We start from the raw sequence: 229092 nt of genomic DNA on the forward strand, positions 1-229092 counted from the left end.
AAGCGCACCGGGCTGCCCACGAAGCGGCACCGGCATGCCACCGCCCGTACCGGAGGTGCACCATGGACCGTCACGACGTACGGAACTACCCGCCCCGCCAGGACTCCGTACCCACCGCCCGCCGGCACACCGCATGGCTCGCCGTGGCGTGGGGGCGGCCCGAGCTCGCGGCGGACGCGGCGTTGCTGACCAGCGAGTTGACCACGAACGCGCTGCTGCACGGCTCGGTCTGGGACCGGTACTTCCGGGTCGAGGTCAGCCTCACCGGAGCAGTGCTCCGCATCGAGGTCACCGATCCGAAAGGAGAACGCCGCCCCGAACCGCGAGCGGCGGTCGCCGACCACGACCAGTTCGGGCGCGGGCTGCACATCGTCAAGGCCCTCTCCGCGCACTGGGGGTGCACGGACCGGATCGTCGGCAAGACGGTGTGGGCGGAGCTGGCCCACGGCGGAGGGCGCGAGTCCCCCCGTTAGGGTGATCCACATGGATGGGTGGACGGCGCCGAGTTCCATCGAGCGCGAGCTGTACGAGGCCAAGGCGCGCGGGGACTGGGCGGGGTACCTGGACGCCCTCGCCCGGAGCGAGCTGTTCCTGCCGCAGTCCCGGGCCCAGGTCGACGCCGAGCCCACGACGGCCCGCTTCCACCCCACCCCGGACCGGCGCTGCCTCGTCGTCCACACCCGCGGGATGCTGCCCGTCCCCGACCCGCACACCGTCTACCTGCCCAGGTCACTGGCCTGGTTCGCGAACGCCTGGGACTCCGCGGACCCCCCGCACCTCGCCGTGAACCCCGGCTCCCCCTCCGAGGCCTACCTCACCACCACCCCCGCCGACCTCGCCCGCTGGCGCGCCCACTGGGACGCCGCGGCCCCGGTCTGGGGCCTCGCCCCCGGAGCCGTGCACTCCCTGCACGTCGGCGGCCCGCTGCACGGGCCGGTCGCGCACGGACTCGCCGTCGGAGCCCATCTCGCCGTCTCCAACGGGGAGTTCTGGAACGCGCTGGCCTACCACGGCAACGGCTACACCCGTGAGCGCGAAAGGCTGCGCAAGGGCTGGGGCATCACCGGCGCCACCGAGTGGCACGACACCCTGCGCCGCCTGCTCGCCACCGAGGTCGTCAGCCCCGTCTGGGAGTTCGCGCTGCGCGTGCGCCGCCTCCTCGCCTCCGACTTCGCCGGCCCCGTGGACGTGGAGCACTGGCGGCACGCCGCCGCCTCCGCCCTGCGCCGCAGCGCCGAACGGGCCGCCGAACCGCAGCTCACCCCCGACGGGGTCACCGTCGCCGCGCCCCGCCCCACCGCCGAGGTGGAGGGCGAGGTGGCGGGCGTACAGCGGCTGATCGGCCGGATCGCCCGCTACGAACAGCGCTTCCGCGCCGACGGGCTGCTCCCCGAGGACGGCTGGGTCCGCTCGGTGGAGGGCTGGGACCAGGGCCGGGCCTCACAGATGGCCCGCTGGGGCCTCGGGACCCGCTACGGAACCCTGGCCGACGCGGAGCACGGCGTACTGCGCGCCGGGGAGGCGGCGAGGGCCTCGTACCGCTCGTGGGAGGAGTTCTCCGCCGGGTACGCCCTGGGGCGCTGCCTGCACTTCGACGAGGAGGAGTTCGGCGAGTGGTACACGGGCGTGCTGGCCACCCACCTCACCCTGGTCACCGACCCGGCGAGCCCTTGGCGCAACATCCCCTGGCAGACATGACGCGGCAAAGGACCATCATGGTGGAGCACGTGGAGCACATGGACGGCGCGGCCGCCTTGCGGGCCGCGGACGCGTTCCGGCTGATCTACGCCGAAGCGTTCGCGGAGCCTCCGTACGAGGAGACCGAGGAGGAAGTCGCCGCCGCCTTCCTCCACTTCCCCGCGCAGACGCGCAGGCTCGGCTTCCGCGCGGCCCTGGCCCGTACCCCGGAGGGCGAACCGGTCGGCATGGCCTACGGCTGGATGCTCGCAGCCGACGCGGTGTGGTGGGACGAACTCACCGAGCCCGTGTCCGACGCCATGCGCCGCGAGGACGGCCACCGCACCTTCGGGCTCCTGGAACTCGCCGTGCGCGCACCGTGGCGCGGGCAGGGTGTCGCCCGGAGCCTGCACACGGCGCTGCTCGGCGGCATCGGTGCCGAGCGGGTGCTGCTGAACGTCCACCCGGGGGCCACGACGGCCTCGGCCGCCTACCGGGCGTGGGGATACCGCAAGATCGGCGAGGGTCGGCCCCGGTCCGCGGACGCGGACCTGCGTGACGTGATGCTGCTCGGTCTGCGGCGCTGAAGGCGAGAGCGCGCCCGGTCAGGAGTCCATGGCGGCCTTGTCGGACTCGCTGCGCAGGACGCAGAACTCGTTGCCCTCGGGATCGGCGAGGACGGCCCAGCCCGAGCCGTCGGGGTTGCGGCGATCGGCGACCAGTACGGCGCCGAGGCCCAGGAGCCGGTCGACCTCCTGCTCGCGCGAGGTCTCGGGGCGCAGGCACAGGTGGATGCGGTTCTTGACCGTCTTGGCCTCGGGCACCTGGTTGAAGTACAGCGCCGGGCCCTGCGCAAGCAGTACTTGTGTCGCCGGGTCACCCGGGCGGGCGTCCGGATCCACCGGGCGGCCCGTCACTCCGCTCCAGAAGCGGGCCAGCCCATAGGCGTCCGCACAGTCGATCGCCACGTTCTGCACTACCGAAACCATGCGCCCCAGCCTTGCCGATCACCGCTCGGGACACCACCGGGTTGTGGCGCCCGTCACGGCTCGGACCTCAGGCGGCCGAAGCGACGGGCGCCCCGAAGACCTTGCCCTTGGACTCCGCGTCCGCGAGCGCCTTCGCGTACGAGGCCTCCGCGAGCGGGATGAGCTCGGCCATCGCCGGGTTGCTCGCGGCCAGGGTCAGCTCGGGGACGATGAAGTCGACCTCCGCGCCGAACATGGAGGTCAGGAGCCCGTCCAGGTAGTTCTGCACGTACTCCAGCCCCTCGCGGGGCGTGCCGGCGGCGTAGGAGCCGCCGCGGCTGGCGACGACGGTGACCGGCAGGCCCTTGAGGGGCGACTCGGGGCCGGCCGTGCGGCCCATCACGATGACCTGGTCGAGCCACGCCTTCAGGGTCGAGGGGATCGAGAAGTTGTACATCGGGGCGCCGATCAGCACGGCGTCCGCCTGCTCCAGCTCCTCCACCAGCTTCACCCGCTCGGCGAAGGCCGCGGCCTGCTCGGGGCCGTGGGTGGCGGGGTCGGTGAAGGCGGCGAACGCGGCGAGGGTGCCGAGGTGCGGGACGGGGGCGGCGGCGAGGTCGCGGTAGACGACGGTGCCGTCGGGGTTCTGCTCCTGCCAGGCCTTGCGGAAGGCGGCGGTCACCGCACGCGAGGTGGAACCCTCGGCGGGGCTCAGGGACGAGTCGAGGTGCAGAAGCGTGGCCATGGGAACCTCCTGGGAGTGCGTTTTTCCGTACGTCACTAGTAATAACACAGGTACTTACTTTTTTTCATCCCCTAAATCGGGGGTAGTACCCTGGAGCCATGGCGGACAAGGGAAAGCACCAGGACACGGAGGCCTGCAGCCGGGTGAGCGACGGCATCACGCAGGTCTTCGGGCTGCTCGGAAAGCGCTGGACCGGCGTGATCGTGGCATCGCTCCTGGAGGGCCCGGTCCACTTCGCCGATCTGCGCCGGTCCATCACCGGGATCAGCGAACGCATGCTGTCCGACCGCCTGGTCGAGCTCGGAGCCGCCGGCCTCGTCCTGCGCGAAGTGGACGAAGGCCCGCCCCTGCGGGTGGCCTACCGGCTGACGGAGCGGGGCGCCGCGCTGAAGCCCGCGCTCACGGAGCTGGGCCAGTGGGCGGAGAAGTGCCTGATCAAGGGCGAGGACACCTGCTGACGGGCGGCACTTGCCGACGCACGGCACTTGCCGACGGCCGACCCCCGGCGCGCTAGGGAAGCCCCGGCCGGACCGCCGCCCAGGCATCCACCGCCACCGCCAGGGGGTCGGTCGCCGCGAGGTACGGCCGGGCCGGCTCCGTGCAGAGCAGCAGGTTCTTGATGCGGCGCAGCCGCAGGATGGCGGGGCGCGGCAGGTCCCGCCATCCGGGGGCCTGCTCGGCCGCCTGCTCCGGGGTCAGCTCGAAGAGGGCCAGTACGTCCCGGCACAGGGCGGCGGGGTCGCGGTCCGGGTCCCCGTCCCCGCCGGGGCCGAAGCACCGGAGCAAGTAGCTCCGTACGTACGGCCGTTCCTCCGGCCGGTCCGCCCGGTCGAGGGCGGCCAGCGCGACCCGGCCCCAGCGGAGCCGGACCCCGTCGGGCAGTTCCCCGTCCTGCATCCGGCTCGTCGCCAAGGACCTCAGCTGCTCCGGGTGCGGCTCCTCCAGCAGCGGGGGGCCGGTGGCCAGCCACGCCTCCAGTTCGGCCAGCGCGTGCCCGTCGGGCGGTACGTACGTCAGCACCTGCCCCCGGGCGAGCAGAGCGACCACGGACCCGGTGAGGTGCACCTTCGCCACGTGCCCGGCGTCGAAGAACCCGACGGCGCGCCCGTACCGCTCGATGCGCCGCAGCCCGATCCGCAGCTCCCCCACGGCGTACACCTGCCCGGCCCGCGCCACCCCGCCGATGCACCGCACCACGCACACGCCGCCCGCGGCATCGGCCGCCTCGACGGCACACACCTGCAACTCCGCGAAGGACACCCCGCCCCACCCCTCTCCCGGCGGGGAGGCTACCGCGCGGCTCAGCGCCAGGTGTCGGTGTCGCCGATCTCGCCGGTCTCCAGGTCGATGCGGCCGTGGAAATCGCCCGCACGGTGTCGACGGGCAGGTCGTCGTCTCCGTCGAAGGGTGCCGTGGCGGCGACGCGCAGTACGGCGTCCAGCACCCCGCGCAGCCTGCTCGCGAACCGCACCGGGCGACCTGCCCTAGTCTCCCGCGTCCGCACCGACCGCACGCGGCCGCCCCGGCGCCCCCACTACCGTTTCGCCCATGACTCTTCTGCTGAACGACACGGTACGCAAGCTTCTCGACGCACCGCACCCGGCGGTGCTGTCCACACTGAACCCCGATGGCAGCCCGCAGAGTTCGGTGGTGTGGGTGACCCGGGAAGGGGAGGAGATCCTGATCTCCACCGAGCGCGGCCGCCGCAAGGAGCGCAACATCGTGCGCGACGCCCGGATCGGGCTGACGGTCTTCGACCTGGCCAACCCCTTCCTCTACGCCGAGATCCGCGGCACCGCCACCGTCACCGAGGACACCGGGCGGGCCGTCGCGGTCCGCATCGCGGAGGAGTACGAGGGACCCGGCGCGGGCCGGGCCTACGCGGAGGCCCCCGCCGAGAACGTACGGGTCGTCCTGCGCGTCACCCCGGCCAAGGTGCTCGGCAACGCGGCCCGCTGAAGCCCGCCGCCGCGCACGGAGCGCCCGCGGCCGCGGCCCGCTGTCATCCACAACCGACAGCGGGCCGCGGCCGACCGGCACCCGGGACCGGCACCCGGCACCCGGCACCCGGCACCCGTGAAGTGATGCGGCAAGCGACTCACGGGGGCCTGGCCGGCTCACCACCGGATCAGGGGCGGTCCCGCAGCAGCTTGGCCTCGTCGTCGGTGAGGGCGACGAGGAACGTGTCGCGCAGGGTCCGCACCACTTCGTCACCGCTGAGTTCGGCAACGTCCTTGCGGCCGTCCGGGAACTGGGTCGACAGGACCCGGTTCACCAGGCTGTAGCGGACCTGGTCCTCGGGCCGCTGAGCCACCAGGTTGGTGACGAACGGCGAGCGGGGGTTGGTGGAGGAGTAGTAGTTGGCCACCTGGAAGTCGACCGGGTGCTGTCGCTCCAGGCGCACGGCGTACACGTCGAACCAGCCGTCGGCGTGCAGGCTGCGCAGGATCCAGTCGGGACCCTCCTGGTCGAGGCGCCAGGACCAGGCACCGACCTCGAGCTCCGCTCCGGCCTGGAAGCGGACCGGCTCGAGCGGCCCCTCGTCGCCGAAACCGACGTCCGCCAGCCACACTTCGCCGCCGGCTTCCACCAGCAGGACGGTGTGCGAACGCCAGCGGATGGGAGCGACGCCCCGGCGCACCCGCGCCAGGAGGCGGGAGACGGGGAAGCCCAGGCGTTCCAGTGCGGCGGCGAACAGCAGGTTGTTCTCGTAGCAGTACCCGCCGTGCCCGGCGCCCACGATCTTGTCCTGGATGGCCTCGACACCGATGTCGACGGGTTCGCCGAGCGCTATGGTGACGTTCTCGAAGGAGATGGCGGCGAGGTGGGCACGGTGCAGGCCCCGCAGCGTCTCGACGGTGGCCGTACGGGGGCCCTCGTAGCCGATGCGCGCCAGGTAGGCGTCCAGGTCGAGGAGTTCGGCCCCCCACTCCGGTTCGGATCCGGGCGGAGACGGCAGCGCGTCGTGGTTCATGGTGAAGCCTCTCGAATGTGTCGTGGAGGCGGCGGGGCGGCGGGTGGCCTGCGGGCCCCAATGACACAGCGCCTTGCGCAAGCGAGAACGGACCTGCCCGAGGTGCCCTCTCAGCCGGTGACCGGCCACTCCGCACCGCCGCCCTGTGTGCAGTCGGCTGGGAGACCCTGAAGGGGGCAGCGTCGATCATGGTTGGTCCACATCACCAACCATGATCGACGGGTCAACCTAGGTCATCGGGCATTCGGCTCGATCGCCGAAGAGTCCGATGGCTGAACCGGTCTAGCGGATGACGTCGAATTCCAGGGCGACCTTGCTGGCCGTCTGGGCGTCGATCTCGAACTGCTCGGCCGGCGGACGGGGCTCCCCGTTGGCGGCGGAGATGCCCAGCTTCTTGAAGTAGCCCTCGGTGCCGCCCGGCGTGTACCAGGCCAGCATCTTGACCGGCGTGTCGCCGATGACGCTGTAGGTGTGGGCCTTGCCGCGCGGCAGGAACACGAAGGATCCCGGCCCGGCCGTCTCGACACGGCCTTCCCAGCGGAGTTCCAGGCTGCCTTCGATGAGGTAGAACGCCTCGTCCTCGCCGTGGTGCGTGTGCGGCGGGGCACCCGAACCGGGGTAGAGGATCACTTCCAGCAGGCCGAACGCGCCGCCGGTGTCCTGCTTCTCCGCCTTGAAGGTGTAGTGGTCACGGAATACCCACCTGGTGTCGCCCTCGCCCTGAGCGACGTGGATGAGTTCCGGAGCCGACTGGTCTTGCGTGGTCACTGATATCTCCCTCTATACATTCTGTCTATGCGCGGCCCGTGCAGTGGATGCCGCTTTTGACAAACATCAGACCCGAAGGAATCTATGGAGAAAAACAACCACCCCCCTTCACTTTCCGCGTCACGTCCCCGCGCCCCTCGACGGGCGCGCACTATGCGGTCGCGCGGCTCCGAGAGGATCGGGCGGCCACCCATACGAGGCCGATGCCGATGACCATGACGACCGCGAGGAACAGCGCCAGGTTGGACAGATCCGCCATGGCCTGCGGGAGCTGAGCACCCACGGCGACTCCGACATTGAGAATGAAGCTGTAAATGGCGGTGGCCGTCGCCCGTGCGGGCCCCGCGCCGCTTCCGACGGCCTGGACGAGGGCCGGGCTGACCGTGGAAATCGCCAGCACGAAGATGAAGAGAGAAATGCCGAGGCCGATCACGGAGTCGGCGAACAATGCGGCGCCGAGCAGTCCGACGGCCCCGCCGGCGAATCCGATGACCGTCCTGGTGAGTGCGGAGATGCGCCCCATGACCGGCGCGAGCAGGACGGCGCCGACCATCGCGGGCAGCGCGCTCGCGCGAAGGGCCAGCATGGTGTCGTGGTTCCCGACCACTTCAGCCGGCCCGTAGAGCTGCACACCGGTGTAGATCGCGGTGAGGCTGCCGAGGACGGCCAGGGAGGCCACGAAGAGCGCGAGGAGCGAGCCGTTGCGCAGCACGCTGAGGGCGCCGGGGCCCTTGGCTCCGCCGGCCGTCAGGTCCTTGGCCGTGTCGGGCGACATGACCCGCCAGGCAGCCGCCGCCACGAGCGCCAGCAGCGGTGCCACCACCCAGAACACCGAGCGCCAGCCGAGCGAGGATCCCAGGACCTGCCCCAGGACCTGGCCCACGATCAGTGCCACGCCCAGGGCACAGGACACCACGGTCAGGGCCAGTGCGAGGCGTCGCGCCGGGACCCTCTCACTCAGGTAGATGTAGACCACCGGCGTGAACACGCCGGCCATCGCGCCCTGCAGGACGCGCAGCAGGCAGCCGGTCACGAGATCGCCCGAGAGCGGCACGAGCGCGGTCGCCACGGCCATGGCGGCGATGCTCCCGACGATCACCACGCGGCGGCCGTAGCGTTCCGACAGGGAACCGCTCGCCAGCGAAGCACACGCGTAGGCGAAGGAGAACGCGGTGGTCGCCCATGTCGCGGAGCTCTGCGACACCCCCCAGGCGCCGCCGATCTCCGACATCAGGGGGATCGCCACGTATCCCTGGCTGACGACGATGATTGCGGCGACGGCCAGAATCACCAAGTTTTTTCCGAAGGGGAATTGCTCGGCACGCTCCTCGTCCGTCAGAGTGTGCGTCGGAGTCGTTGCCGCTATTACGGTTCTGGGGACCCCGGCCGATTTCCTGTCCGAGGCCGATACATCCGACATCAGAAGATACCTCCTATATTCGGCCAGGGCCGGCGAACGTACCTCGGCATGCCCGCTGTTGGTGATCTGTACCAACTCGACGAGCAGCTGACCGCCGGACAGCCTCCCCAAGGCTGCTGAGCACCCCCGTGTACGGGCAAGCCGTCGGGCACAGGTACGTCAAGTTCGCGTATCACCCTGTTCGGACATGCCGAGGAATGCGGCGGAAGTCGAACTCCGCCCCATGTTCAACGCGATCCCCATCCGAACCGCACCGGAATGCCCGGGAAATGCCTTCCGCGTGCGGACGGCGTGCGGCCGGTGTCCGGACGGGCGGCCGTGGAGGTCAGAATCCCTGCAGGCCGGAATCGACGCGTTCGGTGCTCACGACGGCCTCGAAGACCTGCTCCCCGTCCTGGATGCCCGTCACCTTGAACGACCGGCGCGCACTGTCGCTCAGGTCCGAGTCGGCGGGCTCCGCGTGGATCATCAGGGGGCTGCCGAACTCGGCATAGCGCTGGTAGGTGCTCGTGACGGAGACCGGGAGGACGGCCTCGGGTTCGCCGCTGAGGACCAGCGCGGCCTGGCGGGCGGCCTCGAGGAGGACCATGCCGGGCAGGTGGTCGCTGGCGTGGTCGAAGAGGACCGGGTGCCGGGTGTCGTACCGCAGCTCCCAGACTCCCGGACGGGAGGAGCCGGCCAGGACGACGTCGAAGGGCGAGAGCCGGCCCACCTGCGGGGGCGCGAGCGGGGCGGGCGGCAGCGCGGACACGGGCCGGTTGGCCAGCTGTTCGGCACGCAGGCGCTGGTAGACGGCGGGGGAGGTGACGGTGTAGCCGACCCTTCCGGTGGCGACGACCCGGTCCTCCTGGCGGACGACCACTTCGTAGACGAGCCCGGTGAGCCTGCTCCCCCGGCGCTGTATCTCGGGGCAGGTGACGGTCAGGTCGAGGCTGGCCGGGGCGCTGCCGATGACGAGGTGCTCGGGGACGGTGGAGTACTCCAGCGACCAGAGCAGGAACTGGTGCCCGAGCGGCACGCCGAAGGTCTCGTGCGCGACGTACGAGCCGACCTGCCGGATGGTCTCGGCGATCAGCATCGGGTCGTAGTGGGTGCCCGCGATGGGGGTGAAGAAGCTGTGTCCGCGCGGCCACTGGGCACGGATGTGGAAGCGGTCCTCCGCGGGGCGGCACATACCGGTCAGGAAGACCTCGGCCACGGCGGCACGGTGTACGAGCGCTCTCGGAACCGTCGTCGTCAGCTGGTCGTCCGACTGGGCCGGACACGCGCAGCACTCGGTGTGAGCAGACGTGGTGATGCGGTCCGCCGCTTCCAAAGTCGTGATCATGAAGTCCCCCTCGTCATCATGGCCGGATACAACATACTTCCACCGCCCGCAAAGTACGTACTTACGGGTTTGGTTGCTCGGGGAGATCCTCGCCTAAAGATCTCCATCCGTCCCGAGGGAGTGACGCAGGCCATACGCCGGGATGGTGTCATCGCACCATCTTGCGAAGAACGCCCAGCTCGCACACGGCACATGAACGGGCCCTGACACGGGCCGGGAGGGGGGTGGGTGGCACTCTCGAGCGAACGTCCGGTATCTTTCGAGTCCCGGACACGAGTGCGTACTGGTAGGTATTTTTAGGGGGGCCTGCCACTCCGCGCACCGCATCTGTCCCAAATTCGTCGTACCGGCCCTCCCCCGCCCGATCGGAGCGCCATGCAGTCCCTGCAGCACCTGCGGCTCGCAGCCCTGAACATCGACGGGGTCCTTCTGAACGACACCTTCAGCCCGGTCATCCACGGGTTCGTCACGAGCCGGGGCGGCTCCTACGACGGTGAGGTGGAGCGCGGGATCTTCTCCCAGGTGCGGTCGATCGCGGCCCAGGCCGCGGCTCGGGCGGCAGGACTGGACTGGACCCCGGAGCGGGTGCTGAAGGTCTACTTCGAGGAGCGGGACGCCTACCTGGAGCAGCACCCGCTGCGGGTGATGGACGGGGTCGAGGAACTGCTGCACCGGCTGCGGGCCCTCGGGCTGCGCACCGTTTGCTACGGGGGCCTCGGCAAGGAGCACTTCGACCGCCACCTGGGCCACCTCGCGCACCTCTTCGACGGCCCGGGATACATCAGCACGGACAAGTTCCGGCCGGGCGTCCACGAGATCACCACCGACTGGTTCGGCCTCGACCACACGGAGGCGCTGTTCGTGGACGACGTGGCGCGGGTCGGTGAAGTGGCCCTCGGACTGGGCACGGCGTTCATCGGCCACCCGAGCACCTTCGAGCACGGCTTCCAGCGGCAGCAGATGCGCGAGGCCGGGGTGCGGCACGTGGTCGGCTCGCTGGGCGAGATCGACGAGCACCTGCTGCGCAGGGTGGACGCCGAGGCCGCGTCCGCGGCCTGCTCCCGCAGTGCCTACGCTGCCTGAGCTGCCGGCATACCGGAGCAGGGGGCCAATCGATGGAAGGAATGGCGATGCGGGGTCACGGTTTGCTGGAGGGCAAGGTCGCACTGATCACCGGGGCGAGCAGTGGCATAGGAGCCGCGGCCGCCCGGGTGTTCGCGCGGGAGGGCGCACGGGTCGTGCTCGCCGCACGCCGCGAGGAGCGGATCAGGGAGCTGGCCGAGGAACTGCGGGCGGGCGGCGCGCAGGCGGCGTACGTGGTGACGGACGTGACCCGCCGGGCCGATGCGGAGGCGGCCGTGGCCCGCGCGGTCGAGGAGTTCGGCCGGCTCGACTGCGCCTTCAACAACGCCGGTTGGGGCGTCGGGCGGACGCCGCTGCACGAGATGGACGACAAGCTGTACGACGAGATCATGGAGGTCAACGTGCGCGGGCTGTGGAACTGCCTGCGCCCGGAGATCGCCGCGATGCTGGAGACCGGCGGCGGGTCGATCGTCAACAACAGCAGTGTCGGCGGCCTGCTGGCCACCCCGGTGGCCGCTCCCTACGTCGCGGCCAAGCACGCGGTCATCGGCCTGACCAAGGCCGCCGCGGCCGAGTACGCGGCCCGGGGCATCCGGGTCAACAGCGTGGCGCCGGGCACCACCCGGACCGAGGTGGTCGAGGAATGGTTCGCGGCCGTCCCGGGCATCGAGGCCGAGCTCCACGCGGGGACGCCCCAGGCGCGCACCGCGGAGCCGGCCGAGATCGCCGAGGCCGCTGCCTGGCTGTGCAGCGGAAAGGCGTCATTCGTCACGGGTGTGACGGTGCCGGTGGACGGCGGGTTCTCCATGGTGTGAAAATGGTACTCACAAGAACGAACCCCCGGGCATGTATAGCGGCCCGTGGGTGCTGGCGGCGGGGAGAAGACCGGCCCTCCCGCCGGCTGCGGGGCAAGTCAATACAACGGAACGACGGGCGGGGTCACGGAAAGGCACACACCACATGGGAACAGAGCGACCCCTCGTCATGCAGGACCGGGCGGTCCGCACCCGCCAGGCGATCCTGGAGGCGGCCGCAGTGGTGTTCGAGGAGCGCGGCTATGAACAGGCCAAACTCACCGACATCGTCAGCATCGCCAACGTCACCAAGGGCGCGCTCTACTTCCACTTCGACTCCAAGGAACATCTCGCGCAAGCGGTGATCGACGCCCAGGTGGCGTCGGCCCCGAGCGTCGTGCCCCAGGAGTTGCAAGTGCAGGCGTTCGTGGACATCGGCATGGTGTTCTCGCACCGGTTGATGCACGATCCGCTGATGCGTGCGAGCGCACGGCTCACGCTGGACCAGACGAACCTGACTCTGGACCGGGCCGCGCCCTACGACGCGTGGATCAAACTCCACGTTTCCCTGATGACGGAGGCCAAGTCCCGCGGCGAGCTGCTGCCGAACGTGGATCCCACGGTGGCATCGCAGCTGATCGTGGGGTCTTACGCGGGGCTCAACCTGATGTCGCAGATGATCGGCCTGGACCTGGACGAACAGGTCTCGGCGCTGTACACGCACGTGATGCCGAACGTGGTGGTGCCGTCACTGGCCATCCGGCTGGACACGGCCCCGGGCCGTGGAGCGCGCGCGCTGTACGGACCGCAGGGTACGCACCCGTGCACGGTCGGCTGCGCGTCCGGTGTGGCCCCGGCAGCCGCGCAGGTGGCTGCACAGGTGGAGCAGCGCGGCGCCTGAGCGCCGGGCGGATGCCCCGGATGTACCGGATGCCCCGGATGAGAGAACCCCGAAACGGGGTCTCCCGTCCGGGGTTTCCGCATGTCCGGAACGTTTTTCGAGGGGCCGGCGAAGATCCGGGTATTCGCGCACGTGCAAAACATTCTTCCGGGTACTATTCTTTCCAGGGTCAGCATCGCTGACCCTGCCTGCCCAGGGAGAGAACTGTGGACATCGACGTACTCGGAGGGCTGCGCGTCACCGAGAACGGTGTGCCCATCGTGGCGCCCACCCCGGAGACCCGGCACGTACTGGCGGTCCTCGCCGCCCACGCCAACCAGGTCGTACCCGTGTCAGTACTGGCCGAAGAGCTCACGAACTGCGCCCCGCCCGAACACACCCGGGCCGTGGCCCACGCCGCGGTCCGCGTGCTGCGCGAGCAGCTCGCGGGCGCCCTCGACGCCGGACCGGGTGCGGTACGCACCCTCGACACCGTGCTGCCGGCCGTACCCGGCGGGTATCTTCTCGACACCGGAGGCGGCCGCTGCGACCTCCACGAGTTCGAACGCGAGGCGGGCGCCGGCTACCGGGCCATGTCCCGCGGCGACTTCGCCACGGCCGCCCGCCGGCTGCGCGGTGCCCTCGACCTGTGGACGGGCCCCGCCTTCGCGGGAGTCGAGGCGGGAGCCTGGCTCGGCGAACGCATCGCGGTCCTGGAGGAGACGCGGCTCGCCGTGCTCGGCCAGTGGGTCGAGGCCGGACTGGCCCTCGGCCGCCACCGCGAGCTGCTCACGGAGCTCTCGGCCCTGCTCGCCCGGCACAACGGCCGCGAGCACCCCAACGAGCCCTACCTCGCCGCCCTGCGCCGCTCCGGGCGCCGCGTCGGGTCGCTGCGCGGCCTGCACTCCCTGGTGGCCACGCTGGACGCGGAGGGCGGGCGGAGCACCGCCTCGGCCCTGCGCGCCGTGCGTCGTACCGTCCTCATGGGCGGCGCCCCGGATCCCCGGGCAGCCTGACCCCGAAGACCGCCCTGTGGCGTCAACTGCCCTGCTCAGACGGGCAGTAGCAGTCTCGGACCCGGGACCTGACGCACTGCTCGAACACTTGACGGAAAGCCCCCGGGCACGTTGGTGGCGCTCCCCGCCCCAGCACACGATCGACAGGACTCACCGCCCGCCGCGGACCTGACCGGCGGAACCGGTTCCATCGCTGTCGAGGGAGTACTCCGGGCATGACCACCGTCTCCGTGATCTACTACTCCGCCACCGGTACGGTCCGCAGACTGGCCGAGGAGGCGGCGGCCTCGGCACGCGAGGCCGGTGCGGAGGTCCGACTCCGCGCGGTGCCCGGTACCCCCGAGGCGGGCCGCGAGCCCGGCACCCCCGACGCCACCCCCGAGGACCTGGAGTGGGCCGACGGCATCCTGCTGGGCAGCCCCTCGCACTGGGGCCTGCCGGCCGCGCCGCTGCTGGAGTTCGTCAACACCACCCCCCACCTCTCGCACGCGGGCGCCTTCGTCCACAAGGCCGCCTCGGCCTTCGTCGCCGGGTCCTCCCGCAACGGCGGGCTGGACAACACGATCCAGTCCCTGCACAACGTGATCTGCCACTGGGGCGCCGCCGTCATCCCGATGGGCTCCGCCCACCCGGTGCTCTACCTGCCGCAGAACGGGAACCCCTACGGCACCCACACCGCCTCCGGCGCCGATCCCGGCACCGTCCACGAGGACGCCGTCGCCGCCGTCCGGTTCCAGGCGGCCCGCACCGCCTGGTTCGCCCGGGCCCTCGCCCGCGCCCGCCAGGAGGCCTGACATGGCAACCGTGTACGCCGCGCCGGCCGAGACCCGGGTCGAGACCGCGGCCGAGGCCGGGATTGGGACCGGGATTGGGATTGGGACCCCGACCCGAGCCGACACCCGGGCAGCCGCCGGCCCGCCCCGGGCCCGTACCACCGCGGGCGAGGTCCGCGGCTCCGCGGGCGCGGGCGTGCTCGCCTTCCGCGGCGTCCCCTACGCCGCGCCCCCCGTCGGCCCGCTGCGCTTCGCCTCGCCGCGGCCGCCCGTGCCCTGGACCGGGGTGCGGGACGCCACCGCCTACGGCCCGCCCTTCTGCCAGCCCACCGGAGCGGGCAGCGAGGACGCCCTGCACGCCAATGTGTGGACCCCCGCCACCACCGGCTCCCGGCCGGTGCTCTGTTACGTGCACGGAGGAGCCTGGATCGCCGGATCCGGGAACCTGCCCACCTTCGACGGCTCCTGGCTCGCCGCGCGCACCGACGCCGTCGTGGTCACCTTCAACTACCGCCTCGGGGTCTTCGGCTTCGGCCTGCACGAGGAGCTGACCGACCCGGAGACCGGTTCCTTCTCCAACTGGGGACTCCAGGACCAGGCGGCCGCCGTGCAGTGGGTGCACGACAACGCGGCCGCGTTCGGCGGTGACCCCGGCAACATCACCCTCGTCGGAACCTCGGCCGGCGGGGCGTCCGCCCACCAGCTCGCCCTGCTGCCCGACACGCGCCGGCTGATCCGGCGCCTCGTCGCGATCAGCGCCGCCCACCAGTGGGAGCCCGCGCTCGCGTTCACCGCCGAGGACGCCCGCAGCGTCCACGCCGCGCTCGCCGCGAGGTTCGCCACCACGGTCCCGGGACTGCGCGAGGTGCCTGCCGCCGAACTGGCGGCTGCTTGGGCGGAATTGACCGGACCACGGACCGAGGAGCGGATCGTCGCCTCCGGCCGCGCGTTCCGCGGTCCGGTGATCGACGGCGACTGGCTGCCGGCCTTCGGCCACGAGCGGCCCGCCCCCGACCTGCCGGTCCTGTCCGTGCACACCCGTACCGAGGGCGCCTTCTTCACCGGGCCGTCCGCACCCACCCCCCTGGCGCCCCCGGCCCCGGCCGACGAGGGCGAACTCACCTCCCTCGTCCACGACTTCCTGCGGTACGGCCTGCCCGGCGCCGGTACCCCGCTCGCCGAGCGGTGCGTCGCGGTCTACCGGGAGGCCGCCCTGGCCGAGGGGCGCCCCGCGCGGCCCCTCGACCTCTGGACGGAGATCTGGGGCGACGCCTTCTTCCGGCACCCCGTGCTGCGCACCGCCGAACGCCACGCACGGGCGGGCCGCTCCCCCTCGTACGTCATGGAGTTCGCGCATCCGGTACGCGCCCCCTACTTCGGCACGCCCCACGAGGCGACGTCCAAATTCCTCTTCGGCACCCACGGACGGCCCGAGCACGTGGCCGAGTTCGGCGACGGGCCGGCCGAGCGCGAGATCGCCGGGATCCTCGCGGACCTCGTCGGTTCCTTCGCCCGCACCGGCGTGCCCGCGAGCCCCGGCGCCCCCGCCTGGCCGAGGTTCTCGCCCGGCCGGCCGACCGCCCTGATCCTCGGCGGGCACGGCGCGCACGCGCCCGCCGCCGTGATCGGCGACCTGGGCAAACAGCGCCAACTGCGTTTCTGGGACGACCTCGGGTGGGGTCTGGCTCCCGCGTGACCGCCCGCCCCGACACCTACTCATCAGGAAGAAACCCGTGGACAACATCACGCTCGACATCCGACTGAAGCCGGCTCTGCAGCAGCCCGAATGGGACGACCCCGCCCAGGTCGACGTGGTGCGCCGGGAGCTGGCCGGACGGCCGTCGCTGGTGCGTGCCCAGGACGTGCGCGCCCTGCGCGCCGCCCTCGCCGCGGTGGCGCGGGGCGAGGCCCACCTGGTCCAGTCCGGCGACTGCGCCGAGGACCCCGACGAGAGCACCGCGGGGGACGTGCACCGCAAGACGGCCGTCCTGGACCTGGTCGCGGGCGCCTTCAAGATGATCACGCAGAAGCCGGTGGTCCGGGTGGGCCGGATGGCGGGCCAGTTCGCCAAGCCGCGTTCCAACGGCACCGAGATGATCGACGGCGTCGAACTCCCCGTCTACCGCGGGCACCTGGTCAACGCCCCGGAGGCCGACGCCGAATCCCGGCGCCCGGACCCGCTGCGCATGCTCGTCGGCTACATGGCCGCCAGCGAGATCACGAAGCACCTGGGCTGGCAGGGGCCGGTATCCCCGTCCCGGCCCGCGCTCGAACCCCAGGTGTGGACGAGCCACGAGGCGCTGCTGCTGGACTACGAGCTGCCCCAGCTGCGCGCGGACGGCGAGGGCGGTACGTACCTCTCCTCGACCCACTTCCCGTGGATCGGCGAGCGGACCCGCCAACTGGACGGAGCGCACGTGGCGCTGCTGGCCGAGGTCTCCAATCCGGTGGCCTGCAAGGTCGGCCCCTCCATGACCGAGGAGGAACTGCTGGCCCTGTGCCGGACCCTGGACCCCCAGCGCGAGGCGGGCCGGCTCACGCTGATCAGCCGGATGGGCTCCGAGGCCATCGTGGACGCGCTGCCGCCGCTGGTCGAGGCGGTCCGCCGGGCCGGCCACCCGGTCATCTGGCTGTCGGACCCGATGCACGGCAACACCGTGTCCACGCCGAGCGGCCACAAGACCCGGCACATCGAGACCGTGAAGCGCGAGGTGCAGGCCTTCCAGTTCGCCGTCGAGTCCGTGGGCGGCGTGGCGGGCGGCCTCCACCTGGAGACCACCCCCGACGACGTCACGGAGTGCGTGCCGAACGAGGCCGCGAACCACCGGGTGGGCCGGACGTACACGAGCTTCTGCGACCCCCGGCTGAACCCGGCGCAGGCCATCTCGGTCGTGACCGCCTGGCAGAAGTGACGCCCGGGCCTCACGCCCGGGCCTCACGCCCGGACGGTGCGCGGCGGCCCCTGGGCCCCAGAACCGGCTCCCGGAGGATCCGGGAACCAGAACGCCGGGAACGAGAACGAAGGAGGGGAAGCATGGAGGAGAAGGTCGCCGTCGTCACGGGCGCGGCAGGAGGAATCGGACGCAGTGTCGTCCGGCGCCTGGCCCGGTCCGGGGTGCTGGTCGCCGCGGTGGACCGGTACCCGGACCCGCTCGGATGGGCCGTCAAGGAGCTGAACGAGGAGCTCGACGCAGAACTCGGCCAGCGGCCGGACGGTGCGCCACGCGTGGTCGCCCATCCCGCCGACGTCACCTCCAGCGAGGCCGTCGAGGAGACCGTGGACCGGGTCGAGGAAGAGCTCGGGCCGATCGAGTACCTGGTCAACTCCGCCGGCGTGCTGCGCCTGGGCAAGGTCGTCGACTACAGCGACGAGGACTGGCACACCACCTTCCGGGTCAACGTGGACGGGGTGTTCCACCTCTCCCGCGCGGTCACCCGCAGGATGCTGCCCCGCAACCGGGGCGCCCTCGTCACGGTCGCGTCCAACGCGGCCGCGGTCCCGCGCTCCGACATGGCCGCCTACGCCGCCTCCAAGGCCGCCGCCGCGATGTTCACCAAGTCGCTGGGCCTGGAGGTCGCCCGGTACGGGATCCGCTGCAACATCGTCGCGCCGGGATCCACCGACACCCCGATGCTGCGTTCCATGTGGCCGGACGAGTCGGCCTCCCGGGGCACCCTCGAAGGCAGCCCGCAGGCCTTCCGCATCGGCATTCCGCTGGGCCGCATCGCCCAGCCCGACAACATCGCCGACGCCGTCGCCTTCCTGCTGTCCGACGAGGCCGAGCAGATCACCCTGCACGTCCTGACGGTCGACGGAGGCGCCTCGCTCGGCGCATAGCACCCGCGACCGGCGAGGCCGCCGGATCGCACCCTCCCGGTGCCGCACCAGGGCGGACGTCCGGCCCCGGCCGGGCTCGCCGCCGATCGCACACGCGGCGCCCCACCAGTCCGCCCAGTTACGAGAGGACGTCCATGGCCGGGATCCCGACCATCAGCTCCTACCCCTTGCCGACGTCGGGCGATCTGCCCGAGAACACCGCTGCCTGGTCGGTAGACCCGGACCGGGCGGTCCTGCTGATCCATGACATGCAGCGGTACTTCCTCAACCCGCTGCCCGGCCCGCTGCGCGAACAAGTCGTCGCCAACGCCGTCCAGGTGCGCGAGTTCTGCGCCGAGCGCGGCGTGCCGACGTACTACACCGCCCAGCCCGGCGGGATGACCGAGAAGGAGCGCGGCCTGCTGCGCGACTTCTGGGGGCCGGGCATGCGGACCGACCCGGTCGACCGGGACGTGGTGGAGCCGCTGGCTCCGCGACCCGGCGACCGGGTGCTCACCAAGTGGCGCTACAGCGCCTTCTTCCGTACCGACCTGCTCGAACAGATGCGGGCCCAGGGCCGCGACCAGCTGATCACCGTCGGTGTCTACGCGCATGTGGGTGTGCTGGCCAGCGTGCTAGAGGCGTTCACCAACGACATCCAGCCGTTCCTCGTCGCCGACGCCATCGCCGACTTCTCCGAGGAGCACCACCGGATGACCTTGGAGTACGCGGCCCAGCGCTGTGCCGCGGTCACCACCACCAAGGAGATCACCGCATGACCGACCACGACGACACCGTGGACCAGGCCGGCCGGACCGCCCTCGCGACCGGGCTGCTGCACCGGATCACCGGGGAGCATCCACCCGCCTTCGCCGTGCTGCACCGCCCCGAGTCGGCCGGACCCGGCCGGCTGGAGGTGCTGACCGGCACGGTCGCGGAGTACGAGAACCTGGCCGGCATCCCGCTCGCCGAGGACGGCGCCGCCGGACCCGGGCACGAGGTGCTGACCCTGATCCCGTACCGGCAGCTCGCCGAGCGCGGGTTCCACGCCCCCGACGACGGCGCCCCGCTGCTGTCGCTGCTCGTCGAGGAGCAGTACGAACTGCCCCTCTCGACGGGCCTGTCGCTGCTGCCCGACCTGCCGCTGGACGTCTCCGAGGGCGTCTTCGACGTCACCGACGAGGTGTACGCCGACACCGTCCGGAAGATCATCGACAACGAGATCGGCCGGGGCGAGGGCGCGAACTTCGTCATCCGCCGCTCCTTCGTCGCCGACATCTCCGACTACTCGCCGCGCCACGCGCTCGCCTTCTACCGGCGGCTGCTGAGCGCGGAGACGGGGGCCTACTGGACGTTCATCGTCCACACCGGTGAGCGGACCCTCGTCGGCGCGAGCCCCGAGCGGCACGTCAGCCTCGACGGCGGCACCGCAGTGATGAACCCGATCAGCGGAACGTACCGCTACCCCGCCCAGGGCCCCTCCGTACCCGAGATCCTCGACTTCCTCGCCGACCGCAAGGAGGCCGACGAGCTGTACATGGTCGTCGACGAGGAACTCAAGATGATGGCCCGCATCTGCGACGCGGGCGGCATCGTCACCGGACCCCACCTCAAGGAGATGGCCCGCCTCGCGCACACCGAGTACTTCATCTCGGGCCGCACCACGCGCGACCCGCGGGAGATCCTGCGCGAGACCCTGTTCGCGCCGACGGTCACCGGCAGCCCGCTGGAGAGCGCGGCCCGGGTCATCTCCCGCTACGAGCCCCAGGGGCGCGGCTACTACAGCGGCGTGCTGGCGCTCATCGGCCGCGACGAACGGGGCGAGCGGGCGATGGACTCCGCGATCCTGATCCGGACCGCCGAGATCGACGGGGCCGGCCAGGTCCGCATCGGCGTCGGCGCGACCCTGGTGCGCCACTCCGATCCGGACTGCGAGGTCGCCGAGACCCGGGCCAAGGCCGCCTCGCTGCTCGACGCGCTCAAGGACCGCGGACCGGTGTCCTTCCGCGAGAACCCCGAGGTCCGTGCCGCGCTGGAGAGCCGCAACGAGAACGTGGCCCGCTTCTGGTTCGACGACCCCGAGGAGCGGCTGCGCACCGCGCACGATCCGGTGCTGAGCGGCAAGCGGATCCTGGTGGTGGACGCCGAGGACACCTTCACCTCGATGATCGACCAGCAGCTGCGCTCCCTGGGCATGACGGTCACCGTGCGCCGCTTCGACGAGCCGTACGAGATCGACGACTACGACCTCGTGGTGATGGGCCCCGGCCCGGGCGACCCGCGCGAGACCGGCGACCCCAAGATCGCGCACCTGCGGGGCACCGTCCGGCGGCTCCTGGACGAGAAGCGGCCGTTCTTCGCGGTCTGCCTGAGCCACCAGGTGCTCAGCACCCTCCTCGGGCTCCCGCTGGTCCGCCGCGACACCCCGAACCAGGGCGTCCAGAAGCCGGTCCAGCTCTTCGGGACCCCCGAACTGGTCGGGTTCTACAACACCTTCGCCGCGCGCTCCCCCGAGGACAAGGTGGAGGTCGACGGGGTCGGCGTCATCGAGCTCAGCCGGGACCCCGAGACGGACGACGTGCACGCCCTGCGCGGGCCGCACTTCGCCTCGCTGCAGTTCCACGCCGAGTCGCTCCTCACCCGCAACGGGCCGGCCATCGTCGGCGGGCTGATCCGCGAGCTGCTCGTCGCCGGGCAGCCGGCGCGGGAGGGGGGCGTGCACGCGCCGTCCTCCCCCGCCGGTCCGGGCCCCGTGTCGTGACTGCCGCCACACTCACCGCGGAACGCCCCGGGACGAGACCGGCCGCCGCCGTCGCCATGCCGGCGGCGGCCCGGCTCGCCCCGTCGTTCAACGCGGGCTGGCTCGCCGCCGAGCTGCGGCGGGTCTGCCCGCCCTCCGACGACTGGCGCAGCCTGGTGCTGCGGGCACCGGGCGGGCGGGCACTGCCCGGCATCCCCGCGGACGGCCCGCACGGGGACTGGACCGACACCCCGTGGCTGGAGCGGCTGCCGCACACCCGCTACATCCTGAAGGCGGTGCCCGCACCGGTCGTCAGTGCCCGGTTCCTGTGCCGGGCGCCCGGCAGCGGCGCGGTCGGCCGCATCGAGGCCGCGCAGGGCCCGTACTGGGGAACGGCGCGGCTGCACGTCCCGGTGGAGACCAACGCCCAGACCCTGCTCCTGCTCGACGGCGAGGTCCACCGCTGGAACCCCGGTGACCTGTGGTTCGGTGACTTCACGCGGACCCACCAGGTCCGGAACCAAGGCTCGGAGCACTCGGTGCACCTGGCCCTGGACGTGCTGCTGACCGAGCCGCTCGCCCGTCTCTTCCCGGTGGCCTGGCGGGACTGGTTCCGGGCGGGTGACGTCCTGGTCAACCGGATCCCCCGGCCGGTCGGGCGGGCCGCGCTCGAGGCCCCGCCCCGGGCCTTCGAGCTGCCGTCCGCCTTCCTCCTGCGCGAGCACCCGGACCCGCTGGACGGCTACGCGCCGACCCAGCGCGCGGTGCTGGCGCCCGAGCCCGCGGCCGGCCGGATGGTGCTGCGGCTGGAGAGCGGCCGGACGCTGCCGCTGGTGCACGTCGGCGGCGAGGAGTACCGCTTCGCGGGCCGCAGCGAGGAGCGCACGCTGCAGACGCGTGGCGAGGGCGCACGGGCGGAGATCCTCCTCCGGGCCCGCGCGGGTCGCCTCGAGCGGCAGCGCACGGTCCCGCTCCGCACGCCGTAGCGGTCCTGAAAAGCCTCAGCGGCCCCGAAAAGCCTCAACAGCCCTGCGCAGCCGTCCCGGTGCCGCGTGTCCGGCACCGGGCTGTGTGGCCCGGGCACCGCGCGGGCGGCCGAGAGTGTTGCCGGCCGACCTCCCCGCGCGGTGCCCCCGGCTGACAGCTTTTGGGGAGACCGCAAGAGGAAGAAGGGGACACGTGAGCACCGTCGAACAGACGCGTTCCGGCACGGGAACGGAGGTGAAGCGGCAGCCCGCCCCGCGCACCGTACGGACCCGGGCCCGGTCGGGCGCCACAGCGGCCCCGGCCGCCCCCGCCGCGCCGGCAGCACCGGCCCGCCACCCGCTGCTGCCGTCCGAGCATCCCGTCCGGCTCATCGACGCCGACGGACTGCGGACCGCCGCCGGACAGGACGCGGGATACGAACTCCCGGGCGCCGAACAACTGTTGAAGGCCTACCGGGCGATGGTGACCGGCCGCCGCTTCGACCAGCAGGCGACCGCCCTCGCCAAGCAGGGCGAGCTCGCCGTGTACCCCTCCTCGCACGGTCAGGAGGCCTGCCAGGTGGCCGCGGCGCTCGTGCTCGGCGAGAACGACTGGCTGTTCCCCACCTACCGGGACTGCGTCGCCGTCCAGGCCCGCGGCATCGACCCGGTCGAGACCCTGACCCTGATGCGCGGCGACTGGCACTGTGGCTACGACCCGGGTTTGCACCGCACCGCCCCGCAGGCCACCCCGCTGGCCACGCAGGGACCGCACGCCGTCGGCGTGGCACACGCCGCCCGGCTGCGGGGCGAGGACACCGTGGCCCTCGTCCTCATCGGCGACGGGGCCACCAGCGAGGGCGACTTCCACGAGGCGCTGAACTTCGCGGCCGTGTTCAAGTCCCCCGTGGTCTTCCTGGTGCAGAACAACGGCTTCGCGATCTCCGTCCCGCTGGAGAAGCAGACCGCGGCGCCCTCGCTCGCCTACAAGGGCATCGGCTACGGCATCCCCTCCGAACAGCTCGACGGCAACGACGCGGCGGCGCTCCTCGCGGTGCTGGGCAAGGCCGTGACACGGGCCCGGGCGGGCGGCGGACCGACCCTGATCGAGGCCCACACCTACCGCATGGACCCGCACTCCAGCGCCGACGACCCGGGCCGCTACCGCGACGCCGCCGTCACCGACAGCTGGGTGGCCAAGGACCCGGTGGCCCGGCTGGAGCGCTACCTGACGGCCGAGGGGCTGCTGTCCGAGGCGGACATCGCCGACGCCGCCCGCGTGGCGGAGGACCGGGCCGTCGATCTGCGCGGCCGGATCCTGCGGTCCGGCCCTCCGGAGCCCGGGACCCTCTTCCACCACATCCGCAGCGGGGGCTCGGCGCAGCTGAGCGAGCAGGAAGCACTGCTGGCCGCCGAGACCGCCCTGGAGGACTGACGATGACGGCAGTTGTGGACGCGCCGCAGCAGCTGGACGCGCCGCTCGCGCGCACGACGATGGCACAGGCCCTGAACCGGGCCCTGGCCGACGCGATGACCGCCGACCCCTCGGTGGTCGTACTGGGCGAGGACGTCGGCCCCCTCGGCGGCGTCTTCCGGATCACCGACCGGCTGCAGCGCGAGTTCGGCGAAGAGCGGTGCTTCGACACACCGCTGGCCGAGGCCGGGATCATCGGCATGGCCGTCGGGATGGCGATGAACGGCTTCCGGCCGGTCGCCGAGATGCAGTTCGACGCGTTCGCGCTGCCGGCGTTCGAGCAGGTCGTCGGCCATGTCGCGAAGATGCGCAACCGGACCCGGGGCGTCCTGAACCTCCCGATGGTCATCAGGATCCCGTACGCGGGCGGCATCGGCGGCGTCGAGCACCACAGCGACTCCTCCGAGTCGTACTACGCGCACACCGCCGGCCTCACGGTCGTGGCCCCGTCGACCGCGGCCGACGCCTACTCGCTGCTGCGCGAGGCGATCGAGTACCCGGACCCGGTGGTGTTCCTGGAGCCCAAGCGGCTGTACTGGGCCAAGGAGCCGCTGTCCCTGCCGGTGCGCACCGAGCCGATCGGCCGGGCCGTGGTCCGCCGCGCGGGCACGGACGCCACGCTGGTCGCGTACGGGCCGTCCGTGCCGGTGGCGCTGGCCGCGGCGGAGGCGGCCGCGGCGGAGGGCCGCTCCCTGGAGGTCGTCGACGTACGGTCCCTGGTGCCGTTCGACGAGGAGACGGTCGCCGCCTCCGTACGCCGCACCGGGCGCGCGGTGGTGATCGCGGAGGCCTCGGGCTTCGCGAGCGTCGCCTCCGAGATCAGCGCACGCATCGCGGAGCGGTGCTTCCACTCGCTGCACGCGCCGGTCCGCCGGGTCACCGGCTTCGACATCCCTTATCCGCCGCCGAAGTTGGAGCGGCACCACCTGCCCGGTGTCGACCGGATCCTCGACACCGTCGACGAGCTTCAGTGGGAGAGCGCATGAGTACGGCAGCGGCCGTGCAGGACTTCCTCCTGCCCGATCTGGGCGAGGGGCTGACCGAGGCGGAGATCGTCCGCTGGCTGGTGGCCGAGGGGGACGTGGTCACCGTCGACCAGCCGGTGGTGGAGGTCGAGACGGCGAAGGCCACGGTGGAGGTGCCGAGCCCGTACGCCGGGACGGTGTCCGTCCGCCACGCGGCGGAGGGCGCCACCCTGGAGGTGGGCCGCCCCCTGCTGACGGTCGCCCCGCCCGGCACGGTCGCCGCAGTCGCCGCCGCTCCCGCGGTCGTCGCCGCCGTCGCCGCCGTTCAGCCGGCCGAGGAGGGCTCGGGGAAGGTCCTGGTGGGCTACGGCACCCAGCCCCTGGGAAGCAACCGCCGCCGCCGTGCGGCGGCGCGCGCCCTGGCCCCGTCCACGGGCGCCGCCCCGCAGGTGACCCCGTCTCCGGCCCCGTCGCCGGCTCCGGCTGAGGGACAGCCGGCTCCGGCCGCGGGACAGGACCTGCCCGGGGCCGCGCGGGTCGTGTCGCCCGTCGTACGGGCGCTGGCCGCCGCCAACGGGCTCGATCTCGGGTCCGTGGCCGGGACGGGGGCCGGTGCGGTCATCACCCGGCAGGACGTCAACGCCGCGCTCGCCCAGCGGGATCTGTGCCGCGCCGTACAGGCACCGGCGGCCGCCGCCCCGGCACCGGCCGTCGGGGAGACCCGGCTGCCGCTGCGCGGAGTGCGGGGGGCCATCGCGCGCAAGCTCACCAAGGCCGCCGCCGTTCCCACCGCCACCGTGTGGGTCGACGTGGACGCCACCGAACTGCTGGAGCTCAAGCGGAGCCTCGACGGCGTCGGACTGCTCGCGCTGCTCGCCCGGTTCACCGTCGCGGGCCTGCGCCTGTTCCCCGAACTCAACGCCACCGTCCGCGAGGACGAGATCGTCCGCTACGACTCCGTGCACCTCGGCATCGCGGCGCAGACCGACGCCGGCCTGCTCGTTCCCGTCGTCCGCGACGCGGACCGCCTCACCTCCCGCGGTCTCCAGCGCGAGCTCGCCGCCCTCGTCGAGCGGGCCCGCTCCGGCGGCCACGGCCCGGCCGAGCTCACGGGCGGCACCTTCACCCTCAACAACTACGGGACCTTCGGCGTCGACGGCAGCTCCATGCTGCTCAACGCCCCCGAGGCGGGCATCCTGGGCATCGGCCGGATCATCGAGCGGCCCTGGACCATCGAAGGCCGCATCGAGTCCCGCTCCATCAGCCAGCTCTCGCTCGTCTTCGACCACCGGGTCTGCGACGGCGCCGCCGCCGGCGGCTTCCTGCGCTTCGTCGCGGACTGCGTCGAGCACCCCGGCGCAGCGTTCGCGGACCTGTGAGCGACGGCCGGCCGAACACCCGCGAGACCCTGCTGGGCGAGGCCGTCCTGCTCTTCAACGAGAAGGGCTTCGCGGCGTCCGGCATGGGGCTCCTCGCCGATCGGATCGGCATCCGCAAATCAAGCCTCTACCACCACGTGCAGAGCAAGGAAGAGCTGCTGGAGCTGGCCCTCGGCCGCGCCCACGGCATGCTCCTCACCGCCCTGCACCCCGCCTCGCCGAGCCGCACCGCGTTCGGCCGGCTCGAATCGTTCGTACGTGCCGTGCCCGACCGGCCGGACCGCGAACTGCCCTGCATCCAGCTGCTCCTGGGCCCGGACGGATGGTCCGCGGCAGGGGCGCGCACCGACATCGAGCGCCGCGTCGCCGAGCTGATCCGGCGTGCCGCGGACGAAGGGACCGTGCGGCAGGACCTGCCGCCGGACCTGTGCGCCGGGCTGCTGCTCGACACCATCGGCTCCGCCCTCGCCCGGCGGTCCACCACCGTGCCCATCGACGTGCTCGTCGCCCTCGCCCTCGGCGGACTGCGCGAGTACCGCACACCGATCCTTCCAGGGAGTTCCGTATGTCCGTCGACATGAGTCCGATCAGCGGCACGAGCCTGCTCACCGGGGTCCGCAGCGACGCCGGCAACGCCGCCCGGGCCGTGCAGGCCGTCCTCTCGCACCGGAGCGACATCGACGAGGTCGACCGCCGCCTGATCTCACTGATCAAGGAGCGGATCCAGATCTCCAGCCGGGTCCAGAAGGCCCGGATGGGGGCCGGCGGCCCGCGCATCGTGTACTACCGCGAGGAGCAGATCCTCGGCACCTACGAGCGTGAACTGGGCAGCTCGGGCGAGGCGATCGCCCGCGTGCTCCTCGAACTGGGCCGCGGCCAGGACTGATCGTCACGCCCGGCGCGCACCTGACGTACCCGGGGCGCGACCTGACGAGACGGCGCACGGCCCGTTGAAGGGGCTCGCCCCCCTGTCCCACGATGACCCGGCGGGCAGCGTCCCGCACCGGAACCGGCAAGGAGCCGTACCACCATGAGCGATGAAGCACGCGGGGGCTACGTCCTCGTCGAAGCATCCGGCGGTACGCCCCTGACGGTTCTGGTGGCCACCGGCGGTGAGACCGCCGTGGCCCTGGAAGCCCGGGCGATCCTGGAGCGCGACGGCATCGGCACCCGCGTGGTGTCGGTGCCCCGCCCCGACCGGTTCCTCGCCCAGGACCAGGCCTACCGCGATGCGGTCCTCGCCCCGCACACGGCGGTCAGGGTGTCGGTCGAGGCCGGCTCGGCCCTCGGCTGGTACGCCATGGCCGGCGGTGCGGGCCCGACCGCGAGCCTGGACCGGTTCGGCCGCTCCGGCAGCTACCGGAGCCTGTACCAGCAGTGCGGGCTGACCGCCCACCGCGTCGCCACCGCAGCCCGCGCCTGCCTGGCCCGGGCCCACAGGGCCCGCAACCAGGGCCTGTCGTGAGGGGTGTCCGGCACCCCGCGTCCTGACCACCAGTCCCGACCTGGAGCCACCTTGTCGCCCAACACGGCAGCCGCCGCGTCCGCCCTGTCCGCCCGGATCCCGGGATCCAAGAGCCTCACCAACCGCGCCCTGCTGCTGGCGGCCGCCGCACGCGGCACCTCGGGCCTGTGGGCACCGCTGGTCAGCGACGACACCGTCGCCTTCCGGCGGGCCCTGACCGCGGTCGGCATCAGCACCTCCACCACCCCCTCCGACGAGTGCTGGGAGGTCACCGGCACCGGTGGCGGCCCGTACGCCCCCGGCCGGGTCTGGTGCGCGGACGCCGGGACCGCGGCCCGCTTCCTGCCGCCCTTCGCGGCCACCGGACGCGGCAGCTTCGTCTTCGACGGCTCCGAGCAGTTGCGGGCCCGCCCGCTGGGCCCGCTCACCCGGGCCCTGACCCGGCTCGGCGCCGAGGTCGCGGCGGGCCCGGACGGCGGACTGCCGCTGACCGTGGCCGCCCGGGGGCTGGCGGGCGGCGTCGTGGAGCTGGACTCCGGCCTCAGCAGCCAGTACCTGAGCGGGCTGCTGATGGCCGGCCCACTGATGACCGGCCCGCTCACGGTGGACGTCCCGCGCCTGGTGAGCCGCCCGTACCTGGACATGACCCTGGCACTGATGCGGCGCTTCGGCGCGGACGTGAGCGAGGACGCCGGTACGGTCACGGTCCGGCCCGGCGGGTACACGGCGACGGACCTGGTGATCGAGCCGGACGCGTCGACCGCCTCGTACTTCTTCGCGGCGGCGGCCGTCACCGGCCGCACCCTGACCGTGCCGGGTCTGGGCAGCGGCAGCCTCCAGGGGGACCTGCGGTTCGCCCGGGTGCTGGAGCTGACGGGCGCCGAGGTGGAGATCGGCCTGCACTCGACCACCGTCACCGGCCCGGCCGGCGGACGGCTGACCGGTGGTTTCACCGTCGACATGGGCGAGATCTCCGACACCTTCATGACCCTGGCCGCCATCGCGCCGCTCCTCGACGGGCCGGTCACCATCACCGGGATCGCGCACGCCCGGCTGAAGGAGTCCGACCGGATCGCGGCCGTGGCCGCGAACCTGCGGGCCTGCGGGATCCGCGTGGAGGAGGGGCCGGACCGGATCACCGTCCACCCCGGCACCCCGCGCCCGGCCGTCGTCGACTGCCATCGCGACCACCGCATCGCGATGTCGTTCGCCGTACTGGGCCTGGGCAGTTCCGTGCCGCTGACGCTGGACGACCCGGCGTGCGTGGCCAAGACCTTCCCCGAATTCCACACCGAGCTGAACAGGCTCTTCCCCGAATACCAGATCCGCCTTGACAAGGAGCAGTGAGAGAACGTGCTGAGCAGGTTGCGCTGGCTGACCGCCGGCGAGTCCCACGGGCCCGCGCTGGTCGCCACCCTGGAGGGGCTGCCGGCCGGCGTTCCCGTCACCACCGCCCTGGTCGCGGAGCACCTGGCGCGGCGCCGGCTCGGCTACGGCCGCGGGGCGCGGATGAAGTTCGAGCAGGACGAGATCACCTTCCTCGGTGGCGTCCGGCACGGCAGTTCGCTGGGCTCCCCGGTCGCCGTCATGGTCGGCAACAGCGAGTGGCCCAAGTGGGAGAAGGTCATGTCGGCCGATCCCGTGGATCCCTCGGAGCTGAAGGAGACGGGCCGCAACGCACCGCTGACCCGGCCGCGGCCCGGTCACGCCGACCTCGCCGGGATGCAGAAGTACGGCTTCGACGAAGCCCGGCCCGTCCTGGAGCGCGCCAGCGCCCGGGAGACCGCCGCCCGGGTCGCGCTCGGCGCGATCGCCCGGTCCTTCCTCAAGGAGGCGGCGGGCATCGAGATCGTCTCGCACGTGGTGGAGCTGAACGCCGCGAAGGCCCCGTACGGGGTGTACCCGACGCCGGCCGACGTGGACAGGCTGGACGAGGATCCGGTGCGCTGCCTGGACGCGGACGCGAGCAAGGCGATGGTCGCGGAGATCGACCAGGCCCACAAGGACGGCGACACCCTGGGCGGCGTCGTCGAGGTGCTGGCGTACGGGGTGCCCGTCGGGCTCGGCTCGCACGTCCACTGGGACCGGCGCCTGGACGCACGTCTGGCCGCCGCGCTGATGGGCATCCAGGCCATCAAGGGCGTGGAGGTCGGCGACGGCTTCGAGCTCGCCCGGGTGCCCGGGTCGAAGGCGCACGACGAGATCGTCTCCACCGAGGGCGGTCTCAAGCGCACCTCGGGCCGCTCCGGCGGCACCGAGGGCGGGCTGACCACCGGTGAACTGCTGCGGGTACGGGCCGCGATGAAGCCCATCGCGACCGTGCCGCGCGCGCTGGCGACCGTCGACGTGGCGACGGGTGAGGCGACGGTCGCCCACCACCAGCGCTCCGACGTGTGCGCCGTCCCGGCCGCCGGGATCGTCGCGGAGGCCATGGTGGCCCTGGTGCTCGCGGACGCGCTGCTGGAGAAGTTCGGCGGCGACTCCGTCCCCGAGACCCGGCGCAACGTCCGGTCCTACCTCGACCACCTGCGCATCCGATGACCGCCGGTCCCCCGGCCGCCCCCGCCGAGCCGGCCGTCCCCGCCGAGCCGGTTCCCGTCCTGGTGATCAACGGGCCCAATCTGGGCCGGCTGGGCCGCCGCGAGCCCGGGATCTACGGCGCCGGCAGCCACGAGGAGCTGGCCGAGAGCTGCCGCCGGACCGGCCGGGAGCTGGGCCTGGACGTCGAGGTCCGCCAGAGCGACGCCGAGGCCGACCTGGTGCGCTGGCTGCACGAGGCCGCCGACGGCGAGATCCCCGTCGTCCTCAACCCCGCCGCCTTCACCCACTACTCGTACGCCCTGCGCGACGCCGCCGCCCAGCGCACCGCGCCGCTCATCGAGGTCCACCTCTCCAACCCGTACGCCCGCGAGGAGTTCCGCCACCACTCGGTGATCTCCCCGGTGGCGAGCGGGACCATCTCCGGCCTCGGTGCCGGCTCCTACCGGCTCGCACTGCACGCCGTGGCCCGGGAGGTGCACGGCCCGTGCTGACCACGAGGGCGGCGGCCCGCCGGATCGGCATCCTGGGCACCGGATCGGCCACTCCGTCCCGCGTCGTCACCAACGACGAGGCGGGCGCGGAAGCCGGTGTCGACGACGCCTGGATCCACGCCAAGACGGCCATCCGGCAGCGGCGTTGGGCCAAACCCGACGAGGCCACCGGAGACCTGGCCGTCCAGGCCGCCCGGGCCGCGCTCCAGGACGCCGGGCTGCGCGCCCGCGACCTCTCGCTGATCGTGCTGGGCACCTCCACACCCGACAGCCCGCAGCCCGCGACCGCCTGCTTCGTCGCCGACGAGCTGGGCATCGGCCACGGCACCGCCGCCTTCGACGTCAACGCGGTCTGCAGCGGCTTCGCGTTCGCCCTGACCACCGCCGAAGGACTGCTGCGGACCTCCGGCGGCGCCGGCCACGCCCTCGTCATCGGCGCCGACGTCTACTCCCGCATCCTGGACCCCACCGACCGGCGCACCGTCGTGCTCTTCGGCGACGGCGCGGGCGCGGTGGTGCTCGGCCCCGTACGGCCGGAATCCGGGCGGGGCCTGATCGCCTCGCGGCTGGCCTCCTTCGGCGCCGAACGGGAACTCGTCGGGGTCGCCGCGGGCGGCAGCCGGCTGCCGTCCTCGGCACAGACCCTGGCCCGCGGCGAGCACCGGTTCACGATGAACGGGCGCGGCGTACGGGACTTCGTCACGGCCGAGGTGGTGCCCGCCGTGACCCGGTTCCTCGACGACTGCGGGGTGCGGCCCACCGACCTCGCGCACTTCGTCCCCCACCAGGGCAACGGCCGGATGCTCGAAGAGCTCGCCGCCGGCCTCGGCATCCCCGCCGACCGTACCCGGGGCTCCTTCGCCGCGTACGGGAACACCGGGGCCGCCTCCGTCCCACTCACCCTCGATCTGACCGCCAGGTCCGGTGCCCTCGCCGCCGGTGACCTCGTGCTGCTCGCCGCGTTCGGCGGCGGCATGACCATGGGGCTCACCCTGCTGCGCTGGTGAACCGGACCGGCGGAGGAAGGCCCCGTATGTCCGAGACGCTCGATCCGGAGCTGGTGGACGCCTACCTGGCCCGCATCGGGGCAGCGCGCCCGGTCCGGCCGGATGCCGCCGCCCTGCGCGACCTCCAGGAACGGCACGTGCTGAGCGTGCCGTTCGAGAACCTGCACTACTACGCGGGCAAGCCGATCCGCCTCGACCACACCATCGTTCACAAGATCGTCCACGAACGCCGCGGCGGCGGCTGCTACGAGGTCAACCCCTCCTTCGCCCACCTGCTGCGGGCCCTCGGGTTCGACGTGGAGCTGCTGCCGGCCCGGGTCTGGATCGACGGGGTGCTCGGCGTCCCGCTCGGCCACGTCGTGCTGCGCGTGCGCACCGCGGAAGGGGACTGGCTCGTCGACGTCGGCTTCGGCCGCAACAGCCGCCACCCGCTGTCCCTCGACACCCTCGCCGACCAGCGGGACCCGCACGGGGTCTACCGGCTCGCGCCGCTGCCCGACGGCGGCCACGAGCTCTTCATGAACACCCATGCGCAGTACCGCGTGGAGCCCCGCCCGATCGCCGTCGAGGACCTGCGGGCCACCCTGTGGTGGTACCGCACCAGCGCGGAATCCCCTTTCCTCCAGAGCCAGTTGTGTTCCCTGCCGACCGAGGACGGCCGGGTCACCCTGATCGGCCGCACCCTGCTGCGCCAGGTGGGGGCCGACCGGTTCTCCGAGCGCCTCGACGACGACTCCCAGGTGATCGAGACCTACCGCGAGCACTTCGGGATCGAACTCGACGAGATCCCGCCGGACCTCGACGTGGACGAGGCCGGCGCGGTCCGGCTGGGCGCGTCCTGACCGCCGCCCTCCCCCGCCCCTCCCCGCTCTCCCACCCCTCAGGAGCACCGTGTTCCCCACGGAAGACCCCGAGGAGTTCCTGCGCTCCGCCATGCGCTGGCACTTCTCCCCCGAGACCGGCTCGCCGTTCTGGCTGGACCGGGTCCGGGACCTGGATTTCGACCCGCTGACCGACATCCGCACCTTCGCCGACCTCACCCGCTTCCCCAACTACGCCGGCGAGCTGCGCGACGTACGCGCCGAGGACCTGATCCCGCGCGGCTACGGCGAACGCCCCGACGTCGTGGGCGTGTACGAGAGCGGCGGCACCACCGGCGCCCCCAAGCGGATCGTGCTGCTGCGGGACTGGCTGGACCGCCTCGTCGAGTGGAGCAGCGCCCAACTCGACGCGCACGGCGTCCCGCAGGGGGTGAACTGGCTCTCGGTGGTGCCCTCGGGCCCCCACATGGTCGGCGACATCATCAAGCGGCAGACCGCCCACCGGGGCGGTCTCACCTTCGGCGTGGACCTCGACCCGCGCTGGGTGAAGAAGCTCATCGCACGCGGCGACACCGCAGGGGCCGGGGCGTACGCCGAGCACATCCTGGACCAGGTGCGGTACGTGCTGCGCAGCCAGGACATCGGGGTGCTGATGTGCACCCCGCCCGTCCTGGAGCGGATCGCGGCCGACGCGGAGCTGGCGGAGCTGGTCAACGAGAAGGTGCGGGCGATCAACTGGGTGGGCACCCAGATGGACGCCGACAGCCGGTACCTGTACCGCACGGAGGTCTTCCCCGACACCGTCCTCTACAGCGGGTACGGCAGCACGATGATCCTCGGCAACGCCGGCGAGCGGCCGGGGCTCGGACACGACGACCCGTGCGTGTACGACCCGTACTCGCCGTACATGACGCTGTCGGTGGTCGACCCCGAGACCCGGCGGCCCGTCGCGTACGGGGAGCGCGGCCAGGTGGTCATGCACCACGTGAGCCGGAGCCTGCTCATGCCGAACAACCTGGAGCGGGACCACGCCACCCGGATCCGGCCGCCGCACGGCGCGGAGCAGACCGGGGACTCGGTCGCGGACATCGCGCCGGTCCGGGAGTTCGACAACGAGACCGTGATCGAAGGGGTCTACTGATGGCCGCCCCCGAAGAGCCGCCCTCGCGGGACGCACCGGACGCCCCGCCCGCGGCCGGCACCCTGGACGAGCTGCCCGCCCTGGACGCCCTCGGGCCCTCGGGGACCTTCCGGGCCCGCAACCGGATCACGCTCACCGATGTCGCCGGCCGCCCCGCCGCCACCCTCGGCCTGGTGCCCCGGCTGTACGTGCGGCGCACCATGGCGGCCCTGCGGGCCGCCTCCCCGCCGCCCGCCGCGGAGCGGTTCGCGCTGCTCGCCCGGGCCGGCCGGATCTTCGCCGAGGACACCATCGGCGGCCTGGACCCCGCCGCCCACGAGCGGATCACCGCCCGCGTCTCCGGGGTCCCGCTCGGTGTCGTACGGGCCGCCGCGGCCGCCGTCACCGAAGCCGCCGAGCAGGCGGCGTACATCCTGGACCAGGCCCGCCCGGCCGGCGCCGCCGACTCCCGGAGCGATCCGCGCACCCGGCGGGGCAGCGCCGTCTGGACCCGGCGCGGCTCGGTCTTCGCCGTGCACGCGGCGGGCAACCACCCCGGCCCGCACTCGCTGTGGCTGGAGGCGCTGGCGCTGGGCTACCGGGTCGCCGTACGGCCCTCCCGGCGCGAGCCGTTCACCCCGTACCGGCTGGTCGCGGCGCTGCGCGCGGCCGGCTTCGGGCCGGATCAGGTGGCCCTCCTGCCCACCGGGCACGAGGTGGCCGACACGGTGCTGGACGAGGCCGACCTCGGGCTCGTCTACGGCGGCGACGAGGTCGTCGCCAAGTACGGCGGATCCCGGGTGCTGCCGCAGGGCCCCGGACGCTCGAAGATCCTGGTGACCGCGGGCCGGGACTGGCGCGACCACCTGGACGTGATCGTCGACTCGGTCGCCCACCAGGGCGGGGTGGCCTGCATCAACGCCACCACCGTGCTGGTCGAGGGGGATCCCGGCCCGCTGGCGCGGGCGCTCGCCGAGCGGCTCGCGGCATCGGCGGACCTGCCGCCCGAGGACCCGAAGGCGGTGCTCCCGGTGCAGCCGGCCGGGCACGCCCGCGCCCTGGAGGCGTACCTGCTCACCCGCGCCGCGGAGCCCGGGGCACGGGCCTGGCTCGGCGGGGACGGCATCGTCTCGGAACTCGGCGACGGAAGCGCGGTGCTGCGCCCGGCGGTGCACCAGCTGGAGCGCTCCGACGACCCCCGCACCGGCCTGGAGATGCCCTTCCCCTGTGTCTGGGTCGCGCCCTGGAGCCGGGCGCAGGGCATCGCGCCGCTGCGCGGCAGCCTGGTGGTCTCCGTACTCGGCCCGGACGCCGACACCGGGCCGCTGGTGGACGAACTGCTGGCGGAACCGACCGTGTCCAACGTGTACACGGGGTCCCGGCCCACGTACTGGATCCGCCCCGGAGTGCCGCACGACGGCTTCCTGAGCGAGTTCCTGATGCGCACCAAGACCGTCGCGCGCGACTGACGGACGGCGGCGCCGTCGCAGTTGATGGATCGCGGAGCGCACCTGACGGAGTACCCGGGGACCGATGGCAGGCCCACGCCGCCCCGCACAGGATTCCTATCGACTACGCAGTCCCCACGACGGAGGAAGTCGCCCCATGTCAGGTATCCCGCAACCCGCTGCATCACCCGGAGACCCCGGACGTGCCGCCACGGCCCAGGTTCCCTTCGGTGCCACCGTCGCGGTGATGGCCGTCATCGGGCTCATCCTCGGCAGCCAGGCCTACGTGACCATCCCGCTCATGCCGGAGATCGCCACGGCATGGGGCGTGGAGCAGTCCGCCGCCGCCTGGGCGACCTCGGCCTTCGCCATCGCCTATGCCTGCGGCTCGCTCCTGAGCGGCCCGCTCGCCGAGAACTACGGCCGCCGGACCGCGATCTGGACCAGCCTCGCCGCACTGTCCCTCGCCACGCTGGCCGTGCCGCTGGCCGGCGGGCAGACCGGAGGCCTGGCGATGCGCGCCGTGCAGGGTCTGGCAGCCGGTGTCTTCGCCCCCGTCGTGTACGCCTACTTCGGCGAGCGGCTGCCGGCCCAGCGGGTCGCCCTCGCACTGACCGTGGTGTCCTGCGCGCTCGGCGGCACCCTGGTCGCCGGCCAGCTCGGCGCCCAGCTGCTGGAGTCGCTGTTCGGCTGGGGCGCCGTGTTCTGGGTCTCGGCCCCGCTGCTGGCCGCGGGCGCCGTGGCCGCCCGCATGGTGATGCTGCCGGACGCGCCGCGCGACGGCGGTCGGGCCGGGGGCGGCTTCGCCTTCGGCAACGTGCTCAGCTCCGGGCGGCTGATCCCGCTGTTCGTCACCGCGCTGATCGTGCTCGGCGGGGTCACCGCCGTCTACACCGGCGTCCAGCTGTACGGCCCGAAGTCGCTCGGCAACCCCGACGCCATGTTCGCGCTGCGCGCCTCCGCCCTGCCGTCCCTGCTGGTCGCCGTCCTCGCGGCGCCGAAGCTGGCCGGCATCGCGCCGACCCGGCGGGCCGCCGGAGCGCTGGCCCTGGCGGGCCTGGGCATGGGCGCCGCCGCACTGGCCGGGGACAACACCCTGGTCCTGGGCATCGCCCTGTTCGCCGCCATGGTGGGCGTCGCGACCGCCGGACCCGCCCTGGTCCAGGCCGTCGGCGGAGCGGCCGGCGCGGACCGCGCCACCGCCATCGCCGTCTACAGCTTCCTGCTCAACCTCGGCGCCGGCATCGGCGCGCAGGTCCCGCAGGCCACCGACGTCTTCACGCACCTGGTGCTCTGGATCGGCCTGGCCTTCGCCGCCGCCATCGGCCTCGTCGTGCTGGCCGGACGCGCGTCGAACCGCGCCGCCGCCGCGGACAAGGGCCGCTCCGAGGTCCCGGGGGCGGCGTCCGTCCCCGCCGAGGCCCGCTGAACCACAGCACCACAGCACCACAGCACGATCCGCACGCCCCGAGACATCCCGAGACATCCCGAGACGAAAGGTCACTCTGATGAACGCCCTGCCGCCACCGCCCGCCGCCGACTGGAACTCCGACGCCCTGGTGCTCGACGCGTACCTGGCGCGCATCGGCTTCGAGGGTCGGGCCACCGCCGACTTCGAGACCCTGCGCCGGCTGCACCGCGCCCACGTCGACGCCGTCTCCTGGGAGATCGTCGACCTGGCCGTCGGACACCGCATCTCGCTCGACCTCCCGAGCCTGCAGAAGAAGATCGTCGACTCCGGCCGCGGTGGCTGCTGCCTGGAGAACAACCTGCTCTTCGCGGCCGCGCTCGACCAGGTCGGTTTCACGTCCACCCGCCACCTGGCGCGCGTCCGCCGCGGCAGCGACGCGATCCGCTACCGCTCGCACGCGGTCGTGATCGTCGAGGCCGAGGGCCGCCGCTACCTCGCCGACGTCGGCTTCGGCGACGAGGGCCCGCTGGAGCCCATCCCCTTCGAGGACGGCGCCGAGGTCACGGTCGGCGACTGGACCTGGAAGCTGGACCGCGAGGGCGAGGGCGAGAGCGAGGAGTGGGTGCTGCGGTGCCTGCACCACGACGGCTGGTTCGACGTGTACAGCCTCCGCGAGGAGCAGCACCACTGGATCGACTTCGAGGTGTCGAACGTCTACACCTCCACGAACCCGGCCTCCCCGTTCATCGGCAAGCTGGTCGCCCAGCGCGGTGACGACACCGTCCGGCACACCCTGCGCCACCGCACGCTCTTCGCCGACTACGCCGACGGGTTCAAGCACCAGCGCGAGCTGACCACCGACGAGGCGATCACGCACCTGCGCGACACCTTCCGCATCACGCTCTCGCACGACGACGAGCGCGTCCTGCGCGAGCGCGTCCTGGTCCACTGAGGGCCCGTGCACCCGCCTTCCCCGCCTTCCCCGCAATCCCGCCGAGGAGAGACCTGATGCTGCGGAACCCCGCCCGAACAAGCGGGCTCTACATAGGGACCGTTCCCGAGCAGGCCGCCGCCGCCCGCCCCAGCACGACGATCATGCTGGACCACAGCCTGGACGTACTGCCGGACGTCTCGGGGTATCTGACGGTCGGCGAACTGGCCGACCACATCGACGACATGGCCGCCCGTCTGTACGCGGCGGGTGTGCGCGCGAGCGACCAGGTCGCGATCTACAAGAACAACAACTTCGACATCTACGTCCTGGCCAGTGCGAGCGCCCGCATCGGCGCCGTCCCGGTGATGCTCTCCCCCGCCCTCGACGGCGAGAGCGCCGCCGCCCTGCTGGCCCGCCTGGACCGGCCGTACCTGCTGACGGACGACACCAAGCTCGACGGTGCGCTCGCCGGCGCCGACCTGGTGTCCGTCACCCACGCCGTGCTGTCGGTCTCCGCCGCCCGCGACGGGGTCGTCTCCCTCCAGGACCTGGCCGGTTCGCCGCGCCGCGAGCCCGTGCTGCTCGCCCCGGACCAGCCCGCCCTGATGACGCACACCTCGGGCACCACCGGCCTGCCCAAGCTGGTCGTCCACTCGCACCGCAGCCTCTTCGGCCGCTACCGTCCGCAGCGCCGCCTCGGCAAGCTCCTCAAGACGGGCGACACCGCCGCCATCCACCTCTCGTACGTGCACTCCCGGATGTACCTGGGCATGGCCGTACTGCTCCAGCGCGGCCTCCACGTGGCCGTGGTCAACGACACCGGGAACGAGAAGATCGCCGAACTCTTCGGCCGGATCCGCCCGGCGTTCGTGGAGACCCACCCCAACTCCTTCATGGAGTGGGAGGAACTGGTCGACGACCCGCGCCGCCCCTTCTCCAACGTCGCCTGCTTCAGCAGCACCTTCGACGCGATCCACCCGGGCACCATGGACCGCCTGCTGAAGGCCTCGCAGCGCACCAACCCGGTCTTCTTCCAGATCTACGGGCAGAGCGAGTGCGGCCCCCTCACCGGCCGCCACTACACGCGCAAGAACGCCCACAAGGCCGACGGCCGCTGCCTCGGCTACCCGATGCCCGGGATCACCAAGTACCGCCTGGTGCCCCGCAACGGCCTCAAGCCCTCCCGCGAGAACCCCGGATACATCGAGGTCAGCACCCCGGGCCGGGCCGTCGGCTACTACGGGGAGAAGGAGCGCTTCGAGAAGCAGGCCTTCGGCAAGTGGTGGCGCGGAGGCGACGTCGGCTTCAGCACCAAGGTGGGCTGCCTGCACCTGCTCGACCGCGAGGTCGACGTGATCCCCGGCATCCACTCCACCCTGGAGGTAGAGGACGCCGTGCTCCAGCGCCTGGAGGAGCTGGCCGAGCTGGTGCTCGTACCCGGCCCCAACCAGGAGGCCCTGCCGGTGGTCTGCACCCGCCAGGGCGAGCCGCTGGACCTCGCGCGCTGGAAGCGGGCCGTCGCCGACCTGCCGAAGATGGCCGAGCCCATCCAGATCCCGCTCGCCGAACTCCCGCGCACCGCCACCATGAAGGTCCAGCGCATCAAGCTGGCGTCGATCCTGCGCGAACAGCTGGAGGCAGCGTCGTGACCGAGCACATCCAGAACACCGGCGGCACGGACTACGACGTCCTCATCGTCGGCGCCGGCCCCACCGGCCTGACCGCGGCGATCGAGCTGCTGCGCCGCGGGGTCGGGGTCCGGATCATCGACTTGACGACGGTTCCGCTCGACGTGCCCAAGGCGCTGGCCCTGTGGCCGCGCGCCCTGGACATCCTGGAGGACATGGGGGCCGGCCCCGCCATCCGGGAGGCCTCCGTCCAGATCAACGCGCTCAGCTACTTCTCCGAGCGCCGGCACCTGGCGACCTTCGACTTCCAGGAAGACCTGGCGCCGCGGCACCTGCCGCAGCCCGAGACCGAGCGGGTGCTCACCGACCGGCTGCACGCGCTCGGCGGCAAGGTCGAGCGCGGGGTGCGGCTGCTCGACATCGAGAAGGTCGACCACTCCGGCGACGTCAACGCCACCGACGGGGTCACCGCCGTCCTCGAGCACGGCGACGGCCTCATCGAGCGCACCCGGGTGCCCTTCCTGATCGGTGCCGACGGCGCGGGCAGCAAGGTCCGCGGCGAGCTGGGCTCGGCCTTCACCGGCAGCACGTACGAGATGGAGTTCGCCCTCGTCGACGCCCGCATCGAGGGCACCCTCCCCACCGACCAGGTGCTGTACTTCCAGAACCCCAACGGCACCCTGGTGATCGTCCCGCAGCCGGACGGCGTCTACCGCTTCCTGTCGGTGATGCCGCCCGGCGGCGAGCGCGTGAACGTCAAGATGATGCAGCAGGTCATCTACGACCGCGGCCCCCGCGGCATCAAGATCACCGAGCCGGTGTGGGAGACGGTCTTCCGCGTCCACGCCCGGCACGCCAGCGACTTCCAGCGCGGCCGCATCTTCCTGATGGGCGACGCCGCGCACGTGCACAGCCCGGCCGGCGGCCAGGGCATGAACAGCGGTCTCCAGGACGCCCACAACCTGGCCTGGAAGCTGGCCGCGGTCATCCACGGCGCCTCGCCCGTCTCCCTGCTCGACACCTACGGACCCGAGCGCTCGGACGCGACCCAGCGGATCGTGCGCGACACCGACTTCCAGACGCGCGCCTGGATGTTCAACGGCCGGGTCCAGGTCCGGGCCCGCGACGCCGCCTTCCGCGTCCTGGACCGCACCGGGCTGGTCTCGCACTTCTACGCCCCCGTCATGGCGGGCCGCAGGCTCGCCTACGACATCGTCCGCGCCACCCAGCGGCCCTCGCGCAAGGCCGGCTGCGGTCTGCACGAGAAGCTGCCCGGCGGCCTGAAGGTCGGCGCCGTCTTCCCGCGCCGGCTGGCCCTCGCGCACCGCATCTCGGGCCCCGCCGCCGACCCGCAGGGCTGGACCCTGGCGGTGCTGCCGCCCTCCAGCGGCGGTTCCGACTGGAGCGCCGAGATCGGCCACATCCTCGACCGCTGGCCCCAGGTCCGGGTGGAGCGGCTGCGTCGGCGCAACTCGCTGCGCGCCACCGGCTGCTGGCGTCCCGGGTACTACCTGGTCCGGCCCGACGGGCACATCGCGGCCCACGGCCACGACCGGGACCTCAACCGCCTCGAGGCGGAACTCACCGCGGCCCTCATCCCGACCGGAGCACACTGATGACGGAGACGATGACTCCCCCCAGCGAGATCCCCACCGGGGCCGGCCAGGTGCCCGGCCTGGTACCCGGCCAGGCCCCCACCGGGACCTCCGCCGTCGAGTCCCCGCTGGTGGTCGTCGCGTACCACTCGGGGCGCGGCCACACGGCGGCCCTGGCGGCCGCCGCCCGCGACGGCGCCGGCGAGGCGGGGGCCCGCGCGGTCCTCGTCGACGTGCTGTCCATCAGTGACAGCCAGTGGACCCTGCTGGACGAGGCCGACGGGGTCATGTTCGGGTCCCCCACCTACATGGGCAGCGCTTCCTCGGCCTTCCACGCCTTCGCGGAGGCCAGCTCCAAGCGCTGGGCCGCCCAGGCCTGGCGGAACAAGGCCGCCTCCGGCTTCACGGTGGCCGGCTCCATGAACGGGGACAAGCTCCACACCCTCCAGTACTTCTCCATCCTGGCGGCCCAGCACGGAATGCACTGGGTCAACCTCGACATCCCTCCGGGCTGGAACTCCTCCACCGGCTCGGAGAACGACCTCAACCGGCTCGGCATCAACCTGGGCGCCGGCGCCCAGGCGAACACCGACGCGGGCGACGAGGGCGTGACGAAGGCTGACCTGGAGACGGTCCGTCACCTGGGGCGCCGCGTCGCCCAGGTCGCGGGTCTCCTCCGGGCCCGCCGCTGACCGGCGCCCCACCGCCGCGAACGGCTCCGGCCCCGCCCCCGAAACGGGGGGCGGGGCCGGAGCCGTTCGTGCGTCCGTTCAGCCCGGCGTGTGCAGCAGCCGGTCCGCCGATGCCGTCAGGGTGCGGCCGTACAGGGCGTGCAGGGCGGGGTAGGCGCGGGTGTCGCCGGACAGGACCGCGCCCAGCACGGTGCGGGCGTCCGCGGCCAGGGTCAGCTTGGCGTACGCGTCCCTGCGGTGGTCGTGGCGCACGAACTCCAGCGCGCCCGGCTCCCGCCCCTGCACGTCGCCGAAGCCGGCCACTTCCACACCCAGCAGCTTCAGCCGGGCGGCGGGGTCCGCCCCCGGGAAGGCCGCGGCGGTGTCGCCGGTCAGCTGGGCGGCGACCGCCTCGGCCATCCGGCGCCCCGGGGCCACCATGCCGTGGCAGCGGCCCTCCACGGCCGCGCACTCGCCGACGGCCCAGACGGCCGGGTCCGAGGTGCGGCAGTGCCGGTCGGTGAGGATCCCGCCGCGCTCCGCACGGGCCAGGCCGGCCGCGGCGGCCAGTTCGTCGCGGGGCCGGACCCCGGCGGCGAAGACCACCAGGTCGGCGGGGAGCGGTCCGGCCCCCGCCAGGGTGACGGCGGCGACCGCGCCGTCGGCGCCGGGATCCACGGACTCCACGGCGGCGTCGCAGTGCACGCCGATGCCGAGGGCGGAGATCCGGCGGCCCAGCACGGCCCCACCGCCCGCGTCGACCTGCAGCGCCATCAGCCACGGGGCCCGCTCGACCACCTCGGTGCGCATGCCGAGCGCGTGCAGGGCGCTGGCGGCCTCCAGGCCGAGCAGGCCCCCGCCGATGACGACGGCGGGCCGGCCGGGCCGGGCGGCGGCCCGGATGGCGTCGACGTCCTCGATCGTCCGGTAGACGTGGCAGCCGGGCAGGTCGTGCCCGGGGACGGGCGGTACGAACGGGCGGGATCCGGTGGCGAGCACCAGGGCGTCGTAGGGGACCTCCCGCCCGTCGGCGCGCCGCACCGTCCGCCGGGCCGGGTCGACGGCCGTGACGGTGCTGCCCAGCCGGACGTCCGCGCCCTCGAGGGGTTCCGGGGGCAGGGTGAGGGCGGCGGCGTCGCGACCGTGCGCGTACGAAGAGAGGGCGACCCGGTCGTACGCGGGCCGCCCTTCCTCTCCGTGCACGGTGATCCGCCAGGCCCCGCCCCGGTCGCGGGCGCGCACCTCGGCCACCAGGTGGTGGCCGACCATGCCGTGTCCCACGACGACCAGGTTCCGGGTCATGTGTCGCTCCGTTCGGTCGTGAGTACGGCGCACAGGGCGCGCACCTCGTCCGCGCATCCGCCGCAGCCGGTGGTGGCGCGGGTGGCCCGGGCCAGTGCGGGCAGGTCCCGGGCGCCCCGGCGCCAGGCGGCGGCCAGCTTGTGGCCGGTGACGTCGTTGCAGTGGCACAGCACGTCGTCCAGCGGGTCCCCGGCGGCCGGAACCACCGCGGGGCTGCCGAGCAGCAGCGGCAGCAGGTCGCGGGGTGCGGGGTCGCCGCTGTCGTGGAGTCCGGTGACGGCGGCCACCGCGTGCGGGAGACCGATGACCGCCGCCCCGGCCACCCGGCCCGCACGCAGGGCGAGTTCGGCGTAGCGGTGGCCGGCCGGATCGGCGAGGATCACGCTCTCCTCGGCGTCCGCCAGGCTGCCGAAGGCCAGCAGTCCCGCACCGTCGGCCCGCAGCCGCAGCAAGGAGCCGCCGGGGCGGGGCCGCAGCGGCTCCGCGCAGGAGCCGATCGCGTGGACGGCGGGGTCGGTGGTGCGGCCCGCGGCGTCGGTGAGGACGCCGGTGCGCACGGGGAGACCGGCCTCGCGGGCCAGCCGGCTCTCCGGGAGGGTGCCGGTGCACGGCAGGAGCGCGTCGGCGGCCAGCACCCGTCCGTCGGCGAGGGTGAGTTTGGCCCGGTCGTAGGACTCCGCCCGCTGTTCCAGGTGGACTTCGACCCCGGCCGCGCCCAGTCGGGCCGCCAGGGCCCGCCCCGCCCGCTCGGGCAGGTGCCGGTCGAGGGGCCACGGCCCGCGGTGGACGAGCGCCACCTCGGCGCGGCCCGCGCGGCGCAGCGCGAAGGCGGCCTCCACGGCGAGCGGGCCGCCGCCCAGCACCACGACGGCGCCGGCCGGTATCCGGGCCGCGTCGGCCGCCGACCGCAGGACGGCGACCCCCTCGGGCGGCTCCGCCCCGGCCGCGCCCGCGATCGGCGGCAGGCTCGGCGCCGAGCCGGTGGCCAGCACGAGGCGGTCGTAGGGGAACTCCCGCCCGTCGGCCCGGACCACCACGCGCCGGACCCGGTCCACGACGGTCACGGGAACCCCGGCGTACTCGGTCACGGGAGGAGGCAGCGGCGGCAGCCGCAGGAGGTGCGGGGGGAGTTCGCCGGACAGTACGGACGGCAGCAGGGACCGGCACAGGACCGGTCCGGGTTCGGCGCCCAGCAGGTCCACCGGTCCGCGGCCGTCCCGCTCCGCGAGCCGGGCGGCGTACGCGCGTCCCGTACGGCCGTTGCCCACGATCACGGTGCGCGTCATCGGGCGGCCACCGGCTCCAGCCGCACCGCGCACACCTTGAACTCGGGCATCCGCGAGACGGGGTCCAGGGCGGGGTTGGTCAGCAGGTTGGCACTGCCCCCGGCCCCGAAGTGGAAGGGGAGGAACACCGTGTCCGGGCGCAGGGAGCCCTCGTAGCGGACCACGGCCTCCGTGCTGCCGCGGACCGAGCGGACCCGGGCGCGGTCGCCGTCGGCGAGCCCGGCGCGCTCCGCCGTGTCGGGGTGGACCTCGACGAAGCACTCGGCGCCGGAGGCCTCGACCAGGGCCGGTATCCGGCGGGTCTGCGCGCCGGACTGGTACTGGGCCAGCACCCGGCCGGTGGTGGCGAGCAACGGGTAGAGGTCGCTGCGGAGTTCGGCGGCGTCCCGGTGGTCCACCGGCGCGAAGACGGCCCGGCCGTCCGGATGGGCGAAGCGGTCGAGGAAGAGCCTCGGAGTGCCCGTCGAGCCTTCGGGGCAGGGCCAGTACAGGGCCTCACCCGAGTCCAGGCGCGCGTAGCTGATCCCGGAGTAGTCGGCGCGGCCGCCGCGGGTGGCTGCGCGCAGTTCCTCGAAGACGGCCGGCGGGGAGGCGGGGAAGGCGCTCTCGTCGAAGCCGAGCCGGCCGGCCAGCGCGGACAGCACCTCCAGGTCGGTGCGGACGCCCGGCGGCGGGGTCAGCGCGCGGCGCCGGCGCAGCACCCTGCCCTCCAGGCTGGTCATGGTGCCCTCCTCCTCGGCCCACTGGGCCACCGGGAGCACCACGTCCGCCAGCGCCGCCGTCTCCGAGGGCACGAAGTCCGAGACGACCAGCAGGTCCAGGGCGGAGAGCTGTCGCCGCACCCGGGCCGCGTCGGGGGCCGAGACGACCGGGTTCGACCCGAAGACGAGCAGGGCGTGGACGTCCCGGCCGAGCGCGCCGAACAGTTCCACGGCGCTGCGGCCCGGGCCGGGCAGCGAGGCCGGGTCGACGCCCCAGACCGCCGCGACGTGGGCCCGGTCGGCGGGGTCCGCGATGCTGCGGTAGCCGGGCAGCTGGTCGGCCTTCTGGCCGAGTTCGCGGCCGCCCTGGCCGTTGCCCTGCCCGGTGAGGCAGCCGTAGCCGCTTCCCTCGCGGCCGGGCAGGCCCAGGGCGAGGGCGAGGTTGACGAAGGCGGCCACGGTGTCCGTGCCCTTGCTGTGCTGCTCGGCGCCGCGGCCGGTCAGCACGTAGGCACGGTCCGCGCCGGCGAGCATCCGTGCGGCCTCGCGCAGCAGGGCGGCGGGCACACCGGTGACCCGTTCGGTGCGCTCGGGCCACCAGGACAGGGCCCGGCTCCACGCGGCTTCGAAGCCGCGGGTGCGCTGCCCGACGTACGCGGTGTCGGTGAGGCCCTCCGCGACGACGACGTGCAGCAGGCCCAGGGCGAGCGCGAGGTCGGTGCCGGGGGCGGGCTGGAGGTGCAGGGCGGCCCGCGCGGCGGTCCGGGTGCGGCGCGGGTCGATGACGATCAGCCGGGGGTGTTCCAGGTGCCGCATGAGCGGGGGCATGGTCTCGGCCGGGTTGCCGCCCGCGATGAGCACGACGTCGGCGGAGCCGAGGTCGGTGACGGGGAAGGGCAGCCCCCGGTCGATCCCGAAGGCGGCGTTGCCGGCGGCGGCGGCCGAGGACATGCAGAAGCGGCCGTTGTAGTCGATCTGGCTGGTGCCGAGGGCGACCCGGGCGAACTTGCCCAGGATGTACGCCTTCTCGTTGGTCAGCGAGCCGCTGCCGAAGACGGCGGCGGCGTCCTTGCCGTGCCGCTCCTGTACCCGGCGCAGCCCGGCGGCCACCACGTCCAGCGCCTCGTCCCAGCTCGCCGGGCGGCCGTGCACGAGGGGGGTGCGGAGCCGGTCCGGCACGCCGAGCAGCTCGGGTGCGGTCCAGCCCTTCTGGCACAGGCCGCCCCGGTTGACGGGGAAGTCGGGGTCGGGGCGGACGGCCACGGCCGGGATGCCGGCTGCGGCCGTGGCGGCTGCCCCTTCCCGCCCTGTCCCGGTGCCGGTGCCGGTCCCGGTCAGCAATGTCCCGCACTGCAGGGCGCAGTACGGACAGTGCGTGGCGGTCTCCCCCGGTTCCGTCTCAGACACGGGTGGTGCTCCGCTGCCGGGCCGGACGGTTCACTTCGGCGGGGCCGGGCTCGGGACGCGGCCGCAGGTAGACGGCCCACACGAGCAGCATGCACAACCCGTAGTAGCCGAGGAACACCGCGAAGGCCGCGGTTCCGGTGCCCCAACTGCCGTACGCGGTACGGAAGGCCAGGTTGATGGCGACCCCGCCGAGGGCTCCGACGGCGCCGGCGATGCCGATGACCGCGCCGGAGCGCCGCCGGGACCGGGTGAAGGCGGCCTCGGCGTCGTGGCCGGCCGCGACGGCCCGCTCGGCCTCGGCGGCGTGCACGGCCGGGATCATCTTGTACGTGGAGCCGTTGCCGAGTCCGGTGAGCACGAACAGCACCGTGAAGGCGGCGATGAACAGTGCGAACGAGCCCTGGAGCGAGGCCACGAGCAGGACGGCGGTGCCGATGGTCATGCCGAGGAAGTTCCACAGGGTGACGCGGGCGCCGCCGTAGCGGTCGGCGAGCCGGCCGCCCAGGGGCCGCGACAGCGAGCCGAGCAGGGGGCCCAGGAAGGTCGCGGAGGCGGCCTCCAGGGCAGTGGAGTCGAACTGGCTCTGGAGGACCAGCCCGAAGGCGAAGCCGTAGCCGATGAAGGAGCCGAAGGTGCCGATGTACAGGAGGGAGATCCACCAGGTGTGCGGGTGGGCGGCCGCCTCGCGCAGGGCGCCGGGTGCGGTGCGCAGGGTGGCCAGGTTGTCCATCTTCACGGCGGCCAGCAGCGCGACGCAGCCGATCAGCGGGAGGTAGACGGCGGCGACGTACGAGGGGTGGGTGCTGCCCGCGGTGGCGATGACGAGGAGCCCCAGCAGCTGGACGAAAGCCACGCCCAGGTTGCCGCCGCCCGCGTTGAGTCCCAGCGCCCAGCCCTGGTGCCGCAGCGGGTAGAAGCCGGTGATGTTGGTCATCGAGGAGGCGAAGTTGCCGCCGCCGACCCCGGCGAGCCCGCCGATCAGCAGGAACACCCACAGCGGGGTGCCGGGCCGCTGCACGAAGTACGCGGCCAGGGCGCAGGGGACGAGCAGCACGCCGGACGCGAAGACCGTCCAGTTGCGGCCCCCGAAGCGGGCCACGGCGCTGCTGTACGGGAGCCGCAGGACGGCGCCGACCAGGGTGGGCGTGACCACCAGGAGGAACTTCTCCGCCTTGGTGAAGTCGAAGCCGATGTCCGGGGACATGAACAGCACGAGCACCGACCACATGCTCCACACGGAGAAGCCGATGTGCTCGGACAGCACGGAGAGCCACAGGTTGCGGCGCGCGACCCGGCGGCCGGTGCGCTCCCAGAAGACCTCGTCCTCCGGATCCCATTCGGTGATCCAGGCCTTGCCTCTCATCGGGCGTCCGCTCCTTGTCCGGTGGCCAGGGCGCGGTCGACGAGGTCGCCGGCGGCGCCGGTGTAGCCCGCGGGGTCACACAGCTCGGCGAGGCGCTCGCGTCCGATCCGGCCCGCGAGCTCGGGGGCCTCGGCGAGGACGGCGGCCAGCGGAAGGCCGTTGGCCGCCGCGGACCGGGAGGCCCGGGTCAGCAGTTCCCTGGCGGCCGGCCTGCCGAGCGCCGGGGTGAGCCGGGCGGCGATCCGCTCGGAGACGATCCGGCTGTCGGTCAGGGCCAGGTTGGCGGCCATCCGGCCGGGGTCGGCGGTCAGGCCCTCGGCGAGCTCGACGGCCGTGTGCGCGGCGCCGCCCGCGAGCCGCAGGCATTCGCGGAGCAGCAGCCACTCGGCGTGCCAGGCTCCGGCGGAGCGCTCGTCCTCGCTCAGCAGGCACTGGGTGAGGCCCGCGGCGATGACGGGCACCTGGAGGGCGGCGCTGCGCAGCAGGGTGGCGAGCACCGGGTTGCGCTTGTGGGGCATCGCGGAGGAGCCGCCGCGGCCCGCCGGGCCGGGCTCGGCGACCTCGCCGGTCTCGGTACGGGCCAGGTTCTGCACGTCGAGGGCGATCTTGCCGAGCGCGGCTGCGGTGAAGCCGAGCACGGCGGCGAGGTCGGCGAGCGGGGTGCGCAGGCTGTGCCAGGGCAGGACGGGCCGGGCCAGGCCCGTCTCCGCGGCGAAGACGTCGACGAGTTCGTCGAGGTACCGGGCCCGGTCGAAGGTGCGGGGGGCACCCGCCCCGTCGTGACGTCCCGCGTCGTCGATCTCGGCGTACTCCAGGTACCCGGCGAGGGTGCCCGCCGCCCCGCCGAGGGAGACGGGCAGTCCCTCGGCGAGAACGGTGGAGATCCGGGCCTCGGCGTCGAGCACGAGCTGGCGCCAGCCGGCCGCCTTGAGCCCGAAGGTGGTGGGCACGGCCTGGAGGGCCAGGGTCCGGCCGGCCATCGGGGTGTCGCGGTGGCGCAGGGCCAGGGCGCCGAGGGCCCGCGCGGTGCGGGCCAGGTCGGCGCGGATCAGCCGCAGCGCACGGTCCGCGACGAGCATGGCGCCGGTGTCGAAGATGTCCTGGCTGGTGGAGCCGCGGTGGACGTAGTCGGCGGCCTTCGGGTCGCGGGAGGCGACCTCACGGGTGAGCGCCGCGACCAGGCCGACCACCGGGTTGGCGGTCTCCCGCGCGGCCAGGGCCAGCTCCCGCAGATCGAACTCCGCGGTCAGGGCGGTGTCCGAGATGACCTCGGCGGCCTGCTCGGGCAGGGTGCCCAGCCGGGCCTGTGCCCGGGCCAGGGCCGCTTCGGCGTCGAGCATGGCGCGCAGCCAGGCCCGGTCGTCCACGGCGGATTCGACGGGCGTGCCCGCGCGAACGGGGGACAACAGCCCCGCGTCCGCCGGGCAGTCGGCCGTCCGGATCACACGATCACCCCGGCGAAGTCGGCGTGCGACACCACCGGGCGGATGCCCGCGGGCACCTGGGAGACCGGGGGCAGGGACAGCGCGGCGCCGGCGATGGCGTCGGAGTCGCCGAGGGTGACGGAGTCGACGCCCGGGCGGATGCCGGCCGCGGTGACCCAGTGCACGGACTCGGTGGGCACCCCGTAGGCGAAGCGGCGCGGGTGGGCCCGGCCGCGGCCGTCGATGAGCCGGTAGGGGCGCTCGGTGACCGCGAGGCCGCCGGTCTCGTAGTTCGACCCGTGGCTGCCGGCGATCGTGTAGGGCGCGGCCTGGTCGGTGTTGAGCAGGTGCTGGAGCAGCGGGTCGGCGGTGCGCCGGATGTCGGGCTCGGGCAGCCGGGCCTCGATGAGGGCGCGGGAGCGGATGGGCTCGCCCGGCACCTCGAGGGACTCGGCGACGTACTGCTGGGTCGTCGGGTCGATGCGGACCCGCGTGCCGGGGCCCATGATGGTGAGCACCCCGGCCTCGATCAGCGCGATCATCTCCTCGATGCGGGAGGCCGGCGGGCCGATCGAGAGGAACGCGTTGAGCGGGGTGTACCAGCCCTCGAGGTCGTCGCGGTGCGAGTTGCCCTCCAGACCGCCGTGGTCGACGGCGAGGCGGATCTCGTTGCGCAGGTCGCGCATGACGTCGAGGGCGGCCTTGAGCGGTCCGCTGACGTTGCCGGCGCGGGCGGCGACGACATCGGCGGCCAGGTACTCGGTGAGCCAGACGTGGAACTCGTCGCGGCTGGTGAACTTCCGGTCGCCGTACGGGCGGGACAGGCGGTCCCAGTCCCACCGGGCGTCGTCCCCGATGCTGTACTCGGCGAGCACGTCGCCGGTGTCCTCACCGATGGGGACGGCCAGGTAGCGGCGGGTGAACTCCTCGCGGACGGTGTCGTCCTGGCCGCGGGTGGAGAGCAGGGTGGCGTAGTAGACCGACTCGACCTCGCGGGAGATGACGGGCCACAGGTCGGCGGAGAAGCTGACCGGGGTGCCGTCGTCGGAGCGCTCGCGCAGCTTCTCGATGAGCTGGGGGGTGAGAAGCCTCGGGAAGTAACGGCCGTCGCTGCCCTTCTCGTTCTCGCCGCGGGCGTGGTACGGGACACCGCGCCGGGAGAAGGCGTGCAGCTTGGGCTCCCGGCCGGAGGGCCGGTAGACGACCTTGCCGTCCTCGCGCTCGAAGACGCCGCCGCGGCCGGCCGTGAAGAGGGCCATGTGATCGAAGAAGTTGAGGCCGAGACCGCGCAGCAGCACGTTCTGGCCGGCTTCCACCGTGCTCAGGTCGACGTCGGCCGGGTTCCCGGGGGTGACGTAGGTGAGGTGGTGGATCCGCGACAGGCTCGCGGTGCGCTCCTCGCGGACCGTCAGGCGCGAGGGGACGTGGCCGAGGGCCAGGACGATGCCGTCGAGGTCGTTGAGGCGGGTGCCGTCGTCGAGACGGACGCCCTGGGGGCCGCCGGGGACGCCGTGGGTGTCGGCGATGGCCACGGCCTTGGCGCGGTGCACCTCGACGGTGACGTGCGCGGGGGCGTTCTCCACCAGGCGCTCGAAGGAGTCGCGCAGGTACTCGCCGTAGAAGGCGCGCGAGGGGTAGGTGTTGGGGCCGAGCGCACGGGCCTCGGCGAGGGTCTGCGCGGTGTACGCGGCCTCGTCGGCCAGCAGGGCCAGGGACTGGGCCCACTCGTACAGGCTCGGACCGTTCTCGATCGGGCCGTCGATCTTCGACGTCTCGTCGGTGTAGACGGTGATCTGCGAGGCCACGGTGTTCATCAGCAGGTGGCGGGACTGCTCGGTGCGCCAGACGGCTCCGGCGCCCGGGGCGGCGGGGTCGATCACGTGGATGACCACGGAGGCGTGGTGCGGGGTGTGGCGCTCGCGGGAGAGCAGCCGTTCCAGGACCGACAGACCGCGGGGGCCGGCCCCGATCACGCACAGTTCAGTGTGGGAGTTGGAGGTCGTCACGCGGGGGCTCCGTTGGGGAGAGGGACGGTCAGGGTGTCGTTCAGGGGGTCGCGCAGGCCGTGCATCCAGCCGACGTGGCCGCGCATCTCGGTCTCCGACAGGCCGGACAGGAGCGCGTTGCGCTCGTCGGCCGCCGGGCCCGCGGGATGCCACAGCGCCGTGCTCCATCGGGCGGCGAGCTGGATCCGGGCGGTGCGCTCGCGGCGGAGCGCGTTGTACTTCTCGAAGCGGACGGCGAGTTCGCCGGAAGGGCAGTCCATGAGGGCGCCGAGCACGACGGCGTCCTCCAGGGCCTGGCAGGCGCCCTGGGCGGCGTAGTGCAGCATGGGATGGGCGGCGTCGCCCAGCAGGACGACGCGGCCGTCGGTCCACTCGGAGACCGGGTCGCGGTCGACGAGCATCCACGACTTCCAGTCGTGGCCCGCGGCCATCAGGCGCCGGGCCGTCTCGCCGAGGCCGGCGAACTCCCGCAGTACGGTGGCCTCGTCGACGGCCACGCCGGCGAAGGGCTCCGTACGGCCGTCGTCCTTGCTGGCCGCCAGGTTGAGGTAGGCGCCGCCGGCGATCGGGTAGTGCACGAGGTGGCAGTGCGGTCCGGCCCACCAGGCGACGGAGCGCGGCATCCGCAGGTCCTCGGGGACCTCGTCCATCGGGATGATCGCCCGGTAGACGGTGATCCCGGAGACGCGCGGCGCGCCGTCGCCGACGAGCTGGGCCCGGACGGCCGAGTTGATGCCGTCAGCGCCGATCACGGCGTCGCCGTCGACGGCCTCGCCGGAGTCGAGCAGGACGGTGGCCCGTCCCGGGTCCTGGGTGTATCCGGTGACGGTGACTCCGCTGCGCAGACTGATCAGCGGGTCGGCCAGGCACCGGTCGAGCAGGATGCGGTGCAGTTCGGCGCGGTGGACGACGGCGTACGGGTTGGCGAACTCGGCGCGGTAGTCCTCGGTGAGCGGCAGGCTCGTGACGTGCGCGCCCGACACACCGTCCATGAAGCGCAGTTCGTCCATGCGGACGGTGATGGCGCGGGCGGCTTCGCCGACGCCGAGCCTGTCCAGGGCGTGCAGCCCGTTGGGGGCGATCTGGATGCCGGCGCCGATCTCGGCGAACTCCGGCGCGCGTTCCAGTACGAGGACCTCGTGGCCCCGTTCGCTGATGCCGAGGGCGGCGGCGAGCCCGCCGATGCCGCCGCCCACGATGATGATTCTTGACATGTGGCTCTCCGGCAGCGGCTAGGCGAGCGGGGCGGTCCGGGCGGCGATCAGCCGGACCAGCTCCAGTCGCTTGATCTTGGACGTGGCGGTCTGGGGCAGTTCTTCCAGCCGCATGTGCACGGGGTCGGCCATCGCGGACAGGCCCGCCGCGGCGCGCTGCCAGCGGATGGCGTCCAGCGGCTTGTCGTCCTTGGTGCAGACGATCGGGGTCGCCCGGCCGTCCGGGCCGGGGATGACGATGACCTCGGTGAGCTCCTCGAGCTTCCCGAAGAGGGTGTCCTCGGCGGCGAGGGTGCTGCCGAAGCCCTCGATGAGGTCGACCTCGCGGTCCAGCAGGTGCACGCAGCCCCACTTGGTGCGGTAGCCGACGTCGCCCATCCGCCACCAGCCGCCGTCGGAGACCTGGCTGTCGTAGCGCTCCTGCTCGCCGAGGTAGGTGACGATCCGGCCGTCGCTGCGGACCTCGATGTAGCCGGGGTTGTCGGGAGACACCGGGTTGCCGTCGCGGCTGACGACGCGGACGTCCGTCATACCGGGGAACGGGATGCCGACGCAGCGGCCGTCGTCGTCCTCGCCGCGGCGGCGCGAGAAGGCCCGTACGACGGCGGGGCCGACCTCGCTCTGGCCGTACAGCTGGCCGAAGAGGGCGCCCCTGCGGCGGGTGGCGCCCAGCAGGGTGCGCACCGTACGCGGGTGGATCGCGTCGAAGGTGCTGCTGAACAGCTTGACGTTGGCCAGCGGGCCGCGCGGGTCCTCGGCGAGCTCCTCCCACTCCATGAAGGAGTTGGGGTGGGCCTCCAGGACACCGGGCCGCAGCTGGGCGAACAGGTCGCCGACGTGCTTCGGGTCCGACTCGCGCAGGACGAGGATCGGGAAGCCGCGCAGCAGCGAGATGGCGAGGGCGGTGAAGAGCCGCGAGTGCACGAAGGAGACGTGCAGCGCGATCGTCTCCCGGCCGGGCAGTACGGGGAGCACCGCGGCGGCCTGCGGCCGGTAACGGGCCTGCAGGCTGCGGCCGGTGTGCACGGCCAGCTTCGGGGTGCCGGTGGTGCCGGACGTGTGGGTGATGAGCGTGGGGTGGTCCACGGGCATCGTGACCGGGGGGATCCGGCGGACGCCGGCCAGGTCGGCCAGCGCCGTCGCCTGCTCGTGGACGCCGGCGGTCAGCAGGACCCGCTCGGTGATCCCGAAGATGCCCTCGGGCAGTTCCTCGTCCAGCTTGCTCCGGTCGGTGACCAGGAACGGCCGCTCGGTACGGCGGACCAGTTCGGCGGCCGTCGCACCGTCGAGCTGGGGGGAGAGCAGCACGGGCACCGCGCCGATGCGGGCGGCGGAGCAGGCCAGCAGGGTGATGTCGAAGGCGTCCGACTTGTAGATGACGACCCGCCCGCCGGGGCGCACCCCGGCGGCCCACAGCCGGGAGGCGAGGTCGTCCACGGCGTCGGCCACCTCGGCGATCGTGGCGCGCCGGCCCAGCTGCGGGGCCGCGTCGAGGTCGTGATCGAGGATCAGGACGTTCGAGGGGTGCCGGGACGCAGCTCGTTCGAGGAGGGTTCCCAGGCGGATTCCGCGATTTGCTATGCGCTGCAGAAGCATGTGGTCAGGCTCTCGTCGTTGGATACGGGAATCCGGCCCGGAGGGGAATACCGGAACTCCACTGCGTCGGGGCGTACATTTCCTCCGGCCGGGGCCGGAAGACTTTTCAGTTCTCTTCGACGACGTCCTTGATCCGGCCGAGGGTCGTGCCGAGGTCGCCTTCGACCTTGGCGCCCCATTCGGCGAAGAACGCCTCCCGCTCGGTGTCGGACATCTCCGAGGTGATGCCGCGGATCCCCTCGGTGGCGGTGATCATGCGGAAGTGGTGGGTGAGGCGCGACCCGGCGCCCTGGGGCTCGATCGCGAAGCCCCAGACGCTCTGCTGCTTGCGGCCGGCGCTGTCGCGCATGGCCCACTGGAAGGCCCGGCCGGGCTCGGCGGCGACGACCTCGGACTCCGTGAACCAGGTGCCGCGCACCACGGGGGCCCAGCCGACGACGTCCTCGCTGCGCAGGTTCTCACCGCGGAAGACGGAACCGACGGTGCGCGGAGTACCGACGGTCCATTCACCGCCGACGCATTCGGGGCTCCATTCGCCACTGCGGGCGAGATCGCTCACGATGTCGTAGACATCCGCCGGAGCGGCGTCCACATAAAGCGAGGAGCTGAGTTCGAAGAGTGCATTCTCGTTGCTGGTGACCTGTGTCATGGCCGGAAGCTTGCTTTTCTGCGCGGCTGCCGGTCAAAGGTGCGCCGGGGGGTCCGTCAGGTCGTCTCCGGGTCCCGCGCCAGGTCGTGGGAGAAGTGAAATGCGGCCACCGCCATGCGCTTTCGGTGGTAGAAGCGGTGCGCCCCGTGATTGGTCACGCCGGAGTCCAGCTCGATGCGGGCGCAGCCGGCCAGCCGGGCGCGCCGTACGAGTTCCTCCCACAGCGCGCCGCCCGCCCCGGCCCCGCGCAGCTCGGGATCGGCGACCAGGTCGTCCACGAACAGCACCCGGCCCCGGCTGGTGGCCAGGACCCGGTGCGCGGCCAGCGCAGCGCAGTGGCCGTCGGGGGTCCGTGCGGCCGTGAACACCAGCCCCTGGCCCGCGCCCTCGCGGGCGAAGGCGGTGAAGGCGGCGTCGGACAGGGCGGGCCGCAGCGCCCGGTAGAGGGGGCGGGCCAGCGACTCGAACACGGGCCCACGGGGGTCGATTTCGGTGAATTCCAGCTGCACGGACGTCACCCTAGGACGGCGAACACCGCCACCGGCACGGGAGTTGACGGACTTGGCGAGCAGGGTGTGCCCTGTCGTGTGGCCCCGCGCACAATCCGACCATGCGTGCTGCCTTCATCGAAGAACTCGGATCCCCGGACGCCATCAGGTACGGCGAACTGCCCGCCCCCGTCCCCGGCCCCGGAGACGTCCTGGTGCGGGTCACCGCCACGACCGTCAACCCGGTGGACACCTTCGTCCGCTCCGGCCTGTACCGGACCCCGGTCCCCTTTCCCTTCGTGATCAGCCGCGACCTCGTGGGCACGGTCGTCCAGGCGGGCCCGGGCGCGCCCGGCCTGCGCCCCGGCGACCGGGTGTGGAGCAACAGCCTGGGCCACGCGGGCCGTCAGGGGCCGGCGGCCGAGCTCGCCGTGGTCCCCGCCGAGCGGCTCTACCGGCTGCCCGAGGGCGTGGACCCGTACGAGGCCGTGGCCGTGGTGCACCCGGCGGCGACCGCCTACCTGGGGCTGTTCACCCACGGCGCCCTGCGCGCCGGCGACACCGTCCTGGTCGCGGGCGCCGCCGGCAACGTCGGCAGCGCGATGGTGGTCATGGCCGCCGAGGCGGGGGCGCGGGTGCTGGCCACCGCCCGCCCGGAGGACTTCGGGCACTGCCGCGCCCTGGGCGCGGCCGAGGTGCTCGACTACCGCGACCCCGCGCTCGCCGAGCGCCTGCGGGAGTTCGCGCCCGGCGGCATCGACCTGCACCTGGACACCTCGGGCGGCAACGACCTGACCGCGGCCGTCGACTCGCTCGCCGCGCGCGGCCGCATCGTCCTGCTCGCCGGAGCGCGCACCGCCCCGGTGCTGCCCGCGGGCGCCCTCTACATGAAGGACGGCTCCGTCCGCGGCTTCGTCATCTCCAGCGCCACCTCCGCCGAACTGGCCGAGGCCGCCCGGGCCATCAACCGGCTCCTCGCGGCCGGCCTGCTGCGCCCCCGCGCCCTGGAGAAGCTGCCGCTGAGCGAGGCCGCCGACGTCCACCGCCGGATCGAGAAGGGCGACCTGCACGGCCGCCGGGCGCTGCTCCTGCCCGCGCTGGACACGGCCGGACCCCGGCCCGGTGGCACGCGCTGAACCGCCGCGGGACGGGAGCGTCCTGCGGCGGCTCGCGGCCGAGGGCGTGTCGCCCTGGCTCGAGGGCATGGGCCGGACCGGCCTGGCCGCCGGCGATCTCGACCGCCTGGCCACGGTCGCCGGTGTGCGCGGCCTGCTGTGCGACGTGGACTCCGTCCTGGCCGACCTGGACCGCACGGACGTCTACGACCCGGAGCTGGAGCGCGGTGTCGCCTCCGCCGTCCACGGCGGGGCCCGGGGCGAGCGGTACGACGGTCCGGGCGAGCTGCTGGAGGAGCTGGTCGCCGGCGACGCGCGCCGGGCCTGCGACATCCTGCTGCCCTGGTACACGGCCGGCGACGGTGCGGACGGCCTGGTCGTGGTGCCCCTCGCCCCCTGGCACGCCGACGCGGGCGCGAGCGCGAAGACGGAAGCCGTCCGGCGTCTCGCGCACCGTGTGCACAGGCCCAACGCCCTGGTGGCGGTGGAGGCCACCCCGGAGGGGCTGACCGCCGCCCTGCGCTGTCTCGGCGAGGGCCTCAGCGTCTACTGCGGCCCGGTGTTCGGGGTGGAGGCGTACGAGGCCGTCCTCGACGCCTGGCTCGCCGGACTGGGCCTCGCGCACGCCGCGGGCCTGGACCTCACCCGGATCGCCTTCGTCTCGGGCCTGCACGTCACCGCACTCGGCCCGGCCGCGGTGCAGGTCGCCCGGCTGCTCTACGAACGCGCCGACGCCCGCTACGACGACCCCCGGTGGCCCGCCCTCGTCGCCGCGGGGGCCCGCCCGCACCGCCTGATGTGGTCGGGCTTCGACCCGGCGACGGCGGCCGGCACCGTGCCCCGGCTCGTCGGCTGGGGCACCGGTGTGGCGCTGTCCGGGGCCGCGCTGGACGCGGTGGCCCACGGGGCGCTGCTGCGCGGCGACACGCTCAGCGGCACCGGCCCGCGGGCCCGCCGCGACCTGGACCTCGCAGACGCCGACCCTGCCCTGGCCGGGGCGGCGGACCGGCACAGCCGGGCGTGCGTCGCCGTGTGGTCCCGGGCCCGGGACCTGCTGGAGCTCCGGATCAGGCCCGGCCGCGTACCCGTACCCGAGGTGTGAGCGCGCGGGGCGCGGGCTCGGGAGGCGCCACCGGGGCGACGGTGATCTCGAACAGCAGGTGCTCGACGATCCCGTCGGCCTCCTTGATCCGGCGGCTGCGCAGCACGCGCAGCTCGCGGCCGCAGCTGTCGGCCAGGTCCCACAGGCCGGGCACGTCGCCGCGGTCGCTGAAGTGCAGCAGCGCCGACCCGCCCGGCTCGGTCCACCCGGGTGCCTCGGTGAGGTAGCGCAGGTGGGCGGCGTAGCCGGCGGGCGCGGACGCACGGGTGTGGGCGTGGGCGCAGCGGTGCTCCGCGAGGGCCGGCACGAAGTCGGAGTGCCAGTAGACGGTGGAGAAGCGCTCGTGGGCGCCGAGACCGGAGAAGAGGTCCCCCTCGACGGCCCGCACCCGCTCCGACAGCCCGTGCCGGGCGGCGATCAGCGCGGTGGTGCGCACGGCCTGCGGGTCGGTGTCCGAGGCGACGACCCGCTCGGAGCCGGCGAGGGCCGCGGAGAGCGCGACGGCGCCCGTACCGCTGCCGACCGCCAGGAACGAGCCTGAGCGCGGCCGCGTCAGGGAATCGCCCGCCAGGGAGCCGTCGAGGCCGAGCAGTCTCATCGCGGCGTCGGTGGAGCGGTCGCGCGAGCGCGGCGGCGCGATGGCGCCGGGCCGCGGAGCCCGCTCGTGCCCGCACGGCGCGAGGCCGTCGGGCCGTCCGGCCCCGTCCTGCGCACTCCGGCTCTGTTCCGGCGCATGCCGGTAGTCCCAGACCAGTGTCATGACGCTCTCTGCCCCCGTGATGTGCGGCGTCCTCTTTCGGTACGGATGTCAGAATCCCGGCTGACCGGGGCACCGAGAAGGTGACCCCGCGACACTCCTCGGCGCCCCGGTGGTTGCCGGGCCACCACCACCCGCGCCCGCGCCCCACCGGCAGGAGTCCGCTTGACCCGTCGCCGGACGGAACCTAGGTTCGATGATCTGGCTTGATTTCACTGGTCAGATGGGGGGAGACACACATGGGGCCGGACATCGGTTCCGATCCGGGGGGCTCCGGCACGCTGGCCGTGCTGGAACTCCTCGCGGAGGAAGCACCGCAGAGCCGCTTCGAAGGCCTGCTGTCCGACAGGCGCAGGGCGGGGGCCGGCGCGGCCGAGATCGCCGAGCTGACGCGGGCGCTGGAACTGGCGCGCGCCGTCCAGGCGAGCGCCGGGCGGCGTCAGCAACGGGAGGCGGCGCTCACCGCGCTGGTGGACACCGCGCACGACCTGACCTCGCCGTACGACCTGGACAGCCTGCTGCGGGTGATCACCCGGCGGGCCCGGCGGCTGCTCGGCTTCGACATGGCCTGGGTCTCGCTCGACCGCCCCGACGGCTCGGGCTACGTACGGACCTCCGAGGGCGAGACCACCGACCTGAACGTCGGGCTCGAACCGGGCGCCGGCCACGGCCTGGGCAGCATGGCCCAGGCCCGTCGCGCGCCCGTGTGGAGCGCCGACTACCTGAACGACGACACCGTTCCGCACGGCCCCGGCATGGACGCCGTGGTCCGCGCCGAGGGCCTGCACGCGATCATCGCGGTGCCGCTGCGCCACGGGGAGACCACCCTGGGCGCCCTGTACGGCGCCGACCGCGCCGTGCGCCGCTTCACTCCGGACGAGATCGGGCTGCTGTTCTCGCTCGCCGACCTGGCCGCCGTCGCCATCGAGAAGGCGCGGCTGCTGGAGCAGACCCGGGAGGAGGTCACCGAGCTGGAGTGGTTCGGCTCCCGGACCAACACCACGCTGACCCGGGTCCGCTACCTGTGGGAGTGCCACGCCCGGATGGCCGGGCTGGTCCTGGACGGGGCGAACATGTCGGCGCTGGCGCGGGCCACCGCGGACGCGCTGGACGGGGTCCTCCAGGTCCGGGATCCCGGCGGGCGGCCGCTGGTCTCCACCGGTGAGCTGCCGGCCGACCTCGACGAGGAGGCCGTCGCGAAGGCGGCCCTGGCGGTCCATGCCGACCTGCTGCCCGTGGAACTGCCCGGTGACGTGTGGCTGGCACCGGTGCTGGCCGGCGCCGAGAACCTGGGCGTCCTGGTGCTGCACGCCTCGGCGCCGCTCACCGTGGAGGACGTACGGCTGCTGCAGATGGCCTCACAGACGGTGGCCTCGCTGATCCTGATCCAGCGCGGCATGGCCGCGGCCGAGGGACCGGTCCACGAGGAGCTGCTCCAGGAGCTGCTGGACCGGCCGAACCGCTCCGACCGGCACCTGCTGGAGCGGGTGCGGCGCCTGGGCATCGAGCTGGACCGCCCGCACGTCGTGGTCGTGGCCCGGCCGGAGGGCGGGGAGCTGGGCAGGGCCGTGGCCTGGGCCTCGTCGTACGCGTACCGGATGAACGGCCTCAAGGGCGTGCGCCGCGGCTGCATCGTGCTCGTACTGCCCGGCTCCGACGCCTCGGCCGCCGCCCGCCAGGTCTCGGCCGAGCTGTCACCACTGCTCGGCCACCCGGTGTCCACGGGCGCCGCGGGCCCCTCGCAGGGCGCCCCCGAGGTGGCCCGGGTGTATGCCGAGGCCGTGCGCTGCCTGGACGCGCTGACCGCGCTGGACGGGGCCGGCGGCACGGCTTCGCTGAGCGAACTCGGCTTCCTGGGACTGCTGCTGTCCACGGACCACGATGTCGAGGCGTTCATCGGCTCGACGATCGGCCCGGTACTGGAGTACGACGAGACCCGCTTCACGGAGCTGGCCCGCACCCTGGACGCGTACTTCGAGTCGGGCGGTAGCCCCACGCACGCGGCCGAGGCGCTGCACGTCCACGCCAACACCGTCTCGCGCCGTCTGGACCGCATCGCGGAACTGCTCGGCCCGCTGTGGCAGAAGCCGGACCGGGCCCTGGAGATCCAGATGGCGTTGCGCCTGCGCAAGGCCCGCGAGGTGCTGCAGGAGCGGCGTGCCGAGGCGGGTCAGGAGGTCGCGGGCACGGCGTAGGACTCCTGGTGCTGCGCCGGACCCACGAGGCTGTGGGCGGCGTGCGCGATGGAGGCCATCGTGACGTGCCGGTGCCAGCCGTGCAGGGAGCGACCCGCGTAGTCCCTCAGACCCAGTTCCTGGCCGCTGTGCTGGGCGGAGAGCGTGACCCGGCGGGCCTTCTTGGTGAGCCGCAGCAGCGGCCCCACGGGCAGCCGGGTCAGGTCGGTGATCCACATCTGGGTCGGCAGCCGGCGCGGGTCGGTCCACTCGCCGATCAGCAGCAGCTGGCGACGGCGGGACTGCGACGGGTCGGGCATCATCACGCGCACCGCGGCGGCGAGACTGCTGCGGTGCACGGACGGGTTGACCGGATCCTGCCATTCCACGGGCGTGCGCAGCCCCTTGATGGACTGGAGCACGTCTCCGGCGTTCATGACGCCGGAGCCGTAGCCGGGCAGTGCCGGGTCGGTGACGAGCAGCCGGCTGTTCGGGCTGATCCGCGCGATGACGGGTACCCGGGCCTCGGCGAAGCGGTTCATCGTCAGGCGGGTGCCGATGTGCCGGATGTCGAGGACCACGGGACGCGCGGGCATCCCGGATGCCTTGACCGTTTCGATGACGCCGCTCGCGGCGCACTCCTCGTACGACATGTGCTGCGCGGTCTCGGGCGCGCCGACCTGGCGCTGGGCCGAGTTGGCCACGGCTTCGGCGTTGTTCTCGGCGTCCGGCAGGAAGAGCCGCCAGCCCACCGGAGTGGCCATCTCGGGAGAGATGAACCAGGTGCCGAAGGCCTGCTGGCCGCGGAACATCTGGCCCTGGTGCGGGTCGAATCGGTGGCCCACGCCCACGGAGTGCTCGCCGCCCTTGGGTATCGCCATCGGCTGGGCGACCCACGCGGTGAGCGGGGTGGAGGCCTCCAGGTAGCGCGAGAGCGCGGTGCGGATGGGCTGCCAGTCCCAGGTGGAGCTGGAGATGAAGTGGTGCAGGCTCTGCTCGGCGGCGGGCCCCCCGACCTGCGCCGCGATGCTGCGGATCGACTTGCGCCCATGGGTGGTGAGCAGGCCCCGTACGTACTGCAGGCCTCTTTCCCGCTGATCCTTGCGCCGGAGCGAGGCGAAGACCGTGGCGCACAGGTCCTCGGTCACCTCGCTCAGCTGGTCGCGCCGGAGCTGGACCGCGGTGGCGCGGCCCCTCTGCGCCCCCACGACGGACCCTTCCTTCCGGACGTTGGTGTTCATGACGGTGGTCATGACATGCCCCCTTGACTGCGTCGGATGCAGTCACACCGTCCGCCCGGGACCTGCGCGCAGGGGAGGTGCGGCGGCCACCTGGGTGCGCCCAAAGGGTGGTGGCGGGACCCCACAGCCCTTGCGGCACAAGGGATGCAGGGGGGTCGGGAGGTACCCGGCCGGTTGGCGAAGGTGATGGATTCCGGGCCGATCTGACGTTCTCGGGACCGGACACCGGACCGCTGCGGGTCCGGTATGCACGATGAGCGCCATGATGCAGAACGACGACGCCACGGCCTGGCAGGGCAGCCGACTTGATCTGGACGCGTACCTCCTGCGGATCGGCTACACCGGGGAGCTCGCCCCCACGATCGATGTGCTCCGTGCCCTGACCCGGGCGCACATCACCGCCATCCCCTTCGAGGTCGTCGACATCGTCCTCGGCCGACCGGTCTCCCTGGACCTGCTGGATCTGCAGAACAAGCTGGTGCGCCGGCGCCGCGGCGGCTACTGCTACGAGCACAACCTGCTGCTCGCGGCCGCGCTGGAGCGCATCGGCTTCTCGGTGACGGGGCTCGCCTCGCGGGTCCGGGTCGGCGCCGACGGCATCCGTCCGGCCACGCACGCCCTGCTGCGGGTGGAAACGGCGGAGACCGCCGAGACCGGCCGGGTGTGGGTGTGCGACCCCGGGTTCGGCCGCAACCCGCTGGAGCCCGTCGAGCTGGCGGACGGCGCCGAGGTGACCTCCGACGGCTGGGGCTTCCGGCTGAACCGGGAGACCACCGAGCTGGGCGACGGCGTGTACGCGCTCCAGGCCAGCGGTCCGCAGGGCTGGTTCGACCTGCACGCCTTCACCCTGGACCAGCGCCACCCGCAGGACTGGCTGGTCGCAAACCACTTCCTGTCCACGCATCCGCGCTCGCCGTTCGCGTGCCGCCTGGTGGCCCAGAAGATGGGCGAGCGGGAGCACCACTTCCTCGACAGCACCGTCCTGACCACCGTGCTGCCCGACGGTACGGCCACCGAGCGCCGGTTCAAGCCGCAGGAGATCCCGGCGCTGCTGCAGGACCTCTTCGAGGTGGAGCTGCCGCGCTCGGACCACTCGCAGCTGATCAGCCGCGTGACGATCGCCCGCGAGATCGACGCCGTGTACCCGGCGACGCTTCCGCAGCCGCCGTCGAGCCTGCCGCGCGTGAAGCCGCTGTGGGAGGGGGCCGTGCACCGCCCGTCCCGCAAAATGCCGGTTCCGGCCTCCTGAACGCCGTGTTCCGGTCACTTCGGAGGTGACACACCGGCCCCTTTTCCGTTGTCCGCCCGGAAACTTTGGCCTGAGGATCGCCGCGTGTGACACATCGGCTCAACTGCCGCTCTGTACACAGAATCTGGAGGACTTTCCCTTGAGAGCGATCCTCATCGGTGGGGGCCCCGTCAGCTGCCTCGTGGCACGGCAGCTGCGCAAACTTTCCATCGAAGTCGACATCTACGAACGCGGTCCCGATCCGCGTCTGCCGCGCACCGGGCGCGGCCATTCCTTCAACCTCACCCTGACCTTGCGCGGCCTGTCCACGCTCGATCCGGAACTGCGCGACGTCCTCTACGGCCACGGTGTCCCGTGCCCGCGGCGGGTCGTGCACCACGACGACGGGTCCCTGACGTCCCAGCCCTACGGGACCAAGGAACACCATCTCCTGTCCATCCCGCGCCACGTGCTCCACTGCACCCTGCTCACCGAGGCGGAGGAAGCCGGAGCCCGGGTCTTCTTCGACCACGAGGCGATCAAGGTCGACACCCGCAACGCCCGCGCCGTCTTCGTCGCGAAGGACAAGGGCGTCCGGGAGGCCGAGGGAGACCTGCTGCTCGGCGTGGACGGTGCCAACAGCATCGTCCGCCACGAGATGACCAAGGCCGGCGCCCGGCTGGAGGTCCAGCAGGAGTTCATCAAGCACGGCTACATCGAGCTCCACATGCCGCCCGGCGGCAAGGGCGAGCACGCGCTGCGCACGATGACCAGCGGCGACGACCGGCACGCCCTGCACCTGTGGCCGCGCGGCGAGTTCGTCCTCATCGCCCAGCCCAACCAGGACGGCTCGTACACCACGACGCTGTTCATGCCGCTGGATCCCGACGAGAACGGCCGTCCGGGCCTTCGCCAGCTCACCACCTCCGCGGCGGTGAAGGCGTTCTTCTACAAGTACTTCCCGGACGCGGTGAGTCTGCTCCCCGACCTGACGGACGACTTCTTCGCCGCTCCGCCGGCTTCCCTGAAGATCGTCCGGTGCAACCCGTTCCACTACGGCCGCACCGTGCTCCTCGGCGATGCCGCGCACACGATGGTCCCGTTCTACGGACAGGGCATCAACTGCAGCTTCGAGGACGTCGCGACCTTCATCGAGCTGTTCCAGCGAGCGCTCACCCGGCACGACCCGGCCGCCGCCGTCCAGCAGACGCTGGCCGACTTCACGGCCGCCCGCAAGGCGCCGGGCGACGCGATCATCGCGCTGTCCCGGGCCCACCTGGACGAGCTCAGCGCGCAGGCCGGACAGCAGCAGTACCACACACAGCGGCGCATCGAACGGGAGCTGCACGAGCGCTACCCGGACCACTTCGTCCCGCTCTACCAGCGCGTGGCCTTCACCACCATCCCGTACGACGTCTCCCTGGAGCTGTACGAACGCGACCAGCAGGCCCTCACGGACCTGCTGGAGCGCTTCGACCCGGAGACCGAGTCCGGGAAGATCCACCAGGCCTTCGGCGAGCGGATCGGGGGCAAGGGGAGGTCCGTCGCCGGCCACACCGACCCCGGCACCACGGCCGGCGCGGGCGGCGTCACCACCGCCACCGCCCCGGGCCGCGGGGGCAAGAAGTGACCGCGGGGCAGCAGGAGGAACTGGCGCTCAACCTCTCCCCGCAGGCCATGCGCGAACTGCTCGACGCCGTCTCCGAGCGGGTCCTCGGCTTCCACCAGGAACTGGCCGACGGCGCGCACCCCGCCAGCTACGTCAACGACTCCCTGCAGACGGAGGCGTACGAGGCGGGCCGCAAGATCTGCGCCGAACTGCGCGAGGACGAGGTCCCGCGACAGGGCGCGGAGGTCGGCGAGCTCCTCGACGAGCTGTTCGGCCCGGCCACCGCCAACGGCACCATGCACCCCCACCCGGGGTTCATGGCGCACGTCCCCTCCGGCGGCCTCTTCCAGGGCGCGGTCGGCGACTTCATCGCCCGCTCGATCAACCGCTTCGCCGGGGTGTGGATCGCCGCCCCCGGCTTCCAGCAGATCGAGCGCAACGTCATCCGCTGGTACGGCCGGATGCTCGGCTACGGGGAGGGCTCCTTCGGGTACCTCACCACGGGCGGCTCCATCGCCAACCTGATGGGCCTGCTCTGCGCCCGGCGGGCCGCCGAGGACCTCCCCGGGGAGCCGGTCGTCTACGTCTCCTCCGAGGGCCACTACTCGGTCGCCAAGGCGGCCGGCATCGCCGGCATCCCGGGCTCCCGGATCCGCTCGGTGGCCGCCCGCGAGGACTGCGCGATGGACCTCGGCGCCCTGCGGGCCGCCATCGCCGCCGACCGGGCCGCCGGGCTGGTTCCGGCCGCCGTCGTGGGCACCGCCGGAACCACCAATTCCGGTGCGGTGGACGACCTGGCGGCGATCGCCGGGATCTGCCGCGAGGAGGGCATCTGGTTCCACGCCGACGCCTGCTTCGGCGGCTTCTTCCGCATCACCGAGCGCGGCCGCGCCGCGCTGCGGGGCATCGAGGAGGCCGACTCGATCGCCGTCGACGCGCACAAGTCCCTCTTCCTCCCGCACGGCAGCTCGGCCCTGCTCGTCAAGGACCAGGAGAGCCTGCGCCGCACCTTCGAGATCCCCGGCGCCTCCTATCTGCCGGGCCTCGTCGAAGAGGACGAGATCGGGGACTTCTGCACCTACGGCCCCGAGCTGTCCCGGGAGATCCGCGGCCTCACCGCGTGGCTGCCGCTGAAGATGCACGGCGTCGACGCCTTCGAGGCCTGCATGGACGAAAAGCTCGACCTGATCGAGTACCTCGCGCGCGAACTCCCGCGCATCGACGGGCTGGAGGTGGTCGCGGACCACCCCCTGCACCTGCCCGTGCTCAACTTCAAGTTCACCGCCGAAGGCCTCGGCCAAGGCGAACTGGACCGGCTCAACGCCAAGCTGTGCGAGCTCGTGTGCTCCCACGGCAACGTCTATCTGACGACGACCGAACTGCCCCGGCACGGCATGGTCGTCCGGGTCTGCATCCTGCACCCCCGGACCGGCAGGGCCGTCGTGGACCAGCTGCTCAAGGACATCGCGTGGGCCGCCGGCCGGCTCCGCGCACCCGAGGAGATCTGACATGTCGGTCACCGACCACCCGGCATCCGCACACCAGGGCACGGGCGGCCCGCCGCCCACGCCCCCCGGCACCCCCGAGGAGATCGTCGCCCGTTTCAACGCGGACCCGTTCGGCAATCTGCTGGAACTGGAACAGGCTCACGGCACGCTGTTCCAGCTGCCGCTCGGCAACCTCGGCAACGAGGGGCTCGAACACATCCCGGCCAACGGCCAGTGGGCGTTCCTCACCCGCCCGCACCAGGTCAAGGCCATGTACGAGGCCCCCGAGGCGGTCGCCAGCGGCGCCCAGGCCAACAAGCTGTTCTTCGGCACCGACGAGTCCTCCGTCGGCTACATCGACGGAGCGTCCCACCGGTGCCGCCGCGGACGCCTGCACCCCGCCTTCGGCGGCAGCCAGGACTACTCGCCGCTGGTCCTGGGCACCCTGGACCGCGTCATCGGAGAGTGGCCCCGGGACACCCCGTTCCCCCTCTACGACGAGCTCCAGAACCTGACCTCCCAGGTCATCACCGACGTGGTCTGCGGCAACATGTCCCCCGGGGAGCAGGACGAGCTCCGGGCCATGCTGCTGCGCACGGAGAACGCCAAGTACACCCGCGCCGAGATCATCGACGCGGACGCCTCGCTGCGCGCCTTCATCGCCAAGCGCATCGACGGCTACATCGAGAGGGCGGACCGGCGCGGCAAGGACGACTTCCTCACCACCCTGCTGCGCCTGGGACAGGACAAGGACGAGGAACTCACCCACGACACCGTGCGCGACGAGGTGTTCAGCCTCCTCTACACGGGCTTCTCCACGACGGCGAACACCCTGTCCTGGGCCTTCCTGCGGCTGCTGGACGACGACCGGGTGCGCGAGCTCCTCACGGCCGAACTGCGTGAGATCCACCGGGACGGCCGCGAGATCACCCGCGACTCGCTCGCCGAGTCCCCGTACCTGGAGGCCGTGCTCAAGGAGGTGCTGCGCCTGCACCCGGTCACCCCGCTCAACGGGGTCCGGCTGCTCAAGCAGGACCTGGAGCTCGACGGGTACGTCATCCCGGCCGGCACCATCCTGGTGCACTGCGCCTATCTGCTCCAGCGCTCGCCGGAGGTGTGGAAGGACCCGCTGGAGTTCCGCCCCGAGCGGTTCCTCGGCGAGTCCCACGAAGCCTACGCCTGGGGCGCGTTCGGCGGAGGCAGCCGGATGTGCGTCGGCCGCGGCTTCTCGCTCGGCGAGATGAAGGCGATCCTCACCCGGGTCCTGACCGCCCACACCCTGGAGCGCCCGGAGGGCCTGGCGGCCCTGCCGCCCTCGCAGATGCAGGGGTTCTTCATGGCGCCCGACGACCACGCGGTCGTCGTCCTGCGCGGGGAGGGCTCCCGGTGAGCGCGGGCAGCGCCCTCGACGCGATCATCGAGGGCGTCCTCGCCGACCTGTCGGTACGCCGGCTCCGCACGCCGCTCGGCGACCTGAAGGCCCTGGCCGCCGGGGCCTGCCCGCCCGTCGACGCCGTGGCGGCCCTGCGCCGCCCGGAGGGCGTCCAGGTCATCGCGGAGGTCAAGCGGGCCAGCCCCTCCAAGGGCCCGCTCGCGGTCATCCCCGACCCGGCCGAACTGGCCGCGTCCTACGAGGCCGGCGGGGCGGCGGTGGTCAGCGTCCTCACCGAGGAGCGCCGGTTCCGCGGCTCGCTGGACGACCTGGACGCGGTCCGCGCCCGGGTCTCCGTCCCGGTCCTGCGCAAGGACTTCATCGTCACCCAGTACCAGCTGTGGGAGGCCCGGGCCCACCAGGCCGACCTCGCCCTGCTGATCGTGGCGGCGCTGTCCCAGGAGGACCTGGTCACGCTGATCAAGCTGGCCGAGGACATCGGTCTGACCCCGCTCGTCGAGGTCCACACCGAGCAGGAGGTGGCCCGCGCGGTCGCCGCCGGCGCCCGGATCATCGGGGTCAACGCCCGTGACCTGCGCACCCTCGAGGTGGACCGGCGGACCTTCGGCAAGCTCGCCGCGGCCATCCCCGACGACATCGTCCGGATCGCGGAGTCGGGCGTGCGCGACGCCGAGGACGTCGCCGCGTACGCGGCCGAAGGAGCGGACGCGGTACTGGTCGGCGAGGCGTTGGTGACCGGGGGCACGCCCCGCGCGACCGTCGCCGGCTTCCTCGCCGCCGGTGCCCGCCGGGGAGGGGACCGGCGATGACACGAGGGCGGGCCGTTCGCGTACCTCACGCGAACGGCCCGCCCGGGTCCCGGCGCCTTCCCGCCGGTTCAGCTCTCCGAGGGGGCGAGCTTGCTGGACAGCGCCACCCAGCGGCCGAGGACCGAAGCCGCCGCCCCCGAGTCGATGGCGGCCCGGGCCCGCTCCACTCCGGTGGCCAGCCGCTCGGCGACCGGCCGGGACGAGGCCTCCAGAGCGGCCAGACCGGCCGCCGCCGAGAGCACCACGGCGTCCTGTACGGGCCCGCGCGCCCCGGCGAACACGTCCCGGGCGACCTGGGCGTTGTGCCGGGCGTCACCGCCGCGCAGCGCGTCGGCGGGGGCGAGGGCGATCCCGATCTCCCGCGGGTCGAACCGCTCCTCGCGCACCTCGCCGCCCGCCACCGACCAGATCCGGGAGGTGGTCGAGACCGACAGTTCGTCCAGGCCGTCGTCGCCCCGGAACACCAGGGCCGAGGCCCCGCGGCGCGCGAGCACCCCTGCCACGAGCGGGGCCATGCGCGGGTCGGCCACCCCGATGGCGTGCGCCGTGACGTCGGCCGGGTTGGTCAGCGGTCCCAGCACGTTGAAGACCGTACGGACCCCCAGTTCGCGGCGCGGCCCGGAGGTGTGCCGCATCGCGGGGTGGAAGCGGGGCGCGAAGCAGAAGGTGATGCCGGCCTCCTCGGCCAGCGCCACCACGTCCGCCGGCTCCAGGTCCAGGCTGATGCCCAGCTCCCGCAGCACGTCGGCGGAGCCCGAGGCGGAGGAGGCGGAGCGGTTGCCGTGCTTGACGACCTTGGCACCCGCGCCCGCCGCGACGACCGCCGACATGGTGGAGACGTTCACGCTGTTCGAGCCGTCGCCACCCGTTCCGACGATGTCCACCGTCGGACCGGGGATGCGGATGCGGACCGCGTGCCGCCGCATGGCCCGGGTGAAGCCCTCGATCTCGCCGACGGTCTCGCCCTTGGCGCGCAGCCCGATCAGCAGTCCGGCGATGTGGACGGGGGCGACATCGCCCCGCATTACCTGATCCATCGCCCAGTCGGTCTCCTCCGGACTCAGGTCCTCGCCCGTGACCAAGGCGGTCAGCAGTTCCGGCCACTTTCGTTCCACGGAAAACCTCCCTAGTAATGAGGAAGCCAGTCTGGTGCGTATTTCGGAACGGCGCCCATACCAGTCGCCGGTTTTGGCCAGGTCCAGTTGTCCAGAGGGGGGAACTCGGGATGTGGAATTTTTCGAGAAATATTTCCAGGAATGCGGGTGAATCACTCACCGCGCAATTGCAGAACATCGTGAGGAGCGAGATCGCGCAGGGGGTGCTGCATCCGGGCACGCCCATGCCCTCCACCCGCCGGCTCGCCGCGGACCTCTCGGTCTCGCGCAGCGTGGTGGTGGAGGCCTACGGGCAGCTCGTCGCGGAGGGATACCTGGAGGCCGTACGGGGATCCGGCACCCGCGTGGCCCGCCACCTCGCCCCGGCCGGCGCCGCGCCGCCCCTCGATCCGCGCTCCGAGCCCGCGCTCCCCGTCTCCCCGCCCGCACCCTGGATCGACCTGCGCACCGGCGGAGCAGACAGCACCCCGCACTTCCCGCACCGTGAGTGGCTCGCCTCCTACCAGCGCGCGCTGTACGCCGTACATCCCGGACAGCTCGACTACCCGCCGCCGGCCGGGACGGCCCCGCTGCGCGAGGAACTGGCCCGGTACATGGGCCGCGTACGGGGCGTGCGCACGGCCCCCGAACAGGTCATGGTGGTCTCCGGCTTCGCCCACGGCCTGGGCCTGCTCTGCTCGGTCCTGCCGCGCCGGGGCGCACCCGACATGGCCCTCGAGGACCCCTGCCACCAGCGGCTGCGCGGGTTCGTCAAGGACGCCGGGATGCGGCCGCTGCCCATCCCCGTCGACCGCGAGGGCATCGACGTCGAGGCGCTCGCCCGGTCCGGTGCGCGGGCGGTGCTCGTCACGCCCACCCACCAGTTCCCGACCGGCGCGGTGCTCAGCGGACAGCGCAGGGAGGCACTGCTGCGGTGGGCGCACGACGTGGACGGCTGGATCGTCGAGGACGACCACGACGGCGACTTGTGGTTCGACCGCGCCCCCCGCCCACTGGCCCTCCAGCGCCGGGCCCCCGACCGGGTGGTGCACGCGGGGACGGTGAGCAAGACGCTCGTGCCCGGGCTGCGGCTGGGCTGGCTGGTGGCGCCGCCGGCGCTCTTCGCCGACCTCGAGCGGGTCCGCGCCCACCGGGACCTCGGCCACGACGTGCTGACCCAGCTGGCCTTCGCCGACCTGATGGCCAGCGGCGCCTTCGACCGGCACCTGCGATCCACCCGGGCCCGCTACCGCGGCCGGCGGGAGGCGCTCACCGACGCGCTCCAGCGCCATCTGCCGGAGGCCTCGCTGCTGGGCGCGGCCGCCGGACTCCACGTGTACGTGGGGCTGCCCCGGGCCGCCGACGAGGAGGCGCTGGTGGCCGCCGCCCGGCGGCGCGGGGTACGGGTGCGCGGCGGCCGGGAGTTCCACGCCGCACCGCACCGGTCCCGGCCCGCACTGGTCCTGGGCTACGGCGCGCACTCGCGGACCGGACTGCGCCGCGCGGCCGCCGAACTGGCCGCGGGCTACGCGGAGACGGCCCCGGCGGGGGCCGCGCCGAAGGCGGCCAGGACGTTGTCGAACACCGGGAGTCCCCGCGGGGTGCTGATGCTGTCGGGATGACGCGGCACGCCCCGCACCGGCGGGGTGGGCGGCGTCCCGGTCCCGCTCAGGCCAGCAGTTCCTTGCCGGTCAGCGCCCAGTAGGCCGCCGACATCTTCGCCATCGTCTCGTTCCACTCCGCGGCGGGGTCGGAGCCCTCGACGATGCCGGCGGAGCTCTGCGTCGAGTACACCGCGCCGTCGTGGACGATCGTGCGGATGCACAGGGCCAGTTCGTTCCATCCCCGGACGTCGAGCAGCCCCACCGCCCCCGCGTACAGCCCGCGCGGTTCGATCTCCAGCGTGCCGATCAGCTCCATGGCGCGCGGCCGGGGCACCCCGGTGACGGTGCCCGCCGGGAAGGCCGAGCACAGCGCCGACCACACGTCCGCGTCCGGCAGCAGCTTCCCGCTGACCGTCGAGATCATGTGGAAGACGTGCGAGAAGGCCTCCACCGACATCAGCTTCTCCACCGGCGGGTTCCCGGGCCCGGTCACCGCCGCGAGGTCCTCCCGCGCCAGGTCGACCAGCATCAGGTGCTCGGCCCGCTCCTTGGGGTCCTTCACCAGCTCGGCCACGCGCCGCTCGTCGGTCTGCGGATCGCCGCTGCGGTGCGCCGTACCGGCGATCGACCGCAGCGTCAGGGTGTCCCCGGACATCCTGAACAGCAGTTCGGGGCTGGCGCCGATGACGGTGCCCGTCGCATGCGGCAGCAGGTACATGTGCGGCGAGGGGTTGCGGGCCCGCAGCCGCCGGTAGACGTCCACGGGAGACAGCGAGGACCGTACGTCGATGCGGTGGCCGACCTGGATCTGGTTCACCTCACCGTCGGCGATGTGCGCCAGACACCGCCTCACCCGGTGCAGGAAGTCCTCCCGCTCCATGGAGTCCCGCACCTCGTACACCTCGGGGGCGGGTACCGGCTCGTCCGCGCCGACCAGCGGGCTCAGGTCCACCTCGGGCGCCGCGGGCCAGCCGTCCGCGGCGGCGTGCACCAGGACCGGCGGTTCCCCGTCGGCCGCGTAGTGCGCGGTGGTACGGAACAGCGTCAGCGTGATGTCGGCCTTCGCGGGGTCGGTGTCGGCGCGCAGGCGCTCCATGTGCCCGGCCGCGCCGTAGCCGATGACGGTGACGAAGCCGAAGGAGAAGCCCTCGCAGGGGCTCTCGCCCTCCAGCTCGAAGAGCCGCTGGGTGGCCCGCAGCAGCTCCCACACGCTCGGCGAAGGGCCGCGCCAGGCACCGCCCCCGTCGTCCTCCCGGAGCCCGGCGGCCGCCGCGGCGGCCCGCGCCAGGACGGTCAGGGACGCGAGCCCGTCGATCTCGACCCGGTTGGCGTACACGCGCAGCTGCAACAGCCGGCCCCAGCCCACCAGGGCGGCCATCCGCCCCGGTTCGGATCCGACCGGGTGCTCGAACAGGAAGACCTGGTCGGTGCCGAGCTGGGAGCCCAGCCGTGTGTAGAGATCCAGGGGTGCGTGCGACGCCGGAAGCGTCGTCGTCCGGATTCTTACATTCACTGTTGGCATCCAGTTTTCCTTACTCGCCTCGACCCGTAGCGGGACCTGTGCAGCAAATCATCAGGTCGGTAAATGTAGCCAGACCAATCGGGGATTCGGGATGCGGACCACTTCGAGAAACGCTTGACCAGTTTCAGCCAACACCTATTGAGTAGCGGCACGAGCACGTCACACAGTCCATTCGAGGCGGATATGATCACAAATTCATCTCACACGTCGGCAATCGATTCCTGGCGTTCCCGTCCGGCCGCGCAGCAGCCGGACTGGCCCGATCACGAAGAACTCGACCAGGTCGCCGCACATCTGAAGAACGCCCCGCCGCTGGTGTACGCCGCGGAATGCGACCGACTGCGCGACCAGCTCGGTGCGGTCGCCCGCGGCGAGGCCTTCCTGCTCCAGGGCGGCGACTGCGCCGAGACCTTCGCGGGCAACACGGCCCCGGCGGTCGAGGGCAAGCTGCGCACCCTGCTGCAGATGGCCGTCGTCCTCACCCACGGTTCGTCCCTGCCAGTGGTCAAGGTCGGCCGGCTCGCCGGTCAGTACGCCAAGCCCCGCTCCAGCGGCACCGAGGTCCGCGAAGGGGTGGCCCTGCCCTCCTACCGGGGCGACGCCGTCAACGGCCATGCCTTCACCGAGGCCGACCGCCGGCCCGACCCGCAGCGCCTGCGCACCATGTACGAGGCGTCCACCACGACGCTGAACCTCGTACGGGCCTTCATGACGGGCGGGGGCGCCGACCTCTCCCTGGTGCACCGCTGGAACCAGGGCTTCCTGGAGGGCACCCCGGCCGTCGGCCGCTACGAGCGGATCGCCGGCGAGATCGACCGCGCGCTCGCCTTCATGCGCGCCTGCGGTGTCGACCCCGGCGCCCTGCACGCCACCGAGATGTACGCGAGCCACGAGGGCCTGCTGCTGGACTACGAGGCGGCGCTGACCCGCGTCGAGCCGGAGACCGGCCTCGCGTACGCGACCAGCGGCCACCTCGTGTGGATCGGCGAGCGCACCCGCGACCTGGACGGCGCGCACGTCGAGTACTTCTCCCGCATCTCCAACCCCGTCGCCGTCAAGCTCGGCCCGACCGCGACCCCGGACACCGTGCTGGCCCTCTCGGAGCGGCTCAACCCCGACCAGATCCCGGGCCGGCTCACCTTCGTCGTGCGCATGGGCGCCGAGAAGGTCCGCGACCTGCTGCCCGACCTGGTCGGCAAGGTGGCCGCCGAGGGACTGGTCGTGCCCTGGGTCTGCGACCCCATGCACGGCAACACCTTCACGGCCTCCACCGGCCACAAGACCCGGCACTTCGACGACGTGCTGAACGAGGTCGCGGGCTTCTTCGAGGTCCACCGGTCCCTGGGCACCCACCCCGGCGGCCTGCACATGGAGCTGACCGGCGACGACGTCACCGAGTGCCTGGGCGGCGGCTACAACCTGGAGGCCGACGACCTGTGCCTCCGCTACGAGACGGCCTGCGACCCCCGCCTCAACCACAGCCAGTCCCTCGACGTCGCCTTCCTGGTGGCGGAGATGCTGCGCAACCACCGGCGCTGACCCACTACTCCCGAGAGGCACAGTCCGTGAAACGCGGCTTACTTCCGCTGTCCGTGACCGCCCTGGCCCTGACCCTGTCCCTGAGCACCGCCCCCGTCACCCAGGCCGCCCCGGCCGGCGGCGAGGACGCCTCCGCCCGGGGCTGGTCGGTCACCTGGGACGACTTCCGCAGGGGCTTCGACACCACCGGATCCGACGCCAAGTGGCAGCTGACGCCCACCGGCGACCTGCCCGCCGGCGACGGGACCCCCACCACCTCGGCGGCCGGCCTGCGCGTCGCCGCCTCCGGCACCAACCCGGCCACCGGGCAGCCGGCGTTCACCTACACCACCGAGCCGGAGCCGGCGGGCGCGGGCGCCTACGACCACCTCAAGTGGTACGCGATGGCCAACCACACCTCCACGGCCGGTTTCACCGGCTTCGACACCACCCCCGGCCAGGTCCTGAGCTGCGAGGCGGGCAACTACTCCGCGCGCACCTTCGGCACCGGGAACCACCCCTTCGGCGCCGACGTCTCCGATCCCCGGACCGACCTGCGGCTCGCCGCCGGCACCATGTCGATGTACGACCTGGAGTCGAGCCTGGTCTTCGACTTCTTCGTCACCGACCGCAAGATCTACGCCTTTTACGAGCGGCTGCCCACGCCCGGCGCCTCGTACGCGTCCTTCTCGTACGCGGTTCCCGTCGCCGACCGCACCCCCGACCAGAAGCACAAGCTGTCGGTGGCCTACGACCGCACCGGCGGCGCCGCCGTCTGGAAGATCGACGGCGCCCAGGTCTTCAAGGTGGACCGGCCGGGCCACCGGCTCGCCGACCGCACCCACATGGTCCTCGACCACGGCGGCCGGGAGGAGGACGTGATCCCGCGTCAGCTCTCCTGCGGACTCGGGCTGTTCAACCTGCTCGACGCCGAAGGCGGCAACGGCCGGGGCCTGGTGAAGGTCTCCTCCGAGCCCGCCTACGACCCGGACCGCGGCGCCCCGTACGAGCAGACGTACGTCGACCCCGCCTCGCTGCGGCAGAACCGCCTCTGGGGCCAGGGCGCCCGGATCGACGTGGGCCGCATCGGCGTCTCCTCGCTACCGCGCTGACCAGCGGCGCACGGAACTTGACGGACTGTGGTTCCCGCCCTGGCCCGTGCCCGTCGCATCGAGCAATGTCCTGTACCAGGGCCCCCCACCACGCAATCGCTTATAGGGAGTACCACGGCCATGACCAATGTCGCCGTCATCTACTACTCGTCCACTGGCAACGTTCACCAGCTGGCCGAGGCCGCGGCCACCGCCGCCGAGAAGGCCGGCGGTGAGGTGCGCCTGCGCCGCGTCGCCGAGATCGCCCCGGACTCCGTCATCGCGGCCACCCCGGACTGGGCGAAGCACGTCGAGCAGACCAAGGACATCCCGGTCGCCGCCCTCGAGGACATCGAGTGGGCGGACGTCGTCCTGATCGGCACGCCGACCCGCTTCGGCCTGCCCGCCTCGCAGATCAAGCAGTTCATCGACACCACCGGTGGCCTGTGGTTCCAGGGCAAGACCGTCAACAAGGTCTGCTCCTCCTTCACCTCCACGTCCTCGACGCACGGTGGCCAGGAGAGCACGATCCTCGCCCTGAACAACACCTTCTACCACTGGGGCGCCATCATCGTCCCGCCCGGCTTCGCGGACCCGGTCCAGTTCCTCCCGGGCAACGGCAACCCGTACGGCGCGAGCAGCGTCTCGGCGAACGCCGCGGCGAACGTGAACCCGGAGAACCTCTCCGCCGTCGAGTTCCAGGCGCGCCGCGCCGTGGAGATCGCGACCGCCCTGAAGACCGGCTGGGCCGCCGCCGCCGTCTGATCCGGCACCCGGCCAGGGACGTGCGGTGCAACGAAGGCACCCCCCAGCCGCACCGCACGTCCCGGGCGGCAACGAAGCGAAGAACAGCGAGAGGTGAGCGCGGTGCAGTTCGGCATCTTCTCCATCGGTGACGTGACACCCGATCCGCTGACCGGTCGGGCACCGACCGAGCACGAGCGGATCAAGGCCATGACGACCATCGCCGTCAAGGCGGAGGAAGCCGGCCTCGACGTCTTCGCGACGGGCGAGCACCACAATCCGCCCTTCGTCCCGTCCTCGCCGACCACGATGCTGGCGTGGATCGCGGCCCGCACCGAGCGGCTGATCCTCTCCACCTCCACCACGCTCATCACCACGAACGACCCGGTGAAGATCGCGGAGGATTACGCGATGCTCCAGCACCTGGCCGACGGCCGGGTGGACCTGATGATGGGACGCGGCAATACGCCCGCCGTCTACCCCTGGTTCGGCCAGGACCTCCGCAAGGGCCTGGAACTGGCGGTGGAGAACTACGCGCTCCTGCACCGGCTGTGGCGCGAGGAGAACGTCGACTGGAAGGGCCGTTTCCGCGCCCCTCTGGATGGCTTCACCTCGACCCCGCGCCCCCTGGACGGCGTGCCGCCGTTCGTCTGGCACGGCTCGATCCGCTCACCGGAGGTCGCCGAACAGGCCGCCTACTACGGCGACGGCTTCTTCGCGAACAACCTCTTCGCACCCATCGAGCACTTCGCCGGTCTGGTGGACCTCTACCGCGAGCGGTGGGCGCACCACGGGCACGGAACCCCCGAGCAGGCGATGGTCGGCCTGGGCGGGCAGGTCTTCCTGCGGCCGAAGTCCCAGGACGCGGTACGCGAGTTCCGCCCGTACTTCGACCGCGCCCCGGTCTACGGCGGCGGCCCCTCGCTGGAGCAGTTCACCGAGCGGACCCCCCTGACGGTGGGCAGCCCCGACGAGGCGATCGAGAAGACCCTGACCTTCCGCGATGCCTACGGGGACTACCAGCGCCAGCTGTTCGTCGTGGACCACGCGGGCCTCCCGCTGAAGACGGTCCTGGAACAGATCGACATCCTCGGCGAAGAGGTGGTCCCGGTCCTCCGCAAGGAGATGGCCTCTTCCCGCCCGCAGGCCGTCCCCCCGGGCCCCCGCCACCCGGCCACCCTCACCACCACCTCCTGAGCCGTCACTTCCTGAGCCACCCCCTCCGGCTCTGCCCTGCCCGCCCCTGCCGGGCAGGGCAGAGCTGTGTCTTCGGCCGCGGCCGAAGACGTACGAAGCGGTGGAGGCGTCCGGCTCGATGGCCGGCCGCAACGCCCGTACCCCGGACTCGTCGCGTCCGGGGTACGGGCGTTGAACGCCGGCGCGCTCTCAGCGCTCACCCCGCAGCGCCGCGACGCGGGCCAGGCTGGCCCGGGCGGTGGCGGCCACGTGGTCGGCGGTGAAGCCGTGGCGCGCGTACAGCGTGGTGTACGGGGCGCTGTCGCCGAACCGGTCGATTCCCACCGGGATCCCGGCGTCGCCGAGGAGCTGGTACCAGCCGAGCGCGGATCCGGCCTCGACGGAGACACGGGCCCGCAGGGCACTCGGCAGGACCTGCTCGCGGTACTCGGTGCTCTGCTCCCGGAACCATTCCAGGCAGGGCATCGACACGACCCGGGCCGCGATGCCCTCGCTCTGCAGGACGGCCCGGGCGTCCAGCGCGATGTGCACCTCGCTGCCGGTGGCGATCAGCACGACCTCGGGAGCCCCGCCCTCGGCCTCGGCCAGGACGTACCCGCCGCGTGCCGCGCCCTCGGCGGGTGCCAGACCGGAGGCTCCGGAGCGGTCGAGGACGGGCAGGTTCTGCCGGGACAGGCACAGGCCCGCCGGGCGGTCGTCGTTCTCCAGGATGGTGCGCCAGGCGACGACGGTCTCGTTGGCGTCGGCGGGCCGGACCACGTCGAGGCCGGGAATGGCGCGCAGCGACCAGAGGTGCTCGATCGGCTGGTGGGTGGGGCCGTCCTCGCCGAGACCGATGGAGTCGTGGGTCCAGACGTAGGTCACGGGCAGCTTCATCATCGCCGCGAGGCGGACGGCCGGCCGCATGTAGTCGGAGAAGACCAGGAAGGTGCCGCCGTAGGGGCGGGTCCCGCCGTGCAGGGCGATGCCGTTGAGGATGGCGCCCATGGCGTGCTCGCGGATCCCGAAGTGCAGGGTCCGCCCGTACCGGTGACCGGCATACGCCTCCGTCGACAACTCCTCCGGAATGAAGGACGGTTCGCCCTTCATCGTCGTCAGGTTCGACTCCGCGAGGTCCGCGGAACCGCCCCACAGCTCCGGCAGCGTCGCGGCCAGCGCACTCAGCACCTCGCCCGACGCCTTGCGGGTGGCCATCTGACCGCCCGCCTCGAAGACGGGCAGCGCGTCCGTCCACCCCGCGGGCAGTTCGCGCACGCTGATCCGGTCGAACTCGGCCGCCCGGGCGGGGGCGCCGGCGCGCCAGTCCGCGTACCGCTTCGCCCACGCCTTGACGTCGGTGCGGGCCCGCTCGCCGACCTGCCGGGCGTGCGCGAGCACCTCGTCCGGTACGTCGAAGGTGCGCCGGGGGTCCAGACCCATGGCCTCCTTGGTGGCCGCGGCCTCGGCGGCACCGAGCGCGGAGCCGTGGATCTTCCCGCTGTTCTGCTTGCCCGGCGACGGCCAGCCGATGATGGTGCGCAGTGCGACGAGCGAGGGCCGGCCGGTCTCCTCACGGGCGGCCGACAGGGCCTCGTGCAGGGCCGCCATGTCCTCCACGTACTCCCCGGTCACGGTCCAGTCGACCTGCTGGACGTGCCAGCCGTAGGCCCGGTAGCGCGCGGGCACGTCCTCGGAGACCGCGATCCGCGTGTCGTCCTCGATGGAGATGCGGTTGTCGTCCCAGAGCACGACGAGGTTGCCCAGCCGCTGGTGACCCGCGAGGGAGCCCGCCTCGTGGCTGATGCCCTCCTCCAGGTCGCCGTCGGAGGCGAACACCCAGACGGTGTGGTCGAAGGGGCTCTCGCCCGGTGCGGCCTGCGGATCGAACAGACCGCGCTCGCGGCGGGCCGCCATCGCCATTCCGACGGCATTGCCCAGGCCCTGGCCGAGCGGGCCGGTCGTGGTCTCCACGCCCGGGGTGTGCCCGTACTCGGGGTGCGCCGGGGTCAGACTGCCCTCCGTGCGCAGCGCCTTCAGGTCGTCGAGTTCCAGGCCGTAGCCGGAGAGGTAGAGCTGGGTGTAGAGCGTCAGGCTGGAGTGTCCGCAGGACAGTACGAAGCGGTCGCGGCCGGCCCAGTCGGGGTCGGCCGGGTTGTGCCGCATCAGCTGCTGGAACAGCAGGTAGGCGGCCGGCGCCAGGCTCATGGCGGTACCCGGATGGCCGTGGCCCGCGGCCTCCACGGCGTCGATCGCCAACGCGCGGGCGGTGTCGACGGCGCGCCGGTCCAGGTCGCTCCACTCGAAGGGACGGGGGGATTTCTGCTCTGGGCTGCTCGTCACTTGCTCGGGGCTCCTCTGCTCGGTAGGGATGGCCCTGCCGACGCACCCCTCGGCCGCGGCCATCGGCCAGCGGCCACCTTGCAAGGGACCGGGCCCCGCGGGGCAGTGGAGCACGGCCACTCCGTCAGGTCCCCGGGGCATCTGACGGAGTCCGCGGACCACCTTTGACCCGTGCCGCGGCGCCCGCCCCGGCTACCGGGCCGGCACGCCCCCGGCCGTCAGCCGGTGGCTTCGGGCGCCCCCTCCAGGACCAGCCGGATCTCCGTGACCTCGTAGCCGGCGCGGGTGAAGGCGGCGGCCATCGGGGCGTTCACGGTGTCCGTGGTGGCGGTGATGCGCTCGGCGCCCTCGGAGGCGTGGAAGCGGGTGATCTCGGCGAGGATCTCGTCGATCAGGCCCCGGCCGCGCTGTTCGGGGACCACGCCGAGGTAGCCCACGTTGCGGTGGTACGGGGTCGCGGAGGGGATCGCCATGCCGGCGAGGGTGCCGTCCGGGAGGTGCGCCAGGCGCCACCAGGAGCGCTCGCCCGGGCAGTCGGTGTAGAACTCGATGTCGTCGCGCGCCAGTTCCTCGGCGTCGATCGTGCGGAGCTCGTTCTGCGTGTGCAGGTCCAGGCTGCCCTGCGAGAGGCGGACGAAGGCGTCGAGGAACTCCTCGTCGGTGCCCTCGCGGAAGACCAGCCGGCCGGTGGGCTCGGTGGTGCCGGCAGCCGGGGTCCACTCGAAGCGCAGCCGCTCGATCTCGCGGACCAGGCCGGTGGCGGCGGCGGCCTTCTGCCGCCAGGCGACCGCGTCGGCCAGGCCGTCCGCGGAGGCGCGCCAGTCGCTCGGCAGCGAGATGTTGTAGTCGGGGAGCTTGCCGAAGGCCTCGTGCCCGGCGGCGAGCAGCCCGGCGGCGACGGCGGCCGGGTCGGCCACGGAGCCGCGTACCTGCAGGCAGTCCAGGACGGCGGGGCGCTCGCTGTCCGCGCGGCCCCACCACAGGGCGCGGGCCAGGATCTCGCCGTTCTCGTCCTCGGCGAACCAGGTCCACTCGGGGCGCATCCGGCCCGCGGCGAACTCTTCGCGGATCTTCTCGGGCGTGAGGGCGGGGACGGGGCCGTCGGCCGGGTAGGCGAGGGCGCGGTCCAGGTCGGCGGGGTCTGCCGTGGCAGCGCGGAAGTGCATGGGCCGATCATCACACCGGCCGGGGGTGTTCCCCAAGGCATTTCTGCACGTCAGAGCCGGTCTGGGGGCAGTCCGGGAGCGGCCCGGGAGGCGTCCGGGAGCGCTCCGGGGCCGGTTCGAGGCGAAATTCCGGCCTCCGGGTGGGTACCCGGAGGCCGGAACGCCGGGCCGTCAGGACCAGGTGATCAGACGGCGGGGGTGCTCCAGGACGGCGGCGATGTCCGCGAGGAAGCGGGAGCCGAGTTCGCCGTCGATGAGGCGGTGGTCGAAGGACAGCGCCAGGGTGGTGACGTGGCGGGCCTTGACCTTGCCCTTGTGGACCCACGGCTGGAGCTTGATCGCGCCGACCGCGAGGATCGCGGACTCGCCGGGGTTCAGGATGGGCGTGCCGGTGTCGACGCCGAAGACGCCGACGTTGGTGATGGTGATCGTGCCCTGCTGCATGTCGGCCGGGGAGGTCTTGCCCTCGCGGGCCGTGGCGACCAGTCCGGACAGTGCCTGCGACAGCTCGCCGAGCGTCTTGGCGTGGGCGTCCTTGATGTTCGGGACGATCAGCCCGCGCGGGGTGGCCGCCGCGATGCCCAGGTTGACGTAGTGCTTGAGCACGATCTCCTGGGCCGCCTCGTCCCAGGACGCGTTCACGTCCGGGTTGCGGCGGATCGCCACGAGGACGGCCTTGGCGATCAGGAGCAGCGGGTTGATCCGCAGACCGGCGAGGTCCGGGTCATCCTTGAGCTCCTGGACCAGCTTCATCGTGCGGGTCACGTCGAAGGTGATGAACTCGGTGACGTGCGGCGCGGTGAAGGCGGATCCGACCATGGCCTGGGCGGTGACCTTGCGGACGCCCTTGACCGGGATACGGGTCTCGCGGGCGGATCCGGGCACCTCGGCCGTGGCCTGTACCGGAGCCGCCTGTACCGGAGCCGCCTGGGCCGCCGGAGCCGGGGCCACCGGAACCGCCGGAGCCACGGCCTGCGGGGCGATCGCCGCCGCGGCCGCCGCGTGCACGTCCTCGCGGGTCACGACCCCGCCGTCGCCGGTCGGGATCACCGTCGCCAGGTCGATGCCGAGGTCCTTGGCGAGCTTGCGCACCGGCGGCTTCGCCAGTGCGCGGGCCGCGCTCGAACCGGCGACCGGGGTGGCCGTGCCGCTCGGGGGCTGCGCACCGGTCGTCCCCGGCTGGGCCGGGACCGCTACGGACTGCGTGGCGGCGGGAGCGGCCGGAGCCGGCTGCGCGATACCCGTGCCGTTCTGCGCAGCGACCGCCGGCTGCGGTGCCTTGCGCGGGCGGCGCTTCGTGGAAGCGGTGGAAACTCCGTACCCGACCAGGACGGGCTGGCGGGCCGTGGGGGCCGCGTCCCCGGCGCCGCCGGCGGCCTCCGAGTCCGCCGTCGCCGCCGGAACGGCAGCAGCGGCCGGAGCACCGGCGACAGCCGAAGCAGCCTCCCCCGCGTCACCGCCGGAGGCCGTCCGCACCGAAATGATCACCTGGCCGACGTCGACCGTGACGCCCTCCTCGAAGAGGAGCGCGTGCACGACCCCGTCGAAGGGGATCGGCAGCTCGACGGCCGCCTTCGCCGTCTCCACCTCGCAGACGACCTGGCCGTCGGTGACGGTGTCACCCGGCTGGACGTACCACTTGAGGATCTCGGCCTCGGTGAGGCCCTCGCCCACATCGGGCATCTTGAATTCGCGGATCGTCATCGCAGGGCTCTCCTCAGTACGCCAGCGAGCGGTCGACTGCGTCGAGCACCCTGTCCAGGCCCGGCAGGTACTCGTCCTCCAGGCGGGCCGGCGGGTACGGGGCGTGGTAGCCGCCCACGCGCAGCACGGGCGCCTCCAGGTGGTAGAAGCACCGCTCCGTGATGCGAGCGGCGATCTCCGAACCCACCCCGAGGAACACCGGCGCCTCGTGGACCACCACGAGCCGGCGGGTCTTCTCCACCGACGCCTGGATCCCGTCGAAGTCCACCGGGGACATCGAGCGCAGGTCCACGACCTCGACCGACTTGCCCTCCTCGGCGGCGGCCGCGGCGGCCTCCAGGCAGACCTTCACCATGGGCCCGTAGGCCGCCAGGGTGATGTCGGTGCCCGTGCGGGCCACCCGCGAGCCGTGCAGCGCGTCCGGGATGGCCTCGGTGTCGACCTCGCCCTTGTCCCAGTAGCGGCGCTTCGGCTCGAAGAAGATGACCGGGTCGTCGCTGAGGATGGCCTGCTGGAGCATCCAGTAGGCGTCGCTGGCGTTGGACGGCGAGACCACCTTGAGGCCCGGGACGTGCGCGAACAGCGTCTCCGGGGACTCCGAGTGGTGCTCGACCGCGCCGATGCCGCCCGCGTAGGGGATGCGGATGACGACCGGCATCTTGATGGTGCCGAGCGAACGCGCGTGCATCTTGGCGAGCTGCGTGACGATCTGGTCGTACGCCGGGAAGACGAACCCGTCGAACTGGATCTCCACGACCGGCCGGTACCCGCGCAGGGCCAGGCCGATGGCGGTGCCGACAATGCCGGACTCGGCGAGCGGGGTGTCGATGACCCGCTCCTCGCCGAAGTCCTTCTGCAGTCCGTCGGTGATGCGGAAGACGCCGCCGAGCTTGCCGACGTCCTCGCCCATGATCAGGACCTTGGGGTCCTCTTCCAGGGCCTTGCGCAGGGAGTCGTTGAGCGCCTTGGCAATGGTGAGCTTCTGTACGGCCATGACGGTCACTCCCCGCCTTCGAAGGACGCGAGGTAGGCGGCGAACTGCGCGCGCTCCTCGTCGACGAGCGCGTGCCCGTCCGCGTAGACGTTCTCGAAGATCGCCATCGTGTCGGGGTCGGGCATCGAGCGGACGACCTCGCGCACCCGCTTGCCGAGTGCCTCGCTCTCCACCTCCAGCTGCTCGAAGTACGCCTCGTCGGCGCCTCCGGTGGCCAGCAGGTGGGCCTTCAGGCGCAGGATCGGGTCCTTGGCCTCCCAGGCCGCCGTCTCCTCGTCGCGCCGGTACTTCGTCGGGTCGTCGGACGTGGTGTGCGCACCCATCCGGTACGTGAAGGCCTCCACCAGGGTGGGCCCCTCTCCCCGGCGGGCCCGCTCCAGTGCCCAGCGGGTCACCGCGAGGCAGGCCAGCACGTCGTTGCCGTCCACCCGGACGCCCGGGAAGCCGAAGCCCTGGGCACGCTGGTAGAGCGGCACGCGCATCTGGCGCTCGGTGGGCTCGGAGATGGCCCACTGGTTGTTCTGGCAGAAGAACACCACGGGCGAGTTGTAGACCGCCGAGAAGGTGAAGGCCTCCGCCACGTCGCCCTGGCTGGACGCGCCATCGCCGAAGTAGGCGATGACGGCCGAGTCGGCGCCGTCCTTGGCCACGCCCATCGCGTACCCGGTCGCGTGCAGCGTCTGGGAGCCGATGACGATCGTGTACAGGTGGAAGTTGTTGGTGGTCGGGTCCCAGCCACCGTGGTTCACACCGCGGAACATGCCGAGCAGGTTGGTCGGGTCGACCCCGCGGCACCAGGCCACGCCGTGCTCGCGGTACGTCGGGAAGACGTAGTCGTCGTCGCGCAGGGCCCGGCCGGAGCCGATCTGGGCGGCCTCCTGGCCGAGCAGCGAGGCCCACAGGCCCAGCTCTCCCTGGCGCTGGAGCGCGGTCGCCTCGCCGTCGAAGCGGCGGGTCATGACCATGTCGCGGTAAAGACCGCGCAGGTCGTCGGTGGTGATGTCGGCGACGAAGGGCGCGAATTCCGCGACGTCGGGATTTTCCGCGACGTCGACGCGCACCCCCTCGGGCGTCAGCAGCTGTACGAGCTGGGGCTCGGCGTCATGCGTCTTCGCGGTGGCAGCGGCAGGCTTGGCGGCGTTGGCCGCGCCGGCCGGCCGCTTGGTGCCGCTGCTGCGTCGCGGCTTGCGCGCGGCAGTGCTCTCCACGGTCACGATTGCTCCTCCGTCGGTCCGGCACCCGGGTTCTCCGGGGACCAGTGCGGCTCACCTGGATCTCTGCCCGCGCACGGGGTGGGTGCGCTCCGGGTCTGGGATTCAGGCGTGACAGGTGCCCCGGCGAGTGCCCTGCGCAATGCACGTTACCCAGTGCGTCGCATAACTGCGAAACCCCGTTTGACCTGCGATTTTGCTTGGATTTCCAAGTAAATCGGCGGAACCGGGAACAACCACTGGTCACAGCCTTGCAGGGGGCCGGAACAACGGCACGTTATCCCGCTCGTCACCGGCAGGGAAGGGGTGAGTGTGTGAAACTGAGTTCGTGCGCGAAAACGGAAAAATCAAGGTATTCCTCCTGGACGACCACGAAGTGGTACGTCGGGGAGTTCACGAGCTGTTGTCGATGGAATCGGACATCGAGGTCGTGGGTGAGGCCGGTACGGCCGCCGACGCCCTGGTCCGCATCCCCGCCACCCGCCCCGACGTGGCCGTGCTCGACGTCCGGCTGCCCGACGGCAGCGGCGTGGAGGTGTGCCGCGAGGTGCGCTCCCAGAACGAGGACATCAAGTGCCTGATGCTCACCTCGTTCGCCGACGACGAAGCGCTGTTCGACGCGATCATGGCCGGCGCCTCGGGCTACGTGCTCAAGGCCATCCGCGGGAACGAGCTGCTCAACGCGGTGCGTGACGTGGCGGCCGGCAAGTCCCTGCTGGACCCCGTCGCCACGGCGCGGGTGCTGGAGCGGCTGCGCGACGGCAAGAACGGCAAGGGCGACGACCGGCTCTCGAACCTCACCGAGCAGGAGCGCAAGATCCTCGACCTGATCGGCGAGGGCCTGACGAACCGCGTCATCGGCGAGCGGCTGCACCTGGCCGAGAAGACGATCAAGAACTACGTCTCCAGCCTGCTGTCCAAGCTCGGCATGGAGCGCCGGTCCCAGGCCGCCGCGTACGTGGCCCGGCTGCAGGCCGAGAAGGGGCGCTGAGCCCCCCTCCCCCGCATTCGCTACAGAGCGTTACGCCCCGTGGTCGCACGATTCCACGGGGCGCGCTGTTTCATTCGGGACCAACGTCCCCGATGTGCGGGGCTGGCTCCTCTTTTCCGGCACGGTGTCGGTACCGGACAGTGGATGACATGTCCCCAGAGGAACTCCACGCCATCGAACTGCTGCGCCGCGTGCCGTACGGCCGAGCCGCCACCAGCATGCGCGCGCTGCCCTTCCTCGCCGTCGCGCGCCACATCGTGGTGAACGGCAAGGTCCTCCTGAGAATGCACGCCGGTTTCGGCTACCACCACGCCTGCAACGGCAGCGTGGTCTCGTACGGAGCCGACAACTTCAATTCCGGCGAGTCCCAGCTGTGGTCGGTGCAGTTCACCGGCACCGCGAACCTCGTCGAACCCACCACCGCCGAACTGGAACTGTTCGGCCCCGGTCCGCACTTCGTGGACGGCGCGGTCTTCGACCCCGTCTACATGCGGATCGAGCCGCACCTCGTCACCGTCCACACCCTCGCGGGCAATCTGGACCGGCAGTACCAGCACGCGCTCTGAGCAGCACCCCTCGGGACTTTGGTCCCGAGAGGAACGGCCCGGCGGCCCACTCATCGAGAGGGGCCGCCGGGCCGTTCTTCGTGACTCAGGGCTACTCCCCGGCGTCCCCGTCCCCGCCGTCCACGGGCGGCTTCGACGGGGTCTCCACCGGAGTGGACTTCGACGAGCTCGGCGTGGGCGACGGAGTCGGCGTGGGCGTGGGGGTCGGCGTCGGGGTCGGCGTGGGCGTCGGCGACGGGGAGTACGACGGCGAGTACGAGTAGCTCGGCGTGGAGGACTTGCTGCGGCTCGGGCCCGGCGTGTACGAGTTCTCCGGCGCCGACTTGGACGTCGAGGTCTCCGGCGCCGGGCTCTCCGGCGTCGCACCGTCCGAGGAGGACGCGGAGCTCGCCGGCGGGGTCACGCTCGTGTCGGGGTCCTTCTTGCCGCCGCCGAAGTTGTCGACCGCGTACGCCACGCCGCCCGCGACCGCGAGGACGGCGAGCACCGCGAACAGCCACAGCTTCCAGTTGCCCCCGCGGGGGCGGTCGTCGTAGCCGCCGGGCCCGTTGTAGCCGCCGTTCCCGCCGTGGCCGTTGCCGCCCCCGCCGGGGAAGGCGGAGCCGTCGTCCGGGTTCAGCGGCGGCACCATCGCCTGCTGGAACTGCGAGGTCGAGGAGTGCGAACCGTACGGCGGCTGGCCCTGGCCGGGCGTCGCCATCGCCGTGGTCTGCGCCGGGCCGCGCCCGTGCGGCAGCGCCATGGTGACCGGGCCGGTGTTCCAGGTGCCGGTGTTGGCCCCCTGGTCGTGCAGCATCTGCAGGGCGTACTGGACCAGCCCGCGCATCTCCTCGGCACTCTGGAACCGGTCGTCCGGGTCCTTGGCGAGGGCGCGCATGACGAGCCCGTCGAGCTCCTGCGGGATCTGCCCGCCCTCCGGCAGCTGCGAGGGCGGGATCGGCGCGTCCTGCACGTGCTGGTAGACCACCGACAGCGGGGTCTCCCCGGTGAACGGGGGACGCAGCGACAGGAGTTCGTAGAGCAGGCAGCCCGTCGCGTACAGGTCGGAGCGGTGGTCCACGGCCTTGCCGAGGGCCTGTTCGGGCGAGAGGTACTGCGGCGTGCCCATGACCATGCCGGTCTGGGTCATCGTCGACTGCGCGCCGTGCAGGGCGCGGGCGATGCCGAAGTCCATCACCTTGACCGCGCCGGTGTCCGTGATGATCACGTTGGCGGGCTTGATGTCGCGGTGCACGATGCCGTGCTGGTGCGAGTACGCGAGCGCTTCGAGCACACCGGAGGTGATGATCAGCGCCTGGTCGGGGCCCGGGGCCTCGGCGCTGATCAGCAGGTCGCGGATGGTGCGGCCCTCGACGAGCTCCATGACGATGTAGGGGACGACGTTCGGGCCGACCCGGTCCTCGCCCGAGTCGTACACGGCGACCACGGCATGGTGGTTGAGGCCGGCGACCGACTGCGCCTCGCGCGTGAAGCGGGCCTTGGACACCGGGTCTTCGGCCAAGTCCGGGCGCAGCAGCTTGACGGCGACGGTCCGGCCCAGCCGGACGTCCTCCGCGGCGAAGACCTCCGCCATGCCGCCCCGGCCCAGACGGTGGGTCAGCCGGTAACGGCCGTCGCCCACCAGGCCGCCCGCGCCCCAGTGCTCAGGACCCTCTGCCATCCCGGCGCCGCTTCCCTCGGGTTCGGGTGCCATCAGTCCTCACCGTCGTCTGTCTCGGCCGCCGCTCAGCGGTACGTCCTCATCGTGTGCTCCGACGAACGCTACAGCCTCGCAACCGGTCACTGTTCGGACAAGGACCCGTCACCCGACGACACGGCCCGCCTGTGGACCCCCTGTGGCCTTGTGGTCACGGAACGGGAACCTGGCTTGACGTGTGCTTGCCCTCCGGCAGACTGAGGCCGACATGCGCTCAGCCAGAGGCGTAGGGACACATCCCGAGGGGAAGCAACAGTCATGAGCCAGGACGGCACTCAGGGCCAGTACGCAGGCGGCTCTCTGGCCGGTGGCCGTTACCAGCTAAGGGACTTGCTCGGCGAGGGAGGCATGGCCTCCGTTTATCTCGCGTACGACTCGGCACTCGACCGCCAGGTCGCCATCAAGACCCTGCACAGCGAGCTCGGGCGCGAGCAGTCCTTCCGCGAACGCTTCCGCCGCGAGGCGCAGGCTGTAGCGAAACTGTCGCACACCAACATCGTCTCGGTATTCGACACCGGTGAGGGCGTCGTCTCCTTCGCGAACCCCTCGATGGCGGACGGCGCGGTCATGCCGTACATCGTCATGGAGTACGTCGAGGGCCAGCCGCTCGGCTCCGTCCTGCACGGCGACATCGCGCAGTACGGGGCCATGCCGGCCGACAAGGCGCTGAAGGTGACGGCCGACGTGCTGGCCGCCCTGGAGAGCAGCCACGAGATGGGGCTGGTCCACCGCGACATCAAGCCGGGCAACGTCATGATGACGCGGCGCGGAGTGGTGAAGGTCATGGACTTCGGCATCGCGCGGGCCATGCAGTCGGGGGTCACCTCGATGACGCAGACCGGCATGGTCGTCGGCACCCCGCAGTACCTCTCCCCCGAGCAGGCGCTCGGACGGGCCGTGGACGCACGCTCCGACCTGTACTCGGTGGGCATCATGCTCTTCGAGCTGCTGACCGGGCGGGTCCCCTTCGTCTCCGATTCGGCCCTGGGCATGGCGTACGCGCACGTGCAGGAGGAGCCCGTCGCGCCCTCCTCCATCAACCGCGCGGTCACCCCGGCGATGGACGCCCTGGTGGCGCGGGCCCTGAAGAAGAACCCGAACGAGCGTTTCCCCACCGCCGCCGCCATGCTCGACGAGGTCGCGCGGGTGGCGAGCGCCGGGCACGCCGGGGCACCGGTCATCGTCCCGGGCTCGCACCCGACGAACAGCGGCGCGGGGCTCGGCTCGGCCGTGTTCCCGCCGGTGGACTCCGCCCTGCAGGCGCCGCCGCACTCGGTGCAGCAGCCGTACCAGGCTCCGCACACTCCGGTGCCGTCCGCGTACGCGCCGACGCCGGCGCCGGGGCCGCAGGCCGGGGCGTACGGGTACCCGCAGCAGCACCAGCAGCAGCCCTCGCACTTCCAGCAGCAGGCGCAGACCCCGGCCCCTTACTCCGCCTCGACCCCACCGCCGTACACGCTCTCGCCGCAGGGCGGTCAGGGCGGTCAGGGTCCCGCCGCGGGCACCCGGAAGAGGAACACCCCGGTCCTGGTGGGCGCCGTCGTGGTGGCGCTGCTGGCCATCGGCGGGCTGATCGCCGCGCTGGACCTCGGCGGGGACGACAAGGACAAGGCCGGGCCGCCGGCCCCGGGCTCCTCCACCTCGGCGTCCTCCTCGGCGTCCGGCCCAGCGAAGGCCGGGCACAAGGGGCCGGACCTCTCGCGGACGATCGAGGAGTCCAAGTGCACGGAGGCTCCGAAGCACCGCACCCAGACCGGCAAGCTCACGGCGCCGGACTTCCGGTACATGAACGAGGTCTCGGTGAAGGCGTGCATCCGGGCCGCCGGCTGGAAGTACGACCCGAAGCCCAAGGACGAAGCGGTGTACGGCGAGGGGACCGTCGTGGAGCAGTACCCCGCCGACGGCGAAGCCATCGACCCGAAGGAAGCCACCTTCACCCTGTACATCTCGACCGGCGACCCGGAGTGATCCGGGCTCGATCCTTGAGTGATCCGGGATTGATACGGGAGTGATCGGGCGCTGAGGGGTGCGCCACGGAGGAGTGAACGGAGTTCGCCCGCCGGGCGGCGGCTCTGATACATACGCGCAGGTCACACCCGACGCACCTCCGGGAGTCCTGTTGCACCACCCCGCGCGCAACCTCGTCCGCGTCCTCACCGCCACCGCCGCCGCGCTGGCGGTGGGCGCGCTCGCCGTCGCGCCCGCCTCGGCGGCCGGCGCCTCGTCCAGCTGCGACACCGCCGGCGCCTACGGCAGCGCCGACTGGACGTGGCTGAACGGCTCCACCCTCATCCACGTCAGGCTCACGTCCGTGGACACCGCGGACGACGCCCGCGTCGCGGGGGTCCAGCTCTACACGCTGGACCACCACGGCGGCTCGCACGACTGGCCCTGGCGCTTCAACAAGCGCGGGGCCGGCAAGAGCCAGACCTGGGAGACCACCCTCCAGGACAAGCGCGGGATCGACCGGGTCGGCGTACAGGCCGCGGCGTTCAACGACGCCGGCCACCGGAGCCTGTGCGGGTCCGGATCCGTGAAGAATCCGACCTTCTGAGCGGGCCGGCATCCCGAACGGCCCGTACGGGATGCCGGTTTTGTCCGGTTATGTAAATCTGAGTCCGTGACCTACGCCCGCGCGCTGCGCTGGACCGCCGGGGCAGCGTTGGCGACCGCCACGCTGCTGATCACGGCGCCCGCGCACGCTGCGGCCTCCGGGTCCGCCCCGGCCGCCGCTCCGGCCCTCGCCCCCGCGTTCACCCCGGCCCTCCCGTTCGCCTCCGCCCACGTCTTCGCCCCTGCGCCGGCCCGCGCCTCCACGGCCGTGGCCGCGGCCGTGGCCGACGCGGCCGTTACCGACACGGCCGACCGCGCCTTCGAGGATCTGGCCGGGAGTTCCGCCGGGGCCGGGCGGGAGCGGCCCGGGCGGCCGGTGGGCGAGCCCGCCAATCCCGAGACCGTGCTCGCCGCGCGCCCCGTTCCGGCGCACCCGCGCACCGAGCGGCTCGCGGCGGTTCCCGCACTCCCCTCCGAGCCCCCTGCGGTCCGGGTGATCGGCGCACTCGGCACCGAGCCGAACGAGCGTGCCGCCGACCTGGCCGCGCACATACTGCCGCTCGGAACGGGATTCGCCCTGATGGGGCTGGGTCTCGGGTTCATGGGAATGCGGCTGCGCCGGGGCACGTAGCCCCCGGGTCCCCCTTGCGGCGTAGGCCCCAGGATGGTTGCGGAGCGATACATACTCGGTATACATACTGAGTATGTCGATCCGCCACGGCCTTCTCGCCCTGCTGGAACGGGGCCCCCGGTACGGCTCCCAGCTGCGCACCGAATTCGAGTCCCGCACCGGTTCCACCTGGCCGCTCAACGTCGGGCAGGTGTACACCACGCTCGCCCGGCTGGAGCGCGACGGCCTCGTCGCCCCCGGCGGCGAGGACACCGCCGGGCACACTCTGTACGCCATCACCGAGACCGGGCGCCACGAACTGCGCGAGTGGTACGAGCGTCCCGTCGACCGGGCCAACCCGCCCCGGGACGAGCTCGCCATCAAGCTCGCCATGGCCGTGGGCGCGCCCGGCGTGGACATCCGCGCCGTCATCCAGGCCCAGCGGCACGCCACCGTCCAAGCCATGCAGGACTACACCCGGCTCAAGGCGCAGGCGCTCGCGGCCATCGAGAGCGGGCGCGGCAGCGAGCGCGACGACATCGCCTGGCTGCTGGTCCTGGAACAGCTGATCTTCCAGACCGAGGCCGAGGCCCGCTGGCTCGACCACTGCGAGTCCCGGCTCGTACGGCTGTCCGCGCGCGGGGAGCGCGCGCCCGCCGAGGCCGAACCGCCCGAGGGCCACCGCGCGGCCCCCGGGGCCACGACCGCCCCGACCACACCCATGACCGCACCCACGACCGACACCGACCGGTCTCTTTCCCGCACCGCCCGCACGCGGCGGGTCTGAAACCACCGCTCCACGCCCCAGGGGGGAACCCTTCATGCCCGACCAGCCCGTACTGCAGCTGGACCAGCTCGTCCGCACCCACGGCAGCGGCGCCACCGAGGTGCACGCCCTGCGCGGGATCAACCTCTCCGTGTACCCCGGCGAACTCGTCGCCGTCATGGGCCCCTCCGGGTCCGGCAAGTCCACGCTGCTGACCCTCGCCGGCGGACTCGACACCCCGAGCAGCGGCAAGGTGATCGTCGAAGGCACGGACATCACCACCGCGAGCCGCAAGCAGCTGGCCGCCCTGCGCCGCCGCAGCATCGGGTACGTCTTCCAGGACTACAACCTGATCCCGGCCCTCACCGCCGCCGAGAACGTCGCCCTGCCGCTCGAACTCGACGGGGTCTCCGCCCGCAAGGCCCGCGTCTCGGCGCTCGCCGCCCTCGAGGAGATGAACCTCGGGCAGCTCGCCGACCGCTTCCCCGACGAGATGTCCGGCGGCCAGCAGCAGCGCGTGGCCATCGCCCGCGCCCTGGTCGGCGACCGCCGCCTGGTCCTCGCCGACGAGCCGACCGGCGCCCTGGACTCCGAGACCGGTGAATCCGTACTCGCCCTGCTGCGCTCGCGCTGCGACGCCGGTGCGGCCGGGATCCTGGTCACCCACGAGCCGCGCTTCGCCGCGTGGGCCGACCGCGTGGTGTTCCTGCGCGACGGCAGCGTCGTCGACGAGACCCTGCGCAGCCAGGCCGACTCCCTGCTCTCCGGGCAGGCGGCCGCTCAGTGATCTCCTCGTACCACTCCTGGATCGCGGCGATCCGGATAGCCCGCCGTGACGCCTGGCGCTCCAAGGGCCGCAGTGCCCTCGTCCTGGCCATGATCGCCCTGCCGATCGTCGGCGTGAGCGCCGTCGACCTCACCATCCGCAGCTCGGAGCTCTCCACCGAGCAGCGGATCGACCGCGTACTCGGCGCCGCCGACGCCAAGCTGACCTCCTCCGGCGTGGACGCGCCGATCTACCAGAGCCCCGACGCGCAGAACTACGCCCCGGTCGGCGGCTACGACAAGTACGAACCGAGCACGGACGGCCGGGACAAGCCCGTCGCGCCCGAACTCCCGGCCGGAGCGCAGTCCGTCAAGGACAGCACTGCCTACGCCAAGGTCCGCAGCCGGTACGGGATCCTGGACGCCGAGCTCCGCGAGGTGGACCCGACGAGTCCGCTGATCAAGGGCCTGTGGACGCTGGAGCGCGGCCGGCTGCCGCAGGCTCCCGGCGAGGTCCTCGCCACCGGCGCCTTCCTGGAGGAGTCCGGGTACTTCCTCGGCTCCAGCGTGACCCCGCGCGAGTCGACCACCTCGTACAAGATCGTCGGCGTCTACGAGATGCCCGACGACCTGCACAACTCACAGCTCCTGGCCCTGCCGGGAACCCTGCTGGCCCCGCTCGACCGGGACCGGAGGGCCGCCGGCGGCACGGGGATGGACCCCCAGGACGAGTACCTGGTGAAGGTCGGCGGCGAAGGTTTCACGTGGAACATGGTCAAGGAGACCAACGCCAGGCTGCACCTCCTCGTCGAATCCCGCGTCGTGCTGCTCGACCCGCCGGCCGACTCCGAAGTGCCGCTCTACACCCAGCAGCCCAAGAACATGTGGCAGCCCGGCGTGACCCTCGGAGCCACCGAACTGGCCATCGCCTCCACCGTCGTCGGCCTCGCCATGCTGGAGATCTGCCTGCTGGCCGGACCCGCCTTCGCGGTCGGCGCCCGGCGCTCGCGCCGCCAGCTCGGCCTGGTCGGCGCCAACGGCGGTGACCGGCGGCACATCCGGGCCATCGTGCTCTCCGGCGGCCTCGTCATCGGCGCCGCGGCGGCCGTCATCGGCACCGTCATCGGCATCGCCCTCACCGTCGGGCTCCGCCCGGTGCTGGAGGACACGATCGGCAAGCGGTTCGGCAGCTTCGACGTCCGCCCGCTGGAACTCCTCGCCATCGGCCTGCTCGCGGTCCTGACCGGCCTGCTGGCCGCCATCGTCCCGGCCGTCAACGCCTCCCGGCAGACCGTGCTGGCCTCCCTCACCGGCCGCCGCGGCGTGCGCCGGGCCAACCGGGTGCTGCCCGTCCTCGGTCTGATCGCCATCGCGGGCGGGGCCGCCATCGCCCTGTTCGGCTCCGTCTCCAAGATGGGCGCCACCGTCGTCGCGGGCGGCAGCGCCATCGCCGAGCTGGGCGTCGTCGCCCTCACCCCCACCCTGGTCGGCCTGTTCGGCCGCGTCGGCCGGTGGCTGCCGCTGTCGCCCCGCCTCGCGCTGCGCGACGCCGTCCGCAACCGGGGGCGCACCGCCCCGGCCGTTGCCGCCGTCCTGGCCGCCGTCGCCGGCACCGTCGCCGTGGCCACGTTCGAGCACAGCAGGGAGATCCAGGCGCGGCACGAGTACGTCGCCCATCTCCCGTACGGCGCCGGTCTGATCGAGAGCAACGAGTTCACCGCGTACCGGGACATGCCCGCGGTGCGCGAGACCCTGTCGAGGGAACTCCCGGTGGCCGTAAGGGCCGACGTGGACCGCCTCGTCGTCGGCAAGCCGGGCTGCTCCCCGTACGGGGACGACCCGGAGTGCGGGATGGCCGAGATCATCATCCCGAAGGCGCAGCGCTGCCCCCTCTACTCGGCCGTGAACGGACCGGAATCGTTCTCCCTGGACGAACGGAAGAAGCTGCGCACCGACTGGCGGTGCCAGTACGACCGCTTCGGCGTCCAGTACCCCCTGGTCGTCGCCGACGACAAGCTGATGTCCGTCCTCGGGGTGGAGGATCCGGGCGCCGCTGCCGCGCTGAAGGCGGGCAAGGCCGTCTCCTTCAAGAAGCAGCACGTGCGCGACGGCAAGGTCACCGTGCGGCTGGTCAAGGGCCGGGGCGAGTCCGCCCCCGGCGCCGCGCCCGATGAGCCGCCGCCCGGCAAGGACAAGGTCTTCGCCGCGTACCAGGTGCCCGAATCGGCGAAGGGCTACGGCGTCGAGCTGGTGCTGCCGCCCGCGGCGGCCAAGAGCGCCGGCATCGCCACCGTCCCCTTCGGCTCGTACTTCACCCTCGACGGGGGCGCGAGCTCCGAGCAGCGTCAGCGCCTCGAGGGGGCCCTGGACAAGCAGGGCGTGGACACCAGCGTCCGGATCGAGAAGGGCTACGAGGGCGACGACAGCCTGGTCATGCTCGTCCTGACCGTGTTCGCGGGCCTGGTCACCATCGGCGCGGCCGGCATCGCGACCGGCCTCGCCCAGGCCGACGCCGAAGGCGACCTGAAGACCCTGGCGGCGGTCGGCGCACCGCCGCGGGTGCGGCGCACGCTCAGCGGCTTCCAGTGCGGGGTGGTCGCCCTGATGGGCGTGGTCCTCGGCTCGGCGGCCGGGATCCTGCCCGCGGTCGGGCTCCGCCTCACCGAGCGGCGGGCCGCGGCCGACCTGGTCCGCAACGGCATCGAGAACGGCTACGAGGCGGCCACCGAGGCCGTCCCGTACATCCCGATCGCGGTGCCCTGGACCACGCTGGGCGGGCTGCTGATCGTGGTCCCGGTGGGCGCGGCCCTGCTGGCGGCCCTGGTCACCCGGTCGAGCGGAGCGCTGGCCCGCCGCGAGGTCTGACGATTCCGGTGCCGGTTGGTGCCCCCGCACAGGGTGGATCACGCCCGTGCGGGGGCACACCGTGTGAATACGAAGGTGTGCGAGAGAATGACGGCATGGAGATGCCGAGGAGTGAACGGTCGCAGGACAGCCCCCCGCCCGGCCTGATCGTGGGGCAGGACGGGATGCCGGTCGGCGGCGCCGATGACGAGTCGCGCGAGGTCCCGGTGACGGAGATGGTCGAACAGCCCGCCAAGGTCATGCGGATCGGCAGCATGATCAAGCAACTCCTGGAAGAGGTACGCGCCGCACCTCTGGACGAGGCCAGCCGGGTCCGTCTCAAGGACATTCACGCAGCGTCGGTGAAGGAGCTGGAAGACGGCCTGGCTCCCGAGCTGGTGGAGGAACTGGAGCGGCTCTCCCTTCCCTTCACGGAGGAGGCGATCCCCTCCGAGGCGGAACTGCGGATCGCCCAGGCACAGTTGGTGGGCTGGCTGGAAGGCCTGTTCCACGGCATCCAGACGGCCCTGTTCGCGCAGCAGATGGCGGCGCGGGCCCAGCTGGAACAGATGCGCCGCGCCCTCCCGCCGGGCTCCTCCCACGAGGACGACGAGGACGGCCCCCACGGCGCCATCCGCTCGGGCCCGTACCTCTAACACCCGCCCCGCCCCACCCCTCCGGGGCCGCCCCACGGCGGCCCCGGAGCCATGTCCACCCCCACCACCGACCGCTTCCAGCCGTCCGCCCCCTCAGCCCCGCAACCCGGGGCGAACCCCCACTCCCAGCCCGCCCGGCACCTGAGCCCCGGGGCCCGGGGGCGGAGCCCCACGTACAGCCATCCGGCGCCTGAGCCCCGGGGCCCGGGGCGGAGCCCCACCTACAGCCGTCCGGCGCTTGAGGACCGGGGTCCGGGGCGGAGCCCCACCCACAGCCATCCGGCGCTTGAGGACCGGGGTCCGGGGCGGAGCCCCACCCACAGCCATCCGGCGCTTGAGGACCGGGGTCCGGGGCGGAGCCCCGAGGGGTCCGGGGCGGAGCCCCGAGGGGTCCGGGCGCAGCCCCGAGGGGTCCGGGCGCAGCCCCGAGGGGTCCGGGCGCAGCCCCGAGGGGTCCGGGCGCAGCCCCGAGGGGTCCGGGCGCAGCCCGGCACCCCTCCCCAGCCCGTCCGGCGCTTGAGGACCGGGTCAGGGCCGGCCCTGGGAACGGTGGAAGGGCGGGTAGGGGACTTCGCCCCGCGCAGCGGCACACCCCACGCCCACCCGCCCATCGGGCCACCCGCGCCCACCGGGCCACCGGGTAGGGACCCGGTAAACGCCGCAGCCCATCCGGCCCCAACCCCCCGCATACTCGGGGAATGACCTACGACGCCATCGTCCTGGCCGGCGGCGCCGCAAGCCGACTCGGCGGAGCCGACAAACCCGGCCTGCTCGTCGGCGGCCGCCCCCTCCTCGACCGCGTCCTGGACGCCTGCGCGGACGCCCGCACCACCGTCGTCGTAGCCGCCCGCAGGCAGACGCCCCGCCCCGTGCACTGGGCCCGGGAGGACCCCCCGGGCGGCGGCCCCCTCGCCGCACTGGACGCCGGGCTGCGGCACACCACCGCCCCGCTGGTCCTCGTGCTCTCCGCCGATCTGCCGTTCCTGGACCGGGACACGGTCCACTCCCTGCTCGGAGCCCTCGACGCGCCCGGGCAGCACGCCCGGGACGGAGCCCTGCTCCGGGACCCGGGCGGCCGCGACCAGCCCCTGGTCGCCGCGTACCGCGCCGAGCCCCTGCGCAGGGAAATCGCCCTGCTGGCCACCGAACACGGCTCGGTGAACGGCCTCCCCCTGCGCGCCCTCACCGCCGAGCTCGACCTCGCCCCGGTCACCGCGGCTGCGCCACTCGCCTCCTTCGACTGCGACACCTGGGACGATCTCGCCGCCGCCCGCGCCCGAATCAGAGAGCATGGAACCGTGCTGGAGCAATGGATCACCGCCGTCAAGAACGAGCTGGGCATCGACGTCGCCGTCGACACCAAGACCCTGCTCGACCTCGCCCGTGACGCCGCGCACGGCGTCGCCCGGCCCGCCGCCCCGCTGACGACCTTCCTCGTCGGCTACGCGGCGGCCCACGCCGAAGCCACCGGCGCCGACCCCGAGCAGGCCGTGGCCGAGGCCTCCCGCAAGGCCGCCGAACTGGCCCTGCGCTGGGCCGCGGAAGGCGAAGCCGCGGAAGCCGCCGGTCGCGAGGCCACCGGTCCCGAAGCGACCGGCTCCGGATGACCACCGACCCCGGCACCGACGCCGACGCCGACCGCGCCCTCGACCAGGCCCTCGCACTGGTCAGCCGCGCCCCCCGCCCCGACGCCGCCAACGGCGCCAACGGCACCGGCGGCGGCACCGGCGGCGCCCACCGCGCCGCGACCTGGCTCCGGGCCCGGGAGACCGCGACCCGCGCCGGTGCGGCCGTCCGCGGCCGCACCCACCGGGTCGCCCTGGCGGCCGCCCTCGGCGAAGTACTGGCCGCGCCGCTCGACGCCCTGGGCGACCTGCCGTCCTTCGACACCTCCGCGATGGACGGCTGGGCCGTCGCCGGGCCCGGCCCGTGGACCGTCCGCCCCGGCGAAGGCGCGCTGGCCGGGAGCGAGCGCCCCGCGCCCCTCGCGGACGGCGAGGCCGTACGGATCGCCACCGGCGCCCGGATCCCCGCGGACACCACCGCCGTGATCCGCAGCGAGCACTCCCGCGAGGCCGGCACCCTGCTGTACGCCGAGCGGCCCGTCGCCACCGGCCAGGACATCCGCCCGCGCGGCCAGGAGTGCCGCTCCGGCGACCTCCTGCTGCCGGCGGGCTCCCTGGTGACCCCTGCCGTCCTCGGTCTCGCCGCGGCCGCCGGGTACGACGAGCTGACCACCCGCCCCCGGCCGCGCGTGGAGATCCTGGTCCTCGGAGACGAGCTGCTCACCGAGGGACCCCCGCACGACGGCCTGATCCGCGACGCGCTCAGCCCCATGCTCGGCCCCTGGCTGACCCGGCTCGGCGCCGAGGTCATCGCCGTCCGGCGGCTCGGCGACGACCCGGCGGGCGCCGCGGCGCTGCTGGCGGCCGTCACCGACTCCACCGCCGACGTGGTCATCACCACCGGCGGCACCGCCTCCGGCCCCGTCGACCACGTCCACCCCGTGCTCGCCAAGGCCGGCGCCGAACTGCTCGTCGACGGTGTCGCGGTACGCCCCGGGCACCCGATGCTGCTGGCCCGCCTCGGCGACGGCCCCGACAGCCGCCACTGGGTGGGCCTGCCCGGCAACCCGCTGGCCGCCGTCTCCGGGCTGCTCACCCTCGCCGAACCGCTGCTGCGGGCCCTCGCCGGACGGCGTCCGCGCCCCCGGTACGTGGTGCCCGTGGAGGGCGACGTACCGGGCCACCCGCACGACACCCGGCTCGTACCGGTCCTGCTGACCGAGGACCACGCCGTACCGCTGCGCTACAACGGGCCGGCGATGCTGCGCGGCGTGGCCGCCGCGGACGCGCTGGCCGTCGTACCCCCGAACGGGGCCCGGTCCGGACAGGAATTGGAGATCCTCGATCTCCCGTGGGCCTCAGGGGGATGTTTCACGTGAAACTTCACGGATCCGACGCGATGGCACGCGGCGCCGACGAGAAACTCGTCTCGCGCCGCATCAAACTGCCCAAGCGCATCGTCGAAAAACCGCTCCGTCAGGTCACCCGGCGCCTGCTGATGGCACTGTTCGTGATGTCCCTGACGGTCCTGATCGTGTGGATCGACCGCGACGGCTACCACGACAACGCCAACGACAAGGTCGACTTCCTCGACTGCGTCTACTACGCGACCGTCACCCTGTCGACGACCGGCTACGGCGACATCGTCCCGTACAGCGACAGCGCGCGGCTGGTCAACGTCCTGCTGATCACCCCGCTGCGCGTGCTGTTCCTGATCATCCTGGTCGGCACCACCCTGGAAGTCCTCACCGAACGGACCAGGGAAGAGTGGCGGCTCAGCCGCTGGAGGAAGAACTTGCGCGAGCACACGGTCGTCGTCGGCTTCGGCACGAAGGGCCGCTCCGCCCTCCAGACCCTGCTGGCCACCGGCCTCAGCAAGGAGCAGGTCGTCATCGTCGACCCCAGCGCCAAGGTGATCGACATCGCCAACGCGGAGGGGTTCACCGGGGTCGTCGGCGATGCCACGCGCTCCGAAGTCCTGCTGCGCGCGGAGATCCAGAAGGCCCGTCAGATCGTCATCGCCACCCAGCGCGACGACACGGCGGTCCTGGTCACCCTGACCGCACGCCAGCTCAACCGCGGCGCGAAGATCGTGGCGGCCGTCCGGGAAGAGGAGAACGCACCGCTGCTGCGCCAGTCGGGCGCGGACGCGGTCATCACCAGCGCGAGTGCGGCGGGCCGGCTGCTCGGACTCTCGGTGCTCAGCCCGAGCGCGGGCACGGTGATGGAAGACCTCATCCAGCAGGGCAGCGGGCTCGATCTGATCGAGCGTCCGGTGAACCGCGCGGAGGTCGGCAAATCGGTCCGGGACACCGACGACCTGGTCGTCAGCGTCCTGCGCGGCCACCGCCTGCTCCCGTACGACGATCCGCACGCGAGCCCCCTCCAGCTGACGGACCGTGTGATCACCATCGTCCGCGCGGTCCCGCCGAGTTCGCCGCCGGTGGTCCTGGGCTCGGCCGAGTAGCCCTCCGTCCGGCGGGCCCGACCGGTAGCCTCCGGGCCATGTATGCGATCACCATCGAAGAGCCCGGCGGTCCCGAGTCCCTGGTGTGGGCCGAAGCACCCGACCCGGTGGCCGGCGACGGCGAGGTCATCGTCGAGGTGGCGGCGAGCGCCGTGAACCGCGCCGACGTCCTGCAGCGGCAGGGTTTCTACAACCCTCCGCCCGGCGCCTCGCCCCATCCCGGCCTGGAGTGCTCCGGGCGGATCTCCGAGGTCGGTCCCGGGGTGTCCGGCTGGTCGGTCGGCGACGAGGTGTGCGCGCTGCTCGCCGGCGGCGGGTACGCGCAGCGGGTGGCCGTCCCCGCGGGCCAACTGCTGCCGGTACCGGCGGGCGTGGACCTGGTGACGGCGGCGGCCCTGCCGGAGGTCGTCTCCACGGTCTGGTCGAACGTGTTCATGGTGGCCGGTCTGCGCCCGGGCGAGACCCTGCTGGTGCACGGCGGATCGAGCGGCATCGGGACGATGGCGATCCAGCTCGCGAAGGCCGTGGGCGCACGGGTCGCGGTCACGGCGGGCGGCAAGGAGAAGCTGGCGCGCTGCGCCGAGCTGGGCGCGGACATCCTGATCGACTACCGCGAGCAGGACTTCGTGGAGGAGCTCCGGGCGGCCACGGACGGCGCCGGGGCGGACGTGATCCTGGACATCATGGGCGCCAAGTACCTGACCCGGAACGTGGACGCCCTCGCCGTGAACGGCCGCCTCGCGATCATCGGGCTCCAGGGCGGCATCAAGGCGGAGCTCAACCTGGCCGCCCTGCTGGCGAAGCGGGCGGCGATCACCGCCACCACGCTCCGGGCGCGCCCCCTGGAGGAGAAGGCGGCGATCGTCGCGGCCGTACGGGAACACGTGTGGCCCCTGGTCGCGGCGGGCCGCGTCCACCCGGTGGTGCACGGCACCTTCCCGATGCGGGATGCCGCGGAGGCCCACCGCGTCCTGGAATCCAGCACCCACGTGGGCAAACTGCTCCTGACCACCTGACCCGCCCGGGGCTCCGCGCTCTTCCAGCCGTCCGGCGCCTGAGACCCGGAGCCCGGGGCGGAGCCCCACCCACAGCCGTCCGGCGCCTGAGGACCGGGGCCCGGGGCGGAGCCCCACCCACAGCCGTCCGGCGCCTGAGGACCGGGGTCCGGGGCGGAGCCCCGAGGGGTCCGGGCGCAGCCCGGCACCCCTCCCCAGCCCGTCCGGCGCCTGAGGACCGGGTCAGGGCCGGCCCTGGGAACGGTGGAAGGGCGGGTAGGGGACTTCGCCCCGCGCAGCGGCAAGGGTCACAGCGGGGACTCCGCCCCGTAGGGCCGAGCCACCCGCACCCGCCCCCGCGGAGCTACAGGCTGCGCAGCAGCACCGAGGGCGACTCGACGCAGTCGGCGACGTACCGCAGGAACCCACCCGCGGTCCCCCCATCGCACACCCGGTGATCGAACGTCAGCGACAGCTGAACGACCTGACGGACCGCCAACTCCCCCTGGTACACCCAGGGCTTCGGAATGATCCGCCCCACACCGAGCATCGCCGCCTCGGGGTGGTTGATGATCGGCGTGGAGCCGTCGACCCCGAACACCCCGTAGTTGTTCAGGGTGAAGGTGCCGCCGGTGAGATCGGCCGGGGCCAGCTTCCCCGCCCGGGCCAGCTCCGTGAGCCGGGCGAACTCGGCCGACAGCGACTCCGCGCTGCGCGCCTGCGCGTCCCGGACCACCGGGACCATCAGCCCCCGCTCGGTCTGCGCGGCGAAGCCCAGGTGCACGGCCGGGAGCCGGACGATCTCCTTCGCTGCCAGGTCCACCGTGGAGTTGAGCTCCGGGTGGCGGGCCAGTGCCGCGGTGCAGATCCGGGCGAGCAGTGCGAGGACCGAGATCTTGGGACCGCCCGCGGCGTTCATCGCCGCCCGGGCCGCCATCAGCTCGGTGGCGTCCGCGTCGACCCAGCAGGTGGCGTCCGGGATCTCGCGCCGGCTGCGCGACAGCTTGTCCGCGACCGCGCCCCGCACGCCCTTGAGCGGCACACGGTCGCCCTGGGCGGCCGGAGCCAGCGGAGCTGCCGGAGCCGCCACCGCAACGGCGGCCTCCTGCGGCGCACGCAGGGCCGCCAACGCCGCCTCGACGTCCGCCCGCATGATCAGCCCGTCCGGCCCCGACCCCGACAACCCGCGCAGGTCGACCCCGCCGTCCCGTGCCAGCTTGCGCACGAGCGGCGAGATCACCGGCACGGGCCCGCCCGGAACCGCCGGAACCGCCGGAGCCACCGGAGCCGCGGGAACCACCGGTACGGCCGGAGCCACCGGCGCCGACACCGCGGCGGTGACGGGTCGCACCCGTCGCCGACGCGCCGGGCGCGAGTGGTCCGAGCCGTACCCGATCAGGGGCCTGGGCGCGTTCGCGGAGTCCGCGGCCCCCTCGGAGGAGACGGCATCGGCCGCCACGCTCTCCGCCCCCACCGCCACCGTGATCAGCGGGGCGCCGACGGGCAGTTCGGTCCCCTCCTCGCCGAAGCGGGCGGTGACCACGCCCCCGTACGGACAGGGCACCTCCACCATCGCCTTGGCCGTCTCGACCTCGACGACGGGCTGGTCGATGGCGACGACGTCGCCGACCGCCACCAGCCAGCGGACGATCTCCGCCTCGGTGAGCCCTTCTCCCAGGTCCGGCAGCTTGAACTCCATGACCTGCGGCATCAGTTCTCCCACTGCAGACGGGCCACGGTGTCCAGGATCCGGTCCACGCCGGGCAGGTGGTGCTTCTCCAGCATCGGCGGCGGATACGGGATGTCGAAGCCGGTGACGCGCAGCACGGGCGCTTCCAGGTGGTGGAAGCACCGCTCCGTGACGCGGGCGGCGATCTCCGCGCCCGGCCCGCCGAAGCCGCCCGACTCGTGGACCACCACCGCGCGCCCGGTCCGGCGTACGGAGGCCACGACGGTCTCCTCGTCGAAGGGGACCAGCGAGCGCAGGTCCACGACTTCCAGGTCCCAGCCCTCCTGGCGGGCCGCCTCGGCCGCCTCCATGCACACCGGCAGGGACGGCCCGTAGGTGATCAGCGTCGCGCTGGTGCCGGTCCGGCGGACGAGCGCCTTGCCTATCCCGGGGACCGCCGCGGGCGCTTCGGGCGACCAGTCGGACTTGGACCAGTACAGCCGCTTCGGCTCCAGGAAGATCACCGGGTCGTCACTGGCTATCGAGGCGCGCAGCAGTCCGTACGCGTCCTCGACCGTCGCCGGGGTCACGACGGTGAGGCCGGGGGTGGCCACGTAGTACGCCTCGGAGGAGTCGCAGTGGTGCTCCACGCCGCCGATCCCGCCGCCGTACGGCACCCGGATCGTGATCGGGAGCGGCATCGCGCCCCGCGTGCGGTTGCGCATCTTGGCCACGTGCGAGATCAGCTGCTCGAAGGCCGGGTACGCGAACGCGTCGAACTGCATCTCCACGACCGGCCGCAGCCCGTACATGGCCATGCCGACGGCCGCGCCGAGGATCCCGGCCTCGGCGAGCGGGGTGTCCGTACAGCGGTCCTCGCCGAACTCCTTCGCGAGGCCGTCCGTGATGCGGAAGACCCCGCCGAGCGCCCCGACGTCCTCGCCCATGACGTGGACGGCCGGGTCCTCGGCCATCGCGTCGCGCATCGCCCGGTTCAGGGCCTGCGCCATGGTCGCCGGCTTCGTGGTCGCCGTCTTCACCGCCACCGTGGTCATGATCCGTCCCCCTCTTCCTGCTCTGCCGCGTCCAGCTCGGCACGGAGCATGGCCGCCTGTTCGCGCAGCCGGCCGGTCTGCTCCGCGTAGACGTGTTCGAAGAGGTCCATCGGGTCGAGCACGGGCTCCGCGTTCATCGCGTCGCGGAGCTCCGCCGCCATCGTCTCGGCCGCGTCCTTGGCGGCCGCGATGCCCGCCTCGTCCAGCAGGCCGCGCGCGGTGAGCTCGCGCTCCAGCAGCTCGATCGGGTCGTGCGCCTTCCAGGCCTCGACCTCGGCGTCGCCCCGGTAGCGGGTGGCGTCGTCGGCGTTGGTGTGGGCCTCGATGCGGTACGTGACGGCCTCGATCATGGTCGGTCCGCCGCCGGACCGGGCTCGCCGGACCGCCTCGGACAGCACCTCGTGCATGGCGGCGATGTCGTTGCCGTCGACGAGGCGGCCGGGCATCCCGTACCCCACGGCCTTGTGGGCCAGGGTCGGGGCGGCGGTCTGCTTGGCGAGCGGGACGGAGATCGCGAAGCCGTTGTTCTGCACGAGGAAGACGACCGGCGCCTGCCAGACGGCGGCGAAGTTCATGGCCTCGTGGAAATCGCCCTCGCTGGTGCCGCCGTCGCCGACCATGGCGAGGGCGACCACGTCGTCACCGCGCAGCCGGGCGGCGTGCGCCAGGCCGACCGCGTGCGGCAGCTGGGTGGCCAGCGGCGTCGAGAGGGGGGCTATCCGGCGCTCGCGCGGGTCGTACCCGGTGTGCCAGTCGCCGCGCAGCAGCGTGAGGGCCTGTACGGGATCCAGTCCGCGCGCCACGGCCGCGAGGGTGTCGCGGTAGCTCGGGAAGAGCCAGTCCTGCTCCTCCAGGACCATCGCGGCGGCGATCTCGCACGCCTCCTGGCCGACGGTGGAGGGATATACGGCCAGACGGCCCTGCCGGGTGAGGGCGGTGGCCTGGGCGTTGTAGCGGCGGCCGCGCACCAGCTCGGCGTAGCAGCGGCGCATCAGCTCGGGGTCGAGCCGGTCGGCGGCCGGGGTGCCCAGCACCCGGTACGGCTCGGGGTCCGGGAGCAGCGGGGCGGCATCCGTACGGGGCCTCCAGGCGGGCGGCGGGGTGGAGCGGTGGGACGCACCGGCACCGGGCAGCTCTTGGACCGTCATGGCGGCGTACACCTCCTCGTGGGAAGCGGGCAGGGAGGCCTCGGGTGTGAGGCCCCTCACCTACCGATTGTTCGGTTGCCCGGGCAATTTGGCTACAGGCGGCGCCAGGCTGTGGACAAAGTGGCGTCGACGCCCTGGTATGGGTGCAGGACGTCCAGGAGAGGCAGGCATCGGGCGATGACGGATGAACAAATGGCCGGAGCCGGTTCCGGAGCGGGTTCCGGAGCGGGGGGCGCACTCGGGGGCGCGCCCGTACCGCCGGTATCCCCCGGGCCGACGGCACCGCCCCGCCCGCTGGACCCGATCGACCGGTCGATCGTGCGGCTGCTCCAGGCGGACGGCCGCGCCTCGATACGCTCCGTCGCCGAGCAGGTCCACGTGTCCCGGGCCAATGCCTACGCCCGGATCAACCGGCTCATCGACGACGGGGTGATCCGGGGTTTCACTGCCCGCGTCAACCACGAACGGGCAGGTCAGGGCGCCTCCGCCTATATCACCCTGAAGATCGTCCAGAACTCCTGGCGCACGGTCCGCGAACAGCTCCGCGAGCTCCCCGGCGCCGCCCACATCGCCCTGGTCAGCGGCGATTTCGACGTCCTGCTCCTGGTCCACACCCCGGACAACCGCACCCTGCGCGAGCTGGTTCTGACCCGCCTCCAGTCCATCCCGGAGGTCCTCTCCACGCGCACCCTGCTGGTCTTCGAGGAAACGGATCTGCTGGCCCGCGACCAGAGCGCCGGCCCCACGATCACCGAGGAATGAAGTCCGCCGCCGGGGGGACCTCCAGCCCTTCCGGCAGGGTCCCTGCTCCTCGCGCATGACAACCGGAGGCCCCGGGCCGAGGGGTCAGCGGGCCGTGCGCAGGCCGTCCAGGGCCATGCTGACCACGGCGTCCGCGAGCTGGTCGGGGGTGGTGCCCGGGTGCGGGCGGTACCACTCGACCAGGGAGTTGACCATGCCGAAGAGCAGCCGGGTGGCGAGCCGGATGTCCACGTCGGCGCGCAGATCACCCTCGGCGGCGGCGGCCTTCAGCAGCTCCGCGACCTGGTGGTCGAACTCGCGGCGGCGCTCCAGGGCCCAGCGCTCGGTGCGGGTGTTTCCCCGGACCCGCAGCAGCAGGGTCACGTAGGGGAGCTCCGCGACGAGGACCTCGACCGTGCGGCGCGTGACGTACTCGACGCGCTCGACCGCGCGCCCCCGTATCGCCCCCGGCTCCGCCAGGACCGTGAAGAGCTCGTCCAGGGCCCGGCTGACGGCGCGCTGGAGCAGCTCCTCCTTGCCGGCGACGTGGTGGTAGATCGAGGACTTCGAGATGCCGGCGGCCTTGGAGAGGTGTTCCATCGAGGTGCCGTCGTAGCCGCGTTCGTTGAAGACCTGGACGGCGACGGACAGGAGCGTCTCCGGCGTGTACGTGTCCCGCTTGGCCGTGGTCATGCCGTGTCCCCCGCCTCGTCGTCGGCGCCCGCCTCGTCGTCGGCGCCCTCTTCGTCCTCGGGCCCGGCCGCGTAGCCCAGCTTGTACAGCGCCAGCGAGGGCGCGTAGCGGCCGCCGGGGCAGCGCTCGTCGAGGTGGTGCAGCAGGTCGTACGCCCAGTCGCGGCCGAGCCGGTCGTGCCACTCGGCGGGGCCCGCCGGGTAGTTGACCCCGAGCCGCATCGCCGTGTCGATGTCCTCGGCGCCCGCCACCCCGCGCGCGACGGCGTCGGCGGTGAGGTCGATCAGCATCGCGACGGTCCGGGCGACGATCATGCCCGGGACGTCGCCGATCACGGAGACCTTCTTGCCGAGCTTCTGGAACAGCCCGACGGCCTCGGCGAGCGTCCGCTCGCTGGTGTCCTCGCTGACGGAGAGCGCGATCCGGGTGGCACCTCGGTAGTCGAAGGCGAGGTCGAAGTAGACGACGTCGGCGAACTCGATCGCCGTCTTGCCGTCGGCGAGCACGAGCTGCCCCTCGCCGGGGAGCTGGATGTACGGGCCCCCGTGCTCGACGGCCGTGACCGCGATCCCGGCCTCCTCCAGGAGGTCGAGGAGGCCCGCCGCCGGTCCCAGGTCACCGACGACGGTCACCCCGGCGGGCGCGTCCTCGGGGCCGGCGGTGTGCGGGGCCGGGGCCTTCGCGTCCGGGCCGTAGGGGTACCAGCCGTGGCCGGACTTGCGGCCGAGGCGGCCCGACTGGACCAGCCGGCGCTGCGCGAGGGAAGGGGTGAACTTGGGGCTGCGGAAGAAGGACTCCCACACCGAGCGGGTGACGGCCTCGTTGACGTCCTGGCCGATCAGGTCGGTCAGCGCGAAGGGGCCCATCTTGAACCCGCCGCTCTCGCGGAGCACGGCGTCGATGGTCGCCGGGTCGGCGCCCTGCTCCTCGTACACCGCGAAGGCCTCGGCGTAGAAGGGCCGGGCGATCCGGTTGACGATGAAGCCCGGGGTGTCGGCACAGCGCACCGGCGTCTTCCCCCAGCCCAGGACGGAGGCGTACGCGCGGTCCGCGGCGGCGGGGTCCGTCGCGAACCCGGAGACCACCTCGACCAGCGGGAGCAGCGGGGCCGGGTTGAAGAAGTGCAGGCCCAGGAAGCGGCCCGGGTGCGCGAGTCCGGCGGCGAGCTCGGTGACCGAGAGGGAGGAGGTGTTCGTGGCCAGCAGGGCCTCCGGTGAAACCACCTCTTCGAGCGCCGCGAACAGGGCCCGCTTGACGGAGGCGTCCTCGACGACCGCCTCCACCACGAGGGCGGCTCCGGCCAGCTCCGCGAGCCCGGCCGCCGATGCGATCCGGCCGATCGCGTGCTCGGCCTCGGCACGGTCCAGCCGGCCCTTGGCGGCCATCCGTTCGACACGGTCCTGGACGAAGCCGACCGCGTCGGCGGCGAGCGTGGCGTTGATGTCGTAGATCAGCACGGGGTGACCTGCGAGAAGGGCGACTTGGGCGATGCCCTGCCCCATGGTGCCGGCGCCGACGACCGCCACTGTGCGGGACCGCTCGATTGCTGTCATGCCCAGATCCTCCCGCACCGACTTCTCCACAGGCCTGCCGGGCCCTCTTGTCCCGACCGATCGTTCGGTTACTCTAACTCCAGTCTGCTCTTGTTCATCCCTTCTTGCCTGCCCCGATCGCCTGATCCCGCCCGGCTCAAAGAGGAGTTGGTCCCTGATGGCCGCCGAGCTCACCGTCCCCCAGCTGTCCGCCAAGCACCGGCCCACCCTGGACCAGGCGCTGGCCACGATCCGCAGCCGCGCCTACTGGTCCCCGCACCCCGAGCACCCCAAGGCGTACGGGGAGACCGCGCCGGCCGACGGCCTCGCCGCCTTCGAGGCGCTGCGCGGCACCCGGCTCGACCTCGGACAGCCCGGCACCGACGGCTGGACGGGCGCGGAGACCTCGCCCTACGGCGTGGAGCTCGGCGTCGAGTACCCCCACGTGGACCCGGAGGTGCTGCTGCCCGCGATGCGGGCCGGCATGGGCGCCTGGCGCGATGCCGGACCCGAGGCGCGCGCCCTGGTCTGTATCGAGATCCTGGCCCGGATCTCGGCGCGGACGCACGAGTTCGCGCACGCGGTCATGCACACCAGCGGCCAGGCCTTCATGATGGCGTTCCAGGCGGGCGGCCCGCACGCACAGGACCGCGGCCTGGAGGCCATCGCCTACGCCTACGAGGAGCAGACCCGCGTCCCCGGTCAGGCCGACTGGTCGAAGCCGCAGGGCAAGAAGGACCCGCTGGAGCTCGGCAAGACCTTCACGGCCGTGCCGCGCGGCATCTCCCTGATGATCGGCTGCAACACCTTCCCCACCTGGAACGGGTACCCGGGCATCTTCGCCTCCCTGGCCACGGGCAACCCGGTGCTGGTCAAGCCGCACCCGCGCGCCGTGCTCCCGCTGGCGCTGACCGTCCAGGTGGCCCGCGAGGTCCTGGCCGACGCCGGCTTCGACCCGAACCTGGTCGCGCTGGCCGTGGAGCGTCCGGGCGAGGGCATCGCCAAGGAGCTCGCCGTCCGCCCCGAGATCAAGGTCATCGACTACACCGGGTCGACCGAGTTCGGCGACTGGCTGGAGACCAACGCCCGCCAGGCGCAGGTCTACACGGAGAAGGCCGGCGTCAACACCGTCGTCCTGGACTCCACCGACAACTACAAGGGCATGCTCTCCAACCTGGCCTTCTCCCTCTCCCTCTACAGCGGCCAGATGTGCACCACCCCGCAGAACCTGCTGATCCCGCGCGACGGCATCGAGACCGACGCCGGGCACAAGTCCTACGACGAGGTCGTCTCCGACCTCGCGGGCGCGGTCGGGGGCCTGCTCGGCGACGACGCGCGCGCCAACGCCCTGCTCGGCGCGCTGGTCAACCCGGACGTGAAGGCCCGCCTGGAGGCCGCGGCCGGGCTCGGCGAGGTCGCGCTGGCCTCGCGCGAGGTCACGAACCCGGAGTTCCCGGACGCCGTGGTGCGCACGCCGGTGATGGTGAAGCTGGACTCGGCCAAGCCGGACGACTCCGCCCCCTACCTCTCGGAGTGCTTCGGCCCGGTCTCCTTCGCGGTGGCGGTCGACTCCACGGCCGACGCCCTCGAGCTCCTGCGGCGCACCGTCCGCGAGAAGGGCGCCATGACGGTCGGGGCGTACACCACGTCCGCGGACACCGAGCGGGCCATCGAGGAGGTCTGCCTGGAGGAGTCGGCGCAGCTCTCGCTGAACCTGACGGGCGGGGTCTATGTGAACCAGACCGCGGCCTTCTCCGACTTCCACGGCTCCGGCGGCAACCCGGCGGCGAACGCCGCGCTGTGCGACGGGGCGTTCGTGTCGAACCGCTTCCGCGTGGTGGAGGTCCGCCGCCAGGGCTAGGCGTTCTCCCTGGGCCCGCCCCAGTGGAAGAGGGTCATGGCCACGCTGGTGGCCAGGTTGTAGCTCGAGACCTGCGGCCGCATCGGCAGGGACACCAGGTGATCGGCGCGGGCGCGCAGCTCGGGCGAGATGCCGTGGCGTTCGGAGCCGAAGGCGAGCAGGGCCTCGTCCGGGAGGGTGAGGGCGCGGATGTCCTCGCCCTCCGGGTCGAGGGCGTACAGCGGGCCGGGCGGCAGCGTGCCGAGCTCCACCCGGTCCACGGTCGTGGCGTAGTGCAGGCCCGCGCCGGCCCGGACCACGTTGGGGTGCCACGGGTCCAGATCCCCCCGGGTGAGCACCCCGGTGGCGCCGAAGCCGGCGGCGAGCCGGACGACGGCTCCGACGTTGCCCAGGTTGCGGGGGTTGTCGAGCACCACGATCGGGGCCGTCCTGGGCCGTGCGTCGAGCCGGGCCCGTCCCTCGGCCCGGCCGGGCCGGACCGCGAGGGCCGCCACCCCGGTGGGGTGCACCCGCGCCAGCAGCCCCTTGAGCGGAGCCCGCCGCACCAGCCGGACCACGTCCGCCTCCACGTCCTCGGCCAGCTCGTGCGCGAGGCCCCGTACGGCTTCCGGTTCGTCGGCGACGGCGATGCGCACGTCCGCCCCGAAGCGCAGGGCGTGCTTCAGCGCGTGGAACCCGTCGAGCAGAACCAGATCCTCCCGCCCGACAGCCTCCCGCCACTGCCGTTCGGTCTCGTCGGCGCTCCCGTGCTGCTCACTCATACCGCCGACCCTAAGGCCCCCACCCCAACGACCCCTCGGGCCCATCCCGCCCAGCCGGCATGTTCCGCCCCACGAGCCCCACCTCGCCCCGCGGGCCAAACCCAGCCCCGCAGGCGTTCGAGGACCGGGTCCGGGCAGAGCCCGGGGAACGGAGGAAGGGCGGGTAGGGGACAAGCCCCGCAGGGCCGGCCCTCAGCGCGGAACCGAGCTGGGGAGCGCGGGCTCGGGGTCCGCGTACGGCTCCGGCCCCGGCTCCGGCTCCCGGTCCGGAACGGTCCCCCGCGCAGCGACCCTCGCGCCGACCCAGACCAAGAACCCGGTCGGCAGAAACACCGCGTCAGCGGCGATCATCGCCAACGAGAAGAACGGCAGTCCCAGCAGCACCGCGATCCCCGCGTGCTCCAGCATCATCAACGCCAGCAGCACGTTCTTGATCCGCCGGTTGAACAGGGTGAACGGGAAGGCCACCTGGACCGCGACCGTCCCGTAGGACAGCAGCATGACCAGCGTGCCGCTGCTCGCGAGGAAGGCCGAGACCCCGGGCCACGGGGTGAAGTAGTCCAGGTTCAGCGGGTAGTACAGCGCCGTGCCGTCCTGCCACCGCGAGCCCTGGATCTTGTACCAGCCGGCCGTCGCGTAGATCAGGCAGACCTCCACCATGATCACCAGCATCCCGGCGTTGTGTAGCAGGTTCGCCAAGACGTCGAGGACGGCCCGCCCCTCCCCCTCAGGCTCGTAGCGGTCGACCATCCACCACAGCGCGGCGAGCACCCACAGGGCCGCGAAGATCACCAGCCAGCCGGTGCCGAACCCCCCGGTCACGGCCCCGTACGCGCACACCGCGCCGAGCACGCCCCACAGCACCGGCCCCGCCCGCCCCGCCGACACCGCGCCCAGGCGCCGGGCGCGGCGGGCGTCCAGCGACCAGACCTGCGCGCAACGGGTCAGGACGAGGTAGATCGCCATCAGGTGGATGACGTTGTCCCCGCCGTCGCCCATGAAGACGCTGCGGTTCTGCAGCGACAGCACGCCGACCATGAACACCACGGAGGTCGCCCGGGTGCGCCAGCCCAGCATCAGCAGGGCGGCCGCCAGCACGGCCACGGCGTAGACGATCTCGAACCAGAGCGCCGAGTCCGACCACATCAGCACCGTGAAGGCGCGGTTCGTGTCGATCAGCCGTTGCGCCAGCTCCCAGCTCCACGGCCCGTCGGGCCCGTACAGCTCGTGGCGGTGCGGGAACTCGCGCAGCAGGAAGAACAGCCAGGTGCCCGCGAAGCCGATGCGGACCACGGCGCTCTGGTACGGGCCCAGCGCCTGCCCGCTGACCCGGGCGAGCGCCCGGCCGGCCGAGGCCCTGAGCCTCCTCAGACCGTCCACCACGGCAGCTCCCGGTAGTAGGTCTGGGTGTCGGCCTTCTCGTCCGACCACTTGGGTGCGGAGACTTCCGTCGTCGCCCCGCGCAGCTGGATCCGTACGATCCGGCCCTCCGCCAAGTGCCCGCCCTTGCCCACGGACGTATCGGCCGGCGTGCGCGGGTCCAGCCGGTCCAGGGCGATCCGGCGCAGGTACTCCTCGGAGAGTGCGCCGCGCTCGCCGGTGGACTTGTTGTCATCGTCGTGGGAGGTGGTGAAGAAGTCCCAGGCCCGGCGGAGCTCGTTCTGCTCGGTGTGGCTCGGCAGCAGGCTGTGGCGGATGGCCGCGCCGTCCTCGGCGGACAGCCCGCGCCAGTTGCCCGTCACCAGTGTGCCGTCGTCCGTCCGCACTTCCGCGCGCACCTCCACGGCGATGTTCTGCTGGAGCGGGTTGGGGGCGAAGAGCTTCCAGTTCTGTTCGAACTCGGGGTAGATCCACCAGTCGATCACCCGTGCGTGCTGCTTGCTGACCGTGTTGGACGGGGCCACGTGCAGGAAGACGAGGGTCAGGTGCCAGCAGGCGGCCACCGCCACCGCGCCGAGCGCGAGGGCCGTGACGACCCGGTACGGCTTGGACAGGCCGGCGATTCCGGGCGCCCTGGACGGGGGTGGAGCCGCTCCTTCGAGGGGCTCGCGCTCGTTCGAATCCATCCCGCCCCGATCATCCGGTGCCCACAGGGTTGACCACAGAGGTTGACACCCTACGGGCCCTCGTCCCACCATTGAAGAGCATGAACCGAACGATCGGTCGGTCGGTCGGGACGAGGCGGGAAAAGACCTCTGACAGGGGGCCGTGATGGTGGCAGTGACCCCGGCAGCGACATCGGGGACGGAGGGGCGGGACGCGGGGCAGGGCGCGGGGATCGGCGTGACCGCCGACCTCGGCGCGCAGCTCGCGGCTGCCTTCGACGCGGCCGTGGCGGCCGACGAGCGGGTGGAACCGCGCGACTGGATGCCCGACGAATACCGCGCCTCACTGGTCCGCCAGATGGCCCAGCACGCCCACTCCGAGATCATCGGCATGCAGCCCGAGGCGAACTGGATCACCCGCGCGCCCTCCCTGCGCCGCAAGGCGATCCTGATGGCGAAGGTCCAGGACGAGGCCGGCCACGGCCTGTACCTGTACAGCGCCGCCGAGACCCTGGGCACCAGCCGCGACGAGCTCCTCGACAAGCTCCACGCCGGGAAGCAGAAGTACTCCTCGATCTTCAACTACCCCACGCTGACCTGGGCCGACGTCGGCGCGATCGGCTGGCTCGTGGACGGCGCGGCGATCACCAACCAGGTCCCGATCTGCCGCTGCTCCTACGGGCCGTACGCCCGGGCCATGGTCCGGATCTGCAAGGAGGAGTCCTTCCACCAGCGCCAGGGGTACGAGCTGCTCCTCGCCCTCTCCCGGGGCACCAAGGCCCAGCACGCGATGGCGCAGGACGCCGTCGACCGCTGGTGGTGGCCCTCGCTGATGATGTTCGGCCCGCCGGACGCGGAGTCGGGGCACTCTGCGCAGTCGATGGCCTGGCGGATCAAGCGCCACACCAATGACGATCTGCGCCAGCGCTTCGTGGACATCGCCGTGCCGCAGGCCGAGTCGCTGGGGCTGACCCTGCCCGACCCGGACCTGAAGTGGAACGAGGAGCGCGGGCACCACGACTTCGGAGCCATCGACTGGGCGGAGTTCTGGGAGGTCCTCAAGGGCAACGGCCCGTGCAACGAAGAGCGGATCGGACAGCGCCGCGCGGCGCACGAGGAAGGCGCCTGGGTGCGCGACGCGGCCGCGGCGTACGCGGAGAAGCAGGCGGCGGCCACGGCCGCCGCGGCGGCAATCGGAAGCGAGGCTCGGGTATGACGCAGAACTGGCCCCTGTGGGAGGTGTTCGTCCGCTCGCGGCGCGGCCTCTCGCACACGCACGCGGGCAGCCTGCACGCCCCCGACGCGGAGATGGCCCTGCGCAACGCCCGCGATCTCTACACCCGGCGGGGCGAGGGCATCTCCATCTGGGTGGTGCCCTCCACGGAGATCACCGCCTCCTCCCCGGACGAGCGGGACCCGTTCTTCGCCCCGTCCGCCGACAAGCCCTACCGGCACCCCACCTTCTACGAGATCCCCGAGGGGGTGCAGCACCTGTGACGAGCACCGAGACGAGCACCGCATCGGGGACGGCCGCCGTGGCGGCGGCCCTGGCCCTCGGCGACGACGCGCTGATCCTTTCGCACCGCCTCGCCGAATGGGCGGGCCACGCGCCCGTCCTGGAGGAGGAGGTCGCCCTCGCCAACATCGCCCTCGACCTGCTCGGCCAGGCCCGCGTCCTGCTGTCGACGGCCGGCGACGAGGACGAGCTGGCCTACCTCCGCGAGGAGCGGTCCTTCCGCAACCTCCAGCTGGTCGAGCAGCCGAACGGCGACTTCGCCCACACCATCGCGCGCCAGCTCTACTTCTCGTTCTACCAGCACGAGCTCTACGGGGAACTCGCCCTCGGCGAGGGCCCGTTCGCACCGCTCGCGGCCAAGGCGGTCAAGGAGACCGCCTACCACCGCGACCACGCCGAGCAGTGGACCCTGCGGCTCGGCGACGGCACCGACGAGAGCCGGCGCCGGATGCGGGCCGGTCTGGACGGGCTGTGGAAGTACACCGGGGAGATGTTCCGGCCGGTGGACGGGCTCGAAGAGATCGACTGGGCCGCCCTGGAAGGCCGTTGGCTGGCCGCGCTGGGCGGCGTACTGGAGCGGGCCGGACTGGAACTGCCCCAGGGGCCGCGGCACGGCGCCTGGGCCGCGGGAGCGGGCCGGCAGGGACTGCACACCGAGTCGTTCGGCCGCCTGCTGGCCGAGATGCAGCACCTGCACCGCAGCCACCCTGGGGCATCGTGGTGACCGGTACCGGTGCCGGTACGGGCACCGACAGGACCCGGCTGGAGGTGGAGCTGGCCGCGCTGGCCGGCTCCGTCCCCGACCCCGAACTGCCGGTGCTCACCCTCGCCGAGCTCGGCGTGATGCGCGGGGTGCGGATGCACGAGGACGGCCACGTGGAGGTCACCCTGACCCCCACCTACACCGGCTGCCCTGCCATCGACGCCATGTCCGCCGACATCGAGCGGGTCCTGACCGACCACGGCATACCGGAGGTCCGGGTGCGGACCGTGCTGGCCCCCGCCTGGTCCACCGACGACATCAGCGCCGAAGGCCGCCGCAAACTGGCCGAGTTCGGCATCGCCCCGCCGCGGCCGCACGCCGCCGGCGGACCGGTTCCGCTCACCCTGTCCGTCCGCTGCCCGAACTGCGGATCGACCGACACCGAGCTGCTCAGCCGGTTCTCCTCCACCGCATGCAAGGCGCTGCGCCGCTGCACCGCCTGCCGTGAACCGTTCGACCACTTCAAGGAGCTGTAGATGGCCGTGTCACCGCCGTCGCCCACGCCGGTGGCGCCTGCAGGCCCGGCGGCCGCCGCGTCGGCGCGCCCCGCGCGCCACGGCGCCTTCCACACCTTGACGGTGACGGCGGTCGACCGGCTCACCGAGGACTCCGTGGCCCTGACCCTGGCCGTCCCGCCGGAGCTGCGCGCCGAGTACCGGCACGCCCCCGGTCAGCACCTCACCCTGCGCCGCGGCGGTTCCGGTGCGGCGGCCGGCACGTCCGGCACGTCCGGCACGTCGGAGGTAAGGCGTACCTACTCGATCTGCTCCCCCGCCCCGGCCTCGGACGGGCCCGGCCCCGCCGCGTTGCGGGTCGGGGTGCGCCTGGTGGAGGGCGGGGAGTTCTCCTCCTTCGCCCACAAGGAGATCGCCGCCGGGGACGTCCTGGACGTGATGGTCCCGGCCGGCCGGTTCGTCCTGGACCCCGCGGCGGCTCCGGCCGCCGCGCACTACGCCGCGATCGTCGGCGGCAGCGGCATCACCCCGGTGCTGTCGATCGCCGCCACCCTCCTCGCCGCCCGCCCCGACGCCCGGTTCTGCCTGGTGCGCAGCGACCGCAGCGCGGCCTCGACGATGTTCCTGGAGGAGGTCGCCGACCTCAAGGACCGCTATCCCGACCGGTTCCAGCTCGTCACCGTGCTGTCCCGGGAGGAGCAGGAGGCCGGGCTGCCCTCGGGCCGGCTCGGCGAGGAGCGGCTGACCGAACTGCTCCCCGCGCTGCTGCCGGTCACGGAGGTGACGGGCTGGTTCCTGTGCGGACCGTACGGTCTGGTGACGGGAGCGGAGAAGGCGCTGAGCGCGCTCGGCGTGCTCCGCACCCGGGTCCACGAAGAGGTCTTCCACGTCGAGGACACCACCCCGCCCGCGCGCCCCGCTTCGGCCGAGACCACGCACGGCCGGGTCACCGCGCGGCTCGACGGCCGCTCGGGCACCTGGCCGGTGCGCGACGGCGAATCCCTGCTCGACGCGGTGCTCCGGGCCCGCGCGGACGCCCCGTACGCCTGCAAGGGCGGGGTGTGCGGCACCTGCCGGGCCTTCGTCGTCTCGGGCGAGGTGCGGATGGACCGGAACTTCGCGCTGGAGGAGCAGGAGACGGAGGCCGGGTTCGTGCTGGCCTGCCAGTCACACCCGGTGTCGGAGGACGTGGAGATCGACTTCGACCGCTGAGGAGGGTGACGGCGCGGCCCTGGCCGTCACCCCGACCGTCCTCTCCCGTCCCGCTGCCGTCCCGCTGCCGCCCCCCTGTCAAATCTCCAGGCTGTGCTTTTTTAGAAACGTGTTCTATCTTGACGCACCGTCAGGCAGAGCACGATTCGGGTACGCGGGAGGACAGGCAGTGGACTTCACCTTCACCGAGGAGCAGCAGGCCGCCGTCGAGGCGGCCAAGGCCGTGTTCGCGGACGTGGCCCCCGACGGCGTGCCCAGCCCGGCACTCACGCCGAGGGCGGTGGCCGAGGAGTTCGACCGCGAGCTGTGGGCCAAGCTCGCCGACTCCGACCTGCTGAGCCTGGTCCTCACCGAGGAGCACGGCGGCTCCGGACTCGACGCCATCGCCCTGTGCCTGGTCCTGCGCGAGGCCGCGAAGGTTCTGGCCCGGGTGCCGCTGCTGGAGCACTGCGCCACCGCCATGACCGTCCAGGCCCACGGCAGCCCCGAGCTGACCGGCGCCCTGCTGCCCGGCGCCGGGCAGGGCAGCGTCGTCCTCACCGTCGCCGCCCACGGCCGCAGCGGCCACGACCCGGCCGAACTGGCCGTCACCGCACGGCGGGACGGGGACACCTGGGTCCTGGAGGGGCTCCAGACGGCCGTCGCCTGGGCGCACAGCGCCGACTGGACCGCCGTACCGGCTCACACCGGGGAGGGTGAGGCGGTCCTCGCGTTCGTCCCCCGGGGCGCCGAGGGCCTGTCCCTCGCGGAGCAGTACTCCACCAGTGGGGAGCGGCTCGCCGAGCTCACCCTCGACGGCGTACGGGTCCCGGCCGCGCACCTCATCGAAGCGCCCGGCGTCTGGGACCACCTGCGCCAGCTCCTGGCCACCGGGACCTGCGCGCTCGCGCTCGGCCTCGGCGAGAACGTGCTCACCATGACCAGCCAGTACACGAGCAAGCGCGAGCAGTTCGGATTCCCGGTGGCCAGCTTCCAGGCCGTCGCCGTCCAGGCCGCCGACCGCTACATCGACCTGCGCGCCATGGAGGTCACCCTCTGGCAGGCCGCCTGGCGGCTCGACGCCTCCACGGGCGGAGCGGGCGGACCGCTGCCGAGCGCCGGTGACGTGGCCGTGGCCAAGATCTGGGCCTCGGAGGGCGTACGCCGCGTCGTGCAGACCGCACAGCACCTGCACGGCGGCTTCGGCGCCGACACCGACTACCCGCTGCACCGCTACCACGCCTGGGCCAAGCAGCTGGAGCTCCAGCTCGGCCCGGCCGCGGCCCACGAGGAGGCACTGGGCGACCTGCTGGCCGCCCACCCCCTCGCCTAGGCCGTCCCTTTCGGATCTTGCCGGTCAGGCAGTCGTCTCAGACGACGAAGCCCGGGGTGCCCGCGTCGGTGACGACCGGGCGGCCCGCGGCCTCCCAGTCCTGCATGCCGCCGGCCACGTTCACGGCGTCGATGTCCTGGCCCCGCAGGTACTGGGCCACCTGGGCGGAGCGTCCGCCGACCCGGCACATCACGTAGACCGGGCGCTCGTCCTCGATCTTCTCGGTCAGCTCACCGATGCGCGCCACGAACTCGCTCATCGGGATGTGCAGCGCGCCCTCGGCATGGCCGGCCGCCCATTCGTCGTTCTCGCGAACGTCGAGGACAAAGGCTTCGGAGGGCAGTGCGGAGGCGGCCACCGAGGGAAGCGGTCCGGAGTTCATGTCTGTCGCCTTCTCTCGTCACGGATAGCTGAGCCAACCTATCCGACCCGGCCCGCCGACCCGTCCGGCCGCCGGCGCCGACCGCCCCGGGGTCACTCGGCGGCGAGCGCCGCCAGCTCCGCCTCACGCTTCTCGACGTCGCCGAGCAGCTGCTCGGCGATCTCCTCCAGCAGCCGGTCCGGGTCTTCCGGGGCCATCCGCAGCATCGACCCGATCGCACTCTCCTCGAGCTCCCGGGCCACCACCGACAGCAGCTCCTTGCGGCGCGAGAGCCACTCCAGGCGCTCGTACAGTTCCTCGCTCTCGCTCAGCCGCGGTTCGGCCGGCGCCGGGCCCGCCGCCCACTCCTGCGCCAGCTCGCGCAGCGCCTGCTCCTCGCCGCGTCCGTAGGCCGCGTTGACCCGCACGATGAACGCATCGCGCCGCTCGCGCTCGGCCTCGTCCTGAGCCAGGTCGGGATGCGCCTGGCGGACCAGCTCGCGGTAGAGGCGGCGCACCTCCTCCGAGGGGCGCACCCGCTCCGGCGGGCGCACCGCACGGTCGGTGAGCATGGCGGAGGCGTCGTCGGGCATCCCGTCGGAGTCCAGCCAGTCGTGGAACAGCTCGTCCACCCCCGGCATCGGCATCACCAGCAAGCGGGCTTCGCGCGCACGGCGCAGGTCCTCCGGGTCCCCGGTCCTCGCCGCCTTCGCCTCGGCGATCAGGGCGTCGAGCTCGTCGAGCCGCGAGTACATCGGCCCGAGCTTCTGGTGGTGGAGGCGGGAGAAGTTCTCGACCTCCACCCGGAAGGTCTCCACCGCGATCTCGAACTCGATCAGCGCCTGCTCGGCGGCCCGCACGGCGCGCTCCAGGCGCGCCTCGGGCCGCTCGTCGGCAGCGGGGCCGGGGCCTTCGCCGGAGCCGGGCTCGGACGCTTCGGGAACTGTCTGCTCGCTCACCCGGCCAGCCTAAGGCCCCGGGGCCCGGGTGTTTCACGTGAAACATCCACCGGTTTCACGTGAAACATCCCGGCTGCGGACCCGGCCCCGGGCCCCGGCCGCTCAGACCCCGGACTCCGATGCGATCCGCCCCGACCGCACCGCCGCCACCAGCACCGCGTGGTCGGCCTCGCTCCGGTCGGCGTAGGCCACGGCAAAGCCGGCGATCGCCTCGTCCAGTTCGTCGCTCTTGCCGCAGTACCCGGACAGCAGCCGCGGATCCGCGCTGTGCGCGTGTGCCCGCGCCAGCAGGGCTCCGGTCATCCGCCCGTAGTCGTCGAACTGCTCGGCGGCCAGCGCCGCCGGGTCCACGCTGCCCTTGCGGTTGCGGAACTGGCGGACCTGGAAGGGCCGTCCCTCCACCGTCGTCCAGCCCAGCAGGATGTCGGAGACCACCTGCATCCGCTTCTGCCCGGCCACCACCCGGCGGCCCTCGTGCTCCTCCGGCGGGGCGACGAAGCCGAGCCCGGGCAGGTGCGGCAGCAGCACGGAGGGCCGGGCCTCCTTCACCTGGAGGACCAGCGCCTCACCCCGGTGGTCGAGCAGCAGCACCACGTACGAGCGGGTGCCGACGCTGCCCGTGCCCACCACCCGGAAGGCCACGTCGTGGATCGCGTACCTGGCCAGCAGCGGCAGCCGGTCGCCCTGCAGGGTCTCCAGGTACGGGCCCAGCGCGGCGGCCACGGCCGCCGCCTCCCCGTCGCCGACCCGGCGCAGCACGGGCAGCGCGTCCACGAAGGCCCGGCCCCCGTCGGGCGTGGGCTCGGTGGACTTGGCGGCGAACCGGGCGGAGGTGTTGTTGCGGGCCTTCTCCGAGACCCGTTCCAGGGTGCCCAGCAGGTCACGGGCGTCGGTGTGCGAGACCAGTTCCTCGTCCGCGATGGCGTTCCACGCGTCGAGGGCCGGCAGTTTGGCCAGCAGCCGCATGGTGCGCCGGTAGGCACCCACCGCGTCGTGCGCCGCCGCCCGGCAGGTGGCCTCGTCCGCACCGGCCACCCGGCCCGCCAGGACCAGCGAGGTCGCCAGCCGCTTGAGGTCCCACTCCCACGGGCCGAAGACCGTCTCGTCGAAGTCGTTGAGGTCGATGACCAGCCGGCCGCGCGCGTCTCCGTACAGACCAAAGTTGGCCGCGTGGGCGTCCCCGCAGATCTGTGCGCCGATCCCGGTCACGGGACCGCCGGAGAGGTCGTGGGCCATCAGCCCGGCCGCCCCGCGCAGGAAGGCGAAGGGGTTGGCGGCCATCCGGCCGACCCGTATCGGCGTGAGCTCGGCGACCCGTCCGACGTTGGACTCCTCCACCGCCCGCACCGCGTCCGGCCGGTCGGCCGGGGCCTCGAACCGTGCGTGCGCCTCCCGGGGCACCCGCGTCCGCAGCGCCTTGCCCGCCTCCCGGGGAGAGCCGGTGGGCGACCCCGCCGACGAACCCGAGCGTCGCGGAGCGAACCCCTCGACCACCGGGATCCGTACCTTCGACTCCGGTCCCACGCCCCGCTGCTGCGCTACCGCCGTCATGCGCCCTGCCCCCTGATCGCCATCGGATTTCGGCCCGACCGTACCTAGAGGCCGGCGTCCCTGGCCAGCAGGGCCGCCTGTACCCGGTTCTCGCATTCCAGTTTCGCCAGGATCCGGCTCACGTACGTCTTCACCGTGGCCTCGCTCATGTGCAGGCGCCGCCCCGCGTCAGCGTTCGACAGCCCCTCCCCCAGCAGTGCCAGTACCCCGCGCTCGCGCTCACTCAGTTCGGCCACCCGGCGGCGCGCTTCCGCGTCGCGGCCGGACGTCCGGCCGGTCGCGATCTGGTCCACCACGTGCCGGGTCGCCGCCGGGGACAGGTACGCGTCCCCCGACGCGGCCGCCCGTACGGCGCCGATGAGTTCGCCGGGCGCCGAGTCCTTCAGCAGGAACCCGGCGCCACCGCCGCTCAGCGCCCGCAGCACGTTCTCCTTCTCCCCGAAGGTGGTCAGGATCAGCGCCCGCACCTCGGGCGCCGCCCGCCCGATCTCGGCCAGCGCCGTCAGCCCGTCCATCACCGGCATCTGGATGTCCAGCAGCACCACGTCCGGACCGTGCGCCCGGGCCAGTTCCACCGCCTCCCGGCCGTTCGCCGCCTCGGCGACGACCTCGATGTCCGCCGCCGAGGTCAGGATCATCCTGACCCCGGCCCGGATCAGCGGTTCGTCGTCAGCGATCACCACGCGGATCACCTTGGCTGTCACCCGTGCTCCTACTGCTTGGCCTGGTACGCCTGCTTCTCGACGAGCTTGCCGTCCTTGAAGCAGAACCGGAAAACGCTGTCGCTGCCCAGCTCGCTGCCGTCCTCCGCGAGCAGGACCAGACAGGTGGCACCCTGCGGACGCGGAGGCCCCTTCCGGTCGAGCCCCTCGGTCAGGATGCTGTCCCCGCTGGGCAGCCGCGACCGTACCGTGCTCTCCGGCTCGCCCACCTGGATGCCGTCGTAGTCGTCCTGGCCGATCGTCGCGTCGCTCACCGAGCCGACGAGCAGCGCCACCGCGGCCCCGATCACGATCAGCAGCACCACGAGCGCCGCGACCGCGATCCCGCAGCCCATCGCAACTCCCCCGGACCGGCTGCTCCCGTTGAGCAGCTTCCGGTCGATCACGGCCCAGTCCACCGGCTCCGGGGCGCCGCTCCCCAACCGGGTCGGCAGCTGCTGCCCGAAGTCGTCCGCGACCCCGCCCGCGCCGGTCTCCTCGGCCCCGGCGAACGCGGCCCCGGCCGGTTCGGTCCCGTACGGAAGCACCCCGGCCACCCGGAACCCGCCGCCCTCCGCGACCCCCGCGTAGACCATGCCGCCGACCAGCCGGGCCCGTTCGCGCAGCCCGGTCAGTCCCTGGCCACCGGACACCACCTCACCGGCGCCCGGGCCGGTGGCCGGGCCGTTGGCGATCTCCACCACCAAGGAGTCGTCCTCGTACCGCAGTTCCACCGTGATGGGGGCGCCCGGCGCATGCTTGTAGGCGTTGGTCAGCGCCTCCTGCGCGATCCGGTACGCCGCGTGGTCGCAGGCCGCGACCAGCGGCCTGGGCTGCCCCGCGGTGGTGAGCCGTACGTCCGTCCCCGCGCTCCGCGCCGACTCCACGATCCCGGCGATGCCCGCCACCCCGCGTGCGGCGGGCTGCGCCTCCTCGACCGGCAGCGGCGCCTCCACCCCGTCCCGCAGGATGCCGACGACCTCGCGCAGTTCGTGCATGGCGGCGACCGAGGCCTGGCGCAGGACGCCCACCGCCTCGCGCTGCCGGTCGGTCAGGACCGGATCGACCTCCAGCGCACCGGTGTGCACCGAGATCAGCGCGAGCTGGTGGCCGAGGCTGTCGTGCATGTCCTGGGCGATGCGCTGGCGTTCGCGCAGCCGGGCCTGGCCCGCGACCATCGCCCGCTCGCGCAGCAGTTGGGCGTTGCGCTCCTGGAGGGCGCGCAGCAGCGTATTGCGCTGGGACCAGTAGCGGCTGGCCAGACCGGGCATGACCACCATGGCCAGGAACATCAGCGTGCCGAAGACGACGATCAGCACCGGCCGCCCCTGGGACCAGTCCTTGACCAGGGAGAGGCCGATCGCCGCGGCGAAAGCCGCGGTGAAGGCGCCGAGCGCCCGCCCGACGCCGACGATCCGCCGTCCCGCCGACCAGCCGAGCGGGATCGCCACGAGGAAGGCCCCGGGCAGGTAGGCGCCCACGGCCGAGCCGGCCACCAGCGTGAACACCGGAAGCCGCCGACGCAGCAGGGTCAGCACCACCACGGAGACGGCACTGGCCACCATCCGGGCCCCGGAGCCCTTGTCGAGCTCCTCGACTCCCAGCCCGAGCAGCGCCAGCACCCCGGCCAGCGCGAGATCCCCCGCCAGCATCCGCCGGGTCCAGGGCTCGGGCCCCTTCACCCAGTCCCATCCCGCACGCACCCTCGCCGTCACATCCACCCGGCCGACCCTAGACACCACCCCGCCACCGGGCTGCCCTCTTTAGTCGCGCCCCCCTCAACGAAAGTCTCCCGGCGCAGCGTGTGCGGCGGTCATCGCCCGGCCTCGACGACGGGGTCGGCGTCAGCGGCCTCGGCGGCATCCCCGCCGCCCCCTCGGCGCAGGAACCGTACGCTCCCCGGCCGCCGGCAGCAGCGCGGCGACCGCGCTGCGGAAGATCAGTACCAGCAGGACGAGCGGTGAATCCCCTAAGGCGGCAAACAATTTTCTCTCCCTGGCCGGTATCGCTCTCGCCCAGGCTTTCCCCATTGTTTCGACCCGCACCATTTCGGCTCAGAAATTTCCCGGATTCGGTCGTGATCCCGAATTCACCATTCGGATCCGGATCGCCGTTTTCCACCTCTTCCGGCGCATCCCCGGCCGGCACGCCCCCCGGCCGTGAAGGTCCGTGGGCGGCGCGCGCTCCAGGTCCGGGCGGCGCGTTCGGCACCCGTCCAGTCGTCCTCCGGGCCCGGCTCGGCCACGGCACGGCTCGCGGCGGACTGGGCGTCGCCGAGCCGTGCCGTGGACCGTGCGGCGGGGAGAGTCGACCTCGCCGAGCACCTCGCGGACGGCCGCGATCGACAGGCCGCCGACCTCCGGCATCGCCCGGATCAGCCGGAGCCGGTGCGCGTGCGACGCGGAGTCGCTCACCTGGTTCGGGCTCGTCCGCTCGCCGGACGGCAACAGCCCTTCACGGGTGTAGTACTTGACGGTCGCCACCGAAACTCCGGTGCTCCGCGCCAGCTCTCCGATACGCATTGCGTCGGAGTACTGCGCCCCCCTCCGCGCTTACCCCCTGCCACAACCCGGCCGGAGTCCGCCGCCCCGTGAATTGCCCGGCTTTTATCGGTCCGGAATGCGCACCCGCCGAGAGGAGAGTCCGGCCCCCCATTCCCACGACCTGCGGCCGCACCGCGCACCCGCACCGCCCGCCGCCCGCCGCCCGCCGGCGACCGACGACCGGGCACCGGCCACCGGCCACCGGCCACCGGCCACCGGCCACCGGCCACCCGAGACCCTCGTCACGCCCTGCCGTACCCCCGCACCCCCGGCCCGCGCCCCCGGACACAACGAAAGAGCCCCCGCTCCGGATCTCTCCGGAGCGGGGGCTCTCTCAACTGTGCGCGAGGGGGGATTTGAACCCCCACGTCCCGAAGGACACTGGCACCTGAAGCCAGCGCGTCTGCCGTTCCGCCACTCGCGCAAGTGGCTACCAGCGGTTCTTCCCTTGCGGGCCGTTCCCCTGGCGACATCGGAACATTAGCACGTCGGATGGGGTGGATTCACATCGCTTTTCGTGCTCTCCCGGCTCCCGCCGACGACCGCCCCTCCCGCACTCGGCCGCCGGTGCGGGACACTGTCCTCGGGGCGCCCCTACGATCGCTTGTGAGGACCAACACTCCTGCGCACGTGACCGATGGGGAACCACCCGAATCCGCCATGCGTGGATACGATCAGTAAGCAGTACAGGGCGACAACGACGGAGGAGGTGCCCCATGGGAGTCCTGAAGCGGTTCGAGCAGCGACTCGAAGGTCTGGTGAACGGCACCTTCGCCAAGGTGTTCAAGTCCGAGGTCCAGCCGGTGGAGATCGCGGGCGCCCTCCAGCGCGAGTGCGACAACAACGCCACCATCTGGAACCGCGAGCGGACCGTCGTCCCCAACGACTTCATCGTGGAGCTGAGCACGGGCGACTACGAGCGTCTGAGCCCCTACTCGGGCCAGCTCGGCGACGAGCTCGCGGGCCTCGTCCGCGACTACGCCAAGCAGCAGCGCTACAGCTTCATGGGCCCCATCAAGGTCCAGCTGGAGAAGGCCGACGACCTGGACACCGGGCTCTACCGGGTCCGCAGCCGCACGCTCGCCTCCAGCACCTCCCAGTCCCCCGGCCAGCAGGGTCCGGGCCAGGGGCAGGGCCACCAGGCTCCCCCGGCCCAGCCCGGAGGCTACGGATACCCTCCGACCTCCGCGCCGCCCATGCCCGCCGGACCGCCCCCGGGCGGTCCCGGTGCGCGGCGGCAGGGTCCCGGCGCACACGGAGGACCGGGCGGACCGGCTCCCGTAGCCACCGGTGGCGCCGTCCGGCGCCACTGGATCGAGATCAACGGCACCCGCCACCAGATCTCGCGCCCTACGCTCGTACTCGGCCGAAGCACCGAAGCCGACGTGCGGATCGACGACCCCGGCGTATCGCGCCGGCACTGTGAGATCCGGACCGGAACGCCCTCGACGATCCAGGATCTCGGGTCCACCAACGGCATCGTGGTGGACGGGCAGCACACCACCCGCGCTACGCTCCGCGACGGTTCGAGGATCGTCGTGGGTTCCACCACCATCATTTACCGGCAAGCCGAAGGGTGAAGCGGGGGCAATGTCAGAGCTGACCCTGACGGTCATGCGGTTGGGTTTCCTGGCCGTTCTGTGGCTGTTCGTCATCGTGGCCGTCCAGGTCATCCGCAGCGATCTCTTCGGTACGAGAGTCACGCAGCGCGGTTCCCGACGCGGCGGGGGCGCTTCCGGCGCCCCGACGCAGCAGGGCCGCCAGCCGGCGGCCCCACCGCAGCAGCGCCAGCGCCGCGGTGCGCCGACCAAACTCGTCGTCTCCGAGGGCACCCTCACGGGCACCACGGTGGCCCTCGCAGGCCAGACGATCACCTTGGGCCGCGCCCACGACTCCACGATCGTGCTGGACGACGACTACGCCTCCAGCAGGCATGCCAGGATCTATCCCGACCGTGACGGCCAGTGGATCGTCGAGGATCTCGGGTCCACCAACGGCACGTATCTCGACCGGACCCGGCTGACCACCCCGACGCCCATTCCGCCGGGCGCCCCGATCCGCATCGGCAAGACCGTCATCGAGCTGCGGAAGTAGTACGAGAATGAGCGAGCGGAGCGAGCGAGCCGCAGCGGTCCGTCCCACCGGGGACACGGACCCGAGCGCGCTCCAGGCCGGAGGGTGGGCAGTGTGGCTCGAGACCGGTTGTACCCCGAGGCGTCGACAGGGCAGGTGCGCATGAGTCTGTCCCTGCGGTTCGCCGCCGGATCGCACAAGGGCATGATCCGCGAGGGCAACGAGGACTCCGGCTACGCCGGGCCCCGTCTCCTCGCGATCGCCGACGGCATGGGCGGCCAGGCCGCCGGTGAAGTCGCCAGTTCCGAGGTGATCTCCGCCCTCGTGCAGCTCGACGACGACGTCCCGGGCTCCGACATGCTCACCGCGCTCAGCACCGCCGTGCAGCGCGCCAACGACCAGCTGCGCGTCATGGTCGAGGAAGACCCCCAGCTGGAGGGCATGGGCACCACGCTCACCGCCCTGCTGTGGACGGGCCAGCGCCTGGGCCTGGTCCACGTCGGCGACTCCCGCGCCTACCTGCTCCGCGACGGCGTCCTCACGCAGATCACCCAGGACCACACCTGGGTGCAGCGCCTCGTCGACGAGGGCCGGATCACCGAAGAGGAAGCCACCACCCACCCGCAGCGCTCCCTGCTGATGAGAGCCCTGGGCAGCGGTGACATCGTCGAGCCCGACCTCTCCATCCGCGAGGTCCGGGTCGGCGACCGCTACCTGATCTGCTCCGACGGGCTCTCCGGCGTGGTCTCCCACCAGACCCTGGAAGAGACCCTCGCCGACTACCACGGCCCCCGCGAGACCGTGGCCTCGCTCATCCAGCTCGCGCTGCGCGGCGGCGGCCCCGACAACATCACCTGCATCGTGGCCGACGTCCTCGACACCGACAGCGGCGACACCCTGGCCGCGCAGGTCAACGACACCCCGGTCGTCGTCGGCGCGGTCGCCGAGAACCAGCACCACCAGCTCTTCGACGGCGGCAACGCCATGCAGACCCCGGCCGGCCGCGCCTCCGGGCTCGGCCGCCAGAGCCCCCCGCCCGCCGGCGCCTTCGGCCCCCCCGGCAGCGGCGAGGCCCCGGGTTACGGCGGCTACGGCGCCCAGGGACAGGGCGGCGGAGCCGACGCGTACGGCAGCTTCGGCGACCCGGACCCGTACGACGGGGACTCCGGGTACGAGGACACGTACGACCACCCGCGCAGGCGCCGCGGCAAAGGGCGCAAGTGGACCGCGCGCACGCTGACGCTGCTCGTGGTCCTCGGTGTCATCGGCGGCGGCCTGTACGCGGGCTACCGCTGGACCCAGACGCAGTTCTACGTCGGGGTCAAGGACGAGCACGTCGCGCTCTTCCGCGGGATCAGCCAGAAGCTGGGGCCGCTGGAGCTCTCCAAGGTGGAGACCGACCGCCCCGACATCGAACTGAAGTACCTTCCGCCCTTCAAGCGCAAGCAGGTCGTGGACACGATCAGCGAAGGCAGCCTCGACGCCGCCCGGACGAAGATCGACGAACTGGGCACCCAGACCTCCGCGTGCAAGAAGGACGAGGAGCGGCGTGCCGCCGAGGCCAAGGGCAACCAAACACCCGGTCCCGTCCTGACTGCCGCCGAGCAGCAGGTCGTCGGCCTGTGCGAGAAGCAGTAGACATACGCGGGCACAGGGGGCCCGCCACACCATGAGCGTTGTCACCAACACGACCACCATCGGCGCCATCGAGGCGCCGAGCCGGCGGAACACCGAGCTCCTGCTGCTCGCCTTCGCCGTGGTCATCACGATCTTCGCCTACGCCAACGCAGGCCTGTCGATCGACGGCGAACTGCCCCCGGGCATGTTCACCTACGGGCTCGGCCTCGCCGTCCTGGCGGGCATCGCCCACTTCGTCGTACGGCGCTACGCCAAGTACTCCGACCCGTTGCTGCTGCCGATCGCCACGCTCCTCAACGGGCTGGGCCTCGTCCTGATCTGGCGCCTCGACCAGTCCGAGCGGCTGCAGAACCTCGCGAAGCGGCAGTTCGGGGCCTTCTCCGAGTCCTCGCCCCGGCAGATGATGTACACGGCGCTGGCCATCGCGCTGTTCGCCGTCGTGCTGCTGGTCCTCAAGGACCACCGCGTGCTCCAGCGGTTCACGTACATCTCGATGGCCGCCTCGCTCGTGCTGCTGATCCTGCCCGTGATCCCGGGTCTGGGGGCCGACGTCTTCGGCGCCAAGATCTGGATCAGCGTCGGCGGGTTCTCGATCCAGCCCGGCGAGTTCGCGAAGATCGTCATCGCCGTCTTCTTCGCCGGCTACCTCATGGTCAAGCGCGACGCCCTGGCCCTCGCCAGCCGCCGCTTCATGGGCCTCTACCTGCCGCGCGGCCGCGACCTCGGCCCGATCCTGATGATCTGGGCGATGAGCCTGCTCGTCCTGGTCTTCGAGAACGACCTCGGCACCTCGCTGCTCTTCTTCGGCATGTTCGTGATCATGCTGTACGTGGCCACCGAGCGGACGAGCTGGATCGTCATCGGCCTGCTCATGAGCGTCGGCGGAGCCACCGTGGTCGGCGCCACCGCCAGCCACGTCAAGGCCCGCGTCACCGCCTGGCTCGACCCCTTCGCCTGCTACCAGAAGTCCGGCGCCTGCGAGCAGGTCGGCCAGTCGATCATGAGCTTCGGCTCCGGCGGAGTCCTCGGCACCGGCTGGGGACAGGGCAACTCCGACCTCATCGGCTTCGCCGCCAACTCCGACTTCATCTTCTCCACCGTCGGCGAAGAGCTCGGACTCGCCGGGGTCATGGCCTTCCTCCTGCTCTACGGCCTGATCATCGAGCGGGGCGTGCGCACCGCCCTCGCCGCCCGCGACCCCTTCGGCAAGCTCTTCGCGATCGGCCTCTCCGGCGCCTTCGCGCTCCAGATCTTCGTGGTCGCCGGCGGAGTCATGGGCCTCATCCCCCTGACGGGCATGACCATGCCCTTCCTCGCGTCGGGCGGCTCGTCCGTCCTCGCGAACTGGATCCTCATCGCCATCCTCATCCGGATCAGCGACACCGCACGCCGCCCTGCCCCGGCCCCGGCTCCGTCCCCCGACTCCGAGATGACCCAGGTGGTCCGCCCGTCATGAACAAGCCCCTGCGCCGCATCTCGATCTTCTGCGGGCTGCTCGTCCTGGCACTGCTCGTGCGGACCAACTGGATCCAGTACGTCAAGGCCGAGGAGCTGAGCACCCGCAAGGAGAACCGGCGGGTCCAGATCGCCCAGTACGCCACCGAGCGCGGCAACATCATCGTCGAGGGCAAGCCGATCACCGGCTCCGCCGTCACCGACGGCAGCGACTACAAGTTCAAGCGGACCTACATGGACGGTCCGCTCTGGTCCCCCGTGACCGGCTACGCCTCGCAGGCCTTCGGTTCCACGCAGCTCGAGTCCCTCGAGGACGGCATCCTCACCGGCAACGACGACCGGCTGTTCTTCGACCGCACCATCGGCATGTTCACCGGCGAGAAGAAGCAGGGCGGCAACGTCGTCACGACGCTCAACGCCGCCGCGCAGAAGGCCGCGTTCGACAAGCTCGGCGACAAGAAGGGCGCCGTCGCGGCGATCGACCCGCGCACCGGCGCGATCCTCGCCCTGGTCAGCACCCCCTCGTACGACCCCACGTCCTTCGCGGGCAACTCGAAGGCCGACGAGAAGGCCTGGGTCGAGCTCAAGGACAGCGAGGACAAGAAGCTCGTCAACCGCGCCCTGCGCGAGACCTACCCGCCCGGCTCCACCTTCAAGGTGGTCACCGCCGCCGCCGCCCTCGAGCACGGCATCGTCACGGACATCAACGCGCCGACCGACACCGAGGACCCGTACATCCTCCCGGGCACCAAGACCGAGATGGTCAACCACGCCCCGAACTGCGGCAAGGCCACCCTCAACTACGCCCTGCAGGTCTCCTGCAACTCCGTCTTCGCCAACATGGGCGACAAGGTGGGGCGGGACAACATGGTGAAGACCGCCGAGAAGTTCGGCTTCAACAACGACAAGATCGACACCCCGGTCCGCGCCTTCGCCAGCGTCTACGACAAGACCATGGGCAAGGACGGCAACGCCCTCAGCTCCATCGGCCAGTTCAACACCGCGGCCACCCCGCTCCAGATGGCCATGGTCACCGCCGCCATCGCCAACAACGGCAAGCTGATGAAGCCGTACATGGTCGACCAGCTGCAGTCGCCCAACGTCGACGTCATCGAGAAGCACGAGCCGCAGGAAATGAGCCGGCCCCTCTCCCCGGAGAACGCGAAGAAGGTCCGGGACATGATGGTCAACGTCGTCGAGAACGGCACCGGCAGGACCGCCCGGATCAAGAACACCGTCGTCGGCGGCAAGACCGGCACCGCCCAGCACGGCGAGGGCAACAAGAAGCGCCCGTACGCCTGGTTCATCTCCTACGTCGAGAACCCGGACGGCAGCTCGCCGGTCGCGGTCGCCGTCGTGATCGAGGACAGCGGCGCGGACCGCGAGGACATCAGCGGCGCCGGCCTCGCCGCCCCGGTGGCCAAGGCGGTCATGGAAGCCGTACTCAAGAGCAACAAGGGGTAACCGGGTAACGGGCGGGGCGGAAGGCCACGCGAGAGCCGCAAGGGGCACACAGATGTGATCCGGGTCACTGTTCCCGCCCGGATCCGAGCGTACGGTACCGGTCCGGTATCAGCCTGTGGTCACGAACCGATCACCGACGATCGGCCGGTAGCCTTTGCGCGAACAGCACACCGCCGGACCACACACGGGTGCGGTCGGGACTGACGGAGAGGGCTGCACGTTATGGAAGAGCCGCGTCGCCTCGGCGGCCGGTACGAGCTGAGCCACGTGCTCGGCCGTGGTGGCATGGCCGAGGTCTACCTCGCCCACGACACCCGGCTCGGCCGTACCGTCGCCGTCAAGACCCTGCGCGCCGATCTCGCCCGCGACCCGTCCTTCCAGGCCAGGTTCCGCCGCGAGGCCCAGTCGGCCGCATCGCTCAACCACCCGGCGATCGTCGCCGTGTACGACACCGGCGAGGACTACGTCGACAACATCTCCATCCCGTACATCGTGATGGAGTACGTCGACGGCTCGACCCTGCGCGAGCTCCTGCACTCAGGCCGCAAGCTGCTGCCCGAGCGCACCCTGGAGATGTGCATCGGCATCCTCCAGGCGCTGGAGTACTCGCACCGCGCCGGCATCGTGCACCGCGACATCAAGCCCGCCAACGTCATGCTCACCCGCACCGGCCAGGTCAAGGTCATGGACTTCGGCATCGCCCGGGCCATGGGCGACTCCGGCATGACCATGACGCAGACCGCCGCCGTCATCGGCACCGCCCAGTACCTCTCCCCGGAGCAGGCCAGGGGCGAGCAGGTCGACGCGCGGTCCGACCTCTACTCGGCCGGCTGCCTGCTGTACGAGCTCCTCGCCGTCCGTCCGCCGTTCATCGGGGACTCCCCGGTCGCCGTCGCCTACCAGCACGTACGGGAAGAGCCCCAGCCCCCTTCGAACTTCGACTCCGAGATCACGCCCGAGATGGACGCGATCGTGTTGAAGGCGCTGGTCAAGGACGCCGACTACCGCTACCAGTCCGCCGACGAGATGCGCGCCGACATCGAGGCCTGCCTCGACGGCCAGCCCGTCGCGGCCACCGCCTCCATGGGCGCCGCCGGTTACGGCTACCCCGACCAGGGCCACGGCTACGGACACCAGGGCTACGACCAGCCCACCACCGCCCTGCGCACCGCCGACCCGAACCAGACCTCCATGCTCCCGCCGATGCCCCCGGGCGACGGCGGCTACGGCTACGGGGACCAGGGCGGCTACGACCAGGGCGGCCGCGGCCGGCGTCCGCAGAAGAAGAGCAAGGCCTCCACGATCCTGCTGGTCACCGCCGGCATCCTCGTCCTGGTCGGCGCGATCCTGATCGGGCGCTCCATCTTCGAGACCACCGCCGACAACCGGCCCGTGGTCCCCAAGTTCATCGGCGAAACCCTGGAGGCCGCCAAGGCCAACGGGGACAACGTCGGTCTCGTCGTCCAGCAGGACGGGGAGATGCCCTGCGACGCCGCCCCCAAGGGCAGCGTCTGCGAGCAGTCCCCGGCCGAGGGCCTCAAGGTCGACAAGAACTCCGTCGTCAAGGTGAAGGTCTCCACCGGCGCGCCCAAGGTCCTCGTCCCGAACGTGATGAGCCTGGCGATCGCCGACGCGGAGAAGGAGCTCCAGGGCAAGGGCTTCCAGATCGAGAAGAAGACGGTCGAGTCCGAGCGGCCCGCCGGCACCGTCATCGAGCAGAACCCGAAGAGCGGCGAGGCCGAGAAGGGCTCGACCATCGAGCTGACGGTGGCCAAGGAAATCTCCAAGGTGACCGTCCCGGACCTGACCGGCAAGAGCCAGGGCGACGCTTCGAAGGCCCTGCAGGCCCTCAAGCTGAAGCTCGGCAGCGTCACGGAGGTGGACGCGCCCCCGGGCACCGCCCCCAAGACGGTCGTCGGCCAGGACCCCGGCATCAACAGCCAGGTCGAGGTCGGCTCGACGGTCAACATCTCCGTAGCCAAGCCGGTCCAGCAGCTCCAGGTCCCGAACCTGGTCGGCAGGACCGTCAACCAGGCCAGGGAGCTGCTGGCCTCCAAGGGGCTGGTCTTCGGCTCCATCCTGTCGGGCTCCCAGGACGGCAAGGCGAGGATCCTGAGCACGGACCCGGCCGTCGGCAGCCCGGTGGCCCCCGGCCAGGTGATCAACGTGAACACGGTGCCCGACGGCCAGCAGAACGGCGGCAACGACGGCGGCGGCGGCTTCTTCGGAGGCCTGGGCGGCTGACCGCACAGGAACGAGCACCAACGGGTCCGGCCCCTCCACGAGGGGGGCCGGACCCTGGTCTTTCACCAGGCCTGTGTGGCCCTCTACGTCGCCACCTGCGCCTTCACGCGCGAGTCCTCGGCCCTTGCCGCCCAGGGCGGTGCCACGGCCGTGCACAGGGGCCTTCTGGAGGCTTGGAGTGCCGGTGTACGGCTCCTGGTCCTGCGCTGACTTCGACAGAGACAGGCTGTCCCTGTCGAAGTCAGCGCAGCTCCGCCGGGAGGGTCCGCTTCGCGTCGACCTTCTCCGTGCGGACCAGCTCGCCCCACACGATGTAGCGGTACTTCGAGGTGTACACGGGCGTGCAGGTCGTCAGGGTGATGTAGCGGCCCGGCGCCGTGCGGCCCGACTCCTTGGGGACCGGGCTGATCGCGTCCACGTTGTACTTCGAGGTCTGGCTCAGCTCGGCGAAGACCTTGTAGACGTACCAGGTGTCGCGGGTCTCGAAGACGACCGCGTCGCCGTTCTTCAGCTTGTCGATGTTGTGGAACTTGGCCCCGTGCCCGTCGCGGTGGGCCGCCAGCGCGAAGTTGCCCGCCGGGTCCCACGGCAGCGCCGACTTGACCGGCTCCGTGTAGTAACCGGCGACGCCGTCGTTCAGGACGTCCGAGCCGGTGCCCCGCTTGACCAGCACCTCGCCGTTCTTCATCGCCGGCACGTGCAGGAAGCCGACCCCGCCCTGGACGTCCAGCGCGCCCGGCGCCGCGGCCGCCGTCCGCGAGGGCGCCGCCCGGTCCCACTGTTCGCGCACCGCGTCCCCGCGCGCGGAGGCGTCCCGGTCCGCCAGGACGTTCGTCCACCACAGCGAGTACGCCACGAACAGCCCGAGCACCAGGCCCACGGTGATCAGGAGCTCGCCCAGCAGGCTCAGGAACCCCGCGACGGCGCTGCGGTGCGGGGGCGGTGCGGCACGTGACACTGCGGATCCTCTACGGGCTGGTCAGCTCGGGCGGAGCACCCTGGCTGCGGGGGCGTTCAGCGGTCATCCTGCCCCATACGACCAGCCGGTAGGTGCTGGTGAACTCCGGGGTGCAGGTGGTCAGCGTGATGTACCGGCCAGGAGATGTGAATCCCGATCCGGTCGGCACCGGCTTGATCACCGACACGTTCGACGGCGGGGTCTGCGCGAGCTGCGCGCTCGTCTCGTACGTGTAGTACGCGTCCCGCGTCTCCACCACGATCTTGTCCCCCGGCACCAGCCGGTTGATGTAGCGGAACGGTTCTCCGTGCGTGTTCCGGTGGCCCGCCAGCGCGAAATTGCCCTGGGGATCGCCCGGCATCCCGGTCGCGAGCGGCGCCTCGGAATAGTGGCCGACCATGCCCTTGTCGAGGACCTTCGCCTTGTTCGTGCCCTGCGCGACCGGCACCTTCACGTCCAGCTTCGGGATGTAGAGGATCGCGAAGCCCTGGCCCGGCTCGAACGCCGCCACGGGCGGGGCCGCCGCCCCGGCCGGATCGCGGTCCCAGGTCTGGAGCAGGGAACCGGCCGCGTTGTCGGCCGTCCGGCCCGCCAGGAAGTTCGTGTACCAGAGCTGGTAGCCGACGAAGAGCAGCATCACCAGGCCCAGCGTGATGAACAGCTCCCCCGCGAGCCTGCTGAGGACCACCACCGGCCCGCCCGAGGCCGGCCGCCTGCGCCGGCGGCCCCGGCCCCGCGCGCGCGTGCGCTTCGCGGCCTCCTGCGCTGCCCTGCGTCGCGCTGCCCGGCCCTCGGTGGGCGCGGACGGCGCGAGCGCCGTCACGCGACGGCCTTGCCCACCACCGGGGCGAGCCCCACCGAGCGCTCCACCGCGCCCGCGTCACCGCAGCGCACCAGCCAGTTCGCGAGCATCCGGTGGCCCCACTCGGTCAGCACGGACTCGGGGTGGAACTGCACGCCCTCGACGTCGTGCTCGCGGTGACGCAGACCCATGATGATCCCGTCCTCGGTCCGCGCCGTGACCTCCAGCGTGTCCGGAAGGGTCGGCGGCTCGGCCGCGAGGGAGTGGTACCGGGTCGCGGTGAAGGGCGAGGGAAGTCCCTCGAAGACGCCGAGACCCTCGTGGATCACCGGCGAGGTCTTGCCGTGCAGCAGTTCCGGAGCCCGGCCGACGACGCCTCCGTAGGCGACGGCCATCGACTGCATGCCGAGGCAGACACCGAAGACGGGTACGCCGGTGTCCGCGCAGTGGCGGACCATGTCCACGCAGACCCCGGCCTCTTCCGGCGTGCCCGGGCCCGGGGAGAGCAGTACGCCGTCGAAGCCGTCCTGGGCGTGGGCGAGCTCGACCTCGTCGTTGCGCAGCACCTCGCACTCGGCACCGAGCTGATAGAGGTACTGGACCAGGTTGAAGACAAAGCTGTCGTAATTGTCGACAACCAGAATGCGCGCGCTCACGGAGTCGCTCCCGATCCCTCGTCCACCGTCACATCGTTGAACGGAAGCAGCGGCTCGGCCCACGGGAAGACGTACTGGAACAGCACGAACACCACCGCGAGCACCAGCACGAGGGAGATCATCACGCGTACCCACGCGTTTCCCGGCAAGTGCCGCCAGATCCAGCCGTACATGCCGCCTGTGTCCTTTTCGTCCACGATCGTTCAACGCACCGCAGGGGCGGTACGTCCACAGCCTAAAGCCACCCGCCCGGCGCGGAGGGTCACCTTGCCAAACCCTCCGGTACACCCTGGGCGAGGGTCCGCATACCGGTCAGTTCGGCCCAGACCACGAGCCGGTGGCTGTGGCCCCATTCCGGGTCGCAGGTGGTCAGCGTCAGGTACTTGCCCGGCCCGGTGAAGGGCGAGCGGCTCGGCACCGGATCGACCACTCCGACCTCCGTGGGGAGCGTGCGCAGCGCCTGCGCGCGGACCGTGTACGTGTACCAGCCGGTGGCGTCCTTGAGGATCACCAGGTCGCCGGTGCGCAGCTTGGGGACGTCCTTGAAGGGGTCCCCGTACGTGCGCCGGTGGCCGGCCACCGCGAAGTTCCCGGTGCCGCCCGGCCGGGCCGTGCCGGCGTAGTGGCCCAGGCCCTTCTTCAGCAGCTCCGTGCCCGTGCCCTCCAGGACGGGCTTGTTCCAGTCGCGGCCGAAGCGCGGGACGTACATCTCGGCGAAGGCCCGGCCCGGCGGGTACGCGGCGCTCTCCTGGGCGGCCGGGGCCGCCGACGGCGCGGGGGCGGGCTGCGGGGCGGCCGCGGGCGCCGCGGACCAGCCGTCCCTCATGCGGGCCATCTCCCCGTCCATGGCCTGGTCGGCCTTGACCCCGGTCCACAGCAGGACGTAGACGACGAAGAGCACGATGAGCGAGCCCGCGGTCAGACACACCTCGCTGAACGTCCGTACCAGCAGGCGCGGCACGTCGACGTCACGGTCACGGGGTGGCGGGCTCCAGCGGCTTCGCATAGTGGAGGTCCACTGTGCCGGAGTAGCCCGGCAGTGTCAGCGCCTTGTGCTCGTCCACTTTCCAGCCGAGCCCGTACGCGTTCACGTACAGCTGGTAGTTCTGCAGCGCCGGGGAAGCCGCGAGGGCCTTCTTCAGCGCGCCGGGGTCGCCGACCGCCGACACCTTGTACGGGGGCGAGTAGACCCGGCCCTGGAGGATCAGGGTGTTGCCCACGCAGCGCACGGCGCTGGTGGAGATCAGGCGCTGGTCCATGACCTGGATGCCCTCGGCGCCGCCCTGCCAGAGCGCGTTGACCACGGCCTGGAGGTCCTGCTGGTGGATCACCAGGTCGTTGGGCTGCGGTTCGGGGACGTTGGGGATGCGGGCCGTGGCGTTCGGGGGCGCGTCGTTCAGGGTGACCGTGACGGCCTTGCCGGTGATCGCCTCGGTGCCGGAGGCGGCGCGCAGGGCGGCCAGCTTGGCCTCCTCGGCCCTGGTGCTCCCGTTGTCGCGGGCGGCGAGGGCGTCGACCTGGCCGCGTGCGGTGGCCGTGCTCTTCTCCAGCTCCAGATTGTTCTGGCTGCGCTCCTGGATCAGGTCGGACAGCTTGAGGAGCGAGGCGTCCGTCCGGATGTTCGTACCCTTGGAGGTGTTGAAGCTGGTGACGAAGATCAAGCCGGCCAGGGCGAAAACGGCGGCCGTGAGCAGCCGGACCGGTCTGGCACGGCGACGGGGACCCGCGGAGGAGTCGTCGGAATTGCTCAACGTACCCTTCTCCTTCAACGCCACAGGTCCACTACGCTAACGGACGCCCGGGGCAGGCAAGGTCCCCAGCCCATCGACAGGAGAGCCCCTCGTGCCGAAGTCACGTATCCGCAAGAAGGACGACTACACGCCGCCCCCCACGCGGACGCCGCAGTCGATCAAGCTGACGAACCGCAACTGGGTCGCCCCGGTCATGCTGGCGTTCTTCTTGGTCGGCCTGGCATGGATCGTCGTTTTTTATCTGTCCGAGACCCAGCTTCCGATCGAAGCCCTCGGAAATTGGAACATTGTGGTCGGATTCGGCTTCATTGCGGCAGGATTCGGCGTCTCCACGCAGTGGAAGTAGTCCGGCTCCGCAAGCTCTCCCCATGAGTTATCCACAGCGTCATCCACACCTGAGGAAAAGACAGAAGATCTGTGGATAACTCTGTGGAGAGTTGACGCCGGTGTGATCAGGTGAGTGCGGAAAGTTCGGCCGTCCGGATCGCGATCAGGGCTGTGGCCAGCAGGAACACCGCCAGGCAGGTGCCCCACTGGACGAATTTGCGATTCCGGGCGCCCATGTCCTTGGCAGGCCACAGGAAGCCCGCCGCGACCAGCACACCGGTGACCAGACCACCGATATGGGCCTGCCAGGACACGTTCAGCCCCGGCATGAAGGTCAGCACCAGCATGAACACCGCCATGGTGATCAGCGGGCGCATTTCGTACCGCATCCGCCGGAACAGCACCACCGTGGCGCCGAGCAGGCCGAAGACGGCGCCGGAGGCGCCGAGGGTCGCGACCATCGGCCCGGTCAGCAGATAGACCGCGACGCTGCCGCCCAGAGCGGACAGCAGGTACACGGCGAGATAGCGGGCCCGGCCGAGGGCTTGCTCCAGCGGTCCGCCGATGAACCACAGGCCGAGCATGTTGCTGAAGATGTGCCACCACTTGACGTGCAGGAACGGCGAGGTCAGCAGCCGGTAGTACTCGCCGGTGGAGACGCCGGCCTGGTCGCCGTACCAGCCCAGCATCACCAGATCGAAGTCCAGCCTGGGGACGGCCTTCACCAGGAGGAACACCGCCACGTTGATCCCGATCAGGATCTTCGTGACCAGGTGCGGATCGGCGGCGACGACCCCGCCCGCGATCGTGCGCGGGGCATTGGCGGCGGGCCCATGGCCCGTTCCCGAGCCCCCGCGGACGCATTCGGGGCACTGGAAGCCGACCGAGGCGCTGATCATGCACTCGGGGCAGATCGGCCGCTCACAGCGCGTACAGCTGATCCCGGTCTCGCGGTCCGGGTGCCGGTAGCAGCCCGGAATACGGTCGGTGTCCATCGGTCCCCTCGGTCGGCGGAGAACACGGCGGCGGGGACGGCGGGTCCGCCCGCGCCCGTCCGGTACGTATCGAGGACGGACGGGCGGGGCCGAAAGGTTCCCCTGCGGTCAGCAAGGTTCCCCTGCGGTCAGCGCTTCTCGATGACGACGGACTGGATGATCACGTCGTCGAGGGGGCGCTCGGTGCGCGGGTTGGTGGGACCGGCCGCGATGGCGTCGACGATCTTCTGGCTGGCCTTGTCGCCGATCTCGCCGAAGATGGTGTGCTTGCGCGTCAGCCAGGCGGTCGGGGCGACGGTGATGAAGAACTGCGAGCCGTTGGTCCCCGGGCCGGCGTTCGCCATCGCGAGCAGGTAGGGCTTGGTGAAGGCCAGGTCGGGGTGGAACTCGTCGGCGAACTGGTAGCCGGGGCCGCCGGTGCCGTTGCCCAGCGGGTCGCCGCCCTGGATCATGAACCCGCTGATGACGCGGTGGAAGACGGTGCCGTCGTAGAGCGGGTCCGTGGTCTTCTGGCCGTCCGTGGGACGCGTCCACTCGCGCTCACCGGTGGCGAGTTCGACGAAGTTCCGCACGGTCTTCGGAGCGAAGTTCGGCAGAAGCTCGATCTCGATGTCGCCGTGGTTGGTCTTCAGGGTGGCGTAGAGCTTCTCGGCCACGGATCTGCCTTTCCCTCGTCGTCACTGTCGGTTTCAGATCCTCCCACGGAGAGCTGCACCGGACGGAAATCGTGCACTCGTATGCCCTGTCGCGCATGCCGGTCGGCGGTATGGGAGGCATGATCCGACAAAGGGTGGAAAGGTGAACTGTGTCCGCCACCGAGGAGGAGGATCCCGTGACCCGCAAGGAAAGCGTGCGCCTGGCAGCATCAAGTGCCAGGGATACGGCGCGGCACGCAGCGGAAGTGGTGGCGCCGTACGCGGAATCCGCCAAGCACGCTGCGGTGCATTACGCCCACGAAGCAAATGAACGGCTCGCACCGAAGGTGTCTTACGCGGCCGGCGAGGCTGCCAAGCAAGCCCGCCAGACGTACGGCTGCCACGTACAGCCCCGGATCAAGGCGGCGCGTGCCCACGTGCCGCCGAATGTCGACCGGGCGGCGTCCAATGCCGTGAAGCAGACCCGCCTGGCGGCCCGGCACACGGTGGAGTACACGCAGCCGCGGCTGGAGAGCGCCCTCGCGGCGGCCCAGCCGGTGGCCGAGGAGGCCGCGTCCCGGTCGACGGCGGCGCTGGCGGCGCTGCGCGGCCAGGTGTCGGCCAAGGAAGTCCGCAAGCTCGTACGCAGCCACGAGCGGCGTGCGCGCTGCGGCCGGTGGTTCAAGGGCGCGGCGGTGGTCGGCGTCCTCGCCGGCGGGGCCTACGCCGCGTGGCGCTGGTGGGACCAGCAGTCGAACCCGGACTGGCTCGTCGAGCCGCCGGCCGCCACCGAGCTGTCGGCGCGGGAGGAGGCTCCGGCCTCCTTCGACGAGGAGCCGGCGGCGAAGGAACGCGACACCGGCACGGAGTTCGTCTCCAGCCTCGAAGAAGAGGCCGAGGCCGCGCAGGAGCGGATCGACGCGGAGGACGCGAAGCGCAAGCACCGCTGAGACGGCGTGGATGAGAACGTGTGAGACGAGAGTGGGGCCCGGATCCTGGAAGGGATCCGGGCCCCACTCTCGTGTTTCCCCCTCGCTAGCCGGGGAGGTTGAGCTTCATCCCCGAGTGGATCATGTCGGGGTTCGAGCCGATGACGCCCTTGTTCATCGCGTAGAGCTCGCGCCAGCGACCCTCGTTGCCGAGCTCACGGCGGGCGATCGCGGAGAGCGAGTCGCCCGGGCGGACGGTGTACGTGCGCTGCGCCTTGGGCGCGGGTTTCGGCATCGGCGCCGCGGGCACCGCCTTGTGCGCGGCGGACGTCGGCGTGGGTGTGTGCGGGGCCGGCCGCGCGACGGGGGGCGCCGCCGCGGCCTTGGGCGGGGCCGGGGCCGCCTTGGGGGGCGCCGCTGCCGCCATGCGCTCGGCGGCCGCCTTGGTCGCCGCCGCCGAGTCGGTGTACTTGGTCCCGGCGTCGGCGGGCATCGCGGACGGGGGCGCCGGGGCGTCCGCGGCCTGCTGTTGCACCTGCTCAGCCGCCTTTTGGGCGGCCTTCTCGGCTTGTTCCTTCTTCTTGTCGGACCTCATGAAGTCGAACAGTCCCATGTGCGTACGCCTCCGGCATGGTGGTGCCCCCCTGGGCTTGAGTGCCTTGTTCCACTCTCTGCCAGATGGCCCGGGACGGCCCTGTGACGGGGCCATTCGGGGGATGCCGGGCTGCCTACTGGCGGGCCCTGCGGGCCGGCCTCGGGCTCTCCGACGGGGTTCCCAGATCGCCCTTCACCAGCAGGTTCAGCACGCGAAGCACGGCCTCGCGGTCCGCGTCCGAGAGGGAGGCGAGGGCTTCGGCGTGCACCTCGTCGACGATGCGGCTGCTCTCCTGCGCCAGGGCCGCGCCCTTCTCGGTGACGACGATGACGCGGGCCCTGCGGTCGGTGCCGGACTGCCGCCGCTCGGCCAGGCCGGCCTTCTCCAGGGCGTCGACGGTGACGACCATCGTCGTCTTGTCCATGCCGCCGATCTCGGCGAGCTGGATCTGGGTCCGCTCCTCCCCCAGGGCGTGCACGAGCACGCAGTGCATCCGTGCCGTGAGCCCGATCCGGTCGAGGGCCACCGCCATCCGGGTGCGCAGGACGTGGCTGGTGTGGTCCAGGAGGAAGGAGAGGTCCGGCTCGTTCTGGGCGGGCGCCATGGCTGTCATGTCCGCCAGTCTAGCAATTCAGTCCTCAATAGATCGTCTGCAACGGAACTATCTGATACGGTCTTACCAAGTCAGCCCGCCGCTCACCGACTGGGGACACAGATGCCTGCCACTTCCGCTCCCGCAGCTCCCGCAGCTCCTCCCGCCACGCCCACCACCCACGCCGGGTCCACTTCCGCCCCGGCCGCACCGCGCGGGCTGCGCTCGCGGTGGACCGCCCTCGGGGTGCTGTCCACCGGCGTCCTGATGACGGTCCTCGACGGCAGCATCGTCACCGTCGCGATGCCGGCCATCCAGAAGGACCTCGGCTTCACCCCCGCCGGACTCAGCTGGGTCGTCAACGCCTACCTGATCGCCTTCGGCAGCCTGCTGCTCCTCGCCGGCCGGCTCGGCGACCTCGTCGGCCGCAAGCGGATGTTCCTCGCCGGGACCGGCGTCTTCACCGGAGCCTCCCTGCTCGCCGGGTTCGCCGGCTCGCCCGAGGTACTGATCGCCGCCCGGTTCCTGCAGGGCGTCGGCAGCGCCATGGCGGCGGCCGTCAGCCTGGGCATCCTGATCACGCTGTTCACCGAGCCCCGCGAGCGGGCCACGGCCATCGCCGTCTTCTCCTTCACCGGGGCTGCCGGAGCCTCCCTGGGACAGGTGCTCGGCGGGGTCCTGACCGATGCCCTCGACTGGCACTGGATCTTCTTCATCAACCTGCCCATAGGGCTCGCCGCCCTCGTACTGGCCCTGCCCGCGCTCCCCGCCGATCGAGGACTGGGGCTGCGCGCCGGCGCCGACGTCACCGGCGCCCTCCTGGTCACCGCGGGCCTGATGCTCGGGATCTTCACCGTCGTCGAGGTGGAGCGCTACGGCTGGGTCTCCGCGCACACCCTCGGCCTCGGCACGCTCTCGGTCGCCCTGCTCGCCGGATTCACCGCACGCCAGGCCAAGACCCGCACCCCGCTGGTACCGCTGCGGATCTTCCGCTCGCGGACCGTGGTCGGGGCCAACCTGGTCCAGATGCTGATGGTGGCCGCACTGTTCTCCTTCCAGGTCCTGGTCGCCCTGTACCTCCAGAACGTGCTGGGCTACGGAGCCGCCGAGACCGGCCTGGCGATGCTCCCCGCGGCCGTGGTCATCGGTGGGGTCTCCCTCTTCGCCTCGGCCCCGCTGAACGCCCGCTTCGGCGAACGGAGCGTCCTCCTCGCCGGGCTGTCCCTGCTCGTCGCCGCCCTCGGCCTGCTGACCCGGCTCCCGGTCCGCGCCGACTACGTCACCGACCTGCTCCCCGTGATGCTGCTGGCCGCCGGCTTCGGCCTGGCCCTGCCCGCCCTCACCGCGCTGGGCATGTCCGGCGCCGACGAGCAGGACGCGGGACTCGCCTCGGGCCTGTTCAACACCACCCAGCAGATCGGCATGGCCCTCGGCGTCGCCGTCCTCTCCACCCTGGCGGCCGCCCGCACCGACTCCCTGCTCTCCACCGGTCTCGACCGCGCCGCGGCGCTGACCTCCGGCTACCACCTGGCCTTCGGTATCGGAGCCGGCCTGATACTCACGGCGCTCGTAGTGGCCGCGACCCTGCTGCGGACCGGCCGGCGCCGGTGACTCCCGCCCGATGTTTCACGTGAAACATCGGGGCAGGACGGGGACGGGCCGACCGAGAAGGACCCTGGACACGGCTGTGGGCCGCTCCGCACACCGGAGCGGCCCACAGCCGTTTCACGAAGAGGCCGCTACTTCACGAAGAGGCCGTTGAGCGTGCCGTAGTCGACCGCGCCGTCGAGCGCCCCGTACGTCCCCTGCTCCAGCACCTCCACCGCCGCGGCGCGGGCCGCCGTGTACGCCGCCTGCGCCACCCCGGTCCCGACACTGACCCGGCGCACCCCGGCCTTCGCCAGCTCGGCGACGGACGGGCCGCCCGGCCCGGCCAGCACGTTGACCGGCAGCGGGCCCCGCGCGATCTCGCTCAGGGCGTCCAGGTCCAGCAGCCCCGGCACGAAGATCCCGTCGGCCCCGGCGGCGGCGTACGCCTCCACCCGTGCCAGGACGTCGGCGAGGCGGCCGGACTCCTCCCCGATCCCGAACAGGAAGACGTCGGTACGGGCGTTGATCACCAGCTCGGGCAGCCCGGCCCCGGTGGCCGCCGCGCGGGCGGCGCGGATCCGTTCCGCCTGCTCAGAGGCGGTGTGGAGGGTACCGTCGGACACTTTCGAGTCCTCCAGGTTGATCCCGACTGCGCCCACCGCCACCACCTCGCGCACGGTGGCCGCGACATCCTCGTAGCCGCCCTCGATGTCCACGGTGACCGGGACGTCCACGGCCGCCACGATCCGTGCGGCCGCCGCGAGCATCTCCGGCCCCGTCGCGTGCTGCCCGTCCCCGCGCCCGATCGACCAGGCGACGCCACCGCTGGTGGTGGCGATGGCCTGCGCACCGGCCGACTCGATCACCGCGGCGCTGCCCGCGTCCCAGGCATTGGGGAGAACGATCAGCGACGCACCCAGCTCGCGCAGCCGCAGGGCTTTCTCGGTGGTCCTGGCTTCCACGGTCATCCGAACTCTCCTCAGCCATAACGTCTTTAAGCGCTCGTCACATCGACCCCAAGGTAGAGGACGGCGCCCGGAAGGTCCCCTGGTCACCCGGCCGTTCCCTGTTACGCATCCAGGACAGGAATCCCACGTTCCGACCGATCGAGATCCGTAGATTTCTCATCAGCAGCCCCGCAGACCTGACCGGACGAAACCCCGACAGCGACACCGCGGCATGCGACTCTCCACCTCTTCCCGGACAATGCTTCAAGGAGTCGTTATGCGTACCGCCCTCCGTACCTCGATCGTCACCGCCGCCCTCGCCGGAGCGCTCCTGGCGCCCGCCGCGACGGCCATCGCCGCGCCCACCGCGCAGGCCGTGACCTCCGGCTCGGCGGTAACCACGGTGTCGGCCGTGTACGGGAACTCCTCCGGCAACGACCGCTACGACGGCGAGAAGGTCCTCGTCGCGAAGGGCACCCTGGCGGTGCTGCGCAACGGTGCCGAGGGCCCCGAGGTCTGGATCCGCGCCGTCGCCGCCGACTGGAAGCCGGGCGACGGCTGGGCCGGCCGCGTGCTGGCCAAGCTCGACCCCGCCCACAAGCGCGCCGTCGTCGAAGGCATCCAGTACGACCTCAAGAAGATCGGCTCCGGCCCGTACGAGGGCCGTTACGGGCTCACCGTCCGCGTGCTCGGCGAGGGCGCCTCCAACGGCTGGTACATCCTGCCGAAGGCCACACCGGCCACCAAGCCCGTCCCGAAGCCCACGACCAAGCCCACCGCCAAGCCCTCGGTGAAGCCCTCCGCCAAGCCCGCCGTGAAGCCCGCGTCCGCCACCAGGCCGCAGACCGTCGTGGTCCCCCGGGGCCCCATCGCCGCAGGCGCCGAGATCGCCGCGGAGGACACCGACACCACCACCGCGGCCACCGGCGCCGCCCTCGTCGCGATACTCGCCGGGCTCGGGACGGCCTTCGCCGTCCGTGCCCGCAAGGCCCGCGCCCGCGGCTGAGCCCACAGCCCGGCGCCCGTGGAGCCCCGGTCCCCCAAGCCCACCCGGGGAGCGTGCTCAGCGGGAGCGGAAGAAGCGCCGGACGTCTCCGACCAGCAACTCCGGTTCTTCCAGGGCGGCGAAGTGGCCGCCGCGGTCGAACTCGGTCCACTGCACGATGTTGTTCGTCTGTTCGGCGAGGTGCCGCAGCAGGACGAAGTTCTCGTGCGGGAAGTGGGCCAGGGCGGTGGGCGCCTTCGACGGCTCGGGCGGTGCGCCCCAGTATTCGGCGTGCGCGCGCTCGTAGTAGAGACGCGCCGAGGAGCCCGCCGTGGCCGTCAGCCAGTAGAGCATCACGTTCGTGAGGAGCAGGTCGCGGTCGACGGGAGAGCCCGTCCACTCGTGGAACTTCTCGGCGATCCAGGCGAGCTGGCCGACGGGCGAGTCGGTCAGGCCGTACGCGAGGGTCTGCGGGCGGGTGGACTGGATGTCCGCGTACCCCTGCCGGTCGCGGGCCCAATCCTTGAACCGCTCCCAGGACAGCCGGGTGCGCGCGGCCTGCTCCGGGGACAGGCCCACCAGGTCGGCCGGCTCCGGTTCCCGTGCCATGTAGGCGTTCGGAATCAGATTCAGGTGGACGCCGATCACCTCGGGCCGGGTGCGGCCGATCTCGCGGGAGATGGCCGCGCCCCAGTCGCCGCCCTGGACCCCGTACCGCTCGTATCCCAGCCGCCTCATCAGCTCGGCGAAGGCGGCGGCGACGCGCCGGAATTCCCATCCCGCCTCCCGGGTCGGGCCGGACAGGCCGAAGCCGGGGATGCTCGGCAGGACCAGGTGGAAGGCGTCGGCCGGGTCGCCGCCGTGGGCTGCCGGGTCGGTGAGCGGGCCGACGGCATCGGTGAACTCGACGATCGAGCCCGGCCATCCGTGGGTCATGAGCAGCGGGGTGGCGTCCGGCTCCGGAGACCGTATGTGCGCGAAGTGGACGTGCGCCCCGTCGATCTCGGTCGTGAACTGCGGCCATTCGTTCAGCTTGGCTTCGGCGGCGCGCCAGTCGTAGGTGTGCCGCCAGTACCGCACCAGTTCCTTCAGGTGCCCGCCCGGAACTCCGTACGCCCATCCCGAGCCGGGGATCTCGTCCGGCCACCGGGTGCGATCCAGGCGTTCGTGGAGATCGTCCAGATCGTCTTGGGGGATGTCGATCCGGAACGGGGTGACGTTCTCTTCGGAGATCACGCGACGCATCCTCACTTCGACCGCAGCTTCGGCTTCTGGCCGGGCGCACGGACGGCGAACGCCGCGACGTGGCCCGGGGGCACCAGCACATCTTCCAGGACCCAGCCCGGGGGGCCCGGCGCGGGCAGCGGCCCGGCGCCCACGTAATCGAGCGAGGGATCACGGGACAGGCCGGTGCCGAGTCCCTTGAGGTAGGACTCCTTGCGGACCCAGGCCCGGGCGAAGGCCGCCGGTTTGGCGTGATCCGGTGCGGCGGCCACTTCCGCGGTCTCGGCCGGGTGCAGGAGCGTGGAGGTTCCGACGGCGAGGTCCAGCGCCGGCACTTCCTCCACGTCCACGCCCACCGGTGTGCCGGCGATCCCGACCAGCACCAGATCGCCGCTGTGCGACAGCGAGAAGTGCGTGCCCGCGCCGTCCACCGCGGGGCGGCCGTGCGGGCCGCCGCAGGAGGGGCAGGGCTCCCGGACCAGACGGACGGCGCCGGGCCCGGTCCCCAGGCGTGCGCCGAGCAGCAGGCGCAGGGCCACGTGTGCGACGAGGAAGCAGCGGCGCGTCCTGCTCCCGGCGAAGCGGGCCGCCCGCCCGAGCTCGTCCTCGCCGAGAACGCCGGGAGCCAGCCTCGCGGCGGCCGTCCCGTGCCGCACCGCGTCCACGGTCCACAGGGACGGCAGCCCGGCCCGCGTGTCCGTGGCGATGCGGCTCCGGACGGCCTCGGGCGGCTCCCGGAAGCCGAACTCGGACGCCTTGGCCATGGCCGGCGCCATCACCATCGCCGGCGCCAGGGCGGTCGTCATGGTCAGCTGCTCCGTACCGGCACGACGGAGCGGACGAGGTCCGCGACTTCCGGCCAGTTGTGCTGGAGGTAGAAGTGGTCCCCGGTGAGGGTCTCCTGCCGGAACCGGCCCACGGTGTGCGGGGACCAGGCGCTCAGGTCGTCGAAGGTCGCCACCGGGTCCGCGTCGCCGCCCAGGGCGACGAGGGTGCAGCTCAGCGGTGCGTCACCGCGGTGCCGGTAGGTTTCGCTGGCCTGGTAGTCGCCGCGGATCAGCGGCAGGAGCAGTGACCGCATCTCCGGGTGCTCCAGCAGCTCGGCCGCCGTACCGCCGAGCCGGACGACCTGGTCCGCGAGCGCCGTGTCGTCCAGCAGGTACGACGTGGTGACACGGACCCGGGAGGGGGCGGGGCGGCCGGAGGCGATCAGTGCCTGCGGGCCTTCGTCGCCGAGCCGCTGGGCGACCTCGTAGGCGAGGATCGCGCCCATGCTGTGCCCGAAGAAGACGCGCGGCACATCGACGGGATGGCGGTGCAGCGCCTCGGCGGTGCGGTCGGCCAGCTGGTGCAGGTCGGTGATGACCGGTTCCTCGTGGCGGTCCTGGCGTCCCGGGTACTGCACGGCGACGACCTGTGCGTCCCCCTCGAGTTCGCGGGCCAGGGGACGGTAGACGCTTGCCGCGCCTCCCGAGTGGGGGAAGCACACGAGCTGGGGGGCACGCTCCGGCGTACTGCCGGACGGATTGAGGTACTTGAGCCAGGCGGCCGAGGGCGACGGTGACATCTCTGCTCCCCCTCAGACGAGCGTCTGCACGGGCAGCGCCTCGATGAGGGGGTGGTCGCGCTCGATCAGGCCCAGCTTCGACGCGCCGCCGGGCGAGCCGAGTTCGCCGAAGAACGCCGCGTTGGCCTCGCGGTAGCCCTGCCATTCCTCGGGGGTGTCGTCCTCGTAGAAGATGGCTTCGACCGGGCAGACCGGCTCACAGGCACCGCAGTCGACGCATTCGTCCGGCTGGATGTACAAGGACCGGCGGCCCTCGTAGATGCAGTCGACCGGGCATTCCTCGATGCAGGCCTTGTCCTTGATGTCCGCGCAGGGCTGGGCGATTACGTAGGTCACTCTGCTGTTCCTCAGATCAGGTCTATGCGGTAGCTCGTCCCCACGTCAGCGAGGGCCGAGTAGCAGTAGGCGGCACGTGCCGCCGAAACGAGCGGGAAGCGCCGCGATGTGGCGAGCAGGAGGGAGTGGCAGGCCGCCAGGACCTCCGGGCCCACGACCCTGCGGTCCGAGCAGCCGGCGTACAGCTGTCCGGCGGAGACCGTGTCCGCGGGGCTCAGGTCGACGATCTCCACGCCCCCGCCCTCCTGGAACTTCCGGAGCGGGACGCCCGTGCCGCCCTGGTGGGCCTGGGTGCACTCCTCGTCCCAGCAGTTGCGCATGGCGCAGGCGACGGCGAAGGCGACGGAGGGGGTGACCAGGCGCAGCCTGCCCGTCCGTACCGCGTCCCGCAGGGCCACGGCCTTCGGTGTGTGGCCGACGGCGATCCGGTACAGCGAGAGGGGGTCGACGACGGCGGTATCGGCGGTCCCCAAGAGTTCTTCCTGGACGGCCACTTCGGTTTCTCCTCGACGGTGATGCGATGTGAGATTCGGTGAAGTCCCCTGCCCTCGCACGGGATCGCCGTACCGGGGCCGTGGGTGCGCGGTTGCCGAACCGGGCGGTCGATCCGCCCGGCGTTGTTCAGAGTCCCCAGGAGAGCGGGTCGTTGCTGCCGCAGCCGACGCCGTCGGGGGTGTGTCCGGTCCGGTGGTGGGAACGCAAGGGCGTACGGGCGGCGGGGCGCTCGAACGTCTCCATCCGGTGCGTGCCGTCCGCGGACTGGCGGTTCTGCCCTGCCTCTTGGTCGTCGTCATGCACGGGGAATCTCCGCTCGAAGCGATGGGGGGGGGTGGCCTGTCGGAAGGCGACGCCGAGGAGCGGCGAACCGTCCGCCGGGTCCGGGAGGAAGGCCGACGCTCGGGGGCGCTCGGGAATGCCGGGCTGCGGGTCGAGCGAAATCTTGTAGGCACGGCGAGAAAGTTGTCAATGGGCCTCCGAGGGGCCCGTTGAGGCGGGTTCCCGTGCCGTTCGCCGCGAATTGCCAGGCCGTGGGCGGGGTGGGCAGTCGGCGCGAACGGACTCCGCGGACGGGCGGGTGGCATCTACTTGCCAGCCCTCTCACGGGTCAATCAGCCGACCGTAGAGTCCGGTCATGCTGCGACCGCAGGAGCCGGTCAGTCCGGTTCACCGGCCGTTTTCCGGCGCCTAGTGAAAGGATTCGGTCATCTCCACCCAAGAAACTCGTCGTACGTCCGGATGCCCGGTCGACTTGGGATCCGCCGATCTCATCGACCCGAATCTCTACAGCGACGGGAACACGCACGAAATCTGGCGCCGCATGCGCGAGGTGGACGGCCTCGGCTGGCACCAGGTGGACGAAGAGCGCGGATTCTGGTCGGTCGTGAAGTACGCCGATACGGACCTGGTCCTGCGCGACACCGATACTTTCACCTCCGAGCGGGGCACCCTGCTCGATCTTCTCGGCACGGATGATCCGGCCGGCGGCCAGCAGCTCGCCGTCACCGATCCGCCGCGGCACACCGAACGGCAGGCCCGGCTGAAGAAGGCCCTGGCCGTCAGGGCCGTGGACCGCCAGCGGGAGATGATCCGGCCCAAGGTCGTCGACCTGCTCGAACCGCTCGGCGACGGCGGTTCCTTCGACTTCGGCGCGGCCATGCTGGGGCTGCCCATGTCGGTCACCGGCACGATGATGGGCCTGCCGGAGGAGGACTGGGCCTGGCTCAGCCGCCTCACCACCGTGTGCATCGCCGCCGACGACCCGGAGTTCCAGGACGAGGGCGGCAAGGAGGCCACGCTCAAGTCGGCTCACCGGGAGCTCTTCGGGTACTTCCAGGACCTCATGCGCCACCGCAGGGAGAACCTCGGCGACGACCTGCTCAGCGTGCTGATCTCCACGCGCTTCGAGGGCCGTCTGATGTCCGCCAGCGAGATCGTGGCGAACTGCTACAGCCTGCTGCTCGGCGCCAACGTGACCACGCCGCACGCGCCGACCTTCGTGATGGCCGAATTCACGGAAACCGATGTGCTGGCCGACTGGGCGGCCCACCCCGAAGTGCACACCACGGCTTACGAGGAGGCGCTGCGCTGGGCCTCTCCGGTCAACCACATTCTCCGCTATGCCACGCGGGACACCGAGGTGCGGGGCACGAAGATATCCGCCGGAGACGCGGTCGTCGCCTGGCTGGGCGCAGCCAACCGTGACGAAGAGGTCTTCGAGAACAGCCACACCTTCGATATCCGCCGCAAGCCCAATAAGCACCTCGCCTTCGGAATCGGGCCGCACTACTGCGTGGGCCACAGCGTCGCCCGGGTCACCATCAGCATCCTCTTCGAGGAATTGCTGGGCCGTTACGAGGATTTCCGGCTGGCCGGCAAGCCCGAGCGGCTGATCTCGAATTTCGCGTCCGGTTACAAGCACGTGCCCATCACGGCACGACTCCGTAAGTAGGAATGCCACGTGTGGTACGAAGCAAATCCCGCGCAGAAGGGGCTGTGGGTCCTCGACCAGGTCGAGCAGCTCCGGCCCACCAGCCTCATCCCCACCGTCATGGAATTCACCGGGGACGTCGACCACGACCTGCTCGTCGCGGCGGTCCGGCGGGTGCTCGGCCGGCATCCGGCCCTGCGGTCCCTGTTCCGGCTCGACATCGAGCACCGCAGGATCGAATACCGCACCGACGGCGCGCCCGCCGAGGCCGGGTTCATCGACGCCGCGGCGGAAGGATGGTCGCGGGAGGAGCTGGAGCGGCTGGTCGAGCTCCTGTGCTACACGCCCTTCGACCTCGGAACCGAGGCGCCGGTCCGGGCGGAAGTGATCCGCCTCGAGCGGTCCACCCTGCTCGTCCTGACCGTGCACCACATCGTGTGCGACGGCTGGTCGCGCAGCCTCCTCATGGCCGAGATCGCCGCGGTCTACCGGGCATCGGCGGCCGGACTCGAGCCCGTGCTCAGTTCGCCGCCGCACCCCAGCGAGGTCGTCACGATGCTGGCGGCCGACGAGCTGGCCGACCGCCTGCCGGACGTCGTCGAGCGGCTGGCCGGGGCCCCCATCGCGGTGGACGTGCCGTTCCGGCGGGACACCGACGACACCTCCCTGGCCGGGGCCACCCTGGCCACGCGGTTCGACGAGGAGCTCACCGAGGCCCTGCTGGCGGCAGCCGGCGAGGAAGGCTGCACGCCGTTCATGGCCGGTGTCGCCCTGCTCGCCGGAACGCTCGCCAGGACCGGCGCCCAGCGGGACTTCCTCTTCGCCTTCGGCTGGCCCGGCCGGTCCGATCCGGCCGTCGCCGAGGCCATCGGCATGTTCATGAACACCGTCATGATCAGGGTCTCGCTCGACGACACCACCACCTGGCGCGAGCTCCTGCGCACCGCGCGGATCTCCGCGATGGAAGCGTTCATGGACGGCGACGTCCCCCTGGACGCCGTGACGGCCGCGCTCAAGCCGGAGCGCGATGCCATCTGGCCGCCCCTGTCGGCCGTCCTGGTCAACATGGCCGAGGTTCCGAAGGACATGGAGCTGGCGCCCGGAGTCGTGGGCCGGCTCCAGCCGCTGCCGTCGCTGCACATGAAGTACGACCTCGGTCTTTTCGTCTGCCTGAACGAGGAGTCCGGCCGTCGCCGGCTGGAACTCTCCGTCGACTACACGCAGGCCCTGTACGCGCGCGACTCCGTCGCCGGATTCCTTTCGGACCTGCGGCGCAGCGCTCTCTCCCTCTCCCACTCCCTGGAGGAAACCGTGTCCGACCCGTCCGCCACCGCCGTGGATGTCTCCACCCCCGAGGCGCGCATCGAGCTCGTGCGCTCCCTGTGGAAGGAGATCCTCAAGATCGACGAAGTGGCCGATGACGCCAGCTTCTTCGATGTGGGCGGCGACTCGCTGCTCCTCATCGTCCTCGTCGAGCGTCTGACCCAGACCTCCGGCCGCGCCCTCAAGACGATGGACATCTTCCGGGCCGGAACGGTACGCGGACACGCCGAGCTGCTCGCCGCCCCGGCCGCGGGCGCCGCGGCCGGCTCCGGCGGCAGCGCCCGTGACCGCCTGATCGGCGCGGTACGGGCCGGCGGCCAGGGCTGACCAGGGCTACGGCCCGCGACGCGCGGGCCGTAGCCACCTTCCTCACCGGAGAGTGAACCAATGACGCTTGATGATCTTGCTTCCGCCATTCTGGGCGTGGGTACGGACACTACGGGTTTCAGAACGCGGAGCTTCATCGAGCTCGGCGGGGACTCGCTCCGTGCCATGCGCCTGGAGGCCATGGCCAGGGAACAGCTCGGCCTGAAGATATCCGTGAAGTCCCTGCTCGGCGGCGAGCCGCTGGCAGCCGTCCTCGGCGGGGCCGAGGCCGCTCCCGCGGACGGCCCGGTGGCCGCCACGGCCCCCGCCCCCTCGGACGCCGACCCGAAGGGGCTCTCGCACACCCAGCGCGGCATGTGGCTCATCGAGAGCATCACCGGCGGCTCTCCGTACAACCTGGTCTTCACCGCCTTCACCGACGCGGGAGAGCTGGACCCCGGCCTGCTGCGCGCCGCGGTCGACGCGACCGTCGCGCGCAACGAGGGGCTGCGGACCGTCTTCGCCGAAGGCGACGACGGTGTGGTCCGCGAGGTCCTCGCCGACCACACGCCCGAGTTCACCGGCTTCGCGCACGACGGCGAAGCGGCCGCCTTCGAGGAGTACGTCCGCCGGACCACCGAGGTGGAGTCCCGCCGTCCGTTCGACCTGACGGCGGCCCCGGCCGCGCGGTTCCTGCACTTCACGCATCCGGCCGGACGCAGCGCCCTCGTACTGACGGCCCACCACATGGTGCTGGACGGCTGGTCGGTGGGTCTCGTGCTGAAGGAGATCTTCGCCCGCTACGAGGAACTCGCGGGCGGCGCGCCCACCGACTTCGGGCCCGGCGTTCCGCTGAGCGAGCTCATCCGCATCCAGGACTCCGAGCGGGCCGGGGGACTGTGGGACGAGCAGGCCCGGTTCTGGACGGGCCACCTGACCGGAGTCCCCACGGTCCTCGAACTGCCCGCCGACCGGCAGCGGCCCCCCGTCCAGGACGCCGCGGGCTCCCGTGCCCCGGTCGACCTCGGCGGCGGCGCGAGCGCCGCGGTCACCCGGCGCGCCCGCGAACTCGGCATCACCCCCTTCGCCCTGCTGCTCGGCGCCTTCGGCCTGACCCTGAGCCGGACGACCGGCTCGCGCAGCCTGCTCGTCGGCGTGCCCCTGCTGGGGCGCGGCGGCAAGCAGCTGGAGCGCCTGGTCGGGGTCGCGGGCAACCTCGTACCCGTCCGGATCGACATCGACGACGACGCGTCGGCGGCGGACTACCTCCGCTCGGTGCAGCGCTCCCTCACGCTGAGCATCGACGCCGGCCGGCTGCCGTTCGAGGAGCTCGTCGCCCGCCTCGGCCTGGAGCGGAGCATCGGCTGCCACCCGCTCGTCCAGGTGTGCTTCGGCATGCACGACCAGCTCGTGCCGCAGCGCCTGGCCGCGGGTCCGCTGGACCTGCGGATCGAGGAGGGCCACGGCGGCGGCGCACAGTTCGACCTCACCCTGCTCATCGGCCGCGCCGAGCCCTCGCTCGCCGGCCACGTGGAGTACGCGACCGCGGTGTGGAACGAGGCCGAAGCCGTCGGTTTCATCGCGGACTTCCGGGCCGCCGCCGAGCAGCTGGCAGCCGGTGGCGACCTCGTACTGGAAGACGTGCGCTGCCTGTCCGACGAGCGCCGGGCCGGGCTGGATTCGGTCAACGCCGTGCGCGAGGACTTCCCCGTCACGTCCCTGGACGAGATGTTCCGGGACACGGCGCGGCGCTTCCCCGACCTGGTCGCGGTCCGCGACGGATCGGTCGAGCTGACCTACGCGGAGCTGGCGCTGGCCGTCGCGGAGCAGGCCCGCCTGCTCCGCGAAGCCGGGGTCCGGCAGGGCGACACGGTGCTGATCGGTGTCGACCGGTCCGTCGCCGAGGCGGTCGCCGTCCTGGGCATCCTCACCGCAGGCGCCGCGTACGTAGGTGTGGACCTGAGCCTGCCCCCGGCGCACACCCGGCTGATCGTCGCGAAGGCCGCACCCGCCGCCGCGCTGGTCTCCCCCGCGGCGGCCGGGCACGAGGGGCTGCGCGGCGTCACGCTCGCCGCCACCTGGGACGCCTCGTGGTCGCCCGCGGCCGACGTGCCGGTCGAGCCCCTCGTGCCGGTCGAGCCGGTCGAGCTGCCCAAGACGGACCCGGCACGGCAGGCCTACGTGGCCTTCACGTCCGGATCCACGGGCGAACCGAAGGGCGTCGGCGTTCCGCACCGCGCCGTCATCCGGCTCGTCCACGAGGCCGGATACGTCCGGACCGGTCCGGGCGAGACCATGCTCCGGCTCTCGCCGCTGGCCTTCGACGCCTCCACCCTGGAGCTGTGGGGCGCACTTCTCACCGGCGCCACCCTGGAGGTGTACCCGGCGGACGCGCTGCCCTCCCCGTCCGAACTGGGCACGTTCCTGCTCGAACGCGAGGTGACGGTCGCCTGGCTGACCGCAGGCCTCTTCCGGCTGGTCGAGGAGTTCGCCCCCGCTTCCTTCGGCAAGCTGAAGCAGCTGCTGACGGGCGGCGACGTCGTCCCGCACGACCACGCCGCACGCGCCCTCGCCCGCCATCCCGGCCTGGTCATCACCAACGGCTACGGACCGACCGAGAACACCACCTTCACCACCACGCACACGGTGCGCCGGCCCGAGGACGTCTGCGGACCGCTGCCCATCGGCACGCCGGTCCCGGGCACCCGGGTGTACGTACTCGACGCGCGCGGGCGTCTGGTCCCGCCCGGTGCGGTGGGCGAGCTGTACACCGGCGGCGAAGGACTGGCCGACGGCTACGTGGGCGACGAGGCGGAGAGCGCCCGGAGCTTCGGCCACTTCTCGGCCGACGTCCAGGAGCGGCTGTACCGCACGGGTGACGTCGTACGCCTCGACACGCAGGGCCGCCTCGCCTACCTCGGCCGCGCCGACGACCAGGTCAAGCTCCGCGGCTACCGCATCGAACTGAGTGCGATCTCCGACGCGTTGAAGGCCCACCCGCAGGTCAAGGACTCGGTGGTCGTCGTCACCGGCGACAACAGCGCAGAGAAGCGGCTCGTCGCGGCCGTCGTCCTCGCCCCGCGCACCGGGCCGGACGCCGGGCTCGGCACGGGCGAACTGCGCGACCTGCTCTCCGGCACGCTGCCCTCCTACATGGTGCCGACGCTGTGGGCGCTCGTGGAGAACATCCCGCTGACGCCCAACGGCAAGGTCGACCGCAAGGCCCTCGCCGCGGTCGCCGGGCCGGCCGTCCGGTCGGCCCCGGCCGCCACGCCGGTCGAGCGGTCGGCGGCCGAGGACGTACTGGCACAGGTCACGGCCCTCTTCGCGGAGGCCATCGAGCGCACCGGCAGCCGCTCGGACGGCGAGGCGCGCGAGATCGCCGCCGACACCGACTTCTTCGCCTGCGGCGGCACGTCACTGGGCGCCGTACAGCTGATCCGGCTGGTCAAGGAACGGCTGGGCGTGACGCTGAAGCTGCGCGCGCTGCTGCTCTCCCCCACCCCGGCCGGCGTCGTACTCCTCGTAGCGAAGGCCGTGACCAAGTGAGCGCCCCGGCACGGGAGAAGGAGACGGCCCGCGGGGCCGCGGACGATGCGGTGGCCGTCATCGGGATGGCGTGCCGCTACCCCGGCGCCGCCGACGTACGGGAGTTCTGGGAGCTGCTGCGCGGCGGCGTCGAGGGGATCACCCACTTCGAGACCGCCGACCTCATCGCGAAGGGCGCGGACCCGGAGCTCGTACGGCGTCCGGAGTTCGTCGCGGCCAAGGGAGTCCTGGAAGGCTCCCGGATGTTCGACTGGACGTTCTTCCGGTACAACCGGGCCGACGCCTCGCACATCGATCCGCAGCAGCGGGTGTTCCTCGAATGCGCCTCTACCGCGATCGACGACGCGGGCATCGACCCGGGCCGCTTCTCCGGCCGGATCGGCGTGTACGCCGGTTCCGACCGGACGCTGCTGGACTCCGGGGACGATCTGAGCCCGCTGGTACGGGTCGTCAGCCGCGAGAAGGACTTCGTGGCCACCCGCGTGGCCTACAAGCTCGGCCTGCGCGGCCCCGCGGTCACCGTGCAGACGGCCTGCTCCACCTCGCTCACCGCCATCCACATGGCCGCCCAGGCGCTGCGCGGCGGCGAATGCGACGCGGCCCTCGCGGGCGGGGTGGCGGTGTCGCCGCCGGGAGAGTGGGGCTACCTCCACGAACAGGGCAGCATCCTGTCGCCCGACGGCCACTGCCGTCCCTTCGACGCGAAGGCCGCCGGCACCATCCCCAGCGAGGGCGTCGGGGTCGTCGTCCTCAAGCGCCTGGCGGACGCCCTGCGCGACGGCGACCGGATCGCCGCGGTCATCCGCGGTTCGGCGCTCAACAACGACGGCGGCGACAAGCTGGGCTTCACCGCCCCGTCCATCCCCGGCCAGACCGAGGTGATCCGGCGCGCGCACGAGGTCGCCGCCGTCACCCCCCGGGAGATCCACTACGTCGAGTGCCACGGCACGGCGACCCCGATGGGCGACCCCGTGGAGGTGGCCGCGCTGACGGACGCCTTCGAGGCGCGCGAAGGGGACCCCACGACGTGGCTGGGCGCGGTCAAGAGCAACATCGGCCACACCAGCGCGGCCGCGGGTGTCGCGGGCTTCATCAAGACGGTGCTGATGCTGGAGCACCGGGAACTCGTGCCGACCCTCCACTTCAGCAGCCCCAACCCCCTGCTCGACCTCGACTCCTCGCCGTTCCGGGTGTGCACCGAGACCCGGTCCTGGCCCGGGGACGGGACCCCCACGGCGGCAGTGAGCGCCTTCGGCGTCGGCGGCACCAACGCGCACGTCATCCTGCAGGCCGCCCCCGAACGGGAGCAGCCCGCCGCCGGGCCCAGGCCGCCCGTGCTCACCCTCTCGGCGGCGTCCGACGACGCCCTCGCCCGGCTCCGCCGGGACCTGGCCGCCCGCCTCGAGGCCGATGACGCCCCGGACCTGGCACAGACCGCCCGCGCGCTCGCTTCCCGGCGGGGCTTCGGCCACCGCCAGGCCTTCGTCGCGCGGGACCGGGCCCAGGCCGCGGAGCTGCTGCGCGAGGCGCCGCGGCCCGCCGCCGCCAGGTCCCTGTCGCAGGTGGCGTTCCTCTTCCCCGGGCACGGAGTGCTGCGGCACGCCGCCGGTGCGGCGGCCCACCGGCTGCTGCCGGAGTTCCGTGCCGCCTTCGACGAGATCGGCGGGTTCGTCCGCGACACCTACGGGGTGGACCTGTCGCCGATCGTGACCGAGGCGGGCGCACCGCGCGAGTGGTTCGACGACTGGGCGCACCAGCAGGTGGGCCTGTTCGCCATCGGCTACTCGCTCGGCCGTCAGCTGGGCGACTGGGGGATCAAGCCCGCCGCCCTGTTCGGCAACAGCGTCGGCGAGTACGCCGCCGCCGCCCTCGCCGGGGTGTGGTCCCCGACGGATGCCGCGGTCCTGGTCTACGAGCGGGCCCAGGGGCTGCGCGCCACCGAGCCCGGCCGGATGGTGGCCGTCAACGCCCCCCTGGACGAGGTGGCCCGCCGGGTTCCCCTGGACGGCAGGATCGCCGTTTCCATGATCAGCCGTGGTGGCGTGGTGCTGTCCGGTCCTGAGCGGGAGATGACGCGGCTACTGGAAGGCGACGCCCTCGCCGGCCTGGACCTGCGCCCGCTGAACGTGGACCGGGCCGCCCACTGCGACATCCAGGCCCCCGTCGCCGACCGGCTGACCGAGCTGATCGGCGCCACCCGCACCCACCTTCCCGACCTGCGCCTCGTCTCGAACGTGACCGGCGACTGGGCGGACCCCCAAGCCGTGTGCGATCCCGCGTACTGGGCCGCGCAGGTACGCCGGCCGGTGCTGCTCGACGACGGCATGAAGACCCTGCTCGGGTCGGACTGCGACACGTTCATCGAGCTCGGGCCGGGCAGCACCATGCTCGGCGCCCTGCGGTTCCGCGGGGAGTGGGACCCCTCCCACGCGAGCGTGCCGATGCTGGGCAGGCCCGAGGACGGGGAACGCGGGCTGCTGCGCGCGCTGGGAACCCTGTGGGAGCACGGCCTGGACCTCGTGGAGGAAACGCTGGCGGGCACCGGGGAGCGTCCCTTCCTGTGCTCCCTGCCGGGCCACCCCTTCGCCCTCCGGGACCCTCAGGCCGGCCAGGCGCCGCAGGCCGCGCGCGCGGAGCGCCGTACGCCCGCGGCCGACCGGTCGGTGCCCGTACGCGGGCAGGTGGAGCGGCTGTGGTGCCGGGCGCTGGGCGTGTCCTCGGCGTCCGCCGCGGACGACTTCTTCGCCCTCGGCGGTGAATCGCTGATGGTGCTGAACCTGATGACCCAGCTCCGCGAGAAGGCGGGAGTCGTCGTATCGGCTGCCGAGTTCCTGCGCGGGCCCACCTTCGGGCACCTGCTCGAACTGGCCGAGCAGCAGCGCGGCACCGCCGCTTCGGCGCCCGCCACGGGCGCCGTCGTCCTCAAGGAGGGCACCGGACGGCCCCTGTTCCTGGTGGCCGACGCCGCCGAGTCCTCCCTCAGCTACCGCGCCCTGGCCGCGAGCCTGGACACCGAGCGCCCGGTCCACGGGCTCGAACCGCAGGTGGCGAACTCGTCGCGGATGTCCGTCGAGGCCGCCGCGGCCCACCACCTCCAGGCGCTGCTGGCGGCCCAGCCCGAGGGCCCCTACACCCTCGGCGGCTGGTCCTTCGGCGCCGTCGTGGCCCACGAGATGGCCCTCCAACTGGCTGCCAGGGGCGAGCGGGTCGACATGCTCGTGTGCCTCGACGCCTACGTACCCGGCCGCGCGGGCCGGACCATCGGCTCCGACCCCGAGTTCGTGCTCGGGCACCTGGGCCTCATGGCGAGCGCGGTGCTGGGCATCGGCCGGGTCGGAGTGCAGGCCCGGCGCAACCCCGCCCTGCGCGGTCTCCTGATGGACAAGTTCCGGGTGCTCTCCCGGTACCGGCCGCGTCCGGCCGGCTGCCCGGCCGTGGTGCTCAAGGTCGGGGTGGACGCGCGCGGGGCGGAGCTCCTGCGCCGCGACATCAGCGGCCTGTACCCGGGCGGCCTGACGGTCCGGGGAGTGAGCGGGGACCACTGGTCGATGCTCCGCGCCCCTCACGTGGGGGAACTCGCCACCACGCTGCTCGACGCACTTCCGGCAGAGGTCCCCGCCGGGAAGGGAACGGACCATGACGGTCGATGACTCCGCCACCAGGCCGCAAACCCAGGAACCGCAAGCCGCGGAGCCGCCGGCCCGGGAACCCCAAACCCAGGAACCGCAAGCCGCGCCCGTCGAGAAGCGCTCGCTGCTGCGCAACGGCTCCTTCCAGGCCCTGTGGAGCAGCGAGGCCCTCGCCGGAGTCGGCGAGAACGCCGCCGGCATCGCCTATCCGCTGCTGATCCTCGCCAGCACGGGCTCGGCCGCCTACGCCGGGGCCGTCGGCTCCGCCCAGCTGCTGGCCAACGGCCTGGCGTCCTTCTGGGGCGGCATCCTCGCCGACAGGGTGGACCGCAAGCGGCTGCTCATCGTGACGAGCGTGGTCCGGGCGGTGCTGCTCGGGATGTTCGCCGCCCTGCTCTTCGCCGGGTCGATGAACGTGCCCCTCGCGTTCGTCATCGCCATCGTGTCGGGCTGCTGCCACGGCGTGTCCATGCCCGCGGGCATGGCCATGATCAAGCAGCTGGTGCGGCCGGACCAGCTGGCCCAGGCGACCGCCCAGAACCAGATCAGGTGGTTCGGCGCCATCACGGCCGGCCCGTCCATCGGCGGCGTGCTGTACGGAATGGCCCGCGCGCTTCCCTTCGTCGCCGGGTGCGTCTCCTTCGCGGCCTCCGCGGTCCTGATGCTGTTCGTCAGGAGCGTGCCCCGGCCGGAGACCCCCGGCGAGGGGAAGAAGGGCCTGTTCGAAGGGTTCCGGTACCTCACCAGGGACCCCGTCCTGCGCCCGTTGATGATCAGCATCACGCTGTCCAACCTGGCCTTCAACACGGTCGGCATGTCCCTCGCCGTCATCGCCACCGGCAAGGACCGCGGTGCGTCGGACTCGTTCATCGGCCTGACGCTGTCGGTGGCCGGCACCGGCGCGCTCGTCGGCGCGCTGCTGGCCGGCACCGTCATCAAGCGGGTCCGCCCGTCGGTGATCTTCATGGCGGGCTACTGGATCGGCCCGCTGGCGGCGGCCCTGCTGATGACGGTCCCCGGGGTCATCCCGCTCGGCATCGTCGTCGCCTGCGTGTACGTCCGCGGTCCCCTCATCAACGCGCTGTTCCTGACGTACGCGGCCAAGACCGTGCCCGATGAGCTCCAGGGCCGGGTCCTCGGAGCCATCGTCTTCACCTCCACGATCATCTCGCCGGTCGGCGTCCTCGCGATCGGAGCGATCTTCGACGCCTGGGGCCCGGTCTGGGTGTTCGCCACCGTCGGCGTGATCGCGACGCTGGCGGCGCTGCCGACCCTGACCCGGAGCATCCGGACGCTGGCCTCGCTCGAAGAGAACCCCTCGTGAACCACAGCAAAGGAAACGCCATGACCCAGGACGCCATCGACGTGCCGGTGACCGCCGCAGCGCACGAGCCGCTCCCGCCGGAGTTCTTCACGCACCCGCTGGAGGACCGCAACGCCCAGTACGCCGAGCTGCGTCAGACGTGCCCGGTCCGCGCCATCAACCACCCGCCCGGCGCCGAGGCCTACATCGTGTCCGACTACGAGATGGCGCTGAAGGCCTTCGGCGACCCGCGCATCTCGAAGTCGCTGGAGAACACCCCGAAGTGGTTCCGGGACCAGCTGTACGACAACAGCCCCGTGCAGTCCCGCAACATGCTCATCGCCGACGCCCCCGACCACTCCCGGCTCCGCAAGCTCGTCAGCAAGTCCTTCGTGCCGCGCCGCATGGAGAAGATGCGCCCCCGCATCCAGGAGATCGCCGACCAGCTCATCGACGCCCTTCCCGAGTCGGGCGAGGTCGACCTCATGGAGTTCGCCCGGGTGCTCCCGGTCATGGTGATCTTCGAATACCTCCGGGTGGACGTCGCGGACCGCGAGATGCTGTACGAGTGGTCGCACGTCCTCGGCGGCGCCCCGTACGCCGATGAGGAGGGCAACCAGCGCCTCAAGCAGGTCAGTTCGGCCTTCGAGCAGTACATCCTCGACCTGCTGGAGGCGCGCCGCTCCGACCTCGGTGACGACCTCGTGAGCCAGCTGCTCGTCGCGGCCGAGGAAGAGGACAAGTTCACCATCGACGAGATCGCCTCGACGATGTCGCTGGTGATCATCGCCGGGCAGCGGACCACCACCAACCTCATCGGCAACGGCCTCCACGCCCTGCTCACCCACAAGGACCAGTTCGACCTCCTCAAGGCCAGCCCGGAGCTTGTCGTGTCGGCCGTCGAGGAGTTCCTGAGGTTCGAATCGCCGAGCTACCGCGGCACCCTGCGCGTCGCGGCGCAGGACATGGAGATCGAAGGGGTCGAGATCGGCAAGGAGGCCTTCGTCCACCTGCTCATCGCCGCCGCCAACCGGGACCCGAAGATCTTCGACGAGCCCGACCGGCTGGACATCACCCGGGGATCGAACAAGCACCTCACCTTCGGCCACGGCGCGCACTACTGCCCCGGCGCCCCGCTCTCCCGCCTCGAAGGACACGTGGTCTTCCCGACCCTGCTGCGCCGCCTGTCCGGCATCACCCTGGCCGTCCCGGAAGAGGAGACCCAGTGGGTGTACGACAACTCGGTCAGCCGGGGCCTCGCCTCGCTGCCCGTGCGGTACGAGCGCCGGCTGCCCCGTGACACGGCGGCCGCGGCCGCCCCCGAGGCGTCGGGCTGCCCCGTGGCGCACGGGAGCGTGTGACCCCATGAAGATGCTCGTACTGGGCGGGACCGCCTTCCTGTCCCACGCCATCGCGGCGGAGGGGGTGCGCCGCGGCCACGACGTCGTCTGCGCGGCCCGCGGCACCTCGGGACGGGTGCCCGACGGCGCCACCCTCGTCAGGGTCGACCGGGACGCCCCCGACGGCCTGGAGCCGCTGGCCGGACAGCGGTTCGACGCCGTGGTGGACGTGGCGACCATGTCCTACCCGTGGGTGCGCGACGCGCTGACGGCCCTCGGAGCGCAAGCGTCCCACTGGACCTTCGTGTCCTCGATCAACGTGTACGCGGACGCGGTGACCACCGGTCAGGACGAGGACTCCGAGCTGCACGAGCCCGCCACGAGCGGGGCCGCCGCGGAGGAGCGCATCCAGCACCCCCACCTGTACGGCGGCATCAAGGTCGGATGCGAGAACGCCGTCCGCGAGGCCATGGGCGAGCGGGCCCTCATCGTGCGCTCCGGCCTGATCATCGGCCCCGGCGACGTCTCCGACCGGTTCGGCTACTGGCCCGCGAGGATCTCGCGGGGCGGCCGGGTCGTGGTCCCGGACGCCCTCGAGCAGCCCACGCAGCACATCGACGTACGCGACATGGCCACCTGGATCGTCGGAGCCGGCGAGCGGGGAACCGGCGGAACGTACAACGGCGTCGGGCCGGCCCGCCCCTTCGGCGAGCTGCTGGCCGCGGTCGTGAAGGCGGTCGGCACCCCGGACACCGCACTCGTACCGCTGTCCGCCGAGCTGCTGGAGGCGTCCGGGGTCCAGGTGTGGCGGGGCGAGAAGTCGCTGCCCCTGTGGGTTCCCCCGGAGGACTACGGGTTCATGGCGCACGACCACTCCCGGGCCCTCGCCGCGGGCCTGGTGCACCGGCCCTTCGAGGAGACGGTCGCCGACGTCCTCGCGTACGAGCGTGAACTGGGGCTCGACCGCGAGCGCAAGGCGGGACTCACCACGGCCGAGGAGCTGGCGCTGCTGGAAGCCGGGGCGCGGACGGAGACGACGGAGACGACGGAGAAGGGAGACCTCGTATGAGCACGGGTTCTTGGCAGCGGATCAGCGAGGGCGACCCGGAGAAGACGGTGCTCGCCGTCGACTTCGACTCCACCGCCCGCGCCGAGGCGGGTTTCCGCCGGTTCGCCCCGCTGCTGCCGCCGGGCCGGGACCTCTGGCTGACCTCCCAGCCGGACGCCGCCGAGACGGAGGTACTGGACGCCGAGGCCTACCTCGGGTGGTGGCGCGAGCTGCCCGGGAGCGCGCACGGCCACGTCGAGGCCGTCCTGGGCTACTGCGTGGGCGGCGTGTTCGCCGCCGCGCTGGCCGATCACATCGAGCGGCAGCAGGGCAGCCGGCCCGCGCTCCTGCTCTTCGATCCGGAGCCGGTCGACTCCCTCAGCCTCTACCGCGACTTCAAGAAGGCGGTCGACGCCATGTCGCTCCTGTCCGAGGAGGAGCGCGGCAGCCGGATCGCCGAAGCCCTGACCGTCTGCGAGATGGCGCGGGACGACTTCCGCTCCGGCGCGCTCGCGATCGTCAAGCTCTACGAGAGCGCCGCCGGACTCGCCTTCGACCGCCTGGGGCTGGACGAGGAGACGGCCGGGGACCTGATGGGGATGTTCCGCTCCTACGTGTCCTACCTGAACGGCGCCCAAGCGCTGGACCCCGCGGCGGGCTGGGCCAAGGCCCTCGCGCTGACCTCGGCGACGTCCAGTCCGGGCGCCCCGCTGGCGCTGCGGGAGCGGAGCTTCCCGCTCGGCACCGGGGAACTGCTGAACAACCAGGACGTGGCCGATGCCGTGCACGGCATCCTCAAGGAGCGCTCCGCATGAGCGTGCAGGAGATCGCAATGGAACAGGGCAACACCGCCGTACGGGACGGGGACCTCCCCCGCGAGGCGTCCGCGGGAGCGCTCCTCGACGCCCTCGGGGCCGACTGGCACGAGCTGGCGCTGGCCGCCGCCGCGGCCTACCAGCACCGGATGACCGCGGCCCGGGACATCGTCCTGGCCGTGGGCCCCCGCACGGTCCGGCTGTGGGTCGAACCCACGACGACCGTGGCCGACCTGACCGGCGAAGCGCGGGCGTACCTCGCGCGGAACGCCGGAAACACCGGGAACGCCGGGGACGCCGGGGACGCCGGAAACACCGGGAACGCCGGGGACGCTCCGCGGCCGGCGGACACGGACGCGCCGCCGGTCAGCGCCCGGGTGCTCTTCGCGGACGCCGCGGACACCGCGGCCGACAACGGGAACGGCGGGGACGGTGTGCCGGGCCACCCGGCCTGCGCTCTCGCCTTCGAGTTCGCCTTCGACCCGCGGACCGCCCGCCTGCGGGGCGGAGCCCGGGCCGCGCACGCCGGCGCGGGCTCGGACTCGGGCGCGGGCCGCACCGATCCGGAGGCGGCCGAACACGCCTGCCGCCTGGGCCACTTCACGCAGCGGCTGCTCGAAGCGGGAGCGACCGCCGAGATCGGCCGGATCGACCTGCTCACCCCGGCCGAGTACCGCCGCATCATGCACGAGTGGAACGACACGGCGCACGAGGTGCCGGACCTGACCCTCCCGGAACTGGTCCAGGCGAACGCGGCCGCGCACCCCGGGCGGCTCGCCGTCAGCCGCGACGGCGAGCGGCTGACCTACGCCGAACTGGACGCGCGGGCCAACCGGATCGCCCGGCTGCTGATCGCCTCGGGCGCGGGGGCCGGCGACATCGTGGCGATGGTGCTGCCGCGCTCCGTGGACTACGTCGTCACCTGCCTGGCCGTCACCAAGACGGGCGCCGCCTATCTGCCCGTGGACACGAGCTACCCGGTGGAGCGCATCAACCAGGTCCTCTCCGACGCCAACGCCTCCCACGTGGTGACCATCACCGGCCTGACCGGCTCGGTCCTGGTGGCCGCGGAGCAGCTCGTTCTGGACGACGAGGCCACCGTGGCCCGCCTGGACCGGAGCGACCCGACCAGCCCCACCGACGCCGACCGGCGCGCTCCGCTCACCCCCGACACCCCGGCCTACGTCCTTTACACCTCGGGCTCCACGGGACGCCCCAAGGGGGTGGTGGTCGCCCACCGGGCGATCACCAACCGGCTGCACCACATGCAGCACCAGATCCCGCTCGGCCCCGAAGACCGGCTCCTCCAGAAGACGCCGGCCGGGTTCGACGTCACCGTCCGCGAGGTCTTCTGGCCGCTGCTGGCGGGGGCCTCGATCGTCGTCGCCGACCCGGACGGGCACCGCGACCCGGCCTACCTGGCCGAGACGATCGCGGCCGAGAACATCACCATCGCCCACTTCGTCCCCTCGGGCCTGAAGGTCTTCCTCCAGGAGCCCGACGCGGCCAAGTGCGTCAGCCTGCGCCGTGTCGTCTGCGGCGGCGAGGCCCTGCCCGCGGAACTGCAGGCATGGTTCGCCTCCGTGCTGGAGGCCGACCTGTTCAACGTCTACGGCCCCACCGAGGCGGCGGTCGACGTCACCTCGATGCTGTGCCCGAGGAACCCGGAGCCCGGCCCGGTGCTGATCGGACGCCCCGTGTGGAACACCCGGCTGTACGTCCTCGACGAGCAGCGCCGCCAGCTCCCGCCCGGCGCGATCGGCGAGCTCTACCTCGCCGGTGTACAGCTGGCCGAGGGGTACCTGGGGCAGCCCGAGCTCACGGCCGACCGCTTCGTCGACGACCCGTACGGCGAACCCGGCGCACGCATGTACCGCTCGGGAGACGCGGCCCGCTGGCGCTCCGACGGCGTCATCGAGTTCTTCGGCCGGCTCGACCACCAGGTGAAGATCCGGGGCTTCCGGGTCGAGCTGGAGGAGATCGAATCGGTACTGCTGCGCGACGGGCAGCTCAGCCAGGCCGTGTGTCTCGTCCGCGAGGACACACCCGGAGACCAGCGGCTCGTGGCGTACCTCGTGTCCGCGACGGGGACCGCCCCGGACGTGGCGAAGCTGTCCGCCCAGGCCGAGGCGGCACTGCCCGACTACATGGTGCCCAGCGCGTTCGTCGTACTGGACGAGCTCCCGCTCACCCCGAACGAGAAGCTGGACCGCAAGGCCCTGCCCAAGCCGTCGGCTCCGGTGGCGCAGGCGGGCCGGGCGCCCGCCACGCCCGAGGAGCTCCTCGTGGCCGGGCTCTTCACCGAGCTGCTGGGCGTCGCCTCGGTCGGTGTCGAGCAGGAGTTCTTCGCCCTGGGCGGCAACTCCCTGCTCGCGAGCCGGCTGATCAACCAGCTCCACGAGCGCAGCGGCGTCCGGCTGCGCATCAAGAAGGTCTTCGAGGACTCGTCCGTACGGGCCATCGCGGGACTGATCAACCCGGCTCCCGCTCACGCACATTGACTTTCGGAAGGAGAGCCGGACCATGCGCACACTCAAAGTAGCCCTGCTCGGGTGCGGAGTGGTCGGCAGCGAGGTTGCCCGCTACCTGGACACCCACGCGGCCGAACTCACCGCACGCATCGGTGCACCCGTCGAGCTCGCCGGGGTCGCGGTGCGCCGGGACGGGCTGCCCCGCCCCGGCATACCCGAGCACCTCCTCACCACCGATGCCGACGGGCTGGTCACGCGGGGCGACATCGACGTCGTGGTCGAGGTCATCGGCGGCCTGGACCGGGCCCGCGACCTGATCACGACGGCGTTCGCCCACGGCGCCTCGGTGGTCAGCGCCAACAAGGCCCTGATCGCCGCCGAAGGCGCCGCCCTGCACACGGGCGCCGCGGCCCACGGCGTCGACCTCTACTACGAGGCCGCCGTCGCGGGCGCCATCCCCCTGCTGCGTCCGCTGCGCGAGTCGCTGGCCGGGGACCGGGTCAACCGCGTGCTCGGCATCGTCAACGGCACCACGAACTTCGTCCTCGACAAGATGGACTCCCTCGGCGCGGACTACCCGCAGGCGCTCAAGGAGGCGACGGCCCTCGGCTACGCGGAAGCCGACCCCACGGCCGATGTCGAGGGCCACGACGCGGCCGCCAAGGCCGCGATCCTGGCCGGGATCGCCTTCGACACCCGCGTCCGGGTGCAGGACGTGCACCGCGAGGGCATCACCGGGATCACCGCGGCCGACATCACCGCCGCCAAGGCCGCGGGCTGCGCGGTCAAACTCCTCGCCATCTGCGAGCGGGGCACCGACGGCGCGTCCGTGACGGTCCGCGTCCACCCGGCGATGATCCCGCTGGAGCACCCCCTGGCCGCCGTACGGGGCGCGTTCAACGCGGTGTTCGTGGAGGCGGACGCCGCCGGGCAGCTGATGTTCTACGGTCCGGGCGCGGGCGGTGCTCCCACCGCCAGCTCCGTCCTGGGTGACCTCGTCGCGGTCTGCCGCAACAAGCTGGCCGGGGTCACGGGCCCGGGCGCCACGACGTACGCCGAGCTCACCGTGCGACCCATGGGCGAGGTGGTCACCCGCTACCACGTCGGCCTCGACGTGGCCGACCGGCCGGCACTGCTCGCCGAGGTGGCCACCGTCCTCGCGGAACACGGCGTGTCGGTGGAGTCCTTCAACCAGCGCCGTCACGAGGGCGGTTGCTCGCTGGCCCTGTCCACCCACGAAGCCACCGACGCGGCGCTGTCCGCGGCGGTGGACACCCTGCGGGGCACGGCGGGCGTCCACGGCGTGACCAGCATCGTCCGCATCGAGGGGCGCTGAGCGGTTTGTCGCCGACCAGCCCGACACCGACCGGCCTGACATCGACCGGCCCGACATCGGCCGGCCCGACACCGACCGGCCCGACACCGACCGTGCCCGGCCCGACGGCCCCGGGCCGGACCTCCCCGGCAGGGACGGGCCGCGTCGCGGGCCGGCCGCCCCTGCCCGGCGCCCTGAGGCGGTTCTGCGCCGCGTCGGGCGTGTCCTCGCTCGGCGACGGCGCCTGTCTGACGGCCGCGCCGCTGCTGGCCGCGAGCCTGACCCGCGACCCGCTCCAGCTCTCCCTCGTCTCCGCGGCGGCCCTGCTCCCCTGGCTGTTCTCCGGCCTGGTGGGCGGGGCGCTCGTCGACCGGTGGGACCGCCGTCGCACCCTGTGGACGACCGACGCGGTGCGCGCCGTACTGGTGCTGACGGGGGTCGCCCTGGCCGCGACCGGCTGGATCGGGATCGGCCCGCTGGCCGCGCTGGCGTTCCTGCTGAGCGCCGGCCGGATCCTGTTCGACACCGCCGCCGCGGCGTACCTTCCGGAACTCGTGCGCGGGGAACCGGAATTGCCGAGGCGGGCCCGGGTGCGCCTGCGCGCGACGACGGACGTCACCGAGGGCGTCGCCGGACCGCTCGCGGGCGCGGCCCTGTTCACTCTGGGGCGCACCGTGCCGCTGGTCGCCGCCGCCCTGTCGTTCCTCTTCAGCGCGCTGGTGATCCGCTCCCTGCCCCCGGGCGCGCCTGCGCCCCGCGGTACGGGGAGCTCGGCCCTGAAGGATGCGCGGGCGGGCGCCCTGTACCTCGTACGCGATCCCCTGCTGCTCGGTCTGGCCCTGCGGTCGGCACTCTGCAATCTCGCCTTCGCCGCCGGCACCGCCGTCTTCGTCCTCTTCGCCCAGGAGGAACTCGGCCTCGGGCCGGTCGGTATCGGTGTGCTGCTCGCCGTCGAGGCCGCCGGGTGCTTCTTCGGCAGCCTGGTCTCGGGCCGGCTGACGGAGCGGGTCGGCACCGGTGGCGCGCTGGCACTGACGGCCGTCCTGCTCGCTTTCGCCCAGCTGGGCCTGGGACTCGCCGCCGGCCCGTTCGCGGCGGCGTGCGCCGTGCTCCTGCGGGCCGCGGCACTGGGTGCGACGACCGTACTGGCTCCCTCGGTACGCGAATCGGTACTGCCGGCCGAGCTCCTCGGCCCGGTCACCGCCGCGAGCCGGATCGCGGCCCTGGGCGCGGCCCCGCTGGGCGCGCTCCTCGGAGGCGGGCTGGCGGTCATGGGCGGCCTGCGCGCTCCCTACCTGATCGGTGCGGTCTTCCTGGCCGCCGGCGCGCTGGTCAGCCTCACGATGACGACAGGCCCTAGAGCAGCAGGTCGCGCTGCGCCGCCCGGTACCCGGCCTGGAAACGGCTGCGCGCGTCGAGCGAATCCATGAGCCCGGAGACCACCCGCCGGTAGGTCCGCAGCGCCATGCCCATCTCGCGGGCGGCCGCCTCGTCCTTGGTACCGAGCGTCAGCTGGCGCAGCACCTCGCGGGAGAGCGGGTGGAGGTCCCCGTCGGTTGCGGGCTCGTCCTCCCGTCCGGCGGGCGCGGGAGCCGTCAGGGACCGCACCAGCATCGAGGTGAAAGGGAGCTCACGGCCGATGAGGGCCCCGTTGCCATAGTCCTCCCGGTTCCGCGCCAGGACGACGATCGAGCGGTCGATGATCGCCATCCGCGGGGCGGCGTCCACCATCGAGTGGATCTGGATGCCGTCCTTCGCGAGCGCGGCGAGCGACCGCGCGTTCAGCGCCTGCGCGTCCCGTGCGGTCGGTGGGACATACATCTGCACGCTGACACCGGGGTCGCCGGTGATGCTGTGCGCCGCTGTGACGTCCACCTGCTGTCCGTCGAACGAACAGGAGCCGGGCACGGCCAGGAGCACTTCCGAACGCGCGCCCTGGATCGCATGGCGAATCTGCGTCGCACCGGCGAAGTTCATCTGCATGTCTCAGGCCTCCGGTTTGATTCCCGCTCGAGAGCCTAGGGAGACTTGCCTATCTTGTCAATTACTTGCCAACTCCTTGCCAGAAGATCAGCGGACATGATTGAGTAGCGGCATGCCACAGGGCGGGAAGCGGCCAAAAGGCACGGCGGTGGCAACCAGGAGACCAAGGGGAAAGCTGTGAAGCTGCACGTAAAGATCGTTTCCGCGCTGGTCGGCATACTCACCGTTGCCGCACTGGGAACCGGAGCTCAGGCTTCCGTTCCCAGCAGTGCCGACACGGTCGTCGCGGCATCCGCGGGCACCGTGACCCCCGCCCAGATGAACGAAATCGGCTGGCCGTAGCGCACGGAGGCCCTCGAGGGGCCGGCGGAATTGACAAGGTCAAGGAAAATGTCATCATTGGCACTGCTTAGACGTTGAATTGACAAAATTGCGGAATGAAGGGCAGCCTGGTGCGTATGCCAGGTCGTGGACATCGAGTCCCCGAGCAGCCGGTCTTCGGTCGCCGGCTGCGTGAGCTGCGGGTCGCCCGCGGTCTCTCGCAGGCCGAGCTGGTGGGTGCCGAACTCTCGGCCGCGTATCTCTCGCGGCTCGAGTCCGGAGCACGCCCTCCCACGGAACGCGTGCTGGCGCTGCTCTGCGCCCGGCTGGACGTCTCGCCGTCGGAGTTCCTGGCCCCGGTGAGCAGCCCGCTGGCACAGGCACTGGCCACGGTCGCCACTGTCGGCGAGTCTCCGCAGGCGGCCACCCTCCTGGAAGACGCCCTCCTGCGGGACGGCGAGGGCGATGCGGTCCTGCGCTGGCACGTGCAGTGGCTGCTCGCACGCTCCTACCAGGCCCAGGGCCGCGAGGCCGACGAGTTGCGGGTGCTGCGCGCCCTCGTGGCACTGAGCGACGAGATCGATCTTCCCGACCTCCAGGCCCGCTCGCAGGTGCGGCTCGCCCGCAGGCTCCGGGCGTCGGGCCAGCTGAACGAGGCGCGCACCGCCGCGGGCCACGCCCTCACCTGGGCGACCGAGTACAAGCTGCCCTTCCGCGACGTCGCCGAGGCGACCCTCACCATGATCTCGATCGACGCGGAGACCGGTCAGCTCGGCGACGCCCGCACACGGGCCGACCAGCTGATCCACGCCCTGTCCGAGGACTTCGCGGGCCCTCTCACCGACCAGATCCCGACGCGCCTCCAGGTGGAAGTGCTGTGGACCGCGGCCGGCGTGGCCGTCCGCCAGGGCGACCGCACGGGCACGGCCGAGCTGCTCCGGGCCGCGCTCGAGCGGATGCCCAGCAACGACGACCCGGTGCTGTGGATGCGCCTGCGCCTCGCCGCCGCCTCGATGTACCTGCAGATGGATCCGCGCGACACCGTCTGCGCGCGGCGCACCCTGGACGAGGCCGCCTCCGCCGCGGCCCTGGTCGGCATGCCGCTGCACCAGCTGGAAGTACTGCTCCTGCAGTGCCAACTGGCCTTCCACGAGGGCCGTTTCGCCGACGCCCGGGAGCTGAGCGACCGACTGGGCCCGCAGCCCGAGGGGATGAGCCGCCGGGACCACGTGGCACTGGAGATCCTGCGCAACCAGCTGGCCATCGTCGACGGCGACCGCGCCGCCGCACAGGCCGCCATGGAGCGCATCGCCAAGGAGGCCCGCGAGTCCGGCAACGTCGAACTCTCCGCCGAAGCCTGGCGCGCCCTCGCCGAATCCCTGTCCGCAGCCAACGGCACCACCCCCGGCTAGCCGGTCCCCCGGGGCAACAAAAAAGGTCCCCTGACCTGCGTTTTCGCAGGTCAGGGGACCTTTGTGCACTGTGGAGCCTAGGAGATTCGAACTCCTGACATCTGCCTTGCAAAGGCAGCGCTCTACCAACTGAGCTAAGGCCCCGAATGTGGACGTGCCGATCCCCCGCGAGCGAGTGACCGTTCCGTAGGACAGAGTACCGGGTGTACCCCCTCATCCCGCAAAATGATAGGGACTCCCGCCCCGCGACCACGCTCCGTAAGATGCACGCGAGGTTCGCACCAGCGAAGGGGAGTAGTAAGAGTGGACGCAGTACAGCAAGAGGCGACCGCCAGAGCCAGGGAACTCCAGCGGAGTTGGTACGGGGAGCCGCTCGGCGCGCTCTTCCGCCGGCTCATAGATGACCTCGGTTTGAACCAGGCCCGCCTCGCTGCCGTCCTCGGGCTGTCGGCACCGATGCTGTCCCAGCTGATGAGCGGCCAGCGGGCCAAGATCGGCAACCCCGCCGTGGTCCAGCGGGTCCAGGCGCTCCAGGATCTCGCCGGCCAGGTGGCCGACGGGAGTGTCAGCGCGGGCGAGGCCACCGACCGGATGGACGAGATCAAGAAGACCCAGGGAGGTTCCGTCCTCAGCAACAGCACCAGCCAGGCAGCCACCGGTTCCGGCGCACCCACCGTCAAGCGCGTCGTACGCGAGATCCAGTCGCTGCTGCGCTCGGTCTCCGCGGCCGGCGACATCATCGACGCGGCGGACACCCTCGCCCCGACCCACCCGGAACTGGCAGAGTTCCTCCGGGTGTACGGAGCGGGCCGCACCTCCGACGCCGTCGCGCACTACGAAGCGCACCAGAACTGACACGCGACGCACGCGACGGACACAGCTGACGACGGGGGACGGGCGCAGCAATGGGTGAGATCTTCGCCGGCCGGTACGAACTGATCGACCCGATCGGACGTGGCGGCGCCGGCGCCGTATGGCGTGCCTGGGACCACCGGCGCCGCCGCTACGTCGCAGCGAAGGTCCTCCTGCAGAGCGATGCCCACACCCTGCTGCGATTCGTCCGCGAGCAGGCGCTGCGGATCGATCACCCGCACGTACTGGCCCCGGCCAGCTGGGCGGCGGACGACGACAAGGTCCTCTTCACCATGGACCTCGTCGCCGGCGGTTCCCTCGCCCATGTGATCGGGGACTACGGGGCCCTGCCGCCCCGGTTCGTCTGCACACTGCTCGACCAGCTCCTGTCGGGGCTGGCGGCGGTGCACGCGGAGGGTGTCATCCACCGTGACGTCAAACCGGCCAACATCCTGATGGAGGCCACCGGAACCGGGCGGCCGCACCTGCGGCTGTCCGACTTCGGCATCGCCATGCGCAAGGGCGAGCCCCGGCTGACCGAGACCGCCTACCTGGTCGGTACGCCCGGCTATCTCGCGCCCGAACAACTCCTCGGCTCCGAGCCGGACTTCACCGCCGACCTGTTCGCCGTCGGACTGGTCGGCCTCTACCTTCTCCAGGGCACCAAGCCCGACTACCAGGCCCTCGTGGAGCAGTTCTTCACCCACGGCACCCCCGATGCCCCCGAGGGCGTTCCCGCGCCGCTGTGGGACGTCCTGGCGGCGCTGCTCCAGCCGGACCCCCGGAGCAGGTTCCAGACGGCCACCGGGGCGCGCAGGGCCCTCGCCGAGGCCGTGGAACTCCTGCCCCCGCCCGGCCCGGACGCGGATCCGGCCGGGGTGGTCGAGGTGTTCGACCAACTGGGCCCGGTGCCCGCCGGTTTCACGCCCCGCACGCTCCGGGAACCGGGGTACGAGACCCCTCCGACGGCCCCGCCCACCGTGCCCGCGCAGCCCGCCGGTACCCCCGCACCCGTCACCGCTCCCCCCGGGGTCTTCGGGCCCTCGGAGACGGGCAGCTTCCACCTCCCGCCGCCCCTCCTCGCCACCGCACCGGCACCGCAGACACCGCAGGCTCCGACGCCGCAGGCTCCGACACCGACAACGCCGGTGCCGACGACGGCCCCGTACCAGCACCAGGCCCAGCACCAGGCCCAGCAGCCCACGCCTCCCGCCGCGCCCGCCGTGCCCCGTACGACCGGGCTCGCGCCCCCGCCCGCGAAGGTCACCGCCGGGATCGTGCTCGCCGCCGTACTGTGCTTCGCCGTCGGCATCTGGGCCCTGACCCGGATCTAGGCCTGTCCCAGGGCCTGTCCTAGTGCCTGTCCCAGGGCCTGTCCCAGGGCCTGTCCTAGTGCCTGTCCTAGTGCCTGTCCTGGGGCGCCCGGCGCCGGGCCAGCAGGATCCAGCCGCCCAGGACGAGCAGCAGCAGCGTCCCCGTGCCGAAGCCGGCGCCCGCGACGACCCGCATCACCGACCGGTTCGCGGCGGCGGCATCGGCCTCCACGGCCGTGGTGCCCTCCTTGGCCGCCGTACGGTCCTCGGTCCCCACCCCGAACCCGGCGGCCCCGAGGTCCTCCGCGTAGGCCGGGGCCTTGCCCGGCGTGCCGATGATCTGCGTACGCAGGGTCAGCGGGACGGGCACCGCGTCCTGGATGAACTCCCCGACCTTCCCCGCCATGGTCACCGCGACGTAGTACCAGCCGGCCACCCGGACCGCCCCGACCTTCCGGTCGGAGGCGAAGCGGTTCTCGTAGGCCACCGGCGCCGTCCGCGGCAGGGTGAGCCCCGCCTGCTTCCCGTCGTAGGAAGTGTCCTCGGCGTCGATCAGCGACCGGTACGGGCTGTACAGCGACACGGAGAGCCCCGGCGATGCGTACCCGGAGTCCATCGTCGGCTTGCCCGCGGAGAGTTCTGCGGCGAGGCCCAACTGCTGTCCCCAGTCGAGGGGCACCCGGTAGAAGCGGGTCTGCCCCGGCCGCAGCGCGTCGCTCCAGACCCCGGTGTCCAGGGCCCGCGCGTCGTTGAAGCCGGTCCCGCCGGAGCGGGCCGCCGCGTCGCTGCCCGGCAGGGTCGGGGAGGCGGAGGGCCAGACGCTCGGAGCGGAGGTGGGCCCGGCGGCGGCGCCGCCGAGTTTCGGCTCGCGCTGGACCCGCAGCTCCAGGGGCCAGTCCGCCGTGTCTCCGCCCTTGCCCATCTCGCGCGTGACCTTGACGTAGTAGGTGCCGACCCCCTGGCACTCGGCGTCCTCCTTCAGGATCCGGGCCCCCACGGCGCTGAGGGGGGCGGGATCGTAGCCGAAGGACGCCCGCCCCGGGCTGCCCAGGCAGCCGTGGTTCTCGATGTCGAGGACGTTCACTTCCAGGCCGTCGCTGTAGCTGACCTTGGCGCCGCCCGGGGGCTGGAGCACGGCGGAGACGTACACGGTCGAACTGTCGTCGAGGTAGAGCCGGTAGTACCGCTCCCCCGGCGCCATCGAGTCCTTGTAGACCGAGCCGGCCTTCAACTCCGGTGCGCCCGCCGTGGAGGGCTTGCCCGTGACCGCTCGCGCCCCGTCCGCGCCCCGGTAGGCGGGCACCGGCTGCGGGGCCGTGTCCGCGTCCGCGGCCCCCGGCAGGGCCGCGACCAGGCCGAGGGCGGCCAGCGCCGCCGCAGCGGCCGTCCGTACCCGACGTACCCCACCCATCACACGCACCCACCCCGAGTTTGCCAACGCAAGCAAGTTCTTTGCATATCGCAATATTTCGTCACAGAGCAGCACAAAGCCCCGACCGCAGCGGCAGTCGGGGCTCTGGGATCAACCTCGGGTCTCACACACCGGAACCAGAAGGCACGGAGTCGGTTGCCTCCGTCCACAGGTCCTGCTCCGCACGGTCCGCCTGGATCTGGCGGTACACGAGGAGCCCGCCGATGGCGGCCAGTGCGACCAGGAGCAGCTTCTTCACCGCGCGACCTCGTCTTTCGTTGACGTAGGGGACTTCTGGCGCCCAACAATACACACCGACCGATACCGATCGGTGACCTCCCACTGCACCAACTGGCCCAACGACAAAGACCCCCAGGCCATGGGCCTGGGGGTCTTCGACACTGTGGGGCTAACAGGATTTGAACCTGTGGCCTCATCCTTATCAGGGATGCGCTCTAACCAACTGAGCTATAGCCCCATCCGCGCTGCGCGCTGACTTCTGAAGGTTAGCGCACAGACCCGGTGACTCCAAAATCGATAGTGGCGACCCGTCTGCGCAGGTCATCCACCCCGTTCTCGGAGGCCTACTCGTCCTCGGCGAGCGTCAGCTCCACACCGCCGACGAAGCCCGCCGACAGGTTGTAGATGAACGCGCCCAGGGTCGCCAGCGCCGTCATGAGCACCACGTCGATGACCGAGATCACCGACGTGAAGATCAGAACGCGCGGCAGCGACAGGAAGCTCTGGAGGTCGAAGCCGTTGCTCTCGTTCGAGCCGGTCGCCTCGCTGATCGTCCCGCCGACGCTGGAGAAGATGCCCATGGCGTCCATGACCATCCACAGCACCACCGACGCCACGATCGTGCAGACGCCCAGCGCGATCGACAGCAGGAAGCTGACCTTCATCACCGACCAGGGGTCGGCCTTGGCCACCCTGAGCCGCGCCTTGCGCGTCCTGGGTGCCATGCGGGCCCCCGTGCGCGGCTTGCGCTGCGCACCGGGATCGCCCGCCCCCCGCGGCGCCCCGGGCCCCTGGGGCGCCGAGTACGCCTGCGGCGGCTGGTACGGCGGCTGAGGGCCGGCCTGCGCCTGAGGCGACTGAGGCGGCTGCGGCCCTCGGGTGTCCGTCACGGTTCCCCCCTGGGAGTCCGCGGCGGGGCCACGGGCACCGTTCGCTCCAGTGTTGGCCGGTCCGGCGCCCGTGGCTCCGCTCACGCTTACTCCTCGTGCTCCCCAGCCGAGGGCTCCGTGCCCTCGGCGGCCTCCACGGCCTGTCCTTCGACAGCCGTGTCGGTCCCGATCTCGTTCTCGCTGTCGTCGGCCTCGTCAGTTTCCTGACCGGCCTCCGCGTTGCGGGCGATGCCGACGACGGCATCGCGCTTGCCCAGGTTGATCAGCTGGACGCCCATGGTGTCACGGCCGGTCTCCCGTACTTCGTTGACGCGCGTACGAATCACACCACCGCTGAGCGTGATGGCGAGGATTTCGTCCGTTTCGTCGACCACGAGCGCCCCGACGAGCGAGCCGCGGTCCTCCACGATCTTCGCGGCCTTGATGCCCAGTCCACCACGGCCCTGGACGCGATACTCCTCCACCGGCGTCCGCTTGGCATAGCCGCCGTCGGTCGCGGTGAAGACGAACGTACCGGGCCGGACCACGCTCATGGAGAGCAGTTCGTCCCCTCCTCGGAAACTCATGCCCTTCACGCCCGAAGTGGCGCGGCCCATCGGGCGCAGCGCGTCGTCCGTCGCCGTGAAGCGGATCGACTGCGCCTTCTTGCTGATGAGCAGCAGGTCGTCCTCGGCGGACACCAGCTCGGCGCCGATCAGCTCGTCGTCGCTGCCGTCCTCGGTCTCCCGGAGGTTGATCGCGATGACGCCGCCCGAACGGGGCGAGTCGTAGTCCTTGAGCGCCGTCTTCTTCACCAGGCCGCCCTTGGTGGCCAGGATCAGGTACGGGGTGGCCTCGTAGTCGCGGATCGCCAGGATCTGGGCGATCTTCTCGTCCGGCTGGAAGGCCAGCAGGTTCGCCACGTGCTGCCCGCGGGCGTCACGGCCGGCGTCCGGGAGCTCGTAGGCCTTGGAGCGGTAGACCCGGCCCTTGTTCGTGAAGAACAGCAGCCAGTGGTGCGTGGTGGACACGAAGAAGTGGTCGACGAGGTCGTCCTGCTTCAGCTTCGTGCCGCGCACGCCCTTGCCGCCGCGCTTCTGCGAGCGGTAGTCCTCGGTCTTGGTGCGCTTGACGTACCCGCCGTGGGTGATCGTGACGACGATGTCCTCTTCGGCGATCAGGTCCTCCATCGACATGTCGCCGTCGAAGGGCACCAGCTTGGAACGCCGGTCGTCGCCGAACTTCTCGACGATGGCCGCCAGTTCCTCGCTGACGATCTGACGCTGGCGCTCCTCGGAGGCCAGGATCGCGTTGTACTCGTTGATCTTGGCCTGGAGCTCGTCGTGCTCGGCGACGATCTTCTGCCGCTCCAGGGCCGCGAGGCGGCGGAGCTGCATCTCGAGGATCGCGTTCGCCTGGATCTCGTCGATCGACAGCAGGCCCATCAGGCCCTCGCGGGCGATCTCGACCGTGTTGCTGCGCCGGATCAGCGCGATGACCTCGTCGATCGCGTCCAGTGCCTTGAGCAGACCGCGCAGGATGTGGGCGCGCTCCTCCGCCTTGCGCAGGCGGAACTTCGTGCGCCGGACGATGACCTCGATCTGGTGGGTCACCCAGTGGCGGATGAAGGCGTCGATCGACAGCGTGCGCGGCACGCCGTCCACCAGCGCCAGCATGTTCGCGCCGAAGTTCGTCTGCAGGTCGGTGTGCTTGTAGAGGTTGTTCAGCACGACCTTGGCGACGGCGTCGCGCTTGAGGACGATCACCAGGCGCTGGCCGGTCCGGGACGAGGTCTCGTCGCGGACGTCGGCGATGCCGCCGACCTTGCCGTCCTTCACCAGGTCGGCGATCTTCTGCGCCAGGTTGTCGGGGTTGGTCTGGTACGGAAGCTCCGTGACCACCAGGCACTGGCGGTTCTGGATCTCCTCGACCTCGACCACCGCGCGCATCGTGATGGAGCCGCGACCGGTCCGGTACGCCTCCTCGATGCCCTTGCGGCCCACGACCAGGGCGCCCGACGGGAAGTCCGGGCCCTTGATCCGCTCGATGAGCGCGTCCTGGAGCTCCTCGTGCGAGGCCTCCGGGTGCTCCAGCGCCCACTGGGCACCGGCCGCGACCTCGCGCAGGTTGTGCGGCGGGATGTTGGTGGCCATGCCCACCGCGATGCCGGCGGAGCCGTTGATCAGCAGGTTCGGGAACCGTGCCGGCAGGACGGTCGGCTCCTGGTTGCGGCCGTCGTAGTTGTCCTTGAAGTCGACGGTCTCCTCGTCGATGTCCCGGAGCATCTCCATGGCCAGCGGCATGAGCTTGCACTCGGTGTAGCGCATCGCGGCCGCCGGGTCGTTGCCCGGGGAGCCGAAGTTGCCGTTGGAGTCCACGAGCGGCATGCGCAGCGACCACGGCTGGGCCAGGCGGACCAGGGCGTCGTAGATCGAGGAGTCGCCGTGCGGGTGGTACGTGCCCATGACGTCACCGACGACGCGGGCGCACTTGTAGAAGCCCTTCTCGGGCCGGTAACCGCCGTCGTACATCGCGTACAGCACACGACGGTGGACCGGCTTGAGGCCGTCCCGTACGTCGGGCAGCGCGCGGGAGACGATGACGGACATCGCGTAGTCGAGATAGGAGCGCTGCATCTCGGTTTCGAGCCCGACGGGCTCGATGCGCATGACGGGCTGCTCCTGCGCGGAGTCCGCGGCGGTGGGGGTGATTTCGTCGGCCATTGCTGGTCAGAAGTCCTTTCGGGCGGTCAGCTGAGCCGACTCAGATGTCGAGGAAGCGAACGTCCTTGGCGTTGCGCTGGATGAAGGAGCGCCGGGCTTCGACGTCCTCACCCATCAGCACCGAGAACAGGTCGTCGGCCTGCGCGGCGTCGTCCAGGGTGACCTGGCCGAGCACGCGGTGGTCCACGTCCATCGTGGTGATGCGCAGTTCCTCGGCGTTCATCTCGCCCAGACCCTTGAAGCGCTGGATCGAGTCTTCCTTGATCCGCTTGCCCTGCCCCTTGCCGAGCTCGACGAGGGCGTCGCGCTCGCGGTCGGAGTACGCGTACTCGAAGTCGTCCCGGCCCCACTTGATCTTGTAGAGCGGCGGGCGCGAGAGGTAGACGTGCCCGGCCTCGACCAGCGGCCGCATGAAGCGGAACAGGAAGGTCAGCAGCAGGGTGTTGATGTGCTGGCCGTCGACGTCGGCGTCCGCCATCAAGATGATCTTGTGATAGCGGAGCTTCTCGATGTCGAAGTCCTCGTGCACACCGGTGCCGAAGGCGCTGATCAGCGCCTGGACCTCGGTGTTCTGGAGGATCTTGTCGATGCGGGCCTTCTCGACGTTCAGGATCTTGCCGCGGATCGGCAGGATGGCCTGGTACATCGGGTTGCGGCCGGACTTGGCCGAGCCGCCGGCCGAGTCGCCCTCGACGATGAAGATCTCGCACTTGGTCGGGTCGTTGGACTGGCAGTCCGACAGCTTGCCCGGCAGCGAGGCGCTCTCCAGCAGACCCTTGCGACGGGTGAGGTCACGGGCCTTGCGGGCCGCGACGCGTGCCGTGGCCGCCTGGATCGACTTGCGGATGATGTCCGCGGCCTCGTTCGGGTTCCGGTCGAACCAGTCGTTGAGGTGCTCGTGCACGACCTTCTGCACGAAGGTCTTCGCCTCCGTGTTGCCCAGCTTGGTCTTCGTCTGGCCCTCGAACTGCGGCTCGCCCAGCTTCACCGAGATGATCGCCGTCAGACCCTCGCGGATGTCCTCGCCGGCGAGGTTGTCGTCCTTCTCGCGGAGGAACTTCTTCTCCCGCGCGTAGCGGTTGACCAGGCCGGTCATCGCCGCGCGGAAGCCCTCTTCGTGGGTGCCGCCCTCGTGCGTGTGGATCGTGTTCGCGAAGGAGTAGACCCCCTCGGTGTACTGCGAGTTCCACTGCATCGCGATCTCGACCGAGAGCATGCGCTCCTTGTCCTCGGCCTCGACGTCGATGACGGTCGGATGGATCAGCTCGCCCTTGCGCGCGTTCAGGTACTTCACGAAGTCGACGATGCCGCCCTCGTAGTGGTACTTGACCGTGCGCGCCTGCTGGTCGTCGGTCTCCTCGGCGGTGTCCGCGCCCATCGTGGCCTTCGCCGACTCGCGCTCGTCCGTCAGCGAGAGCGTCAGGCCCTTGTTGAGGAAGGCCATCTCCTGGAAGCGGCGCGAGAGCGTCTCGAAGGAGTACTCGGTGGTCTCGAAGATGTCGCCGTCGGCCCAGAAGGTGACCGAGGTGCCCGTCTCGGACGTCTCCTCGTTCTTCAGCAGGGGCGCCGTCGGGACACCGAGCTTGTAGTCCTGGGTCCAGCGGAAACCGTCGGTCTTGACCTCGACCGCGACCTTGGTGGACAGGGCGTTCACGACGGAGACGCCGACGCCGTGCAGACCGCCGGAGACGGCGTAGCCGCCACCACCGAACTTTCCGCCCGCGTGCAGGACCGTCAGCACGACCTCGACGGCCGGCTTCCCCTCGGACGGCACGATGCCGACCGGGATACCGCGGCCGTTGTCGACCACGCGCACGCCGCCGTCGGCGAGGATCGTCACGTCGATGGTGTCCGCGTGCCCGGCCAGGGCCTCGTCGACCGAGTTGTCGACGACCTCGTACACGAGGTGGTGGAGCCCGCGCTCACCGGTCGAGCCGATGTACATGCCGGGCCGCTTGCGGACCGCGTCCAAGCCCTCGAGGACCTGGATGGCACTGGCGTCGTACGAGGACGTGACCTCGCCGTTCTGGCCGACTGTGGACTGGTTGTCGTTGGGGTTGCCGGAATCGGCCACGAAGCGCCCTTTCTGGCACAGCACAGGCCGTACTCCGGGCCGGCATGCATGCAAGCGGGAGCGGCTGCGTCGATCTGCGTTGTCAGCGGTGGTCAGCTTTACTCGACTGAATCCCGCGCGTGCGCGGGATTCTCGTTCAGTCTACCGGTATCACCCCCATGAATGGGCGTTTGCCGGTACCTGAGTCCGCATGTGCCGCCCGGAAACTCCTCTCTCCGACTCCCCATATCCGGGGAGGGGCTCAAAGAGGCTCACACGGGCATTGAGCGCTTCGGGCTGTCAACCTCTCGCTACCGTGAGGGACACCACCCGCACAGCCGTCCGTACGGTCGTCCATCGGCCCCCTACTCACCCGTACGGGTGAGCGCTCGGGCGGGCCGCACGGGTGTACGTACACCCGGGGCGCGGGCCGTGGTGCGGACCGCGGCACGACCGGCACACGCACGTGCGGGCACACCGGTTCAACCCTCCGCGCTCAGGCGCGCGGAGCCGGGTCACACGGTGCAGGGCCCCGCACAGGGCCCGCGGGCTCACCCGTAGGTGTCCCCCGGGCCGGTGCTCCCCGGGGCCCGCCAGGGGCCGTACCGCTTCGGCCCGCCGCCCGGGCCGTGGACCTTGATCAGCCGGACGGTGCCCTGCCCCAGGTCCGCGTTGAGCCGGGCCACCAGCTGCGGGGCCAGCAGCTTCAGCTGCGCCGCCCACGCCGAGGAATCGCAGCGCACGACCAGCTCGCGGTCCTCGTACCGGTCCGGCACGCAGTGCGTGGCGATGTCCTGGCCGACGATCTCCGGCCAGCGCTCCATCACGCCCGCCACCGCCATCGGCATCTCCCAGCCGCGCTCCGTGCGCAGCCGGTCCAGTGCCGCCATCAGCGGCATCGGGTCCCTGCCGTCGGCGCGGGCGCCCGAGCGCAGGCCCGGCCGGTAGCCGCCCTTCTTGTTCTGCGCCGCGTTGCCCCGGGCTCGCGCCGCCTCGCGCGCCGCCGCCAGGGCCTGGCGTGCCAGGTCCACGCCCGAGGGCTCGGGCGTCTTGCGCGGCGGGTCCTGCGAGGCCGGTTCCTGCTCCTTGCCGCTCACAGCCGGGTCACCTCCCCGCCGGCCACCGCGAACCGGGTCCCGACCAGCACCCCGGGCACGTCGTCGTCGACCGCCGCCGTCACCAGCACCTGCTCGCCGGGCGCCACCAGCTCCGCCAGCCGCTCCCGGCGCCGCGCGTCCAGCTCCGCGAACACGTCGTCGAGGATCAGCACCGGCTCGCTGCCCTCCGCGCGCAGCAGCTCGTAGGAGGCCAGCCGCAGGGCCAGCGCGTACGACCAGGACTCGCCGTGGCTGGCGTACCCCTTGGCCGGCAGCTCCCCGAGGCGCAGCACCACGTCGTCGCGGTGCGGGCCGACCAGGGTCACCCCGCGCTCGATCTCGCCCTTGCGCACCTCGGCCAGGGCGCCGAGCAGGACCTCGTACAGCGCCTCGCGGGTGCGCGCCTCGCCGCTGTCCACCTGCTCGCCCGCGGAGGACTTGTAGGCCGCGCCGAGCGGTCCGCCGCCCGGCGCGAGCTGCTCGTACGCCTTGTCCGCCAGCGGCAGCAGGGTCGCGATCAGGTCGAGCCGGTGGGCCAGCAGCTCCGCGCCCGTGCGCGCCAGGTGCTGGTCCCACACGTCGAGGGTGGACAGGTCCATGGAGCGGCCGCCGTGCCTGCGGGCCATCGCCGCGGACTTCAGGAGGGTGTTGCGCTGCTTGAGCACCCGCTCGTAGTCCGAGCGGACGGCCGCCATGCGCGGCGAGCGGGCCGTGACGAGCTCGTCGAGGAAGCGGCGCCGCTCCCCGGGGTCGCCCTTGACCAGGGCCAGGTCCTCGGGGGCGAACAGCACGGTGCGCACGATGCCCAGCACGTCCCGCGGCCTGACCTGCGAGGACCTGTTGATCCGGGCCCGGTTGGCGCGGCCCGGGTTCAGCTCCAGCTCCACGAGCTGCTGCCGCTCGCCCTGGGTGACCGCGGCCCGGATGACGGCGCGCTCGGCGCCCATCCGCACGAGCGGGGCGTCCGCGGAGACACGGTGGCTGCCGAGGGTCGCGAGGTAGCCGATCGCCTCGACGAGATTGGTCTTGCCCTGCCCGTTGGGGCCCACGAAAGCGGTGACGCCCGGGTCGAGGGGAACCTCGGCCCGGGCGTACGAGCGGAAGTCGGCCAACGAGAGATGCGAAACGTGCATGTGGCGCCGACCTCCCCCGGCTTCCTGCTGCTCTGCCGTGCTCCGCTCCACAGGCTGTGGACCTAACAGGTCGTGGATCCGCGGACCTGTGGAGCGGTTGTGGATTACTTCTTCTCGACCGCGTGGCCGCCGAACTGGTTGCGCAGCGCGGCGATCATCTTCATCTGGGGGGAGTCGTCCTGGCGGGACGCGAACCGTGCGAAGAGCGAGGCCGTGATCGCGGGCAGCGGCACGGCGTTGTCGATCGCGGCCTCGACCGTCCAGCGGCCCTCTCCGGAGTCCTGCGCGAAGCCGCGCAGCTGCTGCAGGTGCTCGTCCTCGTCCAGCGCGTTCACGGCCAGGTCCAGCAGCCAGGAACGGATGACCGTGCCCTCCTGCCAGGACCGGAACACCTCGCGGACGTCGGTGACCGAGTCGACCTTCTCCAGGAGCTCCCAGCCCTCGGCGTAGGCCTGCATCATGGCGTACTCGATGCCGTTGTGGACCATCTTCGCGAAGTGGCCGGCGCCGATCTTGCCGGCGTGCACCGCGCCGAACTCGCCCTCGGGCTTGAGGGCGTCGAAGACCGGCTGAACGGCCGCGACGTGCTCCTTGTCGCCGCCGTACATCAGCGCGTAGCCGTTCTCCAGGCCCCAGACGCCGCCCGAGACTCCGCAGTCCACGAAGCCGATGCCCTTGGCGGCCAGCTCGGCGCCGTGCTTCTCGTCGTCGGTCCAGCGGGAGTTGCCGCCGTCGACGACGATGTCGCCGGGCGAGAGCAGGCCGGCGAGCTCGTCCACGGTGGACTGGGTCGCCGCGCCGGCCGGGACCATGACCCACACCACGCGGGGGGCCTGCAGGCTGTCCACAAGTTCCGACAGGCTGTGGACATCGGCGAGGTCCGGGTTGCGGTCGTATCCGATGACGGTGTGGCCGGCGCGGCGGATGCGCTCGCGCATGTTGCCGCCCATCTTGCCGAGACCGACGAGACCAAGCTCCATCAGGTGGTTCCTTAAGCGTTGTGGCCGTCTGTGCCGGGGTGCTCCCCTGCCCGGGGACATCCCCCCGTGCCGAGCCTACGCCGGGCCGTGCCGCCCGGCGCCACGGGCACTCCGGGTGTCGGCGCCCAGGCGCGCCGCGGGCCGCGCACGAGGCGCCGTACGCCCTCCGTACGGCGCCCCACGAGCCTGCTGCAGGGCCGCTACGGGGCTCCGCGGGCGGGAGGCGGAACGCCCTCGGGCCCGGTCCGCGGGAAGCGGGGCCGGGCCCGAGGGGCTGCCGCGTCGTTTCCGGGATCAGCCGGAGAGGCGGACCGGCATGATCAGGTACTTGTACGCCTCGTCGGCCTCGGCGTCGACCGCCGGGCGGCCGCTGAGCAGCGCCGGCTTGGTGGACGTGGTGAAGCTGAGCTGCGCGGCCGGCGAGTCGATCGCGCTCAGGCCGTCCAGCAGGAAGGTCGGGTTGAAGGCGATCGAGATGTCGTCGCCCTCCAGCTTCGCGTCGACGCGCTCCACAGCCTGTGCGTCGTCGGAGGAACCGGCCTCCAGGATCAGCACGCCCTGCTCGAAGCTGAGGCGGACCGGGGTGTTGCGCTCGGCGACGAGGGCCACGCGCTTGACGGCCTCGACGAACGGGGCCGTCTCGATCACGGCGACCGAGTTGAACTCCGTCGGGAAGAGCGTGCGGTACTTCGGCAGGTCGCCCTCGAGGAGGCGGGTGGTGGTGCGCCGGCCGGCGCCCTCGAAGCCGATGAGGCCCTCGCCCTGGCCGGAGCCCGACAGCGCGATGGTGACCGTGTCGCCGCTGGTCAGCGACTTGGCGGTGTCCAGGAGGGTCTTGGCGGGCACCAGGGCCACGGCCGAGGCCTCGGGGTCCTCGGGCTTCCACAGGAACTCGCGGACCGCGAAGCGGTAGCGGTCGGTGGAGGCCAGGGTGACCTTGTCGCCCTCGATCTCGATGCGGACACCGGTCAGCACGGGCAGCGTGTCGTCGCGGCCCGCGGCGATGGCCACCTGGGCGGCGGCGGAGGCGAAGACCTCGCCGGGCACGGTGCCGGTCGCGGTGGGCATCGTCGGCAGTGCCGGGTACTCCTCCACAGGCAGGGTGTGGAGTGTGAACCGCGAGGAGCCGCAGACCACGGTCGCCCGTACACCGTCTGTGGAAATCTCCACCGGGCGGTTGGGGAGGGCGCGGCAGATGTCGGCGAGCAGCCGGCCGGAGACCAGGACGGTGCCGTCCTCCTCGACGTCGGCCTCGACGGAGACCCGGGCCGAGACCTCGTAGTCGAAGCCGGAGAGGGACAGCTTGCCCTCCTCGGCCTTCAGCAGCAGGCCCGCGAGAACGGGCACCGGCGGCCGGGCCGGGAGGCTACGGGCAGCCCAGGCCACCGCCTCCGCGAGTACGTCGCGCTCCACCCGGATCTTCACCGGAAACCGCCTCCTGCTGTTGCTCGCTCGTCTGCCGGCCTTCGTCGTCGGCTCGTCGATGCCTCGACCGATGCCGGGGACCAGTCTGACGTACGGCGCCGACAGTCGTTGCTGTCGGCGGTCAAGTCGGGAGCGAGGTGTCGGGGAGGGCGATCCACCGAGTTGTGCACAGGACCTGCTTGAAAACCGAAACCGGGCTAACTCTCTATGGGGGTAGTAGTAGGGCCTGTGGAAACGGTGGATAACAGTGTTTTTGCAGGTCAGACCGCGTTTTTTATCCCCACACCCTGTGGGCGACACCGGTGGACAACCAGGTGCCTCTGTGGAGAACGAAAACTTCTGCACAGGCCATCCCCAGATGACCCTCACTACTCCACAGGTGCGTCCCCAGGTTTTCCCGAGTACTCCACAACCCAAACGTCGACTTCGGTGTGACCGCTTTCACTCGGGGCGGTGATGGAGGGTTCCAGGTTGCCGAACAGTGGACAACGGTGTGGGGAAGTCGTCTGATCCTGTGCACAGGACCCGGGAAGCTGTGGACCGCCGGTGGACAACGCGGTGGACAGACCTGTGGACGAATATTTCGTCCACAGCCTGTGGATAGTCGTTGCGCACAATTCCACAGGGGTCTGACCAGCCCTGATGGTGCCTCACACCAGGGCCCTGTGGACAGTCTTGTGGGTTGTGGAGCCCGTCCCCAGGGTGTGGACGGAAGAAAGTCGCCCAATCTGTGGATGAGTTGCCTCCAAGGGGGCGTATTCGAACAACCCAGGGGCGCACGCACGAAGAAGGGCGCCCCCGAAGTGACCCGGGAGCGCCCTCTAAAAGCGTTTTGAAGGGCTCGGCGGCGCCCGTACGGCACGTCCACAGAGCCGGCGTCAGCCGTTCTTGATGCGGTTGGTGAGCTCGGTCACCTGGTTGTAGATGGAGCGGCGCTCCGCCATCAGAGCGCGGATCTTGCGGTCCGCGTGCATGACGGTGGTGTGGTCGCGGCCGCCGAACTGCGCCCCGATCTTCGGCAGGGAGAGGTCGGTGAGCTCCCGGCACAGGTACATGGAGATCTGCCGGGCGGTGACCAGCACGCGGCTGCGTGAGGAGCCGCACAGGTCGTCCACGGTCAGCCCGAAGTAGTCGGCGGTGGCCGCCATGATGTCGGTGGCGGTGATCTCGGGGGAGCTGTCCTCGCCGCCGGGGATCAGGTTCTTCAGGACGTCCTCGGTCAGACCCAGGTCGACCGGCTGCCGGTTCAGGCTCGCGAAGGCCGTGACCCGGATCAGCGCCCCCTCCAGCTCGCGGATGTTGCGCGAGATGCGGGAGGCGATGAACTCCAGCACCTCCGGCGGGGCGTTGAGCTGCTCCTGGACGGCCTTCTTGCGCAGGATCGCGATGCGGGTCTCCAGCTCGGGCGGCTGGACGTCGGTGATCAGGCCCCACTCGAAGCGGTTGCGGAGCCGGTCCTCCAGGGTGGCGAGCTGCTTGGGCGGCCGGTCGGAGGAGAGCACGATCTGCTTGTTGGCGTTGTGGAGCGTATTGAAGGTGTGGAAGAACTCCTCCTGCGTCGACTCCTTGCTCGCGAGGAACTGGATGTCGTCGACGAGCAGGATGTCCATCTCGCGGTAGCGCTTGCGGAACGCGTCGCCCTTGCCGTCGCGGATCGAGTTGATGAACTCGTTGGTGAACTCCTCGGAGCTCACGTACCGCACCCGGGTGCCGGGGTAGAGGCTCCGCGCGTAGTGCCCGATGGCGTGCAGCAGGTGCGTCTTGCCGAGGCCCGACTCCCCGTAGATGAAGAGGGGGTTGTACGCCTTCGCCGGCGCCTCGGCGACGGCCACCGCGGCGGCGTGCGCGAAGCGGTTGGAGGCGCCGATGACGAAGGTGTCGAAGAGGTACTTGGGGTTCAGCCGGGCGGTCGGCTCCAGCGGTCCCGAGGTGGAACCGCCGGACGGCGCCGAGGGCGCGGGCCGGCTGGGCGCCGGGCGCGGGGAGGACTGCTGCTCGTACTGCTGCTGCTCGTACTGGCGGGCGGAGCGCTGCTGCTGGCCCTCGTACTGCTGCTGCTCGTACTGCTGCTGTTCGTAGGAGCCCTGGTCGTAGGAGGAGGGCTCGGACTGCTGCATGTAGCCCGGCTGCGGGGAGGCGTACGGATCGCGCTCGGGGAAGCCGCCGAGGCGGGGCTGCTGCCAGCCGTAGTCGTCCTGCTGGCCGCCGCGGGGCCAGGCGCCGGGCTCGGAGCGCGGCTGCTGGTAGTCCGGGTAGGCGGGGCGGGCGCTGGGGAGCTGGTCGTCGGCGGGGCCGTTTTGGCCGCCGGGGCCCGTGTGACCCATGGGTCCGGTGTGCCCGCCGGGGCGCTGACCGCCGTACGGTTCGTAGCCGTCGCGGGAGGAGGACCCGGACGGGGCCGGGGGCGAGGGCTCGCCGGCGGAGTCGTCGACGGTGATGGCGATCCGGATGGGGCGGCCGCACTCACGGCTGAGGGCGTCGCTGATGAGGGGGGCGAGCCGGCCCTCGAGGACGCGCTTGCCGTACTCGTTGGGGACGGCAAGCAGCGCGGTGTCCGCGACCAGGGCCAGGGGCTGACAGCGCTCGACCCACTGCTTGTCCTTGGGCTCGATGCTGTTCTGTCCCTCCCCGAGGAGCTTTTCGAGCACCCTTGGCCACACTGCGGCAAGATCGGCAGGTACGTCAGCCACAGAGCACGCTCTCTCAGAGGGGGTCCCACGAATGTGTGGTTCTTTGGGACGGTCGGGACAAAAAATCCAGGGTCAGGCAACGGTAGTCAGGCCAGCGGGTACGGTTCAAGTCGTTGTCCACAGCCTGTGCACAGTGTGGGGCACCGTCGACTCGGTTTGACCGGATGGCGTAGCCGCGCGTACCGTAACGAGGTCGAGTTGTCGATGGCTGCTGCCGCCTGCCTACCGATGGGCGAAGATCACTGGTTGTGATCGTTTTGCGGTGCCACTCGGGCGAACACGCGAGTTTTCTCCTCGTGGGCGCACGGTGACAGCCAGGCGATGTCCCGCCTAAACGATTTATTCTCTGGAGCCCTCGAGTGAGCAAGCGCACCTTCCAGCCGAACAACCGCCGTCGTGCCAAGACCCACGGCTTCCGTCTCCGGATGCGTACCCGTGCCGGCCGCGCCATCCTCGCGAACCGTCGTGGCAAGGGCCGCGCCGAACTCTCCGCGTAACTGACGGGCGGATCGTGACGTCGTGCTGTCTCCCGAACATCGGCTGAGGCGGCGCGAGGACTTCGCGAGCGCGGTACGTCGAGGTCGTCGGGCTGGTCGCCCGCTCCTCGTCGTCCACCTACGTACAAGCGGTGCAACGGACCCGCACGCGCCGGGGGAAATCGATCCCTCGACGCGTGCGGGTTTCGTCGTCAGCAAGGCTGTCGGCATCGCCGTGGTACGCAACCGGGTCAAGCGCCGTTTGCGCCATCTCGTCCGCGAGCGGCTGTCTCAGCTGCCCGAAGGTAGCCTGATGGTGGTACGGGCTCTGCCCGGAGCGGGTGATGCCGGTCTCGACGAGCTGGCCCGGGACCTTGATGCCGCATTGCTGCGGCTCTTGGGAGGCGTGGCTCGATGAAGTACCCGCTGCTCGCATTGATCAAGCTGTACCAGTGGACGATCAGTCCGCTGCTCGGGCCGGTGTGCCGCTACTACCCCTCGTGTTCGCACTACGGGTACACGGCCATCGACCGGCATGGTGCGGTGAAGGGGACGGCTCTGACCGCCTGGCGGATCCTGCGGTGCAATCCGTGGTCCCCGGGTGGCGTGGACCACGTCCCACCCCGGAAACGCCCGCGTTGGCACGAGCAGCTGCGCAGTGCGTTGCGTAGATCTCGCAATGCTCAAGGAGCCTGATTAGTGGACACGATTGCCAGTCTGTTCAGCTTTATTACCACGCCTGTCTCGTGGATCATCGTCCAGTTCCACAAGGTGTACGGCGCCATGTTCGGCGCGGACAGTGGCTGGGCCTGGGGCCTGTCCATCGTCTCCCTGGTGATCTTGATCCGCATCTGCCTGATCCCGCTCTTCGTGAAGCAGATCAAGGCGACGCGGGGCATGCAGGCGATCCAGCCGAAGATGAAGGCGATCCAGGAGCGCTACAAGAACGACAAGCAGCGCCAGTCCGAAGAGATGATGAAGCTGTACAAGGAGACGGGTACCAACCCGCTCTCCTCGTGCCTTCCCATCCTGGCGCAGTCCCCGTTCTTCTTCGCGCTCTACCACGTGCTCGCCAGCATCGCCAACGGCACGCCGATCGGTCAGATCGACGGCCCGCTGCTGGAGAGCGCGCGTAACGCGCACATTTTCGGTGCCCCGCTGGCTTCCAAGTTCATGGACAGCCCCGAGAAGGTCGCCGCTCTGGGCGCCTCGATCACCGACGTGCGGATCGTCACCGCGATCATGATCGTGATGATGTCGCTGTCGCAGTTCTACACGCAGCGCCAGCTGATGCAGAAGAACGTCGACCTCTCGGTCAAGACGCCGTTCATGCAGCAGCAGAAGATGCTGATGTACGTCTTCCCCCTGATCTTCGCCTTCATGGGCATCAACTTCCCCGTCGGCGTCCTCGTCTACTGGCTGACCACGAACCTGTGGACCATGGGCCAGCAGATGTTCGTGATCAACCGGAACCCCACCCCGGGCAGCCTGGCCCAGGACCAGTACCTGACGCGTCTGCTCAAGCAGATCGGTTCGCACGGCGAGCTCAAGGGCCGGGGCAAGAGGAAGATCGTCGCGGCGATCGTGGCCAAGGGCCCGGACCGCAACGACAACGAGCGCAAGTTCATCACCGGCCTGAGCAAGCAGGGCCTGGCCGCGCAGGCGGACGGCTCCGTGACGAAGAGCGTCGAGGCGACCGTCGACGCGGACGCGGCCGGCGGTGGCGGTGCCCAGAAGCGGCAGCAGCCCAAGCGGCAGTCGAAGTCACAGCGTCAGACGCCCCCCAGCAAGCCCTCTCCCAAGAAGTAAGAAGGAGTCCCTCCCGTGACGGAAGGCACCACCACCGCCGCCGCTGAGAGTGGCGACACCCTGACCCGCCTCGAGCAGGAGGGTGAGATCGCGGCCGACTACCTTGAGGGTCTGCTGGACATCGCCGACCTGGACGGCGACATCGACATGGACGTCGAGGCGGACCGCGCCTCTGTCTCCATCGTCAGCGAATCCGCGCGCGACCTGCAGAAGCTCGTGGGCCGTGACGGCGAGGTGCTGGAAGCTCTGCAGGAGCTGACCCGTCTCGCCGTGCACCGCGAGACCGGGGACCGCAGCCGGCTGATGCTCGACATCGGCGGCTTCCGGGCGAAGAAGCGCGAGGAGCTGACGGCCCTCGGCTCCAAGGCCGCCGACGACGTCAAGTCGTCCGGTGAGCCCCTGAAGCTGGACCCGATGACCCCCTTCGAGCGGAAGGTCGTCCACGACGCCGTGGCGGCCGCCGGTCTGCGGAGCGAGTCCGAGGGCGAGGAGCCGCAGCGCTTCGTCGTCGTACTTCCGGCCTGACCGGAAGCTTGAGTGTCCGGCCCCGTCTGTCTCGCAGGCGGGGCCGATCTTTGTCAGCCTGGCAGTGACGGCAGTGACGACGTGGGTTCACAACCATGCGGTACGGAAGGACGGTCCCCGTGACGGAGGCAGCTGAGCTTCCCCCGATGCCCGAAGAAGCGCCCCAGGCACCTGAAGAGGCGCGTGCGGTGTTCGGTGAGCATTTCCCGGAAGCTGTGCGGTACGCGGAGCTGCTGGCGGACGCGGGTGTCAAGCGGGGCCTGATCGGGCCGCGCGAGGTGCCGCGGCTCTGGGAGAGGCACCTGCTGAACTGTGCCGTGCTCTCGGAAGTGGTGCCCGAGGGCGTCACCGTGTGCGACGTGGGTTCGGGCGCCGGACTCCCCGGCATTCCGCTGGCCCTGGTGCGCAGGGACCTGAAGATCACGTTGCTGGAGCCGCTGCTGCGCCGCACGAACTTCCTCCAGGAAGTCGTTGAGCTGCTGGGGCTCGACCATGTGACGGTGGTGCGCGGGCGGGCCGAGGAAGTCCTCGGCAAGCTCCAGCCGGTGCACGTGGTGACGGCGCGCGCGGTGGCTCCGCTGGACCGGCTCGCAGGATGGGGCGTGCCCCTGCTGCGCCCGTACGGCGAGATGCTGGCGCTGAAGGGCGACACCGCAGAGGAGGAGCTGGTGGCGGCGAAGGCCGCGCTGACCAAGCTCGGTGTGGTGAAGACCTCGGTGCTGCACGTCGGCGAGGGGGTCGTGGACCCGCTCTCCACCGTGGTGCGGGTCGAGGTCGGGGAAAGCCCCGGCGGGGTCCGGTTCGCGGCGAAGCGGGCCAAGGCCGCCCGGGTGAGCCGTACGCGCCGGCGCCGCTGAGCCTCTGCCAGGCCGTGTTCACAGCCGTATCGCAGGGGTGTTGAGCCCTATAGGTATGGATTTCGGAGTGTCGTAGCGGCCGGATGACTCCGTCCGGGCATCGTGTTTCACGTGAAACGTCGCTCTCTGCTGCACGGAATCATCAGCCGCGGTCGTGCGGCTACGTCCCCCCGTCTCCGCAAGGGCGAAGGGGGGACGGAGTTGTCCACATCGGTGGATTCATCCACAGGAGTACGGGCCCCGCTGGTTCGCGACCCCGGTGACATGGCAGGCTCTGTTCATCGCGAGCCTGATGCCGAGGAGAGTGACACCGTGCGGTCAGACGCCAACCTTGCGGGGCCGATGGCCGATCCGGTCCCCGGTCCCCGCTCTGAATTCCCGGGCGACGATGTTTCACGTGAAACATCGGCCCCGCCCCTAGTGGACAACGAAGACACGCCCATCGGCCGTGCCGCCCAGATCGCGGTCGAGGCCCTGGGACGCGCGGGTGAGGGCCTGCCGAGGCCCCCGAAGACCCGGATCATGGTGGTGGCCAATCAGAAGGGCGGCGTGGGCAAGACCACGTCGACCGTGAACCTGGCCGCCTCCCTGGCCCTGCACGGTGCGCGGGTCCTGGTGGTCGACCTCGACCCGCAGGGCAACGCCTCGACGGCGCTGGGCATCGACCACCACGCGGACGTGCCGTCCATCTACGACGTGCTCGTGGACAGCCGCCCGCTGATGGAGGTCGTTCAGCCGGTGGCCGACGTGGAGGGGCTGTTCTGCGCTCCGGCCACGATCGACCTGGCGGGTGCGGAGATCGAGCTGGTGTCCCTCGTGGCACGGGAGAGCCGTCTGCAGCGGGCCATCCAGGCGTACGAGCAGCCGCTCGACTACATCCTGATCGACTGCCCGCCCTCGCTGGGCCTGCTGACGGTGAACGCCCTGGTCGCGGGTGCGGAGGTGCTGATCCCGATCCAGTGCGAGTACTACGCGCTGGAGGGGCTCGGTCAGCTGCTGCGCAACGTGGACCTGGTGCGGGCGCACCTGAACCCGACGCTGCACGTGTCCACGATCCTGTTGACGATGTACGACGGCAGGACCCGGCTGGCCTCGCAGGTGGCGGAGGAGGTGCGCACCCACTTCGGCAAGGAGGTGCTGCGCACGAGCATCCCGCGGTCGGTCCGCATCTCCGAGGCTCCGAGCTACGGGCAGACGGTGCTGACCTATGACCCGGGTTCCAGCGGTTCCCTCTCCTACCTGGAGGCGGCGCGGGAGATCGCGCTGCGCGGGGCCGGATTCCAGTACGACCCCCAGCACCCCCATCAGGGTGCGGGCACGAACAACACGCACAGCATGGCGGAGGGGATCCAGTGAGTGAGCGACGTAGGGGTCTTGGGCGGGGGCTCGGCGCGCTGATTCCCGCGGCTCCGCAGGAGAAGGTGCCGCCGGTGATCGGCGCCGGGTCGACGTCTCCGTCGGCGATGCCGGTACTGCCCTCGGAGCGGGGCATCGCGGCGGCGAAGCTGGCTTCGCTGGCACAGGCCGATGTTTCACGTGAAACATCGGTGGTGGCCGCGTCCGTGAGCGAGCCGGAGCCGGTGGCCGCTCCGGCCACCGGTGAGGTGGCGGGAGCCACTTTCGCCGAGCTTCCGATGGACTCGATCACGCCGAACCCTCGGCAGCCGCGCGAGGTGTTCGACGAGGACGCGCTGGCCGAGCTGGTCACCTCCATTCAGGAGGTGGGCCTGCTCCAGCCGGTGGTGGTGCGCCAGTCGGGCCCGGGCCGCTATGAGCTGATCATGGGCGAGCGGCGCTGGCGGGCGTGCCGGGAGGCCGGCCTGGACCGGATCCCGGCGATCATCCGGGCCACGGACGACGAGAAGCTGCTGCTGGACGCGCTCCTGGAGAACCTGCACCGGGCGCAGCTGAACCCGTTGGAGGAGGCGGCCGCGTACGACCAGCTGCTCCAGGACTTCAACTGCACGCACGACCAGCTGGCGGACCGGATCGGTCGTTCCCGTCCGCAGGTCTCGAACACGCTGCGCCTACTGAAGCTCTCCCCGCCCGTACAGCGACGGGTGGCGGCAGGCGTCCTGTCGGCGGGGCACGCGCGGGCCCTGCTGTCGGTGGACAACTCCGAGGAGCAGGACCGGCTGGCGCACCGGATCGTGGCCGAGGGTCTCTCGGTGCGTGCGGTCGAGGAGATCGTGGCGCTGATGGGTTCGGAGTCGCCGAGTTCGGTGAAGTCGAAGGGGCCGCGGGCGGGTGCCCGGGTCGCCCCGGCGCTCAGTGAGCTGGCGACGCGGTTGTCGGACCGGTTCGAGACGCGGGTGAAGGTGGATCTCGGCCAGAAGAAGGGCAAGATCACCGTCGAATTCGCGTCGATGGAGGACCTGGAGCGGATTCTGGGGACCCTGGCGCCGGGCGAGGGCCGGGTGCTGGACCAGGGTGCTGCCGGGGAGTAACCCACAGCCTGGGGGCGGGTCGTGCCGGTGTGAGCCGGTACGGCCCGCCCCCTTTGCCTTGTCGCGGTTTCGGGTGATTCGAGCTGTGGATACCATGCGGTCATGGGTCGTCGGCTGGTACCGCTCACGCTGGACAACCTCCAGGACCTGCCCCGGCGTTGCCGGTCCTGTGTCTTCTGGGAGCTGGATCCCGTCAGCGGCGAGGCCGCCGTGAAGGCGGGCAACCCGGCTGAGGAGAAGGAGGCGTGGATCTCCGCCGTCCTCCTTGAGTGGGGCTCGTGCGGCCGGGTGGTCTACGTGGACGAGGTCCCCGTGGGATTCGTTCTGTACGCGCCGCCGGCCTACGTGCCGCGTGCGACGGCGTTCCCGACCAGCCCGGTGTCCCCGGACGCCGTACAGCTCATCACCTCGTGGATCATGCCGGGGTACCAGGGCCAGGGGCTGGGGCGGGTGATGGTCCAGACGGTGGCGAAGGACTTGCTGCGCAGGGGGTTCCGGGCCATCGAGGCGTTCGGCGATGCCCGTTGGGACGGTCCGGCCTGCCTGCTGCCGGCGGACCATCTGCTGGCGGTGGGCTTCAAGACGGTACGCCCGCATCCGACGCGTCCCCGGCTGCGGCTGGAGCTGCGCTCCACGCTGTCGTGGAAGGAAGACGTGGAACTGGCCCTGGACCGGTTGCTGGGCGCGGCCCGGAAGGAACCGGTGCTGCGTCCGCTGTGAGGCGGGAACAGCCTGATCCCCCAGCGTCCTGACATGCGAACGGGGCCGCCCCTGGCAGGGGGCGGCCCCGTGTCACACGATCGCGTCCGACCCGGGACGCGGGGGGGTCAGGCCTTGATCGTGACGAACCCGTCGAGGTCGCGCAGGATGGCGGCCTTCGGCTTGGCGCCGACGATGGTCTTGACGACCTCGCCGCGCTGGTAGACGTTCAGCGTCGGAATGGACATGACGCCGTACTTGGCCGCCGTTTCCGGGTTCTCGTCGATGTTGAGCTTGACGATCTCGATCTCGTCACCGTATTCGGCGGCGATGGCCTCGAGGGACGGAGCGATCTGGCGGCACGGACCGCACCAGGCGGCCCAGAAGTCCACCAGGACGGGCTTGTCGCTCTTGAGGACGTCGTCATCGAAGCTTGCGTCGGTGACGGTCTTGAGGGTGCCGGCCACAGCGGCCTCCTTCTTTTCCTGCGGGGAGTGGGGTGTGGTGCTGCTTGAGGGTGTCAGACCGCCGCGTGCGCCTTCTCGGCGTCCGCGAGGGCGGCGAGGAAGCGCTCGGCGTCGAGGGCCGCGGAGCAACCCGTGCCCGCGGCGGTGATGGCCTGACGGTAGGTGTGGTCGACGACGTCGCCCGCGCCGAACACACCGGTGAGGTTGGTGCGGGTCGAGGGGGCGTCGACCTTGAGGTAGCCCTCCGCGTCGAGCTCGAGCTGGTCCTTGAACAGCTCGGTGCGCGGGTCGTGGCCGACGGCGATGAAGAGGCCGGTCACGGGCAGTTCGGAGGTCTCACCCGTCTTGGTGTTGCGCAGGGTGAGGCCGGTGAGCTTCTGCTCGCCGTGGATCTCCGCGACCTCGCTGTCCCAGGCGAACTTGATCTTCGGGTCGGCGAAGGCGCGGTCCTGCATGGCCTTGGAGGCGCGCAGGGAGTCGCGGCGGTGGACGATCGTGACGGACTTGGCGAACCGGGAGAGGAAGGTGGCCTCCTCGATCGCGGTGTCACCGCCGCCGACCACGGCGATGTCGTGGTCCTTGAAGAAGAAGCCGTCGCAGGTCGCGCACCAGGAGACGCCGCGGCCGGAGAGGGCGTCCTCGTTGGGAAGTCCGAGCTTGCGGTGCTGGGAACCGGTGGTCACGATCACGGCCTTGGCGCGGTGCACGGTGCCGGCGGTGTCGGTGACCGTCTTGATCTCACCGGTGAGGTCCACGGCCACGACGTCGTCCGGAATCAGCTCGGCGCCGAAGCGCTCGGCCTGGCCACGCATGTTGTCCATCAGGTCCGGCCCCATGATGCCGTCCTGGAAGCCGGGGAAGTTCTCGACCTCGGTGGTGTTCATCAGCGCGCCACCGGCGGTCACGGCACCTTCGAAGACCAGGGGCTTGAGCGAAGCGCGTGCGGTGTACAGGGCGGCCGTGTAACCGGCCGGCCCGGAGCCGATGATGATCACGTTTCGTACGTCGCTCACGGGTTGATTCCTCGTCTCTGCGGACTGCCTGCTGCCTACCGGGGGGCCGGTGTGGACTCTCACCCCACCCAACGGATCCTACGGCGCCTGCATTCCCGAGTTGTCCCCCCGAGCTTTCCGGCCGGTCAGCTCCTCGGATACGTACGAGTGAGCAGGGGCTTTCCGGGGACGGCCGAGGGGTCGGTGACACATGCGGAGCCGACGAGATAGGCGTCCACGGCGGCGGGGTCGCCGGGATGGGGCAGGACGATGAGGAAGACGTCCTTCCCCTCGTAGGTGCCGGGCTCGAAGCCCAGGGGGGTCTCGGTGCGGCCGGTGGCTTCCTGTACGCAGGCGGGTGCCCGGAGCGCCCCGCCTTCGGCCGGGGCGAGGCTCGGTTCGGCCGGAGGGCTGTTCTCCACCCCGAAGGTGTTGTTCCGCTCCCCCGCGGCCTTGTCTCCCGGGCCGCCGGCCGCGAGGAGCTCGCGCACCGTGCCGGGTAGCCCCTGCGCGGTGTACTCGGGCGTGCCGGACCCGGACCGGGCGGCGGATGCGTCGCTCCGCGCGGACATGTCCTGGGCGGGGTGGTCGCCGGACATCAGGCCGGCCACCAGGATGCCGGCGGCGCACGCCGCCAGCAGCCCACCCGCGAGAGCGATCCGGTGGCGTGCGCGGCGCCGTCCGGGGCCGGTTGGGCCGGCCGGGTGACCGGCGGGACGCAGGGCGCCGGTTTCCCCGAGCGGTCCGGGGGTCGTTTCACGTGAAACACCGGCACCGGGGACGCCTTCGGCCGCCCGGTCCGGGCGGCCGGGACCGGACGCCTTGTGCGGGGTGGTGGCGTCGAGGAGCGCTTCGGCGGCGAGGGCCGCGTCGATCCGGCCGGAGATGTCGACGGGCATCCGGGCCGGCCCGGGCAGCGTGCCGAGCAGGGCCCGGATCTCCTCCAGGGAGGCACGGACGTCAGCGCACAGGGGGCAGTCGCCGAGATGTCTGCGGACCTCCGCCGTGCGGGACGGGGAGAGGAGGCCTTCCGCCAGCTCGGAGATCTCCGAGACGTCGGGGTGCCCGATCGTGCCGGTCGTGCCGGTTGCGGGGTTCACGCTCGTCCACCTCCGCCCTTCACTGCGTTGGGATCCGGGGCCGGATCCCCGCGGTCTGCCGCCGGTGGGACGGTTGTCCCCGGTGTCCGGTTCCTTCCCCGCTCGGTATCGGTGTTATCCCCTGTATGCGTGCGCAGATGAGTGAGGAGCGGGACGAGTTTCGCCCTGCCGCGGGCGCAGCGGCTCTTCACGGTGCCGACGGGGACGTCGAGGATGCGGGCCGCCTCGGCGACGGGGTAGCCCTGCATGTCGACGAGGACCAGAGCGGCCCGCTGATCTGCCGGGAGGGTGCTCAGGGCCGCCAGCAGCTGCCGGTGGAGGTCCTGGCGCTCCGCGGGCGCCTCGGCGGACTCGTGGGGCTCCAGAAGGCGCTCCAGGCGGTCCGTGTCGTCGAGGGGGGACGTTCTGCGGGAGGCGGCCTTGCGGGCCCGGTCCAGACAGGCGTTCACGGTGATGCGGTGCAGCCAGGTCGTGACGGCCGATTCGCCGCGGAAGGTGTGTGCGGCCCGGTAGGCGGATACGAGGGCGTCCTGCACGGCGTCGGCGGCTTCCTCCCGGTCGCCGAGGGTGCGCAGGGCCACGGCCCACAGCCGGTCGCGGTGTCGGCGTACGAGCTCACCGAAGGCATCCGGGTCGCCGGCGGCGTGCAGCGACAGGAGTTCCTGGTCGCTGCGGCCCCCGGGTGTGGCTTCGTCCAATGCCGGCCCCCTCCCCTGCCGTCCGTCAGCCCGTGAACTTCACGTCCGTGATGGCTTGCTTGTACCCCGCCCCGCTGTACGTGTCTGCGCCCGCTTGCGGCATCGCCGTGATCCAGACGACGACGTAGCGCGTGGTGACCGGGGCGTCGGTGGTTGCCTTGAGCGTGCTGTCCGACGTGGTGCCGGTCGCGATCTTCTTCATGGAGCCGACCGGGGTCGACGAGGACATGGAATCGGCCGCGTAGAGCGTGACGGTCGTGTGGTTGCCGGCGTACTTCAACGCTATCGAAGCGCCGTTGACCGCTTGCTCGGAGCCGAGATCGTAGACGATGCCGACTCCGGCCTTGTAGTCCGCGGTCATCGTGGGGCCGTCGCGGAAGCTCTTGGTGCGCCAGTAGGTGGTGGCGTCACCGTCGAAGGTGTTCCCCACGTTGCCGGCGTCCTGGGCCAGGCCGTCGGGGTAGTACTCCTGGGCTCCCTTGATGGAGAGGAGCGTGGGCTCCTTCTTCTCCGGGGTGTCGTCGGCCTTCTCGTGCGTGGTCTGGCTGCCGCTGGTGCTGCCCTGGTTGTTCCGGTTGAGCAGGGTGTCGGCGAGCTGCCAGCTGCCCAGTCCGAGGGCGGCGATCAGCAGGGCCGCGACGCCCCACTTGAGGACGCGGCCGGTCCGGCTCTGCAGGGGCGGCGGCGGGGGCACGACGGTGACCTGCGTGGTGGGCATGCCGGGGCCCTGGGGCCTGCCGTAGCTGCCCTGCTGGTAGGTGGTGTGCTGGTACTCCGGAGGCGCTGTGAAGGTGGGCTCCGGCGGCCGGATGCGGGGCATCGCGGCCACGGCCTTGGAGAGCTCTTCCGGGGTGGTGCAGGCGGGTTCCTGCCGCGAGGCGGTGGCCCCGTCGTTGGCGAGGGCACGCATCGCCAGCTCGCCCAGACCGCGGTGCACGCCCGCGCGGACCTGGTCGGGGGCGATCAGGCCGACGCCCTTGGGCAGGCCGGTGAGCCCGTAGGCGTCGCTCTCGTACGGCCACCGCTGGGTCAGCGCGGCGTACAGGAGAGCGCCGATGGCCTCGGTGTCCGAGCGCTGCGGGGTCTCGCTGGTGATGCCGCGCAGGGCGGCGTTCACGGCGAGGCCGCGGATCCGGTACTGGCCCGTGGAGGTGCGCAGTATTGCGCTGGGAGTCAGCCGCAGGTGCGCCAGGCCCTCGCGGTGCGCGGCGGCCATGGCCTGGGAGACCTGGCTGACGAGCTGGTAGGCCTCGTGCGGCTCCATGGGGCCCGCGGCGAGGACGGCGGTGAGCTCCGTGGCGTCGGGGAGCCACTCGTGGACGACGTAGACGAGGTCGTTCTCCTCCACGGCGTCGAGGACCTGGACGAACCGGGGGTCGCCGAGCAGGGCCGAGGAGCGGGCGGCGGCCAGGACGGCGCGGGCCCGCGCGTGATCCGCGGGCAGCAAGTGGACGCCCACGGCCCGGCGCAGTTTCTCGTCCATCGCACGCCAGCTGCTGAATCCGTCCAGACGGGTGACGCACTCTTCGAGCCGGTAGCGCCGGGCCAGTTTGTGGCCGCTGTGCAGCTCGGGCGCGGCAGCGGGTGCCGGGTTCCTGCGATCGCCGTCCTTCTCGGGCATGCTTCCGTCCGCGGCTTGTCCGTTCTGGATGTCCACCCCGTCGGCCGTGGCCTGGGCCGTCTCCGCGGCCAGCGGCTCGTCGCCACTGTTGTCGGCCACGTCGACGGCAGCCGTGCTACGTTCCGCCACCGTCGTCCCCGCCTCCCCATCCGTTGCGCACTGTCGGCCAGTCTGCGAAGCCAAGCCAATTGTGCCCACAGTCCACCGATCTGCACGACACGCCAGGGAGCAGGATGGTTGTACGCATCAGCGCCCCAGGCGCCCGCGGACCATCCCGACCATGGCGTTGAGTTCTTCGATGCGCATCCGCTTGGCCGCGACGAGGAACACCGCCGCCAGGGAGATGCCACCGGCCACCAGGGCGGTGAAGGAACCGAGGGCTCCGCTGCCGATGAAGTGCAGGACGGCGTAGGCGACGGCGCCGGCCACCGCCGCGGCGGGAACGCAGGCGCCGATGAGCCGGGTGTAGGTGCGCATCACGTGCGCCCCGTCGAGGTCGCCGCCCAGGCGGGTGCGCAGCCGGCGCCAGGCGACACCGACGCCCACGGCGTAGCCGAGGCCGTAGGCGGCGGCCATGCCGACGACGGCCCAGCGGGCGGGGAGCACGAAGAAGGCGACGGCGGACATGCCCGCGTTGACGGCGGCCACGATGACCGTGTTGTAGAAGGGCGTCCGGGTGTCCTCGTAGGCGTAGAAGCCGCGCAGGACCACGTACTGGACGGAGTACGGGATCAGTCCGAGGCCGAAGGCCATCAGGATGAAACCGATGTTCTGGGCGCTCTCCGTGCCGGAACCGGCGTAGAGCAGGCCGGCCATCGGGACGCCCAGGGCGAGGAACGCGAAGGCGCAGGGCACGATCGCCACGGCGGAGGTGCGCAGTCCGTAGGAGATGTCGTCGCGGACGGCGGCGGCGTCGCCGTCGTGGGCGGACCGGGAGATGCGCGGCAGGACGGCGGTCATGACGGAGACGGTGATGATGGCCTGCGGCATCTGCCAGAGAAGCAGGGCGTAGTTGTAGCCGGTGATGCCGGTACCGCCGTGGCCCTGCTTGTCGGCCACCTCGCCCGCCCAGGTGGCGAGCTGGGTGACGACGATGAGGCCGAGCTGGTTGGCGAGGACGAAGAAGAAGGTCCACTTGGCCAGGCCGGCGGCCTTGCCGAGGCCGTGGCCCTTCCAGTCGAACCGGAGGCGCGGCTTGAAGCCGGCGTCGCGCAGGTACGGAAGCATCGCCAGGGACTGGACGACGAGGCCGAGCAGGGTGCCCAGGCCCAGCAGCCGGACGCCCTCGGGGGTGATGCCCGCCTCGGTGACGCCCGTGGTGGTGAAGCCGCCGAAGGCCCAGATGAAGGCGCCGAAGGTGGCGATGACGACGATGTTGTTGAGGACCGGGGTCCACATCATCGCGCCGAATCGGCCGCGGGCGTTGAGGATCTGACCGAGGACCACGTGCACGCCCATGAAGAACATGGTGGGCAGGCAGTAGTGGGCGAAGGCGACGGCGACGTCCAGCCGCTGCGGGTCGTCGGCGATCTTCTGCGACATCATGCCGATGAACAGCGGGGCCGCGAGTACACAGACCACGGTGACGGCGCCCAGCAGGACCATCACGAGGGTCAGCAGCCGGTTGGCGTACGCCTCTCCCCCGTCCTCGTCGTTCTTCATCGCGCGCACCAACTGCGGGATGAAGACGGCGTTGAGGGCGCCGCCACCGACCAGGACGTAGATCATCGTCGGCAGGGTGTTGGCGACCTGGTAGCTGTCGTTGAGGGTGGCGACGCCGATCGCTCCGGCGATCACCAGGGTCCGCAGGAAGCCGGTGATGCGGGAGACGATGGTGCCGGCGGCCATCAGGGCGCTGGACTTGAGCAGGCTGGAGGCGCGTCCGGTGGGCTTGCTCGGTGCCGGGGCGGCCACAGGCGCGTCCTCGGCAGGGGTGCGGGGCGCCGCGTCCTGGTCCCGGTAGAGGTGCGCGAAGGCGTCGGGCCGCGGGTCCTGGTCGGCGGCCTTGGTCACGAGGGAGTCCACGCCGACGAACTGGGTGGTCGTGGCGTGGTCTCCGTAGGGCAGGTGCCGTGACGGGCCGTCCGGTTCGGGCGGCGGGGTCTGGGCCCATACCCGGGGGTCCGGCGCGTACGAAGGGGTCGGCGGGGCCGCGTAGAGCGGACCGGGCTCCTGGAAGGTGCCGGGCGGCGGCGGAGGGTGCGAGGCCCGGTCGTACAGGACCTCTGCCACCGGGTCTTGGGCGGAGAGGTCCTGCGCCCGGTACGGATCGTAGGCGTAGGCGTCCTGGACATAGGGGTCGTGGTCCGGCGCTGGTGCGGGCGCGGGAACCTGTCCCGGCACCGGGGCGCCGGGGGCAGTGCCCTGGGAGGGCGCGGGCCCGCCAGTGCCCTGCGCACGGTCACCTTCGTACGGCGCGTTCATCGAAACCCCACCTCATCGTCCCCAGGCCGACCGGCCACGGCGTCGCTCAACGGTCCACTGTCTCACCCGTGCCGGACGGGTCCGCGCTTTGCGGTCCGGTGTCCGGGGACTCGTCACTCTGCTGCGTGCTCTCCTCGGCGGCGGCGCGTGCCGCGACGCGCTTGCGGCTGGCGTACATCTTGATGCCGGCCAGGACGAGGAGGAGGACACCGCCCGCGATGACGAGCATGACGGTCGGGGTCACCTCGGTGGCTTCGACGGTGAACTTGCGGGCCTTGCCGTAGGGCACGCCGTCGGTGGTGAAGAGCTGGGCCGTCACCTCGACGGGGCCGCTCGCGGTGGCGTTGGCGGGGAACTTCACGGTCTGGCTGTGCCCGCCCTGGACCGCGACTTCTTGCTGGGACTCCCCGCTGTCGCCGAACATCAGGCGGGTCGGGTTGGCGGACCGCACCCGGAGGACCAGGTTGTGGGTGTCCTGGACGAGGCTGTTCTGGACGGTGACGGGGATGGTCGCGCTGTGTCCGGAGAGCGTGGCGTCCGACTTGGGGATGATCTTGACCTTCTCGGTCAGCCGGATCAGGTACTGCTGCACCTGGTCGCGGTAGTCCCACGCTTCCGTGGGGCGGCCGCGCCAGGAGGCGGACATCTCGCGGTTGGTGGTGTTGCCGAAGGGGATCTCGACGCGGTCGGGCGCGGTCAGGATCACCTTGAAGTGGTCGAGAGTGGTCTCGGTGGTGCGGATCTTCTCGAAGGCCGAGACCGGCAGTTCCTGCTTGCTCAGCGCCTCGGGGTACTGGCCTGCTCCCGGGACCTGGGTCGCGGCGCGGGGGTCCGGAGTCGCGGCGGCCGCCGTCTCCAGGTCCGTGGCCTGGCTCCAGCGGCTCGCCTGCAGACCCCGTATGGCGGCGGCCATCGTCTGCACCTGGCTGACGCTGGGCATCCGCTGCGGCGCGACGACGAAGCTGCGCTGGCTGTCGGTCTCCTGCAGGTTCAGGGCCAGGGTCTGGGCGAGGAACTGCTGCACCGCGAGGGTGGAGTTCTCGGCGCGGAGCATGTCGCCCTGGAAGGCGGTGGAGAGATCGGCATCGGCGACGACCGCCGTGGTGCCCGCGCCGATGGGCCGGGCCGCCGACGGCGTGTAGCCGAGGGCGCCGGTCTCCTGGAGGCTGTCGCTGCGGGTGAGGACGTTGTGGGCACCGGCCGACGTCGCGACGTTGACGATCGACGGGTCGATCGCCCCGTCCACGGGCCAGGAGAAGTCGGTGCTCGCCGGGACGTGCAGGACCGTCTCGACGGCCTGCTTCGCCTTGTCGGTGGCGGGCCGCAGCTGTCCCAGGGTGCCGGACACGTCCTTGCCGCGGTGGGCGAGCGAGGCGATGTCCGGATCGGCGAAGGGCAGTGCGACGACCTTCTTGCCCTGGACGGCGGCTTCCAGCGAGCTCAGCCACTGCTCGGCGATGGCCTTCTTCGTGCCCTGGACGGTCCGGCCGTCGGGGGTGCGGATCCGGTAGCCCTTGGTCATGGCGTCGACGGTGTAGAGCAGATCCGGGTCGATGACCCAGGTGATGGGAAGGTCCTTGCCGAGGGTGACCATCTGTCCCAGGCGGCCGTCCGGCTTCAGCTCGTCGGCGAGGTTGTCGTCGAGGAAGACGGGGGTCTGCAGCTCGTCCGAGCCGGTCTCCGAGGTCAAGTGCGTGGTCGAGATCAACGGCCACACGTAGGCGAGCTGGGACCGCTTGGCGGCGGCGTCCGGCTGCCAGGGCAGGAAGGTCCGCTTGATGCCCAGGACCTGCTCGTACTGGCGGCTCTCGGTCTCCCCGGACAGGGAGACGCCGAGCTGGTAGACGCCGTCCTCGTCCAGGTCCAGTTTGTTCACCGGAACCTTGAGGGTGAACGGCTGGCTGATCTTCGAGGGCAGTGAATCGATCTTCACCGCGAACTCGGCGCCGACCTCCGCCGGGTCCGTGCCCGCCCGGAATGCGCCGCGCTCCGCGACCTCGTCGATGGAGCTGCGGTCCCCCAGCGCCGGACCGACCCGCAGGCCCACGTGCGCGTCGGTGATCTTCTCGGAGCCGTTGTTGGTCACGGTGCCCGAGATGGTGAGGGTGTCGCCCTTGACCGGGGTGCTCGGCGCCATGGCGTCGAGCTGGACGTCGACCGCGGCGGCAGCCGTCTCGGCGGCCTGGGCTTCGGGGGCGTGCGAGTAGACCAGGCCGGCGAGCACCGGCGTCCCGGCGAGCAGGACGACCGCGCGCCGCAGCCAGCGTCGCCGGGCAGGAGCGAGGGGTGCCCCCTGGATGTCTGCCGCCTCGGCCAACGCGCTCGCCCGTCCCTCGGAGTGTCAGTGGTCGTCGTTTGTGCGTCCACGCATGGTAACGAGGCCCGCTGTGCGCGAGTGCCGCGCCTTGCTCCACATGATCGGGTCCGCCCCGGAGGGGCCGGGGGCCGGGGTGGCCGCAAAACACGGGAGCTCCGGGCGGGCCGGGCACGTACCCTTTTCTGTTGTGCCGAACGCCAACGAAGACAACCCCAGTGTCCTGAATCACGGGCAGGCCCGCGCGGTGAGTGAACTGCTGCGGATCGCCCCTGTCGCCGACGAGCTCGGCCGCCGTTTCCAGGAGGCGGGTTTCCGGCTCGCCCTGGTCGGCGGGTCCGTCCGCGACGCGCTGCTCGGGCGCCTCGGCAACGATCTCGACTTCACCACCGACGCCCGCCCCGAGGACGTTCTCAAGATCGTCAGGCCGTGGGCCGACTCGGTCTGGGACGTCGGCATCGCCTTCGGCACGGTCGGTGCGCAGAAGGACGCCCGCGTCGGAGACGCTGATCGAACCTTCCAGATCGAGGTGACGACCTACCGCTCGGAGTCCTACGACCGGACCTCGCGCAAGCCCGAGGTCTCCTACGGCGACTCCATCGAGGAAGACCTCGTCCGTCGGGACTTCACGGTGAACGCGATGGCCGTCGCGCTCCCCGAGCAGGAGTTCGTCGACCCGCACGGCGGTCTGGAAGACCTCAGGGCGGGCGTGCTGCGCACCCCGGGCACGGCCGAGGACTCCTTCTCCGACGACCCGCTGCGGATGCTGCGGGCGGCGCGGTTCGCCGCCCAGCTCGACTTCGAGGTCGCCCCGGACGTGGTGGCGGCGATGACGGAGATGTCCGGCCGCATCGAAATCGTCTCGGCCGAGCGGATCCAGGGCGAGCTGAACAAGCTCCTGCTGTCCGCGCACCCGCGCAAGGGCCTGGGCCTTCTCGTGGACACGGGGCTGGCCGAGCACGTGCTGCCGGAGCTGCCGGCGCTGCGCCTGGAGAGCGATGAGCACCACCGGCACAAGGACGTCTACGACCACTCGCTGATCGTGCTGGAGCAGGCGATCGCACTGGAAGAGGACGGCCCGGACCTGGTGCTGCGGCTCGCGGCCCTGCTGCACGACATCGGCAAGCCCCGGACCCGCCGGTTCGAGAGCGACGGACGGGTCTCCTTCCACCACCACGAGATGGTGGGCGCGAAGATGACCAAGAAGCGCATGACCGCGCTCAAGTACTCCAACGACATGGTCAAGGACGTGTCCCGGCTGGTGGAGCTGCACCTGCGCTTCCACGGCTACGGGGACGGGGAGTGGACCGACTCGGCGGTGCGGCGCTATGTCCGCGACGCCGGTCCGCTGCTGGACCGCCTGCACAAGCTGACCCGCTCCGACTGCACCACGCGCAACAAGCGCAAGGCGAACGCGCTCTCCCGCACGTACGACGGGCTGGAGGAGCGCATCGCCCAGCTGCAGGAGAGGGAGGAGCTGGATGCGATCCGCCCCGACCTCGACGGCAACGAGATCATGCGGGTCCTCGACGTGGGTCCCGGCCCGGCGATCGGCAAGGCCTATGCGTTCCTGCTGGAGCTGCGGCTGGAAAACGGTCCCATGGGCCACGACGCGGCGGTCGCAGCCCTCAAGGAGTGGTGGGCCGCTCAGGGCTGAGGCCCTGCGGGCGCGAGTGCCCTAGGGCCCGGGCCCGCCGATGTTTCACGTGAAACATCGGGGCGGAGATCCGGTCGTGCTGCGGTCAGGGCGATGTTTCACGTGAAACATCGCCCTGACGCATGAGGAGCGCCGCGGTAGCGGCATAGAGCATCGCCACCCCGATGATCAAAGTGACGGAGTGCCCGTCGAGGGGGAGCACGAGAGCGGCCACCCCGGCGGCGCCGACGAAGGCGGCGTTGAAGAGCACGTCGTAGAGGGAGAAGACGCGGCCGCGAAAGGCGTCGTCCACCTGGGACTGCACGACGGTGTCGGTGGAGATCTTGGCGCCCTGGGTGGCCAGGCCCAGCACGAAGGCGGCTGCCAGCATCGGGCCGGGTGCGAAGAACAGGCCGAGCGCCGGTACCAGCACCGCGGCGCTCGCGGCGCAGAGGGTGATGGAGCCGAGGGGGCCCAGCCGGCCCACCAGCCAGGGAGTGATGACGGCGGCCGCGAAGAACCCGGCCCCGGAAACGCCGACCGTGACCCCGAGCAGGGCCAGCCCGTCGGCCTCGTTGTCCGACCAGGCGTAGCGGCAGAGCATGAGCAGCGTGACGAACAGGGCCCCGTAGCAGAACCGCATGACGGTCATGGCGGTGAGCGCCCGGGCCGCCTCGCGCCGGGAAGCAAGGTGTCGCAGGCCCTCGACCAGGCCCCGCACGGTGAGGGCGATCCCCTGGCGGACCGTCGGGTTGATCCGGCCGGGAGGGTGGTCGGGTCCGAGGAGGTTCAGGGCCAGACGCAGGGAGACCAGGGCCGCGCACAGGTAGAGGCCGGCTCCCAGGAGGACGACCAGGGCGTCTGAGTCGTCGGCCAAGACGCGGACGAGGAAGGCCAGGCCCCCGCCGGCGACGGCGGCGAGCGTTCCCGCGGTGGGTGAGAGGGCGTTCGCGGTGACCAGCTGGGCGGGCGCGACGACCCGCGGCAGGGAAGCCGCGAGCCCGGCCAGCACGAAGCGGTTGACCGCGGTCACGGACAGGGCCGAGGCGTAGAAGAGCCAGTCGGGGACGTGCGCGACGATCAGCATGCCGGTGACGCAGGCGAGGAAGGCCCGCAGCAGGTTCCCGTAGAGGAACACCTGGCGGCGGCGCCAGCGGTCCAGCAGGACTCCCGCGAAGGGTCCGATCACCGAATAGGGCAGCAGGAGCACCGCCATGGCCGAGGCGATGGCCGCCGGCGAGGCCTGCTTCTCCGGGGAGAAGACGACGTAGGCGGCCAGTGCGACCTGGTAGACCCCGTCGGCGGCCTGGGAGAGCAGCCGTACGGCGAGCAGGTTGCGGAAGTCCCGCAGACGCAGGAGTACGCGCAGATCACGTACGACAGCCATGAGGGAAAGGGTCACATACGCGGAGGGTCCCCGGGCACATTGCCCGGGGACCCTCCGTGGAAGAACAGCCGAAGTCCAGGCGTCCGCGAGGACGCCGCGGTTTCGACTAGCGCTCGACCTCGCCCTTGATGAACTTCTCGACGTTCGCGTAAGCCTCGTCGTCGAAGTACTGCACCGGCGGGGACTTCATGAAGTAGCTCGAAGCCGACAGGATCGGGCCACCGATGCCCCGGTCCTTGGCGATCTTCGCCGCGCGCAGCGCGTCGATGATGACACCGGCGGAGTTCGGGGAGTCCCACACCTCGAGCTTGTACTCGAGGTTCAGCGGAACGTCGCCGAAGGCACGGCCTTCGAGGCGGACGTAGGCCCACTTGCGGTCGTCGAGCCACGCGACGTAGTCGGACGGGCCGATGTGGACGTTCTTCTCGCCGAGCTCGCGGTCGGGGATCTGCGAGGTGACGGCCTGAGTCTTGGAGATCTTCTTCGACTCGAGGCGGTCGCGCTCCAGCATGTTCTTGAAGTCCATGTTGCCGCCGACGTTGAGCTGCATGGTGCGCTCAAGACGGACACCGCGGTCCTCGAACAGCTTCGCCATCACGCGGTGCGTGATGGTGGCGCCGACCTGCGACTTGATGTCGTCGCCGACGATCGGGACACCGGCCTCGGTGAACTTGTCGGCCCACTCCTTGGTGCCGGCGATGAAGACCGGGAGGGCGTTGACGAAGGCGACCTTGGCGTCGATGGCGCACTGGGCGTAGAACTTCGCCGCAGCCTCGGAACCGACCGGCAGGTAGCAGATCAGGACGTCGACCTGGCGGTCCAGAAGGGTCTGGACGATGTCGACCGGGGTCTCGGCCGACTCCTCGATCGTCTCGCGGTAGTACTTGCCCAGACCGTCCAGGGTGTGGCCGCGCTGAACGGTCACGCCCGCACTCGGGACGTCACAGATCTTGATGGTGTTGTTCTCGCTGGCGCCGATGGCGTCCGAAAGGTCGAGGCCGACCTTCTTCGCGTCGACGTCGAACGCGGCGACGAACTCGATGTCGCTCACGTGGTAGTCGCCGAACTGGACGTGCATCAGACCGGGGACCTTGGCCGCCGGGTCGGCGTCCTTGTAGTACTCGACGCCCTGCACCAGCGAGGCGGCGCAGTTGCCTACGCCGACGATGGCTACGCGAACCGAACCCATTCCGGTTGCTCCCTGTTTGTTCTCGGACGAGGCCTGCGAGATGCAGACCTCACTTTGCAGTTTCGTCGGACGGACCGGGTCGTCTCTGATCCCGTCCCGCCCGCTCACTCTCGATGAGCTCGTTCAGCCAGCGCACTTCGCGCTCCACGGATTCCATGCCGTGGCGTTGCAGCTCGAGCGTGTAGTCGTCGAGCCGCTCGCGTGTGCGAGCCAGCGAGGCGCTCATCTTCTCCAGGCGCTCCTCAAGGCGGCTGCGACGGCCCTCCAGTACCCGCATGCGCACTTCTCGTTCGGTCTGGCCGAAGAAGGCGAAGCGGGCGGCGAAGGACTCGTCCTCCCAGGCATCGGGGCCCGTGTGGGAGAGGAGCTCCTCGAAGTGCTCCTTACCTGCTGCCGTCAACCGGTAGACGATCTTGGCGCGGCGCCCTGCGAGTGAAGCGGCGAGAGCGTCCTCCGGGGCATTGCCCGGTTCTTCGATCAACCAGCCGTTGGTGACGAGCGTCTTGAGGCAGGGGTAGAGCGTCCCGTAACTGAACGCTCTGAACACCCCCAGCGAGGTGTTGAGCCGCTTGCGCAGCTCGTAACCGTGCATGGGGGATTCGCGAAGCAGGCCGAGAACAGCGAACTCGAGGATGCCTGAGCGCCTGCTCATCCGCTTGCCCTTCCCCTGCCTCGGAGTCTTTATGTCGAGCTGATGTATCGACTCGATACATCCAGACGATAGAGCGGGTAGCCCTCAGCTACAAGTGGTGACACGGTGACCGGCGTCACATCACCGATTTGCACGAGGCAAGTTGCCTGATTTGGGGTGAACTTCGGCACTGATTGGCTTTTGGGCGTGCGTAGTCTGTGCGCCATGACACCGGGGGGACCGGAACTCACCTGCCGCTTCCAGGCCACTCGCCTGCCCGAGGAGTAGTCGTTCGATGAGCGAGCACCGCCGCAAACCGCAACAGCCCCAGAGCGGTGGCCGCGCCGCCGCCCGTAGGGCTGCCCAGCAGCGCCCGTCCAGGGGCGCCGGGCGTGACGTCCCCACCGCGTCCCCCAGCGGGTCGTATTCCCAGCAGCCGGGGCACGGCAGCCGTTCGGATGCCCGGAGATCCGCCGGCCGCGGCTCGGCGGGCCGGGGTCGGGGCGCCGGCCGACCCAAGCGGTTCATCAACTACCCGCGCGGCGAAAAGGTCGGCTGGAAGCGCTTCGTCCCTTCGTGGAAGCTCGTCAGCGGCACGATTCTGGGCTTCTGCGCGATGATCACGGTGGGCGCCGGAATCGGCATCGCCATGGTGAACAAGCCCGATGTGAACAAGACGGCCGAGGCGCAGAACAACGTCTTCTACTGGGCCGACAACAGTCAGATGGTCGCGACCGGCGGCTCCGTGAACCGCCAGATCGTCCTCATCGACAAGATCCCCCTTTCGATGCAGAACGCCGTGATCGCCGCGGAGAACGAGTCCTTCGATTCGGACAAGGGCGTCGACCCGATGGGCATCGCCCGCGCCGTGTGGAACATGGCCAAGGGCGGATCCACCCAGGGTGGCTCCACGATCACCCAGCAGTACGTGAAGAACCAGTACCTGGACTCGGATCAGACGCTCAAGCGAAAGGTCACCGAGCTCTTCATCTCGATAAAGCTGGGTGTCAGCGAGCGGAAGAGCACGATCCTCGCCGGCTATCTCAATACCGCCTACTACGGCCGTGACGCCTACGGGATCCAGGCGGCCGCGCGCGCCTACTTCGGCAAGGACTGCGAGAAGCTGACGCCCTCCGAGAGCGCCTTCCTCGCCGCCGTGCTCAAGGGCCCCAACCTCTACAACCCCGACGGCGGCATCGGCTCCGCGGCCACGCCCGAAGCGAACGCCAAGCGGGCCGAGGAGCGCTGGGCCTGGGTGCTCGACCGCGAGGTCAAGGTCGGGCGCATGCAGCAGGCCGAGCGGGACAAGTACAAGGAATTCCCCGCACTGATCGAACCGGCCCAGGCCGCCGGCATGTCCGGCCAGATCGGTTATCTGGTCGAGACGGCCAAGCTGTACATGCTGAAGACCAACGGCATCAAGGTCGAGGACCTGGCCAAGGGCGGCTACCGGATCCACACCACCTTCGACAAGAAGAAGGTGGACGCGCTGGTCAAGGCCGTCGAGGGAACCCGCGACGGGATGCTCGACGAGAAGAAGCGGCCCGATACGGACACCTTCGTCCAGTTCGGCGCGGCCTCGGTGGACGTGAAGACCGGCGCCCTCGTGGCCCTGTACGGCGGTCCCGGCATCGACAAGAAGCACTTCAACAACAACGCCAATACCTCGGGCGTCCAGGTCGGCTCGACCTGGAAGCCGTTCGTGCTGGCGGCAGCCATGCAGTACGGCACCCAGAACTCGGACGGCGAGGGGATCTCGGCCAAGAGCAAGTACCAGGCGAACGACCTCACGGTGATCAACAACCGTGCGGGCGAGCCGCTGCGCGACGGCGCGGGCAAGCCGTTCCGGCAGAAGAACGAGAGCCCGACCGCCTACGGCTACGTGACCCTGAACGAGGCGATGGAGAAGTCCATCAACGTGCCCTTCGCCCAGCTCGTCTTCGACGTCGGACACAGCAAGGTGAAGGCCGTCGCGGAGGCGACCGGCATCCTGAAGGAGTCCTTCGACCCCAACGACAACGCCTCCTTCGCACTGGGCACCTCGACCCCCAGCGCCATCCGCATGGCCGACTCCTACGCCACCTTCGCCGCCTCCGGCATCCACCACGATCCGTACTCGGTGAAGAGCGTCCAGAAGAACGGCAAGGACGTCCCCGGCTTCGCCGCTCCCAAGGGGCAGCGGGCCATGGACGACTCCGTCGCGGACAACGTCACCAAGGTCCTGCAGAACGTCGTCGAGAACGGCACCGGCACGAAGGCCAAGAAGCTCGGCCGGCCCGCCGCGGGCAAGACCGGTACCACCGACAAGAACATGTCGGCCTGGTTCGTCGGCTACACCCCCGAGCTGTCCACCTCCGTGGCCCTCTTCCGCTCCGACCCGAGCGCCAAGAAGAAGGAACTGATCTCGATGCGGGGCGTGGCGGGCATTCCCTCCCTCCACGGTGGTGACATCCCGGCCGAGATCTGGACCAAGTACATGAAGGAGGCGCTGAACGGCGTCCCGGAGTCGGACTTCCCGGAGCCCGACGAGCTCGGAGTCGTCGCGAACGCCTCGGGCGCCCCCTCGCCCTCGCCGTCGCCCTCCCCGTCCCCCTCACCGTCGCCGTCTCCGTCGAACTCGCCGTCCCCGTCCCCCAGCCCGAGCCCTTCGCGCAGCCACGGCAAGCCGACCTGCAGGCCCTGGGCCATTTGCGAGCCCAGCCCCAGCGCCAGTTCGTCCCGGTCGCCCTCGCCCTCGCCCAGCAAGTCGCGGGACAGGCCGAGCGGCGGTACCGGAGAGTTCCCGATAGGGGGCTCCACGGGGGGCTGACCCGACGCCCCCACGACCCGGCCGGAGAGGGCCGTCGCACCCGGTGCGGCGGCCCTCTCCCCCGTGTCATGGGCGGGGGCGGCGCCGTACGGCAGGATGTGCGCATGACGAAGGTGCACGAGGACAGCCCCGTACTGCCCACCCAGCAGGACGAGGTGGCCGCCGCGGGAAGCGAGTTCATCGGCGGCCCGCTGGGCCGCTACGCCCGGCTGGGCGGACACTGGCTGACCCCGGTGCGGGTCGTCGTGCTCGTGGCCCTGGGGATGTTCGCGCTCGGCATGGTGCAGAAGCTGCCCTGCTACGACTGGGCGTGGTTCCGCGGGGCCGGCTCCCAGTACACCCACGCCTGCTACTCGGACATCCCGCACCTCTACGTCGCACGCGGCTTCGCCGAGGGCCTCACCCCGTACTTCGACCGGCTCACCGGCGACATGCAGTTCCTGGAGTACCCGGTGCTCACCGGGCTCTTCATGGAGATCGCCTCCTGGATGACCCCCGGCAGCGGCTCCATGCAGCACCGGGAGCAGATGTACTGGATGGTCAACGCGGGCATGCTGATGGTCTGCGCCGCCGTGATCGCGGTGTGCGTGGCCCGCACCCACCGCAGGCGGCCGTGGGACGCGCTGCTCTTCGCCCTCGCTCCCGCCTTCGCGCTCACCGCGACCATCAACTGGGACCTGCTGGCCATCGCCCTGACCGCCGCCGCGATGCTCATGTGGTCGCGGGGCGGAGCGCGGTCCTTCGGTGTCCTGATCGGCCTGGCAACGGCGGCCAAGCTCTACCCCGTCCTGCTGCTCGGTGCCGTGTTCGTGCTCTGCTGGCGGGCCGGGAAGTGGCGTGCGTTCGGCGAGGCGCTGGGCGGCGCCCTGGTCGCCTGGCTCGTGGTGAACCTGCCCGTGATGCTCTTCGCCTGGGAGGGCTGGCAGAAGTTCTACACCTTCAGCCAGGAGCGGCCCATCGACTTCGGATCCGTGTGGCTGCTGATCTCCCAGCGTTCGGGGAACCCCATCGAAGGCGCCAACACCTATGCGACGGGCCTGACGCTGCTGCTGTGCGCGGGCATCGGACTGCTCACGCTGACCGCGCCCCGCCGCCCCCGCTTCGCGCAGCTGGCCTTCCTGCTGGTGGCGGCCTTCATCCTGGTCAACAAGGTCTACTCGCCCCAGTACGTGCTCTGGCTCATCCCGCTGGCGGCGCTGGCCCGGCCGCGCTGGCGGGACTTCCTGATCTGGCAGGCCGGCGAGGTCGTCTACTTCCTGGGCATCTGGTTCTACCTCGCCTACACGACCAGCGGGGACAAGCACCAGGGCCTGCCCCTGGAGGGCTATCAGCTGGCCATCGCGGCCCACCTGCTGTGCACGCTCTACCTGTGCGCTGTGGTCGTACGCGACATCCTGCTGCCCGATCGGGACGTGGTGCGGCGCGACGGCTCGGACGACCCCTCCGGGGGCGTCCTGGACGGTGCCGAGGACGTCTTCACGCTCCCGCTCGCGCCGAAGGCGCCGCAGGAAGCGGCGCCTTCGGAGGGACAGCGAGTGGAGTGGGGCGTACGCCCCGGGGAGTGACTCAGGCGTCGAGCACCCGGTCGAACTGCGTGGTGGTGTGGCGCAGGTGCGCCACCAGCTCGTCGCCGACCTTCGGCTCGGGAGAGTCCGACGGCACGAACAGGATGGACACCTGCATGTGCGGCGGCTCGGCGAACCAGCGCTGCTTGCCCGCCCACACGAAGGGCGACAGGTTCCGGTTGACGGTGGCGAGACCGGCGCGGGCGACTCCCTTGGCGCGCGGCATCACCCCGTGCAGGGCCTTGGGGGCCTCCAGGCCGACTCCGTGGGAGGTGCCGCCGGCGACGACGACCAGCCAGCCGTCGGAGGCGGCCTTCTGCTGCCGGTAGCCGAACCGGTCGCCCTTGGAGACACGGGTCACGTCGAGCACCGCGCCGCGGTACTCGGTCGCCTCGTGGTCGCCCAGCCACAGCCGGGTACCGATGCGGGCCCGGAAGCGGGTCTGCGGGAACTGCTGCTGCAGCCGCGCCAGGTCGGAGGCCTTCAGGTGGCTGACGAACATCGTGTGCAGGGGCAGCCGGGCCGCGCGCAGCCGGTCCATCCAGGCGATGACCTCCTCGACGGCGTCTGAGCCGTCGGGGCGGTCCAGCGGCAGGTGCAGGGCGAAGCCCTCCAGCCGGACGTCCTCGATCGCCGTGTGCAGCTGGCCGAGGTCCTGCTCGGAGATCCCGTGCCGGCGCATCGAGCTCATGCACTCGATCACCACACGGGCACCGACCAGGCCGCGCACCCCGTCCAGCGAGGAAACCGAGCGGATGACCCGGTCCGGCAGCGGCACAGGCTCCTCGCCGCGCCGGAACGGGGTGAGGACGAGCAGGTCACCGCCGAACCAGTCCTTGATGCTGGCGGCCTCGTACGTCGTCCCGACGGCGAGGACGTCGGCACCCATCCGGGTGGCCTCCTCGCAGAGCCGCTCGTGACCGAAGCCGTAGCCGTTGCCCTTGCAGACGGGGATCATCCCGGGGAACTGGTCCTGGATCTGCTTCTGGTGCGCACGCCAGCGCGCGGTGTCGACGTAGAGCGTGAGCGCCATGCCCGTCCGGAGCCTCTCTCGATGAGCTGCGTGGTGCAGCGGTGCGGTGTGTGTGGATGGAGCGGGTCAGCGACGCGACATGTAGATGTCGAGCGCCTTGTGCAGCAGCTTGTTGAGCGGGAAGTCCCACTCGCCGACGTACTCGACGGCCTCACCGCCCGTGCCGACCTTGAACTGGATCAGGCCGAACAGGTGGTCGTTCTCGTCCAGGGTGTCACTGATGCCGCGCAGGTCGTAGACGCTTGCGCCGAGCGCGTAGGAGTCGCGCAGCATCCGCCACTGCATCGCGTTCGAGGGACGGACCTCGCGCTTGTGGTTGGCAGAGGCGCCGTACGAGTACCAGACGTGCTGGCCGACGGTGAGCATCGTGGCGGCGGCCAGCGGCTCCCCCTCGTGCGTGGCGATGTACAGCCGCATCCGGTTGGGGTCCTCGGAGTTGAGGGCCGTCCACTGGCGCTGGAAGTAGCTGAGCGGGCGCGGGCGGAACTTGTCGCGCTCGGCCGTGACCTCGTACAGCTTCTGCCAGGTCGGCAGGTCCTCGTAGCCGCCCTGGACGACCTCGACGCCGGCCTTCTCGGCCTTCTTGATGTTGCGGCGCCACAGCTGGTTGAAGCCCTTGAGGACGTCGTCCAGCGAGCGGTTGGCCAGCGGCACCTGGAAGACGTACCGGGGCTGGACGTCGCCGAAGCCGGCGCCGCCGTCCTCGGCCTGCTGCCAGCCCATCCGGCGCAGCTTGTCGGAGACTTCGAAGGCGCGGGGCTCGATGACGGAGGCCTCCACGTCGCGCAGGCGCTTGACCTCCGGGTCCTGGATACCGGCCTTGATGGCGGTCGAGTTCCAGCGGCGGATGACGACGGGCGGGCCCATCTTCACGGTGAAGGCGCCCTGCTGCTTGAGGTGCGCCAGCATCGGCTGGAGCCACTCCTCGAGGTTGGGGGCGTACCAGTTGATGACCGGGCCCTCGGGGAGGTACGCGAGGTACCGCTTCACCTTGGGCAGCTGTCGGTACAACACGAGTGCGGCGCCGACGAGTTCGCCGGACTGGTCGAACCATCCGAGGTTCTCGGAGCGCCACTCGTTCTTCACGTCGGCCCACGCCGGGACCTGGCAGTGGCTAGCCGAGGGCAGGCTCTGGAGGTAGCCCAGGTGCTGCTCTCGGCTGATGGTCCTCAGGGACAGGCTCATGCGGGGCGTCTCCTCGGCGGCTTCGCTGGCTATGGCGCGAAGCCTACTGCGACGTGGGCGCCACCCATCTGGGGGACGGGCCGGGCCCGGGCCGGTGGGAGGCCGGCGCCCCGTCGCGGAGGCACCCGGTCAGCCCAGCCAGCCGCCGAAGAGACCGCCGTGCGCCATGCCGAGGAAGAAGCCGATGGCCGAGGCTCCGAGCCCGATGATCAGCGCTGTGCGCTCGCGTGTCGTGGCGGAGATGAACTGGCCGTAGAGCCCGGTGACGATCCCGATCAGCCCGGTCCACGAGCTGAGCAGGTGCAGATGGTGGAAGAAGCCCGTGACGAACGCCACGGCGCCGAGGACCAGGGTGACGGCCACCAGGGTGTCCTGGAGCGGATGGGGCTTGCCGTCGGTCGCGAAGAGCGAGATGGAGGACTGAGGACGCATTGCCTGTGCCATCGGAAGGCACCTCCTGGCTGCAGCAGAGCGGTGCTGCGGGCTTCCTCCGGCAGGAGCCGGGGGCATAGCACCGAGCACACCCGATGCATACAGATTGTCGCCTCCTGGTGCCGGATTTCAACCGGAAGGAGTCGAGGAGGTAGTCTGTACAGCTGCGCGGTGTCTGCTCTGCAGATGCCGTGCGCACGCATCACGACCCTCCTGCCACGGAACGACCGTGGCCGCTGAGTCCAAAGGAGGTGGGTTCCACATGCGTCACTACGAAGTGATGGTCATCCTCGACCCCGATCTCGAGGAGCGCGCTGTCTCCCCGCTGATCGAGAACTTCCTTTCTGTCGTCCGTGAGGGCAACGGAAAGGTCGAGAAGGTCGACACCTGGGGCCGTCGTCGTCTCGCTTACGAGATCAAGAAGAAGCCCGAGGGCATCTACTCGGTCATCGACCTCCAGGCCGAGCCTGCGGTCGTCAAGGAGCTTGACCGACAGCTGAACCTGAACGAGTCGGTTCTCCGGACCAAGGTCCTTCGCCCCGAGACCCACTGAACTTCGGTTCAGCGGTAATCGGGACCGAGTAGCACAGCAGCCCAGCAGCAATCCCCGCCGAGAGGTTCATCCATGGCAGGCGAGACCGTCATCACGGTCGTCGGCAATCTCGTCGACGACCCCGAGCTGCGCTTCACCCCCTCGGGTGCGGCGGTCGCGAAGTTCCGTGTCGCGTCCACTCCCCGCACTTTCGACAAGCAGACCAATGAGTGGAAGGACGGCGAAAGCCTGTTCCTGACCTGCTCGGTCTGGCGTCAGGCGGCGGAAAACGTCGCCGAGTCCCTTCAGCGGGGCATGCGCGTCATCGTGCAGGGCCGGCTGAAGCAGCGGTCCTACGAGGACCGTGAGGGTGTCAAGCGCACGGTCTACGAGCTGGACGTCGAGGAAGTCGGCCCCAGCCTGAAGAACGCCACGTCCAAGGTCACCAAGACCACTGGTCGCGGCGCTCAGGGTGGATACGGCGGCGGTGGCGGCGGTCAGCAGCAGGGCGGCGGCGGTGGCAACTGGGGCGGAGCCCCCAGTGGCGGCGCCCCCCAGGGCGGCGGAGCTCCCTCCGACGACCCCTGGGCGTCCAGTGCGCCGGCCGGCGGCCAGCAGCAGGGCGGCGGCGGTGGCGGTTGGGGCGGAAGCTCCGGCGGCTCCGGCGGTGGCTACTCGGACGAGCCGCCCTTCTAGGGCAGCTCGCACCCCCACTTCTTGATTTCACAGGAGAGACACAATGGCGAAGCCGCCTGTGCGCAAGCCTAAGAAGAAGGTCTGCGCGTTCTGCAAGGACAAGACCGCGTACGTGGACTACAAGGACACGAACATGCTGCGGAAGTTCATTTCCGACCGTGGCAAGATCCGTGCCCGCCGCGTCACCGGCAACTGCACGCAGCACCAGCGTGACGTCGCCACGGCTGTGAAGAACAGCCGTGAGATGGCACTGCTGCCCTACACGTCCACCGCGCGATAAGGAAAGGGTGACCGAATAATGAAGATCATCCTGACCCACGAGGTCTCTGGCCTCGGCACCGCCGGCGACGTCGTCGACGTCAAGGACGGCTACGCTCGCAACTACCTGGTCCCGCGTGGTTTCGCGATCCGCTGGACCAAGGGTGGCGAGAAGGACGTGGCGCAGATCCGCCGCGCCCGCAAGATCCACGAGATCGCGACGATCGAGCAGGCCAACGAGTTCAAGGCCAAGCTCGAGAACGTCAAGGTCCGTCTGGCCACCCGCGCGGGTGACGCCGGTCGTCTCTTCGGTTCCGTCACGCCCTCCGACATCGCCACGGCGATCGAGGCGTCCGGTGGCCCGAAGGTCGACAAGCGCCGCGTGGAGCTGGGCTCCCCGATCAAGACCCTCGGCTCGTACCAGGTCTCCGTGCGTCTGCACGCTGACGTGGCCGCGACCGTCGGCATCGAGGTCGTCGCCGCCTAAGGGCTGCGCATGAAGGGCCGCACCCCTCCGGGGGTGCGGCCCTTCTTCGTGTTTCACGTGAAACACCGGGCACGGTCGGCCCCTGTTTCACGTGAAACATTGCTCCAGGGCGACCTCGGACCACCTCGGGGCGGCTCGGTCTACCGGGTGGCTCCGGCGACCAGCCAGCGGCCCGAGCGGGCGCGCAGCTGGAGGGTGACCATCCGGACCAGCATCATCAGGGTCATGGCGCACCAGAGGGCCGTCAGCCCGCCGCCCAGGGACGGTACGAGCAGGGCGGCCGGGGCGAAGACGGCGAGGGTCAGCAGCATGGCCCAGGCCAGGTAGCGGCCGTCGCCCGCGCCCATCAGAACGCCGTCGAGGATGAAGACGATGCCGGAGACGGGCTGCGAGACGGCCACCACGAGCAGGGCCGGCAGCAGGGCGTCCTCGACGGCGGGATCGCTCGTGAAGAGCGGGATGAACACCGGGCGGGCCGCGATCACGAGGAGGCCCAGGACGATGCCGGAGACGATCCCCCACTGCACCATGCGGCGGCAGGCGGCCTTGGCCCCCTCGGTGTCGCCCGCGCCGAGGTAGCGGCCGATGATGGCCTGCCCGGCGATCGCGATCGCGTCGAGGGCGAAGGCGAGCAGGCTCCACAGGGAGAGCAGGATCTGGTGGGCGGCGATATCGGCGTCGCCGAGGCGTGCGGCCACGGCGGTCGCGATCAGCAGGACGGCCCGCAGGGACAGGGTGCGGACCAGCAGGGGCGCACCGGCTTGTGCGCAGGCCCGGATGCCCTCGGCGTCGGGCCTCAGGGAGGCGCCGTGCCTGCGGGCGCCCCGGACGACCACGACCAGGTAGGCGGCGGCCATGGCGCACTGGGCGATCACGGTGCCCCAGGCGGAGCCCGCGATGCCGAGGCCGGCCCCGTAGACGAGGGCGACGTTCAGGGCTCCGTTGAGGGCGAAGCCGCCGATCGCGACGTAGAGCGGGGTCCGGGTGTCCTGGAGGCCGCGGATGACGCCGGTGGCGGCGAGCACCACGAGCATCGCGGGGATGCCGAGGGCGGAGATCCGCAGGTAGGTGATCGCGTACGGGGCGACGGTGTCGGAGGCCCCGAAGAAGGAGATCAGGGTGGGCGCCGTGGGCAGGACGACGGCGACGACGACCGCGCCGAGGAGCAGGGCGAGCCAGATGCCGTCCATGCCCTGACGGATGGCGGCCTGGAGGTCACCCGCGCCGACGCGGCGGGCCACGGCCGCGGTGGTGGCGTAGGCGAGGAAGACGAAGATGCTCACGGCCGTGGTGAGCAGCGCGGCCGCGATGCCGAGACCGGCCAGCTGGGGTGTGCCGAGGTGGCCCACGATGGCGCTGTCGGCCATCACGAAAAGGGGTTCGGCGACGAGGGCTCCGAAGGCGGGGACGGCGAGCGCGAGGATCTCGCGGTCGTGCCGTCTCGGGGCAGCCTTCGGTGCGGTGGGGGCCTGTCTCATGTGCTCAATCTAATCTTCCACAGGTAACAGACACAAGGTCCTTTGGATCCTTACCGATGCGTCGATTCGAGCGTTCGCCCCACCTCGTTGGAGGCGATCTTGAGACAGTGGCGAAGAATTTTCTCCCCCACAGCCTGCGGAAGGCGAAATTGCAGGTCAGGTGGGGTAAGTGGGTAGGCCAGGTGATTTTGTCCACAGCGCCGTCCCCCGGTCCGTGCACAGCTTCCGGGGAGTTACCCACAGCATTGGTGCCGTCATCCACACCTCATCCACACAGCCTGTGGATAACAAGATTGGCTGACGTCGCTCCCGGCCCTACCGTGGTGCGTTGTCCGACTCGCCGAGAGCCGATTCGGGTGCCCCAAATGTCAGAGCCGTGTCGTAGAAAGAGTGACACGGCAAGGTCCGCGTTGCGGACGGGAGGAGGCGGCCCGGTGAGTATGTCCGAGCCCATGGACGACCCCTGGGCCGACAGCGGTCCAGGTGACCGTCTGCCCGCCCGTACGCGCCGCAACGGCGAAGGCCGTGGCCGCGGGGACGAAGAGAGCGACCGAGGCCGCGAGGGCGGCTCCTGGGACGGCGGTGGAGGCGGCTTCGAGCGGGTCCCGCCCCAGGACCTCGACGCCGAGCAGTCCGTCCTCGGCGGCATGCTGCTGTCCAAGGACGCCATCGCCGACGTGGTCGAGGTACTGAAGGGCCACGACTTCTACCGTCCGTCGCACGAGACGATCTACCAGGCCATCCTCGACCTGTACGCCAAGGGAGAGCCGGCCGACCCGATCACCGTCAGCGCCGAGCTGACCCGGCGCGGTGAGATCAGCAAGGTCGGCGGGGCCCCCTACCTGCACACCCTCGTCCAGTCGGTCCCCACGGCGGCGAACGCCGAGTACTACGCGGAGATCGTCCACGAGCGGGCGGTCCTGCGCCGGCTGGTCGCCGCCGGTACGAAGATCACGCAGATGGGTTACGCCGCCGACGGGGACGTCGACGAGATCGTCAACAGCGCCCAGGCTGAGATCTACGCCGTCACCGAGCAGCGGACCTCGGAGGACTACCTGCCGCTCGGGGACATCATGGAGGGCGCCCTCGACGAGATCGAGGCGATCGGTTCGCGCAGCGGCCAGATGTCGGGTGTCCCGACCGGCTTCACGGACCTGGACTCGCTGACCAACGGTCTGCACCCGGGCCAGATGATCGTCATCGCGGCTCGTCCCGCCATGGGAAAGTCCACCCTCGCGCTGGACTTCGCCCGTGCCTGTTCCATCAAGGCGAATCTGCCCAGCGTCATCTTCTCCCTCGAAATGGGGCGCAACGAGATCGCGATGCGCCTGCTCTCGGCGGAGGCCCGGGTGGCCCTGCACCACATGCGCTCCGGCACGATGACGGACGACGACTGGACCCGGCTGGCCCGCCGGATGCCGGACGTTTCCGCCGCCCCGCTCTACATCGACGATTCCCCGAACCTGTCGATGATGGAGATCCGCGCGAAGTGCCGCCGCCTCAAGCAGCGCAACGACCTGTCGCTCGTCGTCATCGACTACCTCCAGCTGATGCAGTCGGGCGGCTCGCGCCGGCCGGAGAGCCGCCAGCAGGAGGTCTCGGACATGTCCCGAAACCTCAAGCTCCTGGCGAAGGAGCTGGAGGTCCCGGTGATCGCGCTGTCCCAGCTGAACCGTGGTCCCGAACAGCGCACCGACAAGAAGCCGATGGTCTCCGACCTGCGTGAGTCCGGCTCGATCGAGCAGGACGCCGACATGGTGATCCTGCTGCACCGCGAGGACGCGTACGAGAAGGAGTCCCCCCGCGCGGGTGAGGCGGACCTGATCGTGGCGAAGCACCGTAACGGTCCTACGGCCACCATCACCGTGGCCTTCCAGGGCCACTATTCGCGGTTCGTGGACATGGCCAACACGTAGCATCCGCACCATGGATGCCGCATTGGAAGATCATGTCCTGCTGCCCGCGACCCGGCGTGCGCTGAACCACCGGATCGCGGTCGCGCAGCGCGAAGGCCGGACGCCGTCCCTGGTGGGGGCCGTGGTGCGGGGCGGCGAGGTGGTCTGGGAGGGGTCCCGGACCATGGTCGAGGGCCACGGCCCCGACGGAAACGTGCAGTACCGGATCGGGTCGATCACCAAGACGTTCACCGCCGTGCTGGTGATGCGGCTGCGGGACGAGGGCCTGCTGGAACTGGGCGACCCGATCGAGAAGTTCCTTCCGGGTACGGGAGTCGGCGAGGTGACGGTGGGGCAACTGCTGTCCCATACCTCCGGACTGGCGGCGGAGACGCCCGGCGAGTGGTGGGAGCGCACGGCGGGCACGCTGCGGCCGGAGCTTTCGGACGTCCTGGGCGAGCGCCCCTTCCGATTCGAGCCCGGTCGGCGCCACCACTACTCCAACCCGGGTTACACGCTGCTCGGTTCACTCGTCGAGGCCGTCCGCGCGAGGCCGTGGGAGGAGGCGCTGCGCGCCGAGGTGCTGGAGCCGCTGGGGCTGGAGCGCACGACGGCGCAGCCTGTGGCCCCGCACGCCGGCGGCTGGGCGGTGCACCCGTGGGCGGACGTGATGATGCCGGAACCCCTGGAGGACCTCGGGCTCATGGCCCCGGCCGGCCAGCTGTGGTCCACCACCGGGGATCTGGCGAAGTTCGCCGCCTTCCTCGGACGGGGCGACGCACGCGTGCTGAGCGCCGAGTCCGTACGGGAGATGCGGGTCTCGGCCACTCCCCCGGAGCCGGGCATCGCCGAACTCGGATACGGGCTCGGGGTACAGCTGACGCTGAGCGGCGGGCGCCGGCTCGCGGGCCACACCGGCTCGCTGCCGGGCTTCCTCGCCGGGCTGTGGCTGAGCGAGGCGGACGACGTGGCAGCGGTGGTCCTGGCCAACTGCACGTCGGGGCTGGCGGTCTCGACGCTGGCGGCCGAACTGGTGGGCATCGTCGCCGATGCCGAGCCGCGGATCCCCGAGCCGTGGCGGCCGCTGCGGGAGGCCGATCCCGTGGCGCTGGAGCTGTGCGGCCCTTGGTACTGGGGCACGTCGGCCCAAGCCGTACGGCTGACCTACGACGGATTCCTGGAGCTGGGCCCGGTGGGTGCGACCGGCCGGGCCGCCCGCTTCCGGCCGGAGCCGGACGGCAGCTGGACCGGGCTGGGCGGCTACTACGCCGGTGAGTCGCTGCGGGCCGTACGGCGGCCGGACGGATCGGTGAGCCACCTCGACCTCGCCTCGTTCGTGTTCACCCGGGAGCCCTACGACCCGAAGTCCCCGGTGCCCGGCGGGGTCGACCCGCAGGGCTGGCGGGGCATCGGCTAGCGGATGCCCCTCATCCCGCCGTGAGTTCGCGCTCCAGGGGGGTGCGGAAGCGCGGGGTGACGCGGGCCTCCCCCAACCAGGCGGCGAGCCGGACGGCCTCGGCGGCGACGGCCTTCTCGGCTGCGCCGCCGGGTTCGCCCAGCAGCCGGTGGACGATCTCGCCGTCGCCGCGCTGGGCCCAGCCGCCGACGATCTCTCCGTTCCACCACACGGTGGGGCCGATGTTGCCGGAGTGGTCGAAGAGGGGTGGCCGGTGGGCGGGGTCGAGATGGAAGCCCCGGTCCACCCAGCCCATCGCGCTCGGGTCCAGGGCGGGCAGCAGAGCGGCCCAGGGCTCCTGCTCGGGTTCGGGCCCGGTGTCCCCGGGGCAGACGAGTGCGGTGGCGCCGTCCTCGAGCCGGACCTTCTCGGGGCCGACGGCGGCGAGGGCCTTGCGGACCTCGGTGAGGGTCCAGCCCGTCCACCACTTGAGGTCGGCCTCGGTGGCGGGACCGTAGGAGTGGAGCCAGCGCCGGGCGATCTCGGCGCGGGCCTCGGCCGCGGGCACGACGGGCCAGGGATCGGTGTGGACCCAGCGGTACTGGCTGGAGGTCCACGATCCCCGGGGCCGGTCCCTGCGGATCCGGCCGTCGGCGGCCAGTAGCCGGATGACACGGGTGGCGACACCGGTCTCGGTCTCGTACTTCTTGCCCCGGCCGTAGACGAACTTTCGGCGCAGGGCGGGGACGGCCGCGGAGAGCTGGCTGCCGGTGGAGGGGCCGTGGGAGTCGAGCGCGTCCAGCACGTTGCTCTCCACCTGGGCCAGCCAGTCCGCGTCGAGGCCCTGACCGTCCTCGTCGAGGTGCTTGAGGAAGGTGCGGCGCTCCTTCACGGCGATGCCGCGGGCGGTGGAGGCGTCGACGTAGGGGGCGAGCTCTGTGGAGACGGCGAAGAGCGTGTTGCGCATGCTGAGGAGCCGCACGAGGGTCACGTCCTCGTACAGGGCCCGCTCGATCGCGGTGGGCCCGCCTGCGCTCAGCCTGGCGCGGGCCGAGAGGAAGACGGTCGCGGCATCGGTGGCGTGCAGGGCCACGACGCAGTCTGCGGCCTCGGGCACGGTGGCGGCGTGTGCCGACGGGGCCAGGCGGTGCCTGCGGCCGAGGCGCCGGCGACGGTCCGCGGTGGTGACGAGGGGAAGGCTGCTCACCCTCCCGATCGTAGGCCGGGCCGCCGACAGCGGCCCGGCCCACGCCCGGCGTCTCAGAGCTGGAGTTTGAACCCGACGTGAGAGGCGGTGAAGCCGAGCCGTTCGTAGAAGCGGTGGGCGTCGACGCGGGTCACGTCCGAGGTGAGCTGCACGAGTTGGCAGTTCTCGGCACGGGACTGGTCGATCGCCCATTCGATGAACCGCGAGCCCAGCCCGCTGCCGCGCTCGTCGGCGTGGACCCGTACGCCCTCGATGATCGAACGGGTGCTCCCCTTGCGGGAGAGTCCGGGGACGATGGTCAGCTGGAGGGTGCCGACGACGCGGCCCGCACGGACGGCCACGACCACGTGCTGGTGGGGGTCTTCGGTCAGTCGTTTGAGGGCCGCCGCATAGGGGGTGAGATCGTCCGGGGACTCCCGGGTGGCGCCGAGCGGGTCGTCCGCGAGCATCGCGACGATCGCGGGCAGGTCCTCCTCGGTGGCGGGGCGGATGAGCAGGCCGGAGCTGATGCCGGTCATGGTCTGGTGCTCCTTGCTCAGCCGGCCGCCACGGTGAGCGGGGCCCACCGACGGGTCCAGTCACCGGGCAGGCCGGGGATGTCCCGGGTCATGACGGTGTTGAAGGCCACGGAGCCGAGACCGCGGTCCTTGAGCCAGCCGAGCAGCTCTTCGTGACGGACGTCGACATCCGTGCGCAGGGGCCGGTCGGTGGCTGCCGCGAGGGCGGTGACCAGTGCCCTGGCCGCGCCGGTGTCCCGGGCCACCAGCGGCCCGATGACATGGGTCTCCATGTTCGGCCAGATCGCTCCGTAGCCGATCAGTTCGCCGGAGGGGTCCTCGGCGACGAGCAGCCGGTCCGTGAAGGCCGGCAGCCGGGTGAGCAGGTGCGTGCGGTCGGTGCCGAAGACCTCGGTGTCCAGCCGGAGGATCCGCGAGATGTCCTCGGCACCTGCGGGCCGTACGCGGACGGCGTCCTGCACCGGACCGGTGGCGTCCGGGCTGAAGGAGCCCCGCAGCATCTCGGCGCGCCCGGTGGTCTCGAAGCCGAGCTCCTCGTAGAGGGGGCGGCCGTACGGGGTGGAGTGCAGGGTGAGCGGCACGCCCTTGAGAACCTCGTCGCAGACGTATGTCATCAGGCGCCGGCCCAGACCCTGTCGGGCATAGCGTTCGGCGACCAGGACCATGCCGATGGCGGCGAGTTCGGGATCGGCCAGCGGCGGTCCGTACCGGGTGACCACGCAGGCCGTGGCCAGTCCCCGTCCGTCGGGGGCGTCGATGCCGTAGCCGTGTCCGGCGGCGAGCAGGAGACCCCACTTGTGGTCCTCGCGGGGCCAGCCGCGGTCTTCGGAGAGATCGGCGCAGTGCCGGAGATCGTCCAGGGTCAGTGCGCGGATCGGGAGGGAGGTGAGGTGTGGTGGTGTCACGGACCCAGACTGGTTCATCGATGCTGATCCGGTCCAGGGGATTTGGGGTGGATGTTTCACGTGAAACATCCACGCGAGGTCCGGTGGGCGGCGCCACTGTTTCACGTGAAACGAACGTACTAGCCTCGACGCTTATGACCCTCCTCCACCTGTTCGACCTCGACGGGACGCTGATGTACGGCTCGGCCTCGCCGGTCGAGATCTCGCGGCAGCTCGGGCTGTCCGACGAGATCGCCGAGCTGGAGCGGGCCTTTGCCGCACGGGAGCTCCAGCCGCACCAGTTCGCGCTGGCGGCGCAGAATCTCTGGGCGGACCTCACTCCGGCACACGTACGGGCGGCGTTCGACGGGGCGCCCTGGCTGTCGGGGATCCGGGAGGTCTGGCAGGAGATCCGGGGGCGCGGGGACTACTGCGCCGTGATCTCGCTGTCCCCGTCGTTCTTCGTGGAGCTCCTGCTGGAGTGGGGCGCGCACGCCGCGCACGGCTCGGTCTTCCCGGAGGTGCCCTTCACCCGGCCGGTGGACTTGGCCGGGATCCTGACACCGGAGGGGAAGGTGACGGTCGCCGACCAGTTGTGCGCCCGGTTCGGCGTGACCCGGGCCGACTGTGTCGCCTACGGGGACTCCAGCACCGACGTGGAACTCTTCGCGGCGGTCCCGCTCTCGGTCGCCGTGAACGCCCGGCCCTACCTCGTGGAGCGGGCGACGCACGTCTACGAGGGCCGGGACCTGCGCGAGGCATACCAGCTGACAGGGGTGGCGCGCATGGGAGTTGAGGCATCTTAAGGGGAAAGTGGGTTCGAAACGCGGAATTCCCGCATTTCCCCGCAGGCTCTGGGGCGGACTGGCACGCTGTGAAACCCGGAACCACGGATTCGAAGGCCGTGGCGTGTGCAGACCTACCGAGATGCTCGAAGCGAGGCACCGCATGGACGCTCCGCCCACCAGATCGGCAAGACGGGGGTCATCCCGGATACCGTCCGGGGACGGGGCGCCCGAGCCCTCCCCCGAGCCCTCCCCCGATGCGGTGCTCATCCGCCGGACCCTCGCGGAGATCGCACCCGTCGCCGACAGGGTGACCTCATATTTCTACGCCGTCGTCTTCACGGGACACCCGGAGCTCCGGGGGCTGTTCCCCGCCGCGATGGACGTGCAGCGAGACCGGCTGCTGAAGGCGCTGCTGACGGCCGCCGAGCACATGGACAACCCTGAGGTGCTCACCGCGTACCTGCGCCGGCTGGGTACCGGGCACCGCAAGTACGGAACCCGGGCCGAGCACTATCCGCCGGTGGGAGAGGCACTGATCGCGGCGCTGGCCAAGTACGCGCAGGACACCTGGGGGCCGGAGACCGAGGCCGCCTGGGTCCGGGCGTACACCGCGATCTCGCAGATCATGATCGACGCGGCGGCCGAGGACGAGCCGAAGGCGCCGCCGTGGTGGCACGCGGAGGTGGTCTCGCACGATCTGCGGACTTCCGACATCGCGGTGCTCACCGTCCGGCCCGACCAGCCCTACCCCTTCCTGGCGGGCCAGTACACGAGCCTGGAGACCCCGTGGTGGCCGCGCGTCTGGCGGCACTACTCCTTCGCCTCGGCGCCGCGCGCGGACGGACTGCTGTCCTTCCACGTCAAGGCCGTTCCGGCGGGATGGGTCTCCAACGCGCTCGTCCGGCACGCCCGCCCCGGTGACGTGCTGCGGCTCGGGCCGCCGACGGGATCGATGGTGGTGGACCACAGCACCGACAACGGCATGCTGTGCCTGGGCGGCGGCACGGGCATCGCCCCCATCAAGGCGCTGATCGAGGACGTGGCCGAGCACGGAGAGCGGCGCCCGGTGGAGGTGTTCTTCGGGGCGCGCAGCGACGACGACCTGTACGACAAGGACACGCTGCTGGGGCTTCAGCGCTCGCACCCCTGGCTGTCGGTGCGCCCGGTGGTCTGTGACGAAGGACTGGCCGGACAACTGCCCCAGGCCGTCGGCACCCACGGGCCCTGGAGTTCGTACGACGCGTTCGTCTCGGGGCCGGCCGCGATGATCCGCAGCGGAGTGGACGCCCTGAAGAGGATCGGGATCCCCGGTGAGCGGATCCGGCACGACGAGGTGGAGGAACTGGCGGGCGTCGCCGGGTGATTCGGCGGCGCCCGCGTGCGGTGGGTCAGCCCAGGTCGGGGGCGTGCATCGCGCGCACGCCCTCGATGTTGCCGTCGAGGTAGTGGCGCAGGGACAGCGGGACGAGATGCACCGCGGCGATGCCGACGCGGCTGAAGGGCACGCGGACGATCTCGTACTCGCCCGCCGGCTCGTCGATCTCGGGGCCGTGCCGCTGGCTGGGGTCCATGGATTCGAGATGGCAGACGAAGAAGTGCTGCACCTTGACGCCGGTCACTCCGCCGTCGGCGATGTGCTCGACGGTATCGACGAAGCAGGGCACGACATCGGTGATCTTCGCGCCGAGTTCCTCGTGGAGCTCTCGGTGGAGGGCGTCGACGACCGTCAGGTCCGAGGGCTCCACGCCCCCGCCGGGGGTGAGCCAGTACGGGTCGACGCCGGGTTTGGTCCGCTTGATGAGGATCAGGTCGTCACCGTCGAGCAGGATCGCGCGGGCGGTGCGTTTGACCACTGGACGTTCGGTCATGGGAGAAGAGTGGCCCAGACTTCCGCTTCTGAAACGCGTGCCGGTGAAACGCGCCGTGCGGGGAACCGGGCGGTCCGAGCCGCGGGACAGCGTGCTCGGACCGCCTTCGGGCCGGTGCTCAGCCCGCCGCGGCCGCCAGGTCGAGTGCTCGCAGCACGTCCGTGACCAGGTCCTCGGTGTCCTCGGCCCCCGCTGAGAAGCGGATGAAGCCCTCCGGAACGTTGTCGCCGCCCCACCGTCGGCGGCGCTCCGCGGTGGACCGCACCCCGCCGAAACTGGTGGCGTCCTCGACGAGCCGCAGGGCGGCCATGAACCGTTCCGCGTGCGCGCGGTCGGGCAGGGTGAAGGAGACCACGGAGCCGAAGCCCCGCATCTGCCGCGCGGCCGTCTTGTGGGACGGATCGGCCGGCAGGCCCGGGTAGCGCAGCCCGGTGACGTCGCCACGGTCGGCGAGGGCCTCCGCGACGGCGAGCGCGTTGGCCCACTGGCGCTGGGCGCGCAGCTGGATGGTGGCCAGGGACCGGTGGGCGAGCCAGGCCTCCATGGGGCCGGGGATGGCGCCGACCACCTTGCGCCAGCGGCGGATGCCCGCGGCGAGCTCGGCGTCGCGGCAGACGACGTACCCGAGCAGCAGGTCGCCGTGGCCGGTCAGCCCCTTGGTGCCGCTGGCCACCGAGAAGTCGGCACCCAGTTCGAGGGGGCGTTGGCCGAGCGGGGTCGCGAGGGTGTTGTCGACGGCGACGAGGGTTCCGCCGGCGTGCGCCGCGTCCACGAGGCGCCGTACGTCGCAGACGTCGAGTCCCGGGTTGGACGGGGTCTCCAGCCACAAAAGCCGGGCCCCGTCCAGGACCTCGAGCTGGGCGTCCTCGCCGGTGGGGGCGGTGCGCACGTGGACCCCGTAGGCCTCCAGCTGCTCCCGTACGAGGGGCAGCACCTGGTAGCCGTCGTCGGGCAGGACGACGGTGTCGCCGGCGCGTGCCTGGGAGAGCAGGACGGCGGCCACGGCGGCCATCCCGGAGGCGAAGACAACCGTGTCCACCCCATCCATGCCGGGGGCCTCCAGCTCCCCGATGGCCCGCTCCAGCAGGGTCCAGGTGGGGTTGGTGTCGCGGCCGTAGGCATAGGGGCCCTCGACGTCGCCGGGAAGGTGGAAGTGGGCGGCGAAGACGGGGCCGGGCAGCGGCGGCTCGTTCTTGACGGGCTCCGGCAGACCGGCGCGGACGGCGACGGTGCCGTCGCCGAGCCGCTCGGGCGCCGGAGGCACGGGGGCGGGGGCGTTCACGGGGTGTGCTCCTTCACGGCTTCTCTTACGGCGGCCAGCAGGCCGGGGCTGGCCGCCTCGACCAGGTGCAGGCACTCCTCGAATCCGGCGAGGGGGCCGTAGTAGGGGTCCGGTACGTCGGTCTGCGTGGCCGGGGCCGCCGGGTCGTAGGACCGCAGCAGCCGGACCTTGGCGGCGTCCTCCGGGGTGGGGGCGAGCGCCCTGAGGTCGCGCAGGTGCCCGGCGTCGAGCGCGATGACGAGGTCGAGGCCGGCGAACCAGGAGGCCCGGAACTGCCGGGCCCGGTGGCCCGGCTCGTACCCGGCGGCCTCCAGGACGGCTGCGGTGCGCGGGTCGGCCCCGTCCCCCTCGTGCCAGCCGCCGGTGCCGGCGCTGTCGATCTCGACCAAGTCCGAGAGCCCGGCGTCGGCCACGTGGGAGCGGAAGACCGACTCGGCCATGGGCGAGCGGCAGATGTTGCCGGTGCAGACGAAGCACACGCGGTACATGGGCGTCCGGCTTCAGTTCTTGTCGGGCAGGACCATGTTCGCGGCCCAGGAGACGATGGAGACGATCAGGGCGCCGACGATCGCCGACCAGAAGAAGTTCTCCACGTGGAAGCTGAGGTCGAACTGCTTCGCCAGCCATGAGGTCAGCAGCAGCATCGCCGCGTTCACCACGATGGTGAAGAGGCCGAGGGTGAGGACGAACAGGGGCAGCGAGAGCAGCTTCACCACGGGCTTGACGATGAGGTTGACCAGGCCGAAGATCAGCGCGACCAGGATCAGGGAGAGCGCTTGGTGGCCCTTGCTGCTGCCGTCCTCCAGCGTGATGCCCGAGACGAGCCAGATGGCGACGGCCAGGGCTGCCGCGTTGGCGAGGGTCTTGACTACGAAATTCGTCATGTGTCTGATCGTTGCAGAGAAGGTCCCGGTGGAACATCAGCTGATCTGCGGATGCTTGCCGGACGAG

Annotated in this window: 202 protein-coding genes, 3 tRNA genes and 2 pseudogenes; 113 read left to right on the forward strand and 94 right to left on the reverse strand. The window is 71.7% G+C overall.

The genetic code is table 11. The annotated features are described in order from the left end of the window. Window positions 1–62 precede the first annotated feature (62 nt). From ACFYM0_RS15290 to ACFYM0_RS15300, 3 genes are read left to right on the forward strand one after another with little or no spacing between them, the layout of a single operon-like run. Window positions 63–473 (forward strand): ATP-binding protein, encoded by a 411-nt coding sequence (locus ACFYM0_RS15290; RefSeq protein WP_388501122.1) that lies wholly within the window; start codon window positions 63–65, stop codon window positions 471–473. Between the two features lie 10 nt (window positions 474–483). Continuing rightward, window positions 484–1698, forward strand: coding sequence for a DUF1266 domain-containing protein (locus ACFYM0_RS15295; protein WP_388501124.1), 1215 nt, complete (start codon window positions 484–486; stop codon window positions 1696–1698). Next, window positions 1695–2264 carry a GNAT family N-acetyltransferase gene (locus tag ACFYM0_RS15300; protein WP_388501126.1) on the forward strand — a complete coding sequence of 190 codons (570 nt, stop codon included), beginning with the start codon at window positions 1695–1697 and terminating at the stop codon, window positions 2262–2264. Before ACFYM0_RS15295 ends, ACFYM0_RS15300 begins: the two co-directional genes overlap by 4 nt. Window positions 2265–2282: 18 nt before the next feature. On the opposite strand, the gene ACFYM0_RS15305 is transcribed toward ACFYM0_RS15300, so the two are convergent. Together ACFYM0_RS15305 and ACFYM0_RS15310 are read right to left on the reverse strand one after the other, a co-directional pair. Beyond that, complete coding sequence (locus ACFYM0_RS15305) at window positions 2283–2666, reverse strand: VOC family protein (RefSeq protein ID WP_388501128.1); 384 nt, start codon at window positions 2664–2666, stop codon at window positions 2283–2285. Window positions 2667–2733: 67 nt separating this feature from the next. After that, entirely contained in the window at window positions 2734–3390 is a 657-nt protein-coding gene (locus ACFYM0_RS15310) for an FMN-dependent NADH-azoreductase (RefSeq protein ID WP_388501130.1), read from the reverse strand. Between the two features lie 98 nt (window positions 3391–3488). On the opposite strand from ACFYM0_RS15310, the gene ACFYM0_RS15315 reads away from it, so the two are divergent. Then, window positions 3489–3848, forward strand: a complete 360-nt coding sequence (locus ACFYM0_RS15315) for a helix-turn-helix domain-containing protein (protein WP_327253971.1) — start codon at window positions 3489–3491, stop codon at window positions 3846–3848. A gap of 52 nt (window positions 3849–3900) precedes the next feature. Here the strand turns inward: ACFYM0_RS15315 and ACFYM0_RS15320 are convergent, their stop codons facing one another. Beyond that, entirely contained in the window at window positions 3901–4650 is a 750-nt protein-coding gene (locus tag ACFYM0_RS15320; protein WP_388501132.1) for a hypothetical protein, read from the reverse strand. 288 nt (window positions 4651–4938) lie between these two features. Between ACFYM0_RS15320 and ACFYM0_RS15325 the strand changes: the two genes are divergently transcribed. Next, a complete protein-coding gene (locus ACFYM0_RS15325) occupies window positions 4939–5349 on the forward strand; it encodes a PPOX class F420-dependent oxidoreductase (RefSeq protein WP_388501135.1) in 411 nt (136 codons plus the stop codon). A gap of 169 nt (window positions 5350–5518) precedes the next feature. On the opposite strand, the gene ACFYM0_RS15330 is transcribed toward ACFYM0_RS15325, so the two are convergent. From ACFYM0_RS15330 to ACFYM0_RS15345, 4 genes are all read right to left on the reverse strand, one after another. Beyond that, the gene (locus tag ACFYM0_RS15330; protein WP_388501137.1) at window positions 5519–6364 is read right to left on the reverse strand and encodes an arylamine N-acetyltransferase; all 846 of its coding nucleotides are present in this window, start codon (window positions 6362–6364) and stop codon (window positions 5519–5521) included. A gap of 282 nt (window positions 6365–6646) precedes the next feature. Then, a complete protein-coding gene (locus ACFYM0_RS15335; RefSeq protein ID WP_388501139.1) occupies window positions 6647–7132 on the reverse strand; it encodes a cupin domain-containing protein in 486 nt (161 codons plus the stop codon). Between the two features lie 151 nt (window positions 7133–7283). Beyond that, window positions 7284–8423 carry an MFS transporter gene (locus tag ACFYM0_RS15340; protein WP_388501720.1) on the reverse strand — a complete coding sequence of 380 codons (1140 nt, stop codon included), beginning with the start codon at window positions 8421–8423 and terminating at the stop codon, window positions 7284–7286. A 454-nt stretch (window positions 8424–8877) separates the two neighbouring features. Further along, window positions 8878–9879, reverse strand: coding sequence for a ScbA/BarX family gamma-butyrolactone biosynthesis protein (locus tag ACFYM0_RS15345; protein WP_388501141.1), 1002 nt, complete (start codon window positions 9877–9879; stop codon window positions 8878–8880). A gap of 375 nt (window positions 9880–10254) precedes the next feature. On the opposite strand from ACFYM0_RS15345, the gene ACFYM0_RS15350 reads away from it, so the two are divergent. The 29 genes from ACFYM0_RS15350 to ACFYM0_RS15490 all read left to right on the forward strand — a co-directional run bounded on the left by ACFYM0_RS15350 (window position 10255) and on the right by ACFYM0_RS15490 (window position 40918). Next, window positions 10255–10962 (forward strand): HAD family hydrolase, encoded by a 708-nt coding sequence (locus tag ACFYM0_RS15350; protein ID WP_388501144.1) that lies wholly within the window; start codon window positions 10255–10257, stop codon window positions 10960–10962. Between the two features lie 41 nt (window positions 10963–11003). Beyond that, complete coding sequence (locus ACFYM0_RS15355) at window positions 11004–11777, forward strand: glucose 1-dehydrogenase (RefSeq protein WP_388501723.1); 774 nt, start codon at window positions 11004–11006, stop codon at window positions 11775–11777. A gap of 145 nt (window positions 11778–11922) precedes the next feature. Further along, entirely contained in the window at window positions 11923–12657 is a 735-nt protein-coding gene (locus ACFYM0_RS15360; protein WP_388501146.1) for a ScbR family autoregulator-binding transcription factor, read from the forward strand. Window positions 12658–12863: 206 nt separating this feature from the next. After that, window positions 12864–13652, forward strand: a complete 789-nt coding sequence (locus tag ACFYM0_RS15365) for an AfsR/SARP family transcriptional regulator (RefSeq protein WP_327253960.1) — start codon at window positions 12864–12866, stop codon at window positions 13650–13652. A 215-nt stretch (window positions 13653–13867) separates the two neighbouring features. Continuing rightward, window positions 13868–14446, forward strand: coding sequence for a flavodoxin family protein (locus ACFYM0_RS15370; RefSeq protein WP_388501149.1), 579 nt, complete (start codon window positions 13868–13870; stop codon window positions 14444–14446). A 1-nt stretch (window position 14447) separates the two neighbouring features. Next, window positions 14448–16121 (forward strand): carboxylesterase/lipase family protein, encoded by a 1674-nt coding sequence (locus ACFYM0_RS15375; protein ID WP_388501152.1) that lies wholly within the window; start codon window positions 14448–14450, stop codon window positions 16119–16121. Between the two features lie 37 nt (window positions 16122–16158). Continuing rightward, the gene (locus tag ACFYM0_RS15380; protein WP_388501154.1) at window positions 16159–17337 is read left to right on the forward strand and encodes a 3-deoxy-7-phosphoheptulonate synthase; all 1179 of its coding nucleotides are present in this window, start codon (window positions 16159–16161) and stop codon (window positions 17335–17337) included. Between the two features lie 122 nt (window positions 17338–17459). Continuing rightward, window positions 17460–18263 carry a 2,3-dihydro-2,3-dihydroxybenzoate dehydrogenase gene (locus ACFYM0_RS15385; protein WP_388501156.1) on the forward strand — a complete coding sequence of 268 codons (804 nt, stop codon included), beginning with the start codon at window positions 17460–17462 and terminating at the stop codon, window positions 18261–18263. Between the two features lie 134 nt (window positions 18264–18397). Further along, on the forward strand, window positions 18398–19021 hold the full coding sequence (locus ACFYM0_RS15390; protein ID WP_388501158.1) for an isochorismatase family protein: 624 nt from the start codon (window positions 18398–18400) through the stop codon (window positions 19019–19021). After that, a complete protein-coding gene (locus ACFYM0_RS15395) occupies window positions 19018–21003 on the forward strand; it encodes an anthranilate synthase family protein (RefSeq protein ID WP_388501160.1) in 1986 nt (661 codons plus the stop codon). Before ACFYM0_RS15390 ends, ACFYM0_RS15395 begins: the two co-directional genes overlap by 4 nt. Further along, window positions 21000–21968: an aspartyl/asparaginyl beta-hydroxylase domain-containing protein gene (locus ACFYM0_RS15400; protein ID WP_388501162.1), complete on the forward strand. Its 969-nt coding sequence runs from the start codon at window positions 21000–21002 to the stop codon at window positions 21966–21968. The genes ACFYM0_RS15395 and ACFYM0_RS15400 overlap by 4 nt, the downstream gene beginning before the upstream one ends. 193 nt (window positions 21969–22161) lie before the next feature. Continuing rightward, window positions 22162–23382 (forward strand): thiamine pyrophosphate-dependent enzyme, encoded by a 1221-nt coding sequence (locus ACFYM0_RS15405; protein ID WP_388501165.1) that lies wholly within the window; start codon window positions 22162–22164, stop codon window positions 23380–23382. Between the two features lie 2 nt (window positions 23383–23384). After that, a complete protein-coding gene (locus ACFYM0_RS15410) occupies window positions 23385–24407 on the forward strand; it encodes an alpha-ketoacid dehydrogenase subunit beta (protein WP_388501168.1) in 1023 nt (340 codons plus the stop codon). Beyond that, the gene (locus ACFYM0_RS15415) at window positions 24404–25765 is read left to right on the forward strand and encodes a dihydrolipoamide acetyltransferase family protein (protein WP_388501171.1); all 1362 of its coding nucleotides are present in this window, start codon (window positions 24404–24406) and stop codon (window positions 25763–25765) included. The genes ACFYM0_RS15410 and ACFYM0_RS15415 overlap by 4 nt, the downstream gene beginning before the upstream one ends. Beyond that, the gene (locus ACFYM0_RS15420; protein ID WP_327253950.1) at window positions 25762–26346 is read left to right on the forward strand and encodes a TetR/AcrR family transcriptional regulator; all 585 of its coding nucleotides are present in this window, start codon (window positions 25762–25764) and stop codon (window positions 26344–26346) included. Before ACFYM0_RS15415 ends, ACFYM0_RS15420 begins: the two co-directional genes overlap by 4 nt. After that, a complete protein-coding gene (locus ACFYM0_RS15425; RefSeq protein ID WP_388501174.1) occupies window positions 26331–26651 on the forward strand; it encodes a chorismate mutase in 321 nt (106 codons plus the stop codon). The genes ACFYM0_RS15420 and ACFYM0_RS15425 overlap by 16 nt, the downstream gene beginning before the upstream one ends. Before the next feature lie 144 nt (window positions 26652–26795). Next, complete coding sequence (locus ACFYM0_RS15430; RefSeq protein WP_388501176.1) at window positions 26796–27230, forward strand: transketolase C-terminal domain-containing protein; 435 nt, start codon at window positions 26796–26798, stop codon at window positions 27228–27230. A 51-nt stretch (window positions 27231–27281) separates the two neighbouring features. Beyond that, window positions 27282–28577: a 3-phosphoshikimate 1-carboxyvinyltransferase gene (aroA, locus tag ACFYM0_RS15435; protein WP_388501178.1), complete on the forward strand. Its 1296-nt coding sequence runs from the start codon at window positions 27282–27284 to the stop codon at window positions 28575–28577. A gap of 9 nt (window positions 28578–28586) precedes the next feature. Next, window positions 28587–29771 (forward strand): chorismate synthase, encoded by a 1185-nt coding sequence (aroC, locus tag ACFYM0_RS15440; protein WP_388501725.1) that lies wholly within the window; start codon window positions 28587–28589, stop codon window positions 29769–29771. After that, on the forward strand, window positions 29768–30262 hold the full coding sequence (gene aroQ / locus ACFYM0_RS15445; RefSeq protein ID WP_388501180.1) for a type II 3-dehydroquinate dehydratase: 495 nt from the start codon (window positions 29768–29770) through the stop codon (window positions 30260–30262). Before aroC ends, aroQ begins: the two co-directional genes overlap by 4 nt. Continuing rightward, window positions 30256–31269, forward strand: coding sequence for a 3-oxoacyl-ACP synthase III family protein (locus ACFYM0_RS15450; protein WP_388501182.1), 1014 nt, complete (start codon window positions 30256–30258; stop codon window positions 31267–31269). Before aroQ ends, ACFYM0_RS15450 begins: the two co-directional genes overlap by 7 nt. 26 nt (window positions 31270–31295) lie before the next feature. Beyond that, window positions 31296–32111, forward strand: a complete 816-nt coding sequence (locus tag ACFYM0_RS15455) for an arylamine N-acetyltransferase (RefSeq protein WP_388501184.1) — start codon at window positions 31296–31298, stop codon at window positions 32109–32111. A gap of 91 nt (window positions 32112–32202) precedes the next feature. Beyond that, window positions 32203–33231, forward strand: coding sequence for a phenazine antibiotic biosynthesis protein (locus ACFYM0_RS15460; RefSeq protein ID WP_388501727.1), 1029 nt, complete (start codon window positions 32203–32205; stop codon window positions 33229–33231). Beyond that, the gene (locus tag ACFYM0_RS15465) at window positions 33231–34679 is read left to right on the forward strand and encodes an aldehyde dehydrogenase family protein (RefSeq protein WP_388501187.1); all 1449 of its coding nucleotides are present in this window, start codon (window positions 33231–33233) and stop codon (window positions 34677–34679) included. Before ACFYM0_RS15460 ends, ACFYM0_RS15465 begins: the two co-directional genes overlap by 1 nt. Window positions 34680–34905: 226 nt before the next feature. After that, window positions 34906–36087 carry an MFS transporter gene (locus ACFYM0_RS15470; protein WP_388501190.1) on the forward strand — a complete coding sequence of 394 codons (1182 nt, stop codon included), beginning with the start codon at window positions 34906–34908 and terminating at the stop codon, window positions 36085–36087. Window positions 36088–36166: 79 nt separating this feature from the next. Then, window positions 36167–37021 carry an arylamine N-acetyltransferase gene (locus ACFYM0_RS15475; RefSeq protein WP_388501193.1) on the forward strand — a complete coding sequence of 285 codons (855 nt, stop codon included), beginning with the start codon at window positions 36167–36169 and terminating at the stop codon, window positions 37019–37021. A 56-nt stretch (window positions 37022–37077) separates the two neighbouring features. After that, entirely contained in the window at window positions 37078–38652 is a 1575-nt protein-coding gene (locus ACFYM0_RS15480) for a class I adenylate-forming enzyme family protein (RefSeq protein WP_388501196.1), read from the forward strand. After that, window positions 38649–40247, forward strand: a complete 1599-nt coding sequence (locus ACFYM0_RS15485) for an FAD-dependent monooxygenase (RefSeq protein ID WP_388501199.1) — start codon at window positions 38649–38651, stop codon at window positions 40245–40247. The genes ACFYM0_RS15480 and ACFYM0_RS15485 overlap by 4 nt, the downstream gene beginning before the upstream one ends. Next, entirely contained in the window at window positions 40247–40918 is a 672-nt protein-coding gene (locus tag ACFYM0_RS15490) for a flavodoxin family protein (RefSeq protein ID WP_388501201.1), read from the forward strand. The genes ACFYM0_RS15485 and ACFYM0_RS15490 overlap by 1 nt, the downstream gene beginning before the upstream one ends. A 78-nt stretch (window positions 40919–40996) precedes the next feature. Here ACFYM0_RS15490 and ACFYM0_RS15495 read toward each other — a convergent pair whose 3' ends face one another. The 10 genes from ACFYM0_RS15495 to ACFYM0_RS15540 form a co-directional block, all read right to left on the reverse strand. Continuing rightward, on the reverse strand, window positions 40997–42199 hold the full coding sequence (locus ACFYM0_RS15495) for an NAD(P)/FAD-dependent oxidoreductase (protein ID WP_388501204.1): 1203 nt from the start codon (window positions 42197–42199) through the stop codon (window positions 40997–40999). Then, window positions 42196–43485, reverse strand: a complete 1290-nt coding sequence (locus ACFYM0_RS15500) for an FAD-dependent oxidoreductase (protein ID WP_388501207.1) — start codon at window positions 43483–43485, stop codon at window positions 42196–42198. Before ACFYM0_RS15500 ends, ACFYM0_RS15495 begins: the two co-directional genes overlap by 4 nt. Further along, window positions 43482–45593, reverse strand: coding sequence for a molybdopterin oxidoreductase family protein (locus tag ACFYM0_RS15505; RefSeq protein WP_388501210.1), 2112 nt, complete (start codon window positions 45591–45593; stop codon window positions 43482–43484). Before ACFYM0_RS15505 ends, ACFYM0_RS15500 begins: the two co-directional genes overlap by 4 nt. Continuing rightward, the gene (locus tag ACFYM0_RS15510) at window positions 45586–46956 is read right to left on the reverse strand and encodes an MFS transporter (RefSeq protein ID WP_388501212.1); all 1371 of its coding nucleotides are present in this window, start codon (window positions 46954–46956) and stop codon (window positions 45586–45588) included. Before ACFYM0_RS15510 ends, ACFYM0_RS15505 begins: the two co-directional genes overlap by 8 nt. Next, window positions 46953–48401: a 3-carboxy-cis,cis-muconate cycloisomerase gene (pcaB, locus tag ACFYM0_RS15515; RefSeq protein ID WP_388501214.1), complete on the reverse strand. Its 1449-nt coding sequence runs from the start codon at window positions 48399–48401 to the stop codon at window positions 46953–46955. Before pcaB ends, ACFYM0_RS15510 begins: the two co-directional genes overlap by 4 nt. Beyond that, window positions 48398–50386, reverse strand: a complete 1989-nt coding sequence (locus ACFYM0_RS15520; protein ID WP_388501216.1) for an FAD/NAD(P)-binding protein — start codon at window positions 50384–50386, stop codon at window positions 48398–48400. The genes pcaB and ACFYM0_RS15520 overlap by 4 nt, the downstream gene beginning before the upstream one ends. Next, on the reverse strand, window positions 50383–51600 hold the full coding sequence (locus ACFYM0_RS15525; RefSeq protein WP_388501219.1) for an FAD-dependent monooxygenase: 1218 nt from the start codon (window positions 51598–51600) through the stop codon (window positions 50383–50385). Before ACFYM0_RS15525 ends, ACFYM0_RS15520 begins: the two co-directional genes overlap by 4 nt. 18 nt (window positions 51601–51618) lie before the next feature. Then, on the reverse strand, window positions 51619–53196 hold the full coding sequence (locus ACFYM0_RS15530; protein ID WP_388501221.1) for a class I adenylate-forming enzyme family protein: 1578 nt from the start codon (window positions 53194–53196) through the stop codon (window positions 51619–51621). Between the two features lie 106 nt (window positions 53197–53302). After that, a complete protein-coding gene (locus tag ACFYM0_RS15535; protein WP_388501224.1) occupies window positions 53303–53845 on the reverse strand; it encodes an SRPBCC family protein in 543 nt (180 codons plus the stop codon). A 56-nt stretch (window positions 53846–53901) separates the two neighbouring features. After that, window positions 53902–54354: a GNAT family N-acetyltransferase gene (locus tag ACFYM0_RS15540; protein ID WP_388501226.1), complete on the reverse strand. Its 453-nt coding sequence runs from the start codon at window positions 54352–54354 to the stop codon at window positions 53902–53904. A gap of 101 nt (window positions 54355–54455) precedes the next feature. Between ACFYM0_RS15540 and ACFYM0_RS15545 the strand changes: the two genes are divergently transcribed. Next, window positions 54456–55469, forward strand: coding sequence for an NADPH:quinone reductase (locus tag ACFYM0_RS15545; RefSeq protein ID WP_388501229.1), 1014 nt, complete (start codon window positions 54456–54458; stop codon window positions 55467–55469). Then, window positions 55456–56550, forward strand: coding sequence for a transaldolase family protein (locus tag ACFYM0_RS15550; RefSeq protein WP_388501232.1), 1095 nt, complete (start codon window positions 55456–55458; stop codon window positions 56548–56550). Before ACFYM0_RS15545 ends, ACFYM0_RS15550 begins: the two co-directional genes overlap by 14 nt. On the opposite strand, the gene ACFYM0_RS15555 is transcribed toward ACFYM0_RS15550, so the two are convergent. After that, complete coding sequence (locus tag ACFYM0_RS15555) at window positions 56516–57310, reverse strand: 50S ribosomal protein L11 methyltransferase (RefSeq protein ID WP_388501234.1); 795 nt, start codon at window positions 57308–57310, stop codon at window positions 56516–56518. The genes ACFYM0_RS15550 and ACFYM0_RS15555 overlap by 35 nt on opposite strands. A gap of 236 nt (window positions 57311–57546) precedes the next feature. On the opposite strand from ACFYM0_RS15555, the gene ACFYM0_RS15560 reads away from it, so the two are divergent. Next, a complete protein-coding gene (locus ACFYM0_RS15560; RefSeq protein WP_388501237.1) occupies window positions 57547–59502 on the forward strand; it encodes a helix-turn-helix domain-containing protein in 1956 nt (651 codons plus the stop codon). Here ACFYM0_RS15560 and ACFYM0_RS15565 read toward each other — a convergent pair. Continuing rightward, the gene (locus ACFYM0_RS15565; protein ID WP_388501238.1) at window positions 59478–60734 is read right to left on the reverse strand and encodes an IS701 family transposase; all 1257 of its coding nucleotides are present in this window, start codon (window positions 60732–60734) and stop codon (window positions 59478–59480) included. The two genes, ACFYM0_RS15560 and ACFYM0_RS15565, sit on opposite strands and share 25 nt — an antisense overlap. A 250-nt stretch (window positions 60735–60984) precedes the next feature. Here ACFYM0_RS15565 and ACFYM0_RS15570 point away from each other — a divergent pair, with 250 nt between their 5' ends. The 5 genes from ACFYM0_RS15570 (at window position 60985) to trpC (ending at window position 67248) form a co-directional block, all read left to right on the forward strand. Continuing rightward, the gene (locus ACFYM0_RS15570; RefSeq protein WP_388501240.1) at window positions 60985–61971 is read left to right on the forward strand and encodes an arylamine N-acetyltransferase; all 987 of its coding nucleotides are present in this window, start codon (window positions 60985–60987) and stop codon (window positions 61969–61971) included. A 139-nt stretch (window positions 61972–62110) separates the two neighbouring features. Continuing rightward, complete coding sequence (locus tag ACFYM0_RS15575; RefSeq protein WP_388501243.1) at window positions 62111–63580, forward strand: FAD-dependent oxidoreductase; 1470 nt, start codon at window positions 62111–62113, stop codon at window positions 63578–63580. Then, window positions 63577–65067 (forward strand): pyridoxal phosphate-dependent decarboxylase family protein, encoded by a 1491-nt coding sequence (locus ACFYM0_RS15580; RefSeq protein ID WP_388501244.1) that lies wholly within the window; start codon window positions 63577–63579, stop codon window positions 65065–65067. Before ACFYM0_RS15575 ends, ACFYM0_RS15580 begins: the two co-directional genes overlap by 4 nt. A gap of 1 nt (window position 65068) precedes the next feature. Beyond that, window positions 65069–66436, forward strand: coding sequence for a cytochrome P450 (locus ACFYM0_RS15585; protein ID WP_388501246.1), 1368 nt, complete (start codon window positions 65069–65071; stop codon window positions 66434–66436). Further along, window positions 66433–67248: an indole-3-glycerol phosphate synthase TrpC gene (gene trpC, locus ACFYM0_RS15590; RefSeq protein WP_388501249.1), complete on the forward strand. Its 816-nt coding sequence runs from the start codon at window positions 66433–66435 to the stop codon at window positions 67246–67248. Before ACFYM0_RS15585 ends, trpC begins: the two co-directional genes overlap by 4 nt. A 68-nt stretch (window positions 67249–67316) precedes the next feature. On the opposite strand, the gene trpD is transcribed toward trpC, so the two are convergent. Continuing rightward, entirely contained in the window at window positions 67317–68363 is a 1047-nt protein-coding gene (trpD, locus tag ACFYM0_RS15595) for an anthranilate phosphoribosyltransferase (RefSeq protein ID WP_388501250.1), read from the reverse strand. Window positions 68364–68530: 167 nt separating this feature from the next. On the opposite strand from trpD, the gene ACFYM0_RS15600 reads away from it, so the two are divergent. After that, window positions 68531–69964 (forward strand): PLP-dependent aminotransferase family protein, encoded by a 1434-nt coding sequence (locus ACFYM0_RS15600; RefSeq protein ID WP_388501253.1) that lies wholly within the window; start codon window positions 68531–68533, stop codon window positions 69962–69964. 46 nt (window positions 69965–70010) lie between these two features. Here ACFYM0_RS15600 and ACFYM0_RS15605 read toward each other — a convergent pair whose 3' ends face one another. Then, window positions 70011–71468 (reverse strand): anthranilate synthase component I family protein, encoded by a 1458-nt coding sequence (locus tag ACFYM0_RS15605; protein ID WP_388501255.1) that lies wholly within the window; start codon window positions 71466–71468, stop codon window positions 70011–70013. Window positions 71469–71651: 183 nt separating this feature from the next. On the opposite strand from ACFYM0_RS15605, the gene ACFYM0_RS15610 reads away from it, so the two are divergent. The 4 genes from ACFYM0_RS15610 (at window position 71652) to ACFYM0_RS15625 (ending at window position 76018) form a co-directional block, all read left to right on the forward strand. After that, on the forward strand, window positions 71652–73007 hold the full coding sequence (locus ACFYM0_RS15610; protein WP_388501258.1) for a class II 3-deoxy-7-phosphoheptulonate synthase: 1356 nt from the start codon (window positions 71652–71654) through the stop codon (window positions 73005–73007). 26 nt (window positions 73008–73033) lie between these two features. After that, window positions 73034–74098, forward strand: a complete 1065-nt coding sequence (locus ACFYM0_RS15615) for a DUF6081 family protein (RefSeq protein ID WP_388501262.1) — start codon at window positions 73034–73036, stop codon at window positions 74096–74098. 120 nt (window positions 74099–74218) lie between these two features. Next, entirely contained in the window at window positions 74219–74842 is a 624-nt protein-coding gene (gene wrbA, locus ACFYM0_RS15620) for an NAD(P)H:quinone oxidoreductase (RefSeq protein ID WP_388501264.1), read from the forward strand. Window positions 74843–74944: 102 nt separating this feature from the next. Further along, the gene (locus ACFYM0_RS15625) at window positions 74945–76018 is read left to right on the forward strand and encodes a CE1758 family FMN-dependent luciferase-like monooxygenase (RefSeq protein ID WP_388501729.1); all 1074 of its coding nucleotides are present in this window, start codon (window positions 74945–74947) and stop codon (window positions 76016–76018) included. A gap of 189 nt (window positions 76019–76207) precedes the next feature. Here the strand turns inward: ACFYM0_RS15625 and tkt are convergent, their stop codons facing one another. The 5 genes from tkt to pdhA (ACFYM0_RS15650) all read right to left on the reverse strand — a co-directional run bounded on the left by tkt (window position 76208) and on the right by pdhA (ACFYM0_RS15650) (window position 83415). Further along, window positions 76208–78400 carry a transketolase gene (tkt, locus tag ACFYM0_RS15630; protein ID WP_388501266.1) on the reverse strand — a complete coding sequence of 731 codons (2193 nt, stop codon included), beginning with the start codon at window positions 78398–78400 and terminating at the stop codon, window positions 76208–76210. Window positions 78401–78555: 155 nt separating this feature from the next. Beyond that, window positions 78556–79503 carry a GNAT family N-acetyltransferase gene (locus ACFYM0_RS15635; RefSeq protein WP_388501268.1) on the reverse strand — a complete coding sequence of 316 codons (948 nt, stop codon included), beginning with the start codon at window positions 79501–79503 and terminating at the stop codon, window positions 78556–78558. A gap of 171 nt (window positions 79504–79674) precedes the next feature. Next, window positions 79675–81207 (reverse strand): dihydrolipoamide acetyltransferase family protein, encoded by a 1533-nt coding sequence (locus ACFYM0_RS15640; RefSeq protein WP_388501270.1) that lies wholly within the window; start codon window positions 81205–81207, stop codon window positions 79675–79677. 13 nt (window positions 81208–81220) lie between these two features. Beyond that, on the reverse strand, window positions 81221–82201 hold the full coding sequence (locus ACFYM0_RS15645; protein WP_388501272.1) for an alpha-ketoacid dehydrogenase subunit beta: 981 nt from the start codon (window positions 82199–82201) through the stop codon (window positions 81221–81223). Window positions 82202–82206: 5 nt separating this feature from the next. Further along, a complete protein-coding gene (gene pdhA, locus ACFYM0_RS15650) occupies window positions 82207–83415 on the reverse strand; it encodes a pyruvate dehydrogenase (acetyl-transferring) E1 component subunit alpha (protein ID WP_388501275.1) in 1209 nt (402 codons plus the stop codon). Window positions 83416–83740: 325 nt separating this feature from the next. Between pdhA (ACFYM0_RS15650) and ACFYM0_RS15655 the strand changes: the two genes are divergently transcribed. Further along, a complete protein-coding gene (locus ACFYM0_RS15655) occupies window positions 83741–84403 on the forward strand; it encodes a response regulator transcription factor (protein WP_266906697.1) in 663 nt (220 codons plus the stop codon). A 149-nt stretch (window positions 84404–84552) separates the two neighbouring features. After that, window positions 84553–84969, forward strand: a complete 417-nt coding sequence (locus ACFYM0_RS15660; RefSeq protein ID WP_388501278.1) for a pyridoxamine 5'-phosphate oxidase family protein — start codon at window positions 84553–84555, stop codon at window positions 84967–84969. Between the two features lie 91 nt (window positions 84970–85060). On the opposite strand, the gene ACFYM0_RS15665 is transcribed toward ACFYM0_RS15660, so the two are convergent. Continuing rightward, window positions 85061–86629: a protein kinase gene (locus ACFYM0_RS15665; protein ID WP_388501281.1), complete on the reverse strand. Its 1569-nt coding sequence runs from the start codon at window positions 86627–86629 to the stop codon at window positions 85061–85063. Window positions 86630–86923: 294 nt separating this feature from the next. Here ACFYM0_RS15665 and ACFYM0_RS15670 point away from each other — a divergent pair, with 294 nt between their 5' ends. The 11 genes from ACFYM0_RS15670 to ACFYM0_RS15720 all read left to right on the forward strand — a co-directional run bounded on the left by ACFYM0_RS15670 (window position 86924) and on the right by ACFYM0_RS15720 (window position 99907). Then, complete coding sequence (locus ACFYM0_RS15670) at window positions 86924–88633, forward strand: protein kinase (protein WP_388501283.1); 1710 nt, start codon at window positions 86924–86926, stop codon at window positions 88631–88633. A 151-nt stretch (window positions 88634–88784) separates the two neighbouring features. Beyond that, window positions 88785–89219: a hypothetical protein gene (locus ACFYM0_RS15675; RefSeq protein ID WP_388501286.1), complete on the forward strand. Its 435-nt coding sequence runs from the start codon at window positions 88785–88787 to the stop codon at window positions 89217–89219. A 66-nt stretch (window positions 89220–89285) separates the two neighbouring features. Then, entirely contained in the window at window positions 89286–89849 is a 564-nt protein-coding gene (locus ACFYM0_RS15680) for a hypothetical protein (RefSeq protein WP_388501289.1), read from the forward strand. 73 nt (window positions 89850–89922) lie between these two features. Next, on the forward strand, window positions 89923–90615 hold the full coding sequence (locus ACFYM0_RS15685; protein WP_388501292.1) for a PadR family transcriptional regulator: 693 nt from the start codon (window positions 89923–89925) through the stop codon (window positions 90613–90615). A 34-nt stretch (window positions 90616–90649) separates the two neighbouring features. Continuing rightward, the gene (locus ACFYM0_RS15690; protein ID WP_388501294.1) at window positions 90650–91381 is read left to right on the forward strand and encodes an ABC transporter ATP-binding protein; all 732 of its coding nucleotides are present in this window, start codon (window positions 90650–90652) and stop codon (window positions 91379–91381) included. Beyond that, window positions 91378–94224 (forward strand): FtsX-like permease family protein, encoded by a 2847-nt coding sequence (locus tag ACFYM0_RS15695; protein WP_388501296.1) that lies wholly within the window; start codon window positions 91378–91380, stop codon window positions 94222–94224. The genes ACFYM0_RS15690 and ACFYM0_RS15695 overlap by 4 nt, the downstream gene beginning before the upstream one ends. A gap of 95 nt (window positions 94225–94319) precedes the next feature. Next, window positions 94320–94859: a bacterial proteasome activator family protein gene (locus ACFYM0_RS15700; RefSeq protein WP_266906713.1), complete on the forward strand. Its 540-nt coding sequence runs from the start codon at window positions 94320–94322 to the stop codon at window positions 94857–94859. Between the two features lie 698 nt (window positions 94860–95557). Further along, on the forward strand, window positions 95558–96466 hold the full coding sequence (locus ACFYM0_RS15705) for an NTP transferase domain-containing protein (RefSeq protein WP_388501298.1): 909 nt from the start codon (window positions 95558–95560) through the stop codon (window positions 96464–96466). Further along, entirely contained in the window at window positions 96463–97803 is a 1341-nt protein-coding gene (locus tag ACFYM0_RS15710; protein ID WP_388501301.1) for a molybdopterin molybdotransferase MoeA, read from the forward strand. Before ACFYM0_RS15705 ends, ACFYM0_RS15710 begins: the two co-directional genes overlap by 4 nt. Then, a complete protein-coding gene (locus tag ACFYM0_RS15715; protein WP_388501302.1) occupies window positions 97791–98891 on the forward strand; it encodes a potassium channel family protein in 1101 nt (366 codons plus the stop codon). Before ACFYM0_RS15710 ends, ACFYM0_RS15715 begins: the two co-directional genes overlap by 13 nt. A 38-nt stretch (window positions 98892–98929) precedes the next feature. Then, on the forward strand, window positions 98930–99907 hold the full coding sequence (locus ACFYM0_RS15720) for an NAD(P)H-quinone oxidoreductase (protein WP_388501304.1): 978 nt from the start codon (window positions 98930–98932) through the stop codon (window positions 99905–99907). 343 nt (window positions 99908–100250) lie between these two features. Here ACFYM0_RS15720 and ACFYM0_RS15725 read toward each other — a convergent pair whose 3' ends face one another. Genes ACFYM0_RS15725 through pdhA (ACFYM0_RS15735) form a run of 3 tightly spaced genes read right to left on the reverse strand, consistent with a single transcriptional unit; the run spans window position 100251 to window position 103758 of the window. Then, the gene (locus tag ACFYM0_RS15725; RefSeq protein ID WP_388501306.1) at window positions 100251–101597 is read right to left on the reverse strand and encodes a dihydrolipoamide acetyltransferase family protein; all 1347 of its coding nucleotides are present in this window, start codon (window positions 101595–101597) and stop codon (window positions 100251–100253) included. Continuing rightward, the gene (locus ACFYM0_RS15730) at window positions 101597–102610 is read right to left on the reverse strand and encodes an alpha-ketoacid dehydrogenase subunit beta (protein ID WP_327253893.1); all 1014 of its coding nucleotides are present in this window, start codon (window positions 102608–102610) and stop codon (window positions 101597–101599) included. Before ACFYM0_RS15730 ends, ACFYM0_RS15725 begins: the two co-directional genes overlap by 1 nt. Then, window positions 102607–103758: a pyruvate dehydrogenase (acetyl-transferring) E1 component subunit alpha gene (gene pdhA / locus ACFYM0_RS15735; protein WP_388501731.1), complete on the reverse strand. Its 1152-nt coding sequence runs from the start codon at window positions 103756–103758 to the stop codon at window positions 102607–102609. Before pdhA (ACFYM0_RS15735) ends, ACFYM0_RS15730 begins: the two co-directional genes overlap by 4 nt. A gap of 177 nt (window positions 103759–103935) precedes the next feature. Between pdhA (ACFYM0_RS15735) and ACFYM0_RS15740 the strand changes: the two genes are divergently transcribed. Further along, entirely contained in the window at window positions 103936–104520 is a 585-nt protein-coding gene (locus tag ACFYM0_RS15740) for an Lrp/AsnC family transcriptional regulator (protein ID WP_388501310.1), read from the forward strand. 84 nt (window positions 104521–104604) lie between these two features. Here ACFYM0_RS15740 and ACFYM0_RS15745 read toward each other — a convergent pair whose 3' ends face one another. Continuing rightward, complete coding sequence (locus tag ACFYM0_RS15745; RefSeq protein WP_388501312.1) at window positions 104605–105192, reverse strand: TetR/AcrR family transcriptional regulator; 588 nt, start codon at window positions 105190–105192, stop codon at window positions 104605–104607. After that, window positions 105189–106745, reverse strand: coding sequence for a 3-hydroxyacyl-CoA dehydrogenase (locus ACFYM0_RS15750; protein WP_388501314.1), 1557 nt, complete (start codon window positions 106743–106745; stop codon window positions 105189–105191). The genes ACFYM0_RS15745 and ACFYM0_RS15750 overlap by 4 nt, the downstream gene beginning before the upstream one ends. A 157-nt stretch (window positions 106746–106902) precedes the next feature. Between ACFYM0_RS15750 and paaN the strand changes: the two genes are divergently transcribed. Beyond that, window positions 106903–108585, forward strand: coding sequence for a phenylacetic acid degradation protein PaaN (gene paaN, locus ACFYM0_RS15755; protein ID WP_388501317.1), 1683 nt, complete (start codon window positions 106903–106905; stop codon window positions 108583–108585). Here the strand turns inward: paaN and ACFYM0_RS15760 are convergent. The 3 genes from ACFYM0_RS15760 to ACFYM0_RS15770 form a co-directional block, all read right to left on the reverse strand. Beyond that, window positions 108582–109346, reverse strand: a complete 765-nt coding sequence (locus ACFYM0_RS15760) for a TrmH family RNA methyltransferase (RefSeq protein ID WP_388501319.1) — start codon at window positions 109344–109346, stop codon at window positions 108582–108584. The genes paaN and ACFYM0_RS15760 overlap by 4 nt on opposite strands. 192 nt (window positions 109347–109538) lie before the next feature. Further along, complete coding sequence (locus ACFYM0_RS15765; RefSeq protein ID WP_388501321.1) at window positions 109539–110729, reverse strand: HTTM domain-containing protein; 1191 nt, start codon at window positions 110727–110729, stop codon at window positions 109539–109541. Beyond that, the gene (locus ACFYM0_RS15770) at window positions 110714–111412 is read right to left on the reverse strand and encodes a DUF5819 family protein (RefSeq protein ID WP_388501324.1); all 699 of its coding nucleotides are present in this window, start codon (window positions 111410–111412) and stop codon (window positions 110714–110716) included. The genes ACFYM0_RS15765 and ACFYM0_RS15770 overlap by 16 nt, the downstream gene beginning before the upstream one ends. A 145-nt stretch (window positions 111413–111557) precedes the next feature. Between ACFYM0_RS15770 and paaA the strand changes: the two genes are divergently transcribed. From paaA to ACFYM0_RS15800, 6 genes are all read left to right on the forward strand, one after another. Further along, window positions 111558–112607, forward strand: a complete 1050-nt coding sequence (gene paaA / locus ACFYM0_RS15775) for a 1,2-phenylacetyl-CoA epoxidase subunit PaaA (protein WP_388501327.1) — start codon at window positions 111558–111560, stop codon at window positions 112605–112607. After that, window positions 112604–112888 (forward strand): 1,2-phenylacetyl-CoA epoxidase subunit PaaB, encoded by a 285-nt coding sequence (gene paaB / locus ACFYM0_RS15780; RefSeq protein WP_243331024.1) that lies wholly within the window; start codon window positions 112604–112606, stop codon window positions 112886–112888. The genes paaA and paaB overlap by 4 nt, the downstream gene beginning before the upstream one ends. Then, window positions 112885–113631 (forward strand): 1,2-phenylacetyl-CoA epoxidase subunit PaaC, encoded by a 747-nt coding sequence (gene paaC, locus ACFYM0_RS15785; protein ID WP_388501330.1) that lies wholly within the window; start codon window positions 112885–112887, stop codon window positions 113629–113631. The genes paaB and paaC overlap by 4 nt, the downstream gene beginning before the upstream one ends. After that, window positions 113628–114146, forward strand: coding sequence for a 1,2-phenylacetyl-CoA epoxidase subunit PaaD (gene paaD, locus ACFYM0_RS15790; RefSeq protein ID WP_388501733.1), 519 nt, complete (start codon window positions 113628–113630; stop codon window positions 114144–114146). Before paaC ends, paaD begins: the two co-directional genes overlap by 4 nt. Beyond that, window positions 114147–115337 (forward strand): 2Fe-2S iron-sulfur cluster-binding protein, encoded by a 1191-nt coding sequence (locus ACFYM0_RS15795; RefSeq protein WP_388501333.1) that lies wholly within the window; start codon window positions 114147–114149, stop codon window positions 115335–115337. It abuts the gene before it with no gap. 169 nt (window positions 115338–115506) lie between these two features. Further along, complete coding sequence (locus ACFYM0_RS15800; RefSeq protein ID WP_388501335.1) at window positions 115507–116649, forward strand: acyl-CoA dehydrogenase family protein; 1143 nt, start codon at window positions 115507–115509, stop codon at window positions 116647–116649. Between the two features lie 37 nt (window positions 116650–116686). Here ACFYM0_RS15800 and ACFYM0_RS15805 read toward each other — a convergent pair whose 3' ends face one another. From ACFYM0_RS15805 to ACFYM0_RS15835, 7 genes are all read right to left on the reverse strand, one after another. Continuing rightward, window positions 116687–117031, reverse strand: a complete 345-nt coding sequence (locus ACFYM0_RS15805) for a rhodanese-like domain-containing protein (RefSeq protein ID WP_250738739.1) — start codon at window positions 117029–117031, stop codon at window positions 116687–116689. A gap of 92 nt (window positions 117032–117123) precedes the next feature. Beyond that, on the reverse strand, window positions 117124–117969 hold the full coding sequence (locus ACFYM0_RS15810) for a J domain-containing protein (protein WP_388501339.1): 846 nt from the start codon (window positions 117967–117969) through the stop codon (window positions 117124–117126). A gap of 102 nt (window positions 117970–118071) precedes the next feature. Continuing rightward, window positions 118072–119520: a DUF2252 domain-containing protein gene (locus tag ACFYM0_RS15815; RefSeq protein ID WP_388501341.1), complete on the reverse strand. Its 1449-nt coding sequence runs from the start codon at window positions 119518–119520 to the stop codon at window positions 118072–118074. A gap of 44 nt (window positions 119521–119564) precedes the next feature. After that, on the reverse strand, window positions 119565–120212 hold the full coding sequence (locus ACFYM0_RS15820; RefSeq protein ID WP_388501736.1) for a response regulator: 648 nt from the start codon (window positions 120210–120212) through the stop codon (window positions 119565–119567). Window positions 120213–120232: 20 nt separating this feature from the next. Next, a complete protein-coding gene (locus ACFYM0_RS15825; protein WP_388501343.1) occupies window positions 120233–121942 on the reverse strand; it encodes a sensor histidine kinase in 1710 nt (569 codons plus the stop codon). Window positions 121943–122275: 333 nt separating this feature from the next. Further along, window positions 122276–122743, reverse strand: coding sequence for a MerR family transcriptional regulator (locus ACFYM0_RS15830; RefSeq protein WP_388501346.1), 468 nt, complete (start codon window positions 122741–122743; stop codon window positions 122276–122278). Between the two features lie 362 nt (window positions 122744–123105). Then, a tRNA-Leu gene (locus ACFYM0_RS15835) sits at window positions 123106–123188 on the reverse strand. A 292-nt stretch (window positions 123189–123480) separates the two neighbouring features. Between ACFYM0_RS15835 and ACFYM0_RS15840 the strand changes: the two genes are divergently transcribed. From ACFYM0_RS15840 to pknB, 6 genes are all read left to right on the forward strand, one after another. Then, complete coding sequence (locus ACFYM0_RS15840) at window positions 123481–124344, forward strand: FhaA domain-containing protein (RefSeq protein WP_388501349.1); 864 nt, start codon at window positions 123481–123483, stop codon at window positions 124342–124344. A 10-nt stretch (window positions 124345–124354) separates the two neighbouring features. Then, complete coding sequence (locus ACFYM0_RS15845) at window positions 124355–124858, forward strand: FHA domain-containing protein (protein WP_243331039.1); 504 nt, start codon at window positions 124355–124357, stop codon at window positions 124856–124858. A 141-nt stretch (window positions 124859–124999) separates the two neighbouring features. After that, entirely contained in the window at window positions 125000–126475 is a 1476-nt protein-coding gene (locus tag ACFYM0_RS15850; RefSeq protein ID WP_388501351.1) for a PP2C family protein-serine/threonine phosphatase, read from the forward strand. A gap of 31 nt (window positions 126476–126506) precedes the next feature. Then, the gene (locus ACFYM0_RS15855) at window positions 126507–127931 is read left to right on the forward strand and encodes an FtsW/RodA/SpoVE family cell cycle protein (protein WP_388501354.1); all 1425 of its coding nucleotides are present in this window, start codon (window positions 126507–126509) and stop codon (window positions 127929–127931) included. Further along, on the forward strand, window positions 127928–129394 hold the full coding sequence (locus ACFYM0_RS15860; protein WP_388501356.1) for a peptidoglycan D,D-transpeptidase FtsI family protein: 1467 nt from the start codon (window positions 127928–127930) through the stop codon (window positions 129392–129394). The genes ACFYM0_RS15855 and ACFYM0_RS15860 overlap by 4 nt, the downstream gene beginning before the upstream one ends. Before the next feature lie 222 nt (window positions 129395–129616). Then, on the forward strand, window positions 129617–131638 hold the full coding sequence (gene pknB, locus ACFYM0_RS15865; RefSeq protein ID WP_388501359.1) for a Stk1 family PASTA domain-containing Ser/Thr kinase: 2022 nt from the start codon (window positions 129617–129619) through the stop codon (window positions 131636–131638). Window positions 131639–131879: 241 nt separating this feature from the next. Here the strand turns inward: pknB and ACFYM0_RS15870 are convergent, their stop codons facing one another. The 6 genes and pseudogenes from ACFYM0_RS15870 to ACFYM0_RS15895 all read right to left on the reverse strand — a co-directional run bounded on the left by ACFYM0_RS15870 (window position 131880) and on the right by ACFYM0_RS15895 (window position 135805). After that, a complete protein-coding gene (locus tag ACFYM0_RS15870) occupies window positions 131880–132596 on the reverse strand; it encodes a class E sortase (protein ID WP_388501362.1) in 717 nt (238 codons plus the stop codon). Between the two features lie 10 nt (window positions 132597–132606). After that, a pseudogene (locus ACFYM0_RS15875) lies at window positions 132607–133434 on the reverse strand (class E sortase); the annotation flags it as partial. Beyond that, entirely contained in the window at window positions 133416–134054 is a 639-nt protein-coding gene (locus ACFYM0_RS15880) for an aminodeoxychorismate/anthranilate synthase component II (RefSeq protein WP_388501364.1), read from the reverse strand. The pseudogene ACFYM0_RS15875 and the gene ACFYM0_RS15880, both read right to left, overlap by 19 nt. Beyond that, complete coding sequence (locus ACFYM0_RS15885) at window positions 134051–134251, reverse strand: hypothetical protein (RefSeq protein WP_254382427.1); 201 nt, start codon at window positions 134249–134251, stop codon at window positions 134051–134053. The genes ACFYM0_RS15880 and ACFYM0_RS15885 overlap by 4 nt, the downstream gene beginning before the upstream one ends. A gap of 65 nt (window positions 134252–134316) precedes the next feature. Next, entirely contained in the window at window positions 134317–135015 is a 699-nt protein-coding gene (locus ACFYM0_RS15890; RefSeq protein ID WP_388501366.1) for a class E sortase, read from the reverse strand. A gap of 13 nt (window positions 135016–135028) precedes the next feature. Beyond that, a complete protein-coding gene (locus ACFYM0_RS15895) occupies window positions 135029–135805 on the reverse strand; it encodes a DUF881 domain-containing protein (RefSeq protein ID WP_388501369.1) in 777 nt (258 codons plus the stop codon). Window positions 135806–135896: 91 nt separating this feature from the next. On the opposite strand from ACFYM0_RS15895, the gene crgA reads away from it, so the two are divergent. Then, complete coding sequence (crgA, locus tag ACFYM0_RS15900; RefSeq protein ID WP_250738676.1) at window positions 135897–136151, forward strand: cell division protein CrgA; 255 nt, start codon at window positions 135897–135899, stop codon at window positions 136149–136151. A gap of 106 nt (window positions 136152–136257) precedes the next feature. Here crgA and ACFYM0_RS15905 read toward each other — a convergent pair whose 3' ends face one another. Together ACFYM0_RS15905 and ACFYM0_RS15910 are read right to left on the reverse strand one after the other, a co-directional pair. After that, window positions 136258–137127, reverse strand: coding sequence for a rhomboid family intramembrane serine protease (locus ACFYM0_RS15905; protein ID WP_388501372.1), 870 nt, complete (start codon window positions 137125–137127; stop codon window positions 136258–136260). A gap of 128 nt (window positions 137128–137255) precedes the next feature. Next, window positions 137256–137783 (reverse strand): peptidylprolyl isomerase, encoded by a 528-nt coding sequence (locus ACFYM0_RS15910; protein WP_327305724.1) that lies wholly within the window; start codon window positions 137781–137783, stop codon window positions 137256–137258. 176 nt (window positions 137784–137959) lie between these two features. On the opposite strand from ACFYM0_RS15910, the gene ACFYM0_RS15915 reads away from it, so the two are divergent. Then, on the forward strand, window positions 137960–138712 hold the full coding sequence (locus ACFYM0_RS15915; protein ID WP_388501375.1) for a DUF5324 family protein: 753 nt from the start codon (window positions 137960–137962) through the stop codon (window positions 138710–138712). An 85-nt stretch (window positions 138713–138797) separates the two neighbouring features. On the opposite strand, the gene ACFYM0_RS15920 is transcribed toward ACFYM0_RS15915, so the two are convergent. Continuing rightward, window positions 138798–139304 (reverse strand): LysM peptidoglycan-binding domain-containing protein, encoded by a 507-nt coding sequence (locus ACFYM0_RS15920; RefSeq protein WP_388501377.1) that lies wholly within the window; start codon window positions 139302–139304, stop codon window positions 138798–138800. Between the two features lie 115 nt (window positions 139305–139419). Next, window positions 139420–139899, reverse strand: a complete 480-nt coding sequence (locus ACFYM0_RS15925) for a MarR family winged helix-turn-helix transcriptional regulator (protein WP_388501380.1) — start codon at window positions 139897–139899, stop codon at window positions 139420–139422. 102 nt (window positions 139900–140001) lie between these two features. Between ACFYM0_RS15925 and ACFYM0_RS15930 the strand changes: the two genes are divergently transcribed. Further along, on the forward strand, window positions 140002–141489 hold the full coding sequence (locus ACFYM0_RS15930) for an MFS transporter (protein WP_388501382.1): 1488 nt from the start codon (window positions 140002–140004) through the stop codon (window positions 141487–141489). Between the two features lie 128 nt (window positions 141490–141617). Here the strand turns inward: ACFYM0_RS15930 and ACFYM0_RS15935 are convergent, their stop codons facing one another. Further along, complete coding sequence (locus ACFYM0_RS15935) at window positions 141618–142436, reverse strand: isocitrate lyase/phosphoenolpyruvate mutase family protein (RefSeq protein ID WP_388501384.1); 819 nt, start codon at window positions 142434–142436, stop codon at window positions 141618–141620. A gap of 256 nt (window positions 142437–142692) precedes the next feature. Here ACFYM0_RS15935 and ACFYM0_RS15940 point away from each other — a divergent pair, with 256 nt between their 5' ends. Further along, entirely contained in the window at window positions 142693–143421 is a 729-nt protein-coding gene (locus ACFYM0_RS15940) for a hypothetical protein (RefSeq protein WP_388501387.1), read from the forward strand. 57 nt (window positions 143422–143478) lie between these two features. Here the strand turns inward: ACFYM0_RS15940 and ACFYM0_RS15945 are convergent, their stop codons facing one another. The 6 genes from ACFYM0_RS15945 to ACFYM0_RS15970 all read right to left on the reverse strand — a co-directional run bounded on the left by ACFYM0_RS15945 (window position 143479) and on the right by ACFYM0_RS15970 (window position 147325). Next, window positions 143479–144645 carry an epoxide hydrolase family protein gene (locus ACFYM0_RS15945; protein ID WP_388501389.1) on the reverse strand — a complete coding sequence of 389 codons (1167 nt, stop codon included), beginning with the start codon at window positions 144643–144645 and terminating at the stop codon, window positions 143479–143481. Between the two features lie 2 nt (window positions 144646–144647). Then, window positions 144648–145430, reverse strand: a complete 783-nt coding sequence (locus ACFYM0_RS15950; protein WP_388501392.1) for a 4'-phosphopantetheinyl transferase family protein — start codon at window positions 145428–145430, stop codon at window positions 144648–144650. Between the two features lie 2 nt (window positions 145431–145432). After that, on the reverse strand, window positions 145433–146191 hold the full coding sequence (locus ACFYM0_RS15955) for a thioesterase II family protein (RefSeq protein WP_388501394.1): 759 nt from the start codon (window positions 146189–146191) through the stop codon (window positions 145433–145435). 12 nt (window positions 146192–146203) lie between these two features. Then, a complete protein-coding gene (gene fdxA / locus ACFYM0_RS15960; protein WP_388501396.1) occupies window positions 146204–146527 on the reverse strand; it encodes a ferredoxin in 324 nt (107 codons plus the stop codon). A gap of 11 nt (window positions 146528–146538) precedes the next feature. Beyond that, a complete protein-coding gene (locus ACFYM0_RS15965) occupies window positions 146539–147021 on the reverse strand; it encodes a hypothetical protein (protein ID WP_327253856.1) in 483 nt (160 codons plus the stop codon). Between the two features lie 127 nt (window positions 147022–147148). Then, the gene (locus ACFYM0_RS15970) at window positions 147149–147325 is read right to left on the reverse strand and encodes a hypothetical protein (RefSeq protein WP_388501399.1); all 177 of its coding nucleotides are present in this window, start codon (window positions 147323–147325) and stop codon (window positions 147149–147151) included. 451 nt (window positions 147326–147776) lie between these two features. Between ACFYM0_RS15970 and ACFYM0_RS15975 the strand changes: the two genes are divergently transcribed. The 11 genes from ACFYM0_RS15975 to ACFYM0_RS16025 all read left to right on the forward strand — a co-directional run bounded on the left by ACFYM0_RS15975 (window position 147777) and on the right by ACFYM0_RS16025 (window position 167484). Beyond that, window positions 147777–148976 carry a cytochrome P450 gene (locus ACFYM0_RS15975; protein WP_388501402.1) on the forward strand — a complete coding sequence of 400 codons (1200 nt, stop codon included), beginning with the start codon at window positions 147777–147779 and terminating at the stop codon, window positions 148974–148976. A 9-nt stretch (window positions 148977–148985) separates the two neighbouring features. Further along, on the forward strand, window positions 148986–150605 hold the full coding sequence (locus tag ACFYM0_RS15980; protein ID WP_388501405.1) for a condensation domain-containing protein: 1620 nt from the start codon (window positions 148986–148988) through the stop codon (window positions 150603–150605). A gap of 60 nt (window positions 150606–150665) precedes the next feature. Continuing rightward, entirely contained in the window at window positions 150666–154133 is a 3468-nt protein-coding gene (locus tag ACFYM0_RS15985; RefSeq protein ID WP_388501407.1) for an amino acid adenylation domain-containing protein, read from the forward strand. Next, the gene (locus tag ACFYM0_RS15990; RefSeq protein WP_388501410.1) at window positions 154130–157783 is read left to right on the forward strand and encodes a type I polyketide synthase; all 3654 of its coding nucleotides are present in this window, start codon (window positions 154130–154132) and stop codon (window positions 157781–157783) included. Before ACFYM0_RS15985 ends, ACFYM0_RS15990 begins: the two co-directional genes overlap by 4 nt. After that, window positions 157770–159086: an MFS transporter gene (locus tag ACFYM0_RS15995; protein ID WP_388501413.1), complete on the forward strand. Its 1317-nt coding sequence runs from the start codon at window positions 157770–157772 to the stop codon at window positions 159084–159086. The genes ACFYM0_RS15990 and ACFYM0_RS15995 overlap by 14 nt, the downstream gene beginning before the upstream one ends. A gap of 20 nt (window positions 159087–159106) precedes the next feature. Then, entirely contained in the window at window positions 159107–160426 is a 1320-nt protein-coding gene (locus ACFYM0_RS16000) for a cytochrome P450 (protein WP_388501415.1), read from the forward strand. 4 nt (window positions 160427–160430) lie between these two features. Further along, window positions 160431–161474: an NAD-dependent epimerase/dehydratase family protein gene (locus ACFYM0_RS16005; RefSeq protein ID WP_388501418.1), complete on the forward strand. Its 1044-nt coding sequence runs from the start codon at window positions 160431–160433 to the stop codon at window positions 161472–161474. Then, on the forward strand, window positions 161471–162268 hold the full coding sequence (locus tag ACFYM0_RS16010) for a hypothetical protein (protein WP_388501421.1): 798 nt from the start codon (window positions 161471–161473) through the stop codon (window positions 162266–162268). Before ACFYM0_RS16005 ends, ACFYM0_RS16010 begins: the two co-directional genes overlap by 4 nt. After that, window positions 162265–164769 carry an amino acid adenylation domain-containing protein gene (locus tag ACFYM0_RS16015; RefSeq protein ID WP_388501424.1) on the forward strand — a complete coding sequence of 835 codons (2505 nt, stop codon included), beginning with the start codon at window positions 162265–162267 and terminating at the stop codon, window positions 164767–164769. Before ACFYM0_RS16010 ends, ACFYM0_RS16015 begins: the two co-directional genes overlap by 4 nt. Before the next feature lie 22 nt (window positions 164770–164791). After that, complete coding sequence (locus ACFYM0_RS16020) at window positions 164792–166075, forward strand: homoserine dehydrogenase (RefSeq protein ID WP_388501426.1); 1284 nt, start codon at window positions 164792–164794, stop codon at window positions 166073–166075. Between the two features lie 92 nt (window positions 166076–166167). Next, on the forward strand, window positions 166168–167484 hold the full coding sequence (locus tag ACFYM0_RS16025; RefSeq protein WP_388501429.1) for an MFS transporter: 1317 nt from the start codon (window positions 166168–166170) through the stop codon (window positions 167482–167484). Here ACFYM0_RS16025 and ACFYM0_RS16030 read toward each other — a convergent pair. Further along, window positions 167411–168037, reverse strand: a complete 627-nt coding sequence (locus ACFYM0_RS16030; RefSeq protein ID WP_388501432.1) for a hypothetical protein — start codon at window positions 168035–168037, stop codon at window positions 167411–167413. The genes ACFYM0_RS16025 and ACFYM0_RS16030 overlap by 74 nt on opposite strands. Before the next feature lie 177 nt (window positions 168038–168214). Between ACFYM0_RS16030 and ACFYM0_RS16035 the strand changes: the two genes are divergently transcribed. Then, window positions 168215–168379, forward strand: coding sequence for a hypothetical protein (locus ACFYM0_RS16035; RefSeq protein ID WP_388501434.1), 165 nt, complete (start codon window positions 168215–168217; stop codon window positions 168377–168379). Between the two features lie 116 nt (window positions 168380–168495). Next, window positions 168496–169770 carry a helix-turn-helix domain-containing protein gene (locus ACFYM0_RS16040; protein WP_388501437.1) on the forward strand — a complete coding sequence of 425 codons (1275 nt, stop codon included), beginning with the start codon at window positions 168496–168498 and terminating at the stop codon, window positions 169768–169770. Window positions 169771–169841: 71 nt separating this feature from the next. Here the strand turns inward: ACFYM0_RS16040 and ACFYM0_RS16045 are convergent. Beyond that, window positions 169842–169914, reverse strand: a tRNA-Ala gene (locus tag ACFYM0_RS16045). A gap of 159 nt (window positions 169915–170073) precedes the next feature. Between ACFYM0_RS16045 and ACFYM0_RS16050 the strand changes: the two genes are divergently transcribed. Both ACFYM0_RS16050 and ACFYM0_RS16055 read left to right on the forward strand, forming a co-directional pair. Next, complete coding sequence (locus ACFYM0_RS16050) at window positions 170074–170625, forward strand: DNA-binding protein (protein ID WP_243331094.1); 552 nt, start codon at window positions 170074–170076, stop codon at window positions 170623–170625. Between the two features lie 50 nt (window positions 170626–170675). Next, complete coding sequence (locus tag ACFYM0_RS16055) at window positions 170676–171956, forward strand: serine/threonine-protein kinase (protein ID WP_388501440.1); 1281 nt, start codon at window positions 170676–170678, stop codon at window positions 171954–171956. Between the two features lie 67 nt (window positions 171957–172023). On the opposite strand, the gene ACFYM0_RS16060 is transcribed toward ACFYM0_RS16055, so the two are convergent. From ACFYM0_RS16060 to dnaA (ACFYM0_RS16115), 12 genes and pseudogenes are all read right to left on the reverse strand, one after another. Then, window positions 172024–173346: a hypothetical protein gene (locus ACFYM0_RS16060; RefSeq protein WP_388501442.1), complete on the reverse strand. Its 1323-nt coding sequence runs from the start codon at window positions 173344–173346 to the stop codon at window positions 172024–172026. 124 nt (window positions 173347–173470) lie between these two features. Continuing rightward, window positions 173471–173605: a DLW-39 family protein gene (locus tag ACFYM0_RS16065; protein WP_208809277.1), complete on the reverse strand. Its 135-nt coding sequence runs from the start codon at window positions 173603–173605 to the stop codon at window positions 173471–173473. Between the two features lie 145 nt (window positions 173606–173750). Next, window positions 173751–173824 (reverse strand) — tRNA-Ile (locus ACFYM0_RS16070). 106 nt (window positions 173825–173930) lie between these two features. Further along, the gene (locus ACFYM0_RS16075; protein ID WP_388501445.1) at window positions 173931–174560 is read right to left on the reverse strand and encodes a DUF3566 domain-containing protein; all 630 of its coding nucleotides are present in this window, start codon (window positions 174558–174560) and stop codon (window positions 173931–173933) included. A gap of 2 nt (window positions 174561–174562) precedes the next feature. Next, window positions 174563–177178 (reverse strand): DNA gyrase subunit A, encoded by a 2616-nt coding sequence (gene gyrA, locus ACFYM0_RS16080; protein WP_388501447.1) that lies wholly within the window; start codon window positions 177176–177178, stop codon window positions 174563–174565. A 40-nt stretch (window positions 177179–177218) separates the two neighbouring features. Beyond that, window positions 177219–179276 carry a DNA topoisomerase (ATP-hydrolyzing) subunit B gene (gene gyrB / locus ACFYM0_RS16085; protein ID WP_388501450.1) on the reverse strand — a complete coding sequence of 686 codons (2058 nt, stop codon included), beginning with the start codon at window positions 179274–179276 and terminating at the stop codon, window positions 177219–177221. Between the two features lie 506 nt (window positions 179277–179782). Next, entirely contained in the window at window positions 179783–180328 is a 546-nt protein-coding gene (locus ACFYM0_RS16090) for a DUF721 domain-containing protein (RefSeq protein ID WP_388501453.1), read from the reverse strand. Then, window positions 180325–181461: a DNA replication/repair protein RecF gene (gene recF / locus ACFYM0_RS16095; RefSeq protein WP_388501456.1), complete on the reverse strand. Its 1137-nt coding sequence runs from the start codon at window positions 181459–181461 to the stop codon at window positions 180325–180327. The genes ACFYM0_RS16090 and recF overlap by 4 nt, the downstream gene beginning before the upstream one ends. Window positions 181462–181565: 104 nt before the next feature. Next, entirely contained in the window at window positions 181566–182441 is an 876-nt protein-coding gene (gnd, locus tag ACFYM0_RS16100) for a phosphogluconate dehydrogenase (NAD(+)-dependent, decarboxylating) (RefSeq protein WP_243331108.1), read from the reverse strand. Between the two features lie 294 nt (window positions 182442–182735). Further along, window positions 182736–183866: a DNA polymerase III subunit beta gene (dnaN, locus tag ACFYM0_RS16105; RefSeq protein ID WP_243331110.1), complete on the reverse strand. Its 1131-nt coding sequence runs from the start codon at window positions 183864–183866 to the stop codon at window positions 182736–182738. A gap of 878 nt (window positions 183867–184744) precedes the next feature. Beyond that, window positions 184745–185983 (reverse strand): chromosomal replication initiator protein DnaA, encoded by a 1239-nt coding sequence (gene dnaA / locus ACFYM0_RS16110; protein ID WP_388501739.1) that lies wholly within the window; start codon window positions 185981–185983, stop codon window positions 184745–184747. Between the two features lie 41 nt (window positions 185984–186024). Next, a pseudogene (gene dnaA / locus ACFYM0_RS16115) lies at window positions 186025–186556 on the reverse strand (chromosomal replication initiator protein DnaA); the annotation flags it as partial. A 359-nt stretch (window positions 186557–186915) separates the two neighbouring features. Between dnaA (ACFYM0_RS16115) and rpmH the strand changes: the two are divergent. From rpmH to ACFYM0_RS16160, 9 genes are all read left to right on the forward strand, one after another. Next, window positions 186916–187053 (forward strand): 50S ribosomal protein L34, encoded by a 138-nt coding sequence (gene rpmH / locus ACFYM0_RS16120; protein WP_100597229.1) that lies wholly within the window; start codon window positions 186916–186918, stop codon window positions 187051–187053. A 22-nt stretch (window positions 187054–187075) separates the two neighbouring features. Next, window positions 187076–187450, forward strand: a complete 375-nt coding sequence (rnpA, locus tag ACFYM0_RS16125; RefSeq protein ID WP_388501459.1) for a ribonuclease P protein component — start codon at window positions 187076–187078, stop codon at window positions 187448–187450. Then, window positions 187447–187728, forward strand: a complete 282-nt coding sequence (yidD, locus tag ACFYM0_RS16130) for a membrane protein insertion efficiency factor YidD (protein ID WP_076043740.1) — start codon at window positions 187447–187449, stop codon at window positions 187726–187728. Before rnpA ends, yidD begins: the two co-directional genes overlap by 4 nt. A 3-nt stretch (window positions 187729–187731) precedes the next feature. After that, the gene (gene yidC, locus ACFYM0_RS16135) at window positions 187732–188841 is read left to right on the forward strand and encodes a membrane protein insertase YidC (protein ID WP_388501462.1); all 1110 of its coding nucleotides are present in this window, start codon (window positions 187732–187734) and stop codon (window positions 188839–188841) included. A gap of 15 nt (window positions 188842–188856) precedes the next feature. Next, window positions 188857–189366: a protein jag gene (locus ACFYM0_RS16140; RefSeq protein ID WP_388501464.1), complete on the forward strand. Its 510-nt coding sequence runs from the start codon at window positions 188857–188859 to the stop codon at window positions 189364–189366. 146 nt (window positions 189367–189512) lie between these two features. Beyond that, a complete protein-coding gene (gene rsmG, locus ACFYM0_RS16145; RefSeq protein WP_356506820.1) occupies window positions 189513–190223 on the forward strand; it encodes a 16S rRNA (guanine(527)-N(7))-methyltransferase RsmG in 711 nt (236 codons plus the stop codon). Between the two features lie 264 nt (window positions 190224–190487). After that, window positions 190488–191579 (forward strand): ParA family protein, encoded by a 1092-nt coding sequence (locus ACFYM0_RS16150; protein ID WP_388501467.1) that lies wholly within the window; start codon window positions 190488–190490, stop codon window positions 191577–191579. Next, window positions 191576–192670, forward strand: coding sequence for a ParB/RepB/Spo0J family partition protein (locus tag ACFYM0_RS16155; RefSeq protein ID WP_388501469.1), 1095 nt, complete (start codon window positions 191576–191578; stop codon window positions 192668–192670). The genes ACFYM0_RS16150 and ACFYM0_RS16155 overlap by 4 nt, the downstream gene beginning before the upstream one ends. A 102-nt stretch (window positions 192671–192772) precedes the next feature. Then, the gene (locus ACFYM0_RS16160) at window positions 192773–193390 is read left to right on the forward strand and encodes a GNAT family N-acetyltransferase (protein ID WP_388501471.1); all 618 of its coding nucleotides are present in this window, start codon (window positions 192773–192775) and stop codon (window positions 193388–193390) included. 107 nt (window positions 193391–193497) lie between these two features. On the opposite strand, the gene trxA is transcribed toward ACFYM0_RS16160, so the two are convergent. From trxA to ACFYM0_RS16195, 7 genes are all read right to left on the reverse strand, one after another. Next, window positions 193498–193836, reverse strand: a complete 339-nt coding sequence (gene trxA, locus ACFYM0_RS16165) for a thioredoxin (protein WP_388501472.1) — start codon at window positions 193834–193836, stop codon at window positions 193498–193500. Between the two features lie 53 nt (window positions 193837–193889). Beyond that, window positions 193890–194849 (reverse strand): thioredoxin-disulfide reductase, encoded by a 960-nt coding sequence (gene trxB, locus ACFYM0_RS16170; RefSeq protein ID WP_388501474.1) that lies wholly within the window; start codon window positions 194847–194849, stop codon window positions 193890–193892. 125 nt (window positions 194850–194974) lie between these two features. Continuing rightward, a complete protein-coding gene (locus ACFYM0_RS16175) occupies window positions 194975–195928 on the reverse strand; it encodes an anti-sigma factor family protein (protein ID WP_388501477.1) in 954 nt (317 codons plus the stop codon). Continuing rightward, on the reverse strand, window positions 195925–196626 hold the full coding sequence (sigM, locus tag ACFYM0_RS16180; protein WP_327253826.1) for an RNA polymerase sigma factor SigM: 702 nt from the start codon (window positions 196624–196626) through the stop codon (window positions 195925–195927). Before sigM ends, ACFYM0_RS16175 begins: the two co-directional genes overlap by 4 nt. A gap of 25 nt (window positions 196627–196651) precedes the next feature. Then, window positions 196652–198376, reverse strand: a complete 1725-nt coding sequence (locus ACFYM0_RS16185; RefSeq protein ID WP_388501480.1) for a protein kinase family protein — start codon at window positions 198374–198376, stop codon at window positions 196652–196654. Between the two features lie 117 nt (window positions 198377–198493). Then, window positions 198494–200671, reverse strand: coding sequence for a murein biosynthesis integral membrane protein MurJ (murJ, locus tag ACFYM0_RS16190; RefSeq protein WP_388501482.1), 2178 nt, complete (start codon window positions 200669–200671; stop codon window positions 198494–198496). 46 nt (window positions 200672–200717) lie between these two features. After that, entirely contained in the window at window positions 200718–202988 is a 2271-nt protein-coding gene (locus ACFYM0_RS16195) for a DUF6049 family protein (protein ID WP_388501485.1), read from the reverse strand. Between the two features lie 187 nt (window positions 202989–203175). On the opposite strand from ACFYM0_RS16195, the gene ACFYM0_RS16200 reads away from it, so the two are divergent. After that, a complete protein-coding gene (locus tag ACFYM0_RS16200; protein ID WP_388501488.1) occupies window positions 203176–204642 on the forward strand; it encodes a CCA tRNA nucleotidyltransferase in 1467 nt (488 codons plus the stop codon). Between the two features lie 85 nt (window positions 204643–204727). Here the strand turns inward: ACFYM0_RS16200 and ACFYM0_RS16205 are convergent, their stop codons facing one another. From ACFYM0_RS16205 to ACFYM0_RS16215, 3 genes are all read right to left on the reverse strand, one after another. After that, window positions 204728–206008, reverse strand: a complete 1281-nt coding sequence (locus tag ACFYM0_RS16205) for an MFS transporter (protein ID WP_388501490.1) — start codon at window positions 206006–206008, stop codon at window positions 204728–204730. A 106-nt stretch (window positions 206009–206114) separates the two neighbouring features. Further along, complete coding sequence (locus ACFYM0_RS16210; RefSeq protein WP_250738618.1) at window positions 206115–207197, reverse strand: inositol-3-phosphate synthase; 1083 nt, start codon at window positions 207195–207197, stop codon at window positions 206115–206117. A 49-nt stretch (window positions 207198–207246) separates the two neighbouring features. Then, entirely contained in the window at window positions 207247–207849 is a 603-nt protein-coding gene (locus ACFYM0_RS16215; protein WP_327253820.1) for a PadR family transcriptional regulator, read from the reverse strand. Window positions 207850–208123: 274 nt separating this feature from the next. Here ACFYM0_RS16215 and ACFYM0_RS16220 point away from each other — a divergent pair, with 274 nt between their 5' ends. Beyond that, window positions 208124–210637, forward strand: a complete 2514-nt coding sequence (locus tag ACFYM0_RS16220; protein ID WP_388501493.1) for a transglycosylase domain-containing protein — start codon at window positions 208124–208126, stop codon at window positions 210635–210637. A gap of 104 nt (window positions 210638–210741) precedes the next feature. After that, window positions 210742–212202 (forward strand): glycosyltransferase family 87 protein, encoded by a 1461-nt coding sequence (locus tag ACFYM0_RS16225; protein ID WP_388501496.1) that lies wholly within the window; start codon window positions 210742–210744, stop codon window positions 212200–212202. A 1-nt stretch (window position 212203) separates the two neighbouring features. Here the strand turns inward: ACFYM0_RS16225 and ACFYM0_RS16230 are convergent, their stop codons facing one another. The 3 genes from ACFYM0_RS16230 to ACFYM0_RS16240 form a co-directional block, all read right to left on the reverse strand. Further along, window positions 212204–213235: an alanine racemase gene (locus tag ACFYM0_RS16230; protein ID WP_388501499.1), complete on the reverse strand. Its 1032-nt coding sequence runs from the start codon at window positions 213233–213235 to the stop codon at window positions 212204–212206. 66 nt (window positions 213236–213301) lie between these two features. Further along, window positions 213302–214420 carry a peptidoglycan bridge formation glycyltransferase FemA/FemB family protein gene (locus ACFYM0_RS16235; protein WP_243331146.1) on the reverse strand — a complete coding sequence of 373 codons (1119 nt, stop codon included), beginning with the start codon at window positions 214418–214420 and terminating at the stop codon, window positions 213302–213304. 129 nt (window positions 214421–214549) lie between these two features. Beyond that, window positions 214550–214864 (reverse strand): hypothetical protein, encoded by a 315-nt coding sequence (locus tag ACFYM0_RS16240; RefSeq protein WP_388501502.1) that lies wholly within the window; start codon window positions 214862–214864, stop codon window positions 214550–214552. A gap of 250 nt (window positions 214865–215114) precedes the next feature. Here ACFYM0_RS16240 and rpsF point away from each other — a divergent pair, with 250 nt between their 5' ends. From rpsF to rplI, 4 genes are all read left to right on the forward strand, one after another. Continuing rightward, window positions 215115–215405 (forward strand): 30S ribosomal protein S6, encoded by a 291-nt coding sequence (gene rpsF, locus ACFYM0_RS16245; protein ID WP_015034882.1) that lies wholly within the window; start codon window positions 215115–215117, stop codon window positions 215403–215405. A gap of 72 nt (window positions 215406–215477) precedes the next feature. Next, window positions 215478–216080 carry a single-stranded DNA-binding protein gene (locus ACFYM0_RS16250; protein WP_388501504.1) on the forward strand — a complete coding sequence of 201 codons (603 nt, stop codon included), beginning with the start codon at window positions 215478–215480 and terminating at the stop codon, window positions 216078–216080. A 43-nt stretch (window positions 216081–216123) separates the two neighbouring features. Beyond that, the gene (gene rpsR, locus ACFYM0_RS16255; protein WP_005315025.1) at window positions 216124–216360 is read left to right on the forward strand and encodes a 30S ribosomal protein S18; all 237 of its coding nucleotides are present in this window, start codon (window positions 216124–216126) and stop codon (window positions 216358–216360) included. Between the two features lie 18 nt (window positions 216361–216378). Further along, complete coding sequence (gene rplI / locus ACFYM0_RS16260; RefSeq protein ID WP_243331152.1) at window positions 216379–216825, forward strand: 50S ribosomal protein L9; 447 nt, start codon at window positions 216379–216381, stop codon at window positions 216823–216825. Window positions 216826–216965: 140 nt separating this feature from the next. Here rplI and ACFYM0_RS16265 read toward each other — a convergent pair whose 3' ends face one another. Beyond that, window positions 216966–218303: an MATE family efflux transporter gene (locus ACFYM0_RS16265; protein WP_388501507.1), complete on the reverse strand. Its 1338-nt coding sequence runs from the start codon at window positions 218301–218303 to the stop codon at window positions 216966–216968. Between the two features lie 452 nt (window positions 218304–218755). Between ACFYM0_RS16265 and dnaB the strand changes: the two genes are divergently transcribed. After that, the gene (gene dnaB / locus ACFYM0_RS16270) at window positions 218756–220219 is read left to right on the forward strand and encodes a replicative DNA helicase (protein ID WP_388501741.1); all 1464 of its coding nucleotides are present in this window, start codon (window positions 218756–218758) and stop codon (window positions 220217–220219) included. A gap of 10 nt (window positions 220220–220229) precedes the next feature. Further along, on the forward strand, window positions 220230–221615 hold the full coding sequence (locus ACFYM0_RS16275; RefSeq protein WP_388501509.1) for a serine hydrolase domain-containing protein: 1386 nt from the start codon (window positions 220230–220232) through the stop codon (window positions 221613–221615). 10 nt (window positions 221616–221625) lie between these two features. Here the strand turns inward: ACFYM0_RS16275 and ACFYM0_RS16280 are convergent, their stop codons facing one another. Genes ACFYM0_RS16280 through ACFYM0_RS16290 form a run of 3 tightly spaced genes read right to left on the reverse strand, consistent with a single transcriptional unit; the run spans window position 221626 to window position 224224 of the window. Further along, entirely contained in the window at window positions 221626–222801 is a 1176-nt protein-coding gene (locus ACFYM0_RS16280; protein WP_388501512.1) for a winged helix DNA-binding domain-containing protein, read from the reverse strand. Between the two features lie 53 nt (window positions 222802–222854). Continuing rightward, on the reverse strand, window positions 222855–223319 hold the full coding sequence (locus tag ACFYM0_RS16285) for a GNAT family N-acetyltransferase (protein WP_388501514.1): 465 nt from the start codon (window positions 223317–223319) through the stop codon (window positions 222855–222857). Between the two features lie 17 nt (window positions 223320–223336). Continuing rightward, a complete protein-coding gene (locus ACFYM0_RS16290) occupies window positions 223337–224224 on the reverse strand; it encodes a GNAT family N-acetyltransferase (protein WP_388501516.1) in 888 nt (295 codons plus the stop codon). Between the two features lie 134 nt (window positions 224225–224358). Between ACFYM0_RS16290 and ACFYM0_RS16295 the strand changes: the two genes are divergently transcribed. Further along, complete coding sequence (locus tag ACFYM0_RS16295; RefSeq protein WP_388501519.1) at window positions 224359–225009, forward strand: HAD family hydrolase; 651 nt, start codon at window positions 224359–224361, stop codon at window positions 225007–225009. 58 nt (window positions 225010–225067) lie between these two features. Beyond that, entirely contained in the window at window positions 225068–226354 is a 1287-nt protein-coding gene (locus ACFYM0_RS16300; RefSeq protein ID WP_388501744.1) for a globin domain-containing protein, read from the forward strand. Window positions 226355–226379: 25 nt separating this feature from the next. Here the strand turns inward: ACFYM0_RS16300 and ACFYM0_RS16305 are convergent, their stop codons facing one another. From ACFYM0_RS16305 to ACFYM0_RS16320, 4 genes are all read right to left on the reverse strand, one after another. After that, window positions 226380–226859 (reverse strand): NUDIX domain-containing protein, encoded by a 480-nt coding sequence (locus tag ACFYM0_RS16305; RefSeq protein WP_388501521.1) that lies wholly within the window; start codon window positions 226857–226859, stop codon window positions 226380–226382. 118 nt (window positions 226860–226977) lie between these two features. Next, entirely contained in the window at window positions 226978–228141 is a 1164-nt protein-coding gene (locus tag ACFYM0_RS16310; RefSeq protein WP_388501524.1) for a cystathionine gamma-lyase, read from the reverse strand. Then, window positions 228138–228629: a low molecular weight protein-tyrosine-phosphatase gene (locus ACFYM0_RS16315; RefSeq protein WP_388501526.1), complete on the reverse strand. Its 492-nt coding sequence runs from the start codon at window positions 228627–228629 to the stop codon at window positions 228138–228140. The genes ACFYM0_RS16310 and ACFYM0_RS16315 overlap by 4 nt, the downstream gene beginning before the upstream one ends. Window positions 228630–228641: 12 nt before the next feature. Continuing rightward, entirely contained in the window at window positions 228642–229025 is a 384-nt protein-coding gene (locus ACFYM0_RS16320; protein WP_388501527.1) for a phage holin family protein, read from the reverse strand. Window positions 229026–229092 lie beyond the last annotated feature (67 nt).

Origin of the sequence: Streptomyces sp. NPDC006487 (genome assembly GCF_042870555.1) — a bacterium.
Classification (GTDB): domain Bacteria; phylum Actinomycetota; class Actinomycetes; order Streptomycetales; family Streptomycetaceae; genus Streptomyces.

What these genes read in the sequence shown, in the direction of transcription:
- ACFYM0_RS15490 (WP_388501201.1), top strand. Translation starts at nt 40,247, where the DNA reads ATGACGGAGACGATGACTCCCCCCAGCGAGATCCCCACCGGGGCCGGC.
- ACFYM0_RS16205 (WP_388501490.1), bottom strand. Translation starts at nt 206,008, where the DNA reads ATGGCTGTCGTACGTGATCTGCGCGTACTCCTGCGTCTGCGGGACTTC.
- ACFYM0_RS15355 (WP_388501723.1), top strand. Translation starts at nt 11,004, where the DNA reads ATGGCGATGCGGGGTCACGGTTTGCTGGAGGGCAAGGTCGCACTGATC.
- ACFYM0_RS15685 (WP_388501292.1), top strand. Translation starts at nt 89,923, where the DNA reads ATGTCGATCCGCCACGGCCTTCTCGCCCTGCTGGAACGGGGCCCCCGG.
- ACFYM0_RS15955 (WP_388501394.1), bottom strand. Translation starts at nt 146,191, where the DNA reads ATGTCACCGTCGCCCTCGGCCGCCTGGCTCAAGTACCTCAATCCGTCC.
- ACFYM0_RS15860 (WP_388501356.1), top strand. Translation starts at nt 127,928, where the DNA reads ATGAACAAGCCCCTGCGCCGCATCTCGATCTTCTGCGGGCTGCTCGTC.
- ACFYM0_RS16055 (WP_388501440.1), top strand. Translation starts at nt 170,676, where the DNA reads ATGGGTGAGATCTTCGCCGGCCGGTACGAACTGATCGACCCGATCGGA.
- ACFYM0_RS16000 (WP_388501415.1), top strand. Translation starts at nt 159,107, where the DNA reads ATGACCCAGGACGCCATCGACGTGCCGGTGACCGCCGCAGCGCACGAG.
- ACFYM0_RS15700 (WP_266906713.1), top strand. Translation starts at nt 94,320, where the DNA reads ATGGAGATGCCGAGGAGTGAACGGTCGCAGGACAGCCCCCCGCCCGGC.
- ACFYM0_RS16250 (WP_388501504.1), top strand. Translation starts at nt 215,478, where the DNA reads ATGGCAGGCGAGACCGTCATCACGGTCGTCGGCAATCTCGTCGACGAC.
- yidD (WP_076043740.1), top strand. Translation starts at nt 187,447, where the DNA reads ATGAAGTACCCGCTGCTCGCATTGATCAAGCTGTACCAGTGGACGATC.
- ACFYM0_RS15465 (WP_388501187.1), top strand. Translation starts at nt 33,231, where the DNA reads ATGGCCGCCCCCGAAGAGCCGCCCTCGCGGGACGCACCGGACGCCCCG.
- ACFYM0_RS15535 (WP_388501224.1), bottom strand. Translation starts at nt 53,845, where the DNA reads ATGACACAGGTCACCAGCAACGAGAATGCACTCTTCGAACTCAGCTCC.
- paaN (WP_388501317.1), top strand. Translation starts at nt 106,903, where the DNA reads ATGGCCGCCGAGCTCACCGTCCCCCAGCTGTCCGCCAAGCACCGGCCC.
- ACFYM0_RS15530 (WP_388501221.1), bottom strand. Translation starts at nt 53,196, where the DNA reads ATGCTTCTGCAGCGCATAGCAAATCGCGGAATCCGCCTGGGAACCCTC.
- ACFYM0_RS16215 (WP_327253820.1), bottom strand. Translation starts at nt 207,849, where the DNA reads ATGAGCAGGCGCTCAGGCATCCTCGAGTTCGCTGTTCTCGGCCTGCTT.
- ACFYM0_RS15385 (WP_388501156.1), top strand. Translation starts at nt 17,460, where the DNA reads ATGGAGGAGAAGGTCGCCGTCGTCACGGGCGCGGCAGGAGGAATCGGA.
- ACFYM0_RS15725 (WP_388501306.1), bottom strand. Translation starts at nt 101,597, where the DNA reads ATGCCGCAGGTCATGGAGTTCAAGCTGCCGGACCTGGGAGAAGGGCTC.
- ACFYM0_RS15855 (WP_388501354.1), top strand. Translation starts at nt 126,507, where the DNA reads ATGAGCGTTGTCACCAACACGACCACCATCGGCGCCATCGAGGCGCCG.
- paaB (WP_243331024.1), top strand. Translation starts at nt 112,604, where the DNA reads ATGACGCAGAACTGGCCCCTGTGGGAGGTGTTCGTCCGCTCGCGGCGC.
- pknB (WP_388501359.1), top strand. Translation starts at nt 129,617, where the DNA reads ATGGAAGAGCCGCGTCGCCTCGGCGGCCGGTACGAGCTGAGCCACGTG.
- dnaB (WP_388501741.1), top strand. Translation starts at nt 218,756, where the DNA reads ATGGACGACCCCTGGGCCGACAGCGGTCCAGGTGACCGTCTGCCCGCC.
- ACFYM0_RS15370 (WP_388501149.1), top strand. Translation starts at nt 13,868, where the DNA reads ATGACCACCGTCTCCGTGATCTACTACTCCGCCACCGGTACGGTCCGC.
- ACFYM0_RS15455 (WP_388501184.1), top strand. Translation starts at nt 31,296, where the DNA reads ATGTCCGAGACGCTCGATCCGGAGCTGGTGGACGCCTACCTGGCCCGC.
- tkt (WP_388501266.1), bottom strand. Translation starts at nt 78,400, where the DNA reads ATGGCCGCGGCCGAGGGGTGCGTCGGCAGGGCCATCCCTACCGAGCAG.
- ACFYM0_RS15770 (WP_388501324.1), bottom strand. Translation starts at nt 111,412, where the DNA reads ATGGATTCGAACGAGCGCGAGCCCCTCGAAGGAGCGGCTCCACCCCCG.
- ACFYM0_RS16235 (WP_243331146.1), bottom strand. Translation starts at nt 214,420, where the DNA reads ATGAGCCTGTCCCTGAGGACCATCAGCCGAGAGCAGCACCTGGGCTAC.
- ACFYM0_RS15325 (WP_388501135.1), top strand. Translation starts at nt 4,939, where the DNA reads ATGACTCTTCTGCTGAACGACACGGTACGCAAGCTTCTCGACGCACCG.
- rpsR (WP_005315025.1), top strand. Translation starts at nt 216,124, where the DNA reads ATGGCGAAGCCGCCTGTGCGCAAGCCTAAGAAGAAGGTCTGCGCGTTC.
- ACFYM0_RS15610 (WP_388501258.1), top strand. Translation starts at nt 71,652, where the DNA reads ATGATCACAAATTCATCTCACACGTCGGCAATCGATTCCTGGCGTTCC.
- ACFYM0_RS15840 (WP_388501349.1), top strand. Translation starts at nt 123,481, where the DNA reads ATGGGAGTCCTGAAGCGGTTCGAGCAGCGACTCGAAGGTCTGGTGAAC.
- ACFYM0_RS15310 (WP_388501130.1), bottom strand. Translation starts at nt 3,390, where the DNA reads ATGGCCACGCTTCTGCACCTCGACTCGTCCCTGAGCCCCGCCGAGGGT.
- ACFYM0_RS16285 (WP_388501514.1), bottom strand. Translation starts at nt 223,319, where the DNA reads ATGACCGGCATCAGCTCCGGCCTGCTCATCCGCCCCGCCACCGAGGAG.
- ACFYM0_RS16210 (WP_250738618.1), bottom strand. Translation starts at nt 207,197, where the DNA reads ATGGGTTCGGTTCGCGTAGCCATCGTCGGCGTAGGCAACTGCGCCGCC.
- ACFYM0_RS15360 (WP_388501146.1), top strand. Translation starts at nt 11,923, where the DNA reads ATGGGAACAGAGCGACCCCTCGTCATGCAGGACCGGGCGGTCCGCACC.
- ACFYM0_RS16010 (WP_388501421.1), top strand. Translation starts at nt 161,471, where the DNA reads ATGAGCACGGGTTCTTGGCAGCGGATCAGCGAGGGCGACCCGGAGAAG.
- ACFYM0_RS15740 (WP_388501310.1), top strand. Translation starts at nt 103,936, where the DNA reads ATGACGGATGAACAAATGGCCGGAGCCGGTTCCGGAGCGGGTTCCGGA.
- gnd (WP_243331108.1), bottom strand. Translation starts at nt 182,441, where the DNA reads ATGGAGCTTGGTCTCGTCGGTCTCGGCAAGATGGGCGGCAACATGCGC.
- ACFYM0_RS15300 (WP_388501126.1), top strand. Translation starts at nt 1,695, where the DNA reads ATGACGCGGCAAAGGACCATCATGGTGGAGCACGTGGAGCACATGGAC.
- ACFYM0_RS15830 (WP_388501346.1), bottom strand. Translation starts at nt 122,743, where the DNA reads ATGCGTATCGGAGAGCTGGCGCGGAGCACCGGAGTTTCGGTGGCGACC.
- ACFYM0_RS15640 (WP_388501270.1), bottom strand. Translation starts at nt 81,207, where the DNA reads ATGACGATCCGCGAATTCAAGATGCCCGATGTGGGCGAGGGCCTCACC.
- ACFYM0_RS15560 (WP_388501237.1), top strand. Translation starts at nt 57,547, where the DNA reads ATGGGGCCGGACATCGGTTCCGATCCGGGGGGCTCCGGCACGCTGGCC.
- ACFYM0_RS15555 (WP_388501234.1), bottom strand. Translation starts at nt 57,310, where the DNA reads ATGACACTGGTCTGGGACTACCGGCATGCGCCGGAACAGAGCCGGAGT.
- ACFYM0_RS15720 (WP_388501304.1), top strand. Translation starts at nt 98,930, where the DNA reads ATGTATGCGATCACCATCGAAGAGCCCGGCGGTCCCGAGTCCCTGGTG.
- ACFYM0_RS15605 (WP_388501255.1), bottom strand. Translation starts at nt 71,468, where the DNA reads ATGCCAACAGTGAATGTAAGAATCCGGACGACGACGCTTCCGGCGTCG.
- ACFYM0_RS15945 (WP_388501389.1), bottom strand. Translation starts at nt 144,645, where the DNA reads ATGCGTCGCGTGATCTCCGAAGAGAACGTCACCCCGTTCCGGATCGAC.
- ACFYM0_RS15475 (WP_388501193.1), top strand. Translation starts at nt 36,167, where the DNA reads ATGAACGCCCTGCCGCCACCGCCCGCCGCCGACTGGAACTCCGACGCC.
- ACFYM0_RS16305 (WP_388501521.1), bottom strand. Translation starts at nt 226,859, where the DNA reads ATGACCGAACGTCCAGTGGTCAAACGCACCGCCCGCGCGATCCTGCTC.
- ACFYM0_RS15690 (WP_388501294.1), top strand. Translation starts at nt 90,650, where the DNA reads ATGCCCGACCAGCCCGTACTGCAGCTGGACCAGCTCGTCCGCACCCAC.
- ACFYM0_RS15905 (WP_388501372.1), bottom strand. Translation starts at nt 137,127, where the DNA reads ATGGACACCGACCGTATTCCGGGCTGCTACCGGCACCCGGACCGCGAG.
- ACFYM0_RS16275 (WP_388501509.1), top strand. Translation starts at nt 220,230, where the DNA reads ATGGATGCCGCATTGGAAGATCATGTCCTGCTGCCCGCGACCCGGCGT.
- ACFYM0_RS15730 (WP_327253893.1), bottom strand. Translation starts at nt 102,610, where the DNA reads ATGACCACGGTGGCGGTGAAGACGGCGACCACGAAGCCGGCGACCATG.
- ACFYM0_RS15390 (WP_388501158.1), top strand. Translation starts at nt 18,398, where the DNA reads ATGGCCGGGATCCCGACCATCAGCTCCTACCCCTTGCCGACGTCGGGC.
- ACFYM0_RS15510 (WP_388501212.1), bottom strand. Translation starts at nt 46,956, where the DNA reads ATGAGAGGCAAGGCCTGGATCACCGAATGGGATCCGGAGGACGAGGTC.
- ACFYM0_RS16015 (WP_388501424.1), top strand. Translation starts at nt 162,265, where the DNA reads ATGAGCGTGCAGGAGATCGCAATGGAACAGGGCAACACCGCCGTACGG.
- ACFYM0_RS15470 (WP_388501190.1), top strand. Translation starts at nt 34,906, where the DNA reads ATGGCCGTCATCGGGCTCATCCTCGGCAGCCAGGCCTACGTGACCATC.
- ACFYM0_RS15930 (WP_388501382.1), top strand. Translation starts at nt 140,002, where the DNA reads ATGCCTGCCACTTCCGCTCCCGCAGCTCCCGCAGCTCCTCCCGCCACG.
- ACFYM0_RS15795 (WP_388501333.1), top strand. Translation starts at nt 114,147, where the DNA reads ATGGCCGTGTCACCGCCGTCGCCCACGCCGGTGGCGCCTGCAGGCCCG.
- rpsF (WP_015034882.1), top strand. Translation starts at nt 215,115, where the DNA reads ATGCGTCACTACGAAGTGATGGTCATCCTCGACCCCGATCTCGAGGAG.
- ACFYM0_RS15375 (WP_388501152.1), top strand. Translation starts at nt 14,448, where the DNA reads ATGGCAACCGTGTACGCCGCGCCGGCCGAGACCCGGGTCGAGACCGCG.
- ACFYM0_RS15525 (WP_388501219.1), bottom strand. Translation starts at nt 51,600, where the DNA reads ATGTCAAGAATCATCATCGTGGGCGGCGGCATCGGCGGGCTCGCCGCC.
- ACFYM0_RS15290 (WP_388501122.1), top strand. Translation starts at nt 63, where the DNA reads ATGGACCGTCACGACGTACGGAACTACCCGCCCCGCCAGGACTCCGTA.
- ACFYM0_RS15715 (WP_388501302.1), top strand. Translation starts at nt 97,791, where the DNA reads ATGTTTCACGTGAAACTTCACGGATCCGACGCGATGGCACGCGGCGCC.
- ACFYM0_RS15925 (WP_388501380.1), bottom strand. Translation starts at nt 139,899, where the DNA reads ATGACAGCCATGGCGCCCGCCCAGAACGAGCCGGACCTCTCCTTCCTC.
- ACFYM0_RS15760 (WP_388501319.1), bottom strand. Translation starts at nt 109,346, where the DNA reads ATGAGTGAGCAGCACGGGAGCGCCGACGAGACCGAACGGCAGTGGCGG.
- ACFYM0_RS15635 (WP_388501268.1), bottom strand. Translation starts at nt 79,503, where the DNA reads ATGCACTTCCGCGCTGCCACGGCAGACCCCGCCGACCTGGACCGCGCC.
- ACFYM0_RS15850 (WP_388501351.1), top strand. Translation starts at nt 125,000, where the DNA reads ATGAGTCTGTCCCTGCGGTTCGCCGCCGGATCGCACAAGGGCATGATC.
- ACFYM0_RS16040 (WP_388501437.1), top strand. Translation starts at nt 168,496, where the DNA reads ATGCCAGGTCGTGGACATCGAGTCCCCGAGCAGCCGGTCTTCGGTCGC.
- ACFYM0_RS16060 (WP_388501442.1), bottom strand. Translation starts at nt 173,346, where the DNA reads ATGGGTGGGGTACGTCGGGTACGGACGGCCGCTGCGGCGGCGCTGGCC.
- ACFYM0_RS15950 (WP_388501392.1), bottom strand. Translation starts at nt 145,430, where the DNA reads ATGACGACCGCCCTGGCGCCGGCGATGGTGATGGCGCCGGCCATGGCC.
- ACFYM0_RS15805 (WP_250738739.1), bottom strand. Translation starts at nt 117,031, where the DNA reads ATGAACTCCGGACCGCTTCCCTCGGTGGCCGCCTCCGCACTGCCCTCC.
- ACFYM0_RS15815 (WP_388501341.1), bottom strand. Translation starts at nt 119,520, where the DNA reads ATGACGGCGGTAGCGCAGCAGCGGGGCGTGGGACCGGAGTCGAAGGTA.
- dnaA (WP_388501739.1), bottom strand. Translation starts at nt 185,983, where the DNA reads ATGCAGCAGTCCGAGCCCTCCTCCTACGACCAGGGCTCCTACGAACAG.
- ACFYM0_RS16005 (WP_388501418.1), top strand. Translation starts at nt 160,431, where the DNA reads ATGAAGATGCTCGTACTGGGCGGGACCGCCTTCCTGTCCCACGCCATC.
- ACFYM0_RS15545 (WP_388501229.1), top strand. Translation starts at nt 54,456, where the DNA reads ATGCGTGCTGCCTTCATCGAAGAACTCGGATCCCCGGACGCCATCAGG.
- ACFYM0_RS15585 (WP_388501246.1), top strand. Translation starts at nt 65,069, where the DNA reads ATGTCGGTCACCGACCACCCGGCATCCGCACACCAGGGCACGGGCGGC.
- ACFYM0_RS15430 (WP_388501176.1), top strand. Translation starts at nt 26,796, where the DNA reads ATGAGCGATGAAGCACGCGGGGGCTACGTCCTCGTCGAAGCATCCGGC.
- ACFYM0_RS15295 (WP_388501124.1), top strand. Translation starts at nt 484, where the DNA reads ATGGATGGGTGGACGGCGCCGAGTTCCATCGAGCGCGAGCTGTACGAG.
- ACFYM0_RS15705 (WP_388501298.1), top strand. Translation starts at nt 95,558, where the DNA reads ATGACCTACGACGCCATCGTCCTGGCCGGCGGCGCCGCAAGCCGACTC.
- ACFYM0_RS15710 (WP_388501301.1), top strand. Translation starts at nt 96,463, where the DNA reads ATGACCACCGACCCCGGCACCGACGCCGACGCCGACCGCGCCCTCGAC.
- ACFYM0_RS15480 (WP_388501196.1), top strand. Translation starts at nt 37,078, where the DNA reads ATGCTGCGGAACCCCGCCCGAACAAGCGGGCTCTACATAGGGACCGTT.
- ACFYM0_RS15495 (WP_388501204.1), bottom strand. Translation starts at nt 42,199, where the DNA reads ATGACCCGGAACCTGGTCGTCGTGGGACACGGCATGGTCGGCCACCAC.
- ACFYM0_RS15995 (WP_388501413.1), top strand. Translation starts at nt 157,770, where the DNA reads ATGACGGTCGATGACTCCGCCACCAGGCCGCAAACCCAGGAACCGCAA.
- ACFYM0_RS15985 (WP_388501407.1), top strand. Translation starts at nt 150,666, where the DNA reads ATGACGCTTGATGATCTTGCTTCCGCCATTCTGGGCGTGGGTACGGAC.
- ACFYM0_RS15425 (WP_388501174.1), top strand. Translation starts at nt 26,331, where the DNA reads ATGTCCGTCGACATGAGTCCGATCAGCGGCACGAGCCTGCTCACCGGG.
- ACFYM0_RS16150 (WP_388501467.1), top strand. Translation starts at nt 190,488, where the DNA reads ATGGCAGGCTCTGTTCATCGCGAGCCTGATGCCGAGGAGAGTGACACC.
- ACFYM0_RS16240 (WP_388501502.1), bottom strand. Translation starts at nt 214,864, where the DNA reads ATGGCACAGGCAATGCGTCCTCAGTCCTCCATCTCGCTCTTCGCGACC.
- ACFYM0_RS15660 (WP_388501278.1), top strand. Translation starts at nt 84,553, where the DNA reads ATGTCCCCAGAGGAACTCCACGCCATCGAACTGCTGCGCCGCGTGCCG.
- pdhA (WP_388501731.1), bottom strand. Translation starts at nt 103,758, where the DNA reads ATGACGGTCCAAGAGCTGCCCGGTGCCGGTGCGTCCCACCGCTCCACC.
- ACFYM0_RS15565 (WP_388501238.1), bottom strand. Translation starts at nt 60,734, where the DNA reads ATGACCACCGTCATGAACACCAACGTCCGGAAGGAAGGGTCCGTCGTG.
- ACFYM0_RS15500 (WP_388501207.1), bottom strand. Translation starts at nt 43,485, where the DNA reads ATGACGCGCACCGTGATCGTGGGCAACGGCCGTACGGGACGCGCGTAC.
- aroQ (WP_388501180.1), top strand. Translation starts at nt 29,768, where the DNA reads ATGACCGCCGGTCCCCCGGCCGCCCCCGCCGAGCCGGCCGTCCCCGCC.
- ACFYM0_RS16265 (WP_388501507.1), bottom strand. Translation starts at nt 218,303, where the DNA reads ATGAGACAGGCCCCCACCGCACCGAAGGCTGCCCCGAGACGGCACGAC.
- ACFYM0_RS15845 (WP_243331039.1), top strand. Translation starts at nt 124,355, where the DNA reads ATGTCAGAGCTGACCCTGACGGTCATGCGGTTGGGTTTCCTGGCCGTT.
- ACFYM0_RS15410 (WP_388501168.1), top strand. Translation starts at nt 23,385, where the DNA reads ATGACGGCAGTTGTGGACGCGCCGCAGCAGCTGGACGCGCCGCTCGCG.
- ACFYM0_RS15415 (WP_388501171.1), top strand. Translation starts at nt 24,404, where the DNA reads ATGAGTACGGCAGCGGCCGTGCAGGACTTCCTCCTGCCCGATCTGGGC.
- ACFYM0_RS15570 (WP_388501240.1), top strand. Translation starts at nt 60,985, where the DNA reads ATGATGCAGAACGACGACGCCACGGCCTGGCAGGGCAGCCGACTTGAT.
- wrbA (WP_388501264.1), top strand. Translation starts at nt 74,219, where the DNA reads ATGACCAATGTCGCCGTCATCTACTACTCGTCCACTGGCAACGTTCAC.
- ACFYM0_RS15305 (WP_388501128.1), bottom strand. Translation starts at nt 2,666, where the DNA reads ATGGTTTCGGTAGTGCAGAACGTGGCGATCGACTGTGCGGACGCCTAT.
- rsmG (WP_356506820.1), top strand. Translation starts at nt 189,513, where the DNA reads ATGCCCGAAGAAGCGCCCCAGGCACCTGAAGAGGCGCGTGCGGTGTTC.
- ACFYM0_RS16030 (WP_388501432.1), bottom strand. Translation starts at nt 168,037, where the DNA reads ATGCAGATGAACTTCGCCGGTGCGACGCAGATTCGCCATGCGATCCAG.
- ACFYM0_RS16225 (WP_388501496.1), top strand. Translation starts at nt 210,742, where the DNA reads ATGACGAAGGTGCACGAGGACAGCCCCGTACTGCCCACCCAGCAGGAC.
- ACFYM0_RS15350 (WP_388501144.1), top strand. Translation starts at nt 10,255, where the DNA reads ATGCAGTCCCTGCAGCACCTGCGGCTCGCAGCCCTGAACATCGACGGG.
- ACFYM0_RS15920 (WP_388501377.1), bottom strand. Translation starts at nt 139,304, where the DNA reads ATGGGACTGTTCGACTTCATGAGGTCCGACAAGAAGAAGGAACAAGCC.
- ACFYM0_RS15935 (WP_388501384.1), bottom strand. Translation starts at nt 142,436, where the DNA reads ATGACCGTGGAAGCCAGGACCACCGAGAAAGCCCTGCGGCTGCGCGAG.
- ACFYM0_RS15940 (WP_388501387.1), top strand. Translation starts at nt 142,693, where the DNA reads ATGCGTACCGCCCTCCGTACCTCGATCGTCACCGCCGCCCTCGCCGGA.
- paaA (WP_388501327.1), top strand. Translation starts at nt 111,558, where the DNA reads ATGGTGGCAGTGACCCCGGCAGCGACATCGGGGACGGAGGGGCGGGAC.
- ACFYM0_RS15330 (WP_388501137.1), bottom strand. Translation starts at nt 6,364, where the DNA reads ATGAACCACGACGCGCTGCCGTCTCCGCCCGGATCCGAACCGGAGTGG.
- ACFYM0_RS15645 (WP_388501272.1), bottom strand. Translation starts at nt 82,201, where the DNA reads ATGGCCGTACAGAAGCTCACCATTGCCAAGGCGCTCAACGACTCCCTG.
- ACFYM0_RS15345 (WP_388501141.1), bottom strand. Translation starts at nt 9,879, where the DNA reads ATGATCACGACTTTGGAAGCGGCGGACCGCATCACCACGTCTGCTCAC.
- gyrA (WP_388501447.1), bottom strand. Translation starts at nt 177,178, where the DNA reads ATGGCCGACGAAATCACCCCCACCGCCGCGGACTCCGCGCAGGAGCAG.
- ACFYM0_RS15670 (WP_388501283.1), top strand. Translation starts at nt 86,924, where the DNA reads ATGAGCCAGGACGGCACTCAGGGCCAGTACGCAGGCGGCTCTCTGGCC.
- ACFYM0_RS15395 (WP_388501160.1), top strand. Translation starts at nt 19,018, where the DNA reads ATGACCGACCACGACGACACCGTGGACCAGGCCGGCCGGACCGCCCTC.
- ACFYM0_RS16220 (WP_388501493.1), top strand. Translation starts at nt 208,124, where the DNA reads ATGAGCGAGCACCGCCGCAAACCGCAACAGCCCCAGAGCGGTGGCCGC.
- ACFYM0_RS16020 (WP_388501426.1), top strand. Translation starts at nt 164,792, where the DNA reads ATGCGCACACTCAAAGTAGCCCTGCTCGGGTGCGGAGTGGTCGGCAGC.
- ACFYM0_RS16320 (WP_388501527.1), bottom strand. Translation starts at nt 229,025, where the DNA reads ATGACGAATTTCGTAGTCAAGACCCTCGCCAACGCGGCAGCCCTGGCC.
- ACFYM0_RS15745 (WP_388501312.1), bottom strand. Translation starts at nt 105,192, where the DNA reads ATGACCACGGCCAAGCGGGACACGTACACGCCGGAGACGCTCCTGTCC.
- ACFYM0_RS16160 (WP_388501471.1), top strand. Translation starts at nt 192,773, where the DNA reads ATGGGTCGTCGGCTGGTACCGCTCACGCTGGACAACCTCCAGGACCTG.
- ACFYM0_RS15750 (WP_388501314.1), bottom strand. Translation starts at nt 106,745, where the DNA reads ATGACAGCAATCGAGCGGTCCCGCACAGTGGCGGTCGTCGGCGCCGGC.
- ACFYM0_RS16295 (WP_388501519.1), top strand. Translation starts at nt 224,359, where the DNA reads ATGACCCTCCTCCACCTGTTCGACCTCGACGGGACGCTGATGTACGGC.
- ACFYM0_RS16315 (WP_388501526.1), bottom strand. Translation starts at nt 228,629, where the DNA reads ATGTACCGCGTGTGCTTCGTCTGCACCGGCAACATCTGCCGCTCGCCC.
- ACFYM0_RS15460 (WP_388501727.1), top strand. Translation starts at nt 32,203, where the DNA reads ATGCGCTGGCACTTCTCCCCCGAGACCGGCTCGCCGTTCTGGCTGGAC.
- recF (WP_388501456.1), bottom strand. Translation starts at nt 181,461, where the DNA reads ATGCACGTTTCGCATCTCTCGTTGGCCGACTTCCGCTCGTACGCCCGG.
- ACFYM0_RS16230 (WP_388501499.1), bottom strand. Translation starts at nt 213,235, where the DNA reads ATGGCGCTCACGCTCTACGTCGACACCGCGCGCTGGCGTGCGCACCAG.
- ACFYM0_RS15665 (WP_388501281.1), bottom strand. Translation starts at nt 86,629, where the DNA reads ATGGCAGAGGGTCCTGAGCACTGGGGCGCGGGCGGCCTGGTGGGCGAC.
- rplI (WP_243331152.1), top strand. Translation starts at nt 216,379, where the DNA reads ATGAAGATCATCCTGACCCACGAGGTCTCTGGCCTCGGCACCGCCGGC.
- ACFYM0_RS15315 (WP_327253971.1), top strand. Translation starts at nt 3,489, where the DNA reads ATGGCGGACAAGGGAAAGCACCAGGACACGGAGGCCTGCAGCCGGGTG.
- murJ (WP_388501482.1), bottom strand. Translation starts at nt 200,671, where the DNA reads ATGAACGCGCCGTACGAAGGTGACCGTGCGCAGGGCACTGGCGGGCCC.